This window comes from Salinisphaera aquimarina (assembly GCF_042643355.1).
Taxonomy (GTDB): domain Bacteria; phylum Pseudomonadota; class Gammaproteobacteria; order Nevskiales; family Salinisphaeraceae; genus Salinisphaera; species Salinisphaera aquimarina.
The window spans coordinates 1-230,686 of record NZ_JBHRSS010000008.1; the positions used below are offsets into that span (position 1 = coordinate 1).

The window sequence follows — 230,686 nt, forward strand, 5'->3', positions numbered from 1 at the left end:
ATCCGTGTCGCCGATGATCGGGAAGTTCACCGCGCAGCCCTGGGTTTCCTCGATATCCGCCGACCAGCGCTTGTGGTCCTCCACCGAGTCCACCGACACCACGATGACTTTCGTGTTGCGCTTGGCGAACTCGTCCTTGAGACGGCCGGTTTCGCCCAGTTCGGTGGTGCACACCGGGGTGAAATCCGCCGGGTGCGAGAACAGCACGCCCCAGCTGTCGCCCAGCCAATCATGAAAATCGATCTTGCCTTCCGTGGTATCGGCGCTGAAATCGGGAGAGTCGTCGCCTAAATGTAAACTCATTATTGCTACCTATGAAATTGTTCTAGAAGATCGATACAGTCCCCCGGAGAGGACTGTTTCAGAAGTTGCTACGGTTCTTGTTAAGCGCCGTCGGGACGTAGAGATTTATAGGCGTTCGATGCACTATCGGGCGCAGACCGTTGTTGCATCATCGTGTCGCAGCTCGCCAGCATGTCCTTCATGTGGAGCATCATCTTCTTCATGTGGGGCTGACTCATCATTTTCATTCCATGCTGTTGAGACATGCTGGAATCCATCGGTTTGTCGTTGGTCAATTGAGATTCAACAAATTCCTGTTGCGCGGTTGCCGTCGATGTCAGGCTCGCAGCTATTAGAGTGCCTGCGATGACGGTGTAGATAAATTTTTTCATGGATGTGGTCCGTTTAAACATGAGTAATGCGATTAGAACTATGTTCATCGGTTTGCGTCTGCGACCTTTCTTCTGTCTTAGTCGTCATAGACGGTTGGTCTTCAGTGGATTGCCGTGGCCGCATACTCCACATCATCCAACCCATCATGATCATGCAGGGCAGGGTGAATAGCAGGGGTGCGACCCCGACGGCCACGATCCAGTTCCAGTTGAAGATCAGGCCAATCGCTGCGACGGCGATGCCGCCAACGATCATGCTTCGCGGCTCAAGCCAGCGCTGTCCGGTTTGATGCGATTCCTGCTGCGACGACGATGCGTCGGAGTTCGAGCTTTTCATCATTGATTCTCCTTGTTATCGATCAAGCTGCGGGTTAGTAGGTGGTGTAGACATCGTCATTCAGGGTGCGGATCACGAACGGCGATGCTTTCTCGCCGCCCATGCCCGGGGAGCCCATGGGCATGCCGGGCAATGAAATACCGCGAATATCCGGCTGTTCGTTCAGCAGCTCCCTGACCACTTCGGCAGGCACGTGGCCGACTACCACATAGTCGCCAACCATCATGGTGTGGCAGGAGGCGAGATTTGGCGGCACGCCGTGTTCACGGTTGGTGCTTGCCATGTCGTCGCTGTCGACAACCTTCACATCGAAGCCGTTTTCATTTAGATAGTCCGCGTATTTCTCGCAGCACATACAGCCGGGGTTGTGATACAGCGTTGCTGTAACCGGTGCGGACGAAGCGACACCGGCAAAGACCGATACCAGAACCCACAGCGACAGCGTCGCGATGGCGCGGTTGAGATGATTTTTCATTGTGATATGACTCCATGTCACTTGAACTGATGCGTATCCGGATAAGTTCGGTGAGAGCACGGGTTTGCACGATCGCCTTTCAGGTCGTGGCGAACGGAGACTGCCGATGCGTTACGCGCGCACAGCAGTACCAAGTATGCTCGTCAGGAAATCCGGACAGTGATGGGCTAGAGGCCCACCGGATCAAGCGTTGCAGTGACGCGGAGGGAAGGGCTCGGGACCGTCGAGCAGTCGTCCGCGGTGAACGCAGACCGAAGAAACACGTGTCGCGGAGATAGGCTGGACACTCTGTAATCCCGCACTGTCCACGCTGGCAAACATTGCACAGGCAGAGGCAGCACAAGTGGTTGGTGTGCCTGGTGCCGCTTGGGACTGGTCCGACGCATCGGACTGACACAGCGCACAGGCGTCGACGGCGGCGGGCGCGGTCTGGACAGCCGAGTGCATGGAAGACGCCATAATCGCCGGGCTCGACAACACGCTGCCGACCACGACAAATATCATAAGGAAATTGGCGATAATCTTCTTCACAAGTTGAATATAAGCGTATGTTTTGTGCTTTACAAGACTGAAGTCGGGTACAGAGTTGGGAGTTTTTTTGTTGAAAAGGCCCTATTCATGCTCGCACCCTGTAGTAGCGCATCATGCCGTTGTCCTCGTGTTCCATATTGTGGCAGTGATAGAGATACAGACCATCGAAATCGGTAAAGGTCAACGCAATTCGTAGGTGTTCGCCCGGCAGTACGAGTATGGTGTCGTGCAGCCCTGCGTCGACCAAACCGGCCGCGAGCCCGGACCAACCACGGCGACTGCCGACCTGCTTGCGTCCGATCACCGCAAACTGCAGGCCGTGCACGTGCATGGGATGCGGCATCATCGTGTTGTTGACGAACTCCCAGATTTCGGTATCGCCGAGGGTTACGGTTTCGTCGTCGGCCACCGTCGCGCCTCGAAATTGGCGCCCGTTGATGGCAAAGCCGCGCATCATGACCACGCCCAGTTCGAAGCGGCGCACCCGGGTGTCTTGGTCCACGGTCGGTAGTTGCAGAGCGTCGGCCAGGCGCTTGGGTAGCGGCGCTCCGCCGCGCTCGCGGCGCGTGACGCTGAGAGTGAGCACATCGAAGCGTGCGCCGGCAGGTAGCGCCATGTCGCTCATCATGCCGCCCATGCCGCCCATCATTCCGCCTCTATAGCTGTCGCTAACCAAGCGTAGCGCTTTGCCGGGTTCGGTCGTCGATAGATCGACCCACAGGTCGATACGCTGGGCGGGGGCCAGGGTGACGAACGGACGCTGTTCTGGCGCGGCCAGCAAGCCGCCGCCGGTGCCGATCACGGTGACCGGCCGGTCGTCGCTCCAGGCCAGCTTGTAGATACGGGAATTGGAGCCGTTGAGAATGCGCAGGCGATAGGGCCTAGTGCCAACGTCTCTGGTTTCAGGCGGCCGGCCGTTGACCAAAACCTGATCCCCGAGGAAGCCGCGCATGCGCGTCATCATCGATCCCATGCCGCCATCCAGATAGGTCAGCTCGTTGTCGCCGGCGAAACTGCGATCCTGCAACAAGAGAATCATTTCCTGATCGCCGGCCGGTAGGCCTAGCGCACGCTCGGTGTCGTCCTCGATAATCAACGGCCCGGCCAGCCCGGCATAGCTTTGAAAGCCCACGCGGCCGCCGTCGGGCCCATGCGGATGCGGGTGATACCAGTACAGTCCTGCACGATCGACCACGTTGAATGCCACGGTCATGGCCGCGCCAGGTCCGATTGGCAGGCGCGGTTGGCCATCGACATCCGGCGGTACGTGTAGGCCGTGCCAATGCACAGTGGTGTCCTCGGGTAGCCGGTTTTCCAATCGCATCCGTACACGCTGGCCGCGCCGCAGCCGGATGACCGGCCCACAATAGCCGTCGCCCAGGGGCGTGAGCGTATCCTCCGGGCCGCTCAGCCGGTTAGCGGTATAGCGCCAGACTTCGCTGGGCGACCCGGACAAGATCGACACCGTATCGGGATGCGCGCGCAGGCGCATGTCGACGCTGAACCGGCCATCTGTGATGCCGTGGTATGCACTGCCATTGCCGTTTTCATCAGCCGCCGTCTTATCATTGCAGGCGGTCAACAGGAGGGTCGGCGAGACCACCGTGACCCCCGCGAGGCTCCCGAGGCCACGCACTAGAATCCGGCGCCCGCGGTCAATGGGCGTGGTGTGCGACGTGCTCATTTGCGCAGGTACTTGACCAGCGCCATGATGGCAAGCACCAGCAAGGCGAGCAGCAACACCGCGAACAGCATGCAGGCGACCATCATTGGCCCGCCCAGCATACCGCCTTGCATCATCGAGCCGCTCATCATGCCGCCGGCGCCCATCTGGCCGGACCCATCGCCTTCGGCTGCGTGGGCGACCCCGAACAAGGCAATGAGCAGGCTCAGAACGATTGTCGTGACGTATCTCATTGTATTTTCTCGCGGTTCATCTGAGTTTATCGATGCTATTCGTAGGCGATTGGGCGGCGTGTCAATGATTTCTCCGCCTGAGGCGGGGCCATTCCCACAGCAGATACAAGGCGGGCATGACCAGCATGGTGAGCACCAGTGAGCTGAGCATGCCGCCGATCATGGGTGCGGCCACGCGGCGCATGACTTCCGAGCCGGTGCCGTGGCCGAACATAACCGGCAATAAACCGGCGACAATCGCAGCGACCGTCATGGAAATCGGACGCAGGCGTTGCAGGGCACCGTCGCGTACGGCATCACGCACGCCGTTGAAAGAGATTTCTCTGGAGTCGGCCGTGCAGCGTTCTAGGTAAAGACCTACAGACAGGTTCAGGTACACAAGCAGCACCACGCCGATTTCTGTCGTGACGCCTGCCAGAGCGATGAACCCAACCGCGACCGCGACCGACATGTTGTAACCGAGCCAATAAAGCAGCCAGATGCCGCCGGCCAGCGCCATTGGCAGCGTGCCCAGGATAATCAGGGTCTGGGCGACGCTACGAAATGCCATATAGAGCAGCAGGGCGATCAGGGCAACCGTGACGGGGATCACCAATGCCAGGCTCTTCCGCGCCTTTTGCATATATTCGTATTGACCCGACCAGGTCAGTGAATATCCAGGTGGGAGCTGGATCTGGTCGGCCACGACCTTTTGGGCTTCGGCCACATATGAGCCCACGTCCCGATCGGCAATATCGACATAGGTCCAGCCCGTCAGCTGTGCGGCTTCGCTCTTGATCACGGGCGGCCCATCTTCGATATAGACATCGGCGACATCGCCGAGCCTCACATGACCGCCGCGGGCCGTGACGATCGGCAATTGGCGCAGGCTGTCCACCGAATTGCGCCAGTCACGCGGATATCGCAGGTTAACCGGATAGCGTTCCAGGCCCTCGACGGTTTCCGTGATATTCATCCCGCCGATGGCCGTGCGGATGACGTTCTGTACATCATTGATATTCAGACCCAGACGGGCAGCTCGACCTCGATCGATATCCGCCTTGATATAGCGCCCCCCGGCAACGCGCTCGGCATAGACCGACATGGTGCCTTCGACCTTGGGCAGCAGTTGCTCCAGTCGTTTACCAATTTTCTCGATCTCATTCAGGTTCGGGCCGCCGACCTTGATGCCGATCGGGGTTTTTATGCCCGTGGACAACATATCGATTCGTGTCTTGATCGGCATCACCCAGGCGTTGGTCAGGCCGGGCAGATGAACACGCTCCTCGAGTTCCCTGCGTATATCGGCCTTGGTGATCCCAGGCCGCCATTCTGACTCGGGTTTGAACTGGATAATCGACTCGACCATCGCCAATGGGGCCGGGTCGGTGGCGGTTCTGGCGCGTCCCATCTTGCCGAATACGGACTCGACCTCCGGTACGCTCATGATCAGCTTGTTGGTCTGCTGCAGTGTCTGGCGTGCTTTGTCGGCTGAGATGCCCGGTCGCGCCGAAGGCATGTACATGAGATCGCCTTCGTCCAGCGGCGGCATGAACTCGGAACCCAGCTGGTTCGCGGGCCAGATGCTGGCCGCTATGACGACCACTCCCGCGATCAGAACGGGCCAGGGATAACGCATCACCGTGTTGATGGCCGGCCGGTAGATAGCGGTCAGAAGTCGGTTCACCGGATTACGGTGTTCGGGCATGATACGGCCGCGAATGAAATAGCCCATCAGCACCGGCACAAGCGTGATCGCAAGAATCGCGGCTGCCGCCATCGCATAGGTTTTGGTATAGGCCAGCGGCGCGAACATACGGCCGGCCTGTCCTGTCAGCGTAAACACCGGCAGGAATGACACTGCAATAATCACCAGAGCAAAGAACAGGGGCGGGCCGACTTCGATGGTGGCGTTGGCCACGATCCGCCATCGGTTTTCCTTGGTTACAGTTTCGCGCTCCATGTGTTTGTGCAGGTTTTCGATCATCACGATGGCCCCGTCCACCATCGCGCCGATTGCAATCGCGATGCCGCCCAGCGACATGATGTTCGCGTTGAGTCCCTGCATGTGCATGACGATGAACGCCATCAAAATGCCAACCGGCAAGCTGACAATGGCCACCAACGCCGAACGCAGATGAAACAGGAACAATCCGCAGATCAGTGCGACCACCAGGAATTCTTCAATCAGCTTGCCGCGTAGATTCTCGATGGCTTTGTCGATCAATTCCGAGCGGTCATAGGTGGGCACGATCTCAACGCCGGGCGGCAGGCCGCTCTTCAACGCAGCCAGCTTGGTCTTTACGCCGTCGATGACTTCCTGTGCGTTTTCGCCCGACCGCATGACGATGACACCGCCCACGACTTCGCCCTGACCGTTGAGTTCGGTGATACCGCGCCGGATCTGTGGCCCATGGCGAACCTCCGCGACATCCTTGACCTGTACCGGCGTGCCTTTGTCGTCTGTCATCAAGGGCACTTGCAGCAGATCCTTGATGTTCTGTAGATAACCGCTGGCCCGGACCATGTATTCGGCTTCGGCCAACTCCACCACGGCGCCGCCGGTCTCTTGATTCGCGTTCTGGATCGCTGATTTGACCCGGTTAAGCGTGATGCCGTAGGCGCGCAGCTTGTCGGGATTCACCACGACCTGGTACTGGCGCACCATGCCGCCAGCGGTCGCCACCTCGGCGACGCCGGAAACAGTCTGCAACTGATACTTCAGAAACCAGTCCTGAATACTGGTCAGCTCGGCAAGATCGTGTTGACCGGTCTTGTCCACCAGCGCGTACTCGTAGACCCATCCGACCCCCGTGGCATCCGGCCCGAGGCTTGGATTGGCCTCGGCAGGTAGGCTAGGGGCGACTTGGTTCAGGTATTCAAGGACTCTGGATCGTGCCCAGTAGAGATCCGTGCCTTCCTCGAAAATGATGTAGACGAACGAGTCGCCAAAAAAAGAATAGCCACGCACCACGGTCGCCCCGGGCACCGCCAGCATCGCCGTTTCCAGCGGGTAAGTGACCTGATCCTGTACCACCTGTGGCGCCTGGCCAGGGTATGACGTTTTGACAATGACCTGAACGTCCGACAGGTCGGGGATCGCGTCCACCGGCGTTCTCTGCAGGGTATACAGACCGGCGACGACGGTGAGTGCCAGTCCTAAAAGGACGAAGGCGCGATTGGTCAGTGACCAACGGATGATGGCCGTGATCATGGCTGTGCTGCCTTGTCTTGCTCGGGTTGCATTGCGCCGCCCATATCCATATCGGGCATATCATTGCCAGGCATCGCAGACGGCATTTTCTCGGCTGTTTCGGGTGTCGCGGTACCGGGGTTCGCCATCGACATGGTCGACATGCTCGCTTCCGTCGACGCCGGTTCGGCCGCGCAGCCGGGTTTGTCGGTTCCAAGCCGTAGCGCGGCTGCGTCGACATTGGCTTCGGAGTCGAGCATGAACTGGGCCGACGTAACGACATGCTGGCCGGCTCGCAGGCCTGCGAGAATTTCAACCCGGTCGCCGGAACTCGTACCGGCCTCGACCGGGCATACATCGAAACGACCGTCACCGCGCGAGACAACCACGCGCTGACTCTGACCAGTACGAATCAGCGCCATCTGCGGAATGAATACCGCATTTTTCTGCGGTGCCGTCTTGATCGTCACGTGCGAGTACATGTTGGGCTGCAGCTTGCGATCCGGATTCTCGAAGCGCACCCGCACCTTCACTGTCCGTGTTTTTTCGTCGACCGTCGGGTAGATATAGTCGACCGTGCCCTCCCACTGCCGGTCGGGAAACGCCTCGAACTTTGCGATCGCCGTCTGTCCTTTTTCTATCAGCGCCGCGCTACCCTCATCCATTTCGACCTGCACCCAGACCTTGCTGAGATCGGCCAGCTTCATGACCTGAGTGGCCGGCTGCACGTACGCGCCTTCACGGATATTCAGCTCAACTACGACGCCAGCCGTTGGTGAACGCCGAGACACCCGGTCGCTGACTTTCTGGCCGCGCCGGGTCTGCTCAATCTGCTCGGTCGTGAAGCCGAGTGAGCGCATCCGCTGGCGTGACGCACTGATCAATGACTGACTGCCACTCGTCAGGGCGGTCTGGTATTCGCGCTGTGCGGTCTCGAGTTTGGGCGAGAACAGCTCGTACAACATCTCGCCGGGCTCAACGGCGCTGCCGACAGTCTTGACCGCCAGTTTTTCCACCCAGCCGTCGGCACGCGTATTGATGCTGGTGATGGTGTCCTCGTCATAGGTGACATAGCCGACGGCTTCGAGGCGATTGGAAAGTGAACCTTGTTTGACTTCTGCCGTACGGACACCGAGATTGTTCACAACCGCAGGATTTATCCTGACGTCGCTGGATTCTCCATTTTCATTTTCGTTCGCGTAGACCGGTACCAGGTCCATACCCATGGGCGACTTGCCCGGCTTGTCGCGGCGAAAATCTGCATCCATTGGGGCTTTCCAATACAGCACCTTGCGCTCGCTCGACGCAGAATCGCCAGATGCCATTGCAGTCGAGCCAGACAATTCCGCGCCGCGCGAGCCAATCCCGTAGCCGAGAAGCGTGGCAAGCGCCAGCAACACGAGTGTTGCGGTAAAAAAACCGTATTTTTTCATGATGTATGTGTACTTTTTTGCGCGGCCGACGGACCGAAGTCGCAGTGCTGATTGGGCCGAGTGATGTGCAAGTAACGCAGATTTTGTTCTGCGGCCTTGGGGGTCATGCCGTGCTCGCTTGGCATGCGTCGGGCATGCCGTCGCTGCCCGCGCCGTGTGTTGGCGCGGCCGGCGTAGCAACAGCCGCTGCTCTCCTCGTGATCAAGTCGTGATTCACGGGCTCCAGCGTTACGGCCCTCATTGGAAGAACATATCTAGATTCAAGCCGGTATCAGCAGGCGTTGAATCCAGCCCGGCCCCGGACCACCGCGCCAGCTGTGCACGCGCCGCAAAATAGTCGGCCCGTGCACGTTCGAGATTCAGATCGATATCCAGCTGCTTTTCTTCCGCGGTCATCACGTCGAGAAAAGAGCCGTCGCCGGCACCATAGGTCGCGCGCGCGGCACTAAGGTTGGCGCGTGCGAGCGGGGCCAGCTGTTTTTCGTAGAGCGCGATCGTGTGTTTCGCTTCCTCAGCCGCATCGTAGGCCTGCTCCAATTCGCTGAGCAGCTCGGCGCGTTGGTCTTGCAGCTCGAACTCGCTCTGCGTGATCTGAGCTTGGGCTTCATCGAGCCGGGCTCGGTATTTGCTTCGGTCCAGAGGCAAACTCACCCCTACGCCGACCACCCAGCGTTTTTCCCTGGCATCCCACAGGCTGTTGTAACCGCCGAATACCTTGAAGTCGGGATAGAAGGCCTTGTGCGCGAGCGCTTCGCGATCCTTGCGGGCGGCAAGCTGTCGTTCAATCTTGGCAAGCTCGGGATGCGAGGCAATCGCCTGCTGGCGCAGCGCGTCGAAGTCCACAATTGGGCCCAGTACAGGCAGGGCAGAGGGCGGGGCGATCGCGTCGGTTGGGGCGCTCGTGAGCAGACGGTTGATCTTCGCCCCCACATCACGTCGCAGGCGTTGAAATTGTATCGCCTGATGTTTGAGGCGTTGGCGCTGTACGGCCGCTTGCAGAACGTCCTGTTGCTGGCCGAGCCCAGCCGCATATCGGCTTTCAGCGACGTTGTACAGATCTTCGACCAGCTGTTGATTGGCCTTGTTGATCTTCAGTGCACGATGTACATAACGCCAATCGGCATAAAGCACACGGGTAGCGGCCACCAGGCGCAGCCGCAAAGAAGCAACGCTCTGGCTAGCGGCTTGTGCGTTCTTGCGCGCCGCGTCGGCTCGTAAGCCCAGGGTTCCGGGCCAGGGTATTTCCTGAGAGATCTCGAATCGTGCATTCGGTCCGCGCGTGCGACCCGCTGGCGTGTCGAGACCGTCGAGGGTTTCCGGCGCGACGGCCACTGACAGCTGTGGGTCTGGTAACGATCCGGCCGGTGTTACCCGCGCCTCGGCGGCACCGACTGTTGCGCGAAGGGCTTGTATTCCTGCGTTCTGTTGCAATACCGATGCCACAAGCGAATCGACATCGAGGCGCGAGCTCTTCGGTAGGGCATCCTCGGCCAAAGCTGTGTTGGAACCGACAACCAGCAGGGTTGCCAGTAGCAGAAACGAGTGTATGAAGAGTACTCGCCGAGACTGCGCGCGCATGCTTAGTGACACAGACAAAGCCTGTGCCAAGGGGCCAATGGTCATGATTGATCTCCAAAGCTAGAGGGGGCAGCGCGCAATCGAGCGCGCACCCTGACGTCATGCGATTTAGCTTTGGAACAGCCTCGGCGGTCGGAGCAAGCCCACTCCATGGGCGGGACGGGGCGAGGGCGGACGTGGGGCAAAACGGGAACGATTACACGGCCGCGCCGGAATTAGCGCGCCCGTGCGGGTTGCCAAGGTTACACATCCCAAAGTGCACGGCGCTTGGTAGACCGGATCATCTGCGCAATCCGATGCGGTATTTCCGGCCACGGTGTTTTGCTGGGCCATAGGGGCGGACCAAAACATCAGACTTGCCCGAACTTTAGAATCGGTGGCGTCCACGCTGCTCACTGCCAGCGGCGCATAGGCAGCGAGCAGTAGTGGGAGCAGCAAATAGACAAGGAACGATTTCAAAGTGGGCTTTAGCAGTTGGTCAGTATGCAAAAAATTGTAAGTCTGGAGAGCGGTACGGGGTCAACTGTTTCATAGCGGTATTCACTTGAAATCAACATTCTGGCCTGTTGGCCTCATGGCAGCGGCTAGATAAATCTCTCAGGCCTTATTCTTACTCAGACACACTTGCCACTGCATCAAAAAACATCGATGGCCGCTGCCAAAGCGAGTTGACGAAGATCGCGGTCACACTCGCGGCCATGGCCACCATTGCCCAGACCGGGTAGATGAGTCCGGTGGCGGCGAGCGGGATGCCGATGCCGTTGAATAAGAAGGCGAGGCTTACATTCTGCAGCATCTTGCGATAGCCCCAGCGGCTGATCTCCCAGGCAGTAATCACGGCGCCGACCTGGCCGTTGAGGATAATGATATCCGCTGCGTCGATGGCTATATCGGTACCGCTGCCCATGGCAATGCCAACATTGGCCTGCATCAGGGCAGGGGCATCATTGATGCCATCTCCGACCATCGCGATACGCCAATCACGCTGCAAAGAGCGTAGCCGCTCCGCCTTCTGAGCCGGCAGTACACCAGCATGAACGTCATCGATGCCGGCGCGCTCAGCGAAATGGCGCGCCGTGCGTTCGTTGTCGCCGGTGAGCATCGCCGTACGGATGCCCAGCGCATGCAGCCGTGCCACCGTTTCGACGGTATCGGCGCGCAGCGCATCGCCGAGCGCGATCGCACCGAGCAACTGGCCGCTGCGGGCGACCCCGATCACGGTATGGCCAGCATGTTCCGATGCTTCAATGCTTTGCATCAAGGGGGCGAGTTCCACCCCGGTCGAGTTCAGAAATGCCGGGCTGCCCACGAGAGTATCGGCGCCGTCCACGCGCGCGGTCACCCCACGCCCCGACTCGGCCTGAAAATCATCGACTTCGGGGAAGTCGAGGCCGCGAGCCAGGGCCGCTTCGACCACAGCCCGGCCCAGCGGATGCTCGGATGCCGCTTCGACGGCCGCGGCGAGCGCGAGTAGGCTGTCTCTGCTGTTGTCGTCGACGTCGATGGTCTGGATATCGCGCACCGCCGGTCGGCCCTCGGTGAGAGTACCGGTCTTGTCGAATACCACGGTCGTGATCTTGCGCAGTGCTTGGAAGGCTTCACCGGTACGCATCAATACGCCCTTATCCGCGGCCTCGCCGGCGCCGCGAACAATTGATAGCGGTGCGGATATGCCGACCGCGCACGGGTAGCCCATCACCAGTACGGTGAGTGCTGCGAATATCGCGCGTTGGAAATCGGGATCACTGCCGAATAACAGCGGTCCGAGGATCCACGCCAAGAACGCCAGTACCGAAATCGTGAGCACCGTAGGCGTATAGACCTGCAGAACACGGTCGACGATATGCAGCAAGCCGGGCTTGAGCGCCCGCGCGTCTTCGACACTGCTGATCACCTGGTGCAGAAAGCTTTCGTCGCCGACAGCGGTGACCCGGACAAGTAGCGTGCCGCTGCCGTTGATGGCGCCGCCGACGACTTCTCCGCCCACGGACTTTTCCACCGGCAGCGACTCGCCGGTAATCAGCGATTCGTCCACATCTGAAGCGCCGCCGACGATCTCGCCGTCGACAGGAATACGCTCGCCCGGGCGCACGCGCACCTCCATACCGGCGCTCACCTGTTCGACCGGCATATCGCGTTCGTTGCCATCAGTGACGACATGCGCCGTTTCCGGCTGCAGGTCCAACAATCGTTTGACCGACTGAGAACTGCGGGTTTTGACAATCAGCGACAGCCATTCGGAGAACATGTGATAGGTGAGCACCATCACCGAGACGGCAAAAAACGCGGCCGTCGGGTAGCCCGTGGGGTTCAGAACCACGCCGATCGCACCGCCGATCAGGCCGGCAAAGGCACCGATCTCCACCAGCACGTGTTGATTGAGGATGCCGCGGCGCAGCGCTTGAAAGGCCATAACCAACATGTGCCGCGCGACGCCGAACATGATGACGAGGGCAAGTGTGGCCCCCAGCAGCGGCTCAAAGCCGCTGAGCATGCCTGCCGCACGCAGGGCGAACAGCGCGAGCCCGCCCGCAGCCAGTCCGCCGGCGACGGTCAGTGCTGCGGCTTGACCGGCGCCACGCAGTACCGCATAGCCGAACCCGACCAAGCTGATATAGACCAACGCCGACAGGCCCACGGTCCAGACCGTCGTGGTATCAACGATGAGCCCGACAGCAGCCAGACTCATCGCCAGCGCCACCACGAATCGATTGCGCTCGCTGGCCAGCGCTCGTTCTTGGCGTTCGAAGGGTTCAACCTTGCGCGGGTCGCTCAGGGTATAGCCTATCTGCTGGAGCGCACCCATCAACGAGGCCGCGTCGGTCTGGGCGTGGTCATATTCCACCAGCGCCTGCTCGTGGGTCAGGCTGACGGCCACGCGCTTCACCCCGGGCTTGGCGCCCAACGCCCGCTCGATCGTACCGGTACACAGCGAGCAGTGCAGGCCACCTATGTGGGCTCGCACGCGGCGAACGCCTTGTCGTTCTGTGGGTTTATCACTCCAGGGCGTGAAATCGCCGGGGATGACCGTTGCGTCGTTCATGGTGATGCTCCAGTGACTGGCTGCCTGCTGATTAGCGGGCTAAAACACGAGAGAAATAGACCACAAACCCAGTAGCACCAGCACTGCGCCGGTGACACGCGGCATGCGCGAAGCCAGTCGGGCGATAGCGTTCAGCATCCGACGCCCGCGCTGAGTGAAAACGGCGAGCACGAGCGGACTGGATAGTGCCAGGCCGAAAACGAGAAGGGTCGAGGCGCCGTACATCATGCCGCCGCTGGCCTCCGCCTGGGCGGCCGCGCCGCCCAGTAGTACGGCGAGCAGAGGTGCCGCGCAGGCCGGGATGTTCAAACCAAATACGGCGCCGAGTGTCACGCCACCGGAGATCGCCGATACACGGGGCAGCAACCGATGGGTCTGACGAATCATCCACGCCGCGCCGCCGCACAGATATATCAGCCCCAACGTTATATAGAAGCTGCCCAGCACCACCCACAAGCCGTGCTGAATACCCAGGAAACGGGTACCGATGAGTGCGGCGAGCATCCCGAGCGCCGCCATGAGCGCAGCACGAACTGCGGTGAAGATCAGGGTCTGCAACACTCGCTGTCGTTCCGGCAGCCGGTCCAGAAATCTCAGAAAGATGAGATGACTGCCGACGGAGCATGGCTCTGCGAAACCGAGCAGACCGAGGCCCGTGGCCAGGACTAGCGTTTGCGCTATGTCCACGTTTAGCGGGATCCGATCGTCGCAGCATAGCCGGCATCCTGAACGGCCTTGGCCAGTGTCTGGGCCGACACCTGATCGGCGTCGTGGGCGACACGCGCCTGCTGCGGGTCCAGCGATACCGAACAGCCTTTCACGCCGGCTTGCTGCTCGAGCAAGTGCTGCACGATCTGTACGCAGCCCTGGCAGTGCATGCCGTCGATTTCCAGTGTCGTGGTCTGCATGATTTGCTCCTGATCATCCGGGGTTCGGGCGATGCCGCATACCGGCTCGTGAGTGACCGGACAAGCCTACGACCTAGAGTCGACTCCAGGTCAAGTATTCATTTCAGAAGATTTGCCCGGACCGCGAAGCGGGGATCAATCCGGGGTATCGAGGCCGTCGATGATCGGGCAGCCCTGACCACTGCCGCGGCATAATTTTAGGAGTCGTTCGAGTTCCTGCTGAAGCTGATCGAGATCTGCCATGCGGTGTCGTATCTCTTGCAGCTTTTGTTCGGTCAGCTGTGCCACTTCCGGCCTGGCGATATCCCGGCAGCCCTTGAATTCGAACAGCTGCCGGATTTCGTCGAGCGAGAAGTTGCAGCGCTGCGCCCGTTGAATAAAACGCAGTCTCGAAACGTCTCCGCGCTCGTAGCGCCGGCGTCCGCCAGAATCACGTCGAATCAGTGGTAGCAGGCCGATTTTTTCGTAATAGCGCAGGGTATCGACGGACATGCCGGTTTGCTGTGCTGTTTCGCCGATACTCAGTCCGGACATGGTCGATCAACATTCTTTGCGGGGCTGTTTTAGGGCAATTTTAGACCACATCGATCGCATCTCAATCCATGATGCCCTTGGGGACGACCAAACTTTCGCCCCAAAATCCATCCTCAAAGATTGAGTCCGCCCTTCGGGCCGAGTGTTCACCAGACGTCCTTAACCGCGATTGACAAGCTGCTTACGACGCCGCGTTCGAACTCCGCGTGATGCGTGCGTACGACCAAGAGCTCGAGTACTTCAAAAACTAGCACATGCGCAATTTGATGCTGGCTTTGATCTCTCGAAACGCGGCAGCTGATTCCGGTTCGAGTCAAAGGGCCGTTGGGGCCGGGGTGGCAATTATTGCCATGTTGTAAATGAACCACTGAGAAGCTGATGAATACTTCGACGAAATCGAGCAAAGCACGTCATTGCCCAAGACTCTGGCCTCAGGAATCAGCTGCAAAATGCACAAGCGGAACATGTAGGATCTCGCGGTTAACTTCCATTTAATTAGTTTCGTGAGAAGTCTGATATTGCGATATATCAGGATTGCTTACCAACTCAACGGGGTCAATCTGCATAGCAGCTGCTATAGCGGCGAGAGTGTCGACGGTACAGGCCACTCGAGCGTTTTCGATCCTACTCAAATAAACTTGCGATAAGCTTGCGTGCTCGCCAAGTTTTTCCTGTGGCCAATTCCTTGAAGTACGTAAACGCTTGATGTTAGTGGCCACACGTTTTCGGAGAGCTGTAATTTCGGTTTGATTTCGCATGCGCGAAGGATTTCCCTTCGCGGCCCAAACAGCTATAAACCATAGTTTATAATTGTTGTATGTCTTTAAAGATTCTGATTTTATTAGTCGGCGAGTAGCTCGAGAACCTTGCTAATGTAGCCACTGAGGCCCCAGAGGATAGCGCGCTAACAATTTAGGCGTCAGCTAGACCACTTACATACTGGGAAGTACGTCATCGCTTCAAAGAAGCGTTGCTCTGCCAATTGCTGCGAGTTATGTCAGATGTCTCCGACCCGGACCTCCGCCCACAGCAGGAAAGACAAGTTCAGTTTGCTTTTTCGCTTGTCAGATACCACTCCTTTAGCAGCGGTTCCGTAGAGCGCGAGATCGTGCCTTTTGCTCTGGCTTTTAACGGCCTCAGATGGCATGTCCGAGCATTTGACCGTCGACGAGAAAAGTTCAGCGACTTCGTTTTGACTCGTATCGATTCAGCCGATGCGGGTACTGGAAAAAGCATCGAGGATTTCGAAAGATCCGAACATGACTTGGAGTGGAATAGGGTGATTGAGCTCGAACTAGCTCCCCATCCAAAGGAAGAATATCCATATATCGTCGAGATGGATTACGGAATTTGTGCCCGAAAGCTGAAGGTGCGCGTGCGTGCCGCGCTGGCACCATATTTTTTACGCCAGTGGATAGTAGACTGTAGCGAGGGTCATCATTTGAGCGGCGCCGAGTATCGCCTCTGGCTCAAGAACTCTCCAATTTTATATGGGATTTCCGGTGCGCATTTAGCTCCGGGCTATAACTCTGCGGACAATCAAAGTTCGTTTAGTTTTTAATGCCGACTTTTTCAATCTTTGTTATGACTATTTGCCACATCAAATTGTTCAAGTATCACATCACAATTGACGCGATAACTTTATCTGCTTTCGAGAGGAGGACAGCATGGCCACCAATACATGCACGGGCCCATGCAGCAGCCTGGCTGGTACATGTCAGGTCACGAATGCTGATGTGATTGATTGTCGCCGAAAGCTGCAGTCGATCGCGTTGAGCCTTTGACGCTTTTCATCGAAGACTCAATCGTATCCGGTTTCACGCAGGGTATTTAATTTGAGATCAGGATTGTGATTTTTCGTTCTGAAAGTCGCTACTACCGTAAGGGAGAGGTTGTTGCGGTTTTGGTCGAAGCAGGGCGGTCAACTGTTCACAACCTTCTATCATGACCCCTCCGCAGGGCATTTATCGTCACCGCGTGGCGACCTCATGCATTTGGGCGCTCGAAACGAACCAATCAGGAGCTAGATTAATTTCGCCATCTCCTTCGCGCGATCAGGCACAGCAAACTTGCAGTCATCAGGTCTCGCCATACCGTAGTACCTTTATCATAGTCCACGATTGATAAAAAATTGCCGGTATGATAAAGGATCAGCCAGAGTGATACCGTAGTTACGGCAGTAGATTCCGAGGAAATATAAGTATGGATAATTACCACATAACCAAAAATGGCGACCAATGGCAGTTTTCGAAAGAGGGCGGAAAAAAAGCAATTAAGAATTCTGGGACGAAGGCGGAAGCGATCTCACATATGCGGGGTCACATGGCGGACAAGAAGGGGTCAGTAAAAATCCACAAGGAAGACGGCCGATTTCAAGAAGAGCGAACGTATCAACGCAAAGACGATCCATCGGCATCTAAGGGATAGATCGGCGGGCGGCAAACGGTAGCGCACTAGCGAATTCGCTTGTCCTACTCACAACCATTCGTGATTACGCCTATAATCACGAATGGTTGAAAGCGTGAAATAGGGCGGTTGGCACGATGTTTGACACAGGTTTTCTGGCGCCTGCGGAATACAATCGGAGTTGGTCGGTGCCGACGCATCTTGTCGGCGAGTTCGGTCGCAACCGTGCGCCGATAGAGCGGGCCCAAATTGCGGCAGTTAACGACCTAGAGGCGATTGCCGTCTGGTTGGCGGAATTCGCAGATACGCCGGCGACGTTTCGCAGCTACCGAAAAGAGGCCGAGCGGCTCGTGTTGTGGTCGACCCATCAACGCGGGAACGCTATTTCAGACCTGACGCGAGAGGACCTCCGAGCATATCAGGCATTTCTGGCCGAGCCGTCACCCGTGGCGGTCTGGTGCGGGGGACGTGCTTCGCGCACCAGTGGGCACTGGCGACCGTTTCGCGGGCCATTGAAACCCAGCAGCCAAGCGCAGGCGCTCACAATACTCAATGCTATGTTTTCTTACCTGGTTGCGGCCGGTTACCTGGCGGGGAATCCGCTGGCGTTGGCCCGAGGCGACGCCAATCGGCTGAAGAAGAGTCGTCGTTCAAACACCCAAGTCGAGCGCTTTTTGGACGCAGAGTTGTGGCGTCATGTTCTGGCGTATATCGATGATATGCCGGTTCGTACGGCGACACAGACCGCGAGACGGGAGCGGGCGCGGTACGTTTTCTCGATGCTTTACTTACTCGGTGCACGCGTTAGCGAATTTGCGTACAGCACGATGGGCGCCTTTGAGGTTCAGCGCGGCCGTTGGTGGTGGCATGTCCATGGCAAGGGTTCGATCCATGCGCGAATCCCCGCGAATATGGACACGATGACCGCGCTCGCGCGATACCGGCAATTCTATGGACTAAGTGCGATTCCAGCTTTTGGAGAGCTAACGCCGCTCGTGTTGGACTTAAAAGGTGGGCGGGCGATCAGCCCCGATATGGTCTACCGAATCGTGAAGACGACGTGCCGTAAAGCAGCGCTTAGCCTCGCGGGAACCAACAGCGCGCAAGCGGCAAAACTCGATCAGGCAACGACACACTGGCTTCGGCACACTGCGATAACGCACCAAGCCGACCGGGCGATCGAGCTTCGGTACCTCAACCGTAGTGCCCGTCATGCGAAGTTAGAAACCACGGGCCTATATTTGCATGCGGATGACGCTGCTTGGTCTCAGGCGATGGAATCTCATCGCCTGTCGGATCGCGACGTGACGGGCGATGAGTGAGCCCATTCAACCAGCAGGATCGACACTGGAAGCACAGTGCCAGGGCAGTATGCCCAGTCGCCGCGATAACGAGAAGAAGACGCTACTGATCATTGCACGCGTTAGGCGATCAGTCTGAGCTTCAGCACTTACCAAAGACCTGCGGTAGGTTTAGATTGGTCGCCGCTCAACTCACTTGGTCGCTCAGCTATGCGCTGTTCGTCTAGATGAATAGTCACCATTTTTAATACCCGATTCACCAATTTGTCTTGGCAGTTTTTACCACTTTGTGTTGGTCGTCCACCGGTGGCGTGGAATAGATCGTCTCTCATGCTGTTTTTTCTTGGAGTTGGCTTAAGAGACTGCCAACCGCTGCAACATACAGCAATACCAATAACTGCGCATAATGTATATTATGTTAAATTAATATTATTCAGACATTCGCCTTTTCGTTTCGAGCATCGCTACCGCGAACGTATCCGACTGATGCGCGTCAACGACACGATGATGGAACACTCGATTCATCTGCACCGCATGTTCATGGTAAGCGTGCCGCGTAGATGTGCCAGAACGCGCGGGCTCGTGGCCTTCTGTCGGAACCCGTCAATAGTAATCCTCATCGCCAACGAGAAGACGCCGGAATACCTACCGTACCGAACGCCATCCGCTGTAGCGATCGCTGAGCATGGCCGCGTGAAGCGTGCAGCGGACAAAGTCATCCATTGCCTTGGTTTGAGCGCCGTGTTTGCTGTTCACGGCCGATTGCGACGGTGTGCTGCGTCGATGCAGCAGTCGTCGTTTTCGAGTGCACGCCGGCCCGCCATAGCGTTGGCGTTGCCTCGCACCTGACCATTATCGGTTAACAAGCCTGTCATCTGTCTCACCTAAGCTCCATCCCTGATGGGTGTGCATACACCTTGGGGGCCTCATCAATGGAACTGCTGGCGGCGGCTGTGTCAGCGCCGTATTTCTGCGATTAAACAATTTTCGTTTGACTGCAGACCGGCGTTCTCACCCGCATTGAGTATTCACAAATCAGATACCGCCTAAGCAGCCGGTTCGCACCGAACGCAGGCGATTTGAACTTTGTAGTCACATAAATAATCGAGACTTCGATGACACAGATTAATGGACGCTATCTGCTCACCCTGTCGCTGCTGGGCATGGCCGCCCTCGCCGCTTGCAGCAGTGACAACAACAATGATGGCGCTGCCACGGGCGGCACGGCCGGGGGCGATCCCGCAGCCCGCATAGAGACGGTCGACCTGCGTCTTATGGAGACGACCGATATCCATGCCAACGTTATGGACTACAACTACTACAGCGACATCCCCGATCCCACCGTCGGGCTGGTTCGCACGGCCACGCTGATCAAACAGGCGCGCGCTCAGATGAGCGAAATGAACAACAGCGTGCTGGTCGACAATGGCGACCTGATCCAGGGCAGCCCCATGGGAGACTGGCGCCAGGCCAAGGGCCTCGCACCCGGCGAAGTGCATCCGGTCTACAAGGCCATGAACGAGCTGAATTACGACGTCGCCAACTACGGCAATCACGAATTCAATTACGGGCTGGATTACCTGGCCGAGAGCGTGAACGATGCCGACTTCCCCTACATCAGCGCCAATATATTCAAGGACGACGGCGACGACGATCCGGTTAACGATACGCCCTACTTCGAACCCTATCGGCTGATCGACAAGTCGGTCCAGGATCGGGACGGCCATGTACACACGATCACCATCGGCTTCATAGGTTTCGTACCGCCGCAGATCACGCAGTGGGACAAGGGCAATCTCGACGGCCGCGTCATCACCAGGGACATCAGGGCCATGGCCGAGCGTTACGTGCCGCAAATGAAGGCCGCCGGTGCCGATATCGTGGTCGCCATCGCCCATTCCGGGATCAGCACGACGCCCTACGCACGTGATGACAAGGCCGAAAACAGCAGCTGGTATCTGGCCGACGTACCGGATATCGATGCCATCATGTTCGGCCACAGCCATCTGGTGTTTCCGTCCGAAACATTCGCCGAAACGCCGGACGTGGATATCGATAAAGGCACGATCAAAGGCGTGCCCGCCGTCATGCCCGGCTACTGGGGCAGCCATCTCGGGATGATCGATCTGACCCTCGACTACGACACCGAGGCCGATAGCTGGACGATCACGAACAGTCGGGTCGAGGCGCGGCCCATCAACGTCGACGGCGAACCGACCGTGGCAGCGGACGCCGCACTGGTGGCAAAGCTCGCCGGCGACGACCAGGCCACCCGCGACTACATGGGCACACCAATCGGCGAGTCCAACGACGATATCTTCAGTTTTCTGGCGCTGGTCAAGGATGATCCGTCGATCCAGATCGTCAGCGACGCACAGAAAGCCTACGTCGAGAATCTCATTCAGGGCGACGTCAATCTTCAGGACCTGCCGGTACTGTCGGCCGCCGCCCCGTTCAAGGCCTGCGATCGCGAGGGCAACTGCTCGGCCGAAGGCAGCTTCACCACAGTGCCCAAGGGCAAGCTGACGCTACGCAACGCCGCCGATCTGTATCTGTACCCGAACACGCTCGTCGCGGTGAAAGTCAGTGGTGAAGAGCTCAAGGGGTGGCTGGAATGCTCGGCGTCGCAGTTCTACCAGATCGACATCAACGACAGCGCCCCGCAACCGCTGGTGAACTACACTGGCTTTCCGACCTATAACTTCGACGTGATCGATGGCGTGAGTTACCAGATCGACGTGACTCAACCGCCGCGTTTCGACCGCGACTGCAGCGTCATCGACGCGGACGCCGAACGCATTGTGGATCTGCAATACAACGGTTCCGCGGTCACCCCGGACCAGGAGTTCGTCGTCGCTTCGAACAACTATCGCGCCAACGGCGGCGTGTTTCCGGGCACCGGCAGTGATCATGTGGTGATCAACTCACCCGACGCCAATCGCACGGTTCTGGCCGATTATATTCGTACCAACAGCCCGGTTGCACCCACCGCCGACGGCAACTGGTCGTTTGCACCGATCAGCAGCGGCACCGACCTGACGCTGACTTTTCGGGTGCCGGACACGCAGCGTGCGCGCGACTTTGTTGCCGAACAGGCACCCAACGCCCGGTTTCTGGAGATCGACGACAACGGCGCGGCCGTTTACGAACTGAATCTTCAGTAGAGAATCGTCTGTACACGGCTGGCCGTCATCATCCGCTGCGATGGCGGCCATCTCCGTGTGTCGAGTCCGGCGTCGCACCGAAAGGCACGGCCGAATCCAGACCGCTCGAGGGGTTCCGTCGAAACTGGCGGCTGGCACGGCTGTCGTTTCAATATTCGTCGTGACGCCTCACCCAGCTATGCGTGCCACCGGACTCGTTGCGGCCCTTGGGCGCCAGATCCAGCCACATCAGGGCGCCCATCAGCATTTCTACACCGCGGTGATAGGTCGAGTAACTGTGGCAGATTGCGCCACTGTCGTCCGTCACGAAAATGCTCGTGCCGAACATGTCTTTGCTGTTGTGGATCGGAGTGCCGTAGTTATAGACCGCGCGGCCAGCCGCGAGGTCTTCTTGCCTGAACGACACACCGAAATCGAAGTTGAAATCGCTGCCGTACGACGAAATCCAGGGAAAGGTCCAGCCCATGCGTGCCTTGACCGACTCGATCTGTTCGAGCGGTGCGCGCGAGACGGCAGCGAACGCGAGGTCCGCATGTTCGAAATGCTGCCGTGCCGTGTCGATATGGTCGGCAACGAAGGCACAGCCCTTGCAAATGTGGTCCGAGCCCGGCGTCAGCATGAAGTGGTAGACGGCGAGCTGGCTGCGGCCACGAAACAGATCGCCGAGCCTGTATTCACCCTCGGGACCCTCGAAGACATAAGGCTTGTCCACCCGGACCCAAGGCAGTTCCCGGCGCTCGGCGCGGAGTGCGTCGAGTTCATGGGTCAGGGCGCGTTCCCTGGCGAGAAGCGCCTTGCGGGCGGCGAGCCATTCGCGGCGCGAAACGATGGAATGTTGCATGATCAACCTCCTAGGGCTTTGCTTATGGGACGGGTAACGCGCTGCAGACGGTCAGAGGCAATCCTCAGCCAGGGCGACATATGGAATACGCTCATCAGCAGGTACATCCAGGCCATACCGCCGATCGAAAGCCCGGCCGGCGCCGCCGAACAGAGCGCGGTGCCAGGCGCGCCGGTGCCCGCGATCCACGCCATCAACGCGAAGCTCGGCGACGCGGCCAGTCCGAGCCAATCGGCAGCGCCGTAGCGCCGCCAGGTTCCTTTATCGCGCCTCGTCGCGCGTGCGGAAGTCGTCATTCCAGTACTCCTGATCGATCCGGGCCTTTTTCCGCCATCGCAGAGCGAAACCGGAATGTAAGGCGACGGCGGCTACGGTTGTGAGTTACAACTGTGACGGGATTCCGATGGAGGCGGCGCTCACCGTCGCAGCGCGCGCTCTGGCGGCCGGAGATCCGCTGGCTGCGTTGAATCGAGTCGCGCTGCGTGACGACGCGCCGGCACTTGCACTTCGCGGCATTGCGATGGCGCAACTCGACGACTTTGCCCGCGCCCGGGCGCTACTTCGGCGTGCCGCACGCGCCTTCGGTCACAGCAAACCCCTCGCCCGCGCCCGGTGCATCGTCGCTGAAGCCGAGGTCGCGCTCGTCTTTCGCGATCTGGGCCGGTCCGTGCAGACGTTGAACGCGGCCCGGGCGACACTCGAAGCACACGGCGACCCGGCGAACGCCGCCCATGCCGGCTATCTCGAGGCTCGGCGACTGCTACTGATCGGGCAACTCGACGCGGCCGAGCAGACCCTCGACGGGCTCGATACCGACGCCCTGCTGCCGGCATCGCGAGCCGGACGCGAACTGGTCGCCGCGGGCATCGCGATACGGCGTGTCCGAGCACTGCCGGCAAGGTCCGCACTCGACCGGGCTCGGCGCGCCTCGCAGGCATCGGGCATCCCTGCCCTGGCGGCCGAAGTGGAGCGGGCATCGCGCGCGCTCGAGGCGGACGTGGCACGCCTGGCCATGCACGACGGCGAACGTCTTATCCGCCTCGACGACGTCGAGGCGCTACTCGCCTCGGACGCGGTGGTTGTCGACGCCTGCCGCCATGTCGTGCGTGCCGGGGATTCGATCATCCCGCTGGCCACCCGCCCGGTGTTGTTCGCGCTCGCTCGCGCGCTCGCGCAGGCCTGGCCCGAAGACGTGTCGCGGGAAACACTGCTGGCACATGTGTTTCGGGCGCACCACATCGATGAATCGCACCGCGTACGGCTGCGCGTGGAGATCGGGCGGCTGCGCAAGGCGCTCGAGCCGCTAGCCCGGGTGAACGCAACGAGCCAGGGTTTTGCGCTGGCACTACACGAGCCGGTGACGCTTGTCGTGTTGCTGCCGCTCGTCGAGGACAAGCATGCGAACGTGCTTGCCCTGCTCGCTGATGGCGAGGCTTGGCCGAGCTCGGCGTTGGCACTCGCGCTCGATGTCAGCCCGCGTACCGTACAACGCGCGCTCGAGGCGCTTGCGGCGGCCGGCCAGGTCGAATCGGTCGGTCGCGGGCGCAACTGCCGCTGGATCGCGTCGAACGTGCCCGGATTCCCGACAAGCTTGTTACTCCCGGCCTCGTTGCCGGTCGGTTAGCATCCAGGACATGAAGCACACAGCTGCCGAAATCTTGCGCGAATACGGGCCCTTCCCCGGCGTCGATGCTGTGCATGGGGTCAGCTTTGACGGGCATCAGCTATGGTTTGCCACAGGTGACAGATTGCAGGCCCTCGATCCGCAAAGCGGCGAGATCGTGAGCGCGCTCGAGGTGGCTGCGCAGGCGGGAACCGCGTTCGACGGCGAGCACCTGTTCCAGATCGCCGAGGGCCGCATCCACAGGATCGACCCTGCAACCGGCGTCGTGCTCGGCTCGATCCCGGCACCCGGCGCAGGCGTCGCTTCCGGCCTCGCCTGGGCCGAAGGCTCGCTCTGGGTCGGCCAGTACAGTAGCCGTCGGATCCATCAGGTCGACCCTGAAACCGGGGCTGTAAACCGCACCATCGAATCGAACCGTTTCGTCACCGGTGTCACCTGGGTCGACAGCGAACTCTGGCACGGCACCTGGCAGGACGAGCACAGTGAGGTGCGGCGCATCGATCCCTCCAGCGGCGAGGTGCTGGAGCGTCTCGACATGCCGGCCGGAACCGGTGTCTCGGGTCTGGAATCGGACGGCGGCGACCACTTCTTCTGCGGCAGTGGAAACGGCGGAACAGTCAGAGTCGTCGCCCGGCCACGGCGCTCGCCCTGACCTTCACCCCGACCGACCGGGGCGAGGCCGGATCCGGGACACCGCAGATGCCTGATCAGACCGGTTGCACCGACCCCTTGCTGACCAGGCCAGATGCCGCGCCGGTTTGCGTCAAAGCCCGAAGCCAACCGAACAGAGCGGGCTCGCAACCCCGGATGCGCCGCTGCCCCATCGAGTGTTGCGGAACCGTCGAACAAAGTGCCGCGATTCGCGCGAACGCTTAAATAACGGTGTCGTTGCTAACTTTCGCTGCGTTCCCGGTCCGGTCCATAGACTGTTCGGAACACGGATGCGCTCGCGTCCCGCGCACTGGGAAAACCAGCACGTAGGCGCGAGCCGTCATTCGGCGTTTGTCAGCTACCACGGTCACCTCTCCCATGAGCACGAGTTTCAGCGACGCATTCGTTCTACCCCAATCCCGAGTACGGTCTCTGCCCATGACCCGGGATCCGGCGTTCTTCATACCGGTCTTCGTACTGCTGTGTGCCCTGGCTCTGGTGCAGGTGTTTAGCGTCGATGTCTGGCTGGCCGATTTTCTCTACGGGCTTGAAGGCGGCCATTGGGCATTGCGTGGCGCCTGGCTGACGTCCGAAGTGCTGCACAAGGACGCACAGAAGTTTTCCATCCTCATCGGCGTCGTCACCTTGGGCGTGATCATTGCCAGCTGTTTCTCGAGCCGTCTGAGACCCTATCGTCGCGGCCTGATCGCGACGCTGGTCGCCGCGCTCACAAGTCTGCTGCTGGTCTCGTTGTCCAAGCATCAGCTACCGCTGGCCTGCCCCTGGGACATGCAGCGCTACGGTGGCGACCTGGCCGGCCACGCGATCTTCAACTTCTACTGGGGTCAGGATGTCGGCGGCTGTTTTCCTGCGGGCCATGCCGCCGGCGGCTACTGCCTACTGATCTGGTTTTTCTTTGCCCGGCATTACCAGCTGCCGCATTACCGCCTGGCCTTGCTTCCGGGCGTGGTGATCGGGCTCACCTACGACATCACCCAGGAACTGCGCGGCGCCCATTTCCTGTCGCACGATCTGGCCGCAATTCTGCTGTGCTGGACCGTGGGCTATCTGGTCTTTCGTCTGATCATGGGCGATCTCAACTTTACTCACTCGGCGACGCGATAGCGTCGCTGCCCTGGCCGGGACCGCTGTACGCGAATAGCTATTCAAGGCCGCTGTCGTGACCGACGACCAGGGGCTTATCGATGCCGGTCGACTGGCCCGCCAGCACTTGCCGATACACATTGGGCATCGGCTGGACGTGCGCGGCCCGGCCCTGCTCGAACGACTGCTCGCGAACGATCGCCCGATAGGCCTTGTCGAGTGACGTGGCGCGGTCGGCACTCGGCAGAACAAGGGCGCCGATGCGGGTTTTCAGCGCGTTCAGTTCGCTCTGTTTCAAACTGCCATCCGCGTTGAAGAAACGGTCGATGATCTCGAAGTTGCTGCGAAACTCGTCGCCGGCATGGTTTATTTTCAGGTAGGTGGCGTACTCCGGGCGGCCGTCGGCCAGTAGCGGTTCGGGCAGGCTCGCCACCGGGCGTTGATCCCACCAGGTCCAACCATGGCCCGGCGTCGATGCGTCGAGCTTGCGGGCGAACGAAAACGTACTGTCGGTGGTAGCCCCGACGCCGCCATGACAACCCATGCAACTGGTCGTTTCGGCAAACGTCTGGGGGCGCAGATCGCCACGGGCATCCTCAATGAACCCCTGGTAGACCCAGCCGACACCGTTGGCCAGACCATGCTCTACGTCACCGCGAAACCGCTCCGGCCGATTGGGGAAATCATGGGCCTCCTTCGCATCGAGGAAGTCTTTCTGGCGCAGATCGGAATAGGTGAACCAGCTCTGCTTGCGGGCATAGCGCAGTTCCTTCATGCGGGCACCGCGCACGACCTTGCCGTCATCGTTCACGTCCAGATAACGCAGTGTATGGATGAACTCGGTGCCCTTGGGAAACAGGCCGGCCGCCAGTTTCGCGTTGTCCGATCGCGCCCGTCCGACCCAGCTCATGTCGCGGCCCTCGCGCGGGGCCCAGTCGAACGTGACCTGACGGGCTTGATCGAGGCGCCCGTCTCGATTCAGATCCACGCCGACGTCGTTCTCATCGACAGGGTCGATAGGCACGTCGCGCTGCTTGACCACGCTTTCGACGATAGCGAAGTTGAGCGCATAGATATCCGCGTCGAATTGCCCGCTAGCGCCCTGGCGGAACGCTTCGGGCAGCCGAATCAGCACGTCGTCGAACGAGCCGTTGGTGGGCAGGAAACTGCCGGGCAACGGCGTGTAGGCATAGGCACGCCAGCCGGTGTAGTCGCCGTTGGCCGCATGATCGAAACCGGCATTGTCGAAATCGAACCCGACGTCAGGGACAAACCCGCTCCAGTGGCCGTCGCGATTGGCGTCCCAGCCTTTCGGAACTCTCGTCAAGCGATCCGCCAGCGCGATATCCCCGTCGGGGCCGCGGTAGTTGCTTTCACGCACGTAGGCCAGAATATCGGCATCGCTGACCGCGGCGACCACGTCGCTGCGATCGACGAACAGATTGGTCCAGGGGTTGCCTTTCCTGGCCGTGCGCATCGGATTGGCGAAATCGTAGGCCAGCTGCAGGTCGGTATCGTTGATGAAATTCGGCTTGCGTCCGTTGGTGTGGCAGCTGTAACAAGTGTTGGCGGCACTGCCGTCGGCCAGTGTCGTTTTCGTATAGCACTGCGGCGGCACGTAAGCCGTGGGCACGCGCAGCGTGCGGCTGGTCAGGTCTTGCGCAGCGCCCGCGGTCTCGCTGGATTCGGCGCTGCAACCCGCGAGGCCGGCGATGAGCACAACAGAGCCTATGGCGATGAGATTCCTTGTCGGGCAGGTCATGGTGTCACCCAAAAAAGCGCCCCTGAGCGATTCTCGCACCAGGGGCCAGGCAAAGTGTCGCCCGCACAGGACGGGCAACAGGGAGCAGTACCGTTTCGTTGTTCTGGAACCCGGTGTTCAGCCCGCGGGCGTGGCGTCGTCGTTCACGCTCGCCGTGGTGTCCTCGAGCGCCGGGAACGGGCCGATATAGCCTGTGTAGCCGCGTGCCTGGTCGGCCGTTTCGAGCTTGTCGCTATCGCTCTCGCCGTAGGGGTGCTGAACCACGCTCATCAGATACGCGAAGCCGTTGTAATCTGGATAGAAGTAGATCGACGTGCTTTCCGAGCCGTACGGCGTGGTTTCGATCCGGGTGAGTTTCTTGTCGGTGGTGTTGTACGCCCACACCATGTCGTTCTGATGACCCGAGCCGCTGTCTTCACCGATGATCAAGGTGTGATAACCCGGCATATAGGTGATGTTGTCGGGGTTGGCGATGCCTGCGACGTCGCAGACGTTGTTGGCCAACGGGCTGTCGGCCGCGTACTGCGGTATCGGGCTGTTCGGGTCGATCGCCTGCGTCATCGTGCCGGAGACCTCGGCGACGATGTTCTTGGCTACATAATCGCTGCCGATATCCGAATCGGTGCCTACGCTACCGGAATAGACCGTGCCGCAGATGTCGTAGGGCAGGCGGATATCGTTGCTGGTGCCGAGATCGTTGGCGGTGCTCGGGTTGCCGTCCTGCATGAAGTCCTCCATGCCGGCTTCACGTTCGCTGATCGCCACGTAGAAACGCTTGGCGTCCGGGTCGAAGGTGAAACCCTCTTCCTTGCGCATCTCCAGCGTCGCGCCCTTGATCGCGGCATAGCGACGGGTCTCCAGACGTGAGGCGGCCAGATCCATGCCATCCTTGACCTGCAGGCATTCCGGTCCGAGGCCATTGGTGTTCACGCCGGTGAAGCCGCTCGGACACAGCGGGCTGGCGTCGTCCTCGGTATTCGCCTCGGCGGTGTTGAACAGGTCGGTGAAGGTCAGCTTGCTGCCACCATCACGTCCCAGGAACTGACCGACCTGTGCATCGGTGGCATGGCCCAGATCGATCCAGTCCAGATCGGCGGCGCCACCATCGGCAGCACTGGTCTGGTTCCATTTCATGGCGTAGAGCGTTCCCGCACTCAGATCGCCGGCGGTGTCGGCAATGAACATGTACAGGCCGACGTTGGTGCCGTCATCGGTGTTGTAGACGGTCTTTTCATCCGGCATCACATAGGCCAGTTCATTGGCTTTGCGACCCATCGAGAAATGCTTGGTCACATCGACATCACCCGCGTCGCTGGTGATGCTGATCTCCGTAGGCCAGCCGTAGTCATAAGGATTGAGCTCGGTCAGACCCTGATCGGCGGTGCCATAGCTGCCGCTGATATAGGCGCCCATGGCGTCGTAGTAGCTGTCGATAGAGCCGGTGCTGGCGTCCACCGCGCGGGCGTTGGGCTCGTACTCTTCACCGCCCAGATGCGTGCCCCAGGGGGTCACCGAGCCAGCGCAGGGTACCCACAGCCCGTTATCCGGCGAGAAGTCGATCGGTCGCGTGGACGTTGCCGTCAGCTGACCGGTGTCGGCGTCCTGCACGAGGCTGCTCACATACATCGAGCCGGGCCGGCTTTCGAAGTGCGAGACCATGAACAGCTTGTCGTCGAATCGCAGCAGCGACGAGAAATCATTGGAATCGGCCACGGTCTGCGAGTTGTCCTCGGCGAGCACGGGATCGCCGTTCTTCGCCGTTAGCACGCCGAACCTATTGCCACCCTTCTCGTCACCGCTGCGTAGAATCGTCTGGAAACCGGCGGTGTACTGGGGACCGCCGGCCGTATCCGCCGTCAACAAGGCTTTCTGGCTGGCGCCATCCGTGGACTCGACGACGGTAAGACCCGGCGTTGCGCGCACCGCTCGTTTTTCCTCGTCGGTCTGTGCCGGCGAGATTTCGCTGAACTCTGCGGTGCGACTCGTGCTGGCGGGCGGCGCCGTCGACGCGTTGCCGCCGCCATCGCTGTTCGAATCGTTGTCATTGCAGCCGGCTACAACCACGAGCCCCGCGATCGCGAGCCCCATCGCCAGGTGCCGCACACAGGATGTACTGTCGCGCATCTCCGAAGTCCCCCGTACCGATTGGATGGAAAGTTCGGACGAGGTTATCCAGAAATTATGACTGTATTATGAAGTCTGTCTTGCCCCTTGTTCGTGCGACCAACCTCCGTGCGCGCCATTGATTGCGGCGGCCTTCCCAGACTCCAGCCATCACGCCGGGGGCGGTTCCGGGAGTGGTTCGTTCATCCGCTCTCCGAAGTATCGATTCGGCTGCTGGTTGTTCGGCGAACGATCCCCTAATCCAAGCACCCTGGCCTGCCTTGGCGCTTATTTCGCCTTGCGATTTCGAGACCGCGACTCGAACACTTCCATTATCGAAGCAACTGTTTTCGCGGTGGCGGTGCGCAGTGGCCGGCACGATTTGGGCGGCCCATCGATCGTATTGAGCTATGGAATGACCCTGCTCCGCCGGGCGTTCGAACCACTCGCGGGCTTTATCCTTGTCCTTCTTTTCGCCATCGCCCACGGCATAGGCTTTTCCGATCGAATTCTGAGCCTCCGCTTCGCCTGTCCGTGCACCTTTTATGTCATGAAGATACGCGTCCGAACTGCTTCGTCCTTGACCGTGATATCGAGCAATCGATCACTCGAACAAGCGCTCAGGAGGGGGCACATATCAACCCGAGACTCGTCCATTGTCGGATGTCATCAGGGCTCATGGTGCCCCTCATATCAGGGTCATGATTGCCATCGGCGATTCGAACAGCGCGATCGAGACCGTATACAGAAATCCGACCATCGCCGGGGTAGCCGTTCCCGGTACGGGCGTGAGCGACGACTGCTTTCACCACCCTCTTGGCCAACGCGTCGCTGACATCTATCTGCAGTTTCGCCATATCAATTCGCACCAGGCCACCCGCATCCGTGGCGTGACCATACGCGCGTAGGTACACGACCGCGATCCCAGGCATACCGGGGATCGTCACCAAGGCATCAATGACCTGATCGAGCATGTGTGCGCGCGTATAGGCTTTGATCTCTTTCACGGTCCTCCCGGTTACACGTCGACTTCGCGCCGCGGCTCGGCGAACCAGCGATAGATGCTCGGTATCACCAGCAGTGTCAGCAGGGTCGAGGTGATCAAGCCGCCGACCACCACCGTGGCCAGCGGCCGCTGTACGTTGGAGCCGATACTGTCGGCCAGCAGCAGTGGCACCAGGCCGAGAATCGCGACGGTCGCAGTCATCAGCACCGGACGCAGTCGATGCTCCGCACCCGTTCGCACCGCCTCATCGATGTCCATGCCCTGTTCACGCAGCTGGTTGATATAGGACACCAGCACGACGCCGTTGAGCACGGCCACGCCGAATACCGCGATGAAACCCACGGCTGCCGGCACCGACACATACAGACCGGAGATCCAGAGCGCGAAAATGCCGCCGGTGACGGCGAACGGCACGTTGAGAAAGATCAGCGCGGCATAGCGCAGACTCCCGAACGCGCTGAACAGCAGAAGAAACACCAGACCCAGGGTGATCGGCACGACCAGGTACAGCCGTTGCATCGCGCGCTGCTGATTCTCGAACTGGCCGCCGAACTCGACGAAATAGCCCGGCGGCATATCCACGTCAGTCTTGATGCGCTGTTGCAGTTCGTTCACCACCCCGCCCATATCGCGGCCACGCACATTCATCTGTACATAGATACGGCGGCTGGCGTTCGAACGCGAGATCTGTTTCGGTCCCGTCTCCACGCGGATATTCGCGACCCGGCTGAGCGGCACGACCGCCCCGTTGTCGGTACGAATCGGCAGTTGCCGGATCAGATCGAGCCGGTCGCGCTGGTTCTCCTGCAGGCGCAGAAAAATATCGTAGCGGCGGATGCCGTCGAACACGACGCCGGCCACCGAACCGCCCACACCGGTTTCGATCGAGCCGAGTATGGCGTCGTTGGACAGGCCATAACGTGCCAGCGCCGGGCGGTCCGGTGTGATCACGATCTGCTGCTTGCCGCCCTGCTGCTGTGGCTTGACGTCGACCGCGCCCTCGACGTTGCGTGCCAGCGCCGCCACTTCCCCGGCGACCCGTTCGAGTTCGTCGAACTCGTCGCCGTAGATGCTGGCCACCAGCTGTGCCTGCACGCCGGACAACAGTTCGTCGGTGCGTAGCTGGATGGGCTGCGAGAAGTTGTTGGACAGGCCCGGTACCTGTGCCGCAACGCGTTGCGCCATCACCGTCTGCAGGCCTTCGTAGTTGCGTCCGCTGGCCCACGCGTCCAGCGGTTTGAGCGTGACCAGCGTGGCGATGACATTGATCGGCTCCGGATCGCCGCCGACCTCGGCCCGGCCCACGCGGGAATAGGCACCGGTGACTTCCGGAAAGTCGCGCAATGTCTTCTGGACATCCCGGGCCGCCGCCGTCGCCGATTCCAGGCTGGCCCCAGGCGGCAGCGTGGAGCGCACCACCAGCGTGCCCTCGCGCAGCGTCGGCACGAACTCGGTGCCCAGGCTCGGGAATATCGCCAGACTCGCGGCGAACAGGATCACCGCAATCGAGAGCACGGCGACCGGTGCCTTGAACGCCGCGTCGCGCAGCGGTCGATAGCCGGCCTTGAGCCAGCGCACCAGCCGCGGCTCGGCGTGCACGCTGTCCTTGCGGAACGCCAGCGTGGTCAGTACCGGCACCAGCGTAAGCGCCAGCAGCAACGCACCCAGCAGCGCGAAGGTGATCGTGTACGCCATCGGCGAGAACAGCTTGCCTTCCACGCCCTGCAGCGTGAACAGCGGCAGAAAGACGATGATGATGATGCCGATCGCGAACACGATCGGCCGCGCCACCTCACGTGCGGCCTCGCTGACCAGACGCGCCATCGAGATATCTTCGTCGGCGCGCTCTTCCATATGCCGGAAGATGTTTTCGATCATCACCACCGAGCCATCGACCATCATCCCGATGCCGATCGCCAGCCCACCCAGACTCATGAGATTGGCCGACAGGCCCACCATGTTCATCGCGATCAGCGCGACCAGCACCGAAAGCGGCAGACTCGCCACCACGATAAGCGTCGAGCGCAGATTGCCCAGGAACAGATACAGCAGTACGAGCACCAGCAGCGAGCCTTCGAGCAACGCGCTCTCGACCGTGCCGATCGCCTTCTCCACCAGACCGCCCTGGCTGTAGTAGGCGTTGATGCGCATGCCCTCGGGCAATGCGTCGTTGATGTCGGCGATCTTGTCTTCGGTGGCCTGCAACACCTTCTGTGTATTGGTGCCGATCAGCTTGAAGACATAGCCGCCGACGGCCTCCTTGCCGTTGGCGATCTCGGCGCCGCGTCGAATGGCCGGGCCGAACTCCACCGTGGCCAGATCGTCAACCGTCACCGGCGTGCCGGCGGATTCGGACACCACGATATTGCGGATGTCGTCGATACCCTGCGCGTCCGGATCGATCCAGCCGTAGCCACGGATCACGTATTCCTCGCCGCCACGGTTGATGAACGAGGCGCCTACATTGCGGTTGTTGGCGGCGAGCGCAGCCCGTACCTGGGCAATGGTGATCCCGCGCGCGAGCAGCGCCTGGCCGTCGAGATTGACCTGATACTGGCGCTCGAACCCGCCGATCGACAGCACGCCGGTAACACCGGGCACCGTGCGCAGCTGCGGTTTGACGATCCAGTCCTGGGCCAGCCGGCGATCGGTCAGGCTGTGTTCAAAGCCCGGCATGTTGTCGACGTCGTAGAGCAGTATCCGACCCAGGCCGCTGGTGATCGGCCCCAGTTCGGGTTCGCCCAGCCCATCCGGCACGTTGCGCCGGGCCTCGGCGAGACGCTCGTTGACCAGTCGTCGCGCGAAATAGATATCGGTGCCGTCCTCGAAATACACATCCACCCGCGACAATCCGAAGATCGAGGTCGACTGCACCTTTTCGATATTCGGCAGGCCGTACATGGCGATCTCGATCGGATACGAGATCTGGGTTTCAACGTCCTCGGTCGCCAGCCCCGGGCTGACGGTAAACACCTGCACGAGCGATGGAGTGGCGTCCGGAAACGCATCCACTGCGAGTTGCTTGAAGGAGAGATAGCCGCCCACGACCAGGCCGATTACGGCCACGAGCACCATGAGGCGGTTGTTCAGTGCATAGCGGACAATGCCGTCGATCATGATGGCGCCCCCTAATGACTGTGGGCAGCGCTGCGGCTGCCCGCCGTGAGCGCCGAGTTGAGCGCAAAGGCGCCCGCGACCACGACCGCGTCGCCCGCCTGCAGACCGGCGCGGATCTCGACGCGACCGTCGCCCTCTGCGCCGGTGGTGACCGCAACCACGCGAAACGCGTTGTCTTCGTCAGCGGGCACGAATACGACATCCTGGCCATCGATCGTCTGTAGCGCGTCGAGCGGCACGAGCGCGTATTGCGGGCCTCGTTCCGCCGTCACGCGGGCGCTACCGAACATGCCGGCGCGCAGCGCGCCGTCCGGGTTGGCGACCGAGGCGCGTATACGTACGGTGCGCGCCTTCTCATCCAGCGCCTGGGACATCCAGTCGATGGTGCCGCTGAAGCTGCGCTCGGGCAGCGGGCGCACCGACAGCGTCACCGGCAGTCCGGTTTGCAGACGCTCCAGATCCGATTCGTAGGCCTCCATCATCACCCACATATGGCTGTTGTCGACCACCTGAATCGGCGTTTCGTTGGCGCTGATACTCTGGCCCGGCATCAGGTCGCGATGCTGGATCACCCCGGCAATCGGTGTGGTCAGCGGATAGCGCGACAACGGCCGGCCCTTACCCGAGCTGATGTCTGCAATCGCCGATTCGCCCATGCCGTAGAGTTCGAGCTCCGATCGGGCCGCCTCGCGCTCGGCGCGCGCCTGCGAGTAAGCCGCACGCGATTCCAGCAGCGCCGCTTCGCTGATGATCTGGTCGCCGGCAAGCTTCTGATTGCGCTGGTAGGCGGCCAGGCGTGTGCGATAGCGGGCCGCAGCGGTGAGATAGTCGGCCTTGGCCTGGCCGAGTTCGACGCTGTCGAGAATGGCGACGGTATCGCCGGCCTCGACCCGCGCACCGAGATCTGCGATCACCTCGACCACTTTCGCACTCAGGCGCGGGCCGATCCGGGCCACGCGATCGCTGTCGAAACGCACGGTGGCCGGCGCGGTCACGATGGCGGTGGCACTGCCGGACTCTGCCTCGGCGACCTCTATGCTCAGACGCTTGCGCTGCTCGAGCGTCAGGTGCACCCGGTCCGGCTTGTCTTCGTCGTCGTGTTCTTCGTGGCTGGTATGCGCTGCGCCGCCTTCGTTCTCGTCGGAATGGCCCGTTTCGGGGGCGTCATGTTCATCCGCGTGATCGTCGTGCGGCGCTGTTTCAGAAGGCTGTGCACGCGTATCGCTGCAGCCGGCCAGACCGACGGCGGCGGGAGAGAACAAACAGTGTGATCAGAAAACGGGACGTCATCAGTTGATCTCCGAAGGATTGGCTGCGGCCTGCATGACCACGAGTCCGCCGGTGGCGCGCTCGAGATCGGTGCCGGCGGTAATAAGCGCGTCAAGGGCGTTGAGGTATTCGCCACGCACGGCGATCAGGTTGTTCTGGGCGGTGGTGATCGCGGGCGCGCCCACCTGGCCCGCGGCGAAGGAACGACGCGTCAGATCGAGCGTTTGCTGGGCCGCGTTGAGGATGGCGTCGTTGAGTGCCGCGACCTGGGTACTGGCCGACGCGTAGTCGGAGATTGCCGACAGCACCTGCAGTCGCACCTCCCGCTGCAGGTTGTCCTGATCGAGCAGCGCCTGGCTGAGTTCGGCGTTGGCGCTCTTTCGCTCGCCCGCATAGCGATGAAGAACAGGCAGATCGAAACCGATGCCTGCGCCGGCGATATCCTCGCCGCCACCGCTCTTGCCGTCGGCTTCCTGTCGATAGAAGCCGAAGACGGTGAGGTTCGGAATCAGCTGGCGCTGCGCGAGCGACAGCCGTTTGCGTGCCGCGACGACTCGCTGTGCTGCCGCGTTCAAATCGGTACGTCGCTGCACCGAACGATTCACCACCTCGGTGCTGGATGGCAGATCGAGCGGCGCAAAACCGAGTCGGCCGCGGGTCGCAAGCCGCCGCTGCGGCTCGATTGCGAGCAGATCGTTGAGCGCAAGCCGCGTCTGATTGGCCCGGTTGCGGGCCCGCGCCAGCAATGCCTGGGAGCGACTCTGCCCGAGACGCGCCGCGTTCGCTTCCAGCTTGGTGCCGGCGCCAGCATTCAGCCGCTTCTGGGCAAAACGGGCGAGTTGCTCGTTGCTGTCCACGACCTGACGCGCCGTAGCCACGGCGCGTTCCGCCACCAGCACCGACAGGAATGCGGCGCGCACCCGTGCCCGCACCGAGGCCTCGAGGAATGTGTAGTCCGAACGCGCAGCGCCGAGCTCGCTTTCGGCGGCCGCCTGGCGCAGCCCGCCCTGGCCCGCGACCCAGAGTTCCTGGCTCAGGCGCACGCCGATATCGGTCGTGTTGTCGAGACGGCTGCTGCGCCGGCCGGCTTCCAGTTCCAGCCGTGGATTGGAAGGCACCGCGACATCCGCGTGAATAGCCTCGCCGCTGAGCCGCTCGACGCGAAGACGGGCCGCCCGGACGGCCGGATTATATTGCTGTGCCCACGCCAGCGCGGCGTCGAGCGTCAGGGGTTGCGGGATCTGGGTCACCGCGGCCGACACGCAGGTCGGCGCCAACAGGCACAGGCCGATAACGGCCGTGCCTGTCCAAAGACAGGAAAAACGCATGATGAATCCTCATCGCAATAATCAGTAACGCGCCGTTTCCGGCACGCAAGGGCGAAGAAGATTCAGGCTATAGGCGGGTCGATCGGCGGACGCCGGGTGAGGCTCCGGTAGGCGGATTCACGCGTGCGCAGCATGTTGTCCGCAGCCAGGGGCAGCATGGCGGTAGCCGCCGCCCCGAGGCCGACGAGGCGTGCACTCGCATGACAACAATGATCGGAATGGCTTTCGGCGGCCAGTGTCTGCGATAGACCGCTAGCGGCGTCCCTGTCGCTCTCGGCAACCACGAGGTTCGCATGTGAGCCGCCAGCGGTATGCGAAGCCGGCCAGTCCACATGCGCAGACCACGCGAGCGATCCCCACGCGATCAAAAGCGCGAGGATCAGGCCCAACGGTTGCACGAAACCGGCGTCACGAAAGCTCATTGGACGGAAGTCTAGCACAGCGCCGTGCGCCGTCCCTGTTGGTCGCATTTGCCATGAAATTATGAGGTTGCGGATCTCGCAACCGGCGATCCAAAACAGGTTGATCACGGATTACGGCACGCGAACGACACGTGAAAACGATAACTATTTTTTACCTTATCAACAATAAAGATTTATTTTTACTTATCTAGTCGCTGCGTCATATTGAGTTTCAACGGCCACGAGCGATGGCCGACAAGGCGTGCCTCCGGGATACGCCACTGCGGGTGAGGAAGGAGTTACCGATGCAAGCAATTGATACGCCGGCGCGCTCCAGCACGGGCGCCATGAAGGGTCGTCCTGCACGGCGGGAGCTTGCGAACGCAATTCGCATTCTCGCCATGGACGCCGTACAGCAGGCCAACTCCGGCCATCCGGGCATGCCCATGGGCATGGCGGATATCGCCGAGGTGCTGGTCAACGACTATATGCGCTGCAACCCGGCCAACCCGGACTGGATCGATCGTGATCGGCTGGTCGTGTCCAACGGCCACGGCTGCATGCTGCAGTATGCCCTGCTGCATCTGAGCGGCTACGACCTGTCGCTAGACGAGATCCGCAATTTCCGCCAGATGCACTCCAGGACACCGGGCCATCCCGAATACGGCCTCACGCCGGGCGTAGAGACGACCACCGGCCCGCTCGGCCAGGGACTCGCCAACGCCGTGGGCATGGCGCTCGCCGAAGCCGCGCTTGCCGCCGAGTTCAATACCCCGGACGCCGCAATCGTGGATCACTGGACCTATTGCATGGTCGGCGACGGCTGTCTGATGGAAGGTATATCGCACGAGGTCGGATCACTGGCCGGCCATCTGGGCCTGGGCAAACTCATCGTGTTCTACGATGACAACGGCATCTCCATCGACGGTGAAGTCGACGGCTGGTTCTCCGACGACACGCCGCAACGCTTCGAAGCCTACGGCTGGCAGGTTGTGCGCGACGTCGACGGCCACGACGCCGACGCGATCATCGAGGCCACGGATGCCGCGCGCGCCAATCGCAGCCAACCCACCCTGATCTGCTGCAAGACGGTGATCGGCTGGGGCTCGCCCAACAAACAGGGCACCGAGGGCGTGCACGGCGCCGCGCTGGGTGTCGACGAGATCGCCGCGACGCGCACACAGCTGGGCTGGGCGGATGCCACGCCGTTCGCGATTCCGGAGCCGACTTATGCCGCCTGGGATCGGCGCAAACAGGGGGCCGCGCTCGAGAACGCATGGCAGCAGACCTTTGCCCGCTTCGAAGCCAACGACCCGGAACGGGCCGGCGAATTCCTGCGCCGCCAGGCCGGCAGCCTGCCCGACGGTTGGCACAAGCACATGATGCGGCATCTGCATCACACCCAGACTGCAGGCAGTGATACCGCCACCCGCAAATCCTCCAAGGCAATGATCGAGGCCTGTGCGGCGCGCCTGCCCGAGCTATTCGGCGGCTCCGCGGATCTCTCCGGCTCCAACGGCACTGACTGGAACGGCTATCGCGCCCTGTCCGGTCCCAGCTATCTGGGCAATTATCTGCACTACGGTGTCCGCGAATTCGGCATGACCGCCATGGCCAACGGCATGAGTCTGCACGGCGGATACCTACCGTTCGTGGCGACGTTCCTGACCTTTTCCGACTACGCGCGCAACGCCATCCGCATGGCCGCGCTGATGCGGATCCGCAATATCATGGTGTTCACCCATGACTCGATCGGGCTCGGCGAGGACGGCCCGACCCATCAGTCGGTCGAACATGTATCGAGCCTGCGCCTGATCCCGAATCTCGACGTATGGCGACCAGCCGACGACGTCGAGACGATCGGCGCGTGGATGGCTGCCATCGAACGCACCGACGGCCCCAGCGCGCTGGCCCTCACCCGCCAGGACCTGCCGCATCTGGAGCGCGATATTCCCGGCGTCGAAGGCATTCTGCGCGGCGGCTACGTGCTCCACGAGCCGGCATGCGCGCCGGATGCCCTGGTCATCGCCACCGGCTCGGAAGTCGCGCCCACGCTGGCCGCGGCCAAGAGAGTCATGGCCGAGGGCCACGCGGTGCGGGTGGTGTCCATGCCCTGTGTCGATGTCTTCGAGGCCCAGGACGCTAAATATCAGGATCAGGTGCTGCCCCCGAAGATTACGGCGCGTGTCGCCGTGGAGGCCGGTGTGAGCACGCTGTGGCGGTACTACGTCGGTCGCGCCGGCCGCGCGCTAGGCGTCGATACCTATGGTGAATCGGCGCCGGCGCCCGCGCTTTTCGAGCACTTCGGCCTGACCGAAACCCATATCGCCGCCGCCCTGCGCGACGTGCTCGGTGTCACCGAAAACGCCTGACCGACATCCACACAGAATAATCACGACCGCTGCGAGAGAACGTCATGAACCCATCGACTCTGGAAGACATCGCCCACACCCTGCTCAATGACGGCAAGGGTCTGCTGGCGATCGATGAAAGCACGCCGACCTGCGGCACGCGTTTTGCCGATTACGGCATCGACAACAGCGAAGACAATCGCCGCGACTACCGCGCCATGCTGCTGGGTACGCCCGATCTGGGCAGTTGTGTGAGCGGCGCGATTCTCTACGACGAGACGCTGCGCATGAAGACCGCGGACGGCACGCCATTTGCCACAATGATGACGGCCAACGGGATCGTGCCCGGCATCAAGGTCGATACCGGCGCCAAGGATCTCGCCGGCCATCCGGGCGAAAAGATCACCGAAGGTCTCGATGGCCTGCGCGAGCGCCTGGCCGAATACCACGACATGGGCGCGCGCTTTGCCAAATGGCGGGCGGTAATCACCATCGGCAACGACATCCCGACCCGCGGCTGCTACGAGGCCAACGCCCATGCGCTGGCTCGTTACGCCGGCCTGTGCCAGGAAGCCGGCATCGTGCCGATCGTGGAACCGGAAGTGCTGCTCGAGGGCGACCACGATATCGATCGCTGCTACGAGGTCACGCTGGAAACACTCACGCAGCTGTTTGCCGAACTGCGAGCGCAGCGCGTCCATCTGCCCGGTCTGATTCTCAAGGCCAGCATGGTCCTGCCCGGCAAGAACGCGGCCCAGCAGGCCGACGTGCGCGAAGTGGCCGCGGCCACCCTGCGCTGCCTGTACGCCTCGGTACCGGCGGCGGTGCCGGGTGTGGCGTTCCTGTCGGGCGGCCAGGGCAACGAGGATGCGACCGCCCATCTGGATGCCATGAACCGTCTCGACGCCGGCAAGGCCCCCTGGAAACTGACGTTTTCCTATGCCCGCGCACTACAGCAGCCCGCGCTCGACGCCTGGCGCGGCGAAAAAGCCAATGTCGATGCCGCCCAGGCCGCCCTCGCCCATCGTGCCCGCTGCAATCGCGCGGCAGCGCTGGGCGAATATGATGCCGAGCAGGAAAAACAGGTGGCATGACGCGCCACACCTATCCATGTTCTGAACATCATTTCAGGGTCAACGCGTCAGGCGCGTCGGGAGCAGCCCATGTCGATAAAACATCCCGTGTTCGCGGTGACCGGCTCGTCCGGCGCCGGCACCTCCACCGTCCGCGAGGCGATGGAACATATCTTTCGTCGCGACGGATTCAAGCCGGCGATCGTGGAAGGCGATTGCTTCCATCGCTACGAGCGCACGGAAATGAAGCGCCAGGTACAACTGGCCGAGAAGGAAGGCCGCCATTTCAGCCATTTCGGTCCCGAGGCGAATCATTTCGAAAAACTCGAGGCGCTGTTTCGCGACCACGGCGAACACGGCGGCGGCCAGCGTCGCTTCTACCTGCATAACAACGAGGAAGCCGAACCCTGGAAACAGGAGCCCGGCACGTTCACGCCTTGGGAAGACATCCCCAACGACGTCGATCTGCTCTTCTACGAAGGCCTGCACGGCGGCGTGGTCAGCGGGGATATCGACGTCGGGCGTTATGTCGACCTGCTCGTCGGCGTGGTGCCGATCATCAACCTCGAGTGGATCCAGAAGCTGCATCGCGACAAGGCCACCCGCGGCTACAGCACCGAGGCGGTCACCGAAGTCATCCTGCGGCGTATGCACGACTACGTGAACTACATCACGCCGCAATTCTCACGCACGCATATCAATTTCCAGCGCGTACCGACCGTGGATACGTCCAACCCGTTCGTCAGTCGTTATATTCCGACGCTGGACGAAAGCCTGATCGTGATCCGCTTTCGCGACCCGAAGAAGATCAACGTGGATTTTCAGTACTTGCTGTCCATGATCCACGATTCGTTCATGTCGCGCCGCAACAGTATCGTCGTGCCGGGCGGCAAGATGGGTTTCGCCATGGAAATCATCATGCAGCCGCTGATCGAGTCGATGGTGACCACCGGTGTGGTGCGTTACCGCTGACGCGGCATTCAAGCCTGCCGCCGATGGCCACCTGCGTTGCACGGTGGCCATTTTTTTGTCCCCAGGCTAGGCCTGCGCCTCGGCGGCCGCCGGCCAGACCGAATCCGCGTTGTCGACCAGAAAGCTGCGGAACGCATCGGCCGCCGGCGACAGACGCTTGCCTTCCCGGTGCACGATGTACCAGTGACGCACGATCGGAAAATGCGCCACATTCAGAATCTGCAGCCGCTTGGCGTACAGATCCAGTTCCAGCGTATGCGCCGATACCAGGCCGAGACCCAGACCGGCGCTCACTGCCTGCTTGATCGCTTCGTTGCTGGTCATGACGATCGCTGGCGTGATCTGGATCTGATGCCGCCGCGCAAAACGCGTCATCGCGGCGCGCGTACCCGAGCCCTCCTCGCGCACCACGAACGGCTCTCGGGCGATGGTCTTGAGCGGAATACGCTTGCGCTGGGTCAGCGGATGATCCGGTGGCGCGATCACCACCAGCGGGTTCTCCATGAACGCCTCCCCGACAAGACTGCTTTCGGCCGGCGGTTCACCCATCACCACCATATCGATCCGATTTTCCTGCAGCTGTTGCAGCAGGCCCTGGCGATTGGTCACCGACAGATTGATAGCGACCTCTGGGAACTCGCGGTGGAAGGCGGCGAGCAGATGGGTGATGAAATAGTTGGCCGTGGTCGCCACGGCCACATGGAGGCTGCCACGCGACACTCCCTTGAGACGGGCGACCACGTCACCGATCTCGTCGACCTGAGCGGCAATGCTGCGGCTGTAGAGCAGAATCTCCTCACCGGCGGTGGTCAGATAGATCTGCTTGCCGAACTGCTCGAACAGGGCGAGCCCGACGGACTCTTCCAGACTCTTGACCTGAATCGAGACGGCAGGTTGGGTCAGATGCATCTCCTCGGCCGCGCGGGTGTAGCTCGAATGCCGAGCCACGGCTTCGAAAACCTTTAGCTGTCTGAGGGTTATGTTCATTCGATGCACCGTGCGAAGCCATTCAAGCAACGTCTGCGCGCCTGTTTTTATGGCTATATTTTTTTATGCAAACAATAATAACTATTTACTTTTATTTATCAACCCCTCGCCCTAATCTGACTCCTGTCGCGAGACTGCCTACTGCCAATTAAAAGACCGACGAGCCGAAGGAGATTCGACATGGCACAGACCATCCAGAACGACAAGCGTTATGAAGCCGGGGTCATCCCGTACAAGAAAATGGGGTACTGGGAGCCGGACTACGATCCGATCGATACGGACATTATTGCCCTGTTCCGTATCACTCCCCAGGACGGCGTCGACCCGGAGGAAGCTGCCGCGGCCGTGGCCGGCGAATCCTCGACCGCCACCTGGACCGTGGTCTGGACCGATCGCCTGACTGCCTGCGACAAGTACCGCGCCAAGGCCTACCGCGTCGATCAGGTGCCGGGCAGCGAGGATCAGTACTTCGCCTATATCGCCTACGATATCCAGCTGTTCGAGCCGGGTTCGATCGCCAATCTGACCGCCTCGATCATCGGCAACGTGTTCGGATTCAAGGCCATTCGTGCCCTGCGTCTCGAAGACATGCGCATCCCGACCGCCTACATGACCACGTACAAGGGTCCGCCCACCGGCATCGTCGTGGAGCGCGAACGTCTGGACAAGTTCGGACGCCCGCTGCTGGGTGCCACCACCAAGCCCAAGCTCGGTCTGTCGGGCCGCAACTACGGTCGCGTGGTGTATGAAGCCCTCAAGGGCGGTCTCGACTTCGTCAAGGACGACGAGAACATCAATTCGCAGCCGTTCATGCACTGGCGTGATCGCTTCCTCTACGTGATGGAAGCCGTGAACAAGGCATCGGCGGCCACCGGCGAAGTGAAGGGGCATTACCTGAACGTTACGGCTGCGACCATGGAAGAGATGTACGAGCGCGCCGAATTCGCCAGGGACCTCGGCTCGTCCATCGTCATGATCGATCTGGTCATCGGTTACACCGCGATCCAGTCGATGTCGAACTGGGCCCGCAAGAACGACATGATTCTGCATCTGCACCGTGCCGGTCACTCGACCTACACGCGCCAGAAGAATCACGGCGTGTCCTTCCGCGTGATCTCCAAGTGGATGCGCATGGCCGGCGTGGACCATATTCATGCAGGCACCGTCGTCGGCAAGCTCGAGGGCGATCCGAACCAGATCGCCGGCTTCTATGACGTGCTGCGTGAGCCGTTCAACCACCAGAATCTGGAGCACGGCGTGTTCTTCGATCAGGACTGGGCCGGTCTGAACAAGTGCATGCCGGTGGCCTCGGGTGGCATTCATGCCGGCCAGATGCATCAGCTGCTGCACTATCTCGGCGAGGACTGCGTACTCCAGTTCGGTGGCGGCACCATCGGCCATCCGGACGGCATCCAGGCCGGCGCCGTTGCCAATCGGGTCGCGCTCGAAGCCATGATCATGGCCCGCAACGAAGGGCGCGACTATCTGAACGAAGGCCCGGACATCCTCAAGAAGGCGGCCAAGGACTGCAGCCCGCTGCAGCACGCCCTCGACACCTGGAAGGACATCACCTTCGACTACACGTCGACGGATACGCCCGACTTCGTGCCGCAGGAAACGCCGTCCAGCTGATCGCCCCCTCAGTCGCTAGGAATAAATACGGAGACACACCATGAAAATAACGCAAGGCACCTTCTCGTTCCTGCCCGATCTGACCGACGAGCAGATCACCAAGCAGGTCAAATACTGTCTGGACAACGGCTGGGCGGTGAGCCTCGAATACACGGACGACCCGCATCCGCGCAATACCTACTGGGATATGTTCGGTCAGCCCCAGTTCGATCTCAAGGATCCGAAAGGCTTCATGATGGATCTGGCGGAATGCCGCAAGGCGTTTCCGGAGCACTATATCCGGGTCACGGGCTTCGACAGCACACATCAGTGGGAAACCCCGCGTCTGTCGTTCATCGTCAACCGGCCCTCGCATGAACCGGGCTTCGGTCTGATCCGTCAGGAAGTCGAAGGCCGTCACGTGCGCTATACCGTGCACAGCTATGCCAGCGACAAGCCGGAAGGCTCACGTTACGGCCAGTCATAACGTCGGACGTTGAAAGAATCTGACCCGATCCATCCGCCGCAGGAGCTTGCAATGTCTGCCGAAGAGTCCAGGAACGACCACAAGACGCTCGACAAGAACGCAAGCGTCGATCTCGATCAACTTTATGACGACTCCGAAATCGAGGCCGTCTTCGAGGAACTGGATCGCGAATTGATCGGGCTCGTGCCGGTCAAGACGCGTATCCGCGAGATCGCGGCCCTCCTGCTGGTGGATCGGGTCCGGCGTCAGTTCGAACTGACCGCCGGCGCCCCGACCCTGCATATGTGTTTCACCGGCAATCCGGGTACCGGCAAAACCACGGTCGCCGAGCGCATGGCCAAGATCCTGCACAAGCTGGATTACGTGCGCGAGGGCCATCTCGTGTCGGTGACCCGCGACGACCTCGTGGGCCAGTACATCGGCCACACCGCGCCCAAGACCAAGGACGTGATCAAGCGTGCCATGGGCGGCGTGCTGTTCATCGACGAAGCCTACTATCTGTACCGACCGGAGAACGAGCGTGATTACGGCCAGGAATCAATCGAGATCCTGCTCCAGGTCATGGAGAACAATCGCGACGATCTGGTCGTGATTCTGGCCGGCTACAAGGACCGCATGGACCGCTTCTTCGAGTCCAACCCCGGCTTTCGCTCACGTATTGCCCACCATATCGATTTCCCCGATTACTCGACCACGGAACTGGCGTCGATCAGCGAACTCATGCTCGCCGAGCAGAACTATCGTTTCAGCCCGGAGGCCGCGGCCGCGTTCGAAGAATATGTCGAGCGGCGCATGCAGCAGCCGCATTTCGCCAACGCCCGTTCGATTCGCAACGCACTGGATCGCATGCGTCTGCGCCAGGCCAAGCGCCTGTTCGAGGCGCGTGGCAGCATCACCCGCGAAGATCTCATGCGTATCGAGGTCGAAGACGTACGCGCCAGTCGTGTGTTCAGCGAGCCCCTCGGCAGCGGTGAAGTCCCGTCCTGAAAACCGGGCACGGCTCTGCCGACAGACGAGACCGGCGCCTGCAGGCGCGTCCCGTGCCGCGAGCCGCACGCTGTCGCGAACATCGGGCTTGATTTTCTCTCGTGCGCCATTAAATAGTGTCTTCCTGAAACATCCGCCGACGCCAAGCCTGTCTCATCATTGCAGTGATGATCGGATATGCTGAGGCATACGCGCTGAATACCCGTGTTCGCGCCTCTGGATTCATGCCTCGGCATTGGTTAGTGTCAGACACATCAATGGCAGACAAAATCACTCCGTTTCCCGGCCCTCGTCGAGACCCCGCAGCCGCGACTGCGCCTGAGCCAGGCGCGCGCGCCGACTGGCCTGCATGGCCGACCTACGGCCTGATCGACGACCTGCTGCCCGTGCTGGAAGGCTGGCATGCCCGCGGCCGCCGTGTTGCAACGGCGACGCTGGTCGATATCAGCGGTTCCTCGCCGCGTCCGCTGGGCAGCGAAATGGCGATCAACGACCTCGGCGAGGTGGCCGGCTACGTCTCCGGCGGTTGCGTCGAAGCTGCGGTCGCCACCCAGGCGCTGGAGGTCCTCGAGCACGGCAAACCCGTGATGCTCGATTACGGCGCCGGCAGCCCGGTACTCGACGTGCAGCTGACCTGCGGTGGACGCATTCGTATCTTCGTGCGCGCGATTACCGATCTCGAGAATTACGTGAGTCGGCTGCGTTCGGCCCGCGACGCCCGTGTGCCGATCGATGTCTGTATCGATCTCGACGACGGCTCGCATCGATTCGATGCACCCGCACTCGCCACGGGCAGCCAGCTGTTTCGAAAGCGCCACCTGCCCACACCGCGACTGATCGTTGTCGGCGGTGACCCCGTGACGCTGGCGCTGTGCCGGCTTGCACCGATATTCGGCTACGAGGTCGCCCTGTTGCGCCCTTACGGCCCCGCCGCGCCGCCCGTGGATACGCCGCTGTGCCAGTACGACACGCGCCCGCTACGCAGCGCGTTGCGCGATCTGCAACTGGACGCCTCCTGTGCCGTATATACGCTGACCCACGACATGGACGACGATCACAGCGTTCTGATCAAGGCGCTGGCGTCCGAAGCCTTCGCGATCGGCGCCCTCGGCAGTCGCAGCAAATCATTCGAACGACAGGCTCTGCTGCGTGACGCCGGTATCGACGCCGATCGGATGGCCCGACTGAACACACCGGCCGGGCTGAATATCGGCGCCCGCGAACCGCATGAGATCGCCCTGTCGGTGCTGGCCGAGCTGGTCGAACGGCGCCCGCGCGAGACGGCGGCAGCGACTTGATCGGCGCGGTCGTGCTCGCGGCAGGCCGAAGCGAACGCTATGGATACATCAGCAAGATGCTGGCGTCGTTCGACGGCGCCCCACTCGTGGCGCAGACACTCGCCACACTCGACGCCGCCGGACTTCGCCGCATCGTACTGGTAACCGGGCCGCGCCACGCCACGATTGCGCGTATCGCACGGTGTCGGGCCCGCCCATCGAGTCGTCTGCGCATCGTGCGCCACCGGCGATATCGCGACGGCATGGCGACGTCGTTGCAACAGGGGCTTATCGCACTGCCGTCGCGTACCGATGCCGCGCTGATCTGTCTGGCCGACATGCCCGGCATGAGTGTCGACCATATTCAGCGGTTGTGTGCACAGTGGCATGCTGGCCTGGATTATCTGCGGCCCGTTCATGCCGGCGTTCCGGGCCACCCCGTGCTGGTTTCGCGCCGCCTGTTCGCCAGTATCGGCGCGCTGACGGGCGATCGGGGCGCACAAGCCGTTCTTTCCCGAGTGCCGGACGCGCGCCGGCGGCTGGTGCCGGCACGCCAGGACAGCGTGGTCGACATCGATACCCCGCGCGCGTTGCGCCGGGCCCTGCGTCGCCTGCACTGAGCCAGCGGGCTATTTGCCCTCGGAGACTTTCCTCCGCGGTGTCGACGACGACATCCGGCGCTACCATCGACAGACAGACTTCCACCGAGTGATGTCGCTGCGACATCGAAAATGCTACGGAGAGCGAAATGAGAAATCGGAAGAATGACGGGGCCGGTATCGGCGCCGGCGATACGAAACACGGCGATGACGGCGATTATTCGCCGTCGCGCCGGCATTTCATCAAGAGTGTGGGCATGTCGAGCATTGCCGCCGCCACAACCGGCGCGGGCCTGGGCACGGCCTGGGCCGATGACGGTTCCAGTGCGGATCAGGCCGCTACCGCAGCGGCACCCGCCGAAGGCACGATGCGCATCACGCTCAAGGTCAACGGCCAACCCCGGCAGATCGACGCCGCGCCGAATCTCATCCTGCTCGACGCGCTGCGCGACGAACTCGAGCTGACCGGCACCAAGAAAGGCTGCGACCACGGCCAGTGCGGCGCCTGCAACGTGCACGTCAACGGCACGGTCATCAATTCCTGCCTGAGTCTGGCGGTCATGCACGACGGCGATGAGATCACCACCGTCGAAGGCCTGTCCGATGGCGAAGATCTGCACCCGATCCAGCAGGCATTTCTGGACGAAGATGCCTACCAGTGCGGCTATTGCACCTCCGGTCAGATGATGACAGCGACTGCCGTGCTCGCCGACACGCGTATCGACAGCAGCGATGACGCCGTGCGTGAAGCCATGAGCGGCAACATCTGCCGCTGCGGGGCCTACAAGAACATTCTTGCCGCGGTCCAGTCGACGCGCGGCAAGATCTAGGAGACGTTCGATGAGAAATTTCCAGTATCAGAAAGCCGACAGCGTCGAGGCCGCAGTGGCTGCCCATGCCGGCCAGCCATCCGCCTTCGTTGCCGGCGGCACCACCCTGCTCGACCTGGTCAAGATCGACATCATGCAGCCGGAACGCGTTGTCGACGTCAATGGGCTGCCGCTGTTCGACGTCGAGGAACTCGACGACGGCCGTCTCAAGATCGGTGCCATGGTCAGCAACACCGATCTGGCATATCACCCCGCGGTTCAGAAACACTACCGCGTGCTCTCCGAAGCGCTGCTGGCCGGTGCCTCGACCTCGCTGCGCAACAAGGCCACCACCGGCGGCAACGTGATGCAGCGAGTGCGCTGCCCGTACTTCCGCGATGGCGTATCGGCCTGCAACAAGCGCGAACCGGGCGCCGGCTGTGCCGCCATCGGCGGCGACAATCGCAGCGTGCATGCGGTACTCGGCACCAGCGATCAATGCATCGCCAGCCATCCGTCCGATATGTGCGTGGCCATGGCCGCCATCGGCGCCACGGTAGTCGTCTCCGGGCCGAGCGGCGAACGCGAAATCGACTTTCTCGATTTCCACCTGCTGCCCGGCGACAGCCCGCAGAAGGAACACGCCCTGGATACCGATGAGCTGATCACGCACGTGGTGCTCGACGCGCCCATCAAGGGCAACAAGTCGCATTATCTGAAGCTGCGTGATCGGGCCTCCTACCAGTTCGCCCTGGCGTCGGCCGGCGTGATCGTGGCCACCGATGGCGACACCATTCGCGAAGCCCGGATCGCCATGGGCGGCGTGGGCACCAAACCCTGGCGTGCACAGCAGGCCGAAAAAACGCTGATCGGCCAACCCGCCACGCAGGCGAATTTTCAGAAAGCGGCCGAACTGGCGTTTGCCGACGCCCGGACTTACGCCCACAACGCATTCAAGGTTCCGCTCGGCCAACAGGCGGTCGTACGCAGCCTGACCACCGTCACGGCCTGAGCCAGAGGATAGATCAGCATCATGAGTGACAACGTAAAGGAAAAGATCATCGGCGCGCCCAAGTCGCGTATCGACGGTCCGAAGAAACTCAGCGGTCGCGCGATGTATGCGGCCGATCATCACCTGCCGAACATGGCCTATGCATACGGCGTGTTCAGCACCGTCGCCAGCGGCAAGATCAACGGCATCGACCTGTCGGCGGCCAAGAAGATGCCGGGCGTGATCGATATCTTTCATCACGATCATTTCCCGGACCTGTATCGCACCCCGAGCAGCTTCGCGCAGGAGAACAAGGTCGACGAGACACGCCTGCCGTTCGAGGACAACAAGGTCTACTACCCCGGGCAATTCGTCGCCCTGGTGGTCGCCGACACGTTCGCGAACGCACGCGCCGCCGCGTACAAGGTGAACGTCGACTACAGTGCGGATGAAGCCGCCGCCAACCTCGAACAGGCATTGGCGAAGAACGGCTCGCCCAAGAAGGATGACAAGAGCGGCCATACCCGCGGCAACCCCGACGAAGCCTTCGATAGCGCCCCGAACAAGGTCGACGTGACCTATGTCACGCCCATGGAAACCCATAACCCCATGGAAATGCATGCAAGCGTTGCGAACTGGGAAAACGGCGACCTGGTGCTTTACGAAGCCTCCCAGGGCGTGGTGTTCGCGCGCAACGTGATGGCCAAGGTATTCGGCCTGCCGCCGGAACGCGTGGAAGTACGCGCTCCGTTCATCGGCTCGGGCTTTGGCAGCAAACTGTGGCTGTGGCCGCATGCCGTGGCTGCCGCTGCGGCCTCGCGCGAGATCGGACGCCCGGTCCAGTTGGTGGTCCCGCGTGCGCAGATGTTCACGACGACCGGCCATCGGCCGCCGACCCGGCAGCAGATCCGTATCGGCACCGACGACAACGGCAAGCTGCTGGCCCTCAGCCATGACTCGGTCAACACGACGTCGATGGTCGACACTTATGTGGAAACCACCGGCAGTTGCACCAAGAGCCTGTATTCCTGCCCCAACCTGCGCGTGAGCCACGCCACCATCGGCGCCAATCACGGCACGCCGACTTCGATGCGTGCGCCGGGCGCCGCCCCGGGCCTGTTCGCTCTGGAATCAGCCATGGACGAAATGGCCGAGCAACTGAAGATGGATCCGCTCGAGTTTCGCAAGGCCAACTACACCGAGCGCGACGAGAGCATGGACCTGCCCTTCTCCAGCATCCATCTCATGGAAGCCTTCGACAAGGGCGCCGAGAAGTTCGGCTGGTCGAAGCGCGATCATGCGGTCGGCTCGATGCGCGATGGCAACGACGTCATCGGCTGGGGCATGGCCGCGTGCAACTGGGAAGCCCTGAAAATGGACTGCGATGCGCGCGTGTCGCTGCGGGCCGACGGCAGCGCCTTCGCGTCCTGCGCGACCCAGGATATCGGCACCGGCACTTACACGATCGTGGCGCAGGCCGTATCGAGCATCACCGGCATCCCTATCGACAAGATCGAAGTCGAACTCGGCGACTCCAGCTACCCCAGCGGCCCGATCTCGGGCGGTTCCTGGGCGACCGCGACCACGCTTCCCGCGATCGCCCAGGCCACACGCGCCGCGATCGACGAACTCAAGGGCTATGTGGTCGCCGACGGCGGCGACTTCGCCGGCGCGAAAACCGACGACATCGACTTCGACGACGGCAAGCTCATCAACGCCGAGGGCAAGGCGGTCGCCTACACCGACGTGCTCAAACGCAACAAGCTGGCCAATGCCGACGGTGCGGCACACACGCCGGGCGCGCCCAAGGGCGAATATTCGTTTCGCTCCTTCGGTGCGCACTTCGTCGAGGTGCGCTGGGACGCAGGTATCTCGCGACTGCGCGTATCGCGTGTGGTCAGTGCCATCGATGTCGGCCAGATCATCAATGCGAAAACGTCGGCGAATCAGGTCGAGGGCGCCGTCGCCATGGGCATCGGCATGGCGTTGTTCGAAGCCACCGAGTACGACGAACGCTCGGGCCTGCCGATCAACAACAACTACGCGGAGTATCTGGTGCCCGTGCACGCCGACAACCCGCCCGACGTCGACGTCGTCCTGCTCGACCACCCGGACTACAAGTTCAACGAATTCGGGGCCCGCGGGATCGGCGAGATCGGGGTGACCGGCATGGCCGCGGCCGTGGCCAACGCCGTGCACCACGCCACCGGCAAGCGGATTCGCGAACTGCCGATCCGACTCGAGGAACTGATGGCGACCTGAGAGTGGTCATCATGGTTGCCCCGCGGCGGCCGATAGGAGAAATCAAGGGCGGCCTTCACGGCCGCCTTTTTTTCGCGCCCACGAAACCGGCAACTAACGCCAGCCGTTAAACCCGAAGGCGTTTGTGCTGTCCTATCCCTAACATTTGCCTTTCTCTAAGCTAGCCTCGAACGTAATGCATGTTCTGATCATAGAAGACAACGACACGCTCGCCACCAATATCGGCGAATATCTGGAACAACAGGGCGACGAACCCGACTTTGCCTCCGACGGCTCGGTCGGCCTGCGCCTGTGCGAAGCTCATCATTACGATGCCGTCGTTCTCGACCTGCATTTACCCAAGATCGACGGCATCGCGTTGTGCCGGCGTTTACGCGAGGAGATTCACAAGACGACGCCGGTATTGATGCTCACCGCCAGGGACACAGTCGATGACCGTATCCAGGGCTTCGAGGCCGGCGCGGACGATTACCTCACCAAACCTTTTTCACTGCGGGAACTGTATCTGCGCTTGCAGGCGATAGTGCGCCGTCGTGCCGATGCGCTGAATCAGTTGCGGGCCGCCGATCTGTGCATGGACATCGATCAACGCCTCGTGCATTGCAACAGCGCTCGCCTGGAACTGGCACCCATCAGTTTTCAGATACTGGAGTTGCTGATGCGCGCCCATCCCGGCGTGGTCACCCGCGCCGAGATAGAACACGTCATCTGGAACGATGAACCGCCCGAATCCGAAGCCGCCCTGCGCGGCCATATCCATCGGCTGCGTCATTTGCTCGGCGTACCCGGCGGCCGATCGGTCATTCGCACCGTCCACGGCGTGGGCTATCAACTCACCGCAAATCCGGTGTAGCAGATACGGATGCTGAAATTCATCGGCTCGCATCTGAGTCTGCGACTTCGTCTGTTCCTCGGGATGCTGGCCGTCACCTTCACCGCAACGGTCGGGTTTGCGGTCGCCATGCACGAGTTCGTCGGGGTGCTCGAAGACGAATTGCTCAACCAGACCCTGCGGCGCGAACTCGACAGCCTGGCGATGGATTATCGTGAAGATGCCACCATTGCCGGAAAGCGCGGCCATTCCGGACAGGTCTATGTCGTTGCCCCGGGCGAGCCGCGTACGACCCTCCCCAGGGCGCTACAACGCATCGAGGCCGGCGACTACCGCGAAATACACATCGACGGACGCGAATATTTCGCCGCCCGCAGAGACGTCGATGACGGCCAGATTTACTTTACCCTCGATGTGGAATCAATCGAGGATCTCGAGGATCGGCTCGCCGCCATTGGCTGGTTGACGCTCGCCGGTGCCGTGCTGCTCTCGCTGATCATCGCCCTGGTGTTCTCGTTTCTCATTTTACGGCCGGTGCGGGCACTCTCGGCTCGCCTGGCCGGCTTTCACCCGGGCCAGGTGAACGCGCCGATTGCACACCATTATTCCGATCGCGAAATGCGGGTCATCGCCGAGAGCTTCGACGGTCTTATCGAGCGATTTCATGCGTTCATCGAACGTGAGCGCAGTTTCACCGAAGATGCAGGCCATGAACTGCGCACGCCACTGGCGGTGGCGCTCAGCGCCAATGAATTGCTTCTCTCCCAGACCGATCTGTCGCCCAAAACACGTGAGCGCGCCGAGCGAACACAGGCCGCCTGCATCCGTATGCAGCGTCTGGTCAGTGCACTGTTGTTTCTCGCCCGTGACCAGCCCCAGCATGGTGAATACTGCGATGTCGCCAGCACGCTCGACGAAGTACTGCCCTATTACGCGGCGGAGATCACGAAAAAAAATCTCAGCCTTCGCGTCGATACCCATCCGTCGCGCGTAGCTGCCCCCGCGGGCATCGTGGACTGCGTGCTGCACAATCTGATCGAGAACGCGGTCCAACATACCTCCGGCGGCACCGTCGATATATGCGTCAACAACGAAAAATTGGTGGTATCCGACAACGGCGAGGGCATCGCTCCCGACGCGCTTGAACATATCTTCAATCGACGTTATCGCTCCGCCAACAGCCGCGGCTTCGGAATCGGCCTGTATCTGGTCAAGCGCATCTGCACGCGCCTTGGCTGGCTCATCACCGTAACGAGCAGCCTGGATGCCGGCACGCGCTTTGAGATCAGTTTCCCCGAGGAGGCCTCCGACAGCCGCCATGCCAGAATTGAAGGACAATATTAAAGTCAGTTATAGGATTAATATTGTTTCTTAGTTGATTGTTTAATATATTTTTTATCAGGATTATAATATTTTTCGGCTTGCAGGTTCGCAGCAAAGCATTCATGTTTGCCCGAGCTCGCCGGCACAAAGCTTTTGCAAGTACACTTCCTTGCAGTGCACTGTTAGCGCCGATTCCGAATAGTTCAAACAACATCAAATAAATGGAGGAGACCCATGGAAAAACGTTTTGTCTTAATGCTTGGGGCCGCATTGTTCATCCCAAGTCTGGGCCAGGCAGCAAAACTGCCCGCCCATAACTACCCGACGGAGGCTCGGGCCGAATATGTGTTCGAGTGCATGAACCAGTTGGGTGGCGAGAATTACGACACCCTGTACAAATGCTCATGCAGCATCGATTACATCGCCGACCAGCTTCCCTATGATGATTACGTCACGCTCGATACCTACACTCGCGGACAGAACGCGGGCGGCGAGCGCCCCGAGGTTCTGCGCGAAGGCAAATTGGCACGCAACAGTCGCTCTGAACTGGCCAAGCTCAAAAGCCAGGCCGCCGATCGTTGCCTGATCGATACCGGTGCAGCCGCCAAGAAAAAAGCAAAGGAAGGCGAGCAGAACGGCTAGTGGTGACGAGATCGGGGCCGGTGAAATGCTCGCTCAACTGCCCGCCGCGAACCTCGATACGGACGGCCCGAACAGACGTCTTCAGCCACCGCGCTGCATCGCAGCAAACAACCTCGGCTGGAGACGTTTTTTGTTGCAGCGCAATGCGCGGGAGAGCTCTTAACGCCGCGCTTTGCATCATAATTTTTTTTCATGCTTCCCATAAGCGCCAGCAAGAGCTGCGCTATACATCTAACTCGGCGTGACGCTGCAGGTCGTGCAAAAGCCTGCTAGGTAACGAATCGCGGGTTTTCTACATTACCCAAGCGCTTAAACCCAACTCGAGAACTTTATCAACCCCCACTTTTGATACCTGGCAATTCAATTGACTGCCATTCTCATACCGTGATATCGAATCAGTGGAGGGGTTGACCGGACACACCGTTCGACAAGCCCGAAACGGCAGCGCCCGATGATCGATTTTCGATTCCCGGGGGACTTGCTTATAAACACGTGACGGAGGAGAAACGTCGTGATATTGAAACCAAAAAAGGGGGCAGTCCGCCTGGTGACGGCAGCAGTTGCCGCATCCACGCTGATGGCTTCCGGATTCGTATTTGCAGAAGACAGCAGTTCTTCTAGCTCCGACTCAATGAAGAGTTCCGACTCGAGCTCCATGGAAAGCTCGGACTCGAGCAGTCTGATGGACTTGCAGAACGACCCGAACAACTGGGTGATGTGGGGCGGTCAGTACAACGGTCAACGCTTCAGTGATCTGGATCAGATCAACTCCGACAATGCCAGTCAGATCGTGCCCGCCTGGACGTTCTCGACCGGCGTATTGCGCGGACACGAAGGTGGCCCGTTGGTCAAGGGCGACACCATGTATCTGGCCACACCGTTCCCGAACAAGGTTTTCGCGATCGATCTGAAGACCCACGCGATCAAGTGGAAGTACGAGCCGACTCAGAACCCGCAGGTCATTCCGGTAATGTGCTGTGACACGGTCAACCGTGGTCTGGCCTACTCGGACGGCAAGATCTTCCTGCAGCAGGCGGACACCACCCTGGTGGCCCTGGACGCCAAGACCGGCAAGGTCGACTGGAAGTCGGTCAACGGCGACCCGAGCAAGGGCCAGACCGCGACCAACGCACCGCTTGTTGTGAAAGACAAGGTCTTCACCGGTATTTCCGGCGGTGAGTTCGGTGTTCGCGGTTATATCACCGCCTATAACGTCTCCGACGGCAAGATGGCCTGGCGTGCCTACAGCACCGGTCCTGACGATTCGATGCTGATCGACCCGGACAAGACCATCGATGCCGTGACCCAGAAACCGGTCGGCAAGGATTCCAGCCTCAAGAGCTGGGAAGGCGACCAATGGAAGATTGGCGGCGGCACCACCTGGGGCTGGTACAGCTACGATCCCGACTTGAACCTGATCTACTACGGTACCGGCAACCCCAGCACCTGGAACCCGACCCAGCGTCCGGGCGACAACAAGTGGTCAATGACCATCTTCGCGCGCGATGCCGACACGGGTGAGGCCAAGTGGGCCTATCAGATGACACCCCATGACGAATGGGATTACGACGGTGTCAACGAGAAGGTTCTTGTCGACCAGAAGATCGACGGCAAGATGCAGAAGCTGGTCGTGCACTTCGACCGTAACGGCTTTGCTTACACGCAGAACCGCGAAACCGGCAAGCTGCTGGTGGCCGAAAAGTACGATCCGTCCGTCAACTGGGCGACCAAGGTCGACATGAAGACGGGCCGTCCGCAGGTCGTATCCAAGTATTCGACCGACGGCAAGGTGGATACCAACGTCACCGATATCTGTCCGGCCGCACTGGGTTCGAAGGATCAGCAGCCGTCGGCCTACTCGCCCAAGACAGGCCTGTTCTACGTGCCGACGAACCACGTCTGCATGGACTACGAGCCCACCAAGGTGGACTACACCGCGGGTCAGCCGTACGTCGGCGCCACGCTGTCCATGTACCCGGGCCCGAACGACATCACGAACCCCGTGAAGAAGTTCGACGGCAAGCGCATGGGTACCTTCATCGCCTATGACGCGACCACCGGCAAGATCAAGTGGTCGATTCCGGAACGGTTCTCCGTGTGGAGTGGCGCACTGGCCACCGCGGGCAACGTGGTGTTCTACGGCACGCTCGAAGGCTACCTCAAGGCGGTCGACGCCAAGACGGGCAAGGAGCTTTACAGCTTCAAGACCCCGTCCGGCATCATCGGCAACGTCAACACCTGGAAGTTCGAAGGCAAGCAGTATGTCGGCGTACTCTCGGGTATCGGTGGCTGGGCCGGTATCGGCATGGCCGCTGGCCTGACCGATCCCAACGCCGGTCTGGGTGCTGTGGGTGGCTACAAGGATCTGAAGAACTACACTCAGCTGGGTGGTGTTCTGACGGTCTTCGCCCTGCCCGATTCGGTCGCCAAGAAGGCCGACGAGTCGCAGAAAGTCGCAACGAAATAACGCGACTCGGCGTATGACTTAGATAGTCGTACACGGCCCGTACTCGATCCGGTGCCTGCACCAGGTTGAGTACGGGCTTTTTTTGACCGCACTGCCCGCGGTTAGTCTGTAGAACAGAGAAGAGGAGATAAACAATGATAGGAACTCGTCAGACCATCGCCGCCATGTGCTTCGCCATGGCCATGCTGCCCTTCGCAAGTTCATCGTTCGCTGCCGACGACGGTCCGATCGTGAACGATTACAGCAACATGGGTGCTGATTACAGCGGCTCGGACGATAGCGAGGCCAAGAGCGATTCCGGTAAAAGCGATGCTTCGGCCAAAGCCACTGCGAAAAGCAGCTCGGGCAAGAGCGCCAGCTCTTCCGGGCAGGCGAGTTCTGGTGCCGATGGCAAACCGTACAAGGTCAACTGCGACGGCGACGGTGCCTGCAAAGTCAGTGACGATGTCATGCTGGGCTACGAGAAATTCGGCGGCCACTGTTCACGTTGTCACGGTGAGACCGCCGAAGGCAGCACCTTCGCGCCGAGCCTTGTGCAACGTCTCAAGGGCATGGGTCAGGGCCGCTTTACGGCTGCCGTGGCCGGTGGCGTCACGAAGCTCGACAGCACGACCGGCATGTACCAGATTATGCCTGCATGGGCCAATAACGAAGACGTCATGAACCACGTCCAGCAGATATGGGCCTTTTTGAAGGCTCGTTCGGACGGTGCCCTGCCCGCGGGCCGTCCGCAAGCCATGGACGGCGGCGGCAAAGGCTGATCTGAATCAGCCGGCATGCCGACTTCACCGTGCGACTGACGCTGGGTTTCCTTTCTCTGTTGTGCGCATCAGCTTTGATATCGCCGGCACTGGCCGGCGGTATGCCCGAAAGTCCGATTTCCAGACCCGACGGCAATTCGCTCTCGATCAATCGACTCGCGCCGGGTGTGTTCTATCACCAGGCGGCACAGGCCGAGGAGAATCCGACCAACCGTGGGGATATAGGTAACGTAAGTTTCGTGATCGGCGACCGCTGTGTCGCCGTGATCGATACGGGCGGCAGCCCGGTCGTCGGGCAGCGGCTGCTCGCAGCGATACGTGCGAAAAGCACATTGCCTATCTGCTATGTCATCAACACGCATATGCATCCGGACCATGTATTTGGCAACCGAGCGTTTGTGGATACGAAAGCGGTATTCGTGGCCGGCACCAGGTTTCCCCGGGCGTTGACCGCTCGGGCTCGGACATATCTGGACCGGATGAACGAAATTCTCGATCAGAAGGCCGACAAGTCTTGGATTGTCCTGCCGGACAGGACAGTTAACGCCGACACGACGCTGGAACTCGGTGGCCGGACGCTGCGCATAAAGGCATGGCCGCCCGCGCATACCGATAACGACCTCACGGTCTACGATTCCAGATCGCAGACGCTCTGGCTCGGCGATCTGTTGTTTGTTGACCGGGTACCCTCCATCGACGCGAGCATCACCGGCTGGATCGAGGCCCTGGAGCACCTGAAAACACGCGACGACATAGCCCATGCGGTACCTGGGCACGGCCCAGCCAGTGATGATTGGCCGGCAGTTCTGAACAAGGAGTACGATTATCTGGTCGACATCCGCGACGGTGTTCAGCAGATGCTCGACGACGGCCGCAGTCTTCGGTATGCCACGCGCCATGTGGCGATGGATCAGAAATCCGACTGGTTACTGTTCGACAGTTATCACGCCCGCAACGTCACCGCCGCGTTCACCGAGCTGGAGTGGCAATGAAAATGAGCAAACACATACCGAGACCACACAGGGCATGCCACCCCATCGGCCGGCCCGGTTCCGCGTTGGCTTTGCTGATGATGCTCCTGCTCTTGATGAGCATGGTCCAGATCGCGAGCGCGCAGACAAGTTATCAGGATCGCGACGAACAAACCGTTTGGAAGAGTTTGCGCAAAGCCTATTTCAAGGACCGTCCGATAGCCGACGGCAAGGGGGTTGTGGGCCTGGACGCACCTTATCGCGCCGAAGACGCGGCTGTCGTTCCGATCACGATCACAGACGAACTCTCCGGTGACCGCGATCGCCGGATCAGCAAATTGTGGCTGGTAATCGACAATAATCCCGAGCCGATGTCCGCCATATTCACATTCGGCCCCGCGGCAGACCGTGCCACGCTGGCGACCCGGGTACGGGTCAACTCATACACCTATATGCGCGTGATCGCCGAGACGAGCGATAACAAGCTCTACATGGTCAAGCACTACGTCAAGGCCAGCGGCGGCTGTTCCGCTCCCGTTGGTAGCGACCCGGAGAAAGCGCTCAAGCACATGGGCGAATTGCGCCTGCGCGAGGTACGCAACGATAACGACGATGGCTATCGTACTCAGCTTCAGATCCGACATCCCAACATCACCGGACTCCAGATGGATCAGCTCACGCGTCTCGTCTACCCCGCGCATTTCGTCGATGCAATCACCGTGAAGAAAGGCGAGGAAACAGTGTTCGATTCGCACATGACGTTTTCGCTCAGCGAGAACCCGAGCCTGCAATTCAAGGTGCGCGATGACGTCGACGGCAAGCTGTCGGTGCGCGTACACGACAACAAGAACAACGTATTCACGCAAAGCTGGTCCGCCGAGAAAATTCGGCCGCCCGCCGTTGCCGCGAACGAGGAGAAAACCGCATCATGAACTTGCCTAGAAGCGAACACCCCCGCCCCCTGAGCCCCCTGCTCCGAGGTCTGCTCGCCGCACCGCTGGTGGCACTGGCATTGCATGCGACCGCGTTCGCGCAGGAAGACGATGGCGCCCAGCCCAGCCCGGCGGCGGACACACTCAGGGTATGTGCCGACCCAAGCAACATGCCGTTTTCAAACGAGAAAAAGGAAGGCTTCGAGAACAAGATCGCCGCCCTGCTCGGTAAGAAGCTGGGCGTACCGGTGGAATACTACTGGGTCGCCGAGCAGATGGGCTTTGGCCGCAACTCGCTCAAGCGCTGGATCGCTGCCAAGGACCGCTACGCCTGTGATCTTGTTATCAGTGCCGGCAGCGGTTTCGATGTCGGCAAGACCACGCTGCCCTACTACCGCTCGACCTTCGCGATGGCTTTTCTCAAGGGCAAAGGGCTCGACGCGATCAATACGCCTCAAGACCTGGCCGACCTGCCGGAAGCCAAGCGCAAGGATCTGCGTATTGGCGTGTTCGCAGGTTCGCCGATGGCCGATTGGGCGGTCAGTCACGGCATGATCAGCCAGATGGTGGGATATCGTCCCCAGTCGGGCGGCTATGACGTCGACCCCAGTGACATGGTGTCCAAGGATCTGGTCAACGGCGATATCGATATCGCCATGATCTGGGGCCCGATCGCCGGCTATTACGCAAAACAGGCAGACGCCAATATCAAGGTGGTGCCCTTCGGCCACCAGGAAGGCCAGCCGTACGATTTCCCGGTATCCATGGCGGTGCGCTACGGCAATGACGCCTGGTTGAACAAAGTACAAGGCTTGATCAACGATAATCGCGACGCGATTGTTGCCATTCTCGAGGACTACGGTGTTCCCTTGGTCCCATTGCGTCCCGAAGACCGCAAAGTACAGGAAGATGACGATGATTGAGCAGAGACTGAAGATGCACCTCGACAACAGCGCGCGCACCGCACGGAGCGCTCTGACGGGCGCGGTGCTCGCGACCCTGCTGGCCGTGGCATTCACACCGGCGGCGCTCGCGGCGGAAACAGACACGGCAGCCAGCGACAACGGCGCCAGCGCGTCGCAGAATCAGAGCGGTGATGAATACTCTCAGGCCAACCACCTGTTGTTCATGACCAACCATCTTGAAAACGTCGAGACCCCGTCGAAACTGGAGTACAGCTTTTCGCGTCGGGGCGACAGCAACAACAGCTACGACGACAAGGTGGATCTGACGGTCGAGTCGGCGCCCAAACAGGCAAAGAAAGTGCATATCGACTTTCTGTCCGGTGATCGCAACCGCTATGTGCCCGATGTGAACAACGCGCGTGGCAACCCCGTGATCATGATGTTCCTGCAGAACGACGTTCTCGAGGTTGCACAGCGCACCGGCGGCAGCTGGCGCTACTTCCAGCGTCAGATCAAGTTCGCCTTGCAACGCGATGCGAAAGTCGAGGACGGCTCGGCCGAATACAACGGTCAGTCCGTCGATGTGAAGCGCATCTCTTTCAAGCCTTTCAAGGGCGAGAAGGTTCATCGAGAAGACATCGGCACCGAAGCCGAAAAGCAGTATGTGTTCACGCTATCCGACGATGTCCCCGGGGGCGTGCTTGAACTGCGTACCGAAACGCCGGCGACCAGCGGATCGAATGACATGGTCGTCGAACGGGTCGCCTTCAAGAAAATGGACAGCAATATCGTGACGGACGATGACAAGCCGAACGCATAAAGAACAGCGCGGATGGCGCCGTATCGGATGGCTTGTGCCGGCGCTGGTCCTGCTGGCCGCGTCGTCGACCGTCGCGCTTGCGGCCGCGGACGACGACGCGGCGAAACCGGTTGCGAGGCAAATCCTGATTCTGCCCTTCGATATGGTGGATACGAGCCTGCAGGGTGAAATGAACCACGGGCCGTTGGAGAGCGATGTCAAGCGCTTGCAGCGCACCGAGCAGATCGCAAGGCGTGCCATCGATCATCTGCCCGAGTTCAATGTTGTTGAAAATAGCCCGGTGGCCGACCGGATCGACGGCGCGCAGGCCACTTATCGATATCTGTATGCCTGCAACGGCTGCGATGTGGATATCGGCAAGGCGGCGGGCGCCGATCTGGTGATGACCGGCTGGGTACAGAAAGTCAGCAACCTGATCCTGAATATCAATGCGACCATCCGGCGCGTGGACACCGGCCGGGAAGTCGGTGGGGCATCAGTGGATATGCGCAACGATACCGACGACTCGTGGCGCAGCTCTGCGCTCTATCTCGTCGAACACCCCTTGCTGTCCAACTATCGGTCGCGCGTTCAGGCTGTCGAGTCAGGCGAGGCAGAACCGGCCGAGGCGCCGAAACGCGTGCCCATCAATCACTATCCGGGCTGATAGTCGGCGCGATTGCGTAATCGATGATCTCGCGTATCTGACGATTGACGTCGACCGCCAGTGCGTTGAATTCGGGGTATTGGGTGTCGACCGGCAACAGAAGGCTGGCCGCATGTACCGCACCGTCGTTGTCGAACACGGCGATACGGCAGGGCATGTATAGAATCAGAGAAGGGTCGATGTCGATCGCCCGCCTGGCGTACTCGAGATTGCAAAAATGCACGATGGCGGCATCGCGAAATTCGGGATGACCACGTTGTCGAACGGCCTGTCCGATCTCGTTGTGCCCCACAACCGCAAAATTATGGCGGCCGATACTCTGCTGGAGATCGAGCACTACGTCCACGAATTGCTTCTCGGGAGGCGCGGCGCGATCGTAGCGCGCCCTGTCGGCATGTGCGCAGGTAACACCGGCCACGAACAGCACGAAAAACGCCCAAAGCCGCATAACGAATAAAACACGCATGCGTTGAATCTAGCAAAAACCGGCGGGGGCGTCCTCTTTGCCGGAGCCGATGGCACGCCACGCCGGAACTCGGCCGTGATGTCTTTGCTGCTGCCTGGGCGTTGGGGAGATCGCCGTGCGATATCGATGACGTCAGAATGCGGCCTTCCCCTGACATCCCACCTCGGCGGTATGGGCTGGCTGCCACCCAAGACGCGGCGCATCGGAAACAGGCGATATCAGGATCGGCGTCCTTGCCTTGCCCGCCGGGCCAGCCGAGGCCCAGACAAGTAAGGAACCGGTACGGCCGGGCGCTTTTGTCCCGACCGTACCGGCCACCGCCGGCATCAGCTCGTCGAGCCTTCCCAGCTCTTGACCAACTCGTCGTAGGGCACGGTCTTGCCCTGGGGTTTCTCATTGTCGAGCTTGGGCTTGGGCGCACCCGGCTGGTCGAGCCAGTATTGGGCGTCGCGCTCTTCATTGAGCTTTGGCCCGCAGGTGGACTGCACCTTGGCTCGCTCGAGGCGCTGCATGACCCGATCCTGTTCCTCGGCCAGATTATCCATGGCGGCCTGTGCCGTGCGCCGACCCGTGACCGCGTCGGCGACGTTCTGCCACCACAACTGGGCCAGCCGCGGATAGTCGGGCACGTTGGTCCCGGTCGGCGTCCACTGCTCGCGTGCCGGGCTGCGATAGAACTCGACCAGCCCACCCAGCTTGGGAGCGGCGTCGGTCATCGCCTGACTGTCGATATCCGACTCACGGATCGGCGTCAGCCCGGTCAGCGTCTTCTTCAAGGACACCGTCTTGGACGTGGTGAACTGTGCATACAGCCAGGCGGCCTTGCGACGCTTGGCCGGGGTATCCTTCATCAGGGTCCATGAGCCGACGTCCTGGTAGCCGAGCTTCATGCCGTCTTCCCAGTACGGGCCGTGCGGCGACGGCGCCATGCGCCACTTGGGCAAACCGTCTTCGTCGACCACCGGCTTGCCCTTTTCGGTCATGCTGGCGGTGAAGCCCGTATACCAGAATATCTGCTGGGCGACGTGGCCCTGGGCCGGCACCGGACCCGCCTCCGAGAAGGTCATGCCCGACGCCTGCGGCGGCGCATAGGCTTTCAGCCAGTCGATGTATTTCTGCAGCGCATAGACCGCGGCCGGTGAATTGGCCGCACCGCCACGCGACATGGACGAACCCACGGGGTGACAATCCTCGACCCGGATACCCCATTCATCCACGGGCTTGCCGTTGGGCAGCCCCTTGTCGCCCTCGCCCGCCATCGACAGCCAGGCGTCGGTGAAACGCCAGCCCAGCGACGGGTCCTTCTTGCCATAGTCCATATGGCCGTAGACACGCTCGCCGTCGATGGTCTTGACGTCGTTGCTGAAGAAATCGGCGATGTCTTCGTAGGCCGACCAGTTTACCGGCACGCCCAGATCATAGCCGTACTTCGCCTTGAACTGCTTGCGCAGTTCCGGATCCTGGAACCAGTCATAACGGAACCAGTAGAGGTTGGCGAACTGCTGGTCCGGTAGCTGATACATTTCGCCGTCGGGTGCGGTCACGAATGCCTTGCCGATGAAGTCGTCGACGTCCAGCGTCGGCGAGGTCACGTCCTTGCCCTCGCCTTTCATGTACTGGGTCAGGGAGACGACGTCACCGTAGCGATAATGGGTGCCGATCAGGTCGGAATCGTTCACGTATGCGTCGTAGATACTATGCCCGGACTGCATCTCGGTCTGCAGTTTTTCGATCACGTCGCCTTCCTGGATCAGATCGTGGGTGACGTGAATACCGGTGATCTCGGAAAACGCCTTGGCCAGCGTGCTCGACTCGTACTGATGGGTCGCCAGGGTCTCGGACACGACCCGGATGTTCATCCCCTTGAACGGCTTCGCCGCGTCGATGAACCACTCGAGTTCCTTGAGCTGCTCTTCCTTGGACAATGTCGACGGCTGAAATTCCGACAGCCACTTTTCGGCCCGTTCCATTTCCGCGTCGGTCGCGGCGTGAGCACAGCTGATGGCGCCATAGACCCCAACCGCGGCGACGAGCGCACACGCCTGCCAACGCTTTTTATAAGTCGGTGAAAGCATGAGTTGATCTCCTCGTTTCAGGTCGTTTTTGATATAAGCCGGAGCGGTGCCTGATTCCCCTCCCCAACATCGAATTGAAGACGTTTTCTATCCCCAGCGCAGCAGCGCCGCCAGAAACACCACGGAGATGATCGATGCCCACCACAGCGCGAGGTCTTCGGTGAAACCGATCCACGCAAGATGAATATAGGCACAGCCCATCAAACCGATGAACAGACGATCGCCACGGGTGGTACGCATCGGCAGCCAGCCCTTGCGCTCCACCGTGGGATAAACCACTTGCAGCACGCCCATCACGGCGAGCATCACCACGATCGAAACAAAGAACAGCGCCGTCGGCAGTGTCCAGGCCATCCATTCCATGATTGCTCTCCTTAAACCCGACCCAAGGCAAAGCCCTTGGCGATATTCTTGCGCACGAACCAGATCACCAGCGCACCCGGCACCAGCGTCAGCACGCCGGCGGCCGCGAGCAGGCCCCAGTCCACGCCGGCCGCGCTGACGGTCCGGGTCATGGTGGCGGCAATCGGCTTGGCCTCGGTCGCGGTGAGCGTGCGTGCAAGCAGCAGCTCGACCCAGCTGAACATGAAGCAGAAGAAGGCGGTGACGCCCACCCCGGCGCGGATCAGCGGCAGGAAAATAGTGGTGAAAAAACGCGGCCAGCTATAGCCGTCGAGATAGGCTGTTTCATCGATCTCGCGGGGCACGCCCGACATGAAACCCTCGAGGATCCAGACCGCCAGCGGCACGTTGAACAGGGTATGCGCGAGCGCGACCGCCAGGGGCGTGTCGAACAGGCCCACGCTCTGGTAGAGCTGGAAGAATGGCAGGAGGAATACCGCGGGCGGCGCCATGCGGTTGGTCAGCAGCCAGAAGAACAGATGCTTGTCGCCCATGAAGCTGTAGCGCGAGAACGCGTAGGCCGCCGGCAACGCCACGGTAAGCGAGATGAGCATGTTCAACACCACGTAGTAGATGGAGTTGAAATAGCCCGTGTACCACGATGGATCAGTGAAGATCTGGATATAGTTATCGAACGTGAGTGTGTGCGGCCAGAGGCTGAACTCGCCCAGAATCTCGCTGTTGGGCTGCAACGACATGTTCAGCATCCAGTACAGCGGCACCATCAGAAACAGGATGTAGAGCGCGAGAAAGAAATAACGTTTTCTCGAGCCGATCGATACCTTGCGTCTCTTCGCGGGTGAAGCGCTGACGGTGTGTGCACTCTGGCTCGCCGGCGCGGCGTTCTGTGTCTGGTTCATCATCGTCTCCCTTTCAGCTCACGCCTTTGCCAAGATTGTTGATGACGGTGTAGAACACGTAACTGAACAGCAGAATGATCAGGAAATAGACCAGCGAGAACGCCGCGGCCGGGCCGAGATCGAACTGGCCCACCGCCATGGTGGCGAGCTTCTGACTTAGAAACGTGGTCGAGTTGCCGGGGCCGCCACCGGTGAGCACGAACGGTTCGGCGTAGATCTTGAAGCTGTCCATGAATCGCAGCAGCACCGCAATCATGAGCACGCCCTGCAGCTTCGGCAGCTCGATATACCGGAAGATGGCCCACCGTGATGCACCGTCGATACGAGCCGCCTGGTAGAAGGCATCGGGAATCGCCTGCAGACCGGCATAGCACAGCAGCACCGACAGCGATGTCCAGTGCCAGACATCCATCACCAGCACCGTCAGCCACGCATCCAGCGGATCGCCGGTGTAGTTGTAGTCGATCCCCAGGCCGTTGATGAACACCCCGGCCAGACCGATATCGGGGCGCGCGAAGATCTGCCAGATCGTGCCCACCACGTTCCAGGGCACCAGCAGCGGCAACGCCAGCGCCACCAGGCACACGGAAACCCAGGCGCCCTTGCGTGGCATGCACAGCGAGACGGCGATCCCGAGCGGTATCTCGATGGCCAGCACCGCGGACGAAAACAGCAGCTGACGGCCGAGCGCGTTTCGCAGGTCTACGTCGCCCAGCAGCTGATTGAACCACTCGGTGCCCACGAAATAGCGTGAGTCGGGCCCGAAGATATCCTGGAACGCGTAGTTCACCACCGTCATCAGCGGAATGATCGCGCTGAAGGACACCACTGCGACAACGGGCAGCACCATGAGCCAGGCGCGTTGATTGACCGGTTTGTGCATTGTTATTCCCCTTCCTTCGCCGGCTCAGCCGACCAGCAGGTCGTCGGCGTAGAGCTTCGTCCATTCCGGTGGAAACAGCAGACGTACGTCGCCAGGCCCCGCTGCCGAGTCCTCGCCGAGCTTGACCTGCAGACGGCGTTCGGCGCCCATGAGCACGCTGGCGATCCGGTAGCTGCCCAGATCCGCGACGCTTTCGATGACCGCTGGCACGCCCGCTTCGCCGTCCTCGGCCAGGCGCAGGAATTCGGGACGGATACCGATCTGCAATCTCTGGTGCCCGTCGGGCACTGCGTCTGCCACCCCCGGCGTCAACTCGATCGCCTCGCCGTCGACAACCACACGATGGCCATCCAGCCGACAGTCGAGAAAATTCATGCCTGGGCTGCCGATGAAATAGCCGACAAAGGTGTGTTCCGGGCGCTCGAACAGCTCCTGCGGCGTACCCAGTTGCACGACCCGTCCTTCGTAGAGCACGACGACCTTGTCGGCGAAGGTCAGGGCCTCGGTCTGATCGTGGGTGACGTAGACCAGCGTGAGTTTCAGCTGCTCGTGGATCTCCTTGAGCTTGCGCCGCAGCTGCCACTTGAGATGCGGGTCGATCACCGTCAGCGGCTCGTCGAAGAGCACGGCGGCGACATCGTCGCGCACCAGGCCGCGGCCCATGGATATCTTCTGCTTGGCATCCGCGCCCAGGCCGATGGCTTTTTCATCGAGCACGTCGTCGAGATCCAGCATGCGTGCGATCTCGGTCACCCGCGCGTCGATACGATCCCGGGGCACACCGCGATTGCGCAGCGGAAACGCCAGATTCGCGCGCACGGTCATGGTGTCGTAGATCACCGGGAACTGGAAAACCTGGGCGATGTTGCGGTGCTCGGGCGGCAGGTCGGTCACGTCCTCGCCGTCGAAGGACACTCGCCCTTCGCTGGGGTGGACGAGCCCGGAAATGATATTGAGCAGGGTCGTCTTGCCGCAGCCGGAGGGCCCGAGCAGCGCGTAGGCGCCGCCGTCCTCCCAGACATGATTCATCTGGCGCAACGCGTAGTCTTTGGCGTCTCGGGGTCGTGCCATATAGGAATGTGCCAGCGCTTCGAGATTGATCTGTGCCATATGCTTCCCCTACCCGGCGTTCGCGAGGCGTCGCGTGGGCGCCGCCATGAGCTGGTCATCGCTGCCGTAGGCGAACAGATGACGCGATTCGACATGGACATCCAGTGTCTTGCCGATAGGCAAGACATGCACACCGGGCTGTTGCACCACCCAGTGGTTGTCGCCCGCGCTCATGTGGATGAATGTCTCCGAGCCGGCCACTTCGGCCACGTCGACCTCCCCGCGTATAGTCAGACATTCGGCCACGGGCGCCGAGACCGAGACATGAACCGGGCGGATTCCGATGCGGTAGCTGCCGGGCGGCAGTTCCCGCAGGTGTGCCGGTGCCGTAATCGCGTCGCCGCCGGCGATTCGCAACTGGCCATCGTCCAGCACCCCGGGCAGCAGGTTCATCGGCGGGTCACTGAACACCTGGGTGACCGGCACGGTCGCCGGCTGGTGATACACGGTGGGCGTGACCCCGTACTGGATCAGACGTCCACGGTCGAGCACCGCGGTATTGCCGCCAAGGCTGAGCGCCTCCATCGGATCGGTCGTGGCATATACCACGATGGCTTCGCGCTGGCTGAAGATCTCGCGCATTTCCACGCGCAGATCCTCGCGCAGCTTGTAGTCCAGATTGACCAGCGGCTCGTCCATGAGCAGCAGTTCGGCGTCGCGTACCAGCGCTCGAGCCATGGCCAGACGCTGCTGCTGACCACCCGACAGCTCCGAGGGCATGCGCGTGAGCAGATGCTCGATATGCAAACGCTCGGCCTCGCGTTCCACGCGTTCCCGGATTTCGTGTTTTTTCAGCCGTGCCAGCTTGAGTGGCGACGCGATATTGTCGTAGACGTTCATCGATGGATAGTTGATGAACTGCTGATAGACCATCGCCACGTTGCGCTTGCGCACGGGCACGCCGGTGACATCGCGGCCGTTCATGACCACGCGCCCGCCGGTCGGCTGATCGAGCCCGGCCATGAGGCGCATGACCGTCGTCTTGCCGGCCAGCGTCAGGCCCAGCAGAACATTGAAGCTGCCGGGATCGACCGACAGCGACAGATCGTGGATATGCGTTTCGCCGCCCACGACCTTGCGTACGTGCTCCAGTGAGAGGGTCACTGTGCGTCTCCTCCTTCGCTTGTACCGCCCCGAAGCGGCCCGTCTATCGCAGGCTGACTACCGGGTACGCTGTTTTGCTTATACCGACGCCATGGACGGCGCCTGATCGTCGCTTACCTCGTTGTTTTTCCCCAGCCAGACATCAATCCGCTCCACTTGGGCCGGCGTCAAGTGCAGCCCCAGTTTGCTGCGTCGCCAGACCACGTCCTCGGCCGTCATCGCCCACTCACAATCCTGCAGGAATCGCAGTTCGACTTCGAACAGATCGGCGCCGAAATGCTCGCCCAGATCGTCGACACGTGCCACGCCGGCCAGCAATTCGCGAATACGTGTGCCGTAATTGCGGGTCAGGCGCGCGACCAGCGCAGGTGGCAGTTCGGCGTATTCCTGCTGGGTAGCGGCGAGATAACGATCGAAATCGCCGTGCGGGATATCGCCGCCGGGCAGCGGCGCCTCGCCGGTCCATTCGCGATCGCTGACCGGCATGACGTGGGACAGATGCGTCATCGCCTCGCTCGCGAGCGTGCGATAAGTTGTGATCTTGCCGCCGAATACCGACAGCAACGGCGCGCCCTTGCTATCCAGCTCCAGCAGATAGTCCCGGCTCAGGGCCGACGCGTTCTCGGTGTCGTCTTCATCGTAGAGTGCGCGTACACCGGAATAAGTCCACACGACGTCCGCGGACGTCACAGGCTTCTTGAAATAGCGGCTCACCGCGGCGCACAGATAGTCGATTTCCTCTGCCGAGGCCCGCACCGACGCCGGATCACCCTCGTAGGCCACATCGGTGGTACCGATGAGGGTGAAATCGCCTTCGTACGGAATCGCAAAGACGATTCGTCCATCGGTATGCTGAAAGATATAGGCGTAGTCGTGGTCGAACAGCTTGCGCGTGACGATATGGCTGCCCTTGACCAGATGCACCTTGCGACCGTCATCGACCTTGGCCGCGCCGTCGAGAAAACGTGACACCCAGGGACCGGCGGCGTTGACGATGGCCTTGGCATTGATCGTTCGGTGGCTGCCGTCGCGCGTGGATTCCAGCGTCGCCTGCCATGCGTCGTCGCCGCGAACGGCATTCGTACAGCGATATCGCGGCAGGACGGTGGCGCCGCGCGTCTCGGCGTCCTGGCAGTTGAGCACTACCAGCCGCGAGTCCTGTACCCAGCAGTCCGAATAGGCAAACCCCTTGGTGAGCTCATCGTCGAGAACAGCGCCGGCCTCGTGCACGCTCAGATCGATTCCGCGCGAGCCCGGAAGTTTTTCCCGGCCGCCCAGATTGTCATACAAGAATAGGCCGAGCCGGATCATCCAGGCCGGGCGCAGTTCGCGCACATGCGGCATCACAAAACGCAACGGCCAGATCACATGGGGGGCGATATCGAGCAGGACCTCTCGTTCCTTGAGGGCCTTACGCACCAGTCGGAACTCGTAATATTCGAGATAGCGCAAGCCGCCGTGCACGAGCTTGGTGCTGGACGACGAGGTGTAGTTACCCAGATCGCCCTGATCGCAGATAAGCACGCGCAGGCCCCTGCCGGCCGCGTCACGCGCAATACCGGCGCCGTTGATACCGGCGCCGACAATCAGCAAATCATAATCCTGCTCGTCTTTCATTATTGTTCGAGTTCCGATAGCCGACCGGTATCGATCGGACCAGAGCCATCATGCTCGTTTTCGTTCGGATTCGAACATATCATGTTCATTTTCGATTGCAACACGTTTGCAAGCGAACACGACGAAAGTCTATGCAGGTTCCTTGTCCGCAACGATGACGGCATGGCCGGCGTCTTCCAGCATGCTGCGGATTTCGCGCGGCGGCGGTGCATCGGTGAACAACGTATCAACGTCTGCCATATCCCCCAGGCGCACCAGTGCATCGCGGCCGAACTTGCTGCGATCGGCGGCCAGGTACACACAACGCGAATTCTCGATGATCGCTTTCTGGACGCGAACCTCGTGATAGTCGAAGTCGAGCAATGCACCCTGCGCGTCGATGCCGGATATCCCGATGATGCCGAAATCGACCTTGAACTGACGGATGAAGTCGATGGTCGCCTCGCCGGTGATGCCGCGATCACGGTGGCGTACTACGCCACCCGCCAGAATCACTTCGAACGACGGGTTATCGCTCAGGATCATGGCCACGTTGAGATTGTTGGTGATCACCCGCAGCCCGGTGTGTCCGGTCAATGCCTTGGCAACTTCCTCGGGCGTCGTGCCCAGCGTAATGAACAGCGACGCCTGGTTGGGAATATGCTCGGCCAGCGCGCGTGCGATACGCCGCTTTTCCTCCAGATGCATGACCTGGCGCGTCGAGTACTCGACGTTTTCGACGCTGGACGGCAGCCCCGCCCCGCCGTGATAGCGGCGCAGCATCCCCGCGTCGCACAGCTCGTTGATGTCGCGCCGAATGGTTTGTGCGGTGACTTCGAAGTGGCGCGCGAACGCCTCGACCGATACGAACCCGCGTTGGCGCACCAGCGCCAGCATCTTCTCCTGCCGGGTATTCAATTCCACCGGCTTTTCATGCGTTTGCATTCACACCCCGGATGCATCGAACGGTAGCCGCAGTATAGACAACTATTTTCGTAAACGAACATGCTCCCTTGACATCGTTTCGCCGATGGCCAACATTCGCCGGGCTCGAATTGTTTTCGAATTCGCACATAAACGAATAATAAGACGGCTGGAGAGGAGACCATGAACACACGAGACTGCATTCTGGCCATCGACCAGGGCACGACAAGCTCGCGTGCCATCGCGTTCGATACGCAGGGCGGAGTGATTACTGTCGCCCAACGCGAATTCAACCAGATCTATCCGCACAATGGGTGGGTCGAACACGATGCCGAAACACTCTGGACGACCACCCGGGCCACCAGTCGTGAAGCCGTCGATTGCGCGCGTCGTCGGGGCTATCGGCCAGTCAGCGTCGGTATCACCAACCAGCGCGAGACGACCGTCGTCTGGGACCGGCGCACGGGTGAACCCATCTACAACGCCATCGTTTGGCAGGATCGCCGCACCGCCCGTTGGTGTAGCGAACTCAAGCAGGCCGGGCACGAAGCCGCGATCGCCGCGCGCACCGGCCTGCTGCTCGACCCCTATTTCTCTGCCACCGAGTTGGCGTGGGTGTTGGAGAACGTCAGCGGCGCAAGACGAAAAGCACGGGCCGGAGAACTGGCTTTCGGCACCGTCGATACCTGGCTGCTGTGGCGTCTGACCGGCGGCCGCGTGCATGCCACCGACGCCACCAACGCCTGCCGCACGATGCTGTTCAATATTCACGACCAATGCTGGGACGACGACCTGCTTGCGCTGTTCGACATACCCGAGTCGCTGCTGCCGCATGTGCGCGATAGCGCCGACGACTTCGGCTGGTCCACGCCCGATATCTTCGGCGAGCCGCTGCCGATCGAAAGCATGATCGGCGACCAGCACGCTGCTATTGTTGGCCAGACCTGCTTCGCGCCCGGCATGGTCAAGAGCACCTATGGCACTGGCTGCTTTGCGCTCATGAATACCGGCGATACAGCGGTGCGTTCCGACAACCGCCTGATCACCACGCTGGCCTATCGCATCGACGGCAAGCCCACCTATGCGCTCGAAGGCTCGATCTTTGTCGCCGGCGCGGCGATCCAGTGGCTACGCGACGGCCTGGGCCTTATCGAGCACGCCGCCGAAAGCGAAGGACTCGCCCGGAAATTGTCCTCCAACGAAGGGGTCTACCTGATTCCGGCCTTCACCGGGCTGGGCGCGCCCTACTGGGATCCCAATGCCCGCGGTGCCCTGTTCGGGCTCACGCGCGATACCAATGCCGGCCACCTCGCGCGTGCCGCGCTGGAATCGGTGGCCTACCAGACCCACGACCTGATCAGCGCAATGAGCGCGGATGCCGGCCAGCCGGTCGAGTCGCTCCGAGTCGACGGCGGCATGGTGATCAACGACTGGCTCGTGCAGATACTGGCGGACATCATTTCCACACCGGTCGAACGCCCGGCAATCACCGAAACCACGGCAATCGGCGCCGCCTATCTGGCCGGCCTTCAGCACGGCATCTGGCCTTCGCTGGAATCGCTGACCGAGCAGTGGCAGTTGGAGCGGCGATTCGAACCGGCCATGCCGGAGGCGCAGCGCGAAACCGCAATCGCGGGCTGGCGGGATGCGGTGCCCCGCCTGCTGGGCAGCCACTGCGAATAGTATTCTATGAGGCTTTTTCAGCCTGCAAATGCTTGAGCGCGGCTACGCGAAGTGGATGCGCTCCGCAAACTGCGCGGCCGGGGCCGCGTTCTCGGAGCTGGCGAACGACTAACCCTGGGTCATGTGCGGGTCATTCTGGGCGGCGCCGGGATTAATCTTGATGTCCTCGAAAATCGCCAACCCGTTGAAATACATCAAAATACGGAACGCTGATTAATGCTGATGTGGTGCCGTCGGAGGGACTTGAACCCCCACAGCCTTTCGGCTACTAGGACCTAAACCTAGCGTGTCTACCAATTCCACCACGACGGCAGCGGCGCTATCGTAACCGATGCCGGGCCGATACGCAGCACTTACCAGGATTGCTCCCCCGGACGGTGACGGAGCGTTGCCAGCTCGGAGATCACGGCCCGCCGCTTCCGGTTCGAGCACCCCGCTCAATTCCAGGTGTCGAGCGCCGGCGGCGTGTGCTGCAGATCATCGTTCATCATCGGCAGGCCGATATGAAATCCCTGCACGAAATCGATGTCCATCGCGACCAGCCAATCCAGCTGCGCGCGTGTCTCGACTCCTTCCGCCAGAACGGTCAGCCCGAGATCGTGGCCGAGCTCGATCACGGTCTTGATGGCGCGCTCATCGCGCTTGTCGGTGCCAATGCCCCGTACGAAATCGCGATCGATCTTGAGTACATCCACCGGCAGATCCTTGAGGTACGCCAGCGACGAATAGCCGGTTCCGAAATCATCGAGCGCGATGCACACACCCAACGCATGAACGACGCGCAGCCGCTCGGCAGCACGCACGCGGTCCAGCATGATCGCTGTTTCCGTGACTTCCAGACACAAACGCTCCGGCGCCAGCCCGCTGGTCTGAAGCGCGTCCTGCACAAGCGACGACAGATCGCCGTTCATGAGCGTGATCGCCGAAATATTCACCGACAGCATGGTATCGGCGAGCTTGCCCTGCCATGCCGCGGCCGCACGCATTGCGTGCTCCAGCACGGCCCAGTCGAGCGCGATGATCAACCGGCTTTCTTCAGCCAGCGGGATGAAGTCGCTGGGCGGGAGCGCACCGAGCTTGGGATGGTTCCAGCGCAGCAGCGCCTCGACCGCAAACCAGCGGTCCTCTTGCGCGGCAGTTCTTATCGGCTGGTAGCGCAGCATGAGCTCGGGCGTGCCGATCGCCTGTCGCAAGTCCTCCTCGAGCAGATGTTCGTCATGAATACGGCTCGACTGTGTCGGGTCATAGCTGCAGTGTGCCAGTCGACGTCGATGCGCGGTGCGCAGTGCAATCCCCGCCCGTTTGGTCAGATCCTTGAAATTGACCGCGTGCAAGGGCGCTTTTGCGCTGCCACTGCGAACATTCATCTGCAGCGCATCGCCGTCGGCACGGAATAGCTCGGAGAACGCCGCGTGTGCGATATCGACAAGATCGGCCTCGGTTTCCTTGCCGGCGTCGAAGAGGATGCCGATCTCCACGCCGCCAAGGACGCGCGCGAGTGTGACCTCATGGCCGGCAAAGGCTTTCTTGACCCGCGTGCCGGCCTGTCGAATCAGCGACTCGGCGATCTGATAGCCCTGAATATCGAAAATACGCTGCCAGCGATCGATCTGCAGCAGAATGAAACCCACACCGCGCCCGGTGCTCAGGCTGGCCGCCAGCATGGCGTCCGCGCGCTCGCGCAGCAGATTGTTGTTGGCCAGGCCGGTGAGTGGATCGTAGTAGGCCAGGTGTTCGGTCTCTTGCCGGCGTCGTACGAGCTCGCGAATATCACGAATACGGACCGACACGCCCTCGCCTGCCTCGGTGTCTATCCGGATCATCGACATTTCGACATCGACCCAGCCTCCATCGGCGTGGCGCAGACGTCGCTCACCACAAAGCAGATGGCCGTCCTCGAGCGTGCGTAGCACGCGCGCATGGACATCCTCCGGCAGTTCTTCGCTCAAATCGTAGAGCGTGAGTGTGGTCTGTCGGTTCGGCGAATAGCCGAGCAGATGCTCGAACTGGCTATCGGCGGCATTCACCGACAACGTACAGGTGTCGATCTGAAAAAGACTGTCGCCGGACTGCGCCAGGGTGGCCTCATAGCGCGCGTGAACTTCGGCGACCCTGCGCTCGACGTCGATCTGCTGAGACAGGTCACGGATGGTGCAGCCCATGTACTCGATTTCGCCGTCGCCGCCCCGATAGACATTGAATACGACGGTCGCCTCGAACAGCTCGCTCTGCCGGGTGATCAGCCGGACGCGACCGGTCCAGCTGCCGTTTTCACGGGCAGTCGGAAATACACTGCGCAACATCCGCTCACGGTTCGACGGATGCAGAAAATCAGTTAGCGGCTGGCCGAGCAGTGGCTCGTCGCGCGCCAGCCCCAGCAACGCCCGGGCGGCCGGATTGAGATATTCGAGTACGCCCTGAGCAGACGCCATGGCGATCGCGTCGACGCTGCGCTCGACCAGCAGCCGAAAGCGTTGCCCCAGAGCGGTGGAGCTTCGGCGTCGTTCGACGGTGATCGCAGTGGCTGCGATCTCTGCCAGACGACGGGCGTAGTCGCGCTCGGTGTCAGTCCATGCACGGGGCTGGTTGTGTTCGTGGCACAGCACGCCGGCGAGTTCGTCATCGATGACGATCGCCGCGTCGAGCAGCGCGTGGACTTCGAGCTTGCGCAGATAAGCAGAAAAATCATCACCCTGACGCGCCGAGAGATGGGCACTGTCGGCCATTCGAAAGACCGAATCGCTCGCGAGCTTCTGCGAATATTCCGGGCGCAAGGATACGTCAAGAGAGAATGTTTCCCGATCCGGCCCGGCGTCCAGCGTGGGATAAGTCTGCACGCGGTTGAGCCGGCGAAACTCGTGCGAGAAGAACCAGATCGAGACACGATCGACCCGGAGAATCGTCGCCGCGACCTGGGTGATTCTCGCAAGCGCCAGATCAAACCGTTCGAAGCGCTCACGGCTGAGCTTGTCGATGAGTCCATCGCAATCGTCTGTGGACTGCGACGCAGTCATCTCACAAACTCCGGACTGCCGATCCGAGGCTGCACATACTTATTCGCCCGGCCCATCGAGTACCCCCTCGGGGACATAGTGAGGTTTATCGAGCTCACTGTTCGCGCTGTAGTCGATCGGGCAATCGACCAGCACCACACCGCCCTGCTCATAGGCCTTCTCGAGCACCTCACCAAGCCGGTCACCCGAGCCGACGCGCATCCCGGTCGCCCCGTAGGCGTTCGCATACGCCACGAAATCCGGGTTGCCGAATGTCATCCCGAAATCGGCGAAGCCCTCGCCCGCCTGTTTCCAGCGAATGAACCCGTAACCATCGTCGCGCAGCAGCAGGACAACGAGATCCAGCTTGAGGCGTACCGCGGTCTCCATATCCTGACTGTTCATCATGAAGCCGCCGTCGCCACAGATCGCCATCACCCGCCGCTTGGCGTGCACCATCTTGGCTGCCATCGCAGCCGCCAGGCCGGCACCCATGCTTGCCAGGGCGTTGTCCAAAAGCACGGTGTTGTGGCCGTAGGCCGGGTACATGCGCGCGAACCAGATCTTGTAGATCCCGTTGTCCAGACTGATGATGTCCTCGCGACCCATGACGCCCCGTACCTGGCCGACCACGCGCTGCGGAATCGGCGGGTAGCTGTATTCCCAGTCGAAGTGGTGGAGTTTGTCGTTAACGTAGTCGCGCAAGCGGCCCAGTCGTGTGCGATCGACGAGCTTGCCTTCCAGGCGTTCGCGCAGGCTTGCAAGCGTATTCGAGATATCGCCGATGACTTCGTGCGCCGGGCTGTAGTATTCGTCCGGCTCGGCCAGCACGAAATCGATGTGCAGGATCTGCTTGTCCTTGTCGGCATTCCAGACCGCCGGCGGATATTCCACCACGTCGTAACCCAGGGTGATCACCAGATCGGCCTCATCGACCGCGCTATGGACATAATCGTGCTTGTGGATGCCCATGCAGAACAGACTCTGCGGGTGATCGTCGGCAAGCACGCCCTTGCCCATCTGGGTGCCGATGGCGAACAAGCCGGTCGCTTCCACGAACGCCTGTAGCTGCTCGGTCGTGCGCTTGCGATTGGCGCCCGAGGAATAGATGATCACCGGCTGTTTCGCGCTGCGAATCATGTTGGCCGCCTGCTCGGTGGCCTGATCGTCGGCGTTGGGTCGCCGCAACGTCACCCGGGTCTGCGGCACGCTGGGCTCGATTTCCTCGCCGGCGATATCCTCCGGTAGTTCCAGATGCACCGCTCCCGGACGCTCGCCTTCGGCCACCTTGAAGGCGTGGCGGATACTCCGCGGAATCGTGCCGCTGTCGGTCAGCGAACTGTTCCATTTCGTCAGCGGGCGGAACGTGTCCACCACGTCGATGAGCTGGAACTTGCCCTGGGTGTTGTCGCGGATGGCCTTCTGGCCAGTGATGGCCAGCACCGGCATGCCGCCCAGCTGTGCATAGGCGATACCGGTCAGCAGATTCGTTGCGCCCGGGCCGAGTGTCGCCAGACACACACCCGCACGGCCGGTCAGACGACCATAGGTAGCGGCCATGAACGCGGCATGCTGTTCGTGTCGCGTAACCACCAGCTGAATTCGGCTGGTGCGCAGCGACTCGATCACGTCCAGGTTTTCTTCACCCGGCACGCCGAACACATATTCGACACCTTCTTCCTCAAGGCATCGTACGAAAAGATCGGAAGCTTTCAATGCGTCTTTCCTTGCACAATCAGGGCTTGAGCATAGCGGTAATCACGACGGTGTGCCTTGGTTAGCAAAAGACTTCGCCCCTCCCCGTGCGACTAGGCCGCTGGAAGCTCGATCACGGACGATCGATCACCGCGACCGTCAGGCGTGAAACACACAGATGCCGTTCGCGGTCGTCGTAGAGATCGGTCTGCCAGACCTGGGTGCTACGGCCCACGCGAATCGGGGTGCAGCGCGCGTTGATCTGCCCCTCGGATGCACCGCGCAAATGGCTGGCATTCAAATCGATGCCGACACACGCATATCTCGTGCGATCCACGCACAGATTGGCGGCAACACTACCCATCGATTCGGATACCGCGCACGACATCCCGCCATGGAGAAGGCCCATCGGCTGGCGCGTGCGCTCGTCAACCATGAACGTGGCCACCAGAAAATCGTCTCCGATCGCCGTGTACGCAAATCCAAGCCGGCCGATCATATCCTTCGCACTCATTGCATTGACCGTATCCAGTTCCACTTCGTTTCGCCAGATTCGTGGCATCGATCCTCCTCTTTAAGCACAACCGTTGGATGAGGCATAGTACAACGCACTTATTCAGCAAATCCGACGGTCACAATGAGTTTCAATACCGAAGACGGCCCCGGCGTTCACACCGACGTCCCGCAGCAGACCACTGGTTTCACTTTCAACCACACCATGGTCCGTATCGTGGACCCGGAAGCATCGCTGGCTTTCTACACCAAGGTTTTCGGCATGCGCCTGCTCCGCAAGGTCGACATGCCCGAGGGCGAATTCACGCTCTACTTCCTCGCTTGCACCGGCAACGACGACGTGCCGGACGACAAGGACGCACGCGCCAAGTATGTGAACGGCCGCGAAGGCGTACTCGAGCTCACCCACAACTGGGGCACGGAAAAGGACCCCGACGCCAAGTACCACAACGGCAACGACAAGCCACAGGGCTATGGCCATATCTGCTTCACTGTCCCGGACCTGCAGGCCGCCTGCGCCTGGATGGACGAAAATGGCGTGGCCTTCAAGAAACGACCCGAAGATGGCCGCATGAGCCATATCGCCTTCGTGCTCGATCCGGACGGCTACTGGATCGAACTGGTAGGCCGATCCTAAGCCGATCCGAAGACATGTAGTCGTGGCGCGGCGTCGGGCGCCGGCCAAAAAACGCGACGCCCCGGTCGGGCGTCGCGTTTTGCGTTCGAACTCAGGAACATGGAACGAGGTTTTGATCATCCCGGCCATTTGATACCCACGAGTCTGCCAACGTATAGCGGTCGGCCGTCCATTGAATACAAAACGCTTTCCACGTCGGTCATCTACTTCGTGTTGAGTGCCAGTGCCGCGACGTTACGTTCACCGATACCCATAGCCGAATCTTAAAGCTGGCGCCATTCGTTTCTGTCTCCCATTACGCCCGGACTGCCCATCTAAGCCGGTTGATCAGCGAAGAAGGCGATCAGTTGATCGATGACCACGTCGGGCGCCTCTTCCGGCAAGTAATGGCCACAAGCTTCGATCGTTCCACCGACGACGTCATCGGCGACATTCTTGAGCGTGTCCAGCAGGATATTGCCCACGCCGCCGCTGGCACCCCATGCCATCACTGGCATGCTCAGCCGACGCGTCCCACGTTCTCGGTTGCGCTCCAGCCCACCGTTGTTGAACAGGGCCCGGTAATAGTCGAAGCCTGCCTTCGCCGCGCCCGGCGCACTGAATACGCGGGTGTATTCGTCCAGATCGGCGTCCGTGATCGCCGCCGGATTGAGCATCTTGGCCTTGAACAGCCAGTCGAGGTAGACCTTCTCTCGCCCCTCGACCAGCAACTCGGGAAGATCGTTGAGCCGGTTGAATCCAAAGTGCCAAGTCCGGATGTTGGCCTCTTCGGCGGGCGTGCCGGCGGGGCCTGCGGGCGTGATGCCCGGCAGCGCTGCGTCGTAGAGTGCCAGGCGCCCGATGTCGTTCGGCCAGTCGGCGGCCCACGCGTAACCGATCCAGGCGCCGATGTCATGGCCCGCTACGTCCAGCGGCCCCGATGACAAAAGCTCCAAGTGTTCGGCAAGTTCATGCAGGTCTCGGGCCGCCGTAGCCAGGTCGTAGCCGTGATCGGGTTTGTCGGAGTCGCCAAGTCCGCGGGGATCGACGGCGATGACCCGGCGCCCCGTTGCGGCTAGCGCCGGCATGACGTGGCGCCACGCATACCAGCTTTGCGGCCAGCCTGGAACAAGCAACACGGGCTTGCCCGCGCCGCCCTCGACATAATGCAGCTTGAACTCTCCGATCTGGGCATAGCCATGTTGGGCGTGCTGCCAGAACGTAACCGGCTCGATTGCAGGCATTGCGGGGATGACGCGGTCTTCAAAAGCATGAGCATTCATGGCGAGATTCTCCGTTTGAGATTGGGATGTGATATCAAGTCAGCGCGGGTGCGGCGATACGGCGCCACTTGAGCACGGCCACGGCCATGATCGAAAGCAGCATGACCAGAATTGAGAACGTGATACCGGCCGCGCGCAGGCCCATCGCTTCGATGGCGACACCGAGGCTAAGCACGGGCACCGACACCGCGAGGTAAACCACCACGAACAGCAGCGAGGTGACCTCCGCTCTCTGGTCGTGGGGACTGGCGGCAGCCACTGCTACGATGCTGGCGGCAAAGATGCCACCCTGCCCCAGGCCTGCTGCGATGGCGCCGAGGATGAGCAGGGTCATCGAATTGACGACCAATGAGACGGCCAGCAGCGCGGCGCCCAGGATCAGGACGCCACACGCCAGTGGCAGGCGCATACCTTCGGTGAACCGACGCTGCAGGATCTGTCCGCAGAGCGACGCCACAAACACGAGAAAGATCAGACCGCCAACCGTGGCGCGGTTGGAAATACCGATGACTTTTCCGAGAATCGCCGGCTCGAGCGAGGTCAGCAGCCCCAGCAGAGCGAAAGCAGCAAAACAGGCGATCGCGGCGGGGAAGAATGCCGTGCGAACGCCCGGGGGCAACCCCAGACTTTGCCGGCGCAAACAAGGATGCTGCGGTCGCTAGACGGTTTCAGGACAAAACAACAGCACACCGCCGGCGACGACCAGCAGCATCAGATGCACCAGGTACACAAGATGTAACGGCCACGGCAGATACTGCGAGATAACGCCGGTCAGGAGGGGACCGAGACCCAAACCGCCCATATTCGCCGCGGCAGCGACCATTGCCGCGCCCGTCTTTCTGCCAGCAGGTGCCAACTCGATCACGGCGATGGTCGCGGTAGCCGTGAACAAGCCGGCGGACAACCCCGACAGCGCGCGTCCGAGTAGCAACACCCACAACGCGCCACCGAGAAGAAATAGCAGCGAGCTGGCTACCGAACACAGCAGCCCGGCCGTGAGCATCGGGCGGCGCCCGACCTGATCGGACCAGGGGCCGGTGAAGATGAGCGCGCCAAGTACACCGAATGCGTACGTAGCGAAGATGACGGCCACCATCAGATTACTGAGGCCCAGATGCTGCTGATATAGAGGATAGATCGGTGTCGGCAGCGTGGTTCCGGCCATGCCGACGGCGAAGATCAGCGCAATCACCATGAACCAATAGGGGCCGTGGTCGAATTGTGGTGGCGGGCGTTTGGTACTTGGTTCGATGGACATGGCGGCATCCTTATTAAAAGGGAATGTTTGTTTCCTATTTAGATAAAAATTTTTACTGCAATGCGCGCATGGTTTGCTCGACGACAGCGCCAATCTCGCGTGAAGTGGCACCACGTTTACCTAGTACACGCAGGCCTTCCACCATGCACAGCAGGTAACGGGCAGACGCCTGGACATCGAGGTGGTTCGGCAAGGATCCGTCCTGTATTCCCAACTCCACGAAGTCGGCGAACAAGTGCTCGATCTGTGCGAGGGCCTGGCGAAACCGGTGCGCCAACTTGGTGTCGAAAGTATCGATGTCCGTTACCCCGCCCATCACCAGGCAACCGCGTCGCCCCTCCGCGTCATGCGAAACTTCGGCGTAGCAATGCAGCGTCGCCAGGATCTTCTCCCGGCCTGTCCGGGTCGGTGCAAGCCAACGAGACAGCGCCACACCGCGGCTCTCTAGGTAGCGGTCGAGTGCCGCGATAAAAATTGCCCGCTTGTCCTTGAACGCCTTGTACAGGCTCCCGGCCGTCAGCCCCATGGCGGCGCGCAGGTCGGCGATGGAAGTGGCGTTGTAGCCGCGCTCGCGGAACACCAGCATTGCGGCGTCCAGCGCCTTGTCCATGTCGAACTCGCGCGGACGTCCCACGTGGCGCTTTTTGGAGATGGGGACAGATGTGTTCATTGGCATATTATATGGAACGAATGTTTCCTAATTCAACCCGTCCCATGGACGCATTATGTGGCGCCCCACCCTGTTTGCATCGGCTGCCCCGGTCGGAACCCTGCTGCCCTGTCAACGGTTTGAGTCACGTAAAGGGCGTCGCTAACCAATCAATGGCATTCCGCTCATTTTGTATGGTCCGGCTGATAAGACAGCGGATTTCCTCAAGGAACGCCACGGTGGGGTCAAGCGCCTGACGCCTGTGGCGTCCGAAGATCAGCATGTGGCTAGCCTGACAACTTGAGCCCGGCGTTTGTAGACGGCGCCGGTGAGAGGGAGAAATACTCTGCGGTCGAGCCTAGCGGCACGTCGCATCCCCATTTGCCATGGAGCAAAAGAATTTTCAAAGGATACGTGCCGCCGTATGAATCTGCTCCTCTACCAGAAGCGAGCTTGGCTCTTCGATCTCGCCCGGCTCATGCGATACGACTTTCGGCCCCATAACTATGCGAGCAGAGTCACAGCGGTCGGCGTGAAACCGGCGTCCGCAAGTCAGGCACTCGGGGGATGCCGCTTGCGTGCGTAGTGTGCTTTTGCCTTGGCGCGATTGCCACAGGTCGCCATGGAACACCAGCGTCGCGCGTTATTTTTGGACGTATCGTAGAAAAAAAGGATACACCCACTGTGTTCACAGGACTTGAGGCGGCCCGCCTTTCCGTTAGCCAGGTAGCGAGCGGCCGACTCAGCCACCAGTGAAAGCACGGCTTCAACGTCGATACGGCCGGTCAATTCAAAACGCAGGTCAAAATCCTGACCCGTTTCTCGGACCGTTGGACGCCATACACCCGTCGCCAGCTGATCGTTCAGCAACTGGACAAAAGTCTGGCCGGCCGAATGGCCAGCCGCGAACCGTTCGGCCTGCTTCCTGAGCTCGTGGCGAAAAGACCTGGCTTGGTTCAATGCGTGAGTATCACCATTGCGCTCCGCGTCCCTGCCTGCGGACCCGTGTATCTCACACAGATTTGCTTGTTCGGCCCAGGCCGCAAGATCGCCGGTGCTGCCCAGCAAATCGACTGCACTATCGCCTTCCATCAATTCAGTGTTGAGGAAATCCAGCCAAGTCAACCCGGCCAGGAACACGAAGGGTCGATCCGAAACTTGCGTGCTCACGATGTTCAAACTCTCAATTGTATTTTTTACTCATTAATCACGCGCTCAATATAACCATCAAAATACACATTGACAAGTTATTATATTTAAGTAACCTTTAATTCTCCTTTATGCCAGTTAGCTTCAGCAAGGAGACTAACCGTGGTCACTACCACCGCCCGTACCCAGGGCATTCATCACGTCGGGCTCACCGTGCCTGATATCGTTGCCACCCAGACTTTCTTTCGAGAGGCTCTGGGCTTTTCCCAGGTCCGCGAAGTGCCGGATTACCCCGCTGTTTTCGTGAGTGACGGCACCGTGATGCTCACGCTCTGGCAAGCGGAAGATCCCACCAGCGCCATCGCCTTCGATCGACGGCGGGTGATCGGCCTTCATCACCTCGCCTTGCGGGTCGCTGCCGCGCAGAGCCTGGACGCGCTTTATGAGGAGCTCGCCGAACGCGACGATGTCACCATCGAGTTTGCCCCCGAGCCACTGCGTGACGGGCCCACTCGGCACATGATCTGCGCCATCCCCGGCGGCATCCGTATCGAACTGATCGCGCCCGCATAACGGCTGTTGGCGCCACAACACAACATAAGCACTATGACGCCATCGCCCTTCCATACCGGTGAGACGTATGCCCAGCAGCAAGCGGGTGTGGGCGACGATCCCGAGGCTTCGGCGCGTCAATCTATTCGCGGCTATCTGCCCGAACAGCACCGCGCCTTCCATACGTCGTTGCCGTTTATCATCGCGGCCGCGAGAGACGACCAAGGTCAGCCATGGGCGACCATCCTGGCCGGCCCCGAGGGGTTTGTGACCTCGCCTGACCCACGAACGCTTTTGATTGATACGTCAGTATTCTCCGGCGACGCCCTCGACGGCGCGCTGGGAGCGGACGTGGACCTAGGTTTACTCGGGATTGAACTCGCCAGTCGCCGCCGTAATCGGGTCAACGGTCGGGTTAAACGCCATGACTCGGGGGCGATCACCTTGGCCGTCGACCAGACCTTCGGCAACTGTCCTCAATACATTCGACAGCGTGAGTGGCGACACGTCGTGCAATCGTCGCCGGGCACGCCGCGCCGCGGGTGCCGTCTGACGGCCGATCAATGCCGATGGATCACCAGCGCCGATACTTTTTTCATCGCGAGCGGATACCGCGGCGAAGGCGAAAGCCCGATGTTCGGTATGGATGCTTCCCACCGCGGCGGTGAGCCCGGCTTCGTTCAAGTCGAGAACAACCGTCACTTGGTGTTCCCAGACTACGCGGGCAACCATTACTTCAACACGCTCGGCAATCTTGTACTCGACCCTCGTGCCGGCTTGCTTTTCGTCGATTTCGAGCAGGGCAGCCTGCTTCAACTGGCCGTGCGAACTACGATCGACTGGCACTCGTCAGCCGTTGCAGCGTTCCCCGGTGCTCGGCGCCTGATTCACTGCGAGATCGATGCCGTCGTCGAATTACTCATGGTGCTGCCCTTGCGATGGGAGGCGGGTGGCTCGCCAGTGCGTGCGTTACGGCTGGTGAGCAAGACCACTGAAAGCGACGACGTCACCTCCTTTGTCTTCGCTGCCAGAGACGGCGGGCAGCTACCGCCCTTCCAAGCGGGCCAGCACTTGCCGCTTGAACTCAAGGTGCCGGGCCAGACGCAGTCTGTCCGGCGCACCTACTCGCTATCCAATGGGCCAAGCAAGGAGCGCTATCGCATCAGCGTCAAGCGCGGACCGGACGGCTTGGCCTCAAGCCACCTTCACGACAACGTTGACGTCGGCGCCATCATCAATGCCAACGCGCCAGCCGGCGACTTCGTGCTGGCCGGTAACCACGCCCCCATTGTGCTGATCAGCGCCGGTATTGGTGTGACGCCGATGATCAGCATGCTCGAGAGTCTGGCGGAGACCGGAGACGACCGCCCGGTGTTGTTTATCCATGGAGCACGGGACGGCCGACACCATCCTCTGGCACAAGAGGTTCGCGATGCGGCCGCACGCCGCACGGGAATCCAGACACATGTTGCCTATAGCCGCCCGAGGCCGGAGGACCGACTCGGTCTGGATTACGACAGTGCGGGACGAGTCGACGGCCCGCTGATTGCCAGCCTGATCGTCGACAATGAGGCCGAATACTACGTTTGCGGGCCGGTTCGTTTCATGGCGGATATTCAGAATGGCCTGGAAACGTCGGGCGTCGCAGCCGATCGCGTGCATACCGAATCGTTTGGACCCGCGAGCCGAGCCGGCAACCGCTAATAGCTTCCCAGGCGCGAATCAATCTGAGGTGGTGATACAAGCACCGTTCTCTCCATAGAGTTGCGATCACCTAATCTGACCGGCGCTTAAAAAACCCGCTCGACAGTCCCAGCCCGGCACGGCTGATGGAGCCGCTACGCGGAGCCATACGGCGGGATCCGTGCGTATCCCGGCCGCGTTCAATCATTTGTACGAACTGCGTGCTTCCTGCGGCTCCCTGCCGCTCCAGGGCATTCTGCCGTTGTCCCCGACATAGGACATGCCAGGACCGATCACGCGCCATGCGGCCGACCCGGAACCTGCCTTTGCGGCGTTGTCGGGCCAAACCTATATCGCGTCTTCGCCACGCTCAGACCTGACTATCGGTGTGGTCGACGCCTCGTTTCACGACGAGGAAACCTCGACCAGCCACGCTATCGCTGCCGTCGCTTATCGGGCGCTGGGCGAATTCGAAAAAGCCGGGGCGCGTTGCACGCCGATCACGCTCGATGGTCTCCGAGAGGCCGTCGACAGCGCAGATGTCATTGCCTACGAATTTGCCACTGCGCTGGCGCAGGATCTGGCGATACGGCCGAACAGCCCGGTCGATTCATTACAGACCATCGTCGATCGCGGCTGGCACCACGAGCAGATGAAGGACATCCTCGCCGATCGGGCCAACCACGCGGGCCCGAACAGCCCGGGATATCGACACGCCCTGGCCTGTCAGGCCGCGCTCCTCGAGCGCATGGAGGACAGCCTTGTAAAAAACAGCCTGGACGTATTGTGTTACCCAACGCTTGTTCACCCGCCCACAGCGCTCGGCGGCAAACAGCACGGCAGCAATGCGCTCCTGGCACCAGTCACCGGCCTGCCCGCGGTCAATCTGCCGATTGGCTTCGACCGTGATGGCTTGCCCGTGGGTCTCGAGCTTCTGGCGGGACCAGGCAATGAAGCCGTGTTATTGCAGGCGGCTCGTGCGTGGGCTGATCTAGCCGACGGCTGGACCGTGCCAAACGCTGTCCGTTGCAGCAGTCTCCTGGCAAAGCCAGCTGTTGCGCCTTGAAAGGCTGTAGGGATTGATACAGATACCTTGGCCAGCCAACGTCCACAACACAAGGGCACCGCCATACCCGTCGGTCCGGTAAGCCCCCAATGAAATGCGCAACGCGGACTTCAACACAGCGAAGGCAATACCCGAAGGAACTTGCGAAATCGTCTAAACAGGCGGTGTAGAGAACCGCCTGGCGCAGCCAAGCTAGACAGGGCCGGGAACGAGGCGGCAGTTCGAAGCGGTATTAGCCCCGCCGCCATACATTCCCTTGACAACACTTGGTCCCCAGCTTGTACCCACGCCATAAAATAAAGACTCCTGAAGGAGCCTTAATTTTCTGAAACTGGCTGTTTGTATGGTGGGCCGTGCTGGATTCGAACCAGCGGCCAATTGATTAAAAGTGACCAGAGTTCAGATATCGTTTTCAGTTCATAAATAGTCATTTAGAACACAATACCGCACTCAATTTTTAGGCAACTATGTACAAGTAAAATCAAGCGCTTACGCAGTAGTTTTCGGAGGCCGCGATGGTCGACGAATGGGTCAGGCTCCACGGCATAGACAATTTATATCTGCCTTTTAAATCGTGCATTGACGATGACGTGCAAGCAATGAAAACAGTGCTAGCGTGCAGTAGACCTGCGGCCACCAATTCTTTTTAGCCGATCACAACGTGATCTAAAGCATAAGCGTGGTCGAGACAGAGTAACGGCCCTGACGCCCTTCAGCGTGCTAGCGAGAGCGCGTGCATGCGGCCGCTATAAACGACTAGCCTAAGCATGAACAGATCGACCGCGCCAACATCCACTTATCCAAACACTCATCGCCGGTGACACCGGGTCAAGTCGAGAGGCATCTCTGGAATATCCCCGATAATGGCGTATGCCCACTGTCGGCAAATTTGCTTGCAGCACACCTCGATGTGGCCGAGCATGTCGACACTCGCGTATTCCAACATCAGGAGGACCTACTCAAAAATTGACGTTCTCCGCCCCTTTCAGCGCCAGCAGTTCACGCGCTTCTTCCGGCGTCGCAATTTCCAGTGACAGCCCTTCCAGGATACCGCGGATCCTTTCCACCTGTGAGGCGTTCGTCTGAGCCAGTTCACCCGGACGAATCCAGAGGGAGTCCTCCAGACCGACGCGAACGTTCGCACCCATCGTGGCACCCATCGTCGCCAGCGGCATCTGATTGCGACCCGCGCCCAGAATCGACCATTGATAATCCTGTCCGAACAGCCGATCCGCTGTTCGCCGCATATGCATCAGGTCTTCGGGATGCGGGCCGATACCGCCAAGAATGCCGAACACGGTCTGGATGAACAGCGGTGGTTCGATCAGTCCGCGGTCGAGAAAATGCGCGAGGTTGTAGAGATGGCCTACGTCGTAGCATTCGAACTCAAAGCGCGTGCCATTGGCGCTGCAGGCCGTGAGGATGTGCTCGATATCCTTGAAGGTGTTCTTGAACACCAGATCGTGGCTACCCTCCAGATACGCCCGCTCCCATTCATGCTCGAATTCCTTGTAGCGTCCCAGCATCGGGAACAGTCCAAAATTGATCGAGCCCATGTTCAGCGATGCAAGTTCCGGCCCACATTTCAGAGCCGGTTGCAGACGCTCCTCGACGCTCATGGTCGGCGCGCCACCAGTGGTGATATTGATCACCGCATCGGTGGATGACTTGATTCGCGGCAGAAACTCCCGAAACGCGTCCGGCGTCTGATCCGGCCGACCGGTTTGTGCGTCCCGCGCATGCAGGTGCAGGATCGCCGCACCTGCTTCTGCCGCGCCGATCGCGGACTCCGCAATAGCGTCTGCCCCCTTGGGTAGATACGACGACATGGACGGGGTGTGGATTGCGCCGGTCACCGCACAGGTGATGATGACTTTGCGGGTTTTGGGCATGGTCTGCTCCTAACGTGTTGCCATGGTGATTCATGTTTCGCGTCGAAGACGCACAGGCGCGCGGTTACTCTCCGATATCCCGCGCCGCCCTTCGCTTCGCGGCGACGACGGCCGCCAGCCGACGGTCACGCCAATCCTGACGCCGCTGAAGATCGGGCTCATCGAGCCGTGCGCGACGTTCGCGCTCGATCTGCGTGACAAGTGCCGGCGTCCAGGCGCGCGGATCCGCCTGGCTTTGCGCCATCTCGTAATACATCGGGCCAAAACGGGCGCAATAGTCCGCCACTCCGGCGGGCGCGTTCAGGTCGATGGTCTCGAACGGCCCCATGAACGACCATCGCAGACCTAACCCATCCGCGACCGCGCGATCGACATCGGCGGTATCCGCGACCCCGTCCTCGACCAGCCTGAATGCCTCCGCGAGCAGCGCACCCTGCAGACGATTCAGCACGAACCCCTGAATCTCTTTTCTCAGCGTGATCGGAGCTTGTCCGACCGCGTCCATGAGCGCGCGCGTGCGCTCCACTACCGCCCCATCCGTCCAGGGCGCAGGAACCAGTTCCACCAACGGTACGAGATGCGGCGGATTGACCGGATGTGCGACCAGACAACGTGAGCGGCCCGGCAAATCCTTGGTGAACCGGGACGCGGCCAAGAATGATGTCGAACTGGCCAGCACAGCGCCGACCGGCGCCCATGCGTCGAGACGGCGGTAGAGCGCTTGCTTGACCGACAGATCCTCGGATACACATTCCTGTACATGCGTCGCGTCGCCGACCGCGGTCTCCAACTCCTCGCAGATCCTGATTCGCCCAGCTGCAGCATCGGCCGTCGCGGAGTCCAACAGATCCTGACGCGCGATATCCGCCAGAGATGCCTTGATACGCGACATTGCGCACTCACGCGCTTCGGCCTGGGCATCGAACAAGGCAACGTCGAAACCCGCGCGTGCGAACACGATGGCCCAGCTGCGACCGATCAGCCCCACGCCGATGATGGCGATACGCTGTGTCTGCTGCTGACGATCCGAATTAGAGGGTTTCGACATTGCCGCAAACGCTCAGCGATTGACCGGAAATGTTTGCACCCGCGGGGGAGCACAGAAACAGGGCCATGTTGGCTACGTCTTGTGCCGTCACCATTCGGCGCAGCGAGATTCGGTCGAGGTATTGGCGCTCCATGGTTGGATAGTCGACATCCGTAGCCTTCGCTCGGGCCGCGATCACGCCTTCGATGCGCGGGCCCTCGACGATGCCGGGCAGTATCGCGTTGACCCGGACGCCGTCCGGCCCCAGCTCCTTGGCAAGCGACTGGGTCAGCCCGACAATCGCCCATTTGGTGGCGGCATACGGCGTACGAAAGGCATAGCCCAGGCGCCCCGCCACCGATGACATATTGATCATGCGGCCACGACTGGCTCGAAGCTGCGGCGCCGCCAGCTTGGCACAGTAGAACTGTCCGTTGAGATTAACGTTGACTGCCTGCTGCCAATCATCGATCGAGATTTCGTCGACGGCCGCGGTTGGGCCGGCGATACCAGCATTATTGACCAGCACATCCAGTCCACCGAGTTGGGCCTCAGCCTGCTCGAACAAGGCGACTACCTGTGCGGGATCTGCGACGTCGGCACGGGTCGCGGTGAACGCCGGTTGTTCACGACGACAATTGGCCAGTGCCTCGTCGGAAATGTCACAAACGTGGATACGAGCGCCGTGCTCGGCCAACGTATCCGCGATCGCCCGGCCAATTCCAGCTGCACCTGCTGTTACAAGTACCCGCAACCCACACGGGCTATCGCTCGCTTTCGCCTCGCTCATGGGAATCTCCTCCACCACTTGTCTTGGCAATGTTCACGTCACTCTTAAAGGGTAAGCGTTTACCCTTTATATGTCAGCAGGCTAACCGGAGTGTCTCACGCCGACGTGCGGATGACCATCTGATACGGAACAATGCACTGCTCTGGGTGCTCGCGTGCGCTGGCCATCCCGCTGCCGGCAAACAACTTTGCCACACGTGTGCCGATCTCGACGCTGGGTACGGATACGGTACTGAGCCATGGCGCTAGCCATTCATTGAGCGGATTATCGTCGAAACCGAACAACGCCACGTCATCGGGCACCGACAGGCCCCGCTCCCCACACCGGCGGTATATCCCGTATGCCACTGGGTCGTTTGCACAGAATACGGCGCGGGCCGGTGCGGGCCCCGACAGCAGCTGCTCGGCTTGGATGTAGCCCGACTCCATGCTTAGATCGCTGTCATAGACACGGGCCGGATCTATTGGATGGCCCGACGCAGCAAGCGCATCGCGAAACCCTTCGAAGCGCTCCCGGCTTGCCGAGGAATCCCACGGCCCGCGCACGACGCTGATCGGATAGTAGCCACGGTCCATGAAATGTTTCGCAACGTCGCCGCCCGCGGCGTAATTGTCGATGCCGACGAACGGCCTATCGGCTCGGTACGGACTCTTGCGATTGATGAATACAATCGGCATGTCATCGGCCAATGCCCGCTCGAGTCCCGGGCTCGGCACTGCCCCAAGGAGCGCAATGCCGGCGACCAAGTGAGAGCGCATCTCCTCAATGTACGCGTCCTGCAAGATCGCTTGTTCACGGGTATTGCAGAGAATCATCGCTTTACCTATGCGTCTGGTACCGGTCTGGATCGCGTCCGCAATGCTAGCGTAGAAGGCGTTCGTAGTATCCGGCGTCAGCAACGCTACCGTCGGCGACTGCATCATGCTCAGCGCCCTTCCTACCCTGACCGGCCGATATTCCAGCTCCTCGACCGCGCTGCGTATCCGCGTCCGCGTATCCAGCGAGGCCTTGTGGTTCATGCCGTTCAGCACCCGCGAGACTGTCGCCGTCGATACACCGGCCCGGGCGGCAACGTCGTCGATCGTGATCTGTTTCTTTTTTGCCATTGCATCCTTCCGATTCCCGGCCCTTTCGAGGCCCTGTTTTGAACACCATGGTTCAGTGCGCAGTACTTTAGAGCCGCTCGCGCATGCAAGTACGACATTAGGTTAATCACTTACATTTAAATATTGCCCACAACCGGAAAATATATGGCCGAGCGGCGAGACACCCAAGCGGTCGTTTTACAAGGGCTATAGCATTAGCTAGCGTCGACAAGCTGCTTGACCGGGTGCATTGAAAAGAGATTATCAACCTGAAGGCGAGCCTGTCTTCGCTTGTGTTTCCAACGTGCTTTTGTTAATTGAGGATCGAGATGCACGCATAACGCCCGCCTAAGCTTACGGCGATTTGCATTATTCGGCACACTGATATTTCAATAAGGGTAAGCGGTTACCTCGCGACCGAATTGGACGCGTTCAGCGGCAAATTATAAAAACGCAAAACAAGCGAAAGGAGACGAAGGCATGAACAACGATCATGACGACGTGCGGCAGGATCGCCGCAAATTGCTGAAAGCCGGCGCGGCGCTGGGCGCCGCCGCGACGATCGGCCCCTTTTTCATCGGCAATGCCCGCGCGGCCGAGCCACTACGCATAGGCTTACTGCTGCCCAAATCCGGAAGCTACGCGGTCCAGGGTGCTCAGGGACAGCAAGGCGCGATGTTGGCCCTCGAAGACTTTGGCGGCCATGTTAACGACCGTCCGGTCGAAGTCGTCTGGTACGACGAAAACGGGCCGCAGACAACGCAGCAGAACATGCACAAGCTCATTGAGGAAAAGCATGTCGTTGCCGTTCAGGGCGGTATCTCCAGCGGTGACATCCTAGCGATAATGCCGGTCGCCGAGCGTGCCAGCGTGCCGTTGATGGCCACCGGCCCGAATGCCAGCGAAATCACCGGCGCCCAATGCAGCAAACACACCTTCCGCGTCGATCTGCCCAATTACACGACCGTTCGTAGCGTCTATCCCGAGCTGGCGAAGCACGGCAAGAACTGGTACTTCATCTATGCCTCCTACGCTTGGGGCATCGACGGCTTCAACCAGATGAAGGGTGTGCTCACCGAGGACGGCGGGAAGGTTGTTGGCGCAGACAAAACGCCACTGGGCACGACCGACTTCAGCTCGTATATTCTGAAGGTCATGTCGGCGGAGCCGGACGCGCTGTTCCTAGGCATCGGCGGTAGCGATCTCACCAATTTCCTCAAACAGTTCCACCAGATGGGGCTCACGGACAAGCTGCCCATCTCGGCCCTGGTCGCAAACGATACCGACCTGTGGTCGGCTGGGCCCGCTGCGGCCACGGGCATCTATCCGAAGATCTGGAACTACGCCAACGCCGACAATACCCAGAAGAGCAATCAGTTTGCCAAGACCTTCGAAGAGAAGCACGGCAAACCGCCAGAATCGCAAGCCTGGCAGGACTACTTCGGTATGAGCGCCCTGCTGACTGCGCTAAAGCAGGCCAAGTCCACCGACGGGAAGGACATGGTTGCCTTCCTCGAACAACACAAGTTCGAGGGTTACAAAGAACGGCCGATCTACTTCCGCTCCTGGGATCACCAGCTGATCCAGCCCACGCTGGTTGCCTCGGTCAAGAAGGAGATTCCGGACAAGTACGACTATTTCGATATCGCGAGCGTGCAGCCCGGCGCAAGCGAGCCGCTCGAGTCGATTTTCCCGGATCAACAAACGAGCGAGTGTCAGCTCGGTTGAGGGGTCGCTTCGATGAACATGATGCTACTGATGTCCCAGCTCGCCAACGGGCTGGTACTGGGGTTCCTATACGTTCTCATAGCGGTTGGGCTGTCGATCATCTTCGGCATGCTTGGCTTGGTGAACTTTGCCCACGGCGCTTTCTTCGCGCTTGGTGCTTATTTCGCCTGGACGCTGGAGCCGTACATCGGCTTCGTGGGCGCCCTGCTCGTTGCGCCATTTCTTGTGGCGTTCGTGGGCATGATCGCCGAGCGCGTTCTGCTACGACCGCTCTACGATAAGGAGCCATTGCTCAGTCTGTTACTGACATTTGGCCTGGCACTGTTCATCGAAGAGGCAATTCGCACAATCTGGGGCTCGATTGGACATCCGTTCGACGCCCCAGCGTTCCTTTCAGGCTTCGTGCATTACGGTCCGCTTTTCGTCACCCAGTATCGACTCGCCGTGCTCGCGGTCACCATCGTGCTGCTGATCGCAGTGTGGTTGTTTCTCGAAAAGACGCCCTTTGGGCGAATCATCCGCGCCGGTAGCCGCGATGGCGAAATGGCGAGCATGCTCGGCATCAATCTCAAGCGCGTGTTCATGGTGGTGTTCGGCCTCGGCACGGCGCTGGCCGGCATTGCCGGCGTGCTGGCCGCGCCATTGTGGAGCGTGGTGCCGTCGATGAGCGAGCAGGCCATCATGCCCGCGTTCGTGGTCGTGACCATCGGCGGACTGGGCAGTCTGCGCGGAGCCATCATCAGTGGACTACTTGTCGGTGTGTCGGTGGCGATGTCCATTCAATTCTTTCCAGCGGCCGCCAGCGCCGTGATGTATGTGCTCATGGTGCTCGTGCTACTGGTGCGCCCACGCGGGCTCTTCGGCGAACAGTGGGAGCGCTTCGAATGAGTCGTGCGCTGGATTTCCTCAAGCACCCGCTGTTCGTGCTGGCGATCGCGCTACTGGCCCTGCCGCTGCTCATGCCGTGGTTGGGCTCGACGATAAGCCTGGCCACGCAAGTGTCGATTTATGCGTTATACGCGATCGCGTTCAACGTGCTGCTCGGCTACACCGGTCTGGTCTCGTTCGGGGCCTCGCTTTTTTTCGGCTTTGCCAGTTATGTGGCTGGACTGTTTGCAATCCATGTATACGACAGCGCGGCACTTGCGTTGCTCGCGGCAACCGCCGCGACCGCACTGCTCAGCGTGGTGATCGGGCTACTGATTCTTCGTCGGCGCGGCATCTATTTCGCCCTGCTCACCCTGGCCTTCACCCAACTCGGCTACGAAATAGCTTTTCACTGGACAGGCGTAACCGGCGGCGAGAACGGTCTTCAGGGCGTGTCGCGGGGCGGCTTGTACGACCCCTTGCTGTATTACGCTTTCACGGCGCTCCTGGTCTGGCTATCCGCCTGCGTGCTGCTGCGCATCGTTCATTCGCCGTTCGGTCGCGTACTGCAGGCGATCCGGGACGACGAGCTACGTGCACGCTGCATGGGTTACAACCCGCATCGCTACAAGCTCGGCGCGTTCGTGCTTTCGTCGAGTTTCATCGGGCTGGCGGGCGGACTGTTGACCTTCCTCATCCGCGGCGCCTATGCCGAGAACATGAACTGGCAGCACGCCGGTGACCCTGTGTTGATGACCGTGCTGGGCGGTATGCATCACTTCCTCGGACCGCTTTGGGGAGCGATCATCTATATCAATCTGCAGGATCAGCTCAGTGCCGTCACCGAGCACTGGTGGCTCATATTCGGCGCTCTGCTGATGGCTGTGGTGCTGCTCTCGCCCGAAGGCCTGTCCGGAATGTTCACGCGCCTGTTCGGCCACGATCGCTGGGGGCTGACGCGCTCGCGGGTGCCGGCCCGCCCGATCACGCCGATCGAACGCTCCTCCAAGCCGGCCCATGCCAACGACGACGTGGTGTTGAGCGTGAGCGGCCTCAACAAGAGCTTCGGGCGCGTGGTTACGGCCAAGGACATCGACCTCGATATCCGACGCGGCTCCATTCATAGCCTGCTCGGGCCCAACGGCGCGGGCAAGACAACCTTCTTCAACATACTCAGTGGCCTGCTGGCGCCCGACAGCGGCCGCGTACATTTCAACGGGCGCGACATTACGCGGCTGAGCGCCAATCAGCGCACGCTTGCCGGTCTGGCGCGATCCTTTCAGGTGGTCTCAGTGCCCGAGCACGCCACGGTGTTCGAGGCGGTACGCGTAGCCGCGCAGGCGCATCACGAAGGCCGCCACTCGCTTTGGTCGGACGCCTATGCCTTACCCGGCATCGCCGAGCAGACCTGGCAAGCGTTGCAGGCCGTCGGCCTGGATACCCGCGCAGAGCAGATCACCACAAACCTTCCCCACGGCGAGCAGCGGCTCCTGGATATCGCGGTGACGCTGGCCGGTAATCCCGACACTCTTCTGCTTGACGAACCGCTGGCCGGTCTGGCCGATGCCGAGCGCGAACGCATCAGTCAGCTGATCAAGCGCCTTGCGCAAAAGCATACCGTGGTGCTCATCGAACACGACATCGACCGCGTCATTGCACTGTCCGATTACATCAGCGTACTTCACTTGGGCCAGGTCATCGCCAGCGGCACACCCGATCAGGTGATCGACCATCCTGACGTGGTCGCGGCCTACCTCGGCGACCGCGAGTCCAGCGCCGCGGACCCGGCGGCCGGGCCCGGCGCGACTGACGACGCCGGGAAGCGGACGTACCGACCACTGTTGGAGTTGCAGGGTATCGCTTCCGGCTACGGCGGCAGCCGGATTCTCGACGACCTCGACCTGACGGTGGGCGAAGGCGAGAGTGTCGCTCTGCTCGGGCGTAACGGGGTCGGCAAGACGACAACGCTGGCCACCATCATGGGAACCGTACCCCGGATGGATGGCCGCATCGGTTTCGATGATCGCGACATCTCCACCCTGTCCACCCACCAGGTGAACCGGCTGGGCGTGTCATTGGTACCGCAGGGACGAAGAATCTTTCCGAACCTGACCGTCACCGACAATCTGCAGGTTGCTGCGCGCCCCGGCGGCTGGTCCCGGAATGCCGCGTTCGAGTTGTTCCCCAAGCTCAAGCAGCTCGAGCATGCTCGAGGCGGCAACCTCAGCGGCGGCGAGCAGCAGATGCTGGCTATCGCACGGGCGTTGATGGCACCCACGCGCCTGATACTGCTCGACGAACCGTTTGAGGGCTTGGCTCCCGCCATCGTCGGCGAGGTCATGCACGCCATTGCACAACTACGCGGTGAAGTCGGAATACTGCTGGTCGAGCAGCGCGTCGAACTCGCGCTGCAGATGACGGATCGGGCCTACATCATGGTCAACGGCCATATCGCATACGAGGGCAGCGCACGCGACCTCCGCCAAGATGAGGCCACGCTGGTGAAACTGCTCGGAGTCTGACTCATGCCAGACCACCTGTTTGATATCACCGGACGCCTCGCGCTCGTGACCGGCTCGTCGCGAGGCCTCGGTTATGCCATGGCGCTCGGATTAGCCGGGCGCGGTGCGTGCGTCATCTTGCATGGCCGCGACGACGCGCGTGTAACCGCGGCCGCCCAAGAGATGTCCACCGCCACAGGCGCCGACATCGCCCACGTGAGCTTCGACGTCGCCGATGCGCAGGCTACGCGCACGGCGCTTGCACAATTGATCGACCGCCACGGCGTACCCGACATTCTGGTCAACAATGCTGGACTGCAACGGCGCGGCGCGATTCACAAAATCGCTCCAGACGACTGGGACGCGGTCATCGCCACAAATCTTTCCAGCGTGTTCCATGTTTCACGTGAGCTGGTCTCGGGCATGATCGCGCGTGGCTCCGGGAAGATCGTGAACACGGGCTCAGCACACTCCGCGCTCGCTCGCGCGACCTCGGCACCCTATAGCGCAAGCAAGGCCGGCGTGGCCATGCTCACTCGCGGCATGGCGGCCGACCTTGCCCGCCATGGCATCCAAGTCAACTGCCTGTCGCCTGGATTTTTCCAGACCGATATCACAGCGGCCCTATGGCAGGATCCAGACTTCGACTCCTGGCTAAGAGAGCGCACGCCGAGCGCGCGCTGGGGCCAGCCCGACGATCTCGTCGGCACGCTGATTTATCTGTGCTCAGATGCGTCGAACTTCGTTTGTGGTCAGAATCTATTCGTAGATGGCGGATTGACGTCGGTCGTCTGAATGGCCCAAAACCACAAAGCCTGCTCCTTGCCGAACCGGGCCCAGACCCTATTCTTCGCATCGCATGCGTTACGCGAGCCGCACGGTGCAGAGTCGGCCCGTCAATTCGTATCTCTTGCCGTGTTGTAAACCTACCGACTGTGGAATGAGAACGGCCGTTCGCTTGCCTCTCTATCACGGTCTAGGCTGGCACTAGCTGCTTGTAGCAATTGCGTGAGACTGGATCTGATGTTCTCACTCACACGCCAACGACCTGTGTGGCCCGGGCAACTACTATTGAACAGCACGATTAGCGCGCCTACCCCCTGGGCAAGCAGCTTACGCTGGATGTTTAGCCTCAAAACCAAGGCCGATTCGTTATAAGAATTGGCCCGAATGTGAAAGACGGCTTGAGCATTTTCCGTCATTAATTGCGGCGGCAGTCGATTTCGCGACATTTGCGTGTCGCCGCTCGAAAATCACAATGCGGGTCGTTCGCAGGCCGTGCGGACCGGAACGACACGACCGACAATACTAATAACAAGGAAGTACAATCCATGATAAGCAAGGGAGAAAACACGGCGAAAGCTGTAGCTACAGCGTTTGCGGTTGCCCTGGCGCTGGTGCTGGGCGCATGCAGCGACGACAACGATACAAATACGCCGGACGATGGCGGCTCCGGCGCCAGCCGGACCGCGGTCATCGAGACCGCATCTGGCCCCGTCCAAGGCAAAATCAGCCAAGGCGTAAGCCAGTTCCTTGGCATCCCGTTCGCTGCGCCGCCAGTAGGCAACCTACGCTGGCGACCGCCGGAGAGCCCGCAGCCTTGGCAGGACACGCTGGATACGGTCGCTTACGGCGATACCTGCGCACAGACCAATACCCTGGGTGTGTTCGCCGCGCCGAGTGCCAGCGAGGACTGTCTGTACGTAAACGTCTTCGCCCAGAAGGACATTGATGCCCAGGCAGGACTTCCAGTGATGATCTGGATATACGGTGGCGCGCTGTTCGACGGGGAGAGTGACGACTATGACGGTAGCAAGCTGGTCAAACAGGGCAACGTCTTGGTCGTGACCTTCAACTACCGTCTCAACGTCTTCGGTTTCATTTCCCACCCCGCGCTCGACGATGAAGGACACGCGTTCAGCAACTACGGGTTTATGGATCAGCAGTTCGTGTTCCAGTGGGTCCGGGACAACATTACGGCCTTCGGCGGCGATCCGGACAATGTCACCATTTTCGGTGAATCGGCGGGGGGCCGCAGCGTGCTGGCCCATCTCATATCGCCCCCGGCCACTGGGTTGTTCCAGCGCGCGATCATGCAAAGCGGAGCCGGGTTGCCGACGGTCAGTCTGGATACGGCGGAAGCTGCGGGGGTGGATTTTGCCACCCAGGTCAGCTGCCAGAGCGACGACCCAGTCCAGACTACCGAGTGCCTGCGATCGCTTTCGGCCGAGGAAATTCAGTCGATGGCACCCAGCTATCAGAGCCGGCAGATTCTGCCCATCGACGGCACCATCCTCACGCAGCCGCTCGATTCGGCCCTGGCAGCTGGTGACTTCAGCCAGGTGCCCGTCATAGCCGGGACAAACAAGGACGAGAACACGCTGTTCGTCGGCCTCAGCGAGCTGACCAGCGGGAGTGCGCTCACGGCCGATGGCTACACCGACCAGATCAACAGCAGCTACGGCGACAACGCGGCCGAGGTGCTTGCGCAGTATCCATTGAGCGATTACGACGCACCGGCGTTGGCCTATTCCGCGGTTACTACAGACAGCGGCTACGTCTGTCCGGCGCTTCGCGCCGACCGCCTGTTCGCCGCCTACGTGCCGGTCTATGCGTATGAGTTCATCGATCGCACAGCACCTGCGTTTGCGCCGGCCGTGTCGTTTCCCTACGGCGCCTACCATACGAGCGAGATCCAGTACCTGTTCCCGCTCTATCACGGTGCCCAAGGCACACCGAACGAGCTCAACGACGCCCAGCAGGCCCTCTCCGATGACATGGTGAGTTACTGGATCCGGTTCGCTGGCAGCGGCGATCCGAATACGTCGAGCACCCCGCAATGGCCCCCATACACCGCGGACAACCCAAGGTATCAATCGCTGGAACTGCCTGAGCCCGTGACCCGCGATTTTCCGGATCTCGACAGCGCGCACCACTGCGATCTATGGGATGGCCTTGCCGGGTGAACGAATGCGTTGGACACGCCGGCCTGGCGGCAGGATCAGGTCCGCCTCGGCGGCGAGCGATCAAACAGCCATGCCGGCTAACCATCCGTGGCCAAACGCCATGCAAAGGGCGCAGTTCGCCCGGCTGATCCGGGCGGCACCGCAAGCCGGACGCGTACCGAACGCCAAAAAAGACAAGAAAATGCCACAACCGATGGCAGGATAATCAGAGGAAGTTCTAATGACGAATAAAAATAACCGCTACGCCAAGACCTGGCTAGCCTTGGCGGCCATCGCGCTGACGAGCAGCCTGAGCGCCTGCAGCGACAACGATCACGACGACAATACGAACGCTGACAGTAGTGACCCCGGCGCAGATCGTACCGCCGTGGTCGAGACCACGGTCGGCCCTGTCCAGGGGCGGGTGCAGGACAACGTCGACGAGTTTCTCGGCATCCCCTACGCGACACCGCCCTTGGCCGAGTTGCGGTGGCGACCGCCCCAGCCTCACGAGCCTTGGGTGGATACGCTGGATGCCGTAGCCTTCGGCAACACCTGTGCGCAGACACTTACGCTAGGCGTTTTTGCGGCCCGTAGCGATCACGAGGATTGTCTGTTCTTGAACGTCTTTGCGCCCGCCGATCGACCTGCGGATGCCGGCCTGCCCGTGATGATCTGGATGCACGGCGGCGCCATCCTGGCAGGTGGCAGCAACGACTACGACGGCAGCAAGCTGGCGGACGACGGCAACGTGATCGTGGTCACCATAAATAACCGCATGAACGTCTTCGGCTTCCTGGCACTGCCCGGCCTGGATTCCGAGGGGCATACCTTCGGCAACTACGGCTTTATGGATCAGCAGTTCGCCTTTCAGTGGGTGCAGGACAACATCGCAGCATTCGGCGGCGATCCCGACAACGTCACCATCTCTGGCGAGTCGGCCGGCGGCAAGAGCGTATGGGTGCATCTGGCTTCACCAACGGCCGCGGGCCTGTTCCATCGCGCCATCATCGAAAGCGGTGCTGGCCCCGGCACCATCGATTTGGCGACCGCAGAGACCAACGGCGAGGCCCTTGCGCAAGCCACCGATTGCGCCAATGACGACCCGGCACAGACCGTAGCCTGTCTGCGATCTTTGTCGGTCGCCGAGATACAGGCAGCCGGTTCCTTCGGTGGCAATCCGGTGATCGACGGCACGTTAATCACCCAGCCCTCGCTCGACGCGTTCCGCTCGGGTAATTTCAATCGGGTGCCCGTGATGGCCGGCGCTACCAAGGACGAGAACCGGTTCTTCGTTGCGGTGACGGAAATGAGCAGCGGCCAGGCTCTGAGCGCCGATCAGTACACTCAGCAGATCCAGACACAGCACGGTGATAACGCCGACGAGGTTCTGGCGCAATATCCGCTGAGCGACTACGATTCCGCGAGTCTCGCGGCGTCCGCGGTACAGACCGACAGTGGCATCGTCTGTCCGGGACTGCAGCACGACCGCGCCCTCGCGGCATATGTGCCGACCTATATCTTCGAATTCGCTGACCGGACTGCGCCGGTTTATTCACCTGCCGTGTCATTCGACTACGGTGCTTACCATACCGGCGAGATTCAGTACCTGTTCCCGCTATTCCACGGCGCCACCGGAACGCCACAGCCGCTGAACGACGCGCAGCAGGTGCTTTCCGATGACATGGTGAGCTACTGGACTCGATTCGCGGCCGCCGCCGACCCGAATTCCTCCGCAGCCCCGGTCTGGCCCACTTATACAGGCGACGGCGGCAAATATCAGTCGCTGGATCTTCCAGAGCCGGCAACAGACGACGTGACGCAACTGTCTACATCGCATCACTGTGACCTGTGGGACGCACTGAGCGGCTGAACCATACCGTTACAAGCCAAGGCCTGGCCCCGGCATCGCCCGGAACCAGGTCATTCCTGAGACAGGGCATCAAGCGGAAGGGCCGCGCGTTCCTCGCAATCGATACTCGCGCGGCGTTACGCCGGTGGCCTGGTGGAATATTTGAGTGAAATGGCTCTGACTGCCAAAGCCCACAGAAAGAGCGATCTGAGAAATACTGGTCGAGTCTTTTGCAAGCAGCTCGCGAGCCTGGTCGATGCGCAACCGAATAACGTACTGATGCGGTGATTCGCCAAAGGTTGCGCGGAACAAGCGGCTGAAGTGGCGCGGGCTGAGCTGGGCGATCGACGCGAGATCGAGCAAGCTGAGGCTGCACTGGATATTCGCATAGATGAAATCCGTCACGCGAGCACGTTGACTGCGCGAAAGCAAGCTCGCGGACCGATCCGCCTTTGGTCTGACCGCATAACGCCCAATGATGTAGCTGGCGAGCGTCAGGGAAAGATACTCGGAATAAAGGCGCCCAACCGGGCACTTTCTCCGCAGATCGCTTTCCATGGTCCGGATCAGCCGGGCTAGGGACGCGTCGCGAATATTGTGCTGCGGTACCACCTCACGCGTCGTGGGCGACTCGGCATCCCGAGTCAACTGCTCGAGCAGACGTCCGTGTATCTCGACTAGCAACATCCTGAAACGGCCCTTGGGATGGATATTTTGAAACTCGCATCCGCCCGGATTGATAAACAGGGCTCCTGGTCCGACATCCAGATGCCGTGACTGCAACCCGACACGGTAGGACGTCTTGAAAAATCCCTTGATGACCAGCGCAATCTGCATCCGGGGCCATTCCGCATTTGGAATCATGGGCAGATACTCGCGGCTACGCTGCTCTTCCAGCCGAAAGCCGTCGTGCAGCGCAATATCCGTGTCGTCAAGGGCATTGTCGCCCCATGGCCACGCGACGAGTTCTCGCCCGCTCATAATCTGCAACCGTTCATGGCACGCCCTCTCCCCGGTGCTACAGGCTGCCAACCGATCTTATGAAGCGCCGAGGGAAAATGCGAAACCGCTTAGCACACAACTATGTAATGCAAGCTGCAACGTTATGCGTTCGCCCGCGCCCTTTGATCATTGATGCCAGCGACATGACTTTTTTCAGCAATTTGCCGCCACGGACGCCCGAACGCCCCGATCCCGCCGCGCGATATGCGGGGCGGTTTCAAGCATCAAGTGCAACAGTCCCATTGTCGCGGGCCTGGAAGCAGTACTCGAAAAAGACTTCGGCAGGCGTGCGAAACGCCAGGGTCTTGCGAGGCCGGGTGTTCATCTCTCAGGCGATGGCGTCCAGTTCGCGCTGGGAGTAGACACTCAGATCGCTGCCCTTGGGCAGGTACTGACGCAGCAGGCCGTTGGTGTTCTCGCAGATACCACGCTGCCAGGGGCTGTGCGGATCGGCGAAGTAGATCAAGAGTCCCGTGCTCTGGGCCAGCTCGGCATGCAGGGCCATTTCCTTGCCCTGGTCGTAGGTCAGTGTCTGGCGTAGTTCTGCGGGCAAGGGCTCGAACGCTTGGCTGAAGCCCGCCAGGGCGGCCTGGGCGGTGGCGCCTTCCATCCGCACGATCATGAGAAACAGCGTGCGACGATCGACCAGCACGCCGACGGCGCTGCGATTGGCGGCGCCTCTGAGCAGATCGCCTTCCCAGTGGCCGGGGAGCAAACGCTCGGCGGCGGCAGGCGGCCGTAGATGAATACTCGGCAGGTCGCGCATCTGCCCGCGGCGATCGGTGCCCCGACTGCGCGGTCGGCGTCGAGCGCGGCCTTGGCGCAGCAGGCGCGTCAACTCGCGACGCAGCGTGCCACGGGGCATGGCGTAGATGGCGGTATAGATCGTCTCGTGGGACACGTTCCCTAGTCTGCCCGCGATCTGCTCAGGCGACCACTTGAGCAGCAACAGGCGGCGCACCTGGGCCCACAGCGCACCGGAGCGGTCCAGCTTGCGTACGACGCGCCGTTTGCGGCGCAAGCGCCGTGCGCGCGCACCAGCGCGCCGCGCATCGTAACCGGATAGGCGCAGCGGCCGCCCTATGACGGGCGTGCGCCGACCGAGCTGATCGCCGTTACGACGAAGTTCGCGCAGGATCGTGCTCGGAGCACGGGTCAATACCCGTGCGATCTCACGAATACCGACCACTTGACTGCGCGTCGCCGTTAATCGCAATACGGCGGCGTACTGCTTCCTGCGCCTTCGCCAGTTGACCACGAATGCTCTGTTCGACGTTGTGCAGTTTGCAGGCGAGGTAGAAGTGGATGAGAGTTACTTCGGCGGCAAGCGCAAAGTCGAACAAGGTGGGGTCTACGCCGTTTCCGCGGACGGTTGAGAACAGGTTAACGGATACTTCCGGTCTTCGGCGGCCATGCGCTTTCGGATACGCGGATTATGGAATCGCTCAATGTAGTCAAAGAGGTCTGACTTGGCGACGTCGAGCGTGCGGTACCTGACGCGGTGGACACGTTCGCGTTTGAGTACGCCGAAGAAACCTTCGCAAGCGGCGTTGTCGCCGCAATGGCCGACAGCGCTCATCGAGCACGTCAGCGTGCTGTTCTTCAGCAGACGCTGATAATCCCCGCTGGTGAACTGGCTGCCGCGGTCGGAATGCAGAATTACATCGGCCTTGGCCTGACGTTGCCAGACCGCCATCTCCACGGCTCGCATAACCATCTGGCGATCCTGGCGATGGTGCATGGACCGGCGGATCACGAGCTTGCTGAACAGGTCGATGACGACACACAAATACACCTTGCCTTCACCGGTCATGACCTCCGTGATATCGGTCACCCATTTCATCTCGGGTTCCGACGCCGTGAAGTCACGCTTGAGATGGTTGCCGATGCCGATCGGCCGCACGCCGGGCTTTGCCTTGCGACGACTCTTCTTGCGTGGCCAGCCTTGGATGCCGTTCGACGCCATGACGCGTGCGATGCGGTTCAGACTCGCTGTCTCGCCCTCATCGGTCAGATCTTCATGCATGCGGGGTGCGCCGAGCACGCCGCCGCTGTCGTCGTGCAGCGCACGGATACGACCCAGCAGACGATGATTATCCGTTTCCTGCGCGCTCGGCTTGCGAGCCGCCCAGGCGTAATAACCGCTCGGCGACACCTGTAGGCAGCGACACATTAGACGGATGGTAAAGCGTATGCGACAACGCTGGATCGCCTGATATCTCAGGACGATCCTTTTGCGAAGTACGTTGCCGCTTCGCGCAAAAAATCGCGCTCCTTCGTCACTCGTGACAGCTCCCGCTTGAGCCGCATCACCTCCTGATCACGCGCCGTACCGGTGCCTTTGAACGCCGCATCTGCGCCTGTATCGGCCTCGCGGCGCCATCGGGTCAGCAGGTTCGGATTGATACCGATTTCGAGCGCGACCTGGCGGCAACTGACACCAGGCTGGCGCGTCTATACCCCATCTAGGTTCAATGTCCACAATAGCTGATTGATATATCAGCATAAACCTATCTTACGTGTGCGGACAATTCGGACATAACGGATCAATAAAATCAGATAGTTACAGGCCGGTTTCGGTATGTGACGCAGCCTATGGGTAACCCCTCCATTTTCGACGCAGATCAACAGCGGAGTTAAGCGGCCATGCTGAGTTTCTGCATGGGCGTGATGCCACCGAGCGCCATGTTCGGCCGCTCGTAATTGTAAATCCATAGCCATCGCGTCGCGGCATCCCGCACGTCGGCGATGGACTAGAACAGATGTTGATTGAGCCAGTCTTATCCGACGGGCCGGTTGTACCGTTCAACGTAGACGTGCTGCCGCGGCTTACAGGGCTCGATATATTCGAGCCGGATGCCTTGGCGTCTCGCCTACTTGATCAAGCCGCCGCTGACGTATTCAATCACAATGGATCGCCACCGGCTTACCGCGCCATTCGATAATCTGCTCTAGCCTGGGGATCACACCGGCTGACGGCATGACGGATCGACTTCGATGCCCAGGCCTTCACGGTTGGTGTCGTCGATGACATTGAACAATCGGAAGCTGCGACCGTCGTTCAGTTGGTCGTGCATGAAGTCCATCGACCAGACCTATTCCGGCGCCGCCGGCTCGGCCAGCTTGTCGGGCACCTCCCGCTTCAAACGCTTTCTCGGCTTGATCGAAAGATTGAGCTCCAGCTCACGATCGATTCGATGGACGCGTTTGTGATTCCGTCAAAAGTCCTTGACGTTGCGCAGGTACAGAAAACACATCCCGAAGCCCGGTTGCACTGGTTATCCGTCAGACGGATGAGCCAGTCTGTAATCTCGGCTTTCTCATCCGACAATGTCGGCTGATAGCGATAGTAGGTTCGGCTGATCGAAAAGCCACGCAGGCCAGCAGAATGCTGATGCCGTATTTACTCACGCTGCGTCGGGCCATCTCCCGTCGGCAAGATCGCCTCACCAATTTTTTGCCACGGCCTCCTGCACGATCTCGGCCTTGAGCCGTTCTTAGGCATCCATCTTGTTGAGCCGTCGGTTCTCGTCCTCGAGCTCCTTTACGCGCGCCATGAGCGAGGCGTCCATGCCGCCGTACTTGCCACGCCATTTGTAGAACGTCGCCGAGCTCATACCGTGCTCACGGCAAAGCTGCGGTACGGGCGTGCAAGTCTCGACCTACTTCAGGATCGCCAGGATCTGGCTGTAGGTATATCGGGATGTCTTCACGGGGAACCTCTTAGGGTTAGATTACGAGGTAATTCCGCTTTTGACCGGCAATCTTTTTCGCGGGGAATTACCACTCGTCGTCGCCATTTTTATTTCGCCTTAAGTTCACTGTTCTGGACGCAGTCCTGCATGCAGGCTTCATTGCTCACATCGGGCCGGGGATCGGGCGACACGAAACCGTTTCGGTTGGGCATCTCGACTTTCGCTAGCGTACCGGCGTCAAGCGCTTCATCACGGTCAACGAGGCCATTGAGATAAAGCACGTACGCCGTGACCGCATAGGTCTCGTCAGGAGACAGCGACTGCGGCGAAGTGAGCGGCATGGCACGGTGGATATAGTCGTATAGCGTGGTTGCGTATGGCCAATAGCTGCCGACCGTCTTAATCGGCTTGTCGCTGGCGAGCGTGCCCTGCCCGCCGACGAGTCTGGGAAAGGCGCCATTCTCGCCTTTCGGGCCGTGGCAAGCGGCGCACTGCGTCTTGTAGATCGCCTCGCCGTCGCCAGCGGTTCCCGACCCTTCCGGCAGGCCAGCGCCACTCGGCCGGACGTCGATATTCCAGCCAGCGATCTCGGCGTCACTCGCCGGTCGGCCGAGGCCGTAATCGGCTTGCTCAGCCAGCGCGACTGAACTTATTGTGAGACCGAAGACAAGGGTGAGCGCGATTGTTCTAGACATGCACATTGCTGATCTCCCCCTGCGACGATACTTCCCAAGTTTGAATGGCGTTGAGGTGATAAACATAATTCGTGCCGCGCACGTCGACTAGTTGTTCGTGCGTCGGCTGCACGTAGCCGGTTTCATCGATCGCCCGGCTCTGCAGGAGCGCCGAGTCGCCTTTCCATCGCCACGGCAGCCGGAATCGCGTAAGACATTTCGGCTGCACGGGCCCGTCGAGCTCGGCCTGCTGCCAATTGCGGCCCCCGTCGACCGATACGTCAACGCGCTTGATGCGGCCGCGGCCCGACCACGCCAACCCACGAATCTCGTAGAAACCCTTGTCGGGAAGACTCTGGCCGCCGGAAGGCGCGGTGATGACAGACTTGGCGTCCATCAAGAAAGTGAACTGGCGCGCCTGACCATTGGGCATGAGATCGGTGTACTTGGAGGTTTCTTCGCGCGTCATGAACGGCGCGTCGCCGACCTCGAGCCGGCGAAGCCATTTCACCTGCATGTTGCCTTCGAAACCGGGCAGCAGAAGTCGTAGCGGATAGCCTTGTTCCGGACGCAGCGCCTCACCGTTCTGCGCATAGACCACGAGCGCATCGTCCAGCGCCTTGTCCATCGGTATGCTTCGGGTCAGCGCCGAGGCGTCTGCCCCTTCGGCAAGAATCCATTCCGCCTTGTCCTTAACGCGGGCCTCACGCAACAAAGTCGCGAGTGGCACGCCAGTCCATTCACAGCACGACAATAGGCCGTGCGTATCCTGGACCGTCTTGCCGGTGGGCTCTTTCCACTCCGTGAGCGTGTTACCCGAGCACTCAAGAAAGCGCTTGATCGACACTTGCGGGAAACGCTTGAGTTGGGCCATATCGAAGATCAGCGGCTTGTCGACCAAGCCGTGCAGCATGAGTTCGTGCTGCTCTGGATCAATCGCCGGCACACCGCCGTGATGGCGCTCGAAGACCAGACCATTCGGCGTGATACTGCCTTCCAGATCCTGTAGTGGGGTGAAGCTCCAGGAAGAGGTCTTCGTAGTGGTCAGATCCGTGGGTGTGCGTACCACGTCTCTTTCGAACTTCGACGGCACGCCGTAGGCCGGCGAAAGTATCGGCTCGCCTTGGCTGCGCATCCATTCAGGTACTTTCGGTGCCTGATTACCCGCCTTGTTTTCGGCTGCGAGCCCACGCCCCGCTAAGAACGGCACGCTGAATGCGCCCACGGTACCGAGCGCTTGCTTGAGCAATCGCCGCCGCCGTGGATCCGGTGCGGACGCACTACTCGCGGAAATTTCGTCTTTCATCGTTTCAACTCCTGGACAACGTATTCAGGATTGGGGGGCGGAGCGCGTCGCAACATCCGCGGCGCCTCGCTCAAGCGTACTCAGTTTCTGCATCGCAATAGTTCCAACCACCGGTCCAACGGCCAATACGCCGAACGCAGCGGCCCAGCCGAAGTGCGCATGAACGACCGGTATTAGCCACAGCGTCGGCACGGTCAAGATATAACCGATCGCTAGCTGCATCGTGAGCGCAGTGCCCACGTAACGCTGGTCGCCGAGCTCGGTGATCACGGTGGAGAACTGGGCCGAGTCGGCCACGACCCAAAAGCCCCAGATCAAACCTAAAAGAAGAATAAGCGGCCAGAGCGTGTCCGGCAGCCAGCCGATCAGCAGAGCACAGCCGCCCGAAATGACCATGGCCAGCGAGGTCGCACGCCCGCGTCCCCAGTGATCGCCAAGAATGCCGCCGACCCAGCAGCCGATCGCGCCGATACCGATCACGGCAAACGTCGCCAGGGCCGCGCCAGCGAGCGGCGCGTCGAAGGCCTGGGTGGAGAGTACATCGCCATAAAACACGGAGAACCAGGCCCACATGGCATAGAGCTCCCACATGTGTCCGAAGTAGCCAATTGAGGCGAGTAGCACCGGACGATCGGAGAAGGCTTGCCAAGCCTGGGACAGGTTGAATGGCGCGCGTGGGAACGCGAACGGACCATCGCTGCCGAGATATTCTGCGATCAGACCGCCGGCCAGCGAGAACAGGGAGGTAGCGATGATGACGATCCGCCAATCGAGTCCGCCCAGGCCGTTGACCAGATGCGGCGTGGCCGAGCCTAGGGTGAGGGCACCGACCATTATGCCCAGAGCCGTTCCGCGCTTGACCTTGAACCAGGTCGCCATGGCTTTCATGGCGGGCGGATAGACGCTGGCTAGGCCGAAGCCAGTGACCGCGCGCAGCACAGTCGCCAGCAAGACCGGCGGGTTGGCCAACAGAAGGATGTTGGCGAGCGCGGCGAGGCCGGCACCGTAGAGCATAAGCCGGCGCGGCGGCACACGATCAGCGATGTTGAACACTGCCGAAGTGAGCGCGCCGGCGACGAAGCCCAGTTGCACGGCGATGGTCATCCAGGCGGCTTCACCCGGTGAGAGCGACCACAGCTCTCGCAGCTGGGGCACGACCGCCGTAGCCGAGAACCACGTGGTCATGCCCAGCAACATGGCGCTGGCCAGTATCGCCAGCGCCGACCAGCGACCGGCCGGATCATGCAGCGGCGTGTGATGATTCACCGCCGCTCGGCTCACTGTGGCAAGGGCGTCGTGTACGTGACCGCTTCGCCAGAAACGCAGACTTCGCCTTTCTGGTTCTCGACCGTGGTCTGGATCGTGCAGAACGGTTTGTCCTCACGCACGGTGAGAATCTCGACGCGCCCGGTGATGGTGTCACCGACATAGACCGGCTTGGAAAACTTCCAGTCCACGCTCAGAAACACACTGCCCGGGCCGGGCAGGTCTTCGGCCACCACGGCGTTGAGAATGCCGGTTGTCACCCCGCCTTGCACGATCAGTCCGCCAAAACGCGAGTTCTCCGCGGCTTCACGATCGGTGTGCAACGGGTTCTTGTCGCCGCTCATTTCGGTGAACAGCTCGATATGGCGCTCGGTGATATCGAGTGTGCGCTCGGCTTTGTCGCCTTCACTCGGCATGCCGTGGCGCGCCTCGATCCAGCCGTTCTTCTTCTCTGCGTCTGTACTCATGCTCATTCACTCCTTTCGATGATGACTGCATAACCCTGGCCTCCGCCACCGCACAGTCCGGCAAGCGCATAGCGGCCGTTACGCCGCTTGAGCTCGCGTGCTGCCGTGAGCAACAAGCGCAAACCAGTACCGCCCAACGGATGGCCGAGCGCGATCGCGCCGCCATTGACGTTGACCTGTTCGACCGAGAGGCCAAGTTCTCGACACGAGGCCACCACCACGGCGGCGAAAGCCTCGTTGATTTCCAAGACGTCGATATCCGACAACTTCAGCTGTGCGCGCGCCAGCGCGAGTTCGATCGCGCGTGCCGGCTTCAGATGCAGTGTGTTATCCGGGCCGGCGACTTCAGCAAACGCAACGATACGGCCTAGCGACTCGATGCCGGCCGCGTCGGCGACCGCCTGGGAACACACCAAGCCGGCCGAGGCGCCGTCACTCAGCTGCGATGCGCTAGCGGCCGTGATCGAGCCGGATTCACCAAACGCCGGCCGGAGCCTGGCGAGCTTTTCGATACTCGTGTCGGCACGAATACCTTCGTCGGCCTCAACGGTGACGTCACCGACGGTGAGTGGCGCGATTTCGCCTGCCAGAAACCCGGCCTCCGTGGCGGCCGCAGCGCGTTGATGGGAGGCCACCGCGTATTCATCCTGGGCCGCCCGCTCTATGGCTAAGTCGCGGTTGGCACGTTCGGAGAGTTCGCCCATGCCTTCATCGGTCAGCGAACACCACAACCCGTCCTTCATCATGACGTCGGTGAAGTCGATCGGGCCGGGGCGTTGATCCGCTTGGCGCAACAGCCTTGCATGCGGCGCGCGGCTCATGGAGTCCCCGCCGCCCACGATATAACGCTGGCCTTCGCCGAGCTGGATTCGCCGCGCCGCATCCGCAACGCTCGCAAGCCCGGCAAGACAGACATTGTTGAGCGTCATCGCCGGCACCTGCCAGTCCACGCCCGCCGCAGCCGCTGCCAGACGCGCCGGATTCTGACCTTGGCCAGCCTGCAGCACACTGCCCAACAGCACCCCGTCGGCTTGCGTGAAAGTTTCGTGTCGCGCCAACAAGTGCCGAATGGCATGCGCGGTCAGATCGCGTGCCGATACGTCGCGCAGCGCGCCCTGATAGCGGCCAAACGGCGTTCGGATGCCGTCCAATAGAACGGGCGTTTGTTCTGGGCTCATGCGGGTGTCTCGTCAGTCGTTTGAAATTTGGGCAGCGCCGTATCGCCCTGGGCTTCGAAGATCACTTCGACCGATTGTCCGATCAACGCGTCTTCAGGGCCCCGGTTGACGATGTTCGACAGCAGGCGCGGGCCTTCTTCGAGATCGATCAACGCAACCACATACGGCACGTCGCCAGCAAAGGCCGGATGGCCCGGCTTGTAGACCCCGACAAACGATGCCACCACGCCACGACCACTGGCCGCGCGCCAATCCAATGCCGCAGACCAACAATACGGACAACGCTGGCGCGGATAGAACACATAGTGATCGCAGTCTGCGCAGTGCTGTAAGCGTAGCTGCCTCTGCTCGGCCGCATCCCAGAACGGCTGGGAAACCGGCGTCGGATGCGGGCCGGGCTTGTTAAGTGTCTCGTGCGTCATCGTGTGTACTCCCGGCGCAGCACCAGTGCGGCGGCTTCGCTGAGGGTCGCGCCGTTGCCAGTGACCAGCGCGTGTCCGGCGCTGGGAATCTGGCGACCCGGCGCGTCGCCGCGCAGCTGACGCACGGCTTCGGTGATATGCGACATGCCGCCGGCGAGATCCGCCTGGCCACACGATAATTGGCCACCATGGGTATTCATGGGCAGATCACCCTCGGGGCTGAAGTCGTGTGCGGTCAGCCACGGTCCGCCCTCGCCCGGTTTGCAGAATCCGGCGTCCTCGGCGGTCACCGGCAGCATGATGCTGTAGCAGTCGTAGAACGACAGCAGATCGATGTCCTTGGGCCCGACACCGGCTTGCTTGTAGGCATTGGCGATCGACGGTTTGAGCGGCCCGCTGGTCAGACTCGGCGCACAAGAGATCGCGCGATGCGTGACTTTCTCGCCGGCACCGGCAATCTCGATCGGCGGATGCCGCAGCGCCCGGGCACGTTTCGTGGACGTGACGACGAAGGCCGCGCCGCCGGCGCACGGCATCACCACTTCCAGCAGATGCAGTGGTGACATCACCATCGGCGACGCAAGCACGTCCTCGACTGTAATGCGCTGGCCGTGAAAAACCGCGTCCGGATTGCGCTGGGCGTTCTCGCGTTGCGCGACCACGCCTGCCGCCAACTGCTCGCTGGTCGTGCCGTAAGCGTGCATATGAGCCTGGGCGATCATCGCGTAGGACACGTTCGCGCCGGACGCTCCGAAGGGCGTATCGAATTCGCGAATCGGATTGCGATTGGGAGAGCGTGGCATGTCCGCTTCGCGCGCATTGGCCAGCACACACAGCACGGCTTCGCACATCCCGAAGTGGATCGCCGCCGCCGCCCGCCAGGCCATGGCCGCGCCGTTGGCGCCGCCCTGGTCGACGACGTTGCTCATCGCGGGCTGCAGGCCAAGATACTCCGCAATCGTCGCGGGCACGTGCTGGGGCGTCTCACCGACCTGCGGGCCGACGAGCAGACCGTCGATCGCGCCGGGCTCGAGCCCGGCGTCGGCGACTGCCAAGGCAGAGGCCTCCGCAATCATGCCGAGCGTCGTCGCCCCCTGGGTATGGCGCACGGGCGCCAGCTCGCCGATTCCGGCGATCGCGCAGTTCCAGTGACTCATGCGGCCACCTCGGCCACCTGCAGATATTCATCCAGGCAGTCCGGGTTCGACAAGGAGCCGCGATTCTTCACTGGTTTTCCGGTGACCAGCTGCAGCACCGCTTTTTCGACTTTCTTGCCATTGAGCGTATAGGGAATCTCCGACACTTCGAGAATACGCTTGGGCACATGACGCGGCGATGCCTCGGCGCGCAGGCGTTTGCGAATCGTCTCACGCACGCCGTCATCAAGCGTGACGCCCGCCGCCGGCACCACGAATAACCACAGGTCCACATCGCCACCGGCAGCGGGGTAACCGATAACCAGCGAATCATCGATCTCGTCCAGTGCGTCGACTACGCGGTAGATCTCCGATGGCCCCATCCGCACGCCGCCGGGCTTGAGCATGGTGTCGCTGCGGCCCGTGATCACAACGCCGCCGGAAGGCCGCATTTCGGCGACATCGCCGTGGGACCAGATATCGTCGCGGTCCGCGAAATAGGTATCGAGATAGCGCTGCCAGCCGCCTTCCCCCCAGAACGACAGGGGCATGGAGGGAAAGGGTTCGGTGCATACGAGGTCGCCGTCGCGACCGAGCACCGGAATATCTCGTTCGTCGAGTACGGCCATCGCCATGCCGAGCCCCGGCACCTGAATCTCGCCAGCGTGTATTGGGCCGGCAGGATTGCCCATGACGAAACAGCCGAGCATTTCGGTACCGCCGGAGATCGACGCCAGACATAAGTCAGATTTCACCGCATCGTAGACCCACTCGAAAATATCAGCGGTCAACGGCGAACCCGAGGTCGTGATCATGCGCAGTGCACTCAGGTCGAGCGCGTCGCCCGGCCGGTAGCCGGCCTGCATCATCAGCGTCAAATACTTGGGGCTGGTCCCGAAATGGGTCGTCCGTGTTTCCGCGACCAAGCGCCAGAGCAGATCAGTGTCGATCTGGCCATCGGCATTGATTTTGGGCACCGCAGCGCCGTCATAGAGCACCAGAGTAGCGCCACTTGCACGCGTGGTTATCATCCAGTGGTACATCATCCATGCGGTGGAGGTGTAATAAAGCACGCGATCGCCCGGGCTGATATCACAATGGAGCATATGCTCCTTGCGGTGCTCGATCAGTGTCCCGCCGGTGCTGTGCACGATGCATTTCGGCAGCCCAGTCGTACCTGAGGTATAGATGATGTAAAGCGGATGATTGAAATCGAAGCGCGGGTACGCCGGCTCAGCCGCATCTGTCGTCGCCAGTTTGCGCAGCCGCGCGACTTCGACCGGCAGCACGCCGATTTCGTCATCGTTGGTCAGCAGAACGCGCTCGACGTTCAACGCCTCGGCGATCTCGCCGATACGTTCGCCGATGTCGTGAATCTTGCCGTTATAGCGATAGCGGGTCACCGTGACGAGAATCTTTGGCTCGATCTGACCAAAGCGATCCAGCACGCCGGACACACCGAACTCGGGCGCGCACGCCGACCAGATCGCGCCAACCGAGGCAGTTGCGAGCACCATTACCAGCGTATTGACTGTGTTCGGCATGAGCCCCGCGACACGATCGTTTTCACCAACGCCGAGCTCGTGCAGTGCCTGTTGTGCGCCGGCGACTCGCTGGCGCAGTTCAGCGAGCGTGATCTCGCGTACTACGCCCTCTTCGCTCGTCTCGATCACGGCTACGCTGTCTGCGTCACCGGCGAGCATATTCTGCGCGAAGTTGATCGTCGCACCCTCAAAGAAACGCGACCCGATCATCCGTTTGCCGTCTTTTGGGGTAAGCACGCGCTCGTAGTCACTCGCGTTGAATTGCGCGAAATCCCAGAACTCCGCCCAGAAGTCTTCCAGACAGGCCACTGAATAGCGATGCAGGTCCGCATAGCTGGCATCTTCCATGCCGACCTGGTGGGCAAAGCGCGTGATCTGCGCATCGCGCCTCTGGCTTTTCGACGGCGCCCAGCAGCAGGGCGGAATCGCTTGGCTATAGCTCATGCTCTCCTCCGATATCTCTTTGAATTTACGAGCCGAACAGCGGCGGCAGTACAGTCACGCCGACACCGAAAATCACGAACGCCACCAGCATCATCACTGCGGTGTATCCAACAATGTCCCGCGCCTTGAGCGCGGTGACGCCAAGCAATGGCAGCATCCACATCGGCTGGATCGCGTTGGTCAACTGATCGCCGTACGAAAACGCCATGATGGTCGCGGGAACGTCGGCGCCGATCTGGCGAGCTGCTTCAATAAGCAGTGGGCCTTGGACGGCCCATTGGCCTCCTGCCGAAGGCACCATGATGTTCACCACACCGGCGCTTAACATGGCCATCAAAGGGAAGGTATAAGCGGTCGATACGCTGACCAGCCAGTTAGCAAAGATCGTGATGAGGCCCGAGCCGCTCATCATCCCCATGATCCCGGCATAAAACGGAAACTGGAGCACTATTTGGCCACAGGCGCGAATGCCTTCATCGATTGCATTCACATAGGCGATCGGCGTGCGGTAGGCCATCAAACCAAAGATCAGCAACGTGAAGTTGACCACGTTGAGATCCAGGTCGAAGCCACGGGTCACGAAGTAGTACACAACATAACTCAGCCCTGGCACGACGATCAGCCAGGTCAATACCATGGAATGCTCCATGCGCTCGGCGAACGTCGGCGCTTGGACCACTGCAGCCGCGCCTACGGAGCGACGCTGCGCAGACGACACCTCGGTTGCACTCGCCGGGTCGATGGCGCCATCAGCCTCGTCGTCCGGCACTTCGATCGTGTCTTCCGGCTCGGGATGCATCGCCCGGTACACGAACGGAATCACGATCAAAAAGGTCGTAATGACGAGTAGGTTCGGTAGCGCGAAGATCGTATCCATAACCGGCACCAGGCCGATCGAGTCCTCCATGAAGTGACCAGGGGTGTTCACGAGCAGTGGCGCCGAAGCGGAAAGCCCGCAGTTGAAAATGATCAACCCGGAGAAACCGGCGGCCGCCGCGAGCGGATAATGCACCTTGATGCCCCGCCGCTTCGCCTGCGCACAGACTTCACGCGCGGCAATCGCACCAACAATCAGGCCCAGCCCCCAGCTGATAAATCCGAAGATAACAGCGAGCGCGGTCACCAGCATGATGCATTGCCCTGCAGAACGTGGTAGTCCCGCGGCCCACCTCACCACGCGGCGTGCGGGCGGCGAGCTCGCCAGCACGTAACCGAACAGCAGGATCGCCACCATCTGCATCGAGAACGACAGCAGATTCCAGAATCCCTCGTACCAATACTCGACCATCGCGAACGGCCCTGCATCGGTCATCAATACACCCAGCGCATAGACCACCGTAGACAGCAGGATTGCGAAGATGAACGGGTTCGGTATGACCTGTCGTGAAATGCGGGCGCACACGGCCCCAGCTTGCTGCAACATGATTCTCCTCCTGCGCACGCCGGCTGTGCATTATTTTATGTACCGACCGGTCCATACACTACTGAAGCCAAAATGCTTTGCAACCTTTTTTTGATTGCACGCAATTTGCTCGTACGCAAGGAGATGGGGCAGGATCCGGCGCGATCGCCTGACTAGCGCCGCTTAGCTTAACGGGGCGTCAATCCGTCCAGGATGAGGTCGCAGAAGGAATCGGCTATAGATTCAGGCGAGCGCTTGCCCTCCGGCCGCAGCCAGAGATAGCTGTAGTGATGCATGCCGATCACCGACTTCACGGTAATAGCATCGGTCTGAGTGAACACGCCAGCGGCAGACCCAGCCTGAAGTACACGCGCCCACACACTCTCGTACGAGCGATGCAGGTCCATCAGCGCTTGCTGATTGTCGCCCGTCACCGAATGCATCTCGCGGAAACATACAGTCAGTTCCGCCAAGTCTTCGGCCACACTTCGCATCACTGCGCGCGAGAAAAGTCGTAGGCGCTTGGCGGGCTCGATATCCTCATCCAGCAGAGTATGGCCAATACCGACCAACTCACGTAGATAGCGCGTAGTGATCTCGAACAACAACTCTTCCTTGTTCGAAAAATAGTGATACAGAGAACTGCGCCCCATCCCAGTCGCTTGCTCAAGATCCTTCATGCCCGTGGCGTGATAGCCTTGGCTGGCAAAAAGATCAGCCGCCGCGTGCAGCAACCGAGCGCGATTATCCTTGCGGAGGTTACGGGCCATGGAGATCGATTAAGCGAATGATCAGTGCAGTCTAGCTCAAATGAGCCTTGGGTTTTGCGTCCCGTGACGACTTTACCGAACCTCCGGCGGGCTCTTGACCCACCGGGGCATTTAGGCTGCTCTCGATCCGGTTACCCCATGATCGGGGGCAGAACCGTTATACCAACGCCGAAGATGACGAACGATATGAGCATGACAACGGCAGTATAACCAAGAATTTCACGCGCTTTGAGAAAGGTTACGCCGAGCAGTGGCAGCATCCAGAAGGGCTGGATGCCATTGGTGATTTGATCACCATAGGTAAAGGCCATGACCACGACGCTGTTATCGACACCGAGCTTCGCGGCGCTTTCAAGAAGTAACGGGCCCTGAATGACCCACTGCCCGCCGGCAGACGGCACGAACAGATTTACAAGGGCCGCGCTGAGCATGGCAAGGAGCGGAAACGTATACGCGCTCGAGACCGTGACCAGCCATCCGGCAAACATGGATATCATGCCCGAGCCAGTCATCATTCCCATGATCCCGGCATAGAACGGAAACTGAAGCACGATCTGACCACAGGCGCCAATGCCCTCGTCGACAGCCTCTACATAGCGAATCGGGGTGCGATAAGCCGCCATACCCGCAATTAACAGAATGAAATTTACAATATTGAGATTGAGATCGAAACCACGCGCTACGAAGTGATATGCGATATAGCACAGCCCCGACGCCACGATCATCCATGTCAAGGTGGTGGATCTCTCGAGATGTTCGGCCACGGTGTATCGCTCGACGGCGCCGACCGTCGATTGCGACAGAGCCATGGTGCCGTCCGGCGCGAACTCGACAGCACTGTCAGCATGGGGGTTGGCTGAACGATAGAACCCGGTTTCGTCGTGACGTGGCTCACCAGACGGCTGAGTTGCGGCCGGCGCACCGGTCACCTCCGGCTCGTCGTCAATTTCGATGATATCGTCCGCGCTCGGCTGCATGGCTCGGTAAACGAATGGAATCACAATCATCCAGACAGCCACGATAACCAGGTTGTAGGAGGACAGGATCGTATCGGAGACCGGAATCAAACCATAGTCGTCGTACATGAAATTGCCGGGACTATTCATCAGCAGCGGCGCCGAGGCCGAAAAGCCACCGGCGAATATCATGAGCCCGCAGAAGCCCGCTGCAGCCGCTAACGGATAGTGAACGCGGATGCCGCGACGCTTTGCCTGCTTGCTGACCTCACGTGCGGCGATCGCGCCGACGATGAGCCCGAGGCCCCAGTTCACGTAAGCGAACAGCATGGCAAGCGAGGCAATCAGCATAATGGCTTGACCGCTCGACCGGGGAAAGCGTGCCGCCCATGCGACGACGGCACGCACCGGTGGTGACGATGCGAGCACGTAGCCAAACAGTAGCAGCGCAACCATCTGCATGCCAAAGCTCAGCAGGTTCCAGAAACCGGAATACCAGTACTGGATCATCTCGAACGGGCCGGCTCCGGTCACTCCGATGCCCAACACGAAAATGATTGCAGACAGGATGATCGCGAAGATCAGAGGATTGGGAATATATTTATGAGAAAGCTTGACGCAAAAAGCACCTAGTACCTGTAACATGATTCTCCTCCACTCGGTTCGGCCGTAGTTGTTTTAGAACTCGCCGTTAATTGTTTTTATTAGCGCGTAAGCGCTTATATTTATTAGATTATTTTAGGCCACGCACTAGCCGTTTCTCTTTTCGAAACACGCGGGTCAGTTGGCACGGTATGCCGTGTTGGTACCGACCCATTCGTTCAGCACTTCGCTCGTATGCTCCCCGAGGTGCGGCGGGTGGCGTCGCACCGAAAAAGCATAGTCCGACATGAGAACCGGGAAGCCCGTCGTGCGTGTTTGCACGCCGTTAGGTAATGAAAGCGGCTGGACGATGCCCATTTGCTCGACATGCGGGTCGGCGATCACATCGGCGTAATCGTTGATCCGGCTGGCGGGAATACCTCTCGCCTGCATCGCGTCGAGCCAATACTCGGCGCTGTTGTGGGCAAAAAACCCTTCAAGAATCTCGGTGAGTTCATACTGATTCTGCGCACGCAATAACTGACTGGCGAACTCCGGCCGCTCGGCCAGTTCAGGCGCACCAACAACGTCGCAGACCGACCGCCAGAGCTTGTCGTTTCCTGCCGCAATCACGAAATGATCGTCGAGAGCACGAAACGCCTGGTACGGGGCATTGCGCGGGTGAGCCGATCCGAGCCGTCGGCCGCCGTTACCGGTGCCGAAGTACTCACTGGTCTGCAAGGCAGCGACACCAATCAGACTGCCCAGCATGGAGCAGTCTATCGCCCGCCCGCGGCCGGTCTTGGCCCGCTTGTATAGCGCCGACACCACGGCGTACCCGGCATATAGACCGGCACAGAAATCGCCGACCGGCACACCGCATTTAACCGGATTACCGCCATCCTCGCCAGTGACACTCATCAGGCCACTCATCGCCTGGATGGTCACGTCGAACGCCCCCCGATCGGCATAGGGTCCGGTCTGGCCATATCCGCTGATCGAACAGAAGATCAGGCCCGGGTTATCCTCGGACAGTTGCTCGTGATCAAGTCCGAGCCGGCGCATGACGCCCGGCCGGAAGTTCTCGATGATCACGTCGGCCGATCGACACAGGTCCAACAGCGCCGGACGATCCACGTCGGACTTTAAATCCAGTGTCACGCTGCGTTTGTTGCGATTCAGGGATGCGAAATTCTCGCTATAAGTCTCTTGGTTGTCGTTCGCGGTCAGCGGCGGCCAACTGCGCATACCATCGCCCGCGCCCGGGCGCTCAATCTTGACAACATCAGCGCCTAAATCCGCGAGCAGCGAACCCGCGAATGGGCCGGCTGCGATCTGACCGAATTCAAGCACGCGCACGCCGTCCAAAAGCATAGAATCCATTATTTAAGAGCTCCAGAGGCAATGCGGGGCAAGCCTGATGACCTGCCCCGCGAAGCGATCAGGCAGACGCCGCGTTACGTGCAGCCGACCGACGTGTTGTGCGCTGTTCTTCGGCGGCGGCACGCTCTTTTCTTTGCATGGCCATCATGATCTGGCGGGCACGGCGCAGCGCCTTGTCGGTCTTGAGGAAAAGCTCGGAGTAATCTTCATCCGCGAACTCGAACATGCGCTGCTGCTTCTCGAGCGCCCATTGATCCTGTGCAACGACCTCGGGGAACATCTCAGCGACCTTCTCCGCAGTCGAAATACTTGTGTCGTTTAGCGGATGGTGATCCTTGTGACAAGACACGCACCAACGCCAGATCAGATTGCTTTCGTCGACCGGCAAATGCAGGTGCAACAACGTGTAACCGCGTTCGGCTTCGGTACCGAGTTCACCGTGCGGAGCCACACGCATCTCCACACGAGTCAGGCCCGGGCTGACCATGCAATGCGTATGAATGCGCTCGACCTCGTCGTAGATAAACCACTCTTTGAGATAAGGCGGCTGCTTGTAGTTCTCCACGTGCCGAATCGTCTTGACGTACTGGTAGCCGGCATCCTCGCCCTCCTCCAGTTGGACCGGGATCTTGCTGTTCTCCTCGTCGCCGATGTTGCCATCGTGAAGCGGAAAGAAATGAGTGATATCGAGTAGATTCTCGATCAACAGAATGTAGTTGGCCGGCACATGTAACGGATCGGGCGAACCAACCGAGACCACATCGTCGCCGGCGATCTCGGGCGTCCTCGGCGGGTCGATCGTCTCGGAGACCTCGACATCCCCCGGCCACAACCACACCACTCCATCCTGTTCGCGAACGGGCGCAACACGCAGCCGGGCGTTCGGCGGAATTGGCTTGTCCGGCGCAGCCGGAATCGCCACGCACTGGCCGGACGTGTCGTAGCACAGGCCGTGGTAGGCGCAGCGCACGGTTCCATCATCCAGCAGGTCGCTCTCGGAGAGAGGGAAGCGCTTGTGGCAGCAACGATCGTCAAACCCGACAATCTGGCCGTCGCTTTTCGAGCGCCACATCACGAACGGCTTATTCGCGACCTTGTGACCTTGCAGCTCGCCTTCACTGAACTCGCGGGAAAACCCGACCGGGTACCAACAGTTCTCGACATATTCGAATTGACTCATTTTTGTCCTCGCTCGGTGGTTTCTTATTAGGGCGCGATTCATGCGCCACCATGATCAGATATCAAGCACAAGTGGTTCGCTTTCGGACTTGGACCTCGCACAACAGACCATCACGAATTCCTGCCGGTCCTCGGCGTCAAGGACGGTGTCGCGATGCTCGGGATGGCCCGCGAGATAACGGGTCATGCAGGTGCCGCAGTAGCCCTCCTCGCAGGACACGTCGATATCGACGCCATTGTCGAACAACACATCGACGATGGTCCGGCCGGGTTCGACGTGGTAGGTCTCGCCCGTACTCGCCAGCTTGATATCGAATCCGGTCTGCGCTTCAGGCTCAGCCGCGTTCAAATCGGTAGGCGCTACAGCGAATCGCTCGCAGTGCTTGGCCTCGTCGGGCCAGTGCGCGGCCGCGGCTTCGACGGCGTCGAGAAAGCCGGCCGGGCCGCAGTAATAGAGCTGGTTGCCCGGCGTATAATGAGTAAGCACTTCGTCGAGTACCAGACCGTTCTCGGGGTTGCCGTTGTCATGCGCGACCGTCGCCATGCCTTTTTCAACCAACGTCATGACTTGCGGCAGAAACGCCGTGCGGATCGGCGACCGAGTGCAGTAGTACAAATGAAAAGGCTCGCCGCGCCGAGTCAGCTCGGCGACCATAGACATCATCGGCGTGACGCCAATGCCTCCGGCGAGCAAGACGTGCCGACTCGCGGATTTGCTCAGCGCGAAGTGATTACGTGGCTGCGAGATGGTGAGTTCCGTGCCTGGGCGGACTTCGTCGTGAAGCGCCGCCGAACCACCCCGGCTTTTTACCTCACGCAGCACCGCCACGACATAGCGATGCGTCTCTGTAGGGTCATTACACAGCGAATATTGACGGATGGCGCCACTCGGTAGGTGCACGTCGATATGAGCGCCGGCCGTGAATGGCAGCAGGTTCGCGCCGTCCGGATCGACAAACTCGAACGCGAGAATATCCTCGGCGAGATACGAAATTGACTGGATCCGGACATTGAATTTCTTCTTCGCCAGAATCTCGAGGTCTTCCCGTCTTTGATCGGTGGACATGACTGCCGCCATGAATCTCCTCCAGCTTGTTATGAACTCCACCTTGCTTCGAGGGGCGTTCTGTTTTTGTGCTGGTAAGGACCATGCGCCGCAGCGATCATCAGATCAAACGATAAATTTTTACCTTTTCAGTTCAATATTTTTGATATAACTGGGATTTGCATGTGCCAATAGGCTTGGGCTTCAGTCACGCTCAAAATCGCTAACGGTAGCCGCCAGGTCTGCAACACGTGTGGCAATGGGGTGAAACTCATCAACAGCCAGTGCGGCAACAAACGTGACCGGCGGGAACTGCCGCTCCGTTGCCAGGACCTCTAGGCGCCCCTGCGCTATCTCTTGTTGAAAACAGCGCACCGGCACATACGCGATCCCCGTACCCGCCGTCGCCATCGCTGCCGCTACAGCCAGGCTTTTGCACCGGGCCAGATAGCGGCAACGCACGTTGGCCCGACGGAACCAGTTTTCGATTCCGGCGTGATGAAACGACGCGTTCTTGAGTCCGATGATCGGCATTTCAGCGAGTGACTCAGGCGTATGCTCGCGGCCGCCCAACCCAAGCGCCGGATTGGCAACCCATGCGAATTGAACATGCCCGAGCGACTGGGTCCGTGCCCTCATATCCGGTGTATGGCCGGGCGAAAGCACAAGCTCAAGTTGACCGTCCTGAAGTTCGCGCATCAAGTCCGCGGTGAGCGCTTCGTCGATTTCCAGACGTACGCCGGGATAGCATTGAGCGATCGCTTGGATGAGTTGCGGCAACCAGGTAGTCGAGACGACTTCGGCCACGCCGAGACGCAGACTGCCGGTCAGCGCATGCGGTGTCGCGATCCGATATTCGATATCGGCTTCGAGATCCAGCATGCGACTGGCGTAGTCGACCAGTTCACGACCCTTGTCGGTCAGCTTCACACTCCGTTTGGACCGATCGAATAACAACACGCCCAACCCTCGCTCGAGTTCACGGATGCGCATGGAGACGGCCGACTGGGTCGCATGCAGCCGGTCGGCTGCGGCGCCAAAACTACCGAGTTTGGCGGCCCAGAAAAAGGTTTCGAGCTGCTGTAATTTCACGTTGTAATCCTGTCCGGCTAATGCTGTAAACGCATCAAACCCTAGAGTTTCGGCAAATCGTCACCGACTCTCGTGGAAGCGCGACACGCACTGATTCACTGTACCAATCGGATCACACCCACCCTGCACGGCCAACATCCTCTGCTTGCGCTCGCCTATGCAGGTCAAGGTAGTCTCTCGCGCTCCGGCAATAATTCGCCACTATTTCAAAACCGCCGGAACAATGGAGAATTAACATGAGCGAAGATTTGAGCGTCCAGTCCGACGGCGCCTTTGTTACGATCACGCTCGATCGTTCAGACAAACGCAATGCGTTGTCGGGCGATCTTGTTGAGGCTTTGATCATGGCTGTCGACGAAGCACATACCCATCAAGCCGAAGGCATTGTGTTCCGAGGCAACGGCAAAAATTTCAGCGCTGGATTCGATTTTTCCGGCTGGAGAGAGCAGAGCGAAGGCGACCTCGTGTTGCGATTTATCCGCATAGAAACCTTGCTGCAGAAAATCGCGACGTCACCCGCGCTGACCATCGGGCTCGCACATGGTAGAAACTTCGGAGCAGGGGTCGATCTATTCGGCGTCTGCCGTTGGCGCGTTGCGACCGAAGACGCGACGTTTCGTATGCCGGGGCTTAAATTTGGCCTGGTGCTCGGAACAAGACGGTTCGCCGAGTGCGTCGGTGACCAAAGCGCACGCGAAATACTCTCGTCGACCCGGACTTTTGACGCCCATGAAGCGCGTGACATCGGATTCGTCACAGATCATGTAGCACAGGGGAAATGGAATGCTCTACTGGATACCGCGAACGCGGATAAGCCAGATCCTGCGCGCGCCCTGCTCAGCGCGGCCCTTTGCCGGGAACAGCCCGATACGGACTTGGCCCAACTGGTTCGCTCCGCGTCGCGCCCCGGCCTCAAGGGTCGCATCGCCGCCTATCTTGATCCGGCAACCTAGCGTGTCAGCCGTTTCAAATACTCGCGTTGTACTTGGGTCGAGCAAATCCTATTGATTTGTACCGATCGTTCGATACTTATTGACAGATGCCCGGGTGTACGCGCACCGTCTGAAACCCCATCGTGTAAAAATATGAGGAGAATCCATGCACGACATGAAGAACTTGGACAAGCTGAACACGCTAAATGCGGCCGCGAAAGCGGGCATGGATGCGTTCTGGGCGTTCGACAAAGCAGCATTTTCCGAAGGCGCAATCAACGGCAAGAACAAGCAATTGATCGCGTTGGCAGTAGCCATGACGACTCAGTGTCCTTATTGCATTGAACTGCACACCGACGCTGCGCGCAAAGCTGGCGCTACTGATGAAGAACTCGGTGAAACCGCAGTGATAGCGGCCGCAATTCGTGCCGGAGGCGCCATCACTCACGCTACGCATATGTTCAAAAAATAGATGCTCACAACCGGGCCCACGTTAAAACTTCAGGTCATATGAAAGTTTAAGCGTCTGGGTCCGGCTAATTTTCAAGAGATAACGAACTAAGCCTCAGGCTGCTGCCGCACAGCCATGCCACTCGGTTCCATAGTAAATCCTTAGACCTTCCTCCTATGCTTCAATTATAGGTTAGAGATGTCTAACGGTCATGGGCAAGTCCTTAATCTTTTCTATACCGTCCGCGGAAACGGCGTAGAACCCGTGGCATGCGGTCTATGCTAGGTTTAGTCGTGCAGCCAATACGACAGATGAGCCGCGCGTTGCGGGGCGTTGTCATAGGCATGCGCATTGGCCTATTCGTGCAGCGCCGCCTGGATCCGCCGTTTGGCCTGACCATTGGTGCACGGCCGATACGCTCATGAACTCCGGCGTCTGAGCCCCTAAGAAGCCGGCAGGCTTTGGCGAACAGGCGCGATTGATAGCACGCCCCGTTATCGGTCAATAGGTGCGAAACGACACGGCCCGACGCCGGTAGTATCGCAACGTGGCGATCGGGCCTCCCACAACGCTGCGACCGATCTCCTCCGGCCAGATCGCAACATGCGCGCGGCTCGCCGGCGGAGCCGGCTCACGCACTGGTAGTCGATTCAGGCCACTGGCGCGCGCAGTACGCGACTGATCGTGCTGACCGACACGCGCGTGGACGCATGGATCTGGCGATAGATCAGGTGTTAGCAGCACAACGCGATGATCTCGCGCCGTTTGGCAGAGCAGAGTTGATGCGGACAACGCGTCGGTCGACAACTACGATCGAACAGGCCAGACTCGCCTTCGGCCCGATAGCGGGCCAGCCACTTGCCCGCCGTAAGCGCGCTGATGCTCATCGCTTAGGCGGCTTCGACAGAGCGTAGATCCTGTTCGCGGATATAGCGAATCAGCAGTGCTCGACCTCGAAATTGCAGTCGCGCATTCTGGTGCGTGTTCATCCGGGTCACCATTAGGGCTTCTGGATTTCGACACCCATCAGCTTTACGGAATGTGGCTCGGATGAACAATTGACTGAAAGATCACAGCTAGGGGGGGGGGGGGGGCGCCACATCGCGCGAGGGATGGCGGGCGCCGTAGTCACACCAGATCCCGCACCTTGTAATACGCCAACATAGCCGACACATAGAACCGGCGCAGCGAGTGCATCGGAATCTGGTGGACGGCAGTCACAGGCACCGGCATATCACTGGCCTGTCCGGATTCGAGATAGGCCGCCAGCCATCGGCCCATCGCGGTCTGCAGACCGATGCCACGGCCTTGGCAGCCAATCAACACCGACAGCCCATCAGCCGGCTGATGCACGTGTGGTAGGAAATCCTGGGTAATAGCCACGCGCCCGCCCCAGCGATACTCGATTGGCTGATCGGCGGCCTGCGGATAGATGCGCGCGAGTATGCGATTCAGATGATTGAAATCGGCCGCCGAACTCGGTTCGTTAAAAGTGCCGCGGCCGCCCACGATAAGCCGGCCGCCCTGATCGCGACGCCAGTAGGCGAGCAGCTTGCGCGTATCCGAGGCGACCACACCGCCCTTAAGGATCGTGGCGTCCAGTGTTGCAGGTAGCGGTACGGTCGCGATCTGGAAACTGTTCGCCGCAACGATGGACTTGCGCAGGCCCGGCCAGAGGTCGCCGGTATAGCCGTTGGTACACAGCACCACGCGCCGCGCACGGATGCCGGGTCCGTGTGCGGTCGGCAATTGCCAGCGCGCGCCATCGGCCCGCAGCGCGGTCACGGCCGTTCCGCCGTAAAGCGACACGCCCGCTGCCAGACAGGCCCGCGCAAGGCCCCGCGTGTAGGACAAGGGTTGTATCGAGCCTCCCCGTCGATCGATCCAGCCAGCATGATAGGCGGGCGAGCCGAGCAGGTCGGCCATCTGGTCGGCGTCGAGCGGCGCCACATCAGCGCCCAAGGCCTGCCATTGACGACACCGCTCCAGAGCTTTTCTCTCGGCCAACTTTGAGTGAGCCGGCTGCACCCAGCCGGCGCGCGTGGCCTCGCAGGTAATATAGTGACGTTCGACCAGATCGAACACATGATCTGGCGTGGCCCCGAAGGCGTGGGCGGCCTTGTCCCCCGCATCCGTACCGAACAGTTCGCGCATGCCCTCCGGGTCGTATTTTATGCCGGGAATTACCTGCCCCCCGCTGCGCCCGGACGCGCCCCAGCCAATCTGGTGGGCTTCAACCAGCGTGGTCTGGATACCGGCCTCGGCCAGATGCAGCGCGGTCGACAGTCCGGCATAACCGCCGCCGATTACGACCACATCGGTGGTGTGGTCGCTGGCGAGACGGTCTATCTCGGGCGCCGGTTCGGCGGTAGCCGCCCACAGAGACGGCGGCATCGGGGTGGGTCCTGTCATATGCAGACTCTCAAAGCGGCTTCAGCACCCGCTGTAGGAAATCGCGGGTGCGGTCGTTTTCAGGGACAGAGAGCATTTTCTCTGCCGTTCCCTCTTCTACGATCCGGCCGCTGTCCATGAACAGCACGCGGTCGGCGACCTCGCGGGCGAAACTGATCTCGTGGGTAACCACGAACATGGTCATACCGTCGTCGGCCAGGCTGCGCATCGCGGCCAGCACATCGCCGACCAGTTCCGGGTCGAGCGCGGACGTGGGCTCGTCGAACAGAATCATTTTTGGGCGCATGGCCAGTGATCGAGCAATAGCAACTCGCTGCTGCTGACCGCCGGACAGCGAGCTGGGGTAGGCATCAGCCTTGTCGACAATGCCGATGCGTTCGAGCAGCGTCATACCGTAGTCAGTCGCCTCACTTCGCGCCTCGCCCTTCACATACACCGGCCCTTCGATGACGTTCTCGATCACAGTCCGGTTGGGGAACAGATTGAAGCGCTGGAACACCATCGACACGGCCAACCGTACGTCGCGGATTGAGCGATCGTCCCGATTCACGCGGATACCGTCAACGCGGATCTCCCCAGCTTCATAATTCTCTAGGCCGTTCACGCAACGCAGCAACGTGGACTTGCCGGACCCCGACGCCCCGATTAGGCACACCACTTCGCCTTGGGAGATCGATGCGTCGATGCCCTTGAGCACTTCGGTGTCGCCAAAGCGCTTGTGCAGATCACGTATCTCGATCATCGCTTGCCGAACCTCCGCTCGAGGGTGGATGCCAGAATGATCAGCGGCACGCTCAGACACAGGTAGAGCAACGCCACGAGCGAGTAGACGGTTGTGTTCTCGAACGTCGATGTCGCGATCAGCTTGCCCTGGAAGGTGATGTCGGCCACTGTGATGACCGAGGCCTGCGAGGTGTCCTTGAGCAGCATGATCATGGTGTTGCCATAGGGCGGCAGCACCGTGCGTATCGCCTGGGGCAAGACCACGCGCCGCATCATCAGCGACCACGGCATGGCGATCGACTGCGCGGCCTCGATCTGGCCGGAGTCGATCGCCTCCAGCCCGGCACGGAAGTTCTCGGCCATATAGCAGGAGTAGGCGATGCCCAGCCCGATCGCACCGGCCTGAAACGCGGTGATATCGATGCCGAACTGGGGGAGTACGAAATAGATATAGAATAGCTGCACGAGAATCGGAATGCCGCGGATCACATTGATGAACGTGATCGAAATCCACACCAGCGTCGTGATGCGCGAATAGCGCATGATCGCCAAGAGCAGGCCCAACAGCGTGGAGAGGATCAGCGCGCAGACCGTCAGCCCGATCGTGATCTTCGCCCCCTGCAGCAGAATCGGAAGAAAAGCTTGTGCGTTGGCAATGATGTCTTGCATACGCTATTACCGGCCAGCTAGAGACGGGGTTATTCCAGTCCCCATTTTTTGGCCAGGCGATCGATCTCGCCGTTGTCCTTGAGCGTCGCCAGAGCCTTGTCGATACGCGCAAGAAGCGCCTTATCGCCCTTGCGTACGCCGAGGCTGATTGAGCCGCCGAACTGCGATTCATAGCCGTTGGCGAACTTCAGGCCATCGTACTTACCCTGCGACATCTGATAGGCCATGATCGGCTTGTCGCCCATGCCGACATCGATACGGCCCAGCTGAGCCTCACGCATCAGATCGGCGAGCGAGTCGTAAACACGGATCTCTCCGATACCGTCCATCTTGCGTAACTGCTCAAGATAGATCGTACCCTGCTGTGCGCCGATTACCTTGCCTTCGGTCCGGGTTAGATCTTCGGCGTAGTCGGTGTCATCGTCCTTCTTGACGATCAAACCCTCGCCGTAGGGAAACACCGGATCAGAGAAATCGATCACCTTGGCTCGCGTCGGCGTGCTCAGCATCGCCGCAGAGATGATGTCGATCCGGTTGGAACGCAGCGAGGGAATCAGCGACGCAAAATCGACCGCCGATACGTCGGGGGTAAAGCCAGCCTTTTCCCCGACAGCGTGGATCACGTCGACCATCATTCCCTGGATCTTCCGGGTCTTGATGTCGAGGAACGTGAATGGAACACCCGTCGAGGTCGAGCCGACCTTGAGCGTTTCAGCATGAACGCTGGACAAGCCGGCAGTAGCCGCGAACGCCAGCGTGACGCCGGCGAGAAATGTGCGAAATGTCATGAGAATGCCCTCTCGTTTTAAATTGATCACTATTGCTATCGACTGATCTGTTCTCTCTGACGCGCACTTGGTCCGCCCGAGATCCGCCGAACGGTCTGGATGAGTAGTGGCGCGATCTCCGCCACCATGCGTTCGAGCGTCCAGCGACTGGTTGGACAGGACACATTGACCGCACCCAGTGAACTGCCATCGGCCGCCAGGATCGGCGCGGCGATGTTGAGATCGCCCAGATAGAATTCCTCGGACGCTGTGGCAAAGCCTCTTGGTCCGGATTCGGCGACATGGGTCAGGATCTCGTCCGCGTTGGTCAACGTATGCGCGGTAAACGCGTGCAGGGTCGATGCCTGAATAAAGTTCGCCGCCTGCGACGGCGGCTGACTCGAGAGATAGGCCCTGCCCGAAGCGGTACAGAACATCGGAATGCGCGTGCCGACCGGCATGTGTACGAAAGCCCTGGCATGACTGGTAAACCGAGCCACGAAGACCATGTCGAGACCGTCCGGCCGGGATAGGTTCACCGACTCCCCGCAACGATGGTTGAGCTCGACCAGATAAGGCGTGGCCTGCTCGATCAGTGAATCGGCCGCCAGATAACTCGTACCGATATCCAGCGTACGCGGTGTGAGCTGCCAGCGACGACTGGCAGGGTCCTGATACAGCAGGCCCAGCGCGCCGAGCGTGTACGTAAAGCGCTGCGCCGCGCTCTTGGTCATGTCAACCGCAGCCGCAATCTCGGACAGACTCATCGAGCGATGACCGCCGTCGAAGGCCTTGAGCACCGCGAACGCTTTCGCGACCGAGCGAACATACAACGGTGAAGTAGTTGCGTCAGACGAATCGAGTGCAGCGCTCATGTCGCGGTATTGCCATCCAATACATAGTGTTGAATCTCAATACAACTGGACACAGGACACACCGATCTGTCAAACCTCAGCGACAGTGAGACCGGCTCGGATGGCGTTAAGATTCGAACTCGGGACTTCGAATATCGCTGTTAAATAAAGGATTGGCGGTGCCACCAGATACGGATGAATACCGGCGACAAACCAAGACCGTTACAGCAGTTCAGCGCGACCCTATGCGCAACCGGTAACCATTACAGTGCTCTAGATTGCCGTAGCACGCGCGTGCAAGAATTCGACGCCGCGCTTGACAGCCGCAGGCAATGCCTGAGCCGGCACGAGGACATCCCCGGCCCGAACCTGCGCATCGGTCGCATCACCCGCCTGATCGAACAACGCATGCTGGTCGCCACTGTGCAGGCAGGACGGCGGTATAGAACGCGTGATAGCCCGGCGCGCCGGGCGCGTTAACGACCGATAGGACAGCGACATGCAGGCGTCGGTCCATCACGCCGTTTTCCATGTCGGCCGGCGGCGTCATATGCATGCTCAGATGTGCGCCCAGCCCGCTGCTCTTGAGCTCGGGCAGCGCGTTCGTCGCTTGCATGTGTAGCAAATCACCAGATTGTTGGTGATGCCAATATTCCGCTCGCCGCAGAGATGCCTTTCGAGGCCGTCGACCTCGCGCCTCGAAAGGCTTCAATCGCCGCCCGCAGACGGGAGGCCGCCTAATAGATCTCGCGCCCTTCTCGGTCAACGAGCAACCGGAACGGCCGCGCTGACACAGCGTCATGGATTCGCGCGCTTCCAATTCATCATGATGACGCGTGCCGAAGACAGCCACTTATCCACTTTAATGCCGAGGCGCTCACGGTTGTAAGCGTCGATGACGTTGAACAACCGGAGGCTGCGGCCGTCACTCAGCTGGTCGTGCGTGAAGCCCATCGACCAGACCTAGTCGAGCGACGCCGACTCCGCGAGCTTGTCAGGTACGTCTCGCTGCAAACGCTTTCTCGGTTTAAGCCGCAAATTGAGCTCCCGCTCACGATAGATTCGATAAACGCATATGTGGTTTCGCCGAAAGCCCCGACGGTGCGCAAGTGCAGAAAACACATCCCCGAAGCCTCAGTTCCGCTGGTTACCCAGCAGACGGATCCGCCTAAAGGCCGGGAGTTTACATAACCCCTATCGGCGCCTCTAAAGCCAAGGTCCGTGCAAAACCAAGGCCCTTACGCCATGAGAAGCCCGGTCACGAGCACCGCCTACAGTCCCGTCATGCTCTCGAGCGAGCGCCACGCATTGAGGGGCGCTCGATCGGTACTGTTAAACGGGTTTATCGTGTTACCGGTGGATGCTCGGATGGTGTGACACCGAACCGGACATACTCGACGGTACAGCCTGACTTTGCAGAAACAACGTCATCCGCGCGCTGCCGGGGTCGTGTTCTATTAAGCATCTGGGTGCGCGCAAGTGCTGCGAACACCGCGGCAACCCACGGTGGGCTCAAGTTATGGCAAATCGGCCTTCAGGCCGCCACAGAGCGCACGCAAGCGCTATTGGAAAACCGTGCATGCGATACGGAGACGGTGCGCCTGCCGCCTGTTATCCCCTGCCGCTGGTCTAAAACGGTCCTGACGTTGCCTCGGTAGATGCTATGGAGCGGTACCCGCAGTACGGAGGCGGCAACGCAGTTGTTGCTGTTCATCGCGCGGTCCCCGGCAGCTATGCGGGTGCGTCTTTGTGTGCCACGGGTTTCTCACGGAATCAACGAATTGCGGGCCAGTAGCGATAGGAGGTATTCAGATAAGCGCACGATTTCTGCTGCGTCCGAATTTAGCCAAACGGCATCGAATTTTTCGCATCGACAGCGTGATGCATAACGAGTTCTTCCAGAATCGCCCGCATTATTGCGGCGATTCCTGCACCATTGGTCCTTATATCTGTAGGGCGTTTAGCTTTTCTCGGTCCAAATAACATTTATTGCCTCATTCGCATGCCTGTGGCAGCGAACTCAAACCATCGGTCTATGTACTTTGGACCGATGGGGGGGGGGCAGTCGAATAAAGAATATAATAGCCATCTTACCTCTGTATTTACCCCCATTGGTCCAAATTAATTGGGACCGATGGGGGGGATTAGTCGAATGATGGCAACCAACGGGGAATAGACCAGGTTCCACTGGAGGCCCTTACTCTGTGGGCGGCGATCAGTTCTTTCGTAGCCAGATTCGACGGTAATGAATCCAGATTCTACGACTCCCTCACATAGTTGTGACCTCTCAGTAGATTGTTCATCCGAGCCACTATCCCTGCAGCTGATGGGTGCAGAAATCCAGAAGCGAAAGGAGTGACCCGGATGAACACGCAAAAGAATGCACGCCTGACATTTGAGGGTCGAGCGTTGCTGATTCGCCGCATCCACGACTACGGCTAGCGTCCCGTTGAAGCCGGCCAGTCGATGGGCATCAGCCAACGCACCGCTTATTAATGGTTGTCTCGCTATCGAGCCGAGGGCGAGGCCGGCCTGTTCGATCGCAGCTGTCGGCTCCATCGCCGTCCGCATCAGTTGGCGAGCGCCAAGCAGCGTGAAATCATCGCGCTGCGTCGTCAGCGGCTGATCTATCGCCAGATCAGGGCCTCGACCGGCGTACCGGTGAGCACGATCGGCTGCGTGCTTCCCAGCGGCAGGCTTGAATCGCTTGTCAGCGCTGGAGCCGACGCTACCAGCCCATCGCTACGAGCACGACGCGCCCGGCGACATGCTCCATCTGGACATCAAGAAACTGAACCGATTCGCTCGGCCAGGCCATCGTGTGACGGGTGATCGCTGGGGCAAGTCGCGGGGTGCCGGCTGGGACTACATTCACGTCGCCATCGATGACCACAGCCGCGTGGCGCATGTCACGATCTGGCCGGATGAAACAGGTATGAGTGCTGTGCGTCCCTTATTCGCCAGGCTGCGTTACTACCGCCGCCTGGGCATCCGTTTCACCGCGGTGCTGACGGACAATGGTGCCTGTTATCAATCGTTGCCACCACGTGTCGACGGCTCGGACTCAAGCGCCGCCGAAAACGTCCGTACCGGCCGCGTACAAACGGCAAAGCCGAGCGACTGACCAGACGGCGCTGCACGAATGCACGTACGCCTACACGTATCGCAACGCAGACGAGCGCGCAGCCTATCTGCCGAATTGGCTGCATGACTACAATTGGCACAGGCCACACAGCAGCCTAAATCATCAACCAACGATCAGCCGATTGGGGCTGGCCGTGAACAATGTGGTGGGTTTACACACCTAGTCCGCCCAGGCGACGTGCCTCCCTTGTGGATCCTTGCGTTTCTGCGAACGCCTTTACCTCCACGATGATCGCTACTGGGTCACGCATGCTAGATCCAAACAGCGGGAGATATAGCGCTATGGAATCAGAACTGACGATCAAAAAAGCGAACTGGGTCGATTTCGACACCATCAACGCACTCCGGTTCCCATATAAACCGTTGCCCGATAACCAGTGGCGCCGGTGGTGCCGCGCTGGCAAGGTTCCATGCTGCCGATTTCCAGACGGCTAGCGGATCGATCTCACGCATTTCGACGAACAATTTCGTGTATCCAAGAAGGCCGATATCGACGAGGCACTGGTGGATACCATCGCGCGGACACTTCGGCTACCGTGACTCGTACGGGACGTCCAAGAAAGACCGGCAACAAGCCAATGCCGATCGGCCTTTATCGCGATAAGGCCGGCACGTATTACGTCAAACATCCCGTGACCCAGCACCAAGCGAGCCTACGCACAAAAGACGAGCGGAGCGCGCGCGCCATGTACGATCGGATGCGACAGATATGGGAAAGCGATGTCGAAAAACATCGCGATGATCTGATTGCGAGAAAGATGAGCCGGCCTGCCACCGGCAGCGATCAAAAAATCGCCGCCTATGCAGCGGACTGGCGAGTCCGACGTTTGCCTAAATTGCTCAAGAAGAACGGCAAGCCGCTGGCCGACAATACCCGTAAGGCCTACGAGGGCTTCATGCGGCGTGAGGTGGAGAAATGGACACCATTTGTTGACACAGCCATAGGCGAGGCAACGCCGACGCTGCTCCGCCAGTTCCTGCGCGGGTGGATCGACTCGCCAAGCGCCTATAACTACGTGCTTGCCGGTCTGACCCGATTGTTCCGGGATGCCGTCGACGAATGCCTGATCGACGCCAACGTCTGCAAAGATATCGACCGTCGCAGTGTCCCCCAGAGCGAGGTTTACGTCACCAACGCCCAGTACATCGATATCATCCGCAAAGTCGAAGCTGGTGCGGGCTACGAGAGCGATACCGAGCGCGAGTGGATCGCCCGCGCAGTTGACTTGATCTACCTGGTCAGCCATAACCCACAGGATGTGCTGTCGATCCGCGATGCCAAGATCGATATCTGTAATAAGCCTATCCAAGATCAAGAAACCGGCGAAATGCTCTACGCCGAGATACCGATTGCGCGCGGCAAGACAGGCCAAGAAGTCGTCATATATGCCAACGAGGACCTGCTCGAGATCATCGAGTTTTTCAGAGCATGGAAACGCCAGCAGCGCCTGATGAGCGAATACCTGGTGTGCTATCCGCTGAGCATGCCCACACGTTGGCGGCGCCTCGTCGGCCACAAAGTAGCGGTTGCGCATATCAGCCGCCGATTCACCGCTGGCGCGCGCGCTGCCGGCCTCGATGGCCTAACCCTGCGCGACGTGCGCTCCAAAGCGCTGTCCGACGAATACGTGGTCGCTGGTAACAGCGACAAGGGTGGGCACAAGACCCAAGCCATGAAAGAACACTATCGGCGGGTCAAGCTACCGATGCGTGCCCGGTCGGATCTGCGGCGCTTAAAGGGCTGAGTTTTCGGAGAATTTTCGGGCTTTTTTCGGAGTCCGAAAATGACGCACGTAAGTGCTTGATTATGGTGGGCCGTGCTGGATTCGAACCAGCGACCAATTGATTAAAAGTCAACTGCTCTACCAACTGAGCTAACGGCCCTTTCGTTCGGCGCGCATCATACCCGATTTCCTCGCGAAAATCAGTGCGCGTTTTCTATCGGTGTGTATCGAGTCGGATCGGTGACGCCGGCCTGCTCGAATCCCGCCCGTCGTAGACGGCAGGCATCGCATGCCCCGCATGCGCGGCCGTTAGCATCCGCCTGGTAGCAACTAACCGTGTGAGCGTAATCGACACCCAGCGCGAGACCCTGTCGAATGATTTCCGCCTTGCTGGCGTCGATCAGCGGCGTTTGTATCGCGATTCGTCTCCCTTGCTCTACTGCGGCTTGGGTAGCCAGGTTGGCGAGACTCTCGAACGCAGAGATGAATTCCGGTCTGCAGTCAGGGTAGCCGGAATAATCGACCGCATTCACGCCGATATAGATCGCTTCGGCGTCGATAATTTCGGCCCAGCCGAGCGCAATCGACAGGAACACGGTGTTGCGCGCGGGCACGTAGGTCACCGGAATGCCGTCACCGGGTGACTCGGGGACGTGGATCGAGGGGTCGGTCAACGCCGACCCGCCCATACTGTCGAAGTCGATGCGCACGCGCTTGTGTTCGATCACATTCGGGTTATCGCGCGCGATGCGTGCGGCGGCGTCCAGTTCCGCGGTATGACGCTGACCGTAGTCGAAACTCAATGCGTAGCAGGCATAGCCATCGACATGCGCCTGCGCGAGGCAGGTGGTCGAGTCGAGTCCGCCCGAGAAGAGTACGACCGCGCGCTTGCTATGTGTTTTTGTCGTCATTGAAGAAAAACCTATCCGCGTTCGACTAGCGGCCCGGCTCGTCGGCCCATAGCTGCTTGTGCAACTGCAGTTGCAGGCGCACCGGCAGTCGATCGGCGACGATCCAGTCGGCCAGTTCCCGTACGTCGATCTGGCCGTGGCTGGGAGAGAACCACACGGGGCAGCCTGGTGGCAGTACGATGCCAGCAAGCTGTTCACGCGCCCATTCGTAATCGGCTCTGGAGCAGATCACGAATTTGATCTGGTCGTGCGACGTCAGCGCGTCGAGGTTGTCCCAGCGATTACGCGCCGCTTCGCCGGACGCCGGCGTCTTGATATCCATGATCCGCGAGGCCCGTATGTCCACCGGACGAATATCAAGCGCGCCCGCCGTCTCCACGCAGACCTCGTAGCCGGCATCACAGAGTCTGGCGACAAGTGGGACAACGTTGGGCTGCGCCAGCGGCTCGCCACCGGTCACACAGACGTGGCGCGCGCCGTAGCCGCGTACACGATCGAGGATATCGTCTAGCGTGGTCCAGCGGCCGCCAGTGAAGGCGTAGGCGGTATCGCAGTAGTGACACCTCAGCGGGCAACCCGTGAGGCGTATGAACGTGCACACCGCACCGGCGTCGCGTGCCTCGCCCTGGAGAGAACAGAAAATCTCGGTAATGCGCAGCGAATCGATTCGCTCGGACCAACGACTCTGGGTGACGCCGGTGGTTTCCGCGGAGCGGTCGGCGTCGATCACGACCGCCAAGCTAAGTCCCTGTCGCGCGGCAGAACATCATGGCGATCTCTGCAACCGAGCCGACACGGCCACGCGAGACAGGGTCGGTCTTCAAAATCCGGCCAGACGTTCGATCGGCGGCAACCACCATCATCCGCCCATCGACTGCAGACGTTTGCGCGCCATGTCCGCGGCACTGTCGTCCGGGTATTGCGACACCACGCGCTGCAACGTGGCGCGGGCATTGTCGGTCTGGCCCTGCTCGGACTGGATCACACCGATCTTGTAGAGCGCTCCGGCCACCTTGTTGCTGGCCTTGAAACGATTCACGACGGTCTGGAAGGCTTCCAGCGACGCGTCGTAATTGCGCTTCACATAGTTGGCTTCGCCCAGCCAGTACCAGGCGTTGTCGCTGTAGGCGGATTCGGGATGCTGATCCAGAAAGCCCTTGAAGCCACTGATGGCACCGTCGTACTGCCCGTTCTTGAGCTGGTCGAACGCCGCCATGTACTGCGACTGCACTTCGGGATCGCCGCCACCGTCCGCGCCCGCACCATAGTCGCCGCCGGACGTGTCCGCCCCGCCGCTGCCCATGCCGGCGCCGCCGTTCTCGAGTGCGCTCAGGCGCTTGTCGAGGTTCTCGTAGAGATCTCGCTGACCCTGCTCGTTCTGACGCTGCTGATACTTGAGCGTATCGATCTGGCCGCGCAGATCACGCACCTGTTCCTGCAGTCGCTGAATACTCTGCAGCAGGGCGAACGTGTTGGGGCCGCCGTTGTTGTTGCTCTGGGCGAGCAGCATCGGCTGGGTGTCGGCAACGCGGTTCGCTGAGTCAGCCAACGCCGGCCGGGACGCTGTCCCGGCCGCCGCGGCCACAGCGAACGTCACAACCGCTATCGGGAGAATGTGACGCATGGCAATTACTTACTTGGTGTAAATGAACTCGACGCGACGGTTCTTGGAATAAGCCGCCTCGTTCGAACCCAGTTCGGCCGGACGCTCTTCGCCGAACGACAGCGTCGACAGCTGGCTGGCGCTGGCCCCGGACAGCACGAATGCCTGCTGCACGGACTCGGCGCGACGCTCGCCCAGGGCGACGTTGTATTCACGCGTGCCACGCTCGTCGGTATGACCTTCGAGACGCAGCTTGGTGTTCGGGTGCTGGCTCAGGTAGTTGGCCGACGCCTGGATCGCCGACGAGAAACGCGACGGAATCGCGCTGCTGTCGAGGTCGAAATAGATGATGCGGGTGGACAGCGGGTTGTTCGGATCCATGAACATGCTGCGGTCATCCGGATCGATGCCTTCGAGGCCGCGCACGTCGATATCACGGCCGGACTGCATGCCCATGCCCTGATCGCCGTTATCACCCATGCCGGCCACCGGCATGTTGTCGCCGTCACGCAGGTTTTTCTTGCCGCAGGCCGACAGCACCAACATGGCACAAATCAGCAGTGTCATCAGCGCAACGCGCTGCCCCAAAATCTTGTTGAAAACGCTCATCCCTAGAACTCCTTGGTGTTTGAATCGGCTGTAAGGCCGTGTAATTTTAAAATCAATCGAACTAGATCAATAACCCAGCGGTCCCCATGCGGGTTCTCTGACCTCCCCACTTTGCGACAATCTGGAACGTGTCTGCCCATCCGTGGAAACGGTTGCCAGCTCATTGCTGCGCCCTTGCTTGGCATAAATGACGGCCTGGCCATTGGGTGCAAAATTCGGGCTGTCGTCGAGCGGGCCCTGGCTCACGATGCGTATATTATTGTTCTGCAGGTCCATAACCGCAATACGAAAGCCGCTACCGCCTTTCTGCACGAAAGTGAGCTGGCTGCCATCCGGCGAATAACTGGCGCGCTGATTGCTCTCGCCCTCGAACGTCAGCCGCTCGACCTGGCCACCGTCGCTGCGCATGCGATAGACCTGCGGCTTGCCGCCGCGGTCCGAGGTGAACACGATATGGCTGCCATCGGGGGACCAGCTGGCCTCGGTATCGATCGCGCCGTTGTTGGTGAGCTGGGTCAGTTGATTGGTATTGAGGTTATAGCTGTAGATATCCGGATTGCCGCGAAACGACAGGGTCATGACCAGACGACTGCCATCCGGCGACCACGACGGCGCGCCGTTGATGCCGGAACGCGATGAGATCTCACGAATATTGCCGCTCGCCAGATCCTGAACGCGCAGGCTGCTGCGGCCACGCTTCACATCGAACGCCACATAGGCCAGATCGCGGCCGTCGGGCGACCACGACGGGGACATGATCGGATCGCGCGAGGAATAGACGGTAGCCGGATTATTGCCATCGTAATCCGATACGATCAGGCGATAACGCAGGCCACCACCTTCCTTGGCCATGGTGATATAGGAAATACGCGACAGGAAATAGCCTTTCTTGCCGACGAACTTCTCATAGATGAGATTGGCGACGGTATGCGCGGCGTCACGCAACTCGTTGCCGGCGGCGTTGATCTGGAAACTGGCCACCGACCGGCCCTGGTAGACATCGAGCAGATCGAAGGTCATGCGATAGCCGCCCTGACCGTTGGGCGCTGCCGAGCCGACCACAAGATTGTCTACCGACGAGGTGCGCCAGTTGTCGTAGTTGACCTGTTCCGGCGACGTCGGCTTGCCGACCATGTTATTGCGATCGAAGACCTTGAACAGGCCCGTGGATTCGAGATCGTTGCTGGCAACCTGCGCCACGTCCAGCGGCAGGGAGCCGCCAAACGGCGCGATGGCGATCGGAATGGCGCTCTGCGAACTGTCGGTGATATCCACCTGCAGCGCTGCCTGGGCCTGGGACGAGGCCAGCAGCGCAAACGCAAGCGTCGTGATCAGGGCGAAAATCTTTCGGGAATACAGTTTTGTCATTGATCCGGCTCGAAATTGAACACGATTTCTGATGAGAACACGCTATCCGATGGCGCCTTCGGCAGCGGGTCGGACTTGCGAATGGCCTGCTCCACCGAGCGATCCACGGCAGCGCTGCCGCAGGAACCCAGAAGTCTGAAACTCGATATCTGGCCGCCCGGCAACTGTTTGACGCTCACTTTACAGGAAATGTTGCGCGCACCCGGCGGACGGTTCCAGTTCGATTCCACGCGATCCTTGATCGCCTGGATATAAGCACCGCGCGCTCTTGAGTCTGCTGCATTCTGACGCCCCGCGGCCTCCGCGGCCATGGCATCACGCAGTTCCGCTTCGCGCGCACGCTGGGCCGCGGCCGCCCGGTCTGCGGCGGCCTTGCGCGCGGCTTCTTCCTTCGCTTTCTGCGCGGCGGCAGCCTTTGCCTTGGCCTCACGCGCTTTGCGCGCCGCCTCTTCCTTGGCCTGCTGTTGCGCGGCCGCTTCTTCCTTCGCGGCTTTTGCCGCGGCCGCTTTCTCGGCCTCGGCGGCCGCCTGGGCTTTCTCGCGCGCGGCTTGTTCAGCGGCCTCCTGGCGTTTCTTCTCCGCGGCGGCCTTGGCCTGCGCTTGAGCCCTGGCTTTGGCCTGTGCCTCGGCCTCGGCCTTCGCTTGTTCCTGCGCCTTGGCCTCAGCCTTGGCTTTCGCCTCGCGCTCGGCCTGCTGCTGCGCCTCGCGTTTCTGCTCGGCCTGTGCTTTAGCCTCGGCAGCCTTGGCCTGCTCGGCCGCCTCGGCTTTCTCGCGTTCGGCATCCGCGGCTTTCTGCTTCGCCGCAGCCTGCTCCGCCGCCTTGTCTTCTTCCGGCTTCGGCGGTGGCGTATCCGGCGTATCCGGCGTTTCCTGCGCTTCGGCCGCCGGCGAGACGGGTTCCGGCATCTTGGTATCCACCGAACCCGGATTGACTACCGAGGCGCTGACGATACGTTCGCCGTGGTTACCCCGCGACGACGAATCGCTCGCGAAATTAATGCCCACAATGAGAAGCGCCGCGATCAGCGCATGCAGAATGACCGCCAGCAGCACCGACCGCCAGTTTTCGACTAGCTTGGCAAACACGTCAGCGAGTGCCCTCGTCGTTGATATCGTCGGTGAGCAGGCCCACCTGCTTGGCGCCGGCCTGCTGCAACAGCACCATGCCACGGACCACGTTCGCATAGGTGCCCGCGCCGTCCCCGCGCACCGCAACCGGCGCGTCCGGCCGTGCCCTGATCACTTTGGCGGCGATCGCGGTCACCTGTTCCGGAGCCAGCGCCTGATCGCTGTCATCACCGACGTTGAGAAACAGACTGCCGTCGCTGGTCACCGTCAGCACGATCGGCTGGTTTTCGGCACCGAAGTCGATCGTCTCCGCCGGCGCTTCCGGCAGATTCACTTCGACGCCGGTGGTCAGCAGCGGTGCAGTGACCATGAAGATGATCAACAGCACCAGCATCACGTCGATATAAGGCACGACGTTGATCTCGCTGGCCAGACGTCGTTTTGCACGAGTACTCATGAACTTGAACCTGTCCGAATGGGCCTAGAGTTCCGGCGGTGTGCGCGGGGGCTCGGGATTGGCAGGTCGCGGCCGGGCCGCGCGGGGCTGTGGCGCGGGTGTCGCCGCACTCATGCCGCGCTCGACGATACCGGCCATCTCTTCCATGAAGGTCTGGAAGCGATTCTCGATGAAATCGACGCGATTGCTGAAGAAGTTGTAGGCCACCACCGCCGGAATAGCGGCGAACAGACCCATGGCCGTGGCGATCAACGCTTCCGCGATGCCGGGTGCGACCATCGCCAGACTGGCCTGCTTGACGTTGCCCAGCGCGATAAAGGCACTCATGATGCCCCAGACCGTGCCGAACAGACCGACGTACGGGCTGATCGAACCCACCGTGGCGAGCATCGCCAGACCGCGTTCCAGGCGCTCGAGTTCGCGCGACAACACCACCCGCATGGCGCGTTGCACCGACGGCACGATTTCCTGCGGCTGGGCCAGGCCCTGATTACGCTGACGCTTGAGCTCTTCGTAGCCGGCCTTGAACAGGGCCGGCATACCCTGCGGCGTATCGCTGTACTGCTGGGTTTCGGCGTAGATATCCTTGAGATTGCCGCCCGACCAGAAGCGGTCCTCGAACCACTCCATCTCCTTTTGCGTCTCCTTGAGCAGACGTCGCTTCGAAAAGATGACGACCCAGGAGGCAACGGAAGCGAGCAGCAACGCCAGCATCACGAGCTGGACCAGCAGGCTTGCCTGCATGACCAGCCCCCATAAAGACATGTCCGTTGCGACGTTCATTCAATCTCCTTAAGCAAAACAGCAGGCAGCGCGCGGGGTTTAAAGTCGGAAAGTCTGACACAGGCGACCGTGAATCGTGCCTTAATGAGCAAGCGCCCTTCGCAATGTATTTCCTGCGCAAAGACAATTCGTACACGCCGTCGTTCCACGACGGTGGCACTGACATCGAGCGTATCGTCCAGCCGCGCCGGCGAGCGGAACATGATATTCGCATCGGCAAGGGTAAAGGCGATCCCTTGCTCGCTGGCGAGTACGCGGTGCGACCCACCGCGTGCCTCGAGCCAGAGCGTGCGGGCGCGTTCCATATATTTCAGGTAGTTAGCGTGATAGACCACGCCACTGGCGTCGGTATCCTCATAGAACACCCGTACCTGTGTGCACAGGCTGTCGTCGGAATCCGGGCTGGTTTGCGCATCAGTCATCGGCGGCGAACATATCCTCGCGTGTCGTGACCGGGGTGGCCGGCTGCGGCAGCCCGTAGTGACGATAGGTGGCGTTGGTGGCCACGCGGCCGCGCGGTGTGCGCATCATGAAGCCCTGCTGGATGAGATAGGGCTCGATGACGTCCTCGATCGTCTCGCGCGCCTCACCGATAGCCGCGGCCAGACTTTCGACGCCGACCGGGCCGCCGTCGAATTTTTCCACCAGGGCTCCGAGCAGCTTGCGGTCCATGATGTCGAAGCCGTTGTCGTCGACCTTGAGCATGTCCATGGCGCGGGCGGCGACGTCTTCGTGGATGCGCCCGTCGGCCTTGACCTCGGCGAAATCCCGCACCCGTCGCAGCAGCCGGTTGGCCACTCGCGGCGTGCCGCGGGCGCGGCGCGCGATTTCACCGGCGCCGCTGGCATCGATGAATACCCCGAGAATACGCGCCGAACGTTCGACGATGTCGGTCAATTCCGCGCGGCTGTAGAACTCGAGCCGCTGGACGATGCCGAAACGATCCCGCAGCGGCGAAGTCAACGCGCCGGCGCGCGTGGTGGCACCGACCAGCGTGAACGGCGGCAGATCGAGCTTGATCGAGCGCGCCGCCGGGCCCTCGCCGATGACGATATCGATCTGATAATCCTCGAGCGCCGGATACAGCACTTCCTCGACAACCGGCGACAGCCGGTGAATCTCGTCGATGAACAGCACGTCGTTGGCTTCGAGATTGGTCAGCAGCGCGGCCAGATCGCCCGGGCGCTCGAGCACAGGGCCCGATGTCTGGCGAAAACCCACCTGCATTTCATTGGCGATGACATGGGCTAGCGTGGTCTTTCCCAGCCCCGGCGGCCCGAAGATGAGCACGTGATCCAGCGCCTCGCCGCGCGCCCGTGCCGCGGAGACGAAAATCTCCATCTGCTCGCAGACGCTGGCCTGGCCGATGTATTCCGCCAAGCCGGTCGGGCGCAGGGCGCGATCGATGCGGACATCGTCGCCCTGCTCGGCGCCGCCGACGAGGGCACGGGTATCGTCCGAATCCATAGTCAACGCACGGCCCGCTTGAGCGCTTCACGGATCAACGCTTCGCTGTCGAGCGTGTCGGTGTCGAGCCCGTTCATGAGTTTTTCCGCCTCGACGGGTTTGTATCCGAGTGCGACCAGCGCCTGACGGGCATCCTGGCGTGCACCGCCGCTGGCGCTGCTATCGGCGTCGGTACCGGCCGGCGTGAGCGCGGGCGCCAGCGTGGAGCCCGACAGCTTGTCGCGCATTTCCACGATCAGGCGGGCCGCCGTCTTCTTGCCGACGCCGGGCAGCCCGGTCAGGCGGGCGGCGTCGTCGGCTTCGATGGTGGCCACGAAATCGGCGACGCTCATGCCGGATAGCACGGTCAGCGCCAGCTTGGCGCCCACCCCGGAAACCTTGATCAGCTCCCGGAACAGGCGACGTTCATCGCTGGTGGCGAATCCGTACAGCAGAATCGCATCGTCGCGCACGACCATCTGCGTGAGCAGCGTCGTCTCGACCTGATTGCCGCCCGGGCCCGCAGTCTGGCCCGCGCTTTGGCCGAGCGCAAAGAACGTGGAGATCGGCGCTTCCAGTTCATACCCCACGCCACCGACGTCGATGACCAGCCGCGGTGGCTGCTTCTCGACGATCCTGCCGCGCAGCTGACCGATCATCTTCGCCCCGTCGTCGATACGGCGACGCGCATACGCGCGGCCGTGCGTGAATGATGGTGATGACAGACCGCGACGCCGGCGGCATCCGCGGCATCGGCCTGCAATGTCCCGGTCACGCCGAGCAATATGCGCACCATGTGCTGAATCTGGACCTTGTCGGCGTGGCCGCGCCCCACGATCGCCTGCTTGATCTGGGTCGGCGTGTATTCGCTGACCGGAATATGCCGGGCGGCCGCGGCGCATATGGCCGCACCGCGCGCCTGACCGAGCTTGAGCGCACTGGCGGCGTTGCGTGACACGAATACGTTCTCGATCGCCATCTCATCGGGCTGGTAGGTGCGGATGACCTCGGACAGACCTTCGAAGATCAGGCCGAGTCGCGCGGGAAAATCGATACGCGGCAGACGAATGCAGTCGATCACGCACGCCGCCGGCGTGGCGCCGCCTTCGATCACGGCGAAGCCGGTAATGGTGGAGCCGGGATCGATACCCAGAATACGCGGCATTCAGGCCTCTCAGGCCGGCGCGCCAGACAGCGTCGCCTCGTCCAGTTCGGCGTTGCTGTATACATTCTGTACGTCGTCGAGATCTTCCAGCGCCTCGATCAGCTTGAGGCAGCTTTCGGCCTCCTCGCCCTGCAGATCGACGGTCGTGGCCGGGCGCATGGTGACGTCCGAGGCGGCGGGCTCGAAGCCGGCCTGTTCCACCGCGGCCTTGACGATCGAATAGTCGTCCGGCGCGCTGAGCACGTCGAACGAACCATCTTCGTATTCCACCAGATCCTCGGCGCCGGCTTCCAGGGCTGGCGCGAGCACGTCCTCGTCGTCGGTATCGGGGCCGAAAGTGAGCACGCCCTTGCGTTCGAACAGATAAGCCACCGAGCCGTCGGCGCCGAGATTGCCGCCGTTGCGATTGAAGGTATAGCGCACCTCCGACACGGTCCGGTTCTTATTGTCGGTCATGCAGTCGACCATGATCGCCACGCCGTTGGGGCCATAGCCCTCGTAGCGGATCTCTTCATAGTTCTCGCCCTGACCATCACCGGTGCCGCGCTTGACCGCGCGCTCGATGTTGTCCTTGGGCATGTTGGCGGCCAGCGCCTTGTCCCAGGCCAGACGCAGGCGCGGATTGTCGCTCGGATCGCCGCCGCCCATGCGGGCAGCGACGGTGATCTCGCGGATGATCTTGGTGAAGACCTTACCGCGCTTCTTGTCCTGGGCATTCTTGCGGTGCTGGATATTCGCCCATTTACTGTGACCTGCCATGACGCCTCGTGATTGCGCTGCAAACCTATACGCGATTCTAACAGCCGGGAGAAGATCCCGGCGCGACCGACCCGAATCGACCGCGCCGAGCCGCCGGAACTCAGATCTCGATCTGGATCCCCAGCTCGACCACGCGCTCCGGCGGGATTCGGTAATACGACGTCGCCTTGGTCGCGTTGAGGGCCATGAACGCAAACATGTGCTCACGCCAGACCATCATGCCCGGTACTTCGCTGGTCGGAATGAGTGACTCACGCCCGACATAGAACGTGGTCTGCTCGATATCCACATCGAGCCCGAATTCACTCGCAAATCGCAGGGCCACCGGAACGCTGTTGGCCTGCATGAAACCGTAATAGAGCTGTACCCGGTGGAAACCGCTACCCATGTCCTCGATCTTGAGCCGATCCGCGGCCGGCACGCGCGGCATGTCCATCGTATGCACGGTCAGCAGGATGACCTGTTGATGCAATACCCGGTTGTGGCGCAGGTGATGCAACAGCATGGGCGGGGTCTTGGTGCCCGCGTCGGTCATGAATACCGCCGTGCCCTCGATACGCTGGGCCTTTGCATCCTGCGAGGCGATGAATTCGTCGAGCGGCTCGGTATCGCCCTTGAGCTGGCGCCCGACCAGCTCGCGCCCGCGCCGCCATGTGGCCATGATGAAGAACATCCCGGCCGCCACGACCAGCGGATACCAGCCGCCATCCGGAATCTTGAACAGATTGGCGCCGAGAAACGCCAGATCCACAACCAGCAGCAGTACCGCGATCAGGCCGGCGATACGCGGGAACCAGTCCCAGCGATAGGCCACGAAGAACGCCAGGATCGTCGTGATCACCATATCCATCGACACGGCCACACCGTAGGCGGCGGCCAGATTGCTCGAGCTCTTGAACCCGAGCACCAGGCCGATGGTGGCGGCCATCAATATCCAGTTGATGAAGGGGATATAGATCTGGCCGTAGGACTCATGCGATGTCTGCACGATATTCAGACGCGGCAGCTGCCCCAGTTGCACGGCCTGTCGGGTAAGCGAGAACACGCCGGAAATAACGGCCTGCGACGCGATCACAGTCGCCAGCGTGGCCAGACCGACCACCGGATACAGCGCCCAGTCCGGGGCCATCTGATAGAACGGCTGCCGAACATCGGGATTGGCGAGCATGATCGCGCCCTGCCCGAAATAGTTGAGCACCAGCGCCGGCAGCACGAGAATGAACCAGGCCATGCGGATCGGCGCGATGCCGAAATGCCCCATATCGGCATACAGCGCTTCGCCGCCGGTCACCACCAGAAACACCGTGCCCAGCACCAGAAAACCCATCAGCCCGTTGGCCTGAAAGAAATAGACGGCGTGGATAGGGTTCAGCGCGCCGAAAATCGCCGGGTGCTGGATGATGCCGCCGATGCCCAGCAGCGCGAGCACCGAAAACCACACCAGCATCACCGGTCCGAACAGCGACCCGACCGCGGCCGTGCCGCGCCTCTGGATCGAGAACAACCCGATCAGGATCGCGATCGTGATCGGAATGACATACGGCTTGAATGCCGGTGTCGCCACTTCCAGGCCCTCGATCGCACTGAGCACCGAGATGGCCGGCGTGATCGTGCCGTCCCCGTAGAGCAGCGCGGCGCCAAACAGGCCCAGCAGCATCAGGATATAGCGCCGGCTGGTCTTTTCTGTCTTCCACGGATTGAGCAGCGCCACCAGCGCGATGATGCCGCCCTCGCCGTTGTTGCTGGCGCGCATCACCACCGACAGATACTTGATCGAGATCACGATGATCAACGACCAGAACAGCAGCGACAGCACGCCGAAGATGTTCGCCGGTATGACGGCTATACCGTCATGGGCAAAAAACGCCTCGCGCAGTGCATAGATCGGGCTCGTGCCGATATCGCCGTAGACGATGCCCAGCGCGGCCAGACACAAGAACGGCAAGGATTGACCCTTGCCGTTCTCTTCCGATTCGGACTCGTTTTCGGTCTGGCTTTTACGGTCGGCGTCCTTTCCGGACTTGCCGTCGCCGTTCCTTGCTTCGACGCCGTTCTTGCTGCCTTTGGCCAGTGAGCGATCTTCCTCCTCGGCTGCCACCGCCGACTACTTCTTGCGCTTGGGCGGGAAGTGAATCGGCCGGCCGTCCACCGCCAGTGCGGCTTCGTGGACGGTTTCACCCAGCGTCGGATGGCCGTGGATGATGCGCGCAATATCCTCGCTGGACGCCTTGTACTCCATCGCCACGACCATTTCCTGGACCAGCTCGGATACATACGGTCCGATCATGTGCACGCCGAGAATCTCGTCGGTCTTGGCATCGGCGATCATCTTGATGAAGCCGGTCTGCTGACCCAGCGCCTTGGCGCGCCCGTTGGCGGCGAACGGAATCTGGCCGACCCGATATTCGGTGCCCGCCGACTTGACCTGCGCTTCGCTCTTGCCGACCCATGCGATTTCCGGCGCGGTATAGACCACCGAGGGAATCACGTCATAGTTGAGATGCGGCTTCTGGCCGGCGAGGATTTCGGCGACCGCCACACCCTCTTCCATGCCCTTGTGCGCCAGCATCGGGTTGCCGACCACGTCGCCTACGGCGTAGACGCCCGGCAGACTGGTACGGAAGTTGTCGTTGACGTCGATGAAGCCCTTGTCGTCCAGTTCCACGCGCGCGCCCTTGGCGCACAGATCCTTGGTGTGCGGACGGCGGCCGACCGCAACGATCAGGCGGTCGAAGGTGACGCTCTTGCTGTCATCGCCCTGGGTGTATTCGACCTTGACCGATTTCTTGTTCACGGTCGTGCCGGTCACGCGCGCGCCAAGCTGGATATCCAGGCCCTGTTTCTTGAACGATTTCAGGCCTTCGGCCGCGACCTGGCGGTCGGCGATCGGCATGAACTCGTCCACGGCCTCCAGCAGCGTAACTTCGCTGCCCAGGCGCGACCAGACGCTGCCGAGTTCCACGCCGATATAACCCGCGCCGATCACGCCCAGCTTCTTGGGCACCGCGTCGAACTCGAGTGCGCCCCAGGAATCGACGATCAACTCGCCGTCGAACTTGGCAATATCCAACTCGACCGGCTCGGAGCCCGCCGCGATCACGATATTCTCGGCCTTGAATGTCTCTTCCTTGCCGTCGTGCCCGGTGAACAGGACTTCACCAGAGTCCACGACCTGCCCGCTGCCGGCGAACGAGGTCACGCCGTTGGCCTTGAACAGGCTGCCGATGCCGCCGGTAAGCTGCGACACGACACCGGTCTTGCGCTTCTGCATGGTGGCCAGATCGAGTTCGACCTGGCCCACATTCAAACCGTGATCGGCGAATTCATGCTGGGCCCGATGATAGAGCTCGCTCGATTCGAGCAGCGCCTTGGACGGGATACAACCGGCATTCAGGCAGGTGCCGCCGAGCGACGGCTTGTCGTTCAGATCCAGCCATTTGTCTATGCATGCGACCTTCATGCCCAGCTGTGCGGCACGGATGGCGGCCACATATCCGGCAGGGCCGGCACCGATGACGACGACGTCGAATTCCTTGCTCATGCTTTTCCTTGCAATAACGTTGGGCAGTCAGGCTGCGTCGGCCCGGACACCGCGCGGTGTCCGGGCCTGAAAACCGGTTAGACCTGCAGCAGCAGGCGCGCCGGGTCTTCGAGCAGTTCCTTGATCGTGCGCAGGAACAACACCGCGTCGCGGCCGTCGACCAGGCGGTGGTCATACGACAGCGCCAATTGCATCATCGGCCGGATCACGATCTCGCCGTCGACGACCACCGGTTTGTCGTTGGTCGCGTGCATGCCGAGAATCGCCGCCTGCGGCGGGTTGATGATCGGCGTCGACAGCAGCGAACCGAACACGCCACCGTTGGTGATCGTGAAGGTACCGCCGCTCATCTCGTCCATAGTGACCTTGCCGTCCTGGGCGCGCTTGCCGAGATCGCGAATCGTGGATTCGATCTGGGCATAGGACTGCTGGTCGGCGTCGCGCAGTATCGGCACGAGCAGCCCGCGCGGCGAGGACACGGCCACGCCGATGTCATAGAAACCGTGATAGACGATATCGCCTTCGTCGATCGAGGCATTGACGATGGGGAAGCGCTTGAGCGCTTCGACCGCGGCCTTGACGAAGAAAGACATGAAGCCGAGACGGACCTCGTGGTCCTTCTCGAACTTGTCCTTGTACTGCTTGCGAATATTCATGACCTGCAGCATGTCGACCTCGTTGAAGGTCGTCAGCATGGCCGTGTTCTGGCTTGCGTCCAGCAGACGCTCGGCGATCCGCTGGCGGATGCGCGTCATGGGTACGCGCTGCTCGGTACGCTCGTCGGGCACATCGCCCAGGGCCTGGCGATCCGCCTTTTCCGATACCGCCTGTTCCTCGCGGTCGCTGCGTGCGTCCGGCTTGCTCTCGGCCGGCTTGTCCGCCGGTTTGGCGTCTGCCTTGGCTTCGATGGCTTTCTGTACATCGGCCTTGGTGATCCGGCCGTCCTTGCCCGAACCCTTGACGTCGCGCGCGGCCACGTCGTTCTCGTCCATCAGCTTCTTGGCGGCCGGGCTTGGGATCGCCTCGTCGTCGCCGGCCTCGCCATCGTCGGATGCGTCATCCTGAGCCTTGGCATCGGATTCGGATTTGTCGGACTTGTCGTCCTTCTCGGTCTTGCCGTCGTCGGAATCGCCCGAGTCGGCGCCTTCGCCTTCCTCGAGGATCGCCAGCACATCGCCGGCCTTGACCGTCGCCCCGGCCTCGACCTTGATCTCGGCGAGCACGCCGTTGGCCACGGCCGGCACCTCGAGCACCACCTTGTCGGTTTCCAGATCGATCAGATTATCGTCGCGTGTCACGCGATCGCCCTTGCTCTTCTGCCATTCGCCGACGGTGGCCTCTGAGACCGATTCCGGGAGTTCCGGGACTTTGACTTCTGTCGCCATTGCTTGTCGTTCCTAACTTGTTCGAATCGTGGAGTATGCGATCGCGCTATTTCTTGGTCTTGCGCGTAGCGTTCTTCTTGCCGCGGGACAGATCGCGCACACTGCCCTTGTCCAACAGATGCTCACCGCCGACCAGGCCGGCCTCGACCACGGCTTCCTGCTGACGCACATGCAGTTTGTGATAGCCCACCGCGGTGGTGGCTGCGCCCGGCCGCGTCGCATACAGCAACTCGTGCCGATCCTGCAGCGGCACCTGCACGCGATGCTTGATCTGATACCAGGCACCCTGGTTCTCGGGCTCTTCCTGGCACCAGACCACTTCGTTCGCGTTCGGATACCGCTCCAGCACGGCCGCATAATCGTCGGCCGGGAACGGATACAGCTGCTCGATGCGAACGAGGGCCACGTTGTTGAGTTCGCGATCCTCGCGGCCCTGATAAAGGTCATAGTAGACCTTGCCGCTACACAGCACGATACGCTCTATCGCCTTGTCGTCGATATCGGCGGGCTCATCGATGATGAACTGGAAATGCCCGGAGGTCATGTCCTCGAGCGTGGACGTCGACTGGCGATGCCGTAGCAGGCTCTTGGGCGTGAGCACCACCAGCGGCATGCGCAGGTTGCGCACCATCTGCTGACGCAACAGGTGGAACCACTGCGCCGGCGTGGATGGCACACATATGAGCATGTGGCGCTCGGCGCACAATTGCAGGAAACGCTCCAGACGTGCCGATGAATGCTCCGGACCCTGGCCTTCGTAGCCGTGCGGCAGGAACATCACCAGCCCGCAGAGGCGGCCCCATTTGGCCTGACCACTGGATATGAACTGATCGATGATCACCTGAGCGCCGTTGACGAAGTCGCCGAACTGCGCCTCCCAGATCGTCAGTGTCTCGGGATCTGCGGTGGCGTAGCCGTATTCGAAGCCGAGCACGCCGGCTTCGGAGAGCAGCGTGTCGTTGACCTCGAAGTGCACAGCATCGCTGCCCACCTGGGTCAGCGGCGTGAATTCCAGGCCATCCTTCTGGTTGTAGAGCACCGCATGGCGATGGAAGAAGGTGCCGCGACCCGAATCCTGGCCGGAAAGACGTACGTTGAAACCGTCGTCCAGCAGGCTTGCGTAGGCCATGTGCTCGGCGAAACCCCAGTCCACGCGCAACCCGCCGGCCGCCATCTTGCGCCGGTCGTCGATGATGCGCTGGGTGCGCTTGTGCAGTTCGAAACCGTCCGGTAGGTCGTGCAATTTCGCCGACAGGCGCTGCAGCGTTTCCACCGGCACCGACGTATCGACGACATGCGACCAGTGGTCGCGGCTGTAGCGCGCCCAGTCCACCGTATGCTCGTTGCCGACCAGGCCCAGCGTGGTGCGCGAGATATTCTTGCCGGCATCCAGACCGTCGCGGTACGCCGCCGACAGTTTCTCGGCCTCGTCCCCGTCGATCAGACCTTCGGATTGGAGCCGGCCCGCATACAGCTTGCGGGTGGTCTCCATCTTCTTGACCTTCTGATACATCATCGGCTGGGTCACCGCCGGCTCATCGGCCTCGTTATGGCCGTGACGGCGATAACAGACCATATCCACGATCACGTCCTTGCCGAACGTCTCGCGATAATCCATGGCCAGACGGGTCACGAACACCACGGCCTCCGGATCATCGCCGTTGACGTGGAAGACAGGTGCTTCCAGCATCTTGGCGATATCGGTGCAGTACTGGGAGGTGCGCGAATACTCGCCCTGTTTGGCGGTGATCGGGTTCTGCATCGTGAAGCCGAGCTGGTTGTTCACGATCAGATGCACGGTGCCGCCGGTGGAATAGCCGTGGGCCTGCGACAGCTGCAGCGTTTCCATGACGATGCCCTGACCCGCGAACGACGAATCGCCGTGGATGAGCACCGGCAGAATGGTATCGCCGTCGATATCATGCCGGCGATCCTGGCGCGCTTTCACCGAGCCCTGCACCACCGGATTGACCGCCTCCAGATGCGACGGATTGAAGGCGAGCACCAGATGCACGCGTTCGTCCTCGATCTCGATGTCGGTAGAAAAACCCAAGTGGTATTTGACGTCGCCGGACATGTCCAGCTCGTCGAGGTCGTAGTCGCCCTCGAACTCGGCGAACAACTCCTGCGGCGACTTGCCGAGAATATTGATCAGCACGTTCAGACGCCCGCGATGGGCCATGCCGATGACGATCTCGTCGACATGACTGCGCGCCGCGCAGCGCACCATCTCGTCGAGTGCCGGGATCATGCTGTCCGCGCCTTCGAGCGAGAAGCGCTTCTGACCCACATACTTGGTATGCAGATAACGCTCGATGCCTTCGGCCGCGGTGAGCTGGCGCAGGATCTCGAGCTTGTGCTCGCTGGCGATGCGCGGCTGATCGACACTCGCCTCGAGACGACGCTGAATCCAGCGTTTCTCGCGCGTGTCGGTGATATACATGTACTCGGTGGCGACCGTGCCGGTGTACACGCGCTTGCAGACATCGATGATGTCGCGAAGCCGCATCTCGTCTTCCTTGGCAAACAGCGAACCGGTGTTGAACACCGTGTCCATATCGGCTTCACCGAGGCCGTGGAAGGCGGGGTCGAGATCGGGCACGGGCGGCGGCTGATACAGGCCGAGCGGGTCGAGATCGGCCGCCTGATGACCGCGCACGCGATAATAATTGATCAGACGGAGCACGCCGGCCTGTTTCTGGGCCGCACGCTGCGACACGCTCGAGCGCGGCCGCGCGCCCTGGCCCGCCGACGCCTGCGTATCCACGAAGGAATCGCGAATCGGGCCGTGTGCGACATCTTCCGCACCATCGCCGTTGAGGCTCTTGAAATAGTCGTGCCAGCTGGCCTCGACTGAATCCGGGTCTTTCAGATACTGCTCGTAGTAAGCCTCCACATAGGCCGAGTTACCACCGAACAGTGGGGAATTTGCGATGAACTTGTCGTTAAGTTCGCTTTTCATAGATAGGCTCGTAGCCGGGTCGAGACGCCGGAGTCGTCTCGTTCAAACCGTGCCGCTCCAACGCGTTCCGGTGGGCGCCGGGGGGCTAAATGATAACAAACGATAGCGCTTGCCGGGGCGCGACAAAGCGACAACTTAACTTGTCGCTTTGTCGTCGCTCTCCTCGTCGTCCCAACCGCTGGTCAATGTCTTGAGGTAGGAACGAAATTCGTCGCCTATCTCGTGGTGCTGCAGCCCCATTTCCACGTTCGCTTTCAGGTAGCCGAACTTGCTGCCGCAGTCGTAGCGCGTGCCCTCGAATTCATAGGCCAGGACTGTCTGCTCACCCATCAATGCTTCGATGGCGTCGGTCAGCTGAATTTCGCCGCCGGCCCCCGGCTTGGTCTTGTCGAGCAGCCGGAAGATACGCGGCGTCAGGATATAGCGACCGACCACCGCGAGATTGGATGGCGCCTTGTCCGGCTCGGGTTTTTCGACGATACCGCGAATCTCGGACAGCCCCGGGCCGATGGGCTCGACTTCGACAATGCCGTATTTGTGCGTCTCTTCCCAGGGCACGCGCTGGACCGCGAGCACGCTGGTGCCGTACTCCTGATACACGCGCTGCATCTGGGCCATGCAGGGCTGAAAGGATCCGGAGATCAGGTCGTCGGCCAGAATGACCGCGAAATCCTGGTCACCCACCGCCGGCAACGAGCAGCTGATCGCGTGCCCGAGGCCCATCTGCTCCGGCTGGCGGATATACACACAGGTAATACCCGGCGGCAGGACGTCCCGCACCGCCTTCAACAACTCGTCCTTGCCCTTGGCTTCGAGCGTGGCCTCCAGCTCATAGTCGCGATCGAAATGATCCATGATCGAGTTCTTGGTATGACTCGTGATGAAGATCATCTCCTCGGCGCCCGCGGCGATGGCCTCCTTCACCGCGTACTGGATGAGCGGCTTGTCGACGACCGGAAGAATTTCCTTGGCGCTGGCCTTGGTGGCCGGCAGGAAACGCGTTCCCAGACCGGCGACCGGGAACACAGCCTTGCGAATACGCATAAACAATCCTTTGGCTTGAAAGCCCTACAAGTACAAAACGATAAGACTAGAGATAGCGGACATCGCCCTTGAGATGGAGGATATCGCCCTGGGTGTTGGTCAAAGCAAAATCCGCGCCGGCTTCGGTAAGCGTATAGCCGAATCGGGCGCGGCTGGGCAGGAACACCGGCTTCTTAAATGCAAGGGCCAGTGTGTAGGCGTCGCGGGTGAGTTCGGGCTCGAGCGCCGCGGCGGCGCGTGCCTTGGTCCACATCCCGGTCGCGATCGCGCGCGGAAAGCCGAACAGCTTGGCGCTCCATGGGCTCAGGTGGATCGGGTTGTAGTCCCCTGCGGCCGCGGCGTAGCGCCGCCCGATGTCCGCGGGCACCTGCCATTCGTTGGTGTGCTCGGCATCCGCTAGCGCGTCGGTTTTCGACTGTTTCTTTGCGCTCTTTTTATCGGCTTCCGAGACGCTGGATTTCTGCCGCGACAGCATGGTGCCGGTTTCTTCCCAGATCAGGTCGCCCGCGTGGTCACGCACCCGCGTGATCAGATCGAACTCGACGCCCTTGGCCACCTCGCGATGGCCGCCGACCGCGACCTCCAGATCCAGCGTCTCGTCGGCGCCGATGCTGCGATGCTGGGTGATCTCGTTGCGCACGTGGATGAGACCCAGCAGCTTGAGCGGAAACCGCTTGTCGGTCATCACCGCCATGTGCATGGGAAACGCAAGCACGTGCGGATAGGTCACCGGCAGGTGATGCGCGTGGGAAAAGCCACAGACCTTGCGGTATTTGGCCAGCGGCTCGGCGCGAACCTCCCGCCCCCGGAGTTCGGCGACCATGTCCGGGATCGTCTGTCCTGTCGACAAACCGCCCGACAACGTGGTCGCGGCGCGCAGATAGGACGGCATGACCGCCGGAAGCGAATCATATTCGAGCCGTATTTGCTGCTGCGCCATCAAAGAACCTGACTTGAAGCTGTGCGCAAGACGGTAACCCCTTTGCAGGGAGGGAACAACAGGACTGCGGCCGGTCGCATCAACGTCGCGCCGATCAGCCGTTGTTCAGTTCGGGCTTGTCGCCGGCCAGCTCGTTGCGGCGGTTGCGGACCATGGCGGCGAAATCGTCGGGCAGCTTCTGCTTGAGCAGACGATCCCAGTAATCCACGGCCTGTGTATTGTCGCCACGCTCGGCCGCGCCCAGCCCCAGATACCACAGTGCCTCGCGACTGGTCGCATCGAGCGCGAGCAACTGCCGGAACAGATCCCCCGCCCGACCCTGAAGATCGTCGGTCGCCTGCAGCGTGGCCTCGGCCTCGGCCGCGACGATCGGCGCCCGTGGCTCGGGCATGGCCGCATTGATGGCACGATAATTATTCGCAGCCCCCGCATAGTCGCCGGTGACTTCCTGCGCGCGTGCCAGCATCGCCCTTGCTTCGAGGTCATCCGGGGTCGCACTTACCTGCTGCTTCAGCTCATCGAGCATGGTGGCGATATCGGGCATGTCGCGTGCCTGCATCGCCCGGTAATCGCCGAGATCCCAGTAGGCCACGCCAGCGCCGCCTACAAGCAGTGCGATCATCAACAACGAGATCAGCCAGGGGCGCCCTGCGGTGCGGGCGTTTTCGGTCAGCGCCGGCGTGTCGTCTATATCGGCGAGCAGGCGCGCGCCCAGTTCGTCTTTTTCCAGCTCGGCGTCGCGGCGCGTGATGCGCCCCGAGGCCACTTCGCGCTCGATCTCGGCATAGCGCTGATGATAAACGGCGATGTTGGCCTCGCGCCGCTTGTCCGGCGTCGGCGTGCCGGCGCGCCACAGCGGCACAAGCACGAACACAAGGCTCGCAGCCACCAGAATGGCTGCGAAAACGAAGAATTCGGTCATGAACGGTCCTTGCTCGCCGTACGGTTATCGGGTGCGTCGTCGTCGAGTACCTGTGCCAGGCGCGTGCGATCCAGTGGTGGCTGTGTGGTCGTACGCACATCCTCGCGCCGTCGTATAACCACTACGGCAATACCCAGACCCACGAACAGCAGCACGAACGGGCCCAACCAGAGAATGAGCGTGGTGAACTGGAACGGCGGATCGTAGAGCACCCATTCGCCATAGCGATCGACCAGATACTGCTTGATCTCGGCATCACTCTTGCCGGCGACGATATCGCGGGCGACGATCGCACGCAGGTCCTTGGCCAGCGGTGCGTCCGACTCGGCGATGGTGCGGTTCTGACAGATCAGGCAGCGCAATTCTGCATTGAGCTGGTGATAGCGCGCCTGCTGGCTGGCCGTCAGCTCCGGCCCTGCCGCGCTCGCCACGAGACAGGCCGTCATCAGCAACAGGCCGATCAATCCGCGCATCAGGACGCCTGCTGCAGCTGCTTGAGCTTGGGAATGAGGGTTTCGTTCATCTCTTCACGCGTGATCGCACCCACCACCTTGTACCGGATGACCCCGTCGCGATCCACGACGAATGTCTCGGGCACCGCGGCCACGCCCCAGTCGATGCCGACCTGACCCGATTGATCGACGGCAATTACCGCGAACGGATTGCCGTAGCGGCCCAGCCAGCGCCGTGCGGCCTCTTCGGTGTCCTTGTAGTTGAGCCCGACCACGGGCACGCCGGTACGCTGGGATATTTCGGTGATCAGCCCGTGCTCGGCGCGGCAAGCCACGCACCAGCTCGCCCATACATTGACCAGGGTGACGTTGCCCTTGAGGTCGGCGGCGCTGATGCGCTCACGATCCGAGGCCAGCGTCGGCAGATCGAACGCCGGCGCCGACTTGCCGATCAACGCCGACGGCAGAATATCGGGGCGCCGCGTCAGGCCGTAGCCGAGCAGCGCGATCAACCCGAGCACGACGACTACGGGTATTACCAGACGCCAACGCATCAGGCTCGTGCCGGGCGCAGCGCGCCGGTTGTCGCGGCGCGCTGGGCGGACCGTTCGCGCCGCCAGTAGCGTTTGTCCGACAACGCCAACAGGCCACCGAGCGCGGCCAGAAAACCGCCCGCCCATATCCAGCGCACGAACGGCCGATGATAGAGCCGCACGCTCCAGGCATCGCCATTGAGCGGTTCGCCCAGCGAGACATACAGATCACGAAAAATCCCGGCATCGATACCGGACTCGGTCATCACCTGGCCGCCGGCGTTGTAGCGACGCTTGGCCGGCAACAACTCGGCGATCTGCCTGCCGTCTCTGGACACGACGAAATCGCCCACCTCGGCGGTGTAATTCGGGCCTTCCTCGTGGCGCGTGCCCTGGAAGGTGAAGTCGTAGCCGGCGATCGAGACGGTATCGCCTGGGGCGACCCGGACATCGTTCTCGCCGCCGAAACCGCTGACCAGACTGATGCCGATCACGAACACGCCGACGCCGACATGTGCGATCGTCTGGCCCAGCACGCTACGCGGCAGCATCACGCGACGCCCGCGCACACGGCGCACCACGTCCTCCAGCGCCGCCAGAATCGCCCAGCTGCCGAGCACGCAGCCCGCCACCGCGGCCAGCGCGTGGGTACCCAGGGTGAGCAACGGCAACAGCACGCCGACCACGATAGCCAGCAGCGCCGGTAACCACAGACGCGAACGCAGCGTCTCCGCCCGCGTGCGTTTCCAGGCCATCACCGCGGCCACACCGACCAGCAGCACCAGCGGCGCGGTCAGCGGAATGAATATCTTGTTGAAGTAAGGCGGCCCCACCGAGATCCGGCCCATGCCCAGCGAATCGGCGAGGATCGGATACAAGGTACCCAGCAGCACGCCCGCGGCGGCCACGACCAGAAAGATGTTGTTGAGCAGCAGCAGGCCCTCGCGCGAGAGCACCGCCACCGGCTCGGTACCGGCTTCGAAGCGCGGCGCCCGGATCGCATACAGCAGCAGCGAGCCGCCGATCACGATCGCGAAGAACGCAAGAATATAGACGCCGCGCGCCGGGTCGGTCGCGAAGGCATGCACCGAGATCAGCACCCCCGAACGCACCAGGAAGGTGCCGAGCAACGACAGCGCAAACGCCGTAATCGCCAGTAACACCGTCCAACTCTTGAAGATGCCGCGCTTTTCGGTCACCGCCAGCGAATGAATCAGCGCGGTACCGACCAGCCAGGGCATGAAGGACGCGTTCTCGACCGGATCCCAGAACCACCAGCCGCCCCAGCCCAGTTCGTTGTAGGCCCACCAGCTGCCTAGCGTGATGCCGACGGTGAGAAAGGTCCACGCTGCGGTGGTCCACGGACGGGTCCAGCGGGTCCAGGCGCTATCGACCCGGCCGGTGATCAGCGCCGTAATGGCGAAGGCGAAGGCCACACAGAAGCCGACATAGCCCATGTAGAGCATGGGCGGATGAAATACCAGTCCGGGGTCCTGGAGCAGCGGGTTCAGATCGCGCCCTTCGGCGGGCATCGGAAACTGGCGCGCGAACGGATTCGAAGTAAACAGCGTGAACATCAGAAAGCCCACGCTCACCGCGCCCATGACCGCGAGCACGCAGCTGGCGACTTCGCGCGGCAGGCTGCGGCTTGCCGCGGCCACCGCCAGACTCCAGCAGGACAGCTCCATCATCCACAGCAGCAGCGAGCCTTCGTGCGCTCCCCAGACCGCGGCCACGCGGTAATACCAGGGCAGATGTGTATTCGAGTTGGCGGCCACATAGGCCACGGAAAAATCATTGGCATAGAACGCGAACGCCAGTGCGGCGAAGGCTATCCCGAGCATCACGAACTGCCCGATCGCCGCCGGTGCCGCGACGGCGAGACAATCCGCACGCGAACGGGCCACGCCGTAGATCGGCACCACGGCCTGAATCAGCGCCAGACCGAGGGCCAGAATTAGAGCGAAATGGCCAAGTTCGGGAATCATCGCGCCGCCTGCAGATTGGCTTTCATGTTCGTGGGCATACAGCTCACGCCCTTGCTGTCCTTCATGGCGTCAGCGACATCGGGCGACATGTAGGTCTCGTCGTGCTTGGCCAGCACTTCATCGGCAACGAAATCGCCGGCGTTATCCAACTTGCCGTAGGCGACGATGCCCTGGCCTTCACGGAACAGATCGGGCAGCGTGCCGCGGAACTGCACCGGCACGCTCGCTTCACAGTCGGCCAGCGTGAATCGAACCACCAGATCGTTATTGCTGCGATCCACCGAACCTTCCTTGACCAGTCCGCCGATACGAAAACGGGTATTGGGCGGCACCTTGCCAGCCACGATCTCGCTGGGCTGATAGAAATACAGCAGGTTCTGGCTGAAGGCGGTGAGCGCGAGCGCGACCGCCGCTGCCAGACCCACGAACAGTCCACCCACCAGCAGCAAACGACGACGTCGGGTTCTAGTCATCGAATTCCTCGTTGCGAATACGGCGCAGCAGTACGCGATGCGCGATCAGGGGCGTGATGATGTTGCCGAGCAGCACCACCGCGGCGATGCCGTAGCTGCTCCACACGAACGGCGCGTAGCCGCCCATCGCCCAGAATTGTTGCCAGGTCTCATGCATCGGAGTTTCCTGCCACCATACGGCCGACCCAGCGACTACGCCGCTCCCGCCAGAGCAGTTGCACGCGCATGCCCCAGAGTGTCAGCCAACCGAAAATAAGGGTAAAGCCAAGCGCGGCGGACAGTAACGGTATCAGCATATCCATTTCCATCGCCGGCTTGCCGAAACGCGTCACGGTCGGCCCCTGGTGCAGGGTATTCCACCATTCCACCGAGTAATGAATGATCGGGACGTTGATCACCCCGACCACCGCCAGCAGCGCACAGGCGCGCGCCGCCGTGCGCGGCGACTCGATGGCGTTATGCAACGCGATGATGCCGAGGTATAGAAACAACAGAATCAGTTCCGAGGTCAGGCGTGCATCCCACACCCACCACGTGCCCCACATCGGCTTGCCCCAGATCGAGCCGGTCACCAGGGCCAGAAACGTGAAGCTCGCGCCCACCGGGGCTGCCGCGATGAGAAAGATCTCGGCCAGTTTGAGGCGCCACACCAGCGCCACGAAGCCGGCGACCGCCATGCTGGTATACCCGAACAGCGACAGCCAGGCGCTGGGCACGTGAATATAAAGAATCCGGAACGCGTCGCCCTGCTGGTAGTCGGTCGGCGCCAGCACCAGGCCGCCGTAGATGCCGTAGGCCGCGAGCATCAGGCCGGGAATCGCCAGCGACCACGCCAGCGGCCGGCTGATGCGGTAGAAGTACGGCAACGAGCCGAACTGGTGCAGCCAACGCATGAAACGGGACTTGGCCAAAATACTTACCCGACCGCGCCATGACCGGACACGCACCGCGCGCGGCAGGCGAACACATCAGGATTCCGGGTCGTTTGGCTCATATTATTCATACGCACGCAGGCGCGTGCGCTCCTCGTTCGCGGCGGCCGGCGCATCCCGATACACCCCATCGACGCCGCCTTGGACAACAAAACCCGTGAGTCGATCCCTACTCCAGGCTGATTCTGAGTGCGGCCGCAATCGCCCAGGGCGCTGCGGTGATGCTCAGCGCCAACAGCGCGCCCAGCAGATACAACGCCCCCGCATAGGGCAAACCCGCAATCGCGGCCCGCATCGCCCCGGCGCCGAAAATCAACACCGGCACATAGAGCGGAAAGATCAGCAGACTCAGCAGCAGCCCGGCACGCGGCAGGCTCAGTATAAGCGCCGTTCCGATGGCACCGACCAGCCCGAGCGTCGGCGTGCCCAGCAGCAGACTGGCCATGATAACGGGTACGGCGCCCGCGGGCACGCCCAGCAGCAAGACAAGCAGCGGCGACGCAATCACGAAGATCAGCCCGCTCGCCAGCCAGTAGGCTGCCACCTTGGCCAGCGCGATCAGCGCCAGCGGCTCGGGCGAGAGCAGATACTGTTCGAGCGTACCGTCTTCATAATCGGGCCGGAACAACCGCTGCAGCGACAACAATGCCGCCAGCAGCACGGCCATCCAGATCAGAGCCGGCGACACCGACACCAGCACCGTGCTGTCGGCCTGCGTGCCCAATGGAAACAGCGCGACTACAAGAATGAAGAACAACAGATGATGGACAAGCACGCCGCGCTGCCGGAACGCCAGCAGCAGATCGCGCCGCAACACCGCCCAGAAGACGCCTAGCACGCGGTCAGCTCGATCGCGCGCACCGGCAGGTCGGGCAGCGTCAGTGGCTCGTGGGTGGTGAACAGCACCAGCCCTCCGGCGCCCACATGTTCGGCGATCCGTGCGCCGAGCACGGCGCGGGCATCCACATCCAGCGCCGAGGCGGGTTCGTCGAGCAACCACAGCGGTGCGTCGGTCAACCACAGCCGCGCCAGCGACACGCGCCGCCGCTGACCCGCGGACAGCCGCTCGCAGGCACGATTCGCAACCGGCTTGAGACCCAGCGATGTCAACGTTTCGCGAATATGCTTCTGACTGCGGCGACGGCCGCTCAGACGCATCAGCACATCGAGATTCTCGATCGGCGTCAACGCGCCGTTGAGCGCATTGTCATGACCGACGAAACACAGATCGTCCTGCAGGATCGGCTCGTCTTCGTCAGCGGCCGCCGGCGCGCTGCCCTGCCATTGCACATCGCCGTCGAAAGGTGCGTGGAGGCCGCACAGCGTGCGCAACAGCGTCGTCTTGCCGGAGCCGTTGTCGCCCAGAACCCGTGCCGCCTCGCCCGCTTCCAGAATCAGGCTCAGACCACGAAACAGGGCGCGTTCGCCGCGTCCACAGGAAAGATTGTCGATAATGAGTCGCGGCGACGCCATGAGCGCGGGTCAGATCCCTGGGAAATACAAGCGGATGGTGCCCGGGGCCGGACTTGAACCGGCACGGCCCGAAGGCCAAGGGATTTTAAGTCCCATGCGTCTACCAATTTCGCCACCCGGGCCAAGGCGCGCAATTCTAGCAGCTTGGCCACGTCCTGCCGACGCAACGGCTCAAGAAAGCAGTCGCGACAATGGGTCGCGATCGCGCGCCAATTGGTCATGCAAGGTAAAGGATGGAGGCCAGGCCCGGAATCGAATATAAAATTATCATCTTGATTTTTCAGGCTTTAACAACTCCTCGAGATTTTGCACCCCCAGCGATACCCCCAACCAGCATCGAGTTCAGAATCCAGCTCAGGGCGAATGCTATCACGCATCCCAAGAACGGATAGACGATTCCTGGCACTACTGATAACAGCGCCCAAACAAGCCGTGCCCAATGGTCAACGGACTGAGGTTTGCGCGTTCGGTGAGTGACGGCGAGCAACCCTGGCTATTCTTAACGCGCAGAAGTTCGACTTCGATCCGACGGCTCACGAATCGGACCAATTTGCCAGCTCAGGTCTATTCGCGACCTTTGGCGCATCATCCGACTCTGCCTCTGTTATAACGGCAATATGCCAAGGTTAGGTGAATAGGGAGGGCAGCCATGACGATCGCTTTGTACCTCACGTCAACTGTTATGGCGCTGTTTGTCGCCGTTGCCTTGTTCGTATACGGGTTATTCGTACAAGTGGGCTTGGACGCATCCAGCTTACCGGCCATCAGTTTATTCGGGCTGGCCGTGGTTTTTTTCGCTGTATCGACCGCATACGCCATGCGCTTGCAAGATCTCATCATCATCGCCGCGGCGCGATCGGAATCAAAACCTCGGTAAGTTGTTGGAATAAGCTAGCCGTCATATCACCACGGCGCCGCAGGTTACCGTTCGACAAGCCAAATCGAACTCGCGACATTGTTCTAATGTCTCTGAAGTCCCTGTTCGGATGACGGACTCCCGAACGACCTCCGTCGTTCTCATTCTTTTTTTCTGCTGCGAGACCCTAAAGCCCATCAAAGACGGCAAAATACGCTCGTACCTGTATAATGCAAACGTTCTCGCCAGTACCGTTCACAATACGCTCAGCACCATAGTCGTGCGCGTCCACGTTGGACACGTAACGGGACGGTTCTGGCCTTAAGTCAATAAAATTTGTATCAGGACTGCGAAACTCTTTTCCAGTCATTGCCGAACGGTCTATGCGGTCTGCGCTTTCATAACAGCCGGATAACCAAGATCCTCGTGCGACACAGGGCATACCTCATCCTTTGCCCCAACTCCGTTGTTGCCACCTTCAAGTCTGGACTCAGATCCCGGCACCCAATGTACCGGCGCAACATCGTGAGGGCCCGTGGGCGGGGGAGTATGGTTTATGCGCACGACACATGAAGATCCAAGCACCGGCCAAAAGGTATTCTATCGTCCGATCGAAGCCGCGATCCGATGGAGCGGACTGTTGCAACACGAGCAACAGATTATCGAGCGCATCGGTATGCAACAGCGACCGGGGCCCGGCGACTTTTCCGAGTGGCCGTACCTACATTTGAACGCCGAACGCATCGTCGACGCCCTCGCCAACGGTGATCTAGCCTACGGGAAGAACGGCATCACCTGCGACGATCCTACGCTGCTTGACTCACCCGACCTGACCGTTCGCCATGTGGACCTGAAAGCTTGGATGAGCGAATTCTATCCAGGGGAAAAACCCGGCTTTCTATTCAACGCCGTCGAACGCCGGTTATGCCACACGGTAACTATCGAGACCGTTCAGACGCTACTTGCCGACCGCGAGGCTTTGAAGATACGCCTGACCGATGAAGCGAAAGCCTCGGAACGACTCCAGATCCAGCTCGATACGCTTCGCCATGAGCATGAAGCCGGCATAAGACACGCGAAACAGGCTCAGGAGCCTAGTCCACGTAGTGAGTCCACCTACCTGAATATCGTCGCCGGACTGTTGACGTTGCTACTCGGTCATTCACCATCCGGCCGCCCCTACTCCAGCTTCAACACCCAAGACGCTGTGATCAGCACCCTGATCGCGCACCACGGCGAGCAGCTCGGCATATCCCAGAGCACGCTGGAGAACAAATTCGCCCAAGCAAAGCGGCATTTGCGGGCTGGTTGAAGCGCACTTACCCCCATTAGGGTCAGCAATACCCCATTTACGGTTTTCTTTGCCGCCGAGATCTATTGAATGGAGATCACGTCCTGACAAAGCCAAGGCGCATCAAGGAGTGATCTCCATGTCCGAATCAACTGTTGCAACCGCTTCCGCCGAGCGTCGTATCCTGCGGCGCCCCGAGGTCGAGGCCAAAACCGGCTTCAAGCGCGCCCATATCTACAACCTCATCAAACAGGGCCGATTTCCCAAGCCCATGCGGCTTGGCGTGCGCGCCGTCGGCTGGGACTCGCTCGAAATCGAGGCGTGGATCGCCGAGCGCCTCAACGAGCGCGCTTAACGTTGTCCCTGCCGAGCGTTTCGAGGGTACCGCCATGCCGGTGATCGCCATCGTGTCGAGCAAAGGCGGGGTCGGCAAGACGACCGTGACCGCCAACCTGGGCGGATTCCTAGCACTTGCAGGTTATCGCGTCCTCATGGTCGATGCGGATATCCAGCCCACGTTGAGTTCGTACTATCCGTTCGAGCATCGTGCCGCCAGCGGACTCTACGATGTCGTCACCACGGGGGCCATAGTGCAGGCGATCAGCCACACGACTCTGCCCAATCTGGACATCATCATCTCGGACGATCCAGAGGGGCGGCTTGAAAACTGGATCCTGCACACCCCCGATGGCCGGATTCGGCTACGCCGTGCGCTCGCCGATATCGACTACGACTTCGTCCTGATCGATACCCAAGGCGCGATCGGTCCACTGCAGGATCTCGGCGTGCTCGCCGGCGACCTCCTGCTCTCGCCGATTCCGCCGGAAATCCTGAGTGCGCGGGAGTTCGCCCGCGGCACACTGTCCATGCTGGAGCGCTTGCGGCCCATGCGCCTGCTGGGTGCGCCCGTCGGGCATCTGTACGGGCTGTGCTATCGCATGGACCGCACGGTCGATGCGCGCCTGGTGGCGAACACGCTGCGGCAATCGACGTTTGCCGAAACCCATGGCGGCATCTCGATCCTCGATACCGTAGTGCCGGCCACGGTGGCCTACCGCGAGGCCGCCAGTGCCCAAGTCCCCATCCATGTCTGGGAGCCTCGCCGTCGCGGTGGCACGGCGCCGGCCGCGCTGGAGACCATGGCTGCGCTCGTTCGCGAGCTGCTGCCGCAAGTCGATACGGCATGGGCGAGAAATCCGCCATGAGTCGCAAGCGCCCTACTCCGGACCAGATGGATCAACTAATGTCACAGCCACATTTCCGACGCGACGAGGCTGTGGCCAGCACCGATCCCTCCCATGCGCCGGCCACCACGACGCCGATGTTGGTCGACGTCGACCAGATCGTGCCATATGACCGTAACCCGCGCCGCAGTCCGAACGATAAGCGCGACGAGCTCAAGGCCTATATCTGGGAAACCGGATTCAATCAGGTTTTGACGATTACCCAACGCCCCGACACCGACCACCCCGAGTTGTACATGATTGGCGTCGGCGGTAACACGCGGCTGCGCCTTGTCCAGGAGCTATGGCACGAGACCGGTGATGCGCGCTTCCAGCAAGTGTGGTGTCAATTTCAGCCCTGGACCGGTGAGACCCAGACGCTGGTGGCGCATATCCAGGACAACGATCTGCGCGGCGAACTGATCTTCATCGACCGCGCCATCGCTGTGCAGGAACTGCGTGACATGCTCGAGGCCGAGGCCGGCCAATCGTTATCGCAACGCGCGTTGCGCGATCGCCTGGCAGAGCGCGGTTACCCGATCAGCCGCACGATGATCGGTTGGTATCAATACACCGTCGACACCCTCTTTCCGTTGATCCCGGCCCTGCTGCAAACCGGCATGGGTCGCCCGACGATCACCAAGATCTACGACCTGCAGAAAGCCTTCGGCAAAGCTTGGCAGTCGCTGGATCTCGGCGAGGCCGAGGCAGCCAACAATCTGTTCGAACAGACGCTGCAGCGCCATGACGGCGAGGCCTTCGATCCCGACAGGCTGCGACGCGACCTCGAGGAAGAACTGTCGGTCAGCGCCGACTGCGACATGCAGCGCGCGAGTCTCGAATTTGGCGGCGCGCTACACGGTCGATCAGACATCGAGATCGAGACTCCGTCGGATACGAATCGCGACGATACGGCGCGTACTGCCCCGGAAACCGGCCAGTCGGCCGGTGCGCCCGACACGCATGCCAAACAATGCGAAGGCTCGGACAGTGGCCCGCCCCACCGGAATGACTCGGCCGAGGATAGTCGCACTGCTCGCCCTGGCACGACGGACTCGTGTCCCATCGATGAAGAAGATCATGCCGCGGACGTCCCCTCGCCGGCAGCAACCGACGCGTCACTGCCGCGCGACCTCAAATCCCTACGCAGCCGGGCGTGGACGTTGGCAAGCCGTATCGCACAGGGATCGCGACTCGGCGACATCGTCTTGCCGATTCGCGATGGACTGGGTTTTCTGGTGGGACCGGTCGCGCTCGAAACGCAGCAATCCTGGACGCCCGATGTTGGCCGCCGGGCGCTGTGTGTCTGGTGGCATCTCGCCACCTTGGCCGAACAGTTCGCCCGACACGGTCGGGCCGGCCCTTATATGCCAGACACGTGGCGGCAGCGCCGGATCGGCGACGCGATGCGCCAGGCCCGCGACGGCCAACAGGCGTTTTCTCAATGGCAATGGCAACAGGCGGATCGCGACCTGTTCGCCGATGTGCCACCGCTCGAACCCAACGACCTGGGGCCCATGCTCTATCAGAACTGGGCCGAGTCGCGTTGGCACGACTGGATTCGCCTGGTCGAGACCTATCGGGCGATTTATCGCACGACGGGCGACGCGCCGTGGGGGGATGACGATGCCCGCCGGTAACGCAGATCTGACGCTCGCCATTCTGATTTACGCCACGGCCTGTCTGGAGAACGGAGATTGGGCGGTGCTGCGCGACCTGAACTTCGGCCAACAGGAAATCGAGGCTTTGGAGTCGCTGCAATTCTCCGAATTTCTATCGATTGCCGACCGTATGGACGGGCACGTACTCGATATCAGCCTGGATCGCGAACGTTTCTGGCTTGTGCTGAAGGAAATGAAGGCCGAACGCGCGATCGAGAAGTTGAAGACCGAAATGGTTTGCCGCGAAGCGCCTGCCGACATGATGCGCCACCTGTTCGGCATGACCGATCGTCAATACACGGCGATTCGGCGTCGCTTTCGCTGCAGTCGACGCGGCCCCGGCCGACCCGCCGAACCGGATACCGAAACGATGGACACGATCTGGGCGGCTTGGCAGCGCCATCTCGATGGCCGAGAACCCCAATCGGCGATCGAATGGTTGCAGCTGTCGGATGCGTCTGGCGCGGACTGTCGCACCGTGTGGCGGTTCATTCGTGGCGCGAACGCCCTCGAGCGGACATCGTGACCGGAACCGCTCGCCACCCCAACGACAAGCTCGGCCGCTATCTTGAACACGCGGCCGACGCGTTGGCCCAGTCGGGAAAGTCTCTAGGCCAAGATGCCGAGGGCCTGCTCTTTCTGGGCGCCTGGCATCAAAGCTATCCCGCGATACTGGTTCGCGATCCGTTTCTGAGCGACAGCGCCAAAGTGCATTTGCTGTACCTCACGCAAGAATCCAGCCGACAGCCGCACCGCGCCATCGCGATGCCCTCGCTGGACCAGACGGTCGAAGTCCTGGGGCATGCCAAGAAGACCATCAACCGCGACCGTACCCTACTCCGGGTCTGCCGCTGGATCAGTCAGTACACCCGTTTACGTGATGACAAGGGCCGGTATCGCGGCACCGTCAACGCCATCCACGGCGAGCCTTGTTCGCTCAGCGAGGCGAATCGGCTCGATGCCAGCTATCTGTCGTTGCTCGATTCGGCGAGAGAGCATACCGATCGATACCTTCGCCAAGCGGCCCAAGCCGCTCTGGCCAGTATCGACCAAGCCTTACAAGAGGGCCGCGATCCATTGGAATCTGAAGACCCCATGACCCGTCGTTTGGACGCGGCCAAAGCCGTTCACAACGGCGGGGGTTCGTTTTTCGATTTGCTCATGACCGGGAGCCGCCACGACGCCCCACAAGATAAGTCGTCTGCGGCTGGCCACAGTGTGGCCACCGCGTTGGTCGAGGAAAAAGTTACCACCGGCGAGCCAGGGGTAAAAACGACCACTGGCGAAACCGATCCAATGGCAGATTTTACGACCGGATCGCAAGCTTCTGATAAAAAAGGAATTTCAATAACTCGTCCTCGGGTGGAAAAATCTACCATCGGGCCTACCTGTAGTAGTAGTAATAATAAAACTACTACTACACACAGCGAGACGGATTCCGCGCGCGCGGAAAAAACCACCACCGAACCAGCTGGCCACACTGTGGCCAACGCCGACGTGGCACCACTACTGCGTTGGCCGGATTCGCTGCCGGCAAACGAGCGTACGCTGATCGAGCGGGCTTTTGTCTCGCGCAATCTGCGCCCCGAGCAGCGACAGGATGTTCTCGATGCCCTGGCCCGCAAGCTGCAGGATCCGGACAACCCGCTGCGCAGCCCGGTCGGATACGCCGTATCGCTATGCAAACGCATCCAGTCGGGCACGTTCCAGCCGGTCGGTGCGCCGACACAACCCGAAAAAACGGATCAGTCGAACCCGCCGGCGAATGCCAAAGCGAGCGACATTCGCCAGCAGATGCGCAACCTGCGGAGCGAGATCCACGCCATGGAGTCGACCCTAATTCCAGGCGCGCCTCCGGGCAGTCGCGCTGCCCTCGAGTCCCAACGGGATCGGCTACGCCATCAGTTGGAGCAGCTGAGACGACGTTTGCGAGACCCGGGCCGAGCCGCCGCCAGCGTCGGTCTCTCCCCTATGTAAATCGGAGATTGGCAACACTGTGGCCACCGCCACGACACCGTGCCCCTGGCCACAGTGTTGCCACGCTATCTGAAAAATTCGGCTGGCCATCATCGGTGTTTCCCAGTGCCCGTCTGACGCGGAATCGCTACGGTTCATAGGCACCTGATCACTGCGGCAGCGGATGTCGCGACCGATGTATCGGAGATCGCATGACCGACACGCCCTCTTCCAGAACGGGTAAGCCCGCGATCGTGCCGGGCCGGCTACGCAATTTCGTCGAGATGACGCTCCAGACGCGCCAGGCGCAGCGCCTGCTCCAAGGCCGCCGCGGTGCGGATGGCAAGCCGCCGATCATTGGACTGTATCGCTACGGCGCCATAGTGCGCACGATCTGGACCGGTGCCGCGCGCAATGATCCCTATGCCGATTGGTACCTGCTGGAAGTCGAACAGGCGCTGACCGAATCGAAGGACGAACTGGCAACCGTAAAGCAAACCATCGAATCCGACATGGAACGCATGTCAGCAGTGCAGGTCGGTCTGGCACATTCTATCGAGCCGGCGAAGGTCGAGCTCACCTTCTCGAATCCTTACGGCTACATGGGCGGCTGGTTGCTCGTCGACATGGACGAATTGGTGCTGTCGGCTCTGACCGCGCGCCATGTGGGCCTGATGACGCGCGACGCCTCCGAACGCCTGTTGCAGGCCGCCGGGCGAGCCGTTCGCCGGGCCTTTGCCTCGGCCCAGGGGTATCGAACCACGGCGGTAACCCGGAAAGACATCATTGACGGCACCCGTCGTGCCGAGATTGCGAAACAAGCCATGGGCGAGCTGCCTCAGGCCGTGATCGACGGAGAGCTGCGCCCAGAGCATGCGCCGGCGATCGAGGGACTGCAGCAGTCATCCAACGAGAGTGGCCACACTGTGGCCACCCCGGACGAGACGGACGACGACGCGGCTGATTCAGATCCAGACGCCCGGGAACGGGCGAATGACGACCCGTCGTAGGCCTGCCGCTATGACCCCCCAATCTGACGAAGCCGCTGCCGCAGTTTTTGACGAAGCCCCTTTAAAGGGCCCTTTAAGGGTAAGGGAGGCGCGCGAGCGAATCGCGGCGCTCGAACAGGTCATCCGAGACGGCGAAGCCGAGGGCACCCAACTCTGCGAGGCATTCCAGGCCCAGTTTCCAAAGGCACCGGCGAAGATCGTGCGCTACAACGACCGAAGCCTGACGTTTTATCGGTGGCGTCAATCGAGCGCTCGCCGTTGGGGGTCGAACAAGACGACGGCCGTCAATCTGACGGGCGACGCCGGCCAGAGATTGCTGGCCCGCATGCCGGCAACGGCACGTCAGCACTGGCTCAATTACGAGCGAAGACGTGTCTATCTCAACATGCGCTTGTCGATCGCGGCCTACAAGCTCTATCGGCTCCAGGATTGGCTCGACGCCCTGGATGCGATCAAAGCCATCGAACGCGACGGCCTTGTGGCCGGCGCGCCTGACAACAATACCGATTGCCGATAACTGCCAACGCAATCGGCGATCGAACGCCGGTTTTCGGCGTGACCCTCTGAGCCGATCGTCGACCGATGTTCCGAAGGTGGCCACAGTGTGGCCGCCTGTTATCACGGTGGCGGGGACGCTTCGCGTCCCTGGTACGAGCTCGCGGATTGCCTCAAAGAGAAATCAGGGCCCATGAATGATGGCGCCCGCCGCCAAACATGCGTGGTGCATGCGGACAAACCCGGTAATCTCAATCTGAATCGAACCCTCACGACCCATCCGCGGAAGCGCTCACCGATCTAAATTTCGAGGTAACGCCGCGCGATTCATTGTTGTACGGCGCGGTACTCCGGTCGAGGCTGACCCTGTTCAATCGCGACACTCAAACCTGACCAACGGAGCGAACCGATGTCGAACTCCTTTACCGCGCGCGGCAATCTCGCTGCCGCACCCGAACTGAAAACCGTCACCGTCAACGGCGAGCACCGCCAAGTAGCCGAAATCCGTATGTACTGTGATCGTCCCGTTCCGGATGGCGACGACGGTTTCAAGGACAAAGGCGGTTTCTGGCTGAACGTGTCTCGCTGGGGCACCGCAGCCGAGCATGCGGCCCGTGTGCTCGACAAGGGTTTCCGGGTGAAGGTCGAGGGCACCTTGGTGCAGAACAGTTGGGAGAAGGACGGCGAGAAGTTTTCCCGCCTGGAACTATCGGCCGACGACATCACGCTGGATTTGTCCCGAATCGAATCGGTCAACCAGCGCGCGCGACGCCAAGAGAGCAATGGTCAGCTACAGGCTGACTCAAATGATACCGGTGCAGCCGAGTAAGCGGCTTACTGAACCGCCCCGAGAATACTGGAGGCTCCAACTCTTGAGAGAATGGAGCCATGAAACAGAGCAAACGATATTCATCGGAAATACGCGATCGCGCGGAACGAATGCTCTTTGAGCATCAGGCGGATTACGCCTCGCAGTTGGCGGCAATCGGCTCGATCACCGGCAAAATCGGCATTACGCCGGAAACGACGCGCGGTTACGTTCATCAGGCCGAACGCGATCGAATCCACCCGATTCGAGTCGGGCTATTGTTATGTTAATTTTTTTCGTCTACATTGTAGCCTCGAATAATTAACACGGGACACGCTATGCCTGATGGCGTCATATTCAGAGAATCCGAACCCGAACGCGGAGATGAACTGCTTGAGCAAATCGGGTTATCGCGCGAGGCCGCTAAACATATCGGGATCTACGCGCGCCGAGCTTTCAACAACACTAGTCCCATGGAGCCGATCTCGGCGCCCGGCGTGAACGCGTGGAATAAAGGCACCGAAGCGCTTCGAAATACTCTGGTTCCACGTGAGGGCTGGAAGGTCGGTCGCAACTTAGGGATCGAATCTGCTGTTAATCACGAGAAGAAACTGCAACTTATATATCAGAACGTTAGGAGAGCATGTACATTTTCCGATCCGCAGCCACTTTCTCCACGCGGCTCCGTTTCACGGCGTATGATCAACGATGGCACCTCGGATATGTTTGGCTCGGCGCCGCTCGATGACCTACGGCCGAAGGAGCTCAGCTATACCGTTTGGTTAGTATGCGTTTGCCACGTCAACGATAATCTTTCTGTAGAGGTTTCAAGGCCTAAACGCTTTGATGGCGCATGGTATGACGGGTTCCACGAAAGGATTTTCATCATCGATTCGCCACTTGAGGAACTATTGGCACAAACGAGCCCAACGACGCCTGAGCCGGTAGAGTCGAACGACCCCGATATATACGATGTGGACGTAACCCCCAAATCTTTCCCAGCTTAGTGATATACCACTATGTTCAACCCCGCGAGACTAACGCTCGCTCGCGAGCGGCGTCTGATAACAAAAAAAGACTTGGCTGCGAAAGCCGGTATCAGCCCAGTGACCTTGACGCGGATTGAGTCAGGGGGAACCGATGCTCCGGAAGAGCCAACTATCGAGGCGCTTGCCTCTGCTCTGAATTATCCGAGCTCTTTCTTTTTTCTCGGCGACCCTGAGGTGCTCCAAGAGAACTCTGTCAGCTTTCGCCGGATGTCTTCGACAACTGCCGGGCAGCAAAAAGCAGCCCGCTGGGCGGGGTCGCTCGCATACGAAATTGATGATTGGGTGCACCAGCGGTTCAACTTGCCTAAGCCGGAAGTGCCCGACCTGCGGGAAGAGAGTCCGGAAAACGCGGCACTATCTCTTCGCTCAATGTGGGGTGTCGGGTTTAAGCCGATCAAACATATTATTTCTTTACTAGAAACCAACGGTGTGCGTGTATTCTCGCTCGACGAGAGCAATTGCAACGTTGATGCGTTTTCCGTTTGGCGCGGCACGAAGCCTTACGTTTTTCTTAATACGCAAAAATCGGCAGAGCGCAGTCGTTTTGACGCCGCTCACGAACTTGGGCACCTAGTGCTTCATCAACATGGTTTGCTACAGGAGCCGGGCGGAATAGAGAAGAAGGAACGGGAAAAAGAAGCTGATAGGTTTGCTTCTGCTTTCCTTATGCCGAGAGAGGACCTATTAGCGCGGGTGCCGTCGTTTCCCTCCCTCGGGGATTTAATCAAGTTGAAGTCGCGGTGGGGCGTATCCGTCGCCGCACTTGCGAAATCGGCGTTCGACGCTGGCCTAGTTTCCGACTGGCATTACCGCGCTCTTTGCCGCGAACTAAGTGCGGCAGGCTATCGTAAAAAGGAGCCAGGCCCCATGGCGCGCGAGCGATCCGTGGCCTGGGAAAAAATTTTGCGTTCACTATGGAGCAAAGGCCATACGAAGCAACGTATTTCTTCAGCTCTGAGCCTGCCAATTGATGAACTCGAAGCGCTTATCAAAACCGTAGTGGACGACAAAGCTCAAAAGGAAGCCGAAAAGGCCCGCTCAGGCAACAAGTCGGGAGCGACCTTGCGACTCGTTCATTCCGATAGATGAACGAATGATCCATCGTTACCCTCGGCGGCCTAAATGTTTGGGAACTCGCTGTGGTCAAGTCTTGCATTAGTTACCGTAACACCACGGCCTAACTTTACTAGGACGGTAATTTTTACGAAAATTAGGGTGCTAAAAATATGGATTGCCGATTAATCATCAGCCACTAGCTCCGAGTCGCCTTCGGAAGAGGCAGGGCTAGATAAGTCTGCTATTGGCCGCATGCGACCCGTTGCTGCCGGTCGCGAACGGCCGCTTTCGTGACGGCTAGTTTGAGTTTACATCGCGCCTTTTTTTGGCCGAACAGCGACCTGCTTGATGCCCCTGTCGACAGGGAATGCGCAAGCACGTGCTCATCGCGAAATAGCAGGTAGCGAACGATAGCGGCACGCAAGCCGCTGTTGCGCTGATCACTGTTGGATATGGCTTCTCATGCCGGTCGAGAAAAAGAGTGCCACCTCGTTCGGAACAAGGCCGTCCACCGCATCAGAAGTGGCGCTTTCGATGAAGTCGTCTCGAATCGCCTTTCGTATCTCGGGACCAGCTTCCTTGATACCACGCCACGCCGGATGGTCGATTCGTTGGTCATACATTGCAATAACACGGTCCAACTTTATCGGAGTAGTGCTGGCGAACTCCTTTCGGATGCTAACGACCTCAAGATCCGCCTGGGCCAGAAGCGCCAGACATTTTTCTGAGGTGTCCCCCAGATCGCCATAGGGGAGTTTTACCCCACGTCGGAGCGCCGCCTCCGATGCCCGTTGTGAAAATCCAAAGGGTTTGGCGGGCGTGTCAAAAGCGATCGTGCCGCCCGGCTTCAGAAGATGCCGCCAACGACGCAGCGCCGCTTTGACGTCCGACATCAGAACGAGGGCCGAAGCGCAAAAAATCCGATCAAAGCTGGCGCTCTCGTAGTTGGCTAATTCCGCGTCCCCCTGCTCGAAACGCACGTTGGATAGTTGCGCTTGCGCGGCAGAGCAACGCGCCGCCGCGAGCATGCCCGCCGACGTGTCCAAGCCAACGACCTCACCACAGGGTCCAACGAGTTTGGCCACCCTAAGCGCGACCAAGCCAGTGCCGGTTGCCAAGTCCAAGATGCGCTCACCTGGGGCGATTGTGAAAGGATTGAGGAGAAGCGTCACGATCTGCTGGTGCGTCTCATCCTGATCGTAGCGTGCCCCTCGCCTGTCAAAGTGCGTTGTATCCTCCATGCAAACCTTCCGCGCGTGATTTAACGAATACAAAGGTTTCTGACAAGTTGAGCAGCCCGCCAAAGCCTGCGTGCGAGCGTCCGCTTTGATGTCATCGAGTTTAGTGCCACGATGGTCTCAAGGTGGCCGACAGCAGAAGTTGCAGCGTGGGCTTGAACGCAATACTTACCGCCTAAGCGCGGATCACGTCTTCGACTGGCAGAGTTACTTCAACTCACGTCGTTGTTCGAGTGACGGCGTGCACGGTGTAGCCGACATCGGGATATCGCAGCAGCACCTCTAGCGTGCAGGTGGCCACAGTGTACCCACCTCGACGATACGAAGGATACGGTCATCTGCACCCCTTTTCTTAAAGGTCGCGATCTTGCGCGTACCGCGCTGTCTCTTATCGCAAATGTGACGCTACATTATCACTTCCTCTGTTCTTCGTATTGTTGCTCGTGAAATTGGACTGTCGAAAGCTTTGATTTTTCCGCTATAGGGGTGCCCCGCCTGCAATTCTATCGGCCTAACCCATCCCGGCAGATCCATGGCTGGCATCGTCTATCTCTGCGAAAAGCCATCTCAGGCGCGCGATATCGCCCGAATCCTCGGCGCGACGAACAAGACTAAGCATTACCTATCCAGCAGCGACGTGACGGTGACATGGTGCTTCGGCCACCTGCTCGAGATGGCGTCACCCGATCGCTATGGCGAGGAATACAAGAAGTGGACCTTGGAGACCCTACCCATCATTCCGGACCAATGGCGGCTCGATGTCCGCCCGAAGGTCAAGGCGCAGTACAAGGCGATCACGCAACTGGTGGATAAGGCCGGGCATGTCGTCGTCTCCACTGATGCCGATCGCGAAGGCGAAACCATCGCCCGCGAAATTCTGGACTGTTGCCGGTATCAGGGACAGATCTCGCGGCTGTGGTTGTCGGCGCTCGACGACGCCAGCATCCGCTACGCGCTCGATAATTTGAAACCCGGTACCGAAACCGAACCGCTCTATCACGCCGGCCTGGGTCGCGCACGCGCGGACTGGCTGGTCGGCATGAACCTAACCCGCGCGTACACCGTCGTCGCACGGACCCAGGGCTACGACCGGTTGTTACCCGTCGGCCGGGTGCAGACGCCAACCTTGCGGCTTGTCGTCGATCGCGATCGCGAGATCAAGTCATTCAAGCCGGTCCCCTACTGGGATCTGGTGGCGACGCTGGCGACCGATGGTGGCGAAACGTTCGCCGCACAGTGGCAACCACCGGCGGACGTCGCCGACGACAAGGGCCGCAGTCTCGATGAACGCACGGCCCGGCGCATGGCACAGCAGATTGAGGACGCTGCCACACGGATTACTGCCGCCGTGACAAAGCGTGAGCGCGTTGCGCCGCCCCTACCCTACGATCTCGGCACGCTGCAACAGGACGCCAGTAAGGCTGCGGATATGGGCGCGCAGACCGTTCTGGACACGGTTCAGTCGCTTTACGAGACGCACAAGGCCGTGACCTATCCACGTACCGACTGCCGCTATCTGCCGGTTAGCATGTTTGGCGAAGCTGCCACAGTGCTCGATGCGATGCATCGAACGTATCCGGATGCTGATGCTGCGATCGCGCAGGCGGATTCGCAGCGCCGGTCGAGGGCCTGGGACGACACGAAGATCACGGCCCACCACGCCATCATTCCGACGACGAAACACGCAGACCTGAGCCGCATGTCCGCGGCAGAACGACGCCTTTACGAAATGATCCGCACCCGTTATCTCGTCCAATTCTATGATGATCACAAGTACGATCACATCATCTTGTCGATCGACATCGCCGGCGCTACATTTCGCGCCACTGGTAAGGCCGTCGTGGTCGACGGTTGGAAAGCGGTCGCCGCATCCAATGAGGCCAACGGGGAGAAAATCAACAATGCTCGTCTTCCGGCTGTGTCCGAAGGCGATGTATGCCGTGTGGCCGGCACCGAAATCCAAGCCAAGCAGACCCGGCCGCCGGCGCACTATACCGAAGGCTCGCTGATTGCAGCGATGAAGAATGTCGCCTCGATGGTGAGCGATGATCGGCTACGGAAGATCCTGAAAGATACGGCGGGCCTTGGAACCGAGGCGACACGCGCCGGCATTATCGCCACGCTGATTGACCGCGGCTTCTTGGCGAAAAAGAAGAAGAAACTGGTCTCGAGCGATGCCGGTCGTGCCCTGATTTCCATACTGCCCGGCGCGATCACGAATCCGGCCACGACGGCCGCCTGGGAACAGGCCCTGGACGAGATCAGCGCCGGCCGCATTACGCTCGACGACTTCGTGGCACGACAGGCGAATTGGGTATGCCAAGCTGTCGATCAGGTGCAGCAGCGCGGCCTGAATGTACCCAAAGGCGTCGAACCCACGGCGCAGAAGAAATGTCCGAAGTGCGGGAAGCCAATGCGCAAGCGCACCGGCCAGCATGGGTCGTTCTGGGGTTGTACCGGATACCCCGACTGCACGACCACCGCACAGATCGGCAGCAAGCAGCGTCGCAAGAACGCCGCCAAAGGATGACCTGCTCTATTCCAAGGTAAAAGACGTCACCCAAGAACTATCGTGCGCTGATACCGTACTACCGGCGCCCGATACCAACGAATCAATCGGGGGCAACCCTCACGGTGGCCACTGTTAGGTTAACTGCGTGATATGAGAACAGGCGTATAATATCTGCTATCGGCCCAGGTTGCGTAAAAACTCGGAACATCGGCACTCAGGGGGTTCAGCTACCCCTGCCCAGCAGCCGATCATGGCGTCAGCGGGCGTACAGAGCGTCGGTTTTCAGCCGAACCGCAACCGACGTGAGTTTTCACACAGCGCGGACTAAGCCCACGAGCATTTGATTTGGTATGGACTAGCTCGGACTTCAGAGTTGGGGCACTACATATGGCTCGAACAGTGCATAATCAGACGCAAAATCGGGGCCAGAAACGATCGAATTGCTAGTTCGGCTTAGGCCTATTGTAGATATCGCAGAATCATCGAATGTAGCTAACTATCGCTAATTCCTGCAATTTCTTCCTGTTCAGCTATCAATGCGTCCAATATCCAGTGGTTATCGTCACTTGAATTAATTTCCTCCCTTACATCGCAGACATTTGAAAGGTGCAATTGGTAGGCAGTTGATTCCAGCAAGGCGGATTCAGTCACGTCGACCGGCCATTGGCGCAGGAGGTATCCAATTTCCGCGACTCGGACAGTGACATTCAAAAGTTCACTATCGTCAAAAGCAAATGAACTTATTACTGCGGCGCGATATTTGAACCGCGGATGCGGACGAAATTTCAAGGTTATTTTTTTGCACCACTGCGGGTCATCGCTTAGCGAGATATCTGCACCACCCCCCCATTGGAGCGATTCGACGCTGTCGAATCGAACGAGCATGTAGTCACGAAAACCTTTGGCGCGATCGAAACAGCGAACCCGCCACTGAAAACCGTCACTGACTAACGCAAGTGGTACCAGCTTGCGGGGCCTGCTTCCCGAGGTCAGAGACGTGTAATTGGCTATAACTTCGCTGTGCGTTGAGATTGCTCGAGAAATAGTTGCAACCACATTCGCGGCCATCTCGCGCTGAATGCTTGGACAGCCCGCAACCGGTATCGGGCTCGCGGTTTCTGGTACGCCGTCGTTGCTGGCACGTGCCAGCGACTGCAATGCTCGGTTTGGATCATGCTCGAATGCCGGAATGAAAGCTTTGGTGCAGGTGTACCGTTTTTTTTTGAGGTCGTACGCCAGATTTTCGGAGTATGACTCAGTGTAAGTAGAGAAATCAGAGCTCGCCGCCGTTGGACCGATATCGAACCGATCCATTAAATCTTTCCGAGACACCCAACCGCGGAACCAGGCCAGATACTCCAGAAACCGCATGCGTTTGATCGCAGCACTGCGAAACTCTTTGAACTGCCCATTTCTATCTAAGAGCGAGATGGCTCGAACACTTTCTGTGACCATACGTTTTCCGGTTGCATGCTGTTTTTCGGCCGGTTATACTATGCCAGAACTTTGATCGGGTCGATAGGCGGCTCTCTCGAGATCTGGGTACATCATGCGAACACTGAATAATCTTTCAAACGCTTTCCACCGGCTAGGCTCGTCTAAAACGTTCTTGGTAAATCTCAGACCTGACGACGCGATGATGGATGAGATCAGGTCGGCGGAAATTGTTATCCGTCGAGGCTTGGCCGCCTTCCTTGATGAGCATTTGAAAGAGGCAGTACCGCCAGGCGTAGAGCCGCCTAAACCAAAATTTCTCCGCCAAGGGAGCAATGCCTACGGCACGCTTATCGATCCATTGCGATGGTCTGCAAATTACGGTGAGGCAGATAGCGACGTTGGCATGTATCTGCCGCTGGAATTTCTGCAAGCCGGCACTCCTACGCCAAAGCTCGGTGCAGAAGCTTTGCGCCAATTAACATGCGCCGCGCTGAAAGATATCGCCGCTCGGAATGATTGGAGCTTCGAGTCCAAGCAATGTTGTGACAGGGTGATTATTCGCTCCGACGCCTACATTGATGTGACGTCATACGCGATTCCCGTTGCGCAACACAGAGCCATGGCCGCGTTGAATTTCCGGGAGGGGCTAGTTAAGGCGGAAAGCATCACTGCTGCAGAAAACGAGATCAGCTGGGAAGAAATCCCCCATACCTCGCTTCTCGCCACTAAAGACGGATGGGTACGGTCAGACGCGAAGGCGGTTCACCAGAAGGTTGAGAATACCAGTTTGCTTAGAGGGCCATTATTCAAACGTGTCGTGCGTTTTGGGAAAGCGCTGAGAGATTTAAACGACGACGAGGACGGCCCTAACTCGATCACTTACACATTACTTGTCGCGGATAAACTGGATGCTGGTCTTTGCCGACTAGGTCGTGATGATCTGGCGATGCTTTCAGTTCTGGGGCCAGTGGCTGACGGTTTGTTCGATTCCTTGCCCACGCCTGGAAACGAGGATATCGATATTCTCGAAGGGGTAGATCTTCAAGTACGGCACCGTCTAGCGAAAACGCTTCGAGACCGGCAAGCCTCCATTCGCCAGGCATTGGATCACTCCTCCATCGATCAGGCTCATCAGATTCTTAAAGGAGTGTTTGGCTCGCGGTTTCCGGACGCACCAGAGTTACCCGCAGAAAGCAACTCGAAAATATCGCTCGCTACAAGCTCGGCTGCGCCTGCCGTTGTGACTGCGCCACGAACAAAATCGGTGCCACTTCGTGGGAACGCCCACTCGTCCTAAAATCTTTTCAGAGATAGACGCCGCGCTTTCTTCGCGCGGCTGGCGGTCATCAGCCGAAGCACACGGGATTTGCTTCATGCTGAATGAACCGGTGGTCAACGGGATTGTAAGGATTCGACTAACTTTTGACCCCGAGCGCCTATGGTTGCTGCCCACGGCAACGCTCGAAACTGTATCCGGATCGCCATCTAAAATTCCGCTACACCGCTTCGGCGAGTGGTTCTGCTATTTGGATCCGGAGACCGTTGAGTGGAATCCAGAGTCCTCCGATTTTATCGGACACGTGGTGTGCGCTTCAGACCGTGTGGTGAGTGAGCTTCACCGACTGCAAAAGGGAAAGGAAATCCGTGAGCAGGACTCGGAATTCACGGTGCATTGGGCTGGAAAATTCGCCTATCTAGACATTCCGGAACAAGCTTGGCCGCCGCGCTCTGGCACTAGTTTAACCGTCTTTAAGTTGAGCCGGCCTGAGTTAAAGGACGCGGACCCGATTAATGTAATTGCGCTTTCGGGTAAAAATGAAGGTGAGAGGTACTCCGGGTTCGATCTTCACGCTAACAAGCAATTGCTTCCGTGCGTCTCAGTAAAATTAACGAAGTATCCGTTCGCTAGTTGGGACGACTGGCCGCCAACAACATTAGCTCAGCTCAATCGCTGGATACGCTCACACCGTCCGGCAAAGGAGAAGGCGACATGGCGTGAGCTGGCCAGAGTAATCCTCCCCCAGCAGGGCCGACCATCAAGCGCTCTGATACTGATCGAGACGCAGGCAGGACGGTTTGGTGCAGTGCTGGAAGCAGGTCCCCGGCAGTTGGCCGGATTCCGGCCCGGCGCGAAGCTCGCGGAAAGGTTGCGCGGATCGAACAATTTAACGCGCAGCCTTAGCATTAGTAGATGGGCGTTTGAGCGCTTAGATGATGATTTCGTGTTGACGCGAAATTCGCCCTCCGAGTCAGCGCCATTAGCTGGAAAGCATATCCATCTGCTCGGAGCAGGATCAATCGGAGGCAGTCTAGCGGACCTACTCGTTCAGGCCGGTGCGGGTCGGAATTGTGGTTCCTTGCATATTTTTGATCCGCAGGTTCTTCGGGCCGAAAACTGTGGTCGGCATCTATTGGGGGTGACAGCACTAGGAAGGAACAAGGCTACCGCAGTGGTCGAACGGCTTAGGCGTGAACGGCTTGTCGAGAATGTGTGGGCTCATCCGTGTGCAGCAGGAGATCCAAAATTGCACAAGAATGCGGATTTGGTTATTGACGCTACAGCCGCTCCGAATGTAGGTGCCCATTTAAGTAACCACGCTAGGTGGCATAGGTCATGGGCGTTGATATCCGTATCGGTGGAGGGCGAGGGCTGGGTGGCCTCTACTCATCTCTATCGTGGTGTGGCCGGTGAATCTTGCCGCGAATGTCTTGAGCCATGGATCGGCGGCAGGGGCTCTCACATTCCTAAGGGATGCGAACCAGAACAACGGGATGGTGGGTGCGGCAGTAGGTATACGCCTTACAGGGCAGCCGCTGCCTGCATGGCCGCAAGCTTGGCTAGTGAACTGGCTTGCGATTGGGCGCTCGGGAACGCGAGCAAGCTCTTCCGAGCGGTAAAAATGCCTTCTGCTCCCAGGCACGTTAAAGCGGCTAAATACTGGTCGCCCAAGTCATTACCCGGTTGCATCTGTGCTACTAAATGCCCGTCAGGCACAACTAATAGCAAACCATGATTACAGCTTTTTCAATTAGAACAAGAGTAATCGTCGTTTTATTCTTCCTATGCCTCGGATGGCTGATTAGCTATGCATTTGTAGGTGTCGTCAACGGTTCATGGCACGTTGGGCTATTCGAAGCAATCCGCATCGGAATCAAAGGAGTAGCCCCCGCAGTTGGTCTGGCGATTATACTTGGTCATCCACGCGTTATTGATTTTATCTGGCGATGCTTTCCTTGGTTGAACAGCTTGATTGCACCGAACCTGAACGGAGTCTACAAGCTCTGGATTGGCACGAACTTTAAATTATTGTTGGACCGTAAAAATTTTTACGAGGGGCTATCCGATGTAAAGGCGGACGCATCCACGGAAATAAACTCAGACGATCTGGCTCATATCGGTATTGTTTGCGTAAAAGCCGGACTGTTCGCAATCCGGATACATATGACCCCTCTCGAAGATGCCCCATCGGCATCCTCTTCCAATGTAATCTCGGCAGTGCTAGAGAAAGCGCCAAGTGAGGGCGGCTTTCGCTTGCATTACATTTTCGAGAGTCATGTCTCAAACCCTTCCGAAACCGACACGCAGAAATACTACGGCGCCGCGACGCTGCAATTATCGGCAGGTCTAGTAAGCGACTGTAGTGGCGATTATTGGACCAACAGGGCTTGGTTCAAAGGCCTCAATACGGCCGGCCGCGTACGGATTACGAGAATTGCGCCTTAGGGTACGTAAGACAAGCGGCATGGATTGACCGTTAAGGGTCGCTAATAACCCAAAGCGAGCCGATAAGCGTCATTGCTGCGACAGCGCTAGGGCAGAAACGCCGCCGCTCCCTCGGCCTGATTTTTACCCTGCAGCCCCCTAGCAAAAATTCCTCAAGGCCGCGGCGGGATTTTCTGTTGCTCGTCTTACGCCCCTCGGTCAGCTTGGCTGTGAACTCACGGCGGAATGTCACGACATGACCCACCCCTTGTTTTCGAGCGCGCGTGCGACGGTCGCCGTTGCCGCTATCGCTATCCTGCTGCCGGCCTTGGGCGGCTGCGCCAGCACCCAACATCGTCTCGGGTCGCCCACAGTGGCAAACGCCACGCCGGCCTTGCCGGACATCTATGCTTCCCCCTCGGACGTTCCCACGGCGAATGTCGTGCGCACGGGCCGCTATCAGCTGGTCCCGCTGGCCCCGACCTCCGGTCAGCGGGATCTGCTGGCCCAAGCCGTATCCATCGATCTCCCCCAATCGATGCACCTGACGGTACGCGACGGCCTGGAACATGTGCTGAGGGATTCCGGGCTGCGTCTCTGCCCCCGCCAGGCGCAGGCCGGTTTTTTCTCCGAATCGCTGCCGGCGGTGCATCGCGAGCTCGGACCGACCACGCTGTCCGACGCCCTGCAGGTGCTCGCCGGCCCGGCCTGGCAGCTGCACGTCAATTTAGCCGATCGCACCGTGTGCTTTAGCCGGCGCAGCCAGGCGGCGATTGCAACGACACGCACGCCGGCCGCACCCAACGACGGTTCGGTCGTATCGGCGCGCGAGTGATCACGCGGCCCACGACCACGGTGACCGTTTCGTTCCAGTCCACGAGGCCCTGACCATGCGACACCGCACGCTTTCGATCGCTCTGTTGATTGCCGCATCGCTGACGCCGATCGCCGGCTGCAGCGATCACGACGAGTCGGCGAACACACCGGATCAAAACAGCGATCTCGCAGCCGACCAGACTACCGATCACGCCGGCAACCGCTCACACAACGATTCACCGATCCCGGTCAACGATCCCAACGCCAGCGATAAGTCGGAGGTGACTGCGGCGGCATCAAAACCCAAGCCACCAGCGCCTGACCGTGTCCGACAGCTGGCTCAGCAGATCGCCACGATCAAACAGACCCATCAGAAGCGCCTGAATGACCAGGCCCGGCGCATCGACGCACTGGAACAACAGGTCGCTGCACTCACCAAACGCCTGCAACGGCTGCCGCAGCCCGCGGCCCAGACGGATTCCGACGGACAATCGCCCCAAGCCGACAGCACGCCGGCCCCGGGTGCGGTCTCGCCGCAAGCGGGCGGCAACGACGCCACGGATGGTGGTAACAAAGACACATCGGCCGACGACGCCGATGTCGGCGACGCGAACGCCCCATCCGACGACGCGTCGCCGGCCGCGGGCCCGGTCTCCGGCGAGAATATCGTCAAAAACTGCCCCAACTCAGGCGGCTCGGATCAGCAATTCGACGTGTTCTTTCAGGCCGTGAACGCCGATGCGTTGGATGCCGCGGCCGACCAGGTCAAGTCGGCCGGGATCTCGGACTGGTTCGCGCGCGCCCGCATGCGCCGCCTCTTTGTCGGTCGTTACGGCAATTGCCCCTTGGCCGCACACCGCCGGGCCGACGTCCATCAGCGGACCGGCCTGGCGCTAAATATTCGGGCGGTCACCCCGCGCCGCACGAGCGCGACCCACAGCCGGGCGCGCGATTACGGCGCGCAGGGTCATGGGGCTTCGGCGGTGCGCCGTGCCGCGACACAAGCGATCCGGCCGCCGGTAGCCACTGATGCGCCGTTCGCGATTGTGGGCGTCGAAGTCCGCGGCACGCATCACTTTCTTGGCGTCGGGCCCCAGGGCGCGGCGCGCCTGTCCGGCGTGTCGTGGCTGACGCCCGGCGACGCCTACGGCACCTGGACGCTGCGCGCGATTCGTACCAATGCCGGCACGGCCACCTTCACGCACGACGGTCGCACGGTCGCCGTCGCCCTGCCGCGGCGAGGTTAAGCCATGGCTCGACGCTCGTTCATTGGCTTTTCGTTCGGCCTGACACTGGCGCTGTCCCTGCCGGCCGCGGCGCAGTCGGATCCGGCGCCGGCGATGCTCAAGCGGCCGACCACCACCGACCAGGCCACGCAATCACGCGAGACCCGCGAGAAAGCGATCACCAAGCAACGCGCACAGCAATGGGATCTGTCGGTGTCCGAATGGCAACGCTACAAGACGTTGCTTAAAGGCATCGACGGCTATCGCTCCGACAAGCTGGACCCGCTCACCGAACTCGGTATCCGGGCGCGCTCGACGGCCGAACGGCGCCGCTACGCGCGCAAGCTCGCCCGCCTCGAACACGAGCGCACCCAGCGCGTGCTCGCCTTCCAGAAAACCTATGACCAGGTCTTTTCCCAGATGTACGCCGGCCAAACACCGGTCAATGCCCAGGGCATGACCCAGGCCCTCATGGCCGGCCCGCAGTCCGCAGCCAAGCTGGGCCTGGATCAGTCGTCACGCCCGGCCATTGTAGTCCGCATCCATGACTGTTCGGCTTGCAAGCGCATCGTGCAAAAGCAGGCGAACTCTCAAATGCCTATGGACATCTACGTCGTGGATGCCGACAGCGACGACGCGATTCGCCGCTGGGCGATGCAGGTCGGCTTGAATCCAAAACGCGTGCGCAGTGGCGACATCACGCTCAATCACGCGCCGCAAAAGCTGGTACGCACCATCGATGCGGATTCGCTGCCGCACGTGTTCTCGCGCTGAATCATGCGCCGGTGCACCCTGCTTTGGCTTGTTTGGTGCGTGGCCCCGCTGGCGTTCGCCGGGCCGCACACCGTGCCGGCGGCGTATACGAACGCCGCCCACGCCCACCAGGTGCCGCCGGTGATGCTCTATGCCCTGTCGCTGACCGAATCCGCTACGACGCTGTCGTTCGGTCGCCGGCCCTGGCCCTGGACACTCAACATCGCCGGATCCGGCGAGCGCTATGCCACCCGCGCCGCAGCATGCCAGGCGCTGACCACCGCGCTCACACACACGAAGATCGTCGATGTCGGCATCAGCCAACTCAACGTGCATTGGCAGAAGACGCTGTTCAGTGCCGGCGGGCGTTTCGCCGATCCCTGTGCCGCGCTCAATCCCTACGCCAACTTGGATGCCGCGGCGGCGATTCTTTATCACTGTCATCAACGCCAGGGCGGCAGCTGGATTGACGCGGCGGGCTGTTATCACCGTCCCGCCGGCGGCGCCCCGGCCGCGCGCTATCGCGCGGCCTTCAAGCGCGAGCTCGCGCGATTGCGCAACGCGTCCGTGCACGTGGCGACCGGCCACACGTCACGCACGGCACGCGCACAGTCGGTCGCAGCGGCCGGCCCCGCGGCCGATGAGGCGCATGCGAGCAGCCCAAGCCGCGTGACTTGGATCAGTCCCACCCATGATAGCGGGAGTTCTCATGCGCTCGATTGATCGGACGCTGTTATGCGCTTTGATCGCCGGCCTGGCGCCGCTGGCCGTCGCCCAGGCCAAACTCACCGTGGTCGCCGACCACGGCGGACAATCGGCGCGGTCCTACTACGCCCCGATTGCCGGGGCCGGGGTCGACGAGCAACACGCCTACAGCGCCCGGGCCGAGGCGATGAGCCGCGGCCCCGTGCGCGAAGCCGACATGCTGCCGGTCCACTCGGACCGGCTCTCGCCCGGCTCGGTGCGCGCGCGACACCTGACGCTGCCGGCGGGCATGACCCCGTTTTTCATCATTGGCGCCGATCCACTGTCGTTGCGTTGGCTGAAACAACGGGGCGACCGCTTGCGGGATCTGCACGCCGTGGGCCTGGTCGTCAACGTCGATTCCGCGACCCAACTGAAACAGCTGCGCCGCATAGGCAAAGGCCTCGTGCTGCGGCCGGTGGCCGGTAACGACATCGCGGCCCGCCTGGACCTAGCGCACTACCCCCTCCTCATCACGCCCCAGGGCGTTCAGCAATGAGCCAACACGCGCCTCACCCCATCGATCAGTCGAGTGTCTATCACGAGAACGTCGAAGCCACCCGGCAAGGGGCCACCGATGCCATCCACGACGTGTTTCGGCGCGCCCGAGTCAATCTCTATGACGAGATTCGCCGCGAACAGGCGAACGGCGGTCGCACGGCGAAGGCGCTGCGCACGCCGTAATGGCCAGCGCGCATCCCATCGAAGCCAATCTGCGACCGGCCGTCGAGATCTATACGGCCGGCGCCTGCGGGCTGTGTGCGTTTGCCTGCGTGGTCTCGCCTTGGATGCTCGCGCTTGCTCCGAGCGTCGGCTACGGCATGGCCGGGGGTTTCGTGGTTTTCGGCGGGCATCGTTTCATCCAGGCCTGGCGGGTCATACGCTATCGCCGGGGCATGCGGCGTCTCCCGCGTTTCGCCGTGTCCGCTCGACGGATCCCGGTCAGCAAGCGCTATCTCTGGCTGGGGCGCGGTTTCCGCTGGCAGGTTCAGCACACGCGCCGGCTGTATGAAGCCCAGCAGCCCGAAGCGCAGTCTTTTCTGCGCCCGAGCCTGGCGTATCGCACCGCACGCGCCCTCGAAGCACCCCTGGAACGGCGGCATCTGACCTGGCTGGTGGATGCGCTGCGCGCCGATACAATCCTGAATCCGGTTCGCCCGCTGCCGCCAGTCGGTGGCGATCCGGCGCTGCATGCGGTCGAGCCCAACGAGACCGATATCTATATGCCGCTGGGCGAACGCGTTGGCCATACTCTGGTTCAGGGCACGACCCGTGTCGGCAAGACACGGTTTGCCGAAGTGCTGGTCACGCAGGACATCCGCCGACAGATTGGCGGCGGCGAGGTTGTGATCGTCATCGATCCCAAGGGCGACGCCGATCTCATGAAACGCCTATACGTCGAAGCCAAACGTGCCGGCCGACTCGATGCGTTCCGCGTGTTCCATCTCGGCTATCCGGAAGTCTCGGCGCGGTACAACGCGGTCGGCCGCTTTGGCCGGATCTCGGAAGTCGCCACGCGCTTGTCCGGCCAGTTATCCGGCGAAGGCAACTCGGCGGCCTTTCGGGAGTTCGCTTGGCGCTTCGTGAATATCGTGGCGCGAGCCCGGCACGCGCTGGGTTATCGGCCGACCTACGAACAGATCCTGGCCGACGTGGTGGCGATCGACGAGCTCATGATCGAGTACGGCAAGCACGCCCTGCCTGCGGTTGACGAGACCGCCTGGCAACAGATCATCGAGATCGAAGGCGGGCTCAACGAGAAGAAAATCCCCCGCAACATGCAGGGGCGGGATTATCGCGTGGTCGCGATCGAGATCTACCTACAGCGCAACAAGGTTGCCGATCCCGTGCTGGCGGGCCTCAGATCCGCCGTGCGCTACGACAAGACCTATTTCGACAAGATCGTGGCCTCGCTGTTGCCGCTGTTGGAAAAATTGACCACCGGCAAGACCGCCGAGCTCCTATCGCCGGATTACAACGATATCGACGACGAACGGCCGATCTTCGATTGGCGTCAGGTGATCCGTCAGCGCGGTATCGTCTATGTCGGCCTGGACGCCCTGTCAGACTTCGAGGTCGCCCAGGCCGTGGGTAATTCCATGTTCGCGGATCTGGTCTCGGTCGCTGGCGACATTTACAAGCGCGGCGTCGACGACGGTCTGCCCGGCGCGGATCCCGACACCAAACCGACGATCAACCTGCATTGCGACGAGTTCAACGAGCTCATCGGCGACGAATTCATTCCGCTCATGAACAAGGGTGGCGGCGCCGGGATCCAGGTCACGGCCTATACCCAGACCCTGTCCGATATCGAAGCGCGGCTCGGCAACGCGCCCAAGGCGCGCCAGGTCATCGGCAACTTCAACAACATTGTCATGCTGCGCGTGCGCGAGGAAACCACCGCCCAGCTGCTCACGCGCCAGCTGCGCGAAGTTATGGTCAGCGCCCGGATGCTGGTCTCCATGGCCTCGGACAATTCCGATGTCGATACCGACACCGATTTTTCCTCGAGCGGCGGCGATCGCGTGTCGACGATACCCAAGCCCATGCTCGAGCCCGCCGATGTGGTGTCACTGCCCAAGGGTCAGGCGTTCGCCCTGATCGAGGGCGGTCAGTTGTTCAAGATCCGCATGCCGCTGCCCAAGGCCGAGGACTCGGCGGAACTCCCGAACAACCTGTCCGAGATCGCCGAACACATGCGCGAGCGCTACCAGACCGCCGATCACTGGTGGGACGATGTCGCCCCGCCGCCGATCACGATCGATAACGCGGCACCCACCGGATTCGCGTCGCCCGGCGCGTCGGGCGCCGATACCGATGCTGATGCAAGACAGCCCTCGGCTGCCCCGGCCAGTGCCTGGGCCGGCGACGACATTCACGACCTCGCGCTCGACACCGACGACGAGGATTAAGCATGGCGCGCGGTCGTGATAGCCATCCGGCGAAGAAAAGCCCGACCTGGTTCGGCTGGGCCGTCGGCCTGCCGTTTCGGATCATCGCCGTGGTCGCCGTGTCGATGTTGACCTCGATTGCGGTCGAATGGATCGGTATCTATTGCGGCTGGTGGAGCCAGCCGGGAGCGCGCCACGCGCAGGGCGTGCTCACCCACGAGCTCGGCTGGATCGATACGCAGTTCACCCGCTCGCTGATCTTCGCCCGCCCGGTGGATAGGGCCCGCCTGGTCATCACCGAGGTCTATGACGCGGTCTTTGTCTGGACCGGCATCGCGCCCTCGTTTGCCGCACACACCAGCAGCGAGGGTTGGGCGGCCACGATCGCCACCTACGGCCAGGCCGGGATCGACGTCTCGCTCGTGGTCCTGGTACGCGTATTCATTCTCACGCTCACCGTGCCCCTGTTCGTCATGGCCGCGTTCGTGGGCATCGTCGACGGCCTGGTCCGGCGCGATCTGCGCAAGTTCGGCGCCGGGCGTGAGTCGGCGTTCATCTATCACCACGCCAAACGTCTGACCGGCCCCGTGTTCATCCTCGGTTGGCTCATTTATCTGTCGGTGCCGTTCTCGGTCAACCCGAACACGTTTCTTGTGCCCTGCGCACTCTTGTTCGGCTTATTGATCTCCGTGACGACCGGCTCGTTCAAGAAATATCTCTAGGTGTGATCCAGGCCCGGCTTAACGGCACTGGGCGAGCCTCGAAAAAATTCCGACGCCCGCTGCAGGGGTTTTTTGTCACACCGTGCGCCCGCTTTGGAAGGATGCGGCCCACGTCCTAGTCAGCCATCACGAGGGCCATCGACGTGACTGATGCCACTTCTTCTCGAGCCGGGCTGAAACTCGCCATCGCGCTGACGATCGGCGGGGTGGCCGCGGGCAGCGCATGCCAGGCCGCGAACGCGGCCGAACCGCGCGATCCGATCCAGCGCGAGGACATCGCCCTGATCGAAAAACAGCTGGCCCGCATCAATACGGTCATCGACCGGCTGGCCGTCCGACAACGTGAACAATCCGGCCGACGCGTACTTCTCGATGTCGGCCGGTTGCGGGCCGATGTGAACAACATCCGAAACGGCCTGCGGGCTTATCTCGCGCCGCCGCGACTGCCGCCCCGCCAGCCGGCGCCGCTGTCCGGCCAATATCTGGCCCAGGATCCCGGCCCCCGTCCATGAGCCCGAGCGCGGCCTTCGACAGCGCCGCCGGCGGCTCGACATCGACCATCGCCTTAATCGCGGTCGGCGTCATTGCCACCGCGATCCTGCTCTGGGCCGGCTGGGCTTTGCTTTCGGTGTATCTGGGCTGGGCGAAGACCCGCTTGGATACGCCCATCGCGCAGCGTGCCGTTGTGCGCATCGTCGCGCTGACCCTCGTGATCCTCTGGATCGCGCTTTCCAACCTCTGACCCACGGGGGAGCTGCACTATGCAACGCCTTATCAAACTGACCACTTTTGTTCAGCGGCTCGCCTTGGCGCGAACCCTCGGACACACCTTAGGCCGCACCCGAACGCGCCTGTCCGCTGCGCTTCTGGCACTGGCCATCCTGCCGCAGATCGCGCTTGCCGATCTGCCCAGCATCGAACAGCCGAGCAACGGCGGTGGCGGTGGCAGTCTTTACGACAACATCCAGGGCTATCTCGCCGATGCCGCGGTCCTGCTCGGCCTGATTCTGACCACGGCCGGGTTCCTGGTGGTTGCCGGGAGTGCGCTCGGCAAGTTCCGGGAGGCCACCAAGCGCGGTGAATGGGGCGAGTTCGCCACCGTCGTCGTGGTCGGTGTCGTGCTCGTCGTGATCCTGATCTGGCTCGCCAACAAGGCGTCCGACATCCTGGCGTAAGGCGCGTATTTCATGGCGGACCAACACACCATCGCGTTCGTGCCGACCCGGCTCAACAAGGCCCCGATTGTCTTTCGCGGCATGACGGGCCGCGAGGTCGGCCTGGTGGCGGTCAGCGGCCTACTGGCCGGCATTCCGCTCGGCATTATCGGCTGGTGGGCCATCGGCATGATCGCGATGTTGCCGACCGTGATGTTCGTGTTCGCCGGCATCGCGATCTGGTTCGGCGGCACGCTCATGCGTCGGCTGCGGCGCGGCCGGCCCGAGACCTGGCTGTACCGCCGCCTGCAGTGGATCGCGGCCCAGCGCGGCTTCAACAGCGCCGGGCTGATCACCCGGACCGCGACCTATCGCCCTCGCCGCGATCGCAGCTTTCATACCGGGGAGCCCCTGTGAGCAAGTTCCGCCACGGCAACGCGGCCCGCGACGCACATATCAATTCGCTGCGCGTGATCATCGCGGTGCTGGCGATCCTGCTATGCGGCGCGGGTTACGGCTGGTATCAGGCCCCGCAGGATCTGACGATTCATAATCCGCCGGATCTGCGCAGCGGCTCGACCCGCAAGTGGTGGCAAGTCCCGCCCTCCACGGTCTACTCCTTCGGCCTGTATATCTGGCAACAGATCAATCACTGGCCCAAGGACGGCAAGGTCGATTACAAGGCTAATCTGCAGCGCTACAGCGCGTATCTGACGCCCAGCTGTCAGAGCCAGCTCGCCCGCAACTACAAGCGGCGTGTGCATCGCGACGAGCTTGATGATCGCATGCGCACCCTCCAGGAGATTCCCGGCCACGGTTATCAACCCGACGACGTCACGATCCTCGATCGCGATCGCTGGATCATCTCGCTCAATGCCGAGATCAACGAATATCTGCAGGGAACCCCGGTTCGCGATCTGTATATCCGTTATTTCCTGCGGGCGGTGCGAGCCGACGTCGATCCCGAAACCAATCCCTTCGGCCTGCAACTGGACTGCTTTGCCAAGCCGGCGGTGCGCCTAAGCTGGCCGCATAAGACACCGGCCTCCGAGACCACCAATATCAGCCCGGCCGAGGCCGGTACCGGGGAGGATGATTCCTGATGAAACCCGCCCATCCAACCGATCGCAGCTACTGGCGGGCGTTGTTCGGCGTGCTCGTGCTCGCCTTGACCGCGTTTACGAGCGCCCACGCGACCGATATTCGGCACTCGAAGCGCGAGCCCATCGACATCAAGCTGCCGGTCGGTACCGAACGCATCGTGGTCTTCGGCCACGAAGTCCGGGTCGGCCTGCCGCCGAAAATCGCCAATCCCGACGTTTTGCGCGTGCAGTCGACGGGCGGCGCGGTGTATCTGAAAGCCAAAAAGCCATTCGATACCCAGCGCGTCCAGATCCAGGACATGACAACCGGCCAGATCCTGTTGTTCGATCTGTCGGGCGTGAAACACGCGTCTGACGAGACCGTGAAAGTCGAGATCGATCCCGATCAGACGTCGAAGGGCCAGGCTTCCGGCGGCGCCGATCAGGGGTCGACGTCGCAAGCCCAATACAAACCGGTACCGCCCGACGCGTTCCCCGGCGGATCGCGTTATCAGGGCGCGCCGATTCCGGTGGCGCTGGTCCGCCACGCCGCACAGGCGCTGTATTCACCGCAGCGGATTGTGGCCGGAAGCCGCCGGATTCATCGCATCGCGGTGGCCCATGGCGGCATTTCAGGCTTGCTGCCAGCTTATCCAGTGGCCGCTAAGCCGCTCGCCGCATGGCGCGAAGCGCCCTACACGGTGACCGCGATCGAAATCACCAATCGCGATCCCAACCGACGCTTTCAGCTCGATCCGCGGAATCTCGCCGGCGCCTTCTATGCGGCCAGTTTCATGCACGACACGGTCGGGCCGGCCGGCGCGCTGATCGATACCACAACGCTGTTCGCGGTAACGAAAAACGGCGGGCTGTCCGATGCGCTGACCCCGCCGGCGGGCGATAGGGCAACGGAGGCCGATGATGCAGATTAAGTCCAATGCCCTGCTCAAGTTCGGCGTGCCGGTATTGATCGCCATCGGTTTGGTGCTCGGCCTGCGCTCCTGCCTGCACCGCGGTGACGATCAAACGGCCACGGCCGACAAGAAACAGGGTCCGGCCACCCGCCAGTTGACCGAAAGCGAGCGCAATGCGCTTGGCGTCGAGGCCGACAGCCCCAAGGACACGGTCTCGACGCTGGTCGCACAGGTACAGCAGATGCGACAGCAGTTAGCCGACTCACAGAAGCAGTCGGAAAAGCTGCGCGAACAGAACGAGCAGCTGGCCAAGCAAAAACACAATATGCAGGGCGCGATCAACAACGCTCTGGCCAAGCAACAATCGGAAAGCCGGCATCAGCGTAGCTCACTGGTGGAGTCGTTGAATCGCAAGATCGAAGGTCTGCGCGCGACGATCAACATCGACTCCGATGACAACAAAAACAACAACGACATGCCGGTCGGCCTCGGCCTGAACGACGAGACGCCGGCCGACGCTCAGGGCGGGCTGTCGTGGGTCAATCCGCTGGGAGTCAGCGCCGCAAGCGCCGGTTCCGAGGATGGCAACGGTCAATCCGACAACGGCGGCTCGGCGTTTTCGACGGCGTTCGCCTCCGGCAAACAGGCGGTGGCCTCGGCCGGCCAACGCGCCGACCGGGCCCTGTCCGGTAACGACAACCAGGCCGCGGCCGGCACGCCGGTTTATACCGTACCGAAGAACGCGACGCTGGTCGGGTCCGTGGCCATGACCGCCCTGCTCGGCCGTGTGCCGATCAACGGGTCGGTCACCGACCCCTATCCCTTCAAAGTGGTCATCGGCCCGAAGAACCTGACCGCCAACGGTATCCAGTTGCCCGAGCTCAAGGGCGCGATCGTCTCCGGCACGGCCACCGGCGACTGGACGCTGTCGTGCGTGCGCGGGAAGGTCAAGTCGATCGCGTTCGTCTTCCAAGACGGCACGATCCGGACCGTGCCGAAATCCGACACGCCGGGCGAAGGCGGCTCCAATGACAGCAATGATGACGAGATCGGCTATCTGTCCAATCCCCAGGGCGTGCCCTGTGTCGCCGGCACGCGCAAGACCAATGCGCGCTCATTCATCCTGACGAGTCTGCTGCTGTCGGCCGGTGCGGCCGGCGCCAACGCTTATGCCGGCGGTGAGACCACCACCAGCGTATCGGGCCTCGGTACCACCACGGGCGTCACCGGCAATGTCGGCAAGTATATCGCCGGTTCGGCGGCGTCCTCCGGCCTTAACGAAGTGCGCCAGTGGATCCAGAAACGCTTTGGCCAGACTTTCGATGCCGTCTATGTCCCGCCGGGCCAGGCCGTCGCGGTGAACATCGACAAGCAGCTGCCCATCGACTACGAACACCAAGGACGGAAGGTGCATTATGCGCATCCCACACGCGCAAGCAGCCTCGATTAGCGGCCTCGCGCTGACGGCGGCCATGGCCCTGTTGGGCTGTGCGACCTCGCAGGAGGAGTTGCTGCCGACCCACGGCACGACCATGGCCGGGATCTGGCAGAACACGACCACCGGTCGAGCTTCGCCAGCGTCAGACGGCGACAGTGACGGTGATCACACGACGAATCTACAACGTGCCCGCTCGGCGCTGCGCCGGCCGCTCGGCGCGCAGAAGCTGACTGCCGAGCGCAGCGCCTACACGCGCACCGCGACCAACGAGATTCACAGCCAGTTCTCGCGACTGCCCAATCCGGATTTGACGCTCTATATCTTCCCGCATCTTTCGGGCGGATCGGGCGAACAGGTGCCGGTGCCCGGCTACACCACGATCTTTCCGCTGTATGGCCGGCCGCACTATGGCCAACCGGGCGAGCGCACCGCTTATCAGCCGATTGCCGATCATGGGAGCAGCCCACAATGAGCACGCCGGTCGACGCGCTATTCGGTCCAATCTTCCGATTGCTGCCGAGTAAGCGATTCCATCAGGCCAGCGCCGACGCCGGCGACGGCCACACGCCGCAGCCGGATCCCGTCGACGACACGAACAGCCAGCACGGTCAGCCGCGCGGCACGCCGCTCACGCGCAGCGAAATCAGGCAATCCTATGACCGCGGGCCCTCATTCAGCCGTTACTTGCCCTTCGTGGAGTATCTGGCCGAATCGGGCTGTTTCCTGCTCGAGGACGGGATGTCGGTCGGCATCGCGGCCGAGATTCGGCCGGTCCCGACCGAGGGCCGCTCGCAGGACGCCCTGTCGGCCGTGCGCGATCAGATCGAATCGGGATTCCAGGACGGCCTGCCCGAGTACGACAACAATCCCTGGGTGATCCAAATCTTCGCGCGCGACGAGATCGATCCGACCCACGATGTGAATGCGTTGCGGGCCCATGCCGCGCCGCATCTGGCCGATGATGCGTTCACCCAGGCTTGGCTGAATGGTATGGCCGATCATCTGCACACGATTTCCCGGCCGGGCGGCATCTTTCACGATGGCCGAATCACGAATACACGCTGGCGCGGCCAGACGCGCCGCGTGCGGCTGCTACTGTATCGCTGGCTCGGATCGAGCGTTGAGGCGCCGGTCGCCGAGGACGAGGCCAACCGGGTCTATGACCGGGTGACCGCGGCCCTGTCCGGCTCGGGTGTGCATATCGAGCGTATGGATGGCGCGGCCGTCCATCACTGGCTGCTGCCCTGGTTCAATCCGGCGCCGGCCAGTGACCCGGACGATCCGGATCCGTTCTATCAACGCATGACCTATCCCGGTGACGACGAGATCGCGGCGCTCGCGCACTACGATCTCGGCGAAGACGTGATCCACAACAACCCGGTCGGCGACGTCGAGACCGGCGTCTGGTATTTCGACGGTCTGCCGCATCGGGCGATTCCGGTCGAGGAAATGCGCCGGGCACCCGACGTCGGTCATATCACCGGCGAGATGTCGCGTTCCAAGGGCCAGGCCTACAACGCGATCATGGATCAGCTGCCCGAGGACACGATCATGGCACTCACGATCGTGGCCACGCCCCAGGAGCCGCTGGAAGACCATATCAACCGGCTGCGCGCCAAAGCCGTGGGCGACAGCGTCAAAGCCACACAGGTCCGCCATGACTGCGACAAGGCGCGGGCAATGCTGGCCGAACAACATAAGCTGTATCAGTACGCCCTGACCTTTTTCATCCGGGGCGACAACGATGCGGACCTGCGGCGACGCATGCTCACCCTGACCACCCAGCTGCAACAGGCCAAGCTCAAGCCGGTCGCGGCCGAAGACGAAGTCGCACCACTGAATACCTACCTGCGCTGGCTACCCATGGCCTACGACCCGGCCGAGGACAAGCACGCCTGGTATACCCAGCTGGCTTATGTGCAGCATCTGGCCAACCTGACGCCGTTTTTTGGGCGTTCGCGCGGTACCGGCCATCCGGGGCTGTCGTTCTTCAACCGCGGTGGCGGCACGTTCTCGTTCGACCCGCTGTCGCTCGACGATCGCGCCAAGAACGGGCATATGCTGATATTCGGACCCACCGGCGCCGGCAAGTCGGCGACGTTGAACGCGATCTTTTCCCAGGTCATGGCACTGCGCAAGCCGCGGCTGTTCATCATCGAGGTCGGCAACTCCTTCGGCCTGCTGGCCGACGATCTGGCCCGGCATGGCCTGTCGGTCAACAAAGTGAAACTGGCGCCGGGCGCGGCCCCGCCCCTGCCGCTGTTCGCCGACGCCCATCGGCTGCTCGCGGCGGATGCGGCTCAGGCGCGCAGCGTGTTTGACCGGGCCGACGATCGCCATTCGGATGAACCCGCACCGGTCGCCGAAGACGAGGATGACGACAGCGAGCGCGATCTGCTGGGCGAGATGGAGATCACTGCGCGGCTGATGATCACCGGCGGCGACGCGAAGGAGGACGCGGAGTTCCGGCGCTCCGATCGGCGCCTGGTCCGCGATGCGATCTACAACGCGGCCGTCACCACGAAGGCCGAGAACCGCCAGTGCCTGGCCGAGGACGTGCGCAATGCGCTGTATGCACTGTCGCGCAGCGAGGATCTGCCCGATGTCCGCCGGGCCAAGGCCCACGACATGGCCGAATCCATGGGCCTGTTGTGCGACGGCTTCGACGGCCAGGTGTTCAACCGCGAAGGCGACGCCTGGCCGGAGTGCGACGTGACCGTAGTCGATCTGGCCCATTATTCGCGGGACGGCTACGAAGCCCAGCTGGCGCTATCGGTGATCAGCCTCACCAACATCATCATCGGCATCGCCGAGCGCGACCAGTATTCCGGGCGACCGATCATCCAGGCGATCGACGAGTGTCACGTCGTCACCGTCAACCCGCTGCTGTCGCCCTATCTGGTCAAGGCCGGAAAGATGGGCCGCAAGCTGTCCTACTGGATCTGGCTGGCAACCCAGAACCTCGAGGATTTCCCGGACGCCGCCACACGGCTGCTCAACATGATCGAGTGGTATGTCTGTCTGGTGACGCCCCCCGATGAAATCGAGCAACTGGCGCGTTTCAAAACGCTGTCGGCTGACCAGAAACAGCTGATCCGGTCGGCGACCAAAGCCAACGGCAAATATACCGAGGGCGTGGTACTCGCGGATCGCCTCGAGGCGCTGTTCCGGATCGTGCCGCAAAGCCGTTATCTGGCGCTGGCCGGCACCGAGGGCGAGGAAAAAGCCGAGCGCCGCCAAGTGATGAACGAGCTTGGCTGCAGCGAGCTTGATGCGGCGTTGCATATCGCCGCGAAGATGGACAAAGCGCGCGGCATGAAATCGACCGCCGGCGCCAACCATCAGGGCGCATCATGAAACCGAATCGTCTCGACGCGTCCCAGGTACGCGCGCCGTTCAAGACGGTCAGAGGCAAGCGGGGTGTCAAATTCCGCCAGGCGTCGGTTATTGCCGCGCTCGCGGTCACGACACTCTGCGCGGGTTTACTGCTCGCGAGTCTGCCGGCGATGGCCAAGACCGAGGTCTTCATGATCGCGGGCGTGCCGGTCACCCATGTCCCGGATGGCGTGACCGTGGTCGAGCTCGACCAGCCCTCGCGGCTCGACAAGCAGCTGTCGGACGGCCTGCCCGGCACGCAAGACGCCGCCGCTCGGGCGGTTCAGAAGCGTCTGTCCCGCTTCAGAAAATCCTATGGCCAGGCCTACGAGGGCCTTTTGCGGGCCTGGCGTCTGGGCGTGACGAAAGTACCGGCCGTCGTGGTTGATGGCCGGTACGTCGTCTATGGCCAACCAAACGTCAAAGCCGCGGTCGCCGAGATCCACCGGGCCGCAGCCAGGGAGAAATGATCATGAGTCATCGACGCACCCCGATTCTACTGTTCGCCGCGCTGACGCTGCTCGTGAGTGCGTCCATCGTGCCACGCTCGGCCCGGGCCATCGATACCGGTACGATCGTTGCCTCGGCGGCCTCATGGAACTGCCTGGACTATAAAGTCACTGGCGTCTGCGTATGGCTGACCTGTACACCGTTCGGCTGCTATACGCAGACCAGCGTCAAGGTCCGGCACTACATGCCGGATCTGGTGGTGTCGGTGTATCAGCAGACCGGCGACAATCCCTGGTCGGTGATTTCGCCCCTGGCACCCAGCAACGCCACGGCCCAAGCGGGTGGCAACCAGACCGAGGGTCGGGCCGGCCGCGATCACCGTAACGTCCGGTTCAAGAACGCCGACGCGGTGGGCCATCCCGCCGCGGCCGGCTTCGATCTGCTGTCGAGTGTGGGCTATACCTGCGACTCCGCGGCCACGCCGATGCAGCCCTATTTCCTGTCGGTCTTCGATTCCCTGGCTTGGCGTGGCGGCGTGCCGGAGTCGGGTTACCCCGAAGCTCTGACGCCCGGTATGCGGGAAGTCGGGTCGACCGGTGACATCTGGGGCAACGTCTATCCCCGCTCGGGCTTCATCAATCAGGCCAACGACTACAAGGCTGCGGCCGTGATCGCCCAGCGTGTGGCCGACTTCGTCACGCGCGAGGGGCAGCCGCATGTATACACGCCGCTGAACGCGAGCCCACGTGCGGGCTACTGGCCGCCGGATCCGATCACCGAGGGTGATGCGTCGACGGGCAAATGGCAACGCCTGCAACCCGACCGGACCCAATCGTGCTCGGCGTTTCCCGATCGCGGCATCACGGCCAGCTTTAGCGACGTGCTCGCCGACGACGGCGACTACGTCTGGGCGTTGTGGCGGCCTTATGAATGCTGCCAGCGCCGCGGCCAGGAACTGATTTTTGCCAGCTAGGGAGACCCCGATGAGCCATTTCCGGTCTTCAACTCTGCGCACCGCACTGCCGATGGCGCTGATGCTGTGTATCACGATGGTGGCCGGCTGCGGGTCCGATGTCGGGCCGTCCGCCGACACGGTGCGCCTGGACGTTCTCGATCGTCTGAATCAACGCTTTCACGGCCTGCTCGATATTGACCAGTTCACGGTCGACCACCGCAATCAGTTGAGCGAGAACCGTATTCAGTTCCATGCCACGGCGAGCTACAAGCTCAATGTCGAACAGATACAGCACGCCCAACAGGCTAACCGGGTACTCCCCGGCTACAACGCGGCGTTGGACCGGGCCCGGCGTAGTGCCGGCACAACCGAACCCATGATCCTGCTCTATCGCCGCGCCGGCGATGAGCTCTGGCAGTTGTCCCGGATCCAGCCGGGCCACCAATAAGGGGGAGACGCCATGTTGCGCGATCGACTTGCACGACGCCGCACGCTGACTGCTGGTATGGCGATTGCCGGCGCAGTATGCCTGATGCTGCCACCAATCGCCTCATCGGCCTCCGGCGACGATCTTTACTACCAGATTGGCGGCGGTGGCCCGGTGAGCGCGTCGGCCGGCCGCGGCTATCAGCCCGGCAGCCTCGGGCTGGGCATCAACTGGAATCAAGGCTCGGCCTGCAGCGGACTCGATCCGCAGGCGACCGTCGCCAATCAGCTCAACGGCGCAACCCGCGGCTTTCAGGACATGATGGGCTCGGTCGTGCAGAACGCCACCGGCGCGGTGGCCGCCCTGCCCGCCATGATCATCCAACGCGCCGCGCCCGGTCTCTATGACCTGCTGTCCAACGGCGTGCTACAAGGTCGGCTGGATTTCAACAAAGCCAAGACGTCGTGCAAGGCCATGGCCAAGCGCGCCGCCGATGCGATCACGTCGGGCGGCTGGCAGCAACAGGCCCAGGCCGAGAATTGGCAGTATACGGTCGCGACCAATGGCGATGCCGTGGCTGCCGAGCAGACCGTCGAATCCCAGGGTGGCGACAAGGGCGTGACCTGGGTCGGCGGTGAAAAGCGCGGCGGCACCGCGCAGCAGCCGGTTAAGGTAACCCACGATACCGCCGTGGCCGGCTACAACATCCTGCACGGGCGTTCGGATCCGACCAGCACGCAACCGGTATCCGGCGGTGGCCAGGGCTGGGGCAGCGTGCCGACGTCCAGCGGCGCGTGGCCTGGCAGCGGCGGTTCCGGGCCGGGGGGGATCAACGCCGGCACGGGTACCGGGTGTCACGGTGGCATGTGCACCGTCTGGGGCTCGCCCACCGAGGCCTCAGACTGGATTACCGATGTCGTCGGCGAGAAACAGATCCGGACCTGCAGCGGCTGCGAGAAGGTTGAGTCGAAGTCCGGTACCGGCCTGATGCGCGCGCTCGAGGACCAGCAGGACGCGATCGAGCAGAAACTGACGGCCATGGTGAACGGCAGTCAGCCGATCACGGCCGCCAAACTGCGCGAAGTCTCAGCGGGCGCCACCTTGTCGGTCTCCCGCGGCGTCATCAAATCGCTACAACATGACCCGCAGGGGCCACTGTTGACACATCGTCTGGCCGCCGAGATGGCGTTGGCGCGCACGCTCACGCAAGCCCTCTGGGCCCGGCGAATCATACTAGCCGGCTCGGACGAGCCCGGTATCGCCAACAACAGGGAAGGCCAGGACGCCATCGACGGCGAGTTGACCCATCTCGATCGCGGGATCCAGGCACTGCGCACCGAGATGGAGGTCCGCCGGGCGCTGGCCCACAACGCCGCCGCGATGGCCTTGACCCGCAACCGCGGTGCCGCCGATCGCGGCGCGCCGGCCAACACGCGGACAGGCGATCGCGAGACCGACAGCCGGGGCGCTATCGATGGCAGCCAGTAGAGCCAGCCGGATCGGCGCCTGGACGGTCTTTGTGTTCGCCTGGGCCGCGGTCCTCGTCGTGGCGCTCGCGCTCGTTGCGGTTGGGGTATCAATGGCCGACGGCGCGGTTGCCTTCAGCCACTGCCTGACCCGCATCGCCCCTTACGCCCTGCTCTGGCGTATCGGCATCTATGTCGTCATCGGCACGCTCTATATCACGCGCTGGCGCCCGCGGCTGCGCGCTCTGCAGAACCGTCAGACGGACGGCGGTGAGGCCGCACACCAACGACTCGTTCGTGTCGAGCGGATGTTCCTGGTGGTGATCGTCGCGGTCGAGGTGGCGAATGCACCCGATCTCATCGACTGGATGATGGCGGGCTGACGGAGGTTGTGATGAGCGTGGATCTGTCCGTATTCGATTTTTTCGAGAACGTCGTGCTGATGCTCGGCTGGATCGTGAACAACGCGATCTGGGGCGTCTTGAATAAAACGATGCTCGCCGCCTTGCCCTTTGCCGCGCTCATTCTGCGAGAGTGGTATACCGCACGCCGCGAAGGCGAGGACGAAGGCAACAAGGGGCTGCTCGCGCTCAACCGGATCGAAACCACGCTGTACGCGATGCTTTTGGTGTATGCGTTTGCTGCGGTGCCCCTGATGAGCGTGCAGTTCGCACCGGCGAATTACGATCAACAGCATTATGAGAAGTGCGGCATCAAGGTGGGCACCGGCGGCACGTCCACCGGCGCCGGCGCGTCCCTGGGCGGCAAAACCGCCGATATTCCATTGTGGTGGGCCTTCGTTCACGCAGTGTCGAACGGCGTGACCAATGCCGCGCTTGCAGCCCTGCCCTGTGATACCGACTACCAGTATCTGCGCACCGAGCTCGATCGCACGGCGATCCAGGATCCGACCTTGCGCAGCGAGGTCGTCCGGTTCCAGCGTTGGTGTTACGGCCGATCGCGCACCCAACTGTTCCGCAAATCCACGAGTCTGGACGCGGCCACGGCGAAGGATACGGATTGGATCGGGTCGCATTATTTTCTAAATACCGCGGGCTATTACGACAGCTTTCAGTCCCATCGGCCGGTCAAGGGATTTGCTTACAACGCCTCGCGCGATTCCGGCTTCGGGACCGGCCCATCGCAAGGCGGGTATCCCACCTGCAAACAATGGTGGTCGGCGTCCGGGAACGGGCTCAAGGCCCGATTACACGATCAGATCGACCCCAACCTCTGGCAGAATATCCATGCAGCGTTCACGTCGGCCACGGCTGACGACTATGCCATTCGGGCCCTGCTGAACACACAGGGCGGGATGGCGAACGGCAATTCGGGCAGCGATGTCGTGTCCGGTTCCGGCGGCGGTAATGAACTCAACAGTACCGTCGGAACCGTGGCCGGCGCGATCGGCGCCGGCCTGGGCTGGCTCCCCGCGGAGGGCATGAAAGATGTCGCCGCGCGTGCCATGCCCATGGTTCAGTATCTGCTGATGATGGCGATGGTCATCGCCATGCCCGTCTTGATCGTGATCTCCGGGTATAGCTTCAAGGTGGCTGGGATTCTGACGTTTTCCTACTTTGGTCTGGCGTCCTTGACGTTCTGGTTCGGCCTGTCCCGCTGGCTGAGCAATAACCTGGTGGCCATGCTCTACCAGAGCAACGCAGCCAAGCTCGGCTTCATGGCCGGGCTCACCAATGCTTATGACATTTCTATTCTGACCCTGGTGCAGGCGTCAATGGTGGTGGTGCTTCCCACGGCCTGGCTCGCGATGCTGGGGTGGGCTGGTGCTGGGGCCGGTAGTGCGTTGGGAGGTGCCATGAAACAAGGTGGGAACGAAACAGGAAATGCTGGCAAGCAAGGTGGCCAGAAAACTCAAAGCACGGTCTCGGGAGGGAAGCTGTAAATACAGCTTCCCTCTTGGAATGACGCTAATGATCATCCCGTTCATCAGAGCATATGAATGTGTCTCCGCGATACCAACCTGGGCCGGCAAGCCCATATCGCCATTCCAGGTCGCCATCATGATTGCTTTTAGGAATTCCATTCTTGAGCATCAGGCCCAGAATCGCTGCGACCGCCAGCACGATTAGAACGCTCTGCCAGTTCATGATGGCCAAGACGATGACCGTCGCCGCGAGTGCCACAGCGGCGCCAACACCGAGCCAGCGCGCCATCGTTCGAAACCGCCCTTGGGGCGCCGCGGTCGACTGCGTCTGTGCGTTGTTGTCCGTGGTCATATCGCCTCCCTTTGAGACTTCTCCACTACAAAGCATAGCTCTGCCGGCGTATACCGGTAAACGGGCAACCGCTTCACTCCGACTTCACGTTGTTTTGCAGCGCCGCGTCTTTCGTATCTACAGCCGCATATTCGGATCCATAGCCGCATGGAGTATGCGCACAATGTCTAGATTGGTGGCCCGCGTGCGATACCAAACGACGTGCGAACCCATCGGAACGCTGCGTAGCCCCTGACGTATCTCGTCACGTAGCCGCCCGAGCTCCGGATTTTCGCTCAGTTGCTCGAATAGACGATCCACTTCATCCGAATAGCGCAGCCACTGCTCGTGGCCCCATCGCTCGCTCGTGTATTGCTGAATCTTTCGCAGATCCGTCGCCGCCGCTGGCGATAGACGGACGGCCTTAACCGGCATCCAATTCGGCTTTCAGGCTTTTCCAATCGGTATGCTCACCCCGGTCCAGCTGCCCGATTCCGGTATCGAGCTCGGCGCGCAACGCGGACAAGCGCGTTTCCTGGTCCTCCATTTGACGTAGTGACTCGCGGATGACTTCGCTGACGTTGCTATAGCGACCGCTGGCCAATTGTCTCTGAACGAATTGCTCGAAATGCGAGCTCAGAATGACGCTGGTGGTGCGTGGCATTGCATGGCCTCCTGCCAACTGTATTATCAAATAGTACACCTGGTGCGGGTCGGGTGCGAAGTATCTTTAGCGTCTCTGATCGCTATATATGTCAGGGCGGGCGAACGTTCGCCGCCGAACTAGCACCCCACGGACCTGAAAGACACCCTTGGGCATCCGCCGCATGCGGCCGCTGAGGGTGGGGCACCGCTTCCCGTTTTCTTGCCGAACCACGAGCCCTCAGGCGCGCATTCTCGGCGTGATACGCCGACGGGATCGAGCCGACGGTCCCAACCGAGGAATTCCCAAACGGTCGATTCGGCTTATAACCCGGCTTTGTTCATGGAGGCTCGACGTTCGGCCGGATAGTTCTGAACCGACTGTTGACACGGCGGCACGATTTTGGCCAACCTATATATGTCAACCCTACCGCTGGGTATAAAGCGGCCCTTAAAGCCTCGCCGGATCGTGCGACGAGGCGGCTTTCGAGCTTCGATCCAAACTTCGTCATCGACTGCCGCTCTGCTGGCGGTTCTTTGCCCACCCAGGGAAATATCATCCCTGGGGATCGGTGTTTCCCGCTCTCCGGAGAAACACCATGGCTTATCTCACCGAGGACGATCGTCAGACAATCCTCAACCGGGTGCATACCCATTTTATCGTCAATCGGCAGCCCGCCGGGCGGCTGAGCGGTGCCAGCTGTATCTATCGCAGCTACGACGACGAGGAACGTCTTGTGTCGTGTGCGATCGGTATTTGCGACACCGAAGGGCGACCCGATCGCGAACCGCTAGTCAACCTGTCGGTTTGCCAATTATACGATCAGGATGCCGACGCGCTTTTCGATGTCTTCGGCCAGGCCGATCTCACGATCTCTGATATTGGCTTTCTGGCCGGTGTTCAGGGCGAGCACGACATCGCCGTGAAGAACGCGGCGGGGTCGGATCGCGTCTTCGACACGTTCTTCATCGACGAACTGGCACATCGGCTCGATCGTTTTGCCGGCGAACAAGGCCTCAATTCGCCGTGTTCGCCGAGTAGCCTCGGCACCGGCTGAATTGCTGACGCGAGACTTTTCACCCACCCCGGGGCAATTCCACCCCGTGCGGCGTGGTGTCTGCCCCTATTCACCAAGGAGCAACACCATGCCCTATGCAATTGACGAATCCGTCGACGGCCAGTCCATTCTCCTCACGGCAACGTGGGTTCCCGACCATCAACGGATGCGGTTCCTGCCTCGGTTTTTCGGCCGTGGCGCGAACATGCTGATCGGCGAATCCCTGGTTTACAACGCGCTGTCCGACTTGGCGCCGGACTACGATGGCGGCTATTGGACGTTTTACGAATTGAGCAACGGCGGCTATTACATGGCCCCGGATCTCGATTGCGACAGCATCCGGATCTGCTGTGCCGGCAACGGATACGAAGGCGACATGTCGCCCGATGCCGCCGGCGTCGTCGCGACACTTTTTGCACTCAATGCGTTGGTCTGGAAGACGCGCAGCCCAAGGCACGAGGAGATGTTCGATCGGCTGAGAGATTATGCCGGCGACCATACCGAAGGCCCGGCCATCTTCGCGGCCATCGACTGATCTGACTGCCTACCCGCTCGTTTCCAGCGAGCATTTTCGACCCACCGCGGGGCGCCCGACGCCCCGCTGGGCGTGGTGTGCCCTTTTTTCCAAGGAGCAAAACCATGCTGCTATCCATCACGCCGGACGAGTCCGCCATCGTCCAACAAGCCATCGAGATCATCGAGCGCGGACTCATTAAAAGGAACGTGCTCTCCGATCCCGCAGCCACGCGCGACTACTTGCGCTTGCAACTCGCCCGCCTCGAACACGAGGTCTTCGGGGCGATTTTTCTCGACACCCGGAACCGTGTCATCGATAACCAAACGCTGTTCCGGGGCACGCTTGACGGCGCTGCGGTCTATCCGCGAGAAGTCGCCAAGGAGTGTCTGATGCACAACGCCGCCGGCGTCATCTTCTACCACAACCATCCGTCGGGCGTGGCCGAGCCTAGCGCGGCTGATCGCGACATTACGCGTCGGCTCACCGAGGCGCTGGCTCTGTTCGATATTCGCGTGCTTGATCACCTCATCGTAGGCGAAACCACCACGTCGATGGCTGAGCGCGGACTGATCTAGTTCGCGTCCGCCGGGCGTTTCATACGCCATATCGGACAGTTTCAGCTGTCTTCATCCACCTGCGGGGAACACAGTGTCCTTGGCGGGCTCCGGTGTTCCCCTTTTTTACAGGAGCAGCACCATGGGATGGTTAATCACACAAGGCCAGACGAAGGCCGAACTCATCCAGCATCTCACCGAAGGTGATCCCAACCTGCGCACGCATCGCAAATGCGTGCGGGGCAACGTGCTCTGGACCGTTCAGGAAAACCTGAAATACCCCGAGTTTGGTCGATTGATCGTCGCTTATCTGATGGTGCGCAATCCGGGCTATGGCTGGGGCTACAAACCCGTCACCGAATCGATGGGACCGGCCGAGCTCTCGTGCCCGGTGTCCTATCTCGACGAGGTGCCGGTACCCGGCAGTGAGTTCGCCGCACCGTGGCGAGCGCGTGTTCGCCGGCGTCATGCCGACAAACAACGCCTCAAGCGCACGGTGACCGCGGCATCCATCGGCGACCAAGTCACGCTCACCGAGGGCTGTGTGCCGCAAACGGTGACGCTGGCCTCCAAGAAGCCGCTGATTGGTCGCGCCGACGACGGTTCACACTGGCGGATTCCACGCCAGTGCATCGCGTCGATCAAACCAGCAGTCTGATCCACATCCAGGCCCCTTTCGAGGGGCCTTCCTTTTTCCTCACATTCGCTGTGGAAAACCTCGAATTTCGACCGCGCAATCGCTGACAGGTCGCGGCTCGACTGGGTGCTGGTCAGTTTCTGACCATCGCCGCGCCACGGTCCGGCCCAAACTCCGACACCGTGCCGTTAGATGTTGTATTGCCTGTCATGTCGAGACCGCACAGATTGCGTGTGACACTTGAGGCGATGAGACGCCCCATGCGGCTACCCCTAATTCCGCACGGTCGTGTCGGGATTTTTTGTTTTCGCAACGCGACTATCCCAGCAGATTAGTGCCGTCACTTCCCCTGGCACAGTCGATGAACGATTCAAGCGACGATGGCACCCATATCCCGGCCGGCCGTAAAGCGGCCCCTGGCACAGTCGAGGATGAACAGATCATCTGGTCGGCGGGTCCGGGTCAGGTCGTCAACCTACATGTCTATCTGATCGCCGCAATCGTCGCCGGCATTCCCGGCGTCTACGCCCCCTGGCCTTGGGCTGGTGTCGCCCTGGTACCCGTAGCGATCGCCGGCTTTTACGCCTGGTCGGTGCAGAGCATCCGTTATGCGCTCACGAATGAGCGTCTACGCAAAACCTGGGGGATCCTGACGCGCCGCGGCGAGGAGGTCGAACTCTATCGTGTCGAAGATACGAATCCCACGGCGCCGCTTCTTTATCGTCTCTGCGGTCGCGGGAATGTTGAAGTGCTCTCGACCGACCGCAGCGCTGACAGCCTGACGCTCCGGGCAATCAAGGATTACGAGACGGTTCGAAATACGATCCGCGATCGCGTTGAGGCTATGCGTCGCGCCAAGGGCGTGCGTCTAGTCGAATAGATCGAGATCCGATCACAGCGGCACGCTGCCAGTGCGGCTGCACCCTTTCCAGAGACAAGAGCCCGCAATGAAACGACGCGACGTCACCGATCTCGCCCCGATCGCTCAAGGCCTCGTCCTCGCCTTTGGCCTGACGATCACCACCGTGTGGCCGGCTTGGTCAGCCCCGGCATCCAATACGCATTATCCGAAAGTGCTTCAGGACATGGTCGATGCCGGCAAGACGCAGGTCATGAAGCAATTTCCCACCGATAAGAACGGCCTCACGGGCTATCTCGTGGAGCACCGCGGCTACCAGACCGTCGTCTATGGCGAAGACGGCTATCTGATGCTGGGGCCGCTCTACGACCCACAAGGGCACAATCTGTCCAAGCAGTACGCGCGGAAGTACAAGCCGAAACCCGACGTCGGCAAGGTCATCCATTCGCTCGACGCCGATCGCATGGTGACCGAAGGATCAAAGGATGCGCCGACACTGTATGTGTTCGCGGATCCAAACTGCATTTACTGTCACCACTTGTATCAGCAGGTCGAGCCTTTGGTGAAAGCCGGACGACTACGCATTCACTGGATCATGGTCGGTGTGCTCGGGCCGAGTAGTGTCGGCCGCGCCGCCACGATCCTGAAAGCCAAGGATCCAGCGGCGGATCTGGCTCGGAATGAATCGAATTTCGACGTCCAGCATGAGCAAGGTGGTATCGCGGTCGGACAACCCAAAGGTGCGCTTGGCCGCGTTCTAAAGACGAACCGCCAGGCGATGTTCGACGTGGGTGGCAGCGGCACGCCCACCGTACTGTTCCGGGGCCGCGGCGGGCATTGGCATGAACGCGAAGGCATGCCGCCAAAAGGTTGGCTGGATCATTACGCCGACCGGCCGAGGCACAATGAATAAAGGCCCACTAACGAAAGTTGCGCTCGCCTGCCAAGTCGTCCTAAATCTTGAATGGCGTGAGACAGAAACGGCTTGGGCTGAAGCCAGAACGGTCTAAAAATCGCGCATGGACGAGGAAACGACGTGATTTTTGCGCCTGGTTTGGGCGGTACTCGCACTCGTGATTAGTTTTCTTTCGGAGCCGTACCGGAACAGATATAAGCGGCGCCAAAATAAAGTTCGCGGGTCTCAACCTGCTCGAAGTACCGTTCGATCGCAGTCGCCGGTCGGCGCCTGACGATATCGGGTGTCACCCCGGCCGGCCGATTCAAAAAGACAGCCAACCGAGCCAGCCAGGTTGGCCAGCGCTCCGGCCATTGCAACTCAAAATTGGCAATCCGCGCGCCCGCATTCACAGAGGATGCGACTTTCGCGACCACGTCGCCGTAATCGGGCACAGTGGCCAGCGCCAGGGTGGATAAAATGCCGTTCGCCTGCGGCGGCAAATAGAACGTTGACATGTCCGCCTCGATCAACGTCACATTGTTCCATCCGGCCTTCTGTACGCGATGCTTCGCCTTTGCCAACATCGCCGGTGTTAGATCCACACCGATAATATGACCGGAGGCACCGACCGCGGCATGTAAATACGAGAAATTCAAACCGGTACCACATCCCAGATCGACCACGGTATCGCCCGGCCGAAGTTGCAACGCAGCAACGGTCTCTTGTCGATATGTCTCGATACGCAAACCAACAGCTCGATACAACCCCAATCCGGGGTCGTAGATACGGGCCAGTGTGTTGTAGCGCTTGCGAAACTCGTTTTTGTCCCACGCCATATGAACTCCCGGCTACTCAACCCATGGAAGCCTAAAAAGGCTTGATCTCGACGAGCGAGAGAATCAGGAACAGCAACACGATGGGCATCGCGCTCATGGCCTGAAAGTAACCCCGCGTGCCGTGATTGCGGTTTTCGCGAAATTTCTTGTTTTGCAACTGGCACCAGCCATGGAAGCCGAGCAGAAGTAGGACGAGAACGAGCTTGGCATGAAACCAGCCGTTGTGAGCGATCCAGCTTCCCCCGAGGAGAACCAGCATCCACACCCCGGCAATGATCGTGACGCCTGCTCCGACCGACATCAGCCGCGATAGATTCCGCTCGATCGTACCCACCAAGAGCACGGAGCTCTGATCACTTCTTGGTCGGTCTTTCGCGCCGGCGTGATACACGAACAAGCGCGGCAGGCTGACCAGGCCGGCCAGCCAAATGACCATGAAAGTGATATGAAAGACCTTCAGCCAGACGAACATCGAACCCTCAAGGGAACGCGTTTAGATCAGTGGCGCCATCAAAGCGCCCGGGACAGGGGCAAGGCAGTTGCGGGCCTAGTAGAGCGCGCGGCCGACACCGTTTATGCGTGCCCGCCAGCGAACACACAGGAATCGCCTGGACCTTCCCGTGTCCCGATACGCGCCGAGTCATCGGCCACATGTTCGGCCTGGAGCGTACTGTGCTCAATCTTGAAGTCGTCGTGCAGCATCGTTTGGACGGCGCGCCGGATCGCATGGCAGTCGGCGTTTGTGCCGACCAGAATATCGCCCGACAGGCAGGCCATGCCCGACGTGACTTCCCAGACGTGCAGATCCTCGACGCCCAAGACGCCGGGCACGTCGCGGATGGCGGCATCCAGGGTTTCCGGATGCAGGCCGGCGGGCGCGGCCTCAAGGAAAACGCGCCCGGATTCGCGTACAAGGCCAATGCCGGCCTTGAGCATCAGCGCGGCTACGATCAGGGCGGCCACCGCGTCCAGGCGATACCAGCCGGTCCACCAGATGGCAAAGCCCGCAATCGCGGTCGCAATAAAAGCATAGAGGTCGGTCAGGATATGCTGAAAACTGCCCTCGACGTTGAGGCTTTCGCGATTGGCCTTGCTCAGAGCCCAGGTCGCGCCGAGATTGAACACGATGCCGACAAGCGCCACCACCCCGACGAACAGCCCGTCGACCTGCGGCGGTGCGACCAGCCGCATGACGCCCTCGATGACGAACCACACCGATAACAGCAGCAGCGTGATGCCGTTGGCTTGCGCGCTCAGGATCTCGGACCGCTTTAGCCCGAATGTGAATCGCCCGCTGGCGGGCCGGCTTGCCAGGCGCATGGCAACGAGTGCCAGCCCAATCGCGCCCGCGTCGGTGAGCATATGGCCGGCGTCTGCGATCAATGCCAGAGAATTGACGATAATACCGACCACGACCTCGAACGCCATGAAGGCGACTAACAGCCCGAGGGCGGTATACAGATAGCGTCGATCCGCATCGGCAGAAATGGCATGGCTGTGATCGTGATGGCCATGTCCGTGGTCGTGATGAGTGTGATCATGACTCATAAGAAGCTCCGTTTTCGCTGCGCCCAAGCGACCGACACGCTGTGTGGTGTGTTGCTGAGCGGATCTTTATTGTCACAGTTGAATATATGTTTGTATGACGGTGTTACACAATTGCGGTCCTAATCCGTCTCAAGAAAGTCGATGCAATTTTCGTTAATTCCGAGTGGGATCCGGTCAAAACGATGAGCCCTTCAACCAAGGCCACAGCCGCCCGTCGACAACTACGCTTGGGCTAATTCACGGGATTCCGATACCGGTTTCGTCCGGCGCGATCGCGCGGGTGTGCGCAAGAGACGCAACGCGTTGGCGGTCACCAGCACGGTCGCACCGGTATCGGCCAGGATCGCCGGCCATAGACCAGTCAGCCCCGCGATCGTGGTCACCAAGAAAACAGCTTTCAGACCGAAAGCGATACCGATGTTCTGGCGGATGTTGGCCATCGTGCGCTTAGAGAGCGCAATCATGTCGCCCACATCGCGCAAATCACCGTGCAGGCTTGCCGCATCACCGGTCTCGAGCGCGACATCGGTGCCACCGCCCATCGCGATACCGACATCGGCGGCCGCCAGCGCCGGCGCGTCATTGATGCCATCGCCCACTTTGGCGACACGCACACCTTGGGCCTGAAGTTCCCGCACGATCCGCTGCTTGTCTTCGGGCATGAGATCGGCGTGCACCTCAATATCAAGACGACGACCGATCGCTTTGGCGGTACGCGCGTTGTCACCAGTCAGCATGACTGACTGCAACCCCCGCCGCGCCAGCTCGTTCAGGGCCGCGGCGGCTTTGGGCCGAGGTTCGTCACGCAGGGCGAGCACGCCCATCAACTGACCGTCGGCGACCAGCACTGCCACGCTCTTACCCTCGTCGTTGAGTGCCTGAATCCGCGCGGTGGTGGCCGCATCGATCGCGGCGCGCTCACCGGCGGCAGTCAGCGAGCCCAGAAACAGTCTGCGCTCGCTCAGATCGGCGGTAACGCCCTGGCCCTGGACGGCCGCAGCGCGTTCGACGCCCGGAATCGTGATCGCGCGCTGGCGAGCGGCGTCCACAATGGCCGCGGCCAGCGGATGGCTCGCGCTCTGTTCCAGGGCGGCCGCCAGACGCAAGATCTCGTTCTCGTCATGCTCGCCGACCGCGACGATGTCGGTCACGCGCGGCTTGCCCTCGGTTAGCGTGCCGGTCTTGTCGAAGGCCACGGCACCGATGGTGCCAAGCGTTTCCAGTACCGCGCCGCCTTTGATCAGCAGGCCGCGCCGGGCGCCCGCCGACAAGGCAGCCGCGACCGCAGCCGGCGTGGAAATAACCAGCGCGCACGGGCAGCCGATCAAGAGAATCGCCAGCGCTTTGTATATCCAAACGCTCCACGCAGCACCAAACGCCAGAGGCGGCACGATGGCTACCAAAGCCGCCACAGCGACGACCGCCGGCGTGTAGTAACGAGCGAAACGATCGATAAAGCGCTCGGTGGGGGCCTTGGATTCCTGAGCCTCTTCCACGAGCCGCACGACGCGAGCGATCGTGTTGTCCTGGGCGGCGGCGGTCACGCGGATATGAAGCGCGGCCGCACCGTTGATCGTCCCGGCAAAGACCGAATCGTCGACTCGTTTGGTGACCGGCGTGCTCTCGCCCGTAACCGGCGCCTGATCGACCGCACTCTCACCGTCGATGACCGTGCCGTCCGCGGGGATGCGATCGCCCGGTCGGACCAGAACCGTCACGCCTTTGTCGAGCGTGTCGGCAGCAACTTCGCGGATTGTGCCTTGCGGATCGACGATCCGTGCGGTCTTAGGTACCAGGTCGGCGAGCGCCGAAATGCTCGACCGCGCCCGCCCGGCCGCGACGCCTTCGAGCCATTCGCCGATCAGGAAAAGCAACACCACGACCGCTGCTTCGCGGGTGGCGCCTAGTGCGACCGCGCCGACCGCGGCAATGGTCATCAGCATCTCGATCGAGAACGGCGTACCGGCCAGCAGCGCGCCCGTAATGGCCCGGCGCGCCACCGGTATCAGCCCGATCAACATGGCAGCGCCAAAGAAGAAGACGGCATAGGCCGGCATCACCTGCGACAATCCAAACGCGACCGCGAGCGCCGCGCCACAGGCCGCGGTCGTCATGATCTTCGCATGGCGATACCAAGGCGGTGGGCTGGATGCTTTGTCGCCATCGGCCGCCGGCTCATCGTGAGACGATGCGTGATCATGGCCACAACCGCACGGCGCTTGCGCGTCGGACGGCGGTGCGTTCGCGGTCAGTCGCTGGACACCATACCCCAGCGCGCCGATGCGTTTTTCAAGGCGGGCGAGGTTCGCGTCGGGCGCGTGACGAACGCTCATGCTCGTTGTCGCAACCGACACCTGTACCTCGTCCACACCGTTAACACGCCGAGCGGCGCCATCGATCTTGGCTGCGCAGCTGGCGCAGTCCATGCCGTGGACCTGATAGCGCGTAACACGCCTCTGGTCATCGCTTTCCAGCGGGGCATCGAACGCATCCGGCTCTCCATGCCCGCATTGGCCATGGCGGTGCTCGTGCTCGCAGCATGCCGACTCGGCGCTCGGCGACAAGCCTTCGTTGGCCGCCAATCGGCGGGCGCCATAGCCCAACGTACGGATTCGTTTTTCCAGTTTGTCCAGTCGGACCTCGTCGTCATGTTCGACGGTCATGCTGCGGGCCGCCACGGAGACGTCGACGTGATTCACGCCTTTGACGCGGCGTGCCGCGCCTTCGATCTTGGCCGCACAGCTCGCGCAGTCCATGCCGTCGATGCGATAGCGGCTCTGGTTTACCGATGTATTCATGACTCGATCCGTCGTCGGTGCTTTAATGACCTCAGACCTTAAATGCTCTAGCCGCTATAGGATCAAGCGTTATTTATCGAAGCCTTGATTTTCTACAAGACTTGATGGTTGACGCGGCGACATCCAATCCCTATATCTACAGTGGCTATAGAACATGGAGGAAACCGTGACTACCTTGTCCATCGGTCAGGTGGCCGAAACCAGTGGGGTGAAGATCCCGACGATCCGGTATTACGAGCAGATCGGTCTGTTGCCCGAGCCGCCGCGCACCGCCAGTAATCGGCGGTGCTACGACGCCGAGGCGGCCCAACAACTGCGCTTCATCCGGCATGCGCGCGAACTCGGTTTCGAGGTCGACGCCATCCGGACATTGATCGAGATGCAGCACCATCCGATGCGCTCCTGTGAACAGGCCGATGCCATCGCGACCGCCCAACTCGCCGCGATTGACAGCCGCATTGCACGCTTGACGGCGTTGAAAGAGGAACTGGAGCGCATGGCCGATTGCGATCGGCATGGTCGGGTTCGCGATTGCCGGGTGATCGAGATCCTGGCCGATCACGACCAATGCCTGCATGACGCGCATTGAGCGCGTGAGTTTATAAAGCCCCTCGACTTCGCGCCGTTCGAGTTCGGCGGACCGGACCCACGCCGCCCGGAATCGACGCAGGCGTATCTGGCGGGCATGGCAACCATCGTGCCTACGACTTCACGTGAGCGCTTACAGCGCAAACACCGCGCGCATACGGCTTACGAAGCCGGCTGCTCGAATACACAGACATGATGGGGATATCGGTCTCGATCTCGCCGATCGACGATACGTGTTCGGTTTGCAGCGTGCTGTGGGCGATGTCGAAACGCTCGTGCAGCATCGCGTCCACCGAGCGACGAATCCCATGACAATCGATCCCTTCATCGACGTGGATCTCGGCCGACAAGCACGGCATGCCAGAAGTCACCTCCCAGACATGCAGATCGCGCACGTTGCGCACGCCCGGCACTTCGCGGATGGCCGATTCCAGTGTTGACGGGTCGAGCCCCACGGGCGCGGCCTCGAGAAAGACACGTCCCGATTCGCGGACCAGACCGTAGCCGGCCTTGAGCATGAACGCGGCCACGGTCAGGGCGGCCAGCGCGTCCAGCCGGTCCAGAAAATCAGAAAACCGGCGATCGCGGTCGCAATAAACGCATATAGATCGGTCAGGATATGCTGGAAACTGCCCTCGTCGTTGAGACTCTCGCGACTGGCACGGCTCAGCGCCCAGGTCGCGGCCAGGTTCACCACGATGCCGACCAGCGCGACGATGCCGACCAACAATCCGTTGACCTGCGGCGGCTCAATCAGTCGAATGACACCCTCCACCAGGAACCAGATCGACAGCAGTAAAAGAACCAGCCCGTTGGTCTGCGCGCTCAGGATTGCGGCGCGTTTCAGACCGAAGGTGAATCGACCTTTGGGTGGCCGACTGGCCAGCCGCATGACCACCAGAGACAGACCGATGGCGCCCGCGTCGGTGAGCATGTGCCCGGCGTCCGTGATCAGCGCCAGCGACTGCGCGATGAGCCCGACGATCACTTCCACGACCATGAACGCCATCAACAAGCCGAGCGCGGTATACAGATAGCGCCGGTCGGCATCGGCCGAAACGCCGTGGCTATGATCGTGATGATGGCCGGAGCTGTGATGGTGGCGTTGTTCGTGACTCTTGGCATGCTCCGTGTAAACACATGCCGCGCTTTATCGCGCGACGAGGCCGTATACGACCGACTTCACGATGAATCGGTCGGCCCTGGTTACATAATTTCAGGCGGCCGGTCCTGATCGTTGCCGCGAACGCCATTCGAAGTATGGCGACCTCACAGCCGTGCGCACGAACACCCGTGGCCGATAAAGGCATGGAAAGCGCCTGACGCTCAAAACGACGAGTCAAGCGCCGCATGCTCTACGTCGCGAGCGCCTGCTCGATCAGGAGATAGCAGAGGAAGCCGACGAAGAAAGTGGCCGATCCAAATGCGGTGTCGCCTTGCTCATGCGCTTTGACAAGAAGCTCCTCAGTGACCAAATACATGAAGACCACGGCACCAAAAGCCAACACGGCCGCCGTAACCGGCTTTGAGGCGCCGGTGAGCATTGCCACCCCCAACGCGGTGCCACCTATCGTGAACAGCGCGAGGCCAGTAGGGAGTGCAATTAATGCCCACGGCGCTCGGGTGGGCAGAGTCGCGGCCACGGAAAGGCCGACGAACAGATATTCCAGCGTGATCGCGATGGTGAGCAAGATTCCGGTTTGGCTGTCGTTAGTGAAGCCGGCGCCGAGCACCACGCCGTCAATGAAAAAGTCGATGCCGATGGTCACGATCAGCCCGATCGACAGTGGCAATCCCCGACGCTCGGCTCGCCGCTCCGCGGCATCACTGAGGTGGCGCAGGGCAAACATGACCACAATCCCGAGCGCGAAGCCTATAATGGCGGGTAGCGGTGCCGAGTGCAGTACCCCTGGAACAAGTTCAATAGCTGCCGCCGCGAATACGACGCCGGCGGCCAGGTGTTGTACAGCACTAGTCGCCTGTTCGCCCGGAACGCGAACGGCGGCCACTGCCCCGGACAGTGCGGCTGCGGCCACCGGGATCAGCGTGTAGAGCAGCGGTTGTACGTACACGTCGGATATTTCTCAAGCGATACAGGCAGGTTGCTTGCGGCGCACTATATATAAAAACTTATAACAATCAATGTATTACTATGCTTTATTATTGAGTTCAGGCTACGTTCTCGCCCATATGCTGAACCGCAGCACTTTGTATTGAAAACTATTACCGCGTTGCGATCGTTGTCCGATCGTACGGATCGACGCTTTTCGGCTATCGCCATTCACTCGATCAGCAAGTATCTTGCGAGTCCGGTGCGACGAATCGCACTGATACCCTGATCGGCTGGCATCGATCGCTACTTTGTAGGCAGGCGGCAACACAACAGACGAGGAATTCGACGATGGCCGAGAGCTGCTGTGGCTGTTCTGCCGGCGATCTCAGTGAGGCGTCCGGGGGACAACGACGCGCCCTGATCGCGGCGCTGGTAATCAATGCCGTGATGTTCGTGGCCGAAATGAGTGTTGGCCTCTGGGCGCACTCAAGCGCACTGCAGGCCGATTCGGTCGATATGTTGATCGATGCGGTGGGTCTAGGGATCGGGCTATTCGCTCTCAACCGTACGCTTCGTGCTCGCACCCGCGCCGGTTTCACAAATGCTTTGATTGAGCTTGTACTTGCGGCGGGCATTGGTGCGCAATTGATTCATCAGATTGTGACCGGCGCATTGCCCGTAGCCACTATTATGATCGGCATGGGCTTCATAGCGCTGCTGGCCAATCTGGCCTCCGCTGGCCTTCTAATGCGCTATCGTCACCAAGACATCAACATGCGGGCGATGTGGCTATGTACGCGTAACGATGCCATTGGCAATGCCGCAACCGTAGTCGCGGGTGGCCTAGTGCTCGTCTTCAACGTGCCATGGCCCGATTGGATCGTGGGGGCCCTGGTCGCGCTCTTATTTGGTTACACGGCCGTGGGCATCCTGCGCGAGACCTCGGGGCAAGCTGCAACAGCCGGAAAGCGTATGACAGAAAAGATTTAGACCGCCGCACTCCTGCGTCGCGGTTTGTGGCTCGAGTATTAGCCCACGACCAATCGATGGAGCGCATAGTTACTACGATTGGAACCTTGGTCGTCAGCGGCGCCAGGCCAACTTCGCCTCACGCCGGCAGCGTTCGGCCAGGATTCGACGGCGCCTAGAGTCGCTGAGCTTGCGCCACTGACGAATTTCCTCTGCCGTGCGCAAACACCCGACACACAGGTCGGTCTTGCGGTCGAGCTTGCAGATGTCGATGCACGGTGAAGCGACGGCCACGCTTCATGCCGCCGCGGATTTGGATTCGGGCGCGGCTGCCGTCTTGGTTTTCTCCGGTGCTGGCAGGAGTCGAGCCGAGTTGAGGATGAAGACCAGTTCGGAGACGACATGGATCGCCGCCGCGATTAAGCTGCTGCTGCCCGAAAAACCCCATGTCGCATCGGCGACCTTCTGGTTCATGATGCAGATTGCCATGATCATCGGCTTCGCGACCGCCTATCCCGCGAACTGGTGGCTGATCAAACGCGGCATCAAACACGGGATGTAGCGCCATCCGCCGAGCGTCGAGCCGCGTCTGCTGGCGGCTAACCTTGCAACGCGTGCTTCGGCGCCATCGGTGCTTATCCAGCCTATACGGCTCCTATAGCTGAGGACACATGAGTTTCTACAACAATGTCATTTTGCCGAGACTGTGCCATCTATCGATGCGTAATCGGCATTTGGTGCCGTATCGTAAGCGTGTCGTCGCCATGGCGCAGGGCCATGTGTTGGAAATCGGTATCGGCTCCGGTCTCAATCTGCCTTTTTACTCACTTGATGTGCGCGAAATCCAGGGCCTTGAGCCCTCGCCGCGACTGGTCGCGATGGCGCGAAGCTCGGCCGCCGGGTCGGCTTTGCCGGTGAGCTTTATCGAAGGATCGGCCGAGGCGATTCCGCTCGATGATCACAGCATCGACACGGTGGTGACGACGTGGTCACTCTGCACCATACCGCAGGCGCCACAGGCGCTGGCTGAGATGCGACGCGTGCTCAAACCGGGCGGGCAGCTGCTGTTCGTCGAACATGGCTTGGGGCCGGAAAACAAGGTTAGGCAATGGCAGGATCGCTTGACGCCCGTGTGGTCGAAAATCAGCGGCGGTTGCCACCTGAACCGCCCCATTGAGATGCTTATCGAGCACGGCGGATTCGACATCAAGTAACTCGAAACCGGCTATATGAAAGGGCCGAAACCGATGGCATTTATTTACCAGGGGCGAGCCGTCGGTAAATGACGCCCCACCTGAAAACATTTGACCAGCGCGCGTCCAATGACCGTATTGTAACCGTTCGATCGAGCCCCTATACTCAACATGTGAAGCGCGTAATCATCCATCTCCTGATCGCAACGCTGATGCTCAGCGGCGTGCTGGCTAGCCCGGCGGTGATGGCGTGGTCGATGCCTTCGCAAAGTCCGTCCAAAGATTGCACGCTCTGCCAGGCCGATCCCACGAGCCAGCCGCCTTCGAGCACGATGGCAACCGCTTGTGTTGTGTCCGTTTGTGCAACGACGGCGGCTATCGCTGTGTCGACCGTAGCGCTAGTGTCGCCTGAGCATGTGGCGCCGGTATTTGTTCTGCGCGTGCATTCGGGCCGCCTGCTCCAGGGGCCTGACCCCTTCCCCCCGCGATACACCCACGCTTGACCTGACGGGCGCTTTTTGCGCCTCGCGTCCGGGTTTTACACGTCCTGCCTAAGATCGCGTTACGACGCATCGGCTGGACGTGCGGTGATGTGGTACAGACCTGCGTTTTCGTAGGAACTCCCACGTGCCGCCCCCTCGGACGTCGCCTTAAATCACGTCACGTGGAGTTATTCCCCAATGAAGTTATATCTGAAAAAAGCCACGGCGCTGCTGTCGCTGCTGGTTTTGACGTCGATTTTTTCCGGTAACGCGTTGGCCGCACCGGTGAAAGTCAGCTTGTATCACAACCCGGGCTGCATGTGCTGCGAGCAGTATGCGGCGTACCTCGACAACAAAGGCTATGACGTCAAGGTGATCGATACCGACGACCTGGCCGGTTTCAACGACAAGCATGGCGTCCCGCCGAAGCTCGCGTCCTGCCATACGATGCTGATTGGCCATTATGTCGTCGTCGGCCATGTGCCAGAACCGGCCATCGCCAAGCTGTTGCGCGAGCAACCCGACATCAAGGGCATATCCCTGCCGGGTATGCCGGCGGGCACACCCGGCATGCCAGGCAAGAAACAAGGCCCGTTCGTGGTTCGCACGCTCAGCGGCGACGTCTATGCCACGTATTGAATCGCCCTGCACCCATCTTGAGAGGGACACCTAATGTCGTGCTCTAGTAATCAAACCAATGGATCCGGCTCAGCCACCGACACAAGCCATCCGGCGGTGCGCTGGATCAAGCGTCAACGCCTATTGCTCGGCGGTATCGCCATGGTCGGGCTCGGGCTGGCTTTCGGCTGGAACTGGCTGGCCGCGGTCGGGGCTCTGCCCATTCTGCTCAGCACGCTGCCGTGCCTGATCATGATGGGCATCTGTATGAAAAGCATGCAGTCCTGTTCCAAGAAAGAGCAGACCGCCGAATCGGCCGATGCGCAATCCACGACGTCTCCGGCTTTGCTGTCGGGACCGTCAACACCCCATACCAAGGATATCGACCATGCGTAAGACACTGAAACACCTCACGGCTGCCACGCTCGTCGCGGCTTCGTTCGCGGCATCGCCCGCCCTGTTCGCTGCCACCCAGGGCGACAAGACGACGAACTCCGGCTCGATGGGACAGATGATGCAAGGCCACGACAAGGGTCAGATGATGCAGGGCCACAACAGCATGGGTCAGGGCAAAGGCATGATGAACAACGGCCAAATGCCCATGATGCAAATGATGACCCAGATGAACGACATGATGGCCAACTGCAACGACATGATGCAAACCAAAATGGAGAAATCCGGCAGCGATAAGGGCAGCGCCGAGAAAAGCTGACCCTGTTCACGAAAGCGGCCACTCGAAGTGAGTGGCCGCTTGCAGTCGGATTTTTCAACCAAGGAGATCAATGATGAGTTTACGACTGGGCGATACCGCCCCCAATTTCACCGCCGATACCACCGAAGGCGAGATCGATTTTCACGACTGGCTGGGCGACGGCTGGGGCATGCTGATGTCGCACCCGGCCGACTTCACACCGGTCTGCACCACCGAGCTGGGCGCCGTCAGCGGGCTCAAGGAACGGTTCGCCCAGCGTGGCGTGAAAGCCATCGTGGTATCCGTGGACTCGGTGGCCGATCACAAGGCCTGGGCCAGGGACATCGAGGAAACCCAGGGTAATGCGGTCAACTTCCCGATCATCGGCGATACCGATCGCGAGGTCGCCGAACGCTACGACATGATCCACCCGAACGCGGGTGATACGTCGACCGTACGCAGCGTGTTCATCATCGATGCGAACAAGAAAATCCGCATGACGCTGACCTACCCGAAGAGCGCCGGGCGCAATTTCGACGAGATCCTGCGCGTCATCGATTCGTTGCAGTTGACCGACAACTACAAGGTGACCACGCCGGCGAACTGGCGGACGGCGATGACGTGATTGTGTCACCCGCACTGTCCAACGAAGAGGCGAAGAAGCTGTTCCCGGCCGGCTGGAACGAACTCAAGCCCTATCTGCGCATGACCAAGCAGCCGAACAAGTAAAGCAGTTCCAACCTTGCCACCCCGGACACCCTGTGTATCCGGGGACTTTATCCGGCCACATTAAAAACGGTGTCAAGGGCCACAGCCAATTGAGCATTTTTGCCGGCGAATCCACCCCTTTCTCACACACGAGAAAACTGCATGAAGAGAATAAAAGAGGCGCCGAGCCGCCTGTTCGGGGTTCTGTTTATCCCGGTCGTGATTTTCGGCGTATTGATTATCGCCGCGATCATGGCGATTAGTTTCCAGGGCGGCTCGGAAGCTTCGGCCGATTCCGATAATCCTCGCAAGCTCGATCAGAACACAATGGCCGCATTTAGAACAAAGTACGACGCGCTCGGCATGGCGGAAGGCAGCGACAACGCGCCCATAACCATCCGCGAATTCGGCGATTACCAGTGTCCCGCCTGCGGTGCCTTCGCGCCCACCGCTCGGCGCATCCGTCAGGACTTGGTCCAGTCCGGCAAGGCGCGGTTTATATTCTTTGATTTTCCTTTACCCATGCACGCGCACGCGCATAAGGCGGCCGAGGCCGCACGTTGCGCCGCGCGCCAGCACAAATTCTGGCCGTATCACGATCGTCTTTACGAAACGCAAAACCAATGGGCATCCACGGATGATGCGACGTCCAGTTTTGTCGATATCGCCGTCGAAACCGGTCTTGACGCCGATAAGTTCGAGCAGTGCCTAAAACAAAATAAAACCGCCGCCATCATCGCCGAGAATCAAAACGCCGGCAAGGCGATTCGTCTGCGGGCCACGCCGACCGTAATCGTGGGCGACACGTTGTTTTCGGGGGTCGTAAGTTTTGATCAGATTCGACAAACGATTGCAGAGCAAAGCCGTCCTGGCACGACCCAATGAATGCGATGTGCCTGTAATCGATCCGCAAACCCATGAAACAACGGCCAGCCATACAAGCGCGCCGCCCGAAAAACATTCGGATCTTGGTTGATGTAGCGCCATAGAACAAGGAAACAGCGGCATGAAACAACTCAACGCAACCTTCTTGACCCTGCTTGTGATGGCAAGCGTCGTGGCCCCGGCCGCCGCTCAGGCGGGCCCCGGCCGAATGGGCGATTCCGGCGTGACGGGCGGCTCGATGATGCAATGCGGGATGATGGGCGGCCCCATGATGATCGTCGGAATACTCTTTGGGCTGCTCGTTATCGCTATATTGGTGCTCGCCATTCTGGCACTGATCAAGTACCTGCGCAGCAACCCTCGATAGATCGGCCCAACGAACGTCGACGGCCGACAGCCGCTGTGCAATGCAGTGCCAACCTGAACCGCGAACAGCCGAACACCACTTCGGCATGCATCATCCGGATCGGATTCACCGACCAATCCTTTAGCTTGCCCCCATAACGCGATCAAAACACTCATGTTTATACACCCGTCGATCAATCCAGTCGCTTTTTCAGTGGGCCCGTTGGCGGTGCACTGGTACGGCCTGATGTATCTGCTCAGCTTTCTGCTCGGCTGGGCCCTGGCGGTTCGTCGCACGCAACTGGCGCATATACGCTGGACGCGCGAAGAGGTCGGCGACTTCCTGTTTTATGTCGTGCTCGGCGTGGTGCTGGGTGGCCGGCTCGGTTATGTAATGTTCTATCAACCGGGCTATTTCTTCGCCCATCCGTTACATGTGTTTTATGTCTGGGACGGCGGGATGTCGTTCCACGGCGGAATGCTGGGCGTATTCGTCGCGTCGGCCTGGTTCGCCCGGCGCACCCACAAACATGTCTTCGACGTGACCGACTTCGTCGCCCCGATCGTCCCTATCGGGCTGTTTTTCGGGCGTATCGGTAACTTCATCAACGGCGAGCTTTACGGGCGCGTCACCGACGTGCCGTGGGCGATGATCTATCCGCACGTCGATAGGCTGCCGCGCCACCCGTCGGAGCTCTACGAAGCCGCTCTCGAGGGGGTGGCGCTATTCGCCATTCTGTGGATATACGCACGCAAGCCCCGTCCGCGCATGGCGGTTTCCGGCGCGTTCCTGCTGGGTTATGGCTGTTTTCGGTTCTTCCTGGAATTCTTCCGGCAGCCGGACCCGTTTGCGGGCTTCGTCACGTTCGGCTGGATGACGCTGGGCCAGGTCTATTCGGCGCCGATGATCGTCGCGGGCCTGATCATCATTCTCGTCGCTTATCGGCTACGCGCGGGCTTTGTGAATAAGCATGCCGGCTTCGGGCCGCAGCGTTATCAACGCCATCGGACGATTCAACGTGACGAATAGCCAAACCGACGTCCAGGAGCGCATCGCATGAAGCGTATCGATAAAAAACGCCGACAATTGCTGGGCCAAATCGGCGGCCTTGCCGGCGTATCAATTCTATCCCCCGCGTCTTTGCTTGTCGCCTACAATACGGAGGCGATCGCCGCGGACGACAAACGTGCGGCGCCACCTCAGCGCATCACAAACGGGCCGTTCGACGTAGACTTCCGGCTGCGCGCTGAACCCGACACTGTACCGATACTGCCGGGCGCGCCCAGCGAGGTCTGGCGTTATACCGCGGCCTTGATGCGGGGCCCGCAAGACACGCTGACCTCAGTCAGCGGAAGCTATCCTGGACCGCTGATTCGGCTGCGCCGGGGCCAGCGGGTACGCGCGCGGCTGGAAAACCCGCTGCCCGAGGACACGACGGTCCACTGGCATGGCCTGCACGTGCCGCCGGACGTCGACGGCCAGCCCCGTCTTCCGATCAAGCCAGGCGAGGATATGACGGTGGCCTTCGACGTGGTCGACCGCGCCGGGTTGTACTGGTACCACCCGCATCCGCACGGCCCCAACGGCGGCCGCGTCGGCTTTCAAAGCTATGCCGGACTGGCCGGGCCGTTGATTATCGAGGACGACACCGAGCGCGCGCTCAATCTGCCCGCCGGCGATCAAGAGCTCATTCTGGTCCTGCAGGATCGAACGTTTGCTGGCGAGAACGAGCTGACTTTTGTCGACGGCATGCGATCGATGATGCGCGGCTTTTTCGGTGATCGCGTTCTGGTCAACGGTTATTCCCCGACGGCCCGCGAGGTCGGCACCCGCCCCTATCGTCTGCGGATTCTCAACGGTTCCAATGCGCGCATCTACAAGCTGGCCTGGAGCGACGGCCGCCCGGTGACCGTCATCGGCACCGGCGGGGGCCTGCTCGGGGCACCGGAACAACGACCCTATGTCACGTTGCCCCCCGCCCAGCGTATTGATTTGTGGGTCGATCTGTCCGACGCCAAAGTCGGCGATCAACTCGCTCTGGTCAGCGACGCTTACAATTCCGGCATGATGGGCGGCTACTCCGGCTTGCCCGCGGGCGCCCGATTCGAATTGGTGCCCTTGCACGTCACGCGTCGCGCGGACAAGGGACCGCCGCTGCCCAAGGTTCTAGATCTGGACCTGAAAACGTCTTCCACAACCCCGGCTACGCCCATACGCACCTTCGATTTGCGAATGGAAATGATGAGCGGCTTTTCCATCAATGGTCGCCAATTCCAAGGCGCCGTCGTGGCGGATGACGAAATCGTGACCCTGGGCGATACCGAAATCTGGGAATTCGTCAACGACAGCATGATGCCGCATCCCATGCATGTGCACGGCCTACAGTTTGCGGTGATCGAGCGCAGCAAACGCAGCGGCCTGCGCGGCTGGACTGGTCTCGATGCGGGGCTGGTGGATGCCGGCCTGCACGACACCGTCCTGGTCCTGCCCGGCGAGCGTGTCCGCATCGTACTGACCTTCACCGATTTCGACGGCCTCTATCTCTATCACTGCCACAACATGGAGCATGAGGACAACGGCATGATGCGCTATTACCGAGTCCGGTCATGATCTCCCAAGACGTCACGCCGCTGCGCCGCCGCGCTGCGCCGGGCCGCAAAGCCGCGCGAAAAAAAAGCGGCCCGAAGCAATAGAGAAGACAGCCATGAGCAGCAAATTGAAATGGACCCTATCCTGACGGGATTGGCGCATTATGTCTGACGCCCATTTAGGGTGTACTTCAACCAGACACTGATGAGCGTAAGCCCAGCATATGTCACCCTAAGCGCAACACTCGCGCTGGTGCTGGATTGGCGGGCACGTTACCGAACGAAAGGGACAGAACACGCAGCACTCGTCCAGATTGGGGCCCGGAAGAGTACCTTATAGTCGTAGTAAAGTTGGTAGGCACTGTCGGCATATATAGGAACATTTTAAATAAATCAGCTGCCGTGGAGCAAAATTAACAAGGCGGCACCAAATACGATACGATAGATAGCGAACGCGGTGAAAGTATGGAACTGGATGAAATCCAGCAGCCATTTGACTGCGAAAAACGCGACGGCCATCGAAACGAGGAACCCGACCGCCAGCCCGGTCCAGTCGGGTGCGATACCGGCGCCACCCTGGAATTGCTTGAATAGCTCGAAACCGCTGGCTGCGAACATGGTGGGAATGCCCACGAGAAACGCGAACTGGGTGGCGGCACTGCGGTTATTGGTGCCGGCCAGAAGCGCGACGAAGATCGTCGCCGCCGATCGTGAAGTGCCCGGAAGCAGGCCCGCGACCATCTGCGCAATACCCACCAACACGGCCACCGTCCAAGTTACGCGCTCGGATGCCGGCTGTCTGGCGGCGATCTGTTCTGCCGCGATCATCCAAACACCGCCGATGACCAGCGCCCAGGCCACGCCACTGAGCTGGGTCGGCAACTGGAAGCCTAACTTGACCGTGATCAGCCCGAGTAGCGCGGTAATCAAAAACGCGACAATAAGCTTGAACAAATAATCACGTTGGTCCGGTTCACGCCAACGAGTGAAAAGACGCCGAATTTCGCGCCAGTAGATAAATACGACTGCGAGAATCGCCCCCGCCTGGATGACGACATTGAACATATCCGAACGCTGCCCAAGCCAGCGTTCGGCGATCAACAGATGGCCGGTGCTGGATATCGGCAAGAACTCGGTAATACCCTCGATGATGCCCAGCAATACGATGTTGGCCAGATCGCCCACGGCAGTCCCCCTGAAAACGCGCTAGCTTGCTTTGAGAGAAGCCTTCTGTTCGTCGCGTGCCTCGCGCAGGATGCCGGTCGCTTCCTTGATCACGTAGAGGCCAAGCGCGGTGCCGATGATCAGATCAGGTGCCGCATTGTTCAGAACAAGCACCAGCACGCCGGACAGGATCACAGCTACATTGGCAATTACATCGACCCGAGTGAATAGCCAAGTCGCTCGCAGGTGCACCTCGCCATGACGAAAACGTCCCAGCAACCGGAGAACGATGGTATTGACAGCGAGCGATACAAAGGCGATTCCGATCATCCAAGAGCCCTCGGGCTCGCTGCCCGTGGCCGCTCGCCATAAGACGCCGACCAGCACGGCTAAACCCAGCAGCAATAGTATCGACCCGCTCAATTGCCCCGCAGAGGCCTTGAAGCGCGCACTGCGTGTCATTGCGACCAGGCCGATTGCATAGGCGCTGGCGTCGGCCAGCATATCCAACGAATCAGCGACCAGTCCCATGGACTGGGCGATAAGGCCGGCCGTGATGCCGACCACGAACATCGTGGCATTGAGGGCCAGGGCGATCCGTAGAATTCGCCGCTCGGCCTCATTGCTCGCTTCAACGTGACAGCCGCAATCGCCCATTTCATGTCCTCTTTTTTGCAAACATCGGCCCAGTCGAGTACCGACTGAGATTTATGTGTTGTGATCCTAGACCCTCTAGCTACTAGAGGGTCAAGCGTAAGATGCTGCTACATGACTGATTGAATGCGTAGTGAGTGCCAAGTGTATAAACCAGCGGCTTGCCGGGGGCTTTATTAACTCGCGTACCGCGCGGCCGGCAGGCCACAGTGATTTTATGATCTTGCCGGCCAGCATCCCTATAACTACTATAGACTCAAGTATCTAATTTGGAGGATTTCCGTGGCCTTGAAAATCGGTGAGTTGGCAAGTCGCACTGACTGCCAAGTCGGAACAATTCGCTACTATGAGCAGGAGAAGCTGCTACCAGAGCCTATGCGAAGCAATGCTAATTTCCGGCTCTACAGCGAGGCCCATGTCGAACGCTTGCGGTTCATCCGACACTGCCGATCGCTGGGTATGAGTCTCCAAGAGGTGCGCGCCTTGTTGCAGTTTCGCGATCGCCCGCAGACAGACTGCAGTGATGTCAACGCGCTGCTAGATAAACATATCCAGCAAGTCGAAATCCGTATGGAAGAACTCACGCAGCTAAAACAGCACTTGGCCGTGTTACGCAAGCAGTGCGTCGGCAAGCGGCCAAGCGGGACATGCGGTATTCTGCAGGTATTAACCGATCGCTCTTATAACCAAGACACCACAGTGGCCTTGTCTGATCCGGAGAGATTGCGTTGAATCTAACGGAGAATTACTTTTCCAAGCCTATTGGCTGACCCAGATTGGATTTTGCCTTCACGAGCTGCTGGCGCCCGAGTCATCGCCGGACGGGTGATGGACAGCACCAAGCCCTGGACAAGGCGTGTGGTCCTTGTCCAAGGCTTGAGGCCGGAACCGTTACTTGTTCGGCTGTCTGATCATGCGCAGATAGGGCTTGAGCTCGTTCCAGCCGGCCGGGAACAGCTTCTTCGCCTCTTCGTTGGACAGTGCGGGTGACACAATCACGTCATCGCCGTCCTGCCAGTTCGCCGGCGTGGTCACCTTGTAGTTGTCGGTCAACTGCAACGAATCGATGACGCGCAGGATCTCGTCGAAATTGCGCCCGGCGCTCTTCGGGTAGGTCAGCGTCATGCGGATTTTCTTGTTCGCATCGATGATGAACACGCTGCGCACGGTCGACGTGTCACCCGCGTTTGGGTGAATCATGTCGTAGAGTTCGGCAACCTTGCGGTCAGAATCGCCGATGATCGGAAAATTCACGGCCTGACCCTGGGTTTCTTCGATATCCGATGACCAGCGCTTGTGATCGGCCACCGAATCCACCGAAACCACGATCGCTTTTACGTTGCGCTTGGCAAACCGTTCCTTGAGGCCGCCGACCGCACCCAGCTCGGTGGTGCAGACCGGTGTGAAGTCGGCCGGGTGCGACATCAGCATGCCCCAGCCGTCACCCAGCCAGTCGTGAAAATCGATCTCGCCTTCGGTGGTATCGGCGGTGAAATTGGGGGCGGTATCGCCTAGTCTTAAACTCATGGTTAATCTCCTGTTAGAACATATGGTTGAAAGCGGCCACTCGTTTTGAGTGGCCGCTTTCGGGAACAGAGGTCAGCTTTTCTCGGCGCTGCCCTCACTTTTGCTGGATTTTTCCATCTTGGTCTGCATTATCTCGTTCCACTACGCATCGCTGACTTCTCGTCAGATTAGGTACGCAGGCTTCGAATGTACTGCCTACGGATAGTTATCTGTTTCCGAGTTGGGTGCACGACGTGTCGTTTCGTGACCGGCATTCTTCGGCGACGTACGCTGCCCTTCGCTACGCAAATACTTGATCAGCGCAAAGACGGCGAGGACCAACACGCCGATAACGAGCAGCACGAACAGTAGCCACGCGATCATCATGGGTTCGCCCATCACGCCGCATTGCGTCATTAAGCCGCCCATCATGTCGCCGTTATCCATCCGACCGGGGCCGCCACGTTCAACCGCATAGGTAACGCCCGCAAAAACAGCGAGCGCGATAAAGATGCATTTCACTATAAAATTCATTTTTCAGACCGTTTTGAAAGCCAGGCTGACACCATCATCCCGCGCGCCTGCCCTGCGCCCAGATAAGCGCTGCCGCCCCCACGATGATCCACACATCGGCGAGGTTGAATGCAGGCCAGTGCCACTGCCCGTAGTGGAAATCGAGAAAATCGACGACGTAGCCGCGCAGCAGCCGATCGGTCACATTGCCCAGTGCGCCGCCGATGATGGCGCATAGCGCGATCTGATACGTTCTTGATGCGTTTTCGCGCCACAGCCAGCAACCCAGGGCCGTCGAAACAACAAGCGCTAAAACGATCAGGAAGGCGTTTTGCCAACCGCCGGCGTTGGCCAAAAAACTGAATGCCGCCCCGGTGTTATGTTGATGCGTCCAGTTGAAAAAGCGCGTGACCGGCAGGTATTCGCCGTAAGCCAGATGGACGCTGGCCGCATATTTGGCTGCTTGATCGAGACCCAGAAGCAACAACGACAGCAAGAGCCAGCGAAGCCGTTTGGCCGGCGCCAACGCATTGGCGGCGATAGGGGCCGTACGCGTCCCCATTTAACTAGCCTTAACCTGTAAGGCGCGCACTGAAGCCGCGTTGACTACGATGGTCCTCACGGCGCCGCCGATGACGGCATCTCGGCCGTGGTTCTACGGGCATCCCTAAGGATTTGTACGCCGCCAAGCAGTACGATCAGCCCAACGATCAAGCCGATAATCAGGTCGGGGATCCGGGTGTCGAGATAGTAGACGAGCGTGCCGCCGATGATAACGCCGACGTTGGCGATGACGTCATTGGCCGAAAATATCCAGCTCGCGCGCATGTGCACGCCGCCGTCCCGATGTCGGGCGATGATCAGCAAGCACACGGTATTGGCTGCAAGCGCGGCCAGCCCCATCAGAATCATGTAAGCGGACTCCGGATTGCTCCCCATAACGGTACGGCGCACGACTTCGCTCAGCGCGAACAGGGCGAGCAGGATCTGAACCACCCCGCCGATCGATGCCGCGCGTGCCTTATGGTGCGCGGCACGACCGACCGCATACAGACCCGCGGAGTAAACCGCAGCATCGGCGAAGTTGTCGAGCGAGTCGGCGATCAGCGCGGTTGACCCGCCTAGCATGCCTACCCCGAACTCGGTCAGAAACATCACGCCGTTGATTCCCAGCAGCCAGTACAACGCCTGTCTTTGCGTTTGGTCCTTGGCTTCGAATTCACAACCACAATCCGACATATCACTACCTCCGAACGTAAGCGTAAAACCTCCAGTGGCTTGAGGGTAAAGCCTTGCGATCAACGGGTTCGCGTCACGCGCAAAAGGCCGAGCGCGAGCGCCGTCAGCGCGATCATTGCCAGGACCGGGTAATCTCGCCAGCGCCCGTACGGGGTCATTCCCCGCCGCGGCGTCACTTCGGCGGAAATCGAGTTAACCTCGAACTGAGCTGCGCGCGCCAGAAGCCGTCCGTTGTGATCTACCACCGCGGTGATGCCGGTGTTGGCCGCCCGCAGGAGGGGGCGGCCGGTTTCGATAGCTCGCATTTGAGCGATCTGCAGGTGTTGTTGCGGGCCCAGCGAATCGCCGAACCAGGCATCGTTGGTGATATTGACCAACAGCCGAGCGTCGGGAAGCAGATCGGCGACCTCGCCCCCAAATGCCACGTCGAAACAGATCAATGCGCCAACAGGCACGTCACCCACATCCAGCAAGCGGGGGCGTTTGCCCTCGGTAAAATCAGTGACCGGCGCGCCCAGCAGATTGAGTACAGGACCGAGCGCGTTGCGTAAAGGGATGTATTCACCAAAAGGCACCAAGTGGCGCTTGTAGTAGAACGCGGCGGGGTCGCCCAGGCGAACGGCGCTGTTGTAGGCGTCGCCTTGCTCGGTACGTACCGGAATGCCGAGTATCAGGGTCGAGCCGTGCTTGCCGAGCTGTGATTTGATCCGCCCGAGATATACATCCGCCTGGTCGTACCAGATGGGCAGTGCTGTCTCGGGCCAGACGATGAGATCCGTTCCGAGATACGGCTGCGTCAGATTACGATAGCGCTTCAGAGTCGAGGGTAGTGTTTCTGGCTTCCACTTGTTGTCTTGCGCCATATTGCCCTGGATCAGTGCGACGGAAAGCGGCTTGGACGTCGGATAAGTCCATTCGCGGTCAAGGAGGGCGACGCCAGCCCATACCGCCGCGATTGCTCCCACAGTAAGTGCGGCGCGGCAGATATTGGGCCGCAGGCAGAACCAGGCCAAACCTCCAGCGATGATTGTCAAAACCAGGCTCACGCCGAGCACACCGAATACGGGGGCGAGGGCAGCGAGCGGTGTGCTCACTTGACTATATCCCAGGAAAAGCCAGGGAAAGCCGGTGAGAAACCAAAGCCGAACCCATTCGGTCAATACCCAGGCTGCGGGCAGCCCAAGCCAAAGCGCCACCCCGTCCATCTGCGGTCGTAGTTTGCGAACGAGGTAGATCGCCGACCAGGGAAATACGGCGAGTAGCGCGATAAAGACCAAGGTCACGGCAGCGGCCGCCACGGGGCCGCTGCCGTACCGGTCGATGCTGATGTAAACCCATGAGACACCGGTTCCGAAGTAGCCGACACCGAAGAGATAAGCAACCCAGAGCGCGTCGCGTTCTCGCAAGCGAGACACGAGCGCAAACAATACTGCCGGCGACAGCACGGCCAGCCAATACCAATCGACCGGCGCGAATGCCAACGGTAGCGCTGCGCCGGCAAGCAATGCACTGCAATGCGCCAACGACAGTCGCCGTAGCAAAAGGAGACGAAGCGCCTTAATAGCGTTCCTTGTGGCTTGCTGTCGTACGAGAATCTCGGATTTAGTCGTGCTGAAAATTGCTCATTGCTGCACTATGGAGCCTCTAGCCGCTAGAGACTCAAGCGCCGCAGCCATTATTTATGCTGCGCTAACCGGTTGCCGCAGATCGCTACACCGGAGTCACGTTCGAGATCAAGGGCTCAAGGAGGACAGGCATCAAACATCATTTGCAATAAGCCGCGAGAGGCTTAGCGTACGATTTATTCCGTTTCGTGAGTTGACCCCAATAATCGGCCCATCACGCACTATTGACACTGCGCATCCAATCTGTTTAGGCTTTATTCGAACACCTACCGCTAGGTTCATAGCGGCCCTTCAAGCCTCGACGGATCGTGTAACGAGGCGGCTTTCGAGTCCGATCCAGTTTCCATTCATCGTTGCGCCAGCAGCACCTTCCAACCCACGCTTGGGGAGCATCAGCCCCAAGTGGGGCGTGGTGTGTCCCCTATTTCAAGGAGAAACACCATGTCTGAATACTTCGATCTTCATACGCAAGGCATTGGCTATCTGAACCGCGTTCGCGAGGTTCGCCCCAAGAACGGCACGCCGTTCTGGGCCTGTGATATCGCGGCACTTCACGGTTCGACTGACAACGTCAATCACACGCGTTTTGATTGCCGTATCAGCGGCTCCAAAGCGATCGACCTGGTCCAGCAGTATCAGGACGCCGTAAAACAGGACCGCAAGGTCTTGATCGGTTTCCGGCTCGGCGATCTGTACGTAGACACGTTCACCTATGCCAAGGGCGAACGTGCAGGCGAGACGGGCGTCAGCCTGAAATCCCGCCTGCTCTACATCGGCTTCATCAAGATCGACGGCGAGACTGTTTACAGCGCGGAGACGGCATCGGACGACGGCGAGGAAACGGAATCGCAGCACAGCGACTCCGGATCCGAGACCGCATCCGAATCGGGAGCGGCCACGCCTGTGTCGGATACTGACCGCATGCCGGCC

213 protein-coding genes, 3 tRNA genes and 10 pseudogenes (1 of these 226 cut by a window edge) are annotated in these 230,686 nt (G+C 60.8%); 104 read left to right on the forward strand and 122 right to left on the reverse strand.

Translation table 11 applies throughout. The features are described 5' to 3' along the window. From ACFOSU_RS15415 to ACFOSU_RS15480, 14 genes are all read right to left on the reverse strand, one after another. The coding region (locus ACFOSU_RS15415; RefSeq protein ID WP_380690834.1) for a redoxin domain-containing protein at positions 1–303 on the reverse strand (303 nt) is incomplete at its 3' end. 80 nt (positions 304–383) lie between these two features. Further along, positions 384–674 carry a hypothetical protein gene (locus tag ACFOSU_RS15420; protein WP_353250921.1) on the reverse strand — a complete coding sequence of 97 codons (291 nt, stop codon included), beginning with the start codon at positions 672–674 and terminating at the stop codon, positions 384–386. A 13-nt stretch (positions 675–687) separates the two neighbouring features. Continuing rightward, on the reverse strand, positions 688–1,014 hold the full coding sequence (locus ACFOSU_RS15425; RefSeq protein WP_353250922.1) for a hypothetical protein: 327 nt from the start codon (positions 1,012–1,014) through the stop codon (positions 688–690). Positions 1,015–1,045: 31 nt separating this feature from the next. Further along, positions 1,046–1,486: a DUF411 domain-containing protein gene (locus ACFOSU_RS15430; protein ID WP_353250923.1), complete on the reverse strand. Its 441-nt coding sequence runs from the start codon at positions 1,484–1,486 to the stop codon at positions 1,046–1,048. Positions 1,487–2,102: 616 nt separating this feature from the next. After that, positions 2,103–3,701: a multicopper oxidase family protein gene (locus ACFOSU_RS15435; protein ID WP_380690835.1), complete on the reverse strand. Its 1,599-nt coding sequence runs from the start codon at positions 3,699–3,701 to the stop codon at positions 2,103–2,105. Further along, positions 3,698–3,934 (reverse strand): hypothetical protein, encoded by a 237-nt coding sequence (locus ACFOSU_RS15440; RefSeq protein WP_353250925.1) that lies wholly within the window; start codon positions 3,932–3,934, stop codon positions 3,698–3,700. Before ACFOSU_RS15440 ends, ACFOSU_RS15435 begins: the two co-directional genes overlap by 4 nt. A 61-nt stretch (positions 3,935–3,995) precedes the next feature. Next, the gene (locus tag ACFOSU_RS15445; protein ID WP_380690836.1) at positions 3,996–7,127 is read right to left on the reverse strand and encodes an efflux RND transporter permease subunit; all 3,132 of its coding nucleotides are present in this window, start codon (positions 7,125–7,127) and stop codon (positions 3,996–3,998) included. Continuing rightward, positions 7,124–8,539, reverse strand: a complete 1,416-nt coding sequence (locus ACFOSU_RS15450; RefSeq protein WP_380690837.1) for an efflux RND transporter periplasmic adaptor subunit — start codon at positions 8,537–8,539, stop codon at positions 7,124–7,126. Before ACFOSU_RS15450 ends, ACFOSU_RS15445 begins: the two co-directional genes overlap by 4 nt. Positions 8,540–8,776: 237 nt before the next feature. Then, a complete protein-coding gene (locus tag ACFOSU_RS15455; RefSeq protein WP_380690838.1) occupies positions 8,777–10,162 on the reverse strand; it encodes a TolC family protein in 1,386 nt (461 codons plus the stop codon). Between the two features lie 565 nt (positions 10,163–10,727). After that, entirely contained in the window at positions 10,728–13,160 is a 2,433-nt protein-coding gene (locus tag ACFOSU_RS15460) for a heavy metal translocating P-type ATPase (protein ID WP_380690839.1), read from the reverse strand. Positions 13,161–13,199: 39 nt separating this feature from the next. Next, positions 13,200–13,721 carry a hypothetical protein gene (locus ACFOSU_RS15465; RefSeq protein ID WP_449329140.1) on the reverse strand — a complete coding sequence of 174 codons (522 nt, stop codon included), beginning with the start codon at positions 13,719–13,721 and terminating at the stop codon, positions 13,200–13,202. Between the two features lie 128 nt (positions 13,722–13,849). Further along, positions 13,850–14,068, reverse strand: a complete 219-nt coding sequence (locus ACFOSU_RS15470) for a heavy-metal-associated domain-containing protein (protein ID WP_380690841.1) — start codon at positions 14,066–14,068, stop codon at positions 13,850–13,852. Between the two features lie 135 nt (positions 14,069–14,203). Further along, a complete protein-coding gene (locus ACFOSU_RS15475) occupies positions 14,204–14,560 on the reverse strand; it encodes a MerR family DNA-binding protein (protein ID WP_380690842.1) in 357 nt (118 codons plus the stop codon). A 533-nt stretch (positions 14,561–15,093) separates the two neighbouring features. After that, on the reverse strand, positions 15,094–15,360 hold the full coding sequence (locus ACFOSU_RS15480; RefSeq protein ID WP_380690843.1) for a helix-turn-helix domain-containing protein: 267 nt from the start codon (positions 15,358–15,360) through the stop codon (positions 15,094–15,096). Positions 15,361–15,596: 236 nt separating this feature from the next. On the opposite strand from ACFOSU_RS15480, the gene ACFOSU_RS15485 reads away from it, so the two are divergent. The 4 genes from ACFOSU_RS15485 to ACFOSU_RS15500 all read left to right on the forward strand — a co-directional run bounded on the left by ACFOSU_RS15485 (position 15,597) and on the right by ACFOSU_RS15500 (position 21,473). Next, positions 15,597–16,163 carry a WYL domain-containing protein gene (locus ACFOSU_RS15485; RefSeq protein ID WP_380690844.1) on the forward strand — a complete coding sequence of 189 codons (567 nt, stop codon included), beginning with the start codon at positions 15,597–15,599 and terminating at the stop codon, positions 16,161–16,163. A gap of 641 nt (positions 16,164–16,804) precedes the next feature. Next, positions 16,805–17,029 carry a DUF2188 domain-containing protein gene (locus tag ACFOSU_RS15490; protein ID WP_380690845.1) on the forward strand — a complete coding sequence of 75 codons (225 nt, stop codon included), beginning with the start codon at positions 16,805–16,807 and terminating at the stop codon, positions 17,027–17,029. Positions 17,030–17,145: 116 nt separating this feature from the next. Continuing rightward, a complete protein-coding gene (locus ACFOSU_RS15495) occupies positions 17,146–18,330 on the forward strand; it encodes a tyrosine-type recombinase/integrase (protein WP_380690846.1) in 1,185 nt (394 codons plus the stop codon). A 1,094-nt stretch (positions 18,331–19,424) separates the two neighbouring features. Beyond that, complete coding sequence (locus ACFOSU_RS15500; RefSeq protein ID WP_380690847.1) at positions 19,425–21,473, forward strand: bifunctional 2',3'-cyclic-nucleotide 2'-phosphodiesterase/3'-nucleotidase; 2,049 nt, start codon at positions 19,425–19,427, stop codon at positions 21,471–21,473. 148 nt (positions 21,474–21,621) lie between these two features. On the opposite strand, the gene ACFOSU_RS15505 is transcribed toward ACFOSU_RS15500, so the two are convergent. Then, positions 21,622–22,314, reverse strand: a complete 693-nt coding sequence (locus ACFOSU_RS15505) for a DUF899 domain-containing protein (protein ID WP_380690848.1) — start codon at positions 22,312–22,314, stop codon at positions 21,622–21,624. Between the two features lie 2 nt (positions 22,315–22,316). After that, on the reverse strand, positions 22,317–22,610 hold the full coding sequence (locus tag ACFOSU_RS15510; RefSeq protein ID WP_380690849.1) for a hypothetical protein: 294 nt from the start codon (positions 22,608–22,610) through the stop codon (positions 22,317–22,319). Between the two features lie 107 nt (positions 22,611–22,717). Here ACFOSU_RS15510 and ACFOSU_RS15515 point away from each other — a divergent pair, with 107 nt between their 5' ends. The 3 genes from ACFOSU_RS15515 to ACFOSU_RS15525 all read left to right on the forward strand — a co-directional run bounded on the left by ACFOSU_RS15515 (position 22,718) and on the right by ACFOSU_RS15525 (position 25,714). After that, positions 22,718–23,938 carry a helix-turn-helix domain-containing protein gene (locus ACFOSU_RS15515; RefSeq protein ID WP_380691365.1) on the forward strand — a complete coding sequence of 407 codons (1,221 nt, stop codon included), beginning with the start codon at positions 22,718–22,720 and terminating at the stop codon, positions 23,936–23,938. A gap of 10 nt (positions 23,939–23,948) precedes the next feature. Then, entirely contained in the window at positions 23,949–24,590 is a 642-nt protein-coding gene (locus ACFOSU_RS15520; protein ID WP_380690850.1) for a Vgb family protein, read from the forward strand. A 437-nt stretch (positions 24,591–25,027) separates the two neighbouring features. Further along, positions 25,028–25,714, forward strand: coding sequence for a phosphatase PAP2 family protein (locus ACFOSU_RS15525; RefSeq protein ID WP_380690851.1), 687 nt, complete (start codon positions 25,028–25,030; stop codon positions 25,712–25,714). A gap of 37 nt (positions 25,715–25,751) precedes the next feature. Here the strand turns inward: ACFOSU_RS15525 and ACFOSU_RS15530 are convergent, their stop codons facing one another. From ACFOSU_RS15530 to ACFOSU_RS15560, 7 genes are all read right to left on the reverse strand, one after another. Continuing rightward, on the reverse strand, positions 25,752–27,467 hold the full coding sequence (locus ACFOSU_RS15530; protein WP_380690852.1) for a hypothetical protein: 1,716 nt from the start codon (positions 27,465–27,467) through the stop codon (positions 25,752–25,754). A 105-nt stretch (positions 27,468–27,572) separates the two neighbouring features. Continuing rightward, positions 27,573–29,579 carry an alkaline phosphatase PhoX gene (locus ACFOSU_RS15535; RefSeq protein ID WP_380690853.1) on the reverse strand — a complete coding sequence of 669 codons (2,007 nt, stop codon included), beginning with the start codon at positions 29,577–29,579 and terminating at the stop codon, positions 27,573–27,575. A 599-nt stretch (positions 29,580–30,178) separates the two neighbouring features. Then, a complete protein-coding gene (locus tag ACFOSU_RS15540) occupies positions 30,179–30,565 on the reverse strand; it encodes a P-II family nitrogen regulator (RefSeq protein ID WP_380690854.1) in 387 nt (128 codons plus the stop codon). 11 nt (positions 30,566–30,576) lie between these two features. Beyond that, entirely contained in the window at positions 30,577–33,681 is a 3,105-nt protein-coding gene (locus ACFOSU_RS15545) for an efflux RND transporter permease subunit (protein ID WP_380690855.1), read from the reverse strand. Between the two features lie 11 nt (positions 33,682–33,692). Beyond that, complete coding sequence (locus ACFOSU_RS15550; RefSeq protein ID WP_380690856.1) at positions 33,693–34,943, reverse strand: efflux RND transporter periplasmic adaptor subunit; 1,251 nt, start codon at positions 34,941–34,943, stop codon at positions 33,693–33,695. A gap of 27 nt (positions 34,944–34,970) precedes the next feature. Beyond that, entirely contained in the window at positions 34,971–36,278 is a 1,308-nt protein-coding gene (locus tag ACFOSU_RS15555; protein WP_380690857.1) for a TolC family protein, read from the reverse strand. A 62-nt stretch (positions 36,279–36,340) separates the two neighbouring features. Then, entirely contained in the window at positions 36,341–36,700 is a 360-nt protein-coding gene (locus ACFOSU_RS15560) for a hypothetical protein (RefSeq protein ID WP_380690858.1), read from the reverse strand. Positions 36,701–36,984: 284 nt separating this feature from the next. On the opposite strand from ACFOSU_RS15560, the gene tkt reads away from it, so the two are divergent. The 3 genes from tkt (at position 36,985) to ACFOSU_RS15575 (ending at position 41,075) form a co-directional block, all read left to right on the forward strand. After that, a complete protein-coding gene (gene tkt / locus ACFOSU_RS15565) occupies positions 36,985–39,051 on the forward strand; it encodes a transketolase (RefSeq protein ID WP_380690859.1) in 2,067 nt (688 codons plus the stop codon). A gap of 44 nt (positions 39,052–39,095) precedes the next feature. Beyond that, positions 39,096–40,124, forward strand: coding sequence for a class I fructose-bisphosphate aldolase (locus tag ACFOSU_RS15570; RefSeq protein ID WP_380690860.1), 1,029 nt, complete (start codon positions 39,096–39,098; stop codon positions 40,122–40,124). A gap of 69 nt (positions 40,125–40,193) precedes the next feature. Beyond that, on the forward strand, positions 40,194–41,075 hold the full coding sequence (locus ACFOSU_RS15575; RefSeq protein WP_380690861.1) for a phosphoribulokinase: 882 nt from the start codon (positions 40,194–40,196) through the stop codon (positions 41,073–41,075). A gap of 66 nt (positions 41,076–41,141) precedes the next feature. Here the strand turns inward: ACFOSU_RS15575 and ACFOSU_RS15580 are convergent, their stop codons facing one another. Then, positions 41,142–42,062: a LysR family transcriptional regulator gene (locus ACFOSU_RS15580; protein ID WP_380690862.1), complete on the reverse strand. Its 921-nt coding sequence runs from the start codon at positions 42,060–42,062 to the stop codon at positions 41,142–41,144. 180 nt (positions 42,063–42,242) lie between these two features. Between ACFOSU_RS15580 and ACFOSU_RS15585 the strand changes: the two genes are divergently transcribed. From ACFOSU_RS15585 to ACFOSU_RS15670, 18 genes are all read left to right on the forward strand, one after another. Beyond that, entirely contained in the window at positions 42,243–43,694 is a 1,452-nt protein-coding gene (locus ACFOSU_RS15585) for a ribulose-bisphosphate carboxylase large subunit (protein WP_380690863.1), read from the forward strand. 40 nt (positions 43,695–43,734) lie between these two features. Next, positions 43,735–44,160: a ribulose bisphosphate carboxylase small subunit gene (locus ACFOSU_RS15590; protein ID WP_380690864.1), complete on the forward strand. Its 426-nt coding sequence runs from the start codon at positions 43,735–43,737 to the stop codon at positions 44,158–44,160. Positions 44,161–44,211: 51 nt separating this feature from the next. Continuing rightward, the gene (gene cbbX / locus ACFOSU_RS15595) at positions 44,212–45,147 is read left to right on the forward strand and encodes a CbbX protein (RefSeq protein WP_380690865.1); all 936 of its coding nucleotides are present in this window, start codon (positions 44,212–44,214) and stop codon (positions 45,145–45,147) included. 257 nt (positions 45,148–45,404) lie between these two features. After that, on the forward strand, positions 45,405–46,445 hold the full coding sequence (locus ACFOSU_RS15600) for an XdhC family protein (protein ID WP_380690866.1): 1,041 nt from the start codon (positions 45,405–45,407) through the stop codon (positions 46,443–46,445). Further along, positions 46,442–47,044: a nucleotidyltransferase family protein gene (locus ACFOSU_RS15605; RefSeq protein WP_380690867.1), complete on the forward strand. Its 603-nt coding sequence runs from the start codon at positions 46,442–46,444 to the stop codon at positions 47,042–47,044. Before ACFOSU_RS15600 ends, ACFOSU_RS15605 begins: the two co-directional genes overlap by 4 nt. A 128-nt stretch (positions 47,045–47,172) precedes the next feature. Continuing rightward, entirely contained in the window at positions 47,173–47,853 is a 681-nt protein-coding gene (locus tag ACFOSU_RS15610; RefSeq protein ID WP_380690868.1) for a (2Fe-2S)-binding protein, read from the forward strand. 10 nt (positions 47,854–47,863) lie between these two features. Beyond that, on the forward strand, positions 47,864–48,844 hold the full coding sequence (locus tag ACFOSU_RS15615) for an FAD binding domain-containing protein (protein WP_380690869.1): 981 nt from the start codon (positions 47,864–47,866) through the stop codon (positions 48,842–48,844). 21 nt (positions 48,845–48,865) lie between these two features. Continuing rightward, a complete protein-coding gene (locus ACFOSU_RS15620; protein WP_380690870.1) occupies positions 48,866–51,085 on the forward strand; it encodes a xanthine dehydrogenase family protein molybdopterin-binding subunit in 2,220 nt (739 codons plus the stop codon). A gap of 175 nt (positions 51,086–51,260) precedes the next feature. After that, the gene (locus ACFOSU_RS15625; protein ID WP_380690871.1) at positions 51,261–51,938 is read left to right on the forward strand and encodes a response regulator transcription factor; all 678 of its coding nucleotides are present in this window, start codon (positions 51,261–51,263) and stop codon (positions 51,936–51,938) included. 9 nt (positions 51,939–51,947) lie between these two features. Continuing rightward, positions 51,948–53,261 (forward strand): sensor histidine kinase, encoded by a 1,314-nt coding sequence (locus tag ACFOSU_RS15630; protein ID WP_380690872.1) that lies wholly within the window; start codon positions 51,948–51,950, stop codon positions 53,259–53,261. Between the two features lie 213 nt (positions 53,262–53,474). Continuing rightward, positions 53,475–53,882 (forward strand): hypothetical protein, encoded by a 408-nt coding sequence (locus ACFOSU_RS15635; protein ID WP_380690873.1) that lies wholly within the window; start codon positions 53,475–53,477, stop codon positions 53,880–53,882. A 631-nt stretch (positions 53,883–54,513) separates the two neighbouring features. Further along, positions 54,514–56,349, forward strand: a complete 1,836-nt coding sequence (locus tag ACFOSU_RS15640) for a methanol/ethanol family PQQ-dependent dehydrogenase (RefSeq protein ID WP_380690874.1) — start codon at positions 54,514–54,516, stop codon at positions 56,347–56,349. Between the two features lie 176 nt (positions 56,350–56,525). Beyond that, positions 56,526–57,110, forward strand: coding sequence for a c-type cytochrome (locus ACFOSU_RS15645; protein WP_380690875.1), 585 nt, complete (start codon positions 56,526–56,528; stop codon positions 57,108–57,110). A gap of 101 nt (positions 57,111–57,211) precedes the next feature. After that, on the forward strand, positions 57,212–58,102 hold the full coding sequence (locus tag ACFOSU_RS15650; protein ID WP_380690876.1) for a quinoprotein relay system zinc metallohydrolase 2: 891 nt from the start codon (positions 57,212–57,214) through the stop codon (positions 58,100–58,102). After that, positions 58,099–59,013 carry a quinoprotein dehydrogenase-associated SoxYZ-like carrier gene (locus ACFOSU_RS15655; RefSeq protein ID WP_380691366.1) on the forward strand — a complete coding sequence of 305 codons (915 nt, stop codon included), beginning with the start codon at positions 58,099–58,101 and terminating at the stop codon, positions 59,011–59,013. Before ACFOSU_RS15650 ends, ACFOSU_RS15655 begins: the two co-directional genes overlap by 4 nt. Then, a complete protein-coding gene (locus ACFOSU_RS15660; RefSeq protein WP_380690877.1) occupies positions 59,010–59,936 on the forward strand; it encodes a quinoprotein dehydrogenase-associated putative ABC transporter substrate-binding protein in 927 nt (308 codons plus the stop codon). The genes ACFOSU_RS15655 and ACFOSU_RS15660 overlap by 4 nt, the downstream gene beginning before the upstream one ends. Beyond that, complete coding sequence (locus ACFOSU_RS15665; protein ID WP_380690878.1) at positions 59,929–60,738, forward strand: hypothetical protein; 810 nt, start codon at positions 59,929–59,931, stop codon at positions 60,736–60,738. The genes ACFOSU_RS15660 and ACFOSU_RS15665 overlap by 8 nt, the downstream gene beginning before the upstream one ends. A gap of 34 nt (positions 60,739–60,772) precedes the next feature. Then, on the forward strand, positions 60,773–61,384 hold the full coding sequence (locus tag ACFOSU_RS15670) for a DUF3280 domain-containing protein (protein WP_380690879.1): 612 nt from the start codon (positions 60,773–60,775) through the stop codon (positions 61,382–61,384). Here the strand turns inward: ACFOSU_RS15670 and ACFOSU_RS15675 are convergent. The 9 genes from ACFOSU_RS15675 to ACFOSU_RS15715 form a co-directional block, all read right to left on the reverse strand. Beyond that, on the reverse strand, positions 61,365–61,811 hold the full coding sequence (locus ACFOSU_RS15675) for a DUF302 domain-containing protein (RefSeq protein ID WP_380690880.1): 447 nt from the start codon (positions 61,809–61,811) through the stop codon (positions 61,365–61,367). The two genes, ACFOSU_RS15670 and ACFOSU_RS15675, sit on opposite strands and share 20 nt — an antisense overlap. 365 nt (positions 61,812–62,176) lie before the next feature. After that, entirely contained in the window at positions 62,177–63,925 is a 1,749-nt protein-coding gene (locus tag ACFOSU_RS15680) for an ABC transporter substrate-binding protein (protein ID WP_380690881.1), read from the reverse strand. A gap of 87 nt (positions 63,926–64,012) precedes the next feature. After that, positions 64,013–64,288 (reverse strand): DUF2160 domain-containing protein, encoded by a 276-nt coding sequence (locus ACFOSU_RS15685; protein WP_380690882.1) that lies wholly within the window; start codon positions 64,286–64,288, stop codon positions 64,013–64,015. Between the two features lie 11 nt (positions 64,289–64,299). Beyond that, a complete protein-coding gene (locus tag ACFOSU_RS15690; protein WP_380691367.1) occupies positions 64,300–65,052 on the reverse strand; it encodes a carbohydrate ABC transporter permease in 753 nt (250 codons plus the stop codon). Between the two features lie 148 nt (positions 65,053–65,200). Next, the gene (locus ACFOSU_RS15695; RefSeq protein WP_380690883.1) at positions 65,201–66,070 is read right to left on the reverse strand and encodes a carbohydrate ABC transporter permease; all 870 of its coding nucleotides are present in this window, start codon (positions 66,068–66,070) and stop codon (positions 65,201–65,203) included. 24 nt (positions 66,071–66,094) lie between these two features. Further along, complete coding sequence (locus tag ACFOSU_RS15700; protein ID WP_380690884.1) at positions 66,095–67,180, reverse strand: ABC transporter ATP-binding protein; 1,086 nt, start codon at positions 67,178–67,180, stop codon at positions 66,095–66,097. A 9-nt stretch (positions 67,181–67,189) separates the two neighbouring features. Beyond that, the gene (locus ACFOSU_RS15705; RefSeq protein WP_380690885.1) at positions 67,190–68,284 is read right to left on the reverse strand and encodes an ABC transporter ATP-binding protein; all 1,095 of its coding nucleotides are present in this window, start codon (positions 68,282–68,284) and stop codon (positions 67,190–67,192) included. Between the two features lie 78 nt (positions 68,285–68,362). Next, positions 68,363–69,901 (reverse strand): glycerol-3-phosphate dehydrogenase, encoded by a 1,539-nt coding sequence (glpD, locus tag ACFOSU_RS15710; protein ID WP_380690886.1) that lies wholly within the window; start codon positions 69,899–69,901, stop codon positions 68,363–68,365. A 129-nt stretch (positions 69,902–70,030) separates the two neighbouring features. Next, positions 70,031–70,825 (reverse strand): DeoR/GlpR family DNA-binding transcription regulator, encoded by a 795-nt coding sequence (locus tag ACFOSU_RS15715; protein ID WP_380690887.1) that lies wholly within the window; start codon positions 70,823–70,825, stop codon positions 70,031–70,033. A 162-nt stretch (positions 70,826–70,987) separates the two neighbouring features. On the opposite strand from ACFOSU_RS15715, the gene glpK reads away from it, so the two are divergent. Beyond that, complete coding sequence (gene glpK, locus ACFOSU_RS15720) at positions 70,988–72,487, forward strand: glycerol kinase GlpK (protein WP_380690888.1); 1,500 nt, start codon at positions 70,988–70,990, stop codon at positions 72,485–72,487. Between the two features lie 225 nt (positions 72,488–72,712). On the opposite strand, the gene ACFOSU_RS15725 is transcribed toward glpK, so the two are convergent. From ACFOSU_RS15725 to ACFOSU_RS15740, 4 genes are all read right to left on the reverse strand, one after another. After that, positions 72,713–72,799, reverse strand: a tRNA-Leu gene (locus ACFOSU_RS15725). A 125-nt stretch (positions 72,800–72,924) separates the two neighbouring features. Next, complete coding sequence (locus ACFOSU_RS15730; protein WP_380690889.1) at positions 72,925–75,501, reverse strand: sensor domain-containing phosphodiesterase; 2,577 nt, start codon at positions 75,499–75,501, stop codon at positions 72,925–72,927. A 39-nt stretch (positions 75,502–75,540) separates the two neighbouring features. Then, the gene (locus ACFOSU_RS15735) at positions 75,541–77,196 is read right to left on the reverse strand and encodes an acetolactate synthase large subunit (protein WP_380690890.1); all 1,656 of its coding nucleotides are present in this window, start codon (positions 77,194–77,196) and stop codon (positions 75,541–75,543) included. A gap of 112 nt (positions 77,197–77,308) precedes the next feature. Continuing rightward, the gene (locus tag ACFOSU_RS15740; protein ID WP_380690891.1) at positions 77,309–77,713 is read right to left on the reverse strand and encodes a hotdog fold thioesterase; all 405 of its coding nucleotides are present in this window, start codon (positions 77,711–77,713) and stop codon (positions 77,309–77,311) included. Between the two features lie 99 nt (positions 77,714–77,812). Between ACFOSU_RS15740 and gloA the strand changes: the two genes are divergently transcribed. Beyond that, positions 77,813–78,325, forward strand: a complete 513-nt coding sequence (gloA, locus tag ACFOSU_RS15745) for a lactoylglutathione lyase (protein WP_380690892.1) — start codon at positions 77,813–77,815, stop codon at positions 78,323–78,325. A 314-nt stretch (positions 78,326–78,639) separates the two neighbouring features. Here gloA and ACFOSU_RS15750 read toward each other — a convergent pair whose 3' ends face one another. The 5 genes from ACFOSU_RS15750 to ACFOSU_RS15770 form a co-directional block, all read right to left on the reverse strand. Next, on the reverse strand, positions 78,640–79,587 hold the full coding sequence (locus ACFOSU_RS15750; RefSeq protein ID WP_380690893.1) for an alpha/beta fold hydrolase: 948 nt from the start codon (positions 79,585–79,587) through the stop codon (positions 78,640–78,642). A 34-nt stretch (positions 79,588–79,621) separates the two neighbouring features. After that, positions 79,622–80,227: a hypothetical protein gene (locus ACFOSU_RS15755; protein WP_380690894.1), complete on the reverse strand. Its 606-nt coding sequence runs from the start codon at positions 80,225–80,227 to the stop codon at positions 79,622–79,624. Between the two features lie 18 nt (positions 80,228–80,245). Beyond that, positions 80,246–80,845 (reverse strand): MFS transporter, encoded by a 600-nt coding sequence (locus ACFOSU_RS15760; RefSeq protein WP_380690895.1) that lies wholly within the window; start codon positions 80,843–80,845, stop codon positions 80,246–80,248. Positions 80,846–80,897: 52 nt separating this feature from the next. Further along, complete coding sequence (locus tag ACFOSU_RS15765; protein ID WP_380690896.1) at positions 80,898–81,455, reverse strand: TetR/AcrR family transcriptional regulator; 558 nt, start codon at positions 81,453–81,455, stop codon at positions 80,898–80,900. Between the two features lie 591 nt (positions 81,456–82,046). Continuing rightward, positions 82,047–82,664 (reverse strand): CGNR zinc finger domain-containing protein, encoded by a 618-nt coding sequence (locus tag ACFOSU_RS15770; RefSeq protein WP_380690897.1) that lies wholly within the window; start codon positions 82,662–82,664, stop codon positions 82,047–82,049. Positions 82,665–82,805: 141 nt separating this feature from the next. Between ACFOSU_RS15770 and ACFOSU_RS15775 the strand changes: the two genes are divergently transcribed. The 3 genes and pseudogenes from ACFOSU_RS15775 to ACFOSU_RS15785 form a co-directional block, all read left to right on the forward strand. Beyond that, positions 82,806–83,216, forward strand: a complete 411-nt coding sequence (locus tag ACFOSU_RS15775) for a VOC family protein (protein WP_380690898.1) — start codon at positions 82,806–82,808, stop codon at positions 83,214–83,216. Between the two features lie 33 nt (positions 83,217–83,249). After that, positions 83,250–84,899, forward strand: a complete 1,650-nt coding sequence (locus tag ACFOSU_RS15780) for an FAD-binding oxidoreductase (protein WP_380690899.1) — start codon at positions 83,250–83,252, stop codon at positions 84,897–84,899. A 154-nt stretch (positions 84,900–85,053) separates the two neighbouring features. Then, a pseudogene (locus tag ACFOSU_RS15785) lies at positions 85,054–85,944 on the forward strand (amidase family protein); the annotation flags it as partial. A gap of 959 nt (positions 85,945–86,903) precedes the next feature. Here the strand turns inward: ACFOSU_RS15785 and ACFOSU_RS15790 are convergent. From ACFOSU_RS15790 to ACFOSU_RS15805, 4 genes are all read right to left on the reverse strand, one after another. Next, entirely contained in the window at positions 86,904–87,836 is a 933-nt protein-coding gene (locus ACFOSU_RS15790) for a BKACE family enzyme (RefSeq protein WP_380690900.1), read from the reverse strand. A gap of 64 nt (positions 87,837–87,900) precedes the next feature. Then, entirely contained in the window at positions 87,901–88,884 is a 984-nt protein-coding gene (locus ACFOSU_RS15795; protein ID WP_380690901.1) for a 3-hydroxyacyl-CoA dehydrogenase, read from the reverse strand. Continuing rightward, positions 88,868–89,653 carry an SDR family oxidoreductase gene (locus tag ACFOSU_RS15800; protein WP_380690902.1) on the reverse strand — a complete coding sequence of 262 codons (786 nt, stop codon included), beginning with the start codon at positions 89,651–89,653 and terminating at the stop codon, positions 88,868–88,870. Before ACFOSU_RS15800 ends, ACFOSU_RS15795 begins: the two co-directional genes overlap by 17 nt. A gap of 95 nt (positions 89,654–89,748) precedes the next feature. Continuing rightward, the gene (locus ACFOSU_RS15805) at positions 89,749–90,759 is read right to left on the reverse strand and encodes a LacI family DNA-binding transcriptional regulator (protein WP_380690903.1); all 1,011 of its coding nucleotides are present in this window, start codon (positions 90,757–90,759) and stop codon (positions 89,749–89,751) included. Between the two features lie 459 nt (positions 90,760–91,218). On the opposite strand from ACFOSU_RS15805, the gene ACFOSU_RS15810 reads away from it, so the two are divergent. The 6 genes from ACFOSU_RS15810 (at position 91,219) to ACFOSU_RS15835 (ending at position 100,652) form a co-directional block, all read left to right on the forward strand. Next, positions 91,219–92,466, forward strand: coding sequence for an ABC transporter substrate-binding protein (locus tag ACFOSU_RS15810; protein ID WP_380690904.1), 1,248 nt, complete (start codon positions 91,219–91,221; stop codon positions 92,464–92,466). Positions 92,467–92,478: 12 nt separating this feature from the next. Beyond that, positions 92,479–93,354 (forward strand): branched-chain amino acid ABC transporter permease, encoded by an 876-nt coding sequence (locus ACFOSU_RS15815; RefSeq protein ID WP_380690905.1) that lies wholly within the window; start codon positions 92,479–92,481, stop codon positions 93,352–93,354. Next, complete coding sequence (locus ACFOSU_RS15820; RefSeq protein WP_380690906.1) at positions 93,351–95,855, forward strand: branched-chain amino acid ABC transporter ATP-binding protein/permease; 2,505 nt, start codon at positions 93,351–93,353, stop codon at positions 95,853–95,855. The genes ACFOSU_RS15815 and ACFOSU_RS15820 overlap by 4 nt, the downstream gene beginning before the upstream one ends. A 3-nt stretch (positions 95,856–95,858) precedes the next feature. After that, positions 95,859–96,629, forward strand: coding sequence for an SDR family oxidoreductase (locus ACFOSU_RS15825; protein ID WP_380690907.1), 771 nt, complete (start codon positions 95,859–95,861; stop codon positions 96,627–96,629). Between the two features lie 536 nt (positions 96,630–97,165). Next, positions 97,166–98,800, forward strand: coding sequence for a carboxylesterase/lipase family protein (locus tag ACFOSU_RS15830; RefSeq protein ID WP_380690908.1), 1,635 nt, complete (start codon positions 97,166–97,168; stop codon positions 98,798–98,800). A 220-nt stretch (positions 98,801–99,020) separates the two neighbouring features. Next, positions 99,021–100,652, forward strand: a complete 1,632-nt coding sequence (locus tag ACFOSU_RS15835) for a carboxylesterase/lipase family protein (RefSeq protein WP_380690909.1) — start codon at positions 99,021–99,023, stop codon at positions 100,650–100,652. Positions 100,653–100,721: 69 nt separating this feature from the next. Here the strand turns inward: ACFOSU_RS15835 and ACFOSU_RS15840 are convergent, their stop codons facing one another. The 20 genes and pseudogenes from ACFOSU_RS15840 to ACFOSU_RS15935 all read right to left on the reverse strand — a co-directional run bounded on the left by ACFOSU_RS15840 (position 100,722) and on the right by ACFOSU_RS15935 (position 122,174). Beyond that, on the reverse strand, positions 100,722–101,612 hold the full coding sequence (locus ACFOSU_RS15840) for an AraC family transcriptional regulator (protein WP_380690910.1): 891 nt from the start codon (positions 101,610–101,612) through the stop codon (positions 100,722–100,724). Between the two features lie 238 nt (positions 101,613–101,850). Continuing rightward, positions 101,851–102,849 (reverse strand): annotated as a pseudogene (locus ACFOSU_RS15845) (IS30 family transposase). Beyond that, positions 102,806–102,976 carry a hypothetical protein gene (locus tag ACFOSU_RS15850; protein ID WP_380691384.1) on the reverse strand — a complete coding sequence of 57 codons (171 nt, stop codon included), beginning with the start codon at positions 102,974–102,976 and terminating at the stop codon, positions 102,806–102,808. The pseudogene ACFOSU_RS15845 and the gene ACFOSU_RS15850 overlap by 44 nt, the downstream one beginning before the upstream one ends. A gap of 8 nt (positions 102,977–102,984) precedes the next feature. Next, positions 102,985–104,081 (reverse strand): annotated as a pseudogene (locus tag ACFOSU_RS15855) (IS3 family transposase); the annotation flags it as partial. Positions 104,082–104,269: 188 nt separating this feature from the next. Continuing rightward, positions 104,270–105,346 (reverse strand): annotated as a pseudogene (locus ACFOSU_RS15860) (IS3 family transposase). An 89-nt stretch (positions 105,347–105,435) separates the two neighbouring features. Next, positions 105,436–106,023: a c-type cytochrome gene (locus ACFOSU_RS15865; RefSeq protein WP_380690911.1), complete on the reverse strand. Its 588-nt coding sequence runs from the start codon at positions 106,021–106,023 to the stop codon at positions 105,436–105,438. Continuing rightward, the gene (gene soxC / locus ACFOSU_RS15870) at positions 106,016–107,308 is read right to left on the reverse strand and encodes a sulfite dehydrogenase (protein WP_380690912.1); all 1,293 of its coding nucleotides are present in this window, start codon (positions 107,306–107,308) and stop codon (positions 106,016–106,018) included. The genes ACFOSU_RS15865 and soxC overlap by 8 nt, the downstream gene beginning before the upstream one ends. A 24-nt stretch (positions 107,309–107,332) precedes the next feature. Further along, positions 107,333–108,505, reverse strand: coding sequence for an MFS transporter (locus ACFOSU_RS15875; protein ID WP_380690913.1), 1,173 nt, complete (start codon positions 108,503–108,505; stop codon positions 107,333–107,335). Positions 108,506–108,585: 80 nt separating this feature from the next. Then, positions 108,586–109,041, reverse strand: a complete 456-nt coding sequence (locus tag ACFOSU_RS15880) for a MaoC family dehydratase (protein ID WP_380690914.1) — start codon at positions 109,039–109,041, stop codon at positions 108,586–108,588. A 2-nt stretch (positions 109,042–109,043) separates the two neighbouring features. Beyond that, the gene (locus tag ACFOSU_RS15885; RefSeq protein WP_380690915.1) at positions 109,044–110,219 is read right to left on the reverse strand and encodes an acetyl-CoA C-acyltransferase; all 1,176 of its coding nucleotides are present in this window, start codon (positions 110,217–110,219) and stop codon (positions 109,044–109,046) included. After that, positions 110,216–110,641 (reverse strand): Zn-ribbon domain-containing OB-fold protein, encoded by a 426-nt coding sequence (locus ACFOSU_RS15890; protein WP_380690916.1) that lies wholly within the window; start codon positions 110,639–110,641, stop codon positions 110,216–110,218. Before ACFOSU_RS15890 ends, ACFOSU_RS15885 begins: the two co-directional genes overlap by 4 nt. Then, a complete protein-coding gene (locus tag ACFOSU_RS15895; RefSeq protein ID WP_380690917.1) occupies positions 110,638–111,798 on the reverse strand; it encodes a thiolase family protein in 1,161 nt (386 codons plus the stop codon). The genes ACFOSU_RS15890 and ACFOSU_RS15895 overlap by 4 nt, the downstream gene beginning before the upstream one ends. Continuing rightward, a complete protein-coding gene (locus tag ACFOSU_RS15900; protein WP_380690918.1) occupies positions 111,795–113,765 on the reverse strand; it encodes an acetoacetate--CoA ligase in 1,971 nt (656 codons plus the stop codon). The genes ACFOSU_RS15895 and ACFOSU_RS15900 overlap by 4 nt, the downstream gene beginning before the upstream one ends. Before the next feature lie 25 nt (positions 113,766–113,790). After that, complete coding sequence (locus ACFOSU_RS15905) at positions 113,791–115,188, reverse strand: short-chain fatty acid transporter (protein WP_380690919.1); 1,398 nt, start codon at positions 115,186–115,188, stop codon at positions 113,791–113,793. A gap of 167 nt (positions 115,189–115,355) precedes the next feature. Next, positions 115,356–115,937, reverse strand: a complete 582-nt coding sequence (locus ACFOSU_RS15910; protein ID WP_380690920.1) for a TetR/AcrR family transcriptional regulator — start codon at positions 115,935–115,937, stop codon at positions 115,356–115,358. Positions 115,938–116,068: 131 nt separating this feature from the next. Further along, a complete protein-coding gene (locus ACFOSU_RS15915; RefSeq protein ID WP_380690921.1) occupies positions 116,069–117,538 on the reverse strand; it encodes a short-chain fatty acid transporter in 1,470 nt (489 codons plus the stop codon). A 135-nt stretch (positions 117,539–117,673) separates the two neighbouring features. Further along, on the reverse strand, positions 117,674–118,858 hold the full coding sequence (locus ACFOSU_RS15920) for a CaiB/BaiF CoA transferase family protein (RefSeq protein ID WP_380690922.1): 1,185 nt from the start codon (positions 118,856–118,858) through the stop codon (positions 117,674–117,676). A 58-nt stretch (positions 118,859–118,916) separates the two neighbouring features. Beyond that, the gene (locus ACFOSU_RS15925) at positions 118,917–120,038 is read right to left on the reverse strand and encodes a Rieske 2Fe-2S domain-containing protein (protein WP_380690923.1); all 1,122 of its coding nucleotides are present in this window, start codon (positions 120,036–120,038) and stop codon (positions 118,917–118,919) included. A gap of 54 nt (positions 120,039–120,092) precedes the next feature. Beyond that, positions 120,093–121,115 (reverse strand): PDR/VanB family oxidoreductase, encoded by a 1,023-nt coding sequence (locus tag ACFOSU_RS15930; RefSeq protein WP_380690924.1) that lies wholly within the window; start codon positions 121,113–121,115, stop codon positions 120,093–120,095. Between the two features lie 171 nt (positions 121,116–121,286). Then, positions 121,287–122,174 (reverse strand): LysR family transcriptional regulator, encoded by an 888-nt coding sequence (locus tag ACFOSU_RS15935; RefSeq protein WP_380690925.1) that lies wholly within the window; start codon positions 122,172–122,174, stop codon positions 121,287–121,289. Positions 122,175–122,410: 236 nt separating this feature from the next. On the opposite strand from ACFOSU_RS15935, the gene ACFOSU_RS15940 reads away from it, so the two are divergent. Next, entirely contained in the window at positions 122,411–123,127 is a 717-nt protein-coding gene (locus tag ACFOSU_RS15940; protein ID WP_380690926.1) for an enoyl-CoA hydratase/isomerase family protein, read from the forward strand. A gap of 145 nt (positions 123,128–123,272) precedes the next feature. Then, positions 123,273–123,578 carry a carboxymuconolactone decarboxylase family protein gene (locus ACFOSU_RS15945; RefSeq protein WP_380690927.1) on the forward strand — a complete coding sequence of 102 codons (306 nt, stop codon included), beginning with the start codon at positions 123,273–123,275 and terminating at the stop codon, positions 123,576–123,578. A 760-nt stretch (positions 123,579–124,338) separates the two neighbouring features. Here ACFOSU_RS15945 and ACFOSU_RS21035 read toward each other — a convergent pair. The 6 genes and pseudogenes from ACFOSU_RS21035 to ACFOSU_RS15975 form a co-directional block, all read right to left on the reverse strand. Beyond that, a pseudogene (locus ACFOSU_RS21035) lies at positions 124,339–124,435 on the reverse strand (leucine zipper domain-containing protein); the annotation flags it as partial. Between the two features lie 250 nt (positions 124,436–124,685). Continuing rightward, positions 124,686–125,969, reverse strand: coding sequence for an NAD(P)/FAD-dependent oxidoreductase (locus ACFOSU_RS15955; RefSeq protein WP_380690929.1), 1,284 nt, complete (start codon positions 125,967–125,969; stop codon positions 124,686–124,688). 10 nt (positions 125,970–125,979) lie between these two features. Continuing rightward, positions 125,980–126,711 (reverse strand): amino acid ABC transporter ATP-binding protein, encoded by a 732-nt coding sequence (locus tag ACFOSU_RS15960; RefSeq protein ID WP_380690930.1) that lies wholly within the window; start codon positions 126,709–126,711, stop codon positions 125,980–125,982. Next, on the reverse strand, positions 126,708–127,361 hold the full coding sequence (locus ACFOSU_RS15965) for an amino acid ABC transporter permease (protein ID WP_380690931.1): 654 nt from the start codon (positions 127,359–127,361) through the stop codon (positions 126,708–126,710). Before ACFOSU_RS15965 ends, ACFOSU_RS15960 begins: the two co-directional genes overlap by 4 nt. A gap of 29 nt (positions 127,362–127,390) precedes the next feature. Continuing rightward, positions 127,391–128,149: an ABC transporter substrate-binding protein gene (locus ACFOSU_RS15970; protein WP_380690932.1), complete on the reverse strand. Its 759-nt coding sequence runs from the start codon at positions 128,147–128,149 to the stop codon at positions 127,391–127,393. 35 nt (positions 128,150–128,184) lie between these two features. Next, a complete protein-coding gene (locus ACFOSU_RS15975; RefSeq protein ID WP_380690933.1) occupies positions 128,185–129,003 on the reverse strand; it encodes an IclR family transcriptional regulator in 819 nt (272 codons plus the stop codon). 273 nt (positions 129,004–129,276) lie between these two features. On the opposite strand from ACFOSU_RS15975, the gene ACFOSU_RS15980 reads away from it, so the two are divergent. Beyond that, positions 129,277–129,462: a hypothetical protein gene (locus ACFOSU_RS15980; protein ID WP_380690934.1), complete on the forward strand. Its 186-nt coding sequence runs from the start codon at positions 129,277–129,279 to the stop codon at positions 129,460–129,462. Positions 129,463–129,810: 348 nt separating this feature from the next. On the opposite strand, the pseudogene ACFOSU_RS15985 reads toward ACFOSU_RS15980, so the two are convergent. Continuing rightward, positions 129,811–130,109 (reverse strand): annotated as a pseudogene (locus ACFOSU_RS15985) (IS3 family transposase); the annotation flags it as partial. Positions 130,110–131,346: 1,237 nt separating this feature from the next. On the opposite strand from ACFOSU_RS15985, the pseudogene ACFOSU_RS15990 reads away from it, so the two are divergent. After that, positions 131,347–132,290: pseudogene (locus ACFOSU_RS15990) on the forward strand (IS481 family transposase). Positions 132,291–132,704: 414 nt separating this feature from the next. Continuing rightward, on the forward strand, positions 132,705–133,871 hold the full coding sequence (locus ACFOSU_RS15995) for a hypothetical protein (RefSeq protein WP_380690935.1): 1,167 nt from the start codon (positions 132,705–132,707) through the stop codon (positions 133,869–133,871). 63 nt (positions 133,872–133,934) lie between these two features. Here the strand turns inward: ACFOSU_RS15995 and ACFOSU_RS16000 are convergent. The 30 genes from ACFOSU_RS16000 to ACFOSU_RS16145 form a co-directional block, all read right to left on the reverse strand. Beyond that, a tRNA-Lys gene (locus ACFOSU_RS16000) sits at positions 133,935–134,010 on the reverse strand. A gap of 40 nt (positions 134,011–134,050) precedes the next feature. Then, the gene (queC, locus tag ACFOSU_RS16005) at positions 134,051–134,761 is read right to left on the reverse strand and encodes a 7-cyano-7-deazaguanine synthase QueC (RefSeq protein ID WP_380690936.1); all 711 of its coding nucleotides are present in this window, start codon (positions 134,759–134,761) and stop codon (positions 134,051–134,053) included. A 25-nt stretch (positions 134,762–134,786) separates the two neighbouring features. After that, the gene (gene queE / locus ACFOSU_RS16010) at positions 134,787–135,428 is read right to left on the reverse strand and encodes a 7-carboxy-7-deazaguanine synthase QueE (protein ID WP_380691368.1); all 642 of its coding nucleotides are present in this window, start codon (positions 135,426–135,428) and stop codon (positions 134,787–134,789) included. A 192-nt stretch (positions 135,429–135,620) separates the two neighbouring features. Next, a complete protein-coding gene (gene ybgF, locus ACFOSU_RS16015) occupies positions 135,621–136,385 on the reverse strand; it encodes a tol-pal system protein YbgF (RefSeq protein WP_380690937.1) in 765 nt (254 codons plus the stop codon). A 9-nt stretch (positions 136,386–136,394) separates the two neighbouring features. Continuing rightward, a complete protein-coding gene (gene pal, locus ACFOSU_RS16020; RefSeq protein WP_380690938.1) occupies positions 136,395–136,973 on the reverse strand; it encodes a peptidoglycan-associated lipoprotein Pal in 579 nt (192 codons plus the stop codon). Positions 136,974–137,039: 66 nt separating this feature from the next. After that, positions 137,040–138,341 carry a Tol-Pal system beta propeller repeat protein TolB gene (gene tolB, locus ACFOSU_RS16025; RefSeq protein WP_380690939.1) on the reverse strand — a complete coding sequence of 434 codons (1,302 nt, stop codon included), beginning with the start codon at positions 138,339–138,341 and terminating at the stop codon, positions 137,040–137,042. Next, complete coding sequence (gene tolA / locus ACFOSU_RS16030; RefSeq protein WP_380690940.1) at positions 138,338–139,426, reverse strand: cell envelope integrity protein TolA; 1,089 nt, start codon at positions 139,424–139,426, stop codon at positions 138,338–138,340. Before tolA ends, tolB begins: the two co-directional genes overlap by 4 nt. A gap of 1 nt (position 139,427) precedes the next feature. Next, on the reverse strand, positions 139,428–139,865 hold the full coding sequence (gene tolR, locus ACFOSU_RS16035) for a protein TolR (protein WP_380690941.1): 438 nt from the start codon (positions 139,863–139,865) through the stop codon (positions 139,428–139,430). A 24-nt stretch (positions 139,866–139,889) separates the two neighbouring features. Continuing rightward, complete coding sequence (gene tolQ, locus ACFOSU_RS16040; protein WP_380690942.1) at positions 139,890–140,648, reverse strand: protein TolQ; 759 nt, start codon at positions 140,646–140,648, stop codon at positions 139,890–139,892. After that, a complete protein-coding gene (gene ybgC / locus ACFOSU_RS16045; protein ID WP_380690943.1) occupies positions 140,645–141,070 on the reverse strand; it encodes a tol-pal system-associated acyl-CoA thioesterase in 426 nt (141 codons plus the stop codon). Before ybgC ends, tolQ begins: the two co-directional genes overlap by 4 nt. Beyond that, positions 141,063–142,115, reverse strand: coding sequence for a Holliday junction branch migration DNA helicase RuvB (gene ruvB / locus ACFOSU_RS16050; RefSeq protein ID WP_380690944.1), 1,053 nt, complete (start codon positions 142,113–142,115; stop codon positions 141,063–141,065). Before ruvB ends, ybgC begins: the two co-directional genes overlap by 8 nt. A 2-nt stretch (positions 142,116–142,117) precedes the next feature. Further along, complete coding sequence (gene ruvA, locus ACFOSU_RS16055) at positions 142,118–142,753, reverse strand: Holliday junction branch migration protein RuvA (RefSeq protein WP_380690945.1); 636 nt, start codon at positions 142,751–142,753, stop codon at positions 142,118–142,120. Further along, a complete protein-coding gene (ruvC, locus tag ACFOSU_RS16060) occupies positions 142,750–143,259 on the reverse strand; it encodes a crossover junction endodeoxyribonuclease RuvC (RefSeq protein ID WP_380690946.1) in 510 nt (169 codons plus the stop codon). Before ruvC ends, ruvA begins: the two co-directional genes overlap by 4 nt. A 9-nt stretch (positions 143,260–143,268) precedes the next feature. Continuing rightward, on the reverse strand, positions 143,269–144,018 hold the full coding sequence (locus ACFOSU_RS16065; protein WP_380690947.1) for a YebC/PmpR family DNA-binding transcriptional regulator: 750 nt from the start codon (positions 144,016–144,018) through the stop codon (positions 143,269–143,271). A 100-nt stretch (positions 144,019–144,118) separates the two neighbouring features. After that, the gene (locus tag ACFOSU_RS16070; RefSeq protein ID WP_380691369.1) at positions 144,119–145,963 is read right to left on the reverse strand and encodes a potassium transporter Kup; all 1,845 of its coding nucleotides are present in this window, start codon (positions 145,961–145,963) and stop codon (positions 144,119–144,121) included. A gap of 159 nt (positions 145,964–146,122) precedes the next feature. Next, positions 146,123–147,559 carry a dihydrolipoyl dehydrogenase gene (lpdA, locus tag ACFOSU_RS16075; RefSeq protein ID WP_380690948.1) on the reverse strand — a complete coding sequence of 479 codons (1,437 nt, stop codon included), beginning with the start codon at positions 147,557–147,559 and terminating at the stop codon, positions 146,123–146,125. A gap of 77 nt (positions 147,560–147,636) precedes the next feature. Next, on the reverse strand, positions 147,637–148,944 hold the full coding sequence (odhB, locus tag ACFOSU_RS16080) for a 2-oxoglutarate dehydrogenase complex dihydrolipoyllysine-residue succinyltransferase (RefSeq protein ID WP_380690949.1): 1,308 nt from the start codon (positions 148,942–148,944) through the stop codon (positions 147,637–147,639). Between the two features lie 46 nt (positions 148,945–148,990). Next, positions 148,991–151,906, reverse strand: a complete 2,916-nt coding sequence (locus ACFOSU_RS16085; protein ID WP_380690950.1) for a 2-oxoglutarate dehydrogenase E1 component — start codon at positions 151,904–151,906, stop codon at positions 148,991–148,993. A gap of 135 nt (positions 151,907–152,041) precedes the next feature. After that, complete coding sequence (gene galU / locus ACFOSU_RS16090; protein WP_380690951.1) at positions 152,042–152,950, reverse strand: UTP--glucose-1-phosphate uridylyltransferase GalU; 909 nt, start codon at positions 152,948–152,950, stop codon at positions 152,042–152,044. Positions 152,951–152,996: 46 nt separating this feature from the next. Continuing rightward, a complete protein-coding gene (locus tag ACFOSU_RS16095; protein ID WP_380690952.1) occupies positions 152,997–153,890 on the reverse strand; it encodes a MaoC family dehydratase in 894 nt (297 codons plus the stop codon). A gap of 94 nt (positions 153,891–153,984) precedes the next feature. Then, positions 153,985–154,812, reverse strand: coding sequence for a c-type cytochrome biogenesis protein CcmI (ccmI, locus tag ACFOSU_RS16100; protein WP_380690953.1), 828 nt, complete (start codon positions 154,810–154,812; stop codon positions 153,985–153,987). Continuing rightward, a complete protein-coding gene (locus tag ACFOSU_RS16105; protein ID WP_380690954.1) occupies positions 154,809–155,285 on the reverse strand; it encodes a cytochrome c-type biogenesis protein in 477 nt (158 codons plus the stop codon). The genes ccmI and ACFOSU_RS16105 overlap by 4 nt, the downstream gene beginning before the upstream one ends. Further along, positions 155,285–155,818 carry a DsbE family thiol:disulfide interchange protein gene (locus ACFOSU_RS16110; protein WP_380690955.1) on the reverse strand — a complete coding sequence of 178 codons (534 nt, stop codon included), beginning with the start codon at positions 155,816–155,818 and terminating at the stop codon, positions 155,285–155,287. The genes ACFOSU_RS16105 and ACFOSU_RS16110 overlap by 1 nt, the downstream gene beginning before the upstream one ends. Next, positions 155,818–157,785, reverse strand: a complete 1,968-nt coding sequence (locus ACFOSU_RS16115) for a heme lyase CcmF/NrfE family subunit (protein ID WP_380690956.1) — start codon at positions 157,783–157,785, stop codon at positions 155,818–155,820. The genes ACFOSU_RS16110 and ACFOSU_RS16115 overlap by 1 nt, the downstream gene beginning before the upstream one ends. Next, the gene (ccmE, locus tag ACFOSU_RS16120; protein ID WP_380690957.1) at positions 157,782–158,258 is read right to left on the reverse strand and encodes a cytochrome c maturation protein CcmE; all 477 of its coding nucleotides are present in this window, start codon (positions 158,256–158,258) and stop codon (positions 157,782–157,784) included. The genes ACFOSU_RS16115 and ccmE overlap by 4 nt, the downstream gene beginning before the upstream one ends. After that, entirely contained in the window at positions 158,251–158,415 is a 165-nt protein-coding gene (gene ccmD, locus ACFOSU_RS16125; RefSeq protein ID WP_380690958.1) for a heme exporter protein CcmD, read from the reverse strand. The genes ccmE and ccmD overlap by 8 nt, the downstream gene beginning before the upstream one ends. Next, positions 158,408–159,151: a heme ABC transporter permease gene (locus ACFOSU_RS16130; protein ID WP_380691370.1), complete on the reverse strand. Its 744-nt coding sequence runs from the start codon at positions 159,149–159,151 to the stop codon at positions 158,408–158,410. The genes ccmD and ACFOSU_RS16130 overlap by 8 nt, the downstream gene beginning before the upstream one ends. A gap of 208 nt (positions 159,152–159,359) precedes the next feature. Beyond that, positions 159,360–160,028 (reverse strand): heme exporter protein CcmB, encoded by a 669-nt coding sequence (gene ccmB / locus ACFOSU_RS16135; protein ID WP_380690959.1) that lies wholly within the window; start codon positions 160,026–160,028, stop codon positions 159,360–159,362. Beyond that, the gene (gene ccmA / locus ACFOSU_RS16140) at positions 160,022–160,663 is read right to left on the reverse strand and encodes a cytochrome c biogenesis heme-transporting ATPase CcmA (RefSeq protein WP_380690960.1); all 642 of its coding nucleotides are present in this window, start codon (positions 160,661–160,663) and stop codon (positions 160,022–160,024) included. Before ccmA ends, ccmB begins: the two co-directional genes overlap by 7 nt. Before the next feature lie 35 nt (positions 160,664–160,698). Then, positions 160,699–160,785: transfer RNA gene (locus ACFOSU_RS16145), tRNA-Leu, on the reverse strand. Between the two features lie 527 nt (positions 160,786–161,312). Between ACFOSU_RS16145 and ACFOSU_RS16150 the strand changes: the two genes are divergently transcribed. The 13 genes from ACFOSU_RS16150 (at position 161,313) to ACFOSU_RS16210 (ending at position 172,101) form a co-directional block, all read left to right on the forward strand. Continuing rightward, the gene (locus ACFOSU_RS16150) at positions 161,313–161,540 is read left to right on the forward strand and encodes a hypothetical protein (protein WP_380690961.1); all 228 of its coding nucleotides are present in this window, start codon (positions 161,313–161,315) and stop codon (positions 161,538–161,540) included. 535 nt (positions 161,541–162,075) lie between these two features. Next, complete coding sequence (locus ACFOSU_RS16155) at positions 162,076–162,831, forward strand: hypothetical protein (protein WP_380690962.1); 756 nt, start codon at positions 162,076–162,078, stop codon at positions 162,829–162,831. Positions 162,832–162,949: 118 nt separating this feature from the next. Further along, the gene (locus ACFOSU_RS16160; RefSeq protein WP_353251010.1) at positions 162,950–163,165 is read left to right on the forward strand and encodes an AlpA family transcriptional regulator; all 216 of its coding nucleotides are present in this window, start codon (positions 162,950–162,952) and stop codon (positions 163,163–163,165) included. Between the two features lie 34 nt (positions 163,166–163,199). Then, complete coding sequence (locus ACFOSU_RS16165) at positions 163,200–164,015, forward strand: ParA family protein (RefSeq protein WP_380690963.1); 816 nt, start codon at positions 163,200–163,202, stop codon at positions 164,013–164,015. A 38-nt stretch (positions 164,016–164,053) separates the two neighbouring features. Next, positions 164,054–165,673, forward strand: coding sequence for a ParB family protein (locus tag ACFOSU_RS16170; protein WP_380690964.1), 1,620 nt, complete (start codon positions 164,054–164,056; stop codon positions 165,671–165,673). Next, a complete protein-coding gene (locus ACFOSU_RS16175; protein ID WP_380690965.1) occupies positions 165,660–166,220 on the forward strand; it encodes an STY4526/YPO1902 family pathogenicity island replication protein in 561 nt (186 codons plus the stop codon). Before ACFOSU_RS16170 ends, ACFOSU_RS16175 begins: the two co-directional genes overlap by 14 nt. After that, positions 166,217–167,671 (forward strand): hypothetical protein, encoded by a 1,455-nt coding sequence (locus ACFOSU_RS16180; protein ID WP_380690966.1) that lies wholly within the window; start codon positions 166,217–166,219, stop codon positions 167,669–167,671. The genes ACFOSU_RS16175 and ACFOSU_RS16180 overlap by 4 nt, the downstream gene beginning before the upstream one ends. Before the next feature lie 191 nt (positions 167,672–167,862). After that, entirely contained in the window at positions 167,863–168,660 is a 798-nt protein-coding gene (locus tag ACFOSU_RS16185; protein WP_380690967.1) for a PFL_4669 family integrating conjugative element protein, read from the forward strand. Positions 168,661–168,670: 10 nt separating this feature from the next. Next, a complete protein-coding gene (locus ACFOSU_RS16190; RefSeq protein WP_380690968.1) occupies positions 168,671–169,177 on the forward strand; it encodes a hypothetical protein in 507 nt (168 codons plus the stop codon). A 387-nt stretch (positions 169,178–169,564) separates the two neighbouring features. Continuing rightward, positions 169,565–169,984 carry a single-stranded DNA-binding protein gene (locus tag ACFOSU_RS16195; RefSeq protein ID WP_380690969.1) on the forward strand — a complete coding sequence of 140 codons (420 nt, stop codon included), beginning with the start codon at positions 169,565–169,567 and terminating at the stop codon, positions 169,982–169,984. 59 nt (positions 169,985–170,043) lie between these two features. Next, positions 170,044–170,253, forward strand: coding sequence for a hypothetical protein (locus ACFOSU_RS16200; RefSeq protein WP_380690970.1), 210 nt, complete (start codon positions 170,044–170,046; stop codon positions 170,251–170,253). 48 nt (positions 170,254–170,301) lie between these two features. Continuing rightward, positions 170,302–170,970 carry a hypothetical protein gene (locus ACFOSU_RS16205; protein ID WP_380690971.1) on the forward strand — a complete coding sequence of 223 codons (669 nt, stop codon included), beginning with the start codon at positions 170,302–170,304 and terminating at the stop codon, positions 170,968–170,970. A 12-nt stretch (positions 170,971–170,982) separates the two neighbouring features. Beyond that, positions 170,983–172,101 (forward strand): helix-turn-helix domain-containing protein, encoded by a 1,119-nt coding sequence (locus tag ACFOSU_RS16210; protein WP_380690972.1) that lies wholly within the window; start codon positions 170,983–170,985, stop codon positions 172,099–172,101. A gap of 407 nt (positions 172,102–172,508) precedes the next feature. Here the strand turns inward: ACFOSU_RS16210 and ACFOSU_RS16215 are convergent, their stop codons facing one another. Continuing rightward, positions 172,509–173,309: a class I SAM-dependent methyltransferase gene (locus ACFOSU_RS16215; protein WP_380690973.1), complete on the reverse strand. Its 801-nt coding sequence runs from the start codon at positions 173,307–173,309 to the stop codon at positions 172,509–172,511. Between the two features lie 529 nt (positions 173,310–173,838). Here ACFOSU_RS16215 and ACFOSU_RS16220 point away from each other — a divergent pair. After that, positions 173,839–175,836, forward strand: coding sequence for a DNA topoisomerase III (locus ACFOSU_RS16220; protein WP_380690974.1), 1,998 nt, complete (start codon positions 173,839–173,841; stop codon positions 175,834–175,836). Between the two features lie 474 nt (positions 175,837–176,310). Here the strand turns inward: ACFOSU_RS16220 and ACFOSU_RS16225 are convergent, their stop codons facing one another. Beyond that, positions 176,311–177,273: a WYL domain-containing protein gene (locus ACFOSU_RS16225; RefSeq protein WP_380690975.1), complete on the reverse strand. Its 963-nt coding sequence runs from the start codon at positions 177,271–177,273 to the stop codon at positions 176,311–176,313. A gap of 94 nt (positions 177,274–177,367) precedes the next feature. Here ACFOSU_RS16225 and ACFOSU_RS16230 point away from each other — a divergent pair, with 94 nt between their 5' ends. From ACFOSU_RS16230 to ACFOSU_RS16355, 26 genes are all read left to right on the forward strand, one after another. After that, positions 177,368–178,552 (forward strand): CBASS cGAMP synthase, encoded by a 1,185-nt coding sequence (locus tag ACFOSU_RS16230; RefSeq protein WP_380690976.1) that lies wholly within the window; start codon positions 177,368–177,370, stop codon positions 178,550–178,552. Between the two features lie 76 nt (positions 178,553–178,628). Beyond that, on the forward strand, positions 178,629–180,269 hold the full coding sequence (locus ACFOSU_RS16235) for a ThiF family adenylyltransferase (RefSeq protein WP_380690977.1): 1,641 nt from the start codon (positions 178,629–178,631) through the stop codon (positions 180,267–180,269). Beyond that, entirely contained in the window at positions 180,266–180,979 is a 714-nt protein-coding gene (locus tag ACFOSU_RS16240; RefSeq protein ID WP_380690978.1) for a hypothetical protein, read from the forward strand. The genes ACFOSU_RS16235 and ACFOSU_RS16240 overlap by 4 nt, the downstream gene beginning before the upstream one ends. A 235-nt stretch (positions 180,980–181,214) precedes the next feature. After that, entirely contained in the window at positions 181,215–181,793 is a 579-nt protein-coding gene (gene pilL2 / locus ACFOSU_RS16245; RefSeq protein WP_353250997.1) for a PFGI-1 class ICE element type IV pilus protein PilL2, read from the forward strand. Between the two features lie 55 nt (positions 181,794–181,848). Continuing rightward, entirely contained in the window at positions 181,849–183,021 is a 1,173-nt protein-coding gene (locus ACFOSU_RS16250) for a hypothetical protein (RefSeq protein ID WP_380690979.1), read from the forward strand. Positions 183,022–183,024: 3 nt separating this feature from the next. Next, on the forward strand, positions 183,025–183,774 hold the full coding sequence (locus ACFOSU_RS16255; RefSeq protein WP_380690980.1) for a TIGR03759 family integrating conjugative element protein: 750 nt from the start codon (positions 183,025–183,027) through the stop codon (positions 183,772–183,774). 39 nt (positions 183,775–183,813) lie between these two features. Then, complete coding sequence (locus ACFOSU_RS16260; RefSeq protein WP_380690981.1) at positions 183,814–184,476, forward strand: transglycosylase SLT domain-containing protein; 663 nt, start codon at positions 183,814–183,816, stop codon at positions 184,474–184,476. Then, positions 184,463–184,996, forward strand: a complete 534-nt coding sequence (locus tag ACFOSU_RS16265) for an integrating conjugative element protein (protein ID WP_353250993.1) — start codon at positions 184,463–184,465, stop codon at positions 184,994–184,996. The genes ACFOSU_RS16260 and ACFOSU_RS16265 overlap by 14 nt, the downstream gene beginning before the upstream one ends. Then, the gene (locus ACFOSU_RS16270) at positions 184,993–185,181 is read left to right on the forward strand and encodes a hypothetical protein (RefSeq protein ID WP_353250992.1); all 189 of its coding nucleotides are present in this window, start codon (positions 184,993–184,995) and stop codon (positions 185,179–185,181) included. The genes ACFOSU_RS16265 and ACFOSU_RS16270 overlap by 4 nt, the downstream gene beginning before the upstream one ends. Beyond that, positions 185,181–187,409, forward strand: a complete 2,229-nt coding sequence (traD, locus tag ACFOSU_RS16275) for a type IV conjugative transfer system coupling protein TraD (RefSeq protein WP_380690982.1) — start codon at positions 185,181–185,183, stop codon at positions 187,407–187,409. Before ACFOSU_RS16270 ends, traD begins: the two co-directional genes overlap by 1 nt. A gap of 2 nt (positions 187,410–187,411) precedes the next feature. Beyond that, on the forward strand, positions 187,412–188,110 hold the full coding sequence (locus ACFOSU_RS16280; RefSeq protein ID WP_380690983.1) for a TIGR03747 family integrating conjugative element membrane protein: 699 nt from the start codon (positions 187,412–187,414) through the stop codon (positions 188,108–188,110). A gap of 206 nt (positions 188,111–188,316) precedes the next feature. Next, complete coding sequence (locus tag ACFOSU_RS16285; protein WP_380690984.1) at positions 188,317–188,622, forward strand: integrative conjugative element protein, RAQPRD family; 306 nt, start codon at positions 188,317–188,319, stop codon at positions 188,620–188,622. Next, the gene (locus ACFOSU_RS16290; protein WP_380690985.1) at positions 188,619–188,852 is read left to right on the forward strand and encodes a TIGR03758 family integrating conjugative element protein; all 234 of its coding nucleotides are present in this window, start codon (positions 188,619–188,621) and stop codon (positions 188,850–188,852) included. Before ACFOSU_RS16285 ends, ACFOSU_RS16290 begins: the two co-directional genes overlap by 4 nt. 19 nt (positions 188,853–188,871) lie before the next feature. After that, entirely contained in the window at positions 188,872–189,285 is a 414-nt protein-coding gene (locus tag ACFOSU_RS16295) for a TIGR03745 family integrating conjugative element membrane protein (protein WP_380690986.1), read from the forward strand. 12 nt (positions 189,286–189,297) lie between these two features. Further along, positions 189,298–189,681, forward strand: coding sequence for a TIGR03750 family conjugal transfer protein (locus ACFOSU_RS16300; protein ID WP_380690987.1), 384 nt, complete (start codon positions 189,298–189,300; stop codon positions 189,679–189,681). After that, positions 189,678–190,367, forward strand: coding sequence for a PFL_4703 family integrating conjugative element protein (locus ACFOSU_RS16305; RefSeq protein WP_380690988.1), 690 nt, complete (start codon positions 189,678–189,680; stop codon positions 190,365–190,367). Before ACFOSU_RS16300 ends, ACFOSU_RS16305 begins: the two co-directional genes overlap by 4 nt. Beyond that, positions 190,367–191,278 carry a TIGR03749 family integrating conjugative element protein gene (locus ACFOSU_RS16310; protein WP_353250984.1) on the forward strand — a complete coding sequence of 304 codons (912 nt, stop codon included), beginning with the start codon at positions 190,367–190,369 and terminating at the stop codon, positions 191,276–191,278. The genes ACFOSU_RS16305 and ACFOSU_RS16310 overlap by 1 nt, the downstream gene beginning before the upstream one ends. Beyond that, complete coding sequence (locus ACFOSU_RS16315; RefSeq protein WP_353250983.1) at positions 191,265–192,710, forward strand: TIGR03752 family integrating conjugative element protein; 1,446 nt, start codon at positions 191,265–191,267, stop codon at positions 192,708–192,710. Before ACFOSU_RS16310 ends, ACFOSU_RS16315 begins: the two co-directional genes overlap by 14 nt. Beyond that, positions 192,676–193,170, forward strand: a complete 495-nt coding sequence (locus ACFOSU_RS16320) for a TIGR03751 family conjugal transfer lipoprotein (RefSeq protein WP_380690989.1) — start codon at positions 192,676–192,678, stop codon at positions 193,168–193,170. The genes ACFOSU_RS16315 and ACFOSU_RS16320 overlap by 35 nt, the downstream gene beginning before the upstream one ends. Then, the gene (locus ACFOSU_RS16325) at positions 193,167–196,055 is read left to right on the forward strand and encodes a conjugative transfer ATPase (protein ID WP_380690990.1); all 2,889 of its coding nucleotides are present in this window, start codon (positions 193,167–193,169) and stop codon (positions 196,053–196,055) included. Before ACFOSU_RS16320 ends, ACFOSU_RS16325 begins: the two co-directional genes overlap by 4 nt. Then, positions 196,052–196,543: a TIGR03757 family integrating conjugative element protein gene (locus ACFOSU_RS16330; RefSeq protein ID WP_380690991.1), complete on the forward strand. Its 492-nt coding sequence runs from the start codon at positions 196,052–196,054 to the stop codon at positions 196,541–196,543. The genes ACFOSU_RS16325 and ACFOSU_RS16330 overlap by 4 nt, the downstream gene beginning before the upstream one ends. A gap of 2 nt (positions 196,544–196,545) precedes the next feature. Further along, positions 196,546–197,496, forward strand: coding sequence for a TIGR03756 family integrating conjugative element protein (locus ACFOSU_RS16335; RefSeq protein WP_380690992.1), 951 nt, complete (start codon positions 196,546–196,548; stop codon positions 197,494–197,496). 10 nt (positions 197,497–197,506) lie between these two features. Further along, positions 197,507–197,926, forward strand: a complete 420-nt coding sequence (locus ACFOSU_RS16340) for a hypothetical protein (protein ID WP_353250978.1) — start codon at positions 197,507–197,509, stop codon at positions 197,924–197,926. Between the two features lie 12 nt (positions 197,927–197,938). Then, positions 197,939–199,393 carry a hypothetical protein gene (locus ACFOSU_RS16345; protein WP_380690993.1) on the forward strand — a complete coding sequence of 485 codons (1,455 nt, stop codon included), beginning with the start codon at positions 197,939–197,941 and terminating at the stop codon, positions 199,391–199,393. After that, positions 199,380–199,754, forward strand: coding sequence for a hypothetical protein (locus ACFOSU_RS16350; RefSeq protein ID WP_380690994.1), 375 nt, complete (start codon positions 199,380–199,382; stop codon positions 199,752–199,754). The genes ACFOSU_RS16345 and ACFOSU_RS16350 overlap by 14 nt, the downstream gene beginning before the upstream one ends. Positions 199,755–199,765: 11 nt before the next feature. Continuing rightward, entirely contained in the window at positions 199,766–201,274 is a 1,509-nt protein-coding gene (locus ACFOSU_RS16355) for a conjugal transfer protein TraG N-terminal domain-containing protein (RefSeq protein WP_353250975.1), read from the forward strand. Between the two features lie 25 nt (positions 201,275–201,299). On the opposite strand, the gene ACFOSU_RS16360 is transcribed toward ACFOSU_RS16355, so the two are convergent. From ACFOSU_RS16360 to ACFOSU_RS16370, 3 genes are all read right to left on the reverse strand, one after another. Then, entirely contained in the window at positions 201,300–201,608 is a 309-nt protein-coding gene (locus tag ACFOSU_RS16360) for a hypothetical protein (RefSeq protein WP_380690995.1), read from the reverse strand. A 117-nt stretch (positions 201,609–201,725) separates the two neighbouring features. Further along, positions 201,726–202,022, reverse strand: coding sequence for a type II toxin-antitoxin system RelE/ParE family toxin (locus ACFOSU_RS16365; RefSeq protein WP_380690996.1), 297 nt, complete (start codon positions 202,020–202,022; stop codon positions 201,726–201,728). Further along, positions 202,012–202,251 (reverse strand): type II toxin-antitoxin system ParD family antitoxin, encoded by a 240-nt coding sequence (locus tag ACFOSU_RS16370; RefSeq protein WP_353250972.1) that lies wholly within the window; start codon positions 202,249–202,251, stop codon positions 202,012–202,014. The genes ACFOSU_RS16365 and ACFOSU_RS16370 overlap by 11 nt, the downstream gene beginning before the upstream one ends. Positions 202,252–202,828: 577 nt before the next feature. Here ACFOSU_RS16370 and ACFOSU_RS16375 point away from each other — a divergent pair. From ACFOSU_RS16375 to dsbG, 6 genes are all read left to right on the forward strand, one after another. Beyond that, positions 202,829–203,287, forward strand: coding sequence for a hypothetical protein (locus tag ACFOSU_RS16375; RefSeq protein ID WP_380690997.1), 459 nt, complete (start codon positions 202,829–202,831; stop codon positions 203,285–203,287). Between the two features lie 88 nt (positions 203,288–203,375). Next, on the forward strand, positions 203,376–203,822 hold the full coding sequence (locus ACFOSU_RS16380) for an antirestriction protein (RefSeq protein ID WP_353250970.1): 447 nt from the start codon (positions 203,376–203,378) through the stop codon (positions 203,820–203,822). Positions 203,823–203,926: 104 nt separating this feature from the next. Further along, on the forward strand, positions 203,927–204,379 hold the full coding sequence (locus ACFOSU_RS16385; RefSeq protein ID WP_380690998.1) for a JAB domain-containing protein: 453 nt from the start codon (positions 203,927–203,929) through the stop codon (positions 204,377–204,379). A gap of 79 nt (positions 204,380–204,458) precedes the next feature. Next, positions 204,459–205,016 (forward strand): DUF6927 domain-containing protein, encoded by a 558-nt coding sequence (locus ACFOSU_RS16390; protein ID WP_380690999.1) that lies wholly within the window; start codon positions 204,459–204,461, stop codon positions 205,014–205,016. Between the two features lie 340 nt (positions 205,017–205,356). After that, a complete protein-coding gene (locus tag ACFOSU_RS16395; RefSeq protein ID WP_353250968.1) occupies positions 205,357–205,875 on the forward strand; it encodes a PH domain-containing protein in 519 nt (172 codons plus the stop codon). A 67-nt stretch (positions 205,876–205,942) separates the two neighbouring features. After that, positions 205,943–206,767 (forward strand): thiol:disulfide interchange protein DsbG, encoded by an 825-nt coding sequence (dsbG, locus tag ACFOSU_RS16400; RefSeq protein ID WP_380691000.1) that lies wholly within the window; start codon positions 205,943–205,945, stop codon positions 206,765–206,767. A 164-nt stretch (positions 206,768–206,931) separates the two neighbouring features. Here the strand turns inward: dsbG and ACFOSU_RS16405 are convergent, their stop codons facing one another. From ACFOSU_RS16405 to ACFOSU_RS16420, 4 genes are all read right to left on the reverse strand, one after another. Then, positions 206,932–207,588, reverse strand: coding sequence for a class I SAM-dependent methyltransferase (locus ACFOSU_RS16405; protein ID WP_380691001.1), 657 nt, complete (start codon positions 207,586–207,588; stop codon positions 206,932–206,934). Between the two features lie 31 nt (positions 207,589–207,619). Continuing rightward, entirely contained in the window at positions 207,620–208,060 is a 441-nt protein-coding gene (locus ACFOSU_RS16410) for a CopD family protein (protein ID WP_380691002.1), read from the reverse strand. Between the two features lie 101 nt (positions 208,061–208,161). Beyond that, the gene (locus tag ACFOSU_RS16415; RefSeq protein ID WP_380691003.1) at positions 208,162–209,136 is read right to left on the reverse strand and encodes a cation diffusion facilitator family transporter; all 975 of its coding nucleotides are present in this window, start codon (positions 209,134–209,136) and stop codon (positions 208,162–208,164) included. A 221-nt stretch (positions 209,137–209,357) separates the two neighbouring features. Beyond that, positions 209,358–211,934 carry a heavy metal translocating P-type ATPase gene (locus tag ACFOSU_RS16420; protein ID WP_380691004.1) on the reverse strand — a complete coding sequence of 859 codons (2,577 nt, stop codon included), beginning with the start codon at positions 211,932–211,934 and terminating at the stop codon, positions 209,358–209,360. A gap of 154 nt (positions 211,935–212,088) precedes the next feature. Here ACFOSU_RS16420 and ACFOSU_RS16425 point away from each other — a divergent pair, with 154 nt between their 5' ends. Then, complete coding sequence (locus tag ACFOSU_RS16425) at positions 212,089–212,523, forward strand: MerR family transcriptional regulator (protein WP_380691005.1); 435 nt, start codon at positions 212,089–212,091, stop codon at positions 212,521–212,523. A 112-nt stretch (positions 212,524–212,635) separates the two neighbouring features. Here the strand turns inward: ACFOSU_RS16425 and ACFOSU_RS16430 are convergent. Both ACFOSU_RS16430 and ACFOSU_RS16435 read right to left on the reverse strand, forming a co-directional pair. Further along, a pseudogene (locus ACFOSU_RS16430) lies at positions 212,636–213,531 on the reverse strand (cation diffusion facilitator family transporter). Between the two features lie 346 nt (positions 213,532–213,877). Then, complete coding sequence (locus ACFOSU_RS16435) at positions 213,878–214,594, reverse strand: ZIP family metal transporter (protein ID WP_380691006.1); 717 nt, start codon at positions 214,592–214,594, stop codon at positions 213,878–213,880. 329 nt (positions 214,595–214,923) lie between these two features. Between ACFOSU_RS16435 and ACFOSU_RS16440 the strand changes: the two genes are divergently transcribed. Beyond that, entirely contained in the window at positions 214,924–215,565 is a 642-nt protein-coding gene (locus ACFOSU_RS16440) for a cation transporter (RefSeq protein WP_380691007.1), read from the forward strand. Between the two features lie 93 nt (positions 215,566–215,658). Here ACFOSU_RS16440 and ACFOSU_RS16445 read toward each other — a convergent pair whose 3' ends face one another. Beyond that, complete coding sequence (locus ACFOSU_RS16445) at positions 215,659–215,838, reverse strand: DUF1289 domain-containing protein (protein ID WP_380691008.1); 180 nt, start codon at positions 215,836–215,838, stop codon at positions 215,659–215,661. Here ACFOSU_RS16445 and ACFOSU_RS16450 point away from each other — a divergent pair. From ACFOSU_RS16450 to ACFOSU_RS16495, 10 genes and pseudogenes are all read left to right on the forward strand, one after another. After that, positions 215,810–216,106 carry a DUF4396 domain-containing protein gene (locus ACFOSU_RS16450; RefSeq protein WP_380691009.1) on the forward strand — a complete coding sequence of 99 codons (297 nt, stop codon included), beginning with the start codon at positions 215,810–215,812 and terminating at the stop codon, positions 216,104–216,106. The genes ACFOSU_RS16445 and ACFOSU_RS16450 overlap by 29 nt on opposite strands. A 109-nt stretch (positions 216,107–216,215) precedes the next feature. Then, positions 216,216–216,830: pseudogene (locus tag ACFOSU_RS16455) on the forward strand (class I SAM-dependent methyltransferase). A 587-nt stretch (positions 216,831–217,417) separates the two neighbouring features. Continuing rightward, entirely contained in the window at positions 217,418–217,858 is a 441-nt protein-coding gene (locus ACFOSU_RS16460) for a DUF411 domain-containing protein (RefSeq protein ID WP_380691010.1), read from the forward strand. 96 nt (positions 217,859–217,954) lie between these two features. Further along, positions 217,955–218,233 carry a hypothetical protein gene (locus ACFOSU_RS16465; protein ID WP_380691011.1) on the forward strand — a complete coding sequence of 93 codons (279 nt, stop codon included), beginning with the start codon at positions 217,955–217,957 and terminating at the stop codon, positions 218,231–218,233. Further along, positions 218,226–218,549 (forward strand): hypothetical protein, encoded by a 324-nt coding sequence (locus ACFOSU_RS16470; protein ID WP_380691012.1) that lies wholly within the window; start codon positions 218,226–218,228, stop codon positions 218,547–218,549. The genes ACFOSU_RS16465 and ACFOSU_RS16470 overlap by 8 nt, the downstream gene beginning before the upstream one ends. 73 nt (positions 218,550–218,622) lie before the next feature. Beyond that, positions 218,623–219,257 (forward strand): annotated as a pseudogene (locus tag ACFOSU_RS16475) (peroxiredoxin). Positions 219,258–219,398: 141 nt separating this feature from the next. Next, positions 219,399–220,121, forward strand: a complete 723-nt coding sequence (locus ACFOSU_RS16480; RefSeq protein ID WP_380691013.1) for a DsbA family protein — start codon at positions 219,399–219,401, stop codon at positions 220,119–220,121. Between the two features lie 121 nt (positions 220,122–220,242). Further along, positions 220,243–220,488, forward strand: coding sequence for a hypothetical protein (locus ACFOSU_RS16485; RefSeq protein ID WP_380691014.1), 246 nt, complete (start codon positions 220,243–220,245; stop codon positions 220,486–220,488). Positions 220,489–220,641: 153 nt separating this feature from the next. Beyond that, positions 220,642–221,496, forward strand: a complete 855-nt coding sequence (gene lgt / locus ACFOSU_RS16490) for a prolipoprotein diacylglyceryl transferase (RefSeq protein ID WP_380691015.1) — start codon at positions 220,642–220,644, stop codon at positions 221,494–221,496. A 27-nt stretch (positions 221,497–221,523) separates the two neighbouring features. Continuing rightward, positions 221,524–223,077, forward strand: a complete 1,554-nt coding sequence (locus tag ACFOSU_RS16495; protein ID WP_380691016.1) for a multicopper oxidase family protein — start codon at positions 221,524–221,526, stop codon at positions 223,075–223,077. 371 nt (positions 223,078–223,448) lie between these two features. Here ACFOSU_RS16495 and ACFOSU_RS16500 read toward each other — a convergent pair whose 3' ends face one another. Continuing rightward, positions 223,449–224,240: an undecaprenyl-diphosphate phosphatase gene (locus ACFOSU_RS16500; RefSeq protein WP_380691017.1), complete on the reverse strand. Its 792-nt coding sequence runs from the start codon at positions 224,238–224,240 to the stop codon at positions 223,449–223,451. 21 nt (positions 224,241–224,261) lie between these two features. Beyond that, entirely contained in the window at positions 224,262–224,876 is a 615-nt protein-coding gene (locus ACFOSU_RS16505; RefSeq protein ID WP_380691018.1) for a cation transporter, read from the reverse strand. 279 nt (positions 224,877–225,155) lie between these two features. On the opposite strand from ACFOSU_RS16505, the gene cadR reads away from it, so the two are divergent. After that, positions 225,156–225,605: a Cd(II)/Pb(II)-responsive transcriptional regulator gene (cadR, locus tag ACFOSU_RS16510; RefSeq protein ID WP_380691019.1), complete on the forward strand. Its 450-nt coding sequence runs from the start codon at positions 225,156–225,158 to the stop codon at positions 225,603–225,605. 159 nt (positions 225,606–225,764) lie between these two features. On the opposite strand, the gene ACFOSU_RS16515 is transcribed toward cadR, so the two are convergent. The 5 genes from ACFOSU_RS16515 to lnt all read right to left on the reverse strand — a co-directional run bounded on the left by ACFOSU_RS16515 (position 225,765) and on the right by lnt (position 229,654). Beyond that, positions 225,765–226,400 (reverse strand): peroxiredoxin, encoded by a 636-nt coding sequence (locus tag ACFOSU_RS16515; protein ID WP_380691020.1) that lies wholly within the window; start codon positions 226,398–226,400, stop codon positions 225,765–225,767. A gap of 195 nt (positions 226,401–226,595) precedes the next feature. Beyond that, a complete protein-coding gene (locus tag ACFOSU_RS16520) occupies positions 226,596–226,913 on the reverse strand; it encodes a hypothetical protein (protein WP_380691021.1) in 318 nt (105 codons plus the stop codon). Between the two features lie 34 nt (positions 226,914–226,947). After that, positions 226,948–227,454, reverse strand: coding sequence for a signal peptidase II (gene lspA / locus ACFOSU_RS16525; RefSeq protein ID WP_380691022.1), 507 nt, complete (start codon positions 227,452–227,454; stop codon positions 226,948–226,950). A 56-nt stretch (positions 227,455–227,510) separates the two neighbouring features. Then, positions 227,511–228,131, reverse strand: a complete 621-nt coding sequence (locus ACFOSU_RS16530; RefSeq protein ID WP_380691023.1) for a cation transporter — start codon at positions 228,129–228,131, stop codon at positions 227,511–227,513. A 59-nt stretch (positions 228,132–228,190) separates the two neighbouring features. After that, entirely contained in the window at positions 228,191–229,654 is a 1,464-nt protein-coding gene (lnt, locus tag ACFOSU_RS16535; protein WP_380691024.1) for an apolipoprotein N-acyltransferase, read from the reverse strand. A gap of 516 nt (positions 229,655–230,170) precedes the next feature. Here lnt and ACFOSU_RS16540 point away from each other — a divergent pair. Then, positions 230,171–230,686, forward strand: the 5' portion of a protein-coding gene (locus ACFOSU_RS16540) for an STY4534 family ICE replication protein (protein ID WP_380691025.1). It continues 126 nt past the right edge of the window; 516 of the gene's 642 nt are visible here — the first part of the coding sequence; the start codon lies at positions 230,171–230,173; the stop codon falls past the right edge of the window.

What these genes read in the sequence shown, in the direction of transcription:
- ACFOSU_RS15420 (WP_353250921.1), bottom strand. Translation starts at nt 674, where the DNA reads ATGAAAAAATTTATCTACACCGTCATCGCAGGCACTCTAATAGCTGCG.
- ACFOSU_RS15425 (WP_353250922.1), bottom strand. Translation starts at nt 1,014, where the DNA reads ATGATGAAAAGCTCGAACTCCGACGCATCGTCGTCGCAGCAGGAATCG.
- ACFOSU_RS15430 (WP_353250923.1), bottom strand. Translation starts at nt 1,486, where the DNA reads ATGAAAAATCATCTCAACCGCGCCATCGCGACGCTGTCGCTGTGGGTT.
- ACFOSU_RS15435 (WP_380690835.1), bottom strand. Translation starts at nt 3,701, where the DNA reads ATGAGCACGTCGCACACCACGCCCATTGACCGCGGGCGCCGGATTCTA.
- ACFOSU_RS15440 (WP_353250925.1), bottom strand. Translation starts at nt 3,934, where the DNA reads ATGAGATACGTCACGACAATCGTTCTGAGCCTGCTCATTGCCTTGTTC.
- ACFOSU_RS15445 (WP_380690836.1), bottom strand. Translation starts at nt 7,127, where the DNA reads ATGATCACGGCCATCATCCGTTGGTCACTGACCAATCGCGCCTTCGTC.
- ACFOSU_RS15450 (WP_380690837.1), bottom strand. Translation starts at nt 8,539, where the DNA reads ATGAAAAAATACGGTTTTTTTACCGCAACACTCGTGTTGCTGGCGCTT.
- ACFOSU_RS15455 (WP_380690838.1), bottom strand. Translation starts at nt 10,162, where the DNA reads ATGACCATTGGCCCCTTGGCACAGGCTTTGTCTGTGTCACTAAGCATG.
- ACFOSU_RS15460 (WP_380690839.1), bottom strand. Translation starts at nt 13,160, where the DNA reads ATGAACGACGCAACGGTCATCCCCGGCGATTTCACGCCCTGGAGTGAT.
- ACFOSU_RS15470 (WP_380690841.1), bottom strand. Translation starts at nt 14,068, where the DNA reads ATGCAGACCACGACACTGGAAATCGACGGCATGCACTGCCAGGGCTGC.
- ACFOSU_RS15475 (WP_380690842.1), bottom strand. Translation starts at nt 14,560, where the DNA reads ATGTCCGTCGATACCCTGCGCTATTACGAAAAAATCGGCCTGCTACCA.
- ACFOSU_RS15480 (WP_380690843.1), bottom strand. Translation starts at nt 15,360, where the DNA reads ATGCGAAATCAAACCGAAATTACAGCTCTCCGAAAACGTGTGGCCACT.
- ACFOSU_RS15485 (WP_380690844.1), top strand. Translation starts at nt 15,597, where the DNA reads ATGTCAGATGTCTCCGACCCGGACCTCCGCCCACAGCAGGAAAGACAA.
- ACFOSU_RS15490 (WP_380690845.1), top strand. Translation starts at nt 16,805, where the DNA reads ATGGATAATTACCACATAACCAAAAATGGCGACCAATGGCAGTTTTCG.
- ACFOSU_RS15495 (WP_380690846.1), top strand. Translation starts at nt 17,146, where the DNA reads ATGTTTGACACAGGTTTTCTGGCGCCTGCGGAATACAATCGGAGTTGG.
- ACFOSU_RS15500 (WP_380690847.1), top strand. Translation starts at nt 19,425, where the DNA reads ATGACACAGATTAATGGACGCTATCTGCTCACCCTGTCGCTGCTGGGC.
- ACFOSU_RS15505 (WP_380690848.1), bottom strand. Translation starts at nt 22,314, where the DNA reads ATGCAACATTCCATCGTTTCGCGCCGCGAATGGCTCGCCGCCCGCAAG.
- ACFOSU_RS15510 (WP_380690849.1), bottom strand. Translation starts at nt 22,610, where the DNA reads ATGACGACTTCCGCACGCGCGACGAGGCGCGATAAAGGAACCTGGCGG.
- ACFOSU_RS15515 (WP_380691365.1), top strand. Translation starts at nt 22,718, where the DNA reads ATGGAGGCGGCGCTCACCGTCGCAGCGCGCGCTCTGGCGGCCGGAGAT.
- ACFOSU_RS15520 (WP_380690850.1), top strand. Translation starts at nt 23,949, where the DNA reads ATGAAGCACACAGCTGCCGAAATCTTGCGCGAATACGGGCCCTTCCCC.
- ACFOSU_RS15525 (WP_380690851.1), top strand. Translation starts at nt 25,028, where the DNA reads ATGACCCGGGATCCGGCGTTCTTCATACCGGTCTTCGTACTGCTGTGT.
- ACFOSU_RS15535 (WP_380690853.1), bottom strand. Translation starts at nt 29,579, where the DNA reads ATGCGCGACAGTACATCCTGTGTGCGGCACCTGGCGATGGGGCTCGCG.
- ACFOSU_RS15545 (WP_380690855.1), bottom strand. Translation starts at nt 33,681, where the DNA reads ATGATCGACGGCATTGTCCGCTATGCACTGAACAACCGCCTCATGGTG.
- ACFOSU_RS15555 (WP_380690857.1), bottom strand. Translation starts at nt 36,278, where the DNA reads ATGCGTTTTTCCTGTCTTTGGACAGGCACGGCCGTTATCGGCCTGTGC.
- ACFOSU_RS15560 (WP_380690858.1), bottom strand. Translation starts at nt 36,700, where the DNA reads ATGAGCTTTCGTGACGCCGGTTTCGTGCAACCGTTGGGCCTGATCCTC.
- tkt (WP_380690859.1), top strand. Translation starts at nt 36,985, where the DNA reads ATGCAAGCAATTGATACGCCGGCGCGCTCCAGCACGGGCGCCATGAAG.
- ACFOSU_RS15570 (WP_380690860.1), top strand. Translation starts at nt 39,096, where the DNA reads ATGAACCCATCGACTCTGGAAGACATCGCCCACACCCTGCTCAATGAC.
- ACFOSU_RS15575 (WP_380690861.1), top strand. Translation starts at nt 40,194, where the DNA reads ATGTCGATAAAACATCCCGTGTTCGCGGTGACCGGCTCGTCCGGCGCC.
- ACFOSU_RS15580 (WP_380690862.1), bottom strand. Translation starts at nt 42,062, where the DNA reads ATGAACATAACCCTCAGACAGCTAAAGGTTTTCGAAGCCGTGGCTCGG.
- ACFOSU_RS15585 (WP_380690863.1), top strand. Translation starts at nt 42,243, where the DNA reads ATGGCACAGACCATCCAGAACGACAAGCGTTATGAAGCCGGGGTCATC.
- ACFOSU_RS15590 (WP_380690864.1), top strand. Translation starts at nt 43,735, where the DNA reads ATGAAAATAACGCAAGGCACCTTCTCGTTCCTGCCCGATCTGACCGAC.
- cbbX (WP_380690865.1), top strand. Translation starts at nt 44,212, where the DNA reads ATGTCTGCCGAAGAGTCCAGGAACGACCACAAGACGCTCGACAAGAAC.
- ACFOSU_RS15600 (WP_380690866.1), top strand. Translation starts at nt 45,405, where the DNA reads ATGGCAGACAAAATCACTCCGTTTCCCGGCCCTCGTCGAGACCCCGCA.
- ACFOSU_RS15610 (WP_380690868.1), top strand. Translation starts at nt 47,173, where the DNA reads ATGAGAAATCGGAAGAATGACGGGGCCGGTATCGGCGCCGGCGATACG.
- ACFOSU_RS15615 (WP_380690869.1), top strand. Translation starts at nt 47,864, where the DNA reads ATGAGAAATTTCCAGTATCAGAAAGCCGACAGCGTCGAGGCCGCAGTG.
- ACFOSU_RS15620 (WP_380690870.1), top strand. Translation starts at nt 48,866, where the DNA reads ATGAGTGACAACGTAAAGGAAAAGATCATCGGCGCGCCCAAGTCGCGT.
- ACFOSU_RS15625 (WP_380690871.1), top strand. Translation starts at nt 51,261, where the DNA reads ATGCATGTTCTGATCATAGAAGACAACGACACGCTCGCCACCAATATC.
- ACFOSU_RS15630 (WP_380690872.1), top strand. Translation starts at nt 51,948, where the DNA reads ATGCTGAAATTCATCGGCTCGCATCTGAGTCTGCGACTTCGTCTGTTC.
- ACFOSU_RS15635 (WP_380690873.1), top strand. Translation starts at nt 53,475, where the DNA reads ATGGAAAAACGTTTTGTCTTAATGCTTGGGGCCGCATTGTTCATCCCA.
- ACFOSU_RS15640 (WP_380690874.1), top strand. Translation starts at nt 54,514, where the DNA reads ATGAAGAGTTCCGACTCGAGCTCCATGGAAAGCTCGGACTCGAGCAGT.
- ACFOSU_RS15645 (WP_380690875.1), top strand. Translation starts at nt 56,526, where the DNA reads ATGGCCATGCTGCCCTTCGCAAGTTCATCGTTCGCTGCCGACGACGGT.
- ACFOSU_RS15650 (WP_380690876.1), top strand. Translation starts at nt 57,212, where the DNA reads ATGCCCGAAAGTCCGATTTCCAGACCCGACGGCAATTCGCTCTCGATC.
- ACFOSU_RS15655 (WP_380691366.1), top strand. Translation starts at nt 58,099, where the DNA reads ATGAAAATGAGCAAACACATACCGAGACCACACAGGGCATGCCACCCC.
- ACFOSU_RS15660 (WP_380690877.1), top strand. Translation starts at nt 59,010, where the DNA reads ATGAACTTGCCTAGAAGCGAACACCCCCGCCCCCTGAGCCCCCTGCTC.
- ACFOSU_RS15665 (WP_380690878.1), top strand. Translation starts at nt 59,929, where the DNA reads ATGATTGAGCAGAGACTGAAGATGCACCTCGACAACAGCGCGCGCACC.
- ACFOSU_RS15680 (WP_380690881.1), bottom strand. Translation starts at nt 63,925, where the DNA reads ATGCTTTCACCGACTTATAAAAAGCGTTGGCAGGCGTGTGCGCTCGTC.
- ACFOSU_RS15685 (WP_380690882.1), bottom strand. Translation starts at nt 64,288, where the DNA reads ATGGAATGGATGGCCTGGACACTGCCGACGGCGCTGTTCTTTGTTTCG.
- ACFOSU_RS15690 (WP_380691367.1), bottom strand. Translation starts at nt 65,052, where the DNA reads ATGGTGCCGCTGTACTGGATGCTGAACATGTCGTTGCAGCCCAACAGC.
- ACFOSU_RS15695 (WP_380690883.1), bottom strand. Translation starts at nt 66,070, where the DNA reads ATGCACAAACCGGTCAATCAACGCGCCTGGCTCATGGTGCTGCCCGTT.
- ACFOSU_RS15700 (WP_380690884.1), bottom strand. Translation starts at nt 67,180, where the DNA reads ATGGCACAGATCAATCTCGAAGCGCTGGCACATTCCTATATGGCACGA.
- glpD (WP_380690886.1), bottom strand. Translation starts at nt 69,901, where the DNA reads ATGAAAGACGAGCAGGATTATGATTTGCTGATTGTCGGCGCCGGTATC.
- ACFOSU_RS15715 (WP_380690887.1), bottom strand. Translation starts at nt 70,825, where the DNA reads ATGCAAACGCATGAAAAGCCGGTGGAATTGAATACCCGGCAGGAGAAG.
- glpK (WP_380690888.1), top strand. Translation starts at nt 70,988, where the DNA reads ATGAACACACGAGACTGCATTCTGGCCATCGACCAGGGCACGACAAGC.
- ACFOSU_RS15730 (WP_380690889.1), bottom strand. Translation starts at nt 75,501, where the DNA reads ATGACTGCGTCGCAGTCCACAGACGATTGCGATGGACTCATCGACAAG.
- gloA (WP_380690892.1), top strand. Translation starts at nt 77,813, where the DNA reads ATGAGTTTCAATACCGAAGACGGCCCCGGCGTTCACACCGACGTCCCG.
- ACFOSU_RS15750 (WP_380690893.1), bottom strand. Translation starts at nt 79,587, where the DNA reads ATGAATGCTCATGCTTTTGAAGACCGCGTCATCCCCGCAATGCCTGCA.
- ACFOSU_RS15760 (WP_380690895.1), bottom strand. Translation starts at nt 80,845, where the DNA reads ATGTCCATCGAACCAAGTACCAAACGCCCGCCACCACAATTCGACCAC.
- ACFOSU_RS15765 (WP_380690896.1), bottom strand. Translation starts at nt 81,455, where the DNA reads ATGGACAAGGCGCTGGACGCCGCAATGCTGGTGTTCCGCGAGCGCGGC.
- ACFOSU_RS15780 (WP_380690899.1), top strand. Translation starts at nt 83,250, where the DNA reads ATGACGCCATCGCCCTTCCATACCGGTGAGACGTATGCCCAGCAGCAA.
- ACFOSU_RS15790 (WP_380690900.1), bottom strand. Translation starts at nt 87,836, where the DNA reads ATGCCCAAAACCCGCAAAGTCATCATCACCTGTGCGGTGACCGGCGCA.
- ACFOSU_RS15795 (WP_380690901.1), bottom strand. Translation starts at nt 88,884, where the DNA reads ATGTCGAAACCCTCTAATTCGGATCGTCAGCAGCAGACACAGCGTATC.
- ACFOSU_RS15800 (WP_380690902.1), bottom strand. Translation starts at nt 89,653, where the DNA reads ATGAGCGAGGCGAAAGCGAGCGATAGCCCGTGTGGGTTGCGGGTACTT.
- ACFOSU_RS15805 (WP_380690903.1), bottom strand. Translation starts at nt 90,759, where the DNA reads ATGGCAAAAAAGAAACAGATCACGATCGACGACGTTGCCGCCCGGGCC.
- ACFOSU_RS15810 (WP_380690904.1), top strand. Translation starts at nt 91,219, where the DNA reads ATGAACAACGATCATGACGACGTGCGGCAGGATCGCCGCAAATTGCTG.
- ACFOSU_RS15815 (WP_380690905.1), top strand. Translation starts at nt 92,479, where the DNA reads ATGAACATGATGCTACTGATGTCCCAGCTCGCCAACGGGCTGGTACTG.
- ACFOSU_RS15820 (WP_380690906.1), top strand. Translation starts at nt 93,351, where the DNA reads ATGAGTCGTGCGCTGGATTTCCTCAAGCACCCGCTGTTCGTGCTGGCG.
- ACFOSU_RS15825 (WP_380690907.1), top strand. Translation starts at nt 95,859, where the DNA reads ATGCCAGACCACCTGTTTGATATCACCGGACGCCTCGCGCTCGTGACC.
- ACFOSU_RS15830 (WP_380690908.1), top strand. Translation starts at nt 97,166, where the DNA reads ATGATAAGCAAGGGAGAAAACACGGCGAAAGCTGTAGCTACAGCGTTT.
- ACFOSU_RS15835 (WP_380690909.1), top strand. Translation starts at nt 99,021, where the DNA reads ATGACGAATAAAAATAACCGCTACGCCAAGACCTGGCTAGCCTTGGCG.
- ACFOSU_RS15840 (WP_380690910.1), bottom strand. Translation starts at nt 101,612, where the DNA reads ATGAGCGGGCGAGAACTCGTCGCGTGGCCATGGGGCGACAATGCCCTT.
- ACFOSU_RS15865 (WP_380690911.1), bottom strand. Translation starts at nt 106,023, where the DNA reads ATGTCTAGAACAATCGCGCTCACCCTTGTCTTCGGTCTCACAATAAGT.
- soxC (WP_380690912.1), bottom strand. Translation starts at nt 107,308, where the DNA reads ATGAAAGACGAAATTTCCGCGAGTAGTGCGTCCGCACCGGATCCACGG.
- ACFOSU_RS15875 (WP_380690913.1), bottom strand. Translation starts at nt 108,505, where the DNA reads ATGTTGCTGGGCATGACCACGTGGTTCTCGGCTACGGCGGTCGTGCCC.
- ACFOSU_RS15880 (WP_380690914.1), bottom strand. Translation starts at nt 109,041, where the DNA reads ATGAGTACAGACGCAGAGAAGAAGAACGGCTGGATCGAGGCGCGCCAC.
- ACFOSU_RS15885 (WP_380690915.1), bottom strand. Translation starts at nt 110,219, where the DNA reads ATGAGCCCAGAACAAACGCCCGTTCTATTGGACGGCATCCGAACGCCG.
- ACFOSU_RS15890 (WP_380690916.1), bottom strand. Translation starts at nt 110,641, where the DNA reads ATGACGCACGAGACACTTAACAAGCCCGGCCCGCATCCGACGCCGGTT.
- ACFOSU_RS15895 (WP_380690917.1), bottom strand. Translation starts at nt 111,798, where the DNA reads ATGAGTCACTGGAACTGCGCGATCGCCGGAATCGGCGAGCTGGCGCCC.
- ACFOSU_RS15900 (WP_380690918.1), bottom strand. Translation starts at nt 113,765, where the DNA reads ATGAGCTATAGCCAAGCGATTCCGCCCTGCTGCTGGGCGCCGTCGAAA.
- ACFOSU_RS15905 (WP_380690919.1), bottom strand. Translation starts at nt 115,188, where the DNA reads ATGTTGCAGCAAGCTGGGGCCGTGTGCGCCCGCATTTCACGACAGGTC.
- ACFOSU_RS15910 (WP_380690920.1), bottom strand. Translation starts at nt 115,937, where the DNA reads ATGGCCCGTAACCTCCGCAAGGATAATCGCGCTCGGTTGCTGCACGCG.
- ACFOSU_RS15915 (WP_380690921.1), bottom strand. Translation starts at nt 117,538, where the DNA reads ATGTTACAGGTACTAGGTGCTTTTTGCGTCAAGCTTTCTCATAAATAT.
- ACFOSU_RS15920 (WP_380690922.1), bottom strand. Translation starts at nt 118,858, where the DNA reads ATGGATTCTATGCTTTTGGACGGCGTGCGCGTGCTTGAATTCGGTCAG.
- ACFOSU_RS15925 (WP_380690923.1), bottom strand. Translation starts at nt 120,038, where the DNA reads ATGAGTCAATTCGAATATGTCGAGAACTGTTGGTACCCGGTCGGGTTT.
- ACFOSU_RS15930 (WP_380690924.1), bottom strand. Translation starts at nt 121,115, where the DNA reads ATGGCGGCAGTCATGTCCACCGATCAAAGACGGGAAGACCTCGAGATT.
- ACFOSU_RS15940 (WP_380690926.1), top strand. Translation starts at nt 122,411, where the DNA reads ATGAGCGAAGATTTGAGCGTCCAGTCCGACGGCGCCTTTGTTACGATC.
- ACFOSU_RS15945 (WP_380690927.1), top strand. Translation starts at nt 123,273, where the DNA reads ATGCACGACATGAAGAACTTGGACAAGCTGAACACGCTAAATGCGGCC.
- ACFOSU_RS15955 (WP_380690929.1), bottom strand. Translation starts at nt 125,969, where the DNA reads ATGACAGGACCCACCCCGATGCCGCCGTCTCTGTGGGCGGCTACCGCC.
- ACFOSU_RS15960 (WP_380690930.1), bottom strand. Translation starts at nt 126,711, where the DNA reads ATGATCGAGATACGTGATCTGCACAAGCGCTTTGGCGACACCGAAGTG.
- ACFOSU_RS15965 (WP_380690931.1), bottom strand. Translation starts at nt 127,361, where the DNA reads ATGCAAGACATCATTGCCAACGCACAAGCTTTTCTTCCGATTCTGCTG.
- ACFOSU_RS15970 (WP_380690932.1), bottom strand. Translation starts at nt 128,149, where the DNA reads ATGACATTTCGCACATTTCTCGCCGGCGTCACGCTGGCGTTCGCGGCT.
- ACFOSU_RS15975 (WP_380690933.1), bottom strand. Translation starts at nt 129,003, where the DNA reads ATGAGCGCTGCACTCGATTCGTCTGACGCAACTACTTCACCGTTGTAT.
- ACFOSU_RS15995 (WP_380690935.1), top strand. Translation starts at nt 132,705, where the DNA reads ATGCCGATCGGCCTTTATCGCGATAAGGCCGGCACGTATTACGTCAAA.
- queC (WP_380690936.1), bottom strand. Translation starts at nt 134,761, where the DNA reads ATGACGACAAAAACACATAGCAAGCGCGCGGTCGTACTCTTCTCGGGC.
- ybgF (WP_380690937.1), bottom strand. Translation starts at nt 136,385, where the DNA reads ATGCGTCACATTCTCCCGATAGCGGTTGTGACGTTCGCTGTGGCCGCG.
- pal (WP_380690938.1), bottom strand. Translation starts at nt 136,973, where the DNA reads ATGAGCGTTTTCAACAAGATTTTGGGGCAGCGCGTTGCGCTGATGACA.
- tolB (WP_380690939.1), bottom strand. Translation starts at nt 138,341, where the DNA reads ATGACAAAACTGTATTCCCGAAAGATTTTCGCCCTGATCACGACGCTT.
- tolR (WP_380690941.1), bottom strand. Translation starts at nt 139,865, where the DNA reads ATGAGTACTCGTGCAAAACGACGTCTGGCCAGCGAGATCAACGTCGTG.
- tolQ (WP_380690942.1), bottom strand. Translation starts at nt 140,648, where the DNA reads ATGAACGTCGCAACGGACATGTCTTTATGGGGGCTGGTCATGCAGGCA.
- ybgC (WP_380690943.1), bottom strand. Translation starts at nt 141,070, where the DNA reads ATGACTGATGCGCAAACCAGCCCGGATTCCGACGACAGCCTGTGCACA.
- ruvB (WP_380690944.1), bottom strand. Translation starts at nt 142,115, where the DNA reads ATGGATTCGGACGATACCCGTGCCCTCGTCGGCGGCGCCGAGCAGGGC.
- ruvA (WP_380690945.1), bottom strand. Translation starts at nt 142,753, where the DNA reads ATGATCGGTCAGCTGCGCGGCAGGATCGTCGAGAAGCAGCCACCGCGG.
- ruvC (WP_380690946.1), bottom strand. Translation starts at nt 143,259, where the DNA reads ATGCCGCGTATTCTGGGTATCGATCCCGGCTCCACCATTACCGGCTTC.
- ACFOSU_RS16065 (WP_380690947.1), bottom strand. Translation starts at nt 144,018, where the DNA reads ATGGCAGGTCACAGTAAATGGGCGAATATCCAGCACCGCAAGAATGCC.
- lpdA (WP_380690948.1), bottom strand. Translation starts at nt 147,559, where the DNA reads ATGAGCAAGGAATTCGACGTCGTCGTCATCGGTGCCGGCCCTGCCGGA.
- odhB (WP_380690949.1), bottom strand. Translation starts at nt 148,944, where the DNA reads ATGGCGACAGAAGTCAAAGTCCCGGAACTCCCGGAATCGGTCTCAGAG.
- ACFOSU_RS16085 (WP_380690950.1), bottom strand. Translation starts at nt 151,906, where the DNA reads ATGAAAAGCGAACTTAACGACAAGTTCATCGCAAATTCCCCACTGTTC.
- galU (WP_380690951.1), bottom strand. Translation starts at nt 152,950, where the DNA reads ATGCGTATTCGCAAGGCTGTGTTCCCGGTCGCCGGTCTGGGAACGCGT.
- ACFOSU_RS16095 (WP_380690952.1), bottom strand. Translation starts at nt 153,890, where the DNA reads ATGGCGCAGCAGCAAATACGGCTCGAATATGATTCGCTTCCGGCGGTC.
- ccmI (WP_380690953.1), bottom strand. Translation starts at nt 154,812, where the DNA reads ATGACCGAATTCTTCGTTTTCGCAGCCATTCTGGTGGCTGCGAGCCTT.
- ACFOSU_RS16105 (WP_380690954.1), bottom strand. Translation starts at nt 155,285, where the DNA reads ATGCGCGGATTGATCGGCCTGTTGCTGATGACGGCCTGTCTCGTGGCG.
- ACFOSU_RS16110 (WP_380690955.1), bottom strand. Translation starts at nt 155,818, where the DNA reads ATGCGTTGGCGTCTGGTAATACCCGTAGTCGTCGTGCTCGGGTTGATC.
- ACFOSU_RS16115 (WP_380690956.1), bottom strand. Translation starts at nt 157,785, where the DNA reads ATGATTCCCGAACTTGGCCATTTCGCTCTAATTCTGGCCCTCGGTCTG.
- ccmE (WP_380690957.1), bottom strand. Translation starts at nt 158,258, where the DNA reads ATGACTAGAACCCGACGTCGTCGTTTGCTGCTGGTGGGTGGACTGTTC.
- ccmD (WP_380690958.1), bottom strand. Translation starts at nt 158,415, where the DNA reads ATGCATGAGACCTGGCAACAATTCTGGGCGATGGGCGGCTACGCGCCG.
- ACFOSU_RS16130 (WP_380691370.1), bottom strand. Translation starts at nt 159,151, where the DNA reads ATGCGTTGGCTGCACCAGTTCGGCTCGTTGCCGTACTTCTACCGCATC.
- ccmA (WP_380690960.1), bottom strand. Translation starts at nt 160,663, where the DNA reads ATGGCGTCGCCGCGACTCATTATCGACAATCTTTCCTGTGGACGCGGC.
- ACFOSU_RS16150 (WP_380690961.1), top strand. Translation starts at nt 161,313, where the DNA reads ATGACGATCGCTTTGTACCTCACGTCAACTGTTATGGCGCTGTTTGTC.
- ACFOSU_RS16155 (WP_380690962.1), top strand. Translation starts at nt 162,076, where the DNA reads ATGCGCACGACACATGAAGATCCAAGCACCGGCCAAAAGGTATTCTAT.
- ACFOSU_RS16160 (WP_353251010.1), top strand. Translation starts at nt 162,950, where the DNA reads ATGTCCGAATCAACTGTTGCAACCGCTTCCGCCGAGCGTCGTATCCTG.
- ACFOSU_RS16165 (WP_380690963.1), top strand. Translation starts at nt 163,200, where the DNA reads ATGCCGGTGATCGCCATCGTGTCGAGCAAAGGCGGGGTCGGCAAGACG.
- ACFOSU_RS16170 (WP_380690964.1), top strand. Translation starts at nt 164,054, where the DNA reads ATGTCACAGCCACATTTCCGACGCGACGAGGCTGTGGCCAGCACCGAT.
- ACFOSU_RS16175 (WP_380690965.1), top strand. Translation starts at nt 165,660, where the DNA reads ATGCCCGCCGGTAACGCAGATCTGACGCTCGCCATTCTGATTTACGCC.
- ACFOSU_RS16185 (WP_380690967.1), top strand. Translation starts at nt 167,863, where the DNA reads ATGACCGACACGCCCTCTTCCAGAACGGGTAAGCCCGCGATCGTGCCG.
- ACFOSU_RS16190 (WP_380690968.1), top strand. Translation starts at nt 168,671, where the DNA reads ATGACCCCCCAATCTGACGAAGCCGCTGCCGCAGTTTTTGACGAAGCC.
- ACFOSU_RS16195 (WP_380690969.1), top strand. Translation starts at nt 169,565, where the DNA reads ATGTCGAACTCCTTTACCGCGCGCGGCAATCTCGCTGCCGCACCCGAA.
- ACFOSU_RS16200 (WP_380690970.1), top strand. Translation starts at nt 170,044, where the DNA reads ATGAAACAGAGCAAACGATATTCATCGGAAATACGCGATCGCGCGGAA.
- ACFOSU_RS16205 (WP_380690971.1), top strand. Translation starts at nt 170,302, where the DNA reads ATGCCTGATGGCGTCATATTCAGAGAATCCGAACCCGAACGCGGAGAT.
- ACFOSU_RS16210 (WP_380690972.1), top strand. Translation starts at nt 170,983, where the DNA reads ATGTTCAACCCCGCGAGACTAACGCTCGCTCGCGAGCGGCGTCTGATA.
- ACFOSU_RS16215 (WP_380690973.1), bottom strand. Translation starts at nt 173,309, where the DNA reads ATGGAGGATACAACGCACTTTGACAGGCGAGGGGCACGCTACGATCAG.
- ACFOSU_RS16220 (WP_380690974.1), top strand. Translation starts at nt 173,839, where the DNA reads ATGGCTGGCATCGTCTATCTCTGCGAAAAGCCATCTCAGGCGCGCGAT.
- ACFOSU_RS16225 (WP_380690975.1), bottom strand. Translation starts at nt 177,273, where the DNA reads ATGGTCACAGAAAGTGTTCGAGCCATCTCGCTCTTAGATAGAAATGGG.
- ACFOSU_RS16230 (WP_380690976.1), top strand. Translation starts at nt 177,368, where the DNA reads ATGCGAACACTGAATAATCTTTCAAACGCTTTCCACCGGCTAGGCTCG.
- ACFOSU_RS16235 (WP_380690977.1), top strand. Translation starts at nt 178,629, where the DNA reads ATGCTGAATGAACCGGTGGTCAACGGGATTGTAAGGATTCGACTAACT.
- ACFOSU_RS16240 (WP_380690978.1), top strand. Translation starts at nt 180,266, where the DNA reads ATGATTACAGCTTTTTCAATTAGAACAAGAGTAATCGTCGTTTTATTC.
- pilL2 (WP_353250997.1), top strand. Translation starts at nt 181,215, where the DNA reads ATGACCCACCCCTTGTTTTCGAGCGCGCGTGCGACGGTCGCCGTTGCC.
- ACFOSU_RS16250 (WP_380690979.1), top strand. Translation starts at nt 181,849, where the DNA reads ATGCGACACCGCACGCTTTCGATCGCTCTGTTGATTGCCGCATCGCTG.
- ACFOSU_RS16255 (WP_380690980.1), top strand. Translation starts at nt 183,025, where the DNA reads ATGGCTCGACGCTCGTTCATTGGCTTTTCGTTCGGCCTGACACTGGCG.
- ACFOSU_RS16265 (WP_353250993.1), top strand. Translation starts at nt 184,463, where the DNA reads ATGCGCTCGATTGATCGGACGCTGTTATGCGCTTTGATCGCCGGCCTG.
- ACFOSU_RS16270 (WP_353250992.1), top strand. Translation starts at nt 184,993, where the DNA reads ATGAGCCAACACGCGCCTCACCCCATCGATCAGTCGAGTGTCTATCAC.
- traD (WP_380690982.1), top strand. Translation starts at nt 185,181, where the DNA reads ATGGCCAGCGCGCATCCCATCGAAGCCAATCTGCGACCGGCCGTCGAG.
- ACFOSU_RS16280 (WP_380690983.1), top strand. Translation starts at nt 187,412, where the DNA reads ATGGCGCGCGGTCGTGATAGCCATCCGGCGAAGAAAAGCCCGACCTGG.
- ACFOSU_RS16290 (WP_380690985.1), top strand. Translation starts at nt 188,619, where the DNA reads ATGAGCCCGAGCGCGGCCTTCGACAGCGCCGCCGGCGGCTCGACATCG.
- ACFOSU_RS16295 (WP_380690986.1), top strand. Translation starts at nt 188,872, where the DNA reads ATGCAACGCCTTATCAAACTGACCACTTTTGTTCAGCGGCTCGCCTTG.
- ACFOSU_RS16300 (WP_380690987.1), top strand. Translation starts at nt 189,298, where the DNA reads ATGGCGGACCAACACACCATCGCGTTCGTGCCGACCCGGCTCAACAAG.
- ACFOSU_RS16310 (WP_353250984.1), top strand. Translation starts at nt 190,367, where the DNA reads ATGAAACCCGCCCATCCAACCGATCGCAGCTACTGGCGGGCGTTGTTC.
- ACFOSU_RS16315 (WP_353250983.1), top strand. Translation starts at nt 191,265, where the DNA reads ATGATGCAGATTAAGTCCAATGCCCTGCTCAAGTTCGGCGTGCCGGTA.
- ACFOSU_RS16320 (WP_380690989.1), top strand. Translation starts at nt 192,676, where the DNA reads ATGCGCATCCCACACGCGCAAGCAGCCTCGATTAGCGGCCTCGCGCTG.
- ACFOSU_RS16325 (WP_380690990.1), top strand. Translation starts at nt 193,167, where the DNA reads ATGAGCACGCCGGTCGACGCGCTATTCGGTCCAATCTTCCGATTGCTG.
- ACFOSU_RS16330 (WP_380690991.1), top strand. Translation starts at nt 196,052, where the DNA reads ATGAAACCGAATCGTCTCGACGCGTCCCAGGTACGCGCGCCGTTCAAG.
- ACFOSU_RS16335 (WP_380690992.1), top strand. Translation starts at nt 196,546, where the DNA reads ATGAGTCATCGACGCACCCCGATTCTACTGTTCGCCGCGCTGACGCTG.
- ACFOSU_RS16340 (WP_353250978.1), top strand. Translation starts at nt 197,507, where the DNA reads ATGAGCCATTTCCGGTCTTCAACTCTGCGCACCGCACTGCCGATGGCG.
- ACFOSU_RS16345 (WP_380690993.1), top strand. Translation starts at nt 197,939, where the DNA reads ATGTTGCGCGATCGACTTGCACGACGCCGCACGCTGACTGCTGGTATG.
- ACFOSU_RS16350 (WP_380690994.1), top strand. Translation starts at nt 199,380, where the DNA reads ATGGCAGCCAGTAGAGCCAGCCGGATCGGCGCCTGGACGGTCTTTGTG.
- ACFOSU_RS16355 (WP_353250975.1), top strand. Translation starts at nt 199,766, where the DNA reads ATGAGCGTGGATCTGTCCGTATTCGATTTTTTCGAGAACGTCGTGCTG.
- ACFOSU_RS16360 (WP_380690995.1), bottom strand. Translation starts at nt 201,608, where the DNA reads ATGACCACGGACAACAACGCACAGACGCAGTCGACCGCGGCGCCCCAA.
- ACFOSU_RS16365 (WP_380690996.1), bottom strand. Translation starts at nt 202,022, where the DNA reads ATGCCGGTTAAGGCCGTCCGTCTATCGCCAGCGGCGGCGACGGATCTG.
- ACFOSU_RS16370 (WP_353250972.1), bottom strand. Translation starts at nt 202,251, where the DNA reads ATGCCACGCACCACCAGCGTCATTCTGAGCTCGCATTTCGAGCAATTC.
- ACFOSU_RS16375 (WP_380690997.1), top strand. Translation starts at nt 202,829, where the DNA reads ATGGCTTATCTCACCGAGGACGATCGTCAGACAATCCTCAACCGGGTG.
- ACFOSU_RS16380 (WP_353250970.1), top strand. Translation starts at nt 203,376, where the DNA reads ATGCCCTATGCAATTGACGAATCCGTCGACGGCCAGTCCATTCTCCTC.
- ACFOSU_RS16385 (WP_380690998.1), top strand. Translation starts at nt 203,927, where the DNA reads ATGCTGCTATCCATCACGCCGGACGAGTCCGCCATCGTCCAACAAGCC.
- ACFOSU_RS16395 (WP_353250968.1), top strand. Translation starts at nt 205,357, where the DNA reads ATGAACGATTCAAGCGACGATGGCACCCATATCCCGGCCGGCCGTAAA.
- dsbG (WP_380691000.1), top strand. Translation starts at nt 205,943, where the DNA reads ATGAAACGACGCGACGTCACCGATCTCGCCCCGATCGCTCAAGGCCTC.
- ACFOSU_RS16405 (WP_380691001.1), bottom strand. Translation starts at nt 207,588, where the DNA reads ATGGCGTGGGACAAAAACGAGTTTCGCAAGCGCTACAACACACTGGCC.
- ACFOSU_RS16410 (WP_380691002.1), bottom strand. Translation starts at nt 208,060, where the DNA reads ATGTTCGTCTGGCTGAAGGTCTTTCATATCACTTTCATGGTCATTTGG.
- ACFOSU_RS16415 (WP_380691003.1), bottom strand. Translation starts at nt 209,136, where the DNA reads ATGAGTCATGATCACACTCATCACGACCACGGACATGGCCATCACGAT.
- ACFOSU_RS16420 (WP_380691004.1), bottom strand. Translation starts at nt 211,934, where the DNA reads ATGAATACATCGGTAAACCAGAGCCGCTATCGCATCGACGGCATGGAC.
- ACFOSU_RS16425 (WP_380691005.1), top strand. Translation starts at nt 212,089, where the DNA reads ATGGAGGAAACCGTGACTACCTTGTCCATCGGTCAGGTGGCCGAAACC.
- ACFOSU_RS16440 (WP_380691007.1), top strand. Translation starts at nt 214,924, where the DNA reads ATGGCCGAGAGCTGCTGTGGCTGTTCTGCCGGCGATCTCAGTGAGGCG.
- ACFOSU_RS16450 (WP_380691009.1), top strand. Translation starts at nt 215,810, where the DNA reads ATGTCGATGCACGGTGAAGCGACGGCCACGCTTCATGCCGCCGCGGAT.
- ACFOSU_RS16460 (WP_380691010.1), top strand. Translation starts at nt 217,418, where the DNA reads ATGAAGTTATATCTGAAAAAAGCCACGGCGCTGCTGTCGCTGCTGGTT.
- ACFOSU_RS16470 (WP_380691012.1), top strand. Translation starts at nt 218,226, where the DNA reads ATGCGTAAGACACTGAAACACCTCACGGCTGCCACGCTCGTCGCGGCT.
- ACFOSU_RS16480 (WP_380691013.1), top strand. Translation starts at nt 219,399, where the DNA reads ATGAAGAGAATAAAAGAGGCGCCGAGCCGCCTGTTCGGGGTTCTGTTT.
- ACFOSU_RS16485 (WP_380691014.1), top strand. Translation starts at nt 220,243, where the DNA reads ATGAAACAACTCAACGCAACCTTCTTGACCCTGCTTGTGATGGCAAGC.
- lgt (WP_380691015.1), top strand. Translation starts at nt 220,642, where the DNA reads ATGTTTATACACCCGTCGATCAATCCAGTCGCTTTTTCAGTGGGCCCG.
- ACFOSU_RS16495 (WP_380691016.1), top strand. Translation starts at nt 221,524, where the DNA reads ATGAAGCGTATCGATAAAAAACGCCGACAATTGCTGGGCCAAATCGGC.
- ACFOSU_RS16505 (WP_380691018.1), bottom strand. Translation starts at nt 224,876, where the DNA reads ATGGGCGATTGCGGCTGTCACGTTGAAGCGAGCAATGAGGCCGAGCGG.
- ACFOSU_RS16515 (WP_380691020.1), bottom strand. Translation starts at nt 226,400, where the DNA reads ATGAGTTTAAGACTAGGCGATACCGCCCCCAATTTCACCGCCGATACC.
- ACFOSU_RS16520 (WP_380691021.1), bottom strand. Translation starts at nt 226,913, where the DNA reads ATGAATTTTATAGTGAAATGCATCTTTATCGCGCTCGCTGTTTTTGCG.
- lspA (WP_380691022.1), bottom strand. Translation starts at nt 227,454, where the DNA reads ATGGGGACGCGTACGGCCCCTATCGCCGCCAATGCGTTGGCGCCGGCC.
- ACFOSU_RS16530 (WP_380691023.1), bottom strand. Translation starts at nt 228,131, where the DNA reads ATGTCGGATTGTGGTTGTGAATTCGAAGCCAAGGACCAAACGCAAAGA.